196 protein-coding genes, 2 tRNA genes, 2 pseudogenes and 1 riboswitch (2 of these 201 cut by a window edge) are annotated in these 230,686 nt (G+C 59.9%); of the genes and pseudogenes, 95 read left to right on the top strand and 105 right to left on the bottom strand.

Translation table 11 applies throughout. From position 1 onward, the window contains the following. Together AB7M29_RS06695 and AB7M29_RS06690 are read left to right on the top strand one after the other, a co-directional pair. Nucleotides 1-813, top strand: partial view of a zinc-binding alcohol dehydrogenase family protein gene (locus AB7M29_RS06695; protein WP_454246572.1) — the 3' portion only. Its footprint begins 201 nt before the window's first position; the window shows 813 of its 1,014 coding nt (coding positions 202-1,014); its start codon lies off the left edge, out of view; it ends in the stop codon at nt 811-813. A 158-nt stretch (nt 814-971) separates the two neighbouring features. After that, nucleotides 972-1,142 (top strand): hypothetical protein, encoded by a 171-nt coding sequence (locus AB7M29_RS06690; RefSeq protein WP_217855769.1) that lies wholly within the window; start codon nt 972-974, stop codon nt 1,140-1,142. Between the two features lie 8 nt (nt 1,143-1,150). On the opposite strand, the gene AB7M29_RS06685 is transcribed toward AB7M29_RS06690, so the two are convergent. Continuing rightward, complete coding sequence (locus AB7M29_RS06685; protein WP_217855767.1) at nt 1,151-2,347, bottom strand: multidrug effflux MFS transporter; 1,197 nt, start codon at nt 2,345-2,347, stop codon at nt 1,151-1,153. 107 nt (nt 2,348-2,454) lie between these two features. Next, nucleotides 2,455-2,652, bottom strand: coding sequence for a cation transporter (locus AB7M29_RS06680; protein WP_217855765.1), 198 nt, complete (start codon nt 2,650-2,652; stop codon nt 2,455-2,457). Nucleotides 2,653-2,812: 160 nt separating this feature from the next. Between AB7M29_RS06680 and AB7M29_RS06675 the strand changes: the two genes are divergently transcribed. From AB7M29_RS06675 to cueR, 3 genes are all read left to right on the top strand, one after another. Continuing rightward, nucleotides 2,813-3,196: a hypothetical protein gene (locus AB7M29_RS06675; RefSeq protein WP_048396201.1), complete on the top strand. Its 384-nt coding sequence runs from the start codon at nt 2,813-2,815 to the stop codon at nt 3,194-3,196. Between the two features lie 237 nt (nt 3,197-3,433). Next, nucleotides 3,434-5,827, top strand: a complete 2,394-nt coding sequence (locus tag AB7M29_RS06670) for a heavy metal translocating P-type ATPase (RefSeq protein ID WP_454246571.1) — start codon at nt 3,434-3,436, stop codon at nt 5,825-5,827. Then, nucleotides 5,824-6,237 (top strand): Cu(I)-responsive transcriptional regulator, encoded by a 414-nt coding sequence (cueR, locus tag AB7M29_RS06665; protein ID WP_007907120.1) that lies wholly within the window; start codon nt 5,824-5,826, stop codon nt 6,235-6,237. The genes AB7M29_RS06670 and cueR overlap by 4 nt, the downstream gene beginning before the upstream one ends. On the opposite strand, the gene AB7M29_RS06660 is transcribed toward cueR, so the two are convergent. Then, nucleotides 6,191-7,405 (bottom strand): MFS transporter, encoded by a 1,215-nt coding sequence (locus tag AB7M29_RS06660; RefSeq protein ID WP_217855761.1) that lies wholly within the window; start codon nt 7,403-7,405, stop codon nt 6,191-6,193. The genes cueR and AB7M29_RS06660 overlap by 47 nt on opposite strands. Nucleotides 7,406-7,713: 308 nt before the next feature. After that, nucleotides 7,714-8,607 (bottom strand): PA4780 family RIO1-like protein kinase, encoded by an 894-nt coding sequence (locus AB7M29_RS06655; RefSeq protein WP_123358581.1) that lies wholly within the window; start codon nt 8,605-8,607, stop codon nt 7,714-7,716. 443 nt (nt 8,608-9,050) lie between these two features. Here AB7M29_RS06655 and AB7M29_RS06650 point away from each other — a divergent pair. Further along, nucleotides 9,051-10,139: pseudogene (locus AB7M29_RS06650) on the top strand (cache domain-containing protein); the annotation flags it as partial. 90 nt (nt 10,140-10,229) lie between these two features. Further along, nucleotides 10,230-10,997, top strand: coding sequence for a methyl-accepting chemotaxis protein (locus tag AB7M29_RS06645; RefSeq protein WP_370694472.1), 768 nt, complete (start codon nt 10,230-10,232; stop codon nt 10,995-10,997). 128 nt (nt 10,998-11,125) lie between these two features. On the opposite strand, the gene AB7M29_RS06640 is transcribed toward AB7M29_RS06645, so the two are convergent. Next, nucleotides 11,126-11,917: an AraC family transcriptional regulator gene (locus AB7M29_RS06640; RefSeq protein ID WP_454246570.1), complete on the bottom strand. Its 792-nt coding sequence runs from the start codon at nt 11,915-11,917 to the stop codon at nt 11,126-11,128. An 84-nt stretch (nt 11,918-12,001) separates the two neighbouring features. Between AB7M29_RS06640 and AB7M29_RS06635 the strand changes: the two genes are divergently transcribed. After that, nucleotides 12,002-13,030 carry a bile acid:sodium symporter family protein gene (locus AB7M29_RS06635; protein ID WP_454246569.1) on the top strand — a complete coding sequence of 343 codons (1,029 nt, stop codon included), beginning with the start codon at nt 12,002-12,004 and terminating at the stop codon, nt 13,028-13,030. A gap of 7 nt (nt 13,031-13,037) precedes the next feature. Here the strand turns inward: AB7M29_RS06635 and AB7M29_RS06630 are convergent, their stop codons facing one another. Then, the gene (locus AB7M29_RS06630) at nt 13,038-14,315 is read right to left on the bottom strand and encodes an acetyl-CoA C-acetyltransferase (RefSeq protein ID WP_217855752.1); all 1,278 of its coding nucleotides are present in this window, start codon (nt 14,313-14,315) and stop codon (nt 13,038-13,040) included. 171 nt (nt 14,316-14,486) lie between these two features. On the opposite strand from AB7M29_RS06630, the gene AB7M29_RS06625 reads away from it, so the two are divergent. Together AB7M29_RS06625 and AB7M29_RS06620 are read left to right on the top strand one after the other, a co-directional pair. Further along, nucleotides 14,487-15,839 carry a 3-oxoacyl-ACP reductase gene (locus AB7M29_RS06625; protein WP_217855750.1) on the top strand — a complete coding sequence of 451 codons (1,353 nt, stop codon included), beginning with the start codon at nt 14,487-14,489 and terminating at the stop codon, nt 15,837-15,839. Nucleotides 15,840-15,841: 2 nt separating this feature from the next. Then, nucleotides 15,842-16,696: a MaoC family dehydratase gene (locus tag AB7M29_RS06620; RefSeq protein ID WP_454246568.1), complete on the top strand. Its 855-nt coding sequence runs from the start codon at nt 15,842-15,844 to the stop codon at nt 16,694-16,696. Nucleotides 16,697-16,852: 156 nt separating this feature from the next. On the opposite strand, the gene AB7M29_RS06615 is transcribed toward AB7M29_RS06620, so the two are convergent. Further along, nucleotides 16,853-17,254, bottom strand: a complete 402-nt coding sequence (locus tag AB7M29_RS06615) for a response regulator (protein ID WP_454246567.1) — start codon at nt 17,252-17,254, stop codon at nt 16,853-16,855. 85 nt (nt 17,255-17,339) lie between these two features. Beyond that, entirely contained in the window at nt 17,340-17,537 is a 198-nt protein-coding gene (locus tag AB7M29_RS06610; RefSeq protein WP_454246566.1) for a Flp family type IVb pilin, read from the bottom strand. A 325-nt stretch (nt 17,538-17,862) separates the two neighbouring features. Here AB7M29_RS06610 and cpaB point away from each other — a divergent pair, with 325 nt between their 5' ends. From cpaB to AB7M29_RS06585, 5 genes are all read left to right on the top strand, one after another. Further along, nucleotides 17,863-18,792, top strand: a complete 930-nt coding sequence (gene cpaB / locus AB7M29_RS06605; RefSeq protein ID WP_454246565.1) for a Flp pilus assembly protein CpaB — start codon at nt 17,863-17,865, stop codon at nt 18,790-18,792. A gap of 89 nt (nt 18,793-18,881) precedes the next feature. Then, nucleotides 18,882-20,087, top strand: a complete 1,206-nt coding sequence (locus tag AB7M29_RS06600; protein ID WP_217855742.1) for an AAA family ATPase — start codon at nt 18,882-18,884, stop codon at nt 20,085-20,087. Then, nucleotides 20,084-21,364, top strand: coding sequence for a CpaF family protein (locus tag AB7M29_RS06595; protein ID WP_052966581.1), 1,281 nt, complete (start codon nt 20,084-20,086; stop codon nt 21,362-21,364). The genes AB7M29_RS06600 and AB7M29_RS06595 overlap by 4 nt, the downstream gene beginning before the upstream one ends. A gap of 11 nt (nt 21,365-21,375) precedes the next feature. Beyond that, nucleotides 21,376-22,260 (top strand): type II secretion system F family protein, encoded by an 885-nt coding sequence (locus tag AB7M29_RS06590; RefSeq protein ID WP_454246564.1) that lies wholly within the window; start codon nt 21,376-21,378, stop codon nt 22,258-22,260. Continuing rightward, nucleotides 22,257-23,147, top strand: a complete 891-nt coding sequence (locus tag AB7M29_RS06585; protein WP_454246563.1) for a type II secretion system F family protein — start codon at nt 22,257-22,259, stop codon at nt 23,145-23,147. The genes AB7M29_RS06590 and AB7M29_RS06585 overlap by 4 nt, the downstream gene beginning before the upstream one ends. A 130-nt stretch (nt 23,148-23,277) precedes the next feature. Here the strand turns inward: AB7M29_RS06585 and AB7M29_RS06580 are convergent, their stop codons facing one another. From AB7M29_RS06580 to AB7M29_RS06570, 3 genes are all read right to left on the bottom strand, one after another. Further along, nucleotides 23,278-23,652 (bottom strand): DUF6124 family protein, encoded by a 375-nt coding sequence (locus AB7M29_RS06580; protein WP_217855735.1) that lies wholly within the window; start codon nt 23,650-23,652, stop codon nt 23,278-23,280. Nucleotides 23,653-24,508: 856 nt separating this feature from the next. Continuing rightward, nucleotides 24,509-25,288, bottom strand: a complete 780-nt coding sequence (locus AB7M29_RS06575) for a response regulator (protein WP_454246562.1) — start codon at nt 25,286-25,288, stop codon at nt 24,509-24,511. Between the two features lie 113 nt (nt 25,289-25,401). After that, complete coding sequence (locus tag AB7M29_RS06570) at nt 25,402-25,872, bottom strand: prepilin peptidase (protein ID WP_427627025.1); 471 nt, start codon at nt 25,870-25,872, stop codon at nt 25,402-25,404. 75 nt (nt 25,873-25,947) lie between these two features. Between AB7M29_RS06570 and AB7M29_RS06565 the strand changes: the two genes are divergently transcribed. Beyond that, on the top strand, nt 25,948-26,388 hold the full coding sequence (locus tag AB7M29_RS06565) for a TadE/TadG family type IV pilus assembly protein (protein WP_007907464.1): 441 nt from the start codon (nt 25,948-25,950) through the stop codon (nt 26,386-26,388). Continuing rightward, nucleotides 26,385-29,153: an ATP-binding protein gene (locus AB7M29_RS06560; RefSeq protein ID WP_454246561.1), complete on the top strand. Its 2,769-nt coding sequence runs from the start codon at nt 26,385-26,387 to the stop codon at nt 29,151-29,153. Before AB7M29_RS06565 ends, AB7M29_RS06560 begins: the two co-directional genes overlap by 4 nt. On the opposite strand, the gene AB7M29_RS06555 is transcribed toward AB7M29_RS06560, so the two are convergent. From AB7M29_RS06555 to AB7M29_RS06535, 5 genes are all read right to left on the bottom strand, one after another. Then, nucleotides 29,123-31,105, bottom strand: coding sequence for a pilus assembly protein TadG-related protein (locus tag AB7M29_RS06555; RefSeq protein ID WP_217855727.1), 1,983 nt, complete (start codon nt 31,103-31,105; stop codon nt 29,123-29,125). The two genes, AB7M29_RS06560 and AB7M29_RS06555, sit on opposite strands and share 31 nt — an antisense overlap. Nucleotides 31,106-31,355: 250 nt before the next feature. Further along, nucleotides 31,356-31,913, bottom strand: coding sequence for a DUF4136 domain-containing protein (locus AB7M29_RS06550; protein ID WP_454246560.1), 558 nt, complete (start codon nt 31,911-31,913; stop codon nt 31,356-31,358). Between the two features lie 53 nt (nt 31,914-31,966). Then, the gene (locus AB7M29_RS06545; RefSeq protein ID WP_454246559.1) at nt 31,967-32,593 is read right to left on the bottom strand and encodes a DUF4136 domain-containing protein; all 627 of its coding nucleotides are present in this window, start codon (nt 32,591-32,593) and stop codon (nt 31,967-31,969) included. Between the two features lie 12 nt (nt 32,594-32,605). After that, entirely contained in the window at nt 32,606-33,355 is a 750-nt protein-coding gene (locus AB7M29_RS06540) for a methyltransferase (RefSeq protein WP_454246558.1), read from the bottom strand. Continuing rightward, a complete protein-coding gene (locus AB7M29_RS06535; protein ID WP_008011269.1) occupies nt 33,355-33,657 on the bottom strand; it encodes a MazG-like family protein in 303 nt (100 codons plus the stop codon). The genes AB7M29_RS06540 and AB7M29_RS06535 overlap by 1 nt, the downstream gene beginning before the upstream one ends. Before the next feature lie 190 nt (nt 33,658-33,847). Here AB7M29_RS06535 and AB7M29_RS06530 point away from each other — a divergent pair, with 190 nt between their 5' ends. Together AB7M29_RS06530 and AB7M29_RS06525 are read left to right on the top strand one after the other, a co-directional pair. After that, a complete protein-coding gene (locus AB7M29_RS06530; RefSeq protein ID WP_008011267.1) occupies nt 33,848-34,141 on the top strand; it encodes a hypothetical protein in 294 nt (97 codons plus the stop codon). Between the two features lie 190 nt (nt 34,142-34,331). Continuing rightward, nucleotides 34,332-35,672, top strand: a complete 1,341-nt coding sequence (locus tag AB7M29_RS06525) for an MATE family efflux transporter (protein WP_454246557.1) — start codon at nt 34,332-34,334, stop codon at nt 35,670-35,672. Nucleotides 35,673-35,684: 12 nt separating this feature from the next. On the opposite strand, the gene AB7M29_RS06520 is transcribed toward AB7M29_RS06525, so the two are convergent. The 6 genes from AB7M29_RS06520 to AB7M29_RS06495 all read right to left on the bottom strand — a co-directional run bounded on the left by AB7M29_RS06520 (nt 35,685) and on the right by AB7M29_RS06495 (nt 42,454). Next, nucleotides 35,685-36,482, bottom strand: a complete 798-nt coding sequence (locus AB7M29_RS06520) for a DUF4123 domain-containing protein (protein ID WP_454246556.1) — start codon at nt 36,480-36,482, stop codon at nt 35,685-35,687. Next, nucleotides 36,479-37,801 carry a type VI secretion system Vgr family protein gene (locus AB7M29_RS06515; protein ID WP_217855717.1) on the bottom strand — a complete coding sequence of 441 codons (1,323 nt, stop codon included), beginning with the start codon at nt 37,799-37,801 and terminating at the stop codon, nt 36,479-36,481. Before AB7M29_RS06515 ends, AB7M29_RS06520 begins: the two co-directional genes overlap by 4 nt. A 233-nt stretch (nt 37,802-38,034) precedes the next feature. Beyond that, nucleotides 38,035-39,948 carry an arginine decarboxylase gene (gene speA, locus AB7M29_RS06510; protein ID WP_052965842.1) on the bottom strand — a complete coding sequence of 638 codons (1,914 nt, stop codon included), beginning with the start codon at nt 39,946-39,948 and terminating at the stop codon, nt 38,035-38,037. Between the two features lie 219 nt (nt 39,949-40,167). After that, nucleotides 40,168-40,539, bottom strand: coding sequence for a translation initiation factor Sui1 (locus AB7M29_RS06505; RefSeq protein ID WP_007907444.1), 372 nt, complete (start codon nt 40,537-40,539; stop codon nt 40,168-40,170). A gap of 274 nt (nt 40,540-40,813) precedes the next feature. Next, nucleotides 40,814-41,383, bottom strand: a complete 570-nt coding sequence (locus tag AB7M29_RS06500; RefSeq protein ID WP_007907443.1) for an NUDIX hydrolase — start codon at nt 41,381-41,383, stop codon at nt 40,814-40,816. Between the two features lie 3 nt (nt 41,384-41,386). Then, the gene (locus AB7M29_RS06495; RefSeq protein ID WP_048396187.1) at nt 41,387-42,454 is read right to left on the bottom strand and encodes a DUF2333 family protein; all 1,068 of its coding nucleotides are present in this window, start codon (nt 42,452-42,454) and stop codon (nt 41,387-41,389) included. A 289-nt stretch (nt 42,455-42,743) separates the two neighbouring features. Here AB7M29_RS06495 and gcbA point away from each other — a divergent pair, with 289 nt between their 5' ends. The 17 genes and pseudogenes from gcbA to AB7M29_RS06410 all read left to right on the top strand — a co-directional run bounded on the left by gcbA (nt 42,744) and on the right by AB7M29_RS06410 (nt 63,974). Continuing rightward, the gene (gene gcbA, locus AB7M29_RS06490) at nt 42,744-44,414 is read left to right on the top strand and encodes a diguanylate cyclase GcbA (RefSeq protein WP_217855715.1); all 1,671 of its coding nucleotides are present in this window, start codon (nt 42,744-42,746) and stop codon (nt 44,412-44,414) included. Between the two features lie 1,491 nt (nt 44,415-45,905). Next, nucleotides 45,906-46,412: pseudogene (locus AB7M29_RS06485) on the top strand (methyl-accepting chemotaxis protein); the annotation flags it as partial. A 198-nt stretch (nt 46,413-46,610) separates the two neighbouring features. Then, nucleotides 46,611-46,949, top strand: a complete 339-nt coding sequence (locus AB7M29_RS06480; RefSeq protein WP_217855713.1) for a polymorphic toxin type 44 domain-containing protein — start codon at nt 46,611-46,613, stop codon at nt 46,947-46,949. Then, the gene (locus AB7M29_RS06475; RefSeq protein ID WP_217855711.1) at nt 46,927-47,391 is read left to right on the top strand and encodes a hypothetical protein; all 465 of its coding nucleotides are present in this window, start codon (nt 46,927-46,929) and stop codon (nt 47,389-47,391) included. Before AB7M29_RS06480 ends, AB7M29_RS06475 begins: the two co-directional genes overlap by 23 nt. A gap of 324 nt (nt 47,392-47,715) precedes the next feature. After that, nucleotides 47,716-48,738: an IS110 family transposase gene (locus AB7M29_RS06470; RefSeq protein WP_454246555.1), complete on the top strand. Its 1,023-nt coding sequence runs from the start codon at nt 47,716-47,718 to the stop codon at nt 48,736-48,738. 361 nt (nt 48,739-49,099) lie between these two features. Further along, the gene (locus AB7M29_RS06465) at nt 49,100-50,839 is read left to right on the top strand and encodes a protein-disulfide reductase DsbD (protein ID WP_217855709.1); all 1,740 of its coding nucleotides are present in this window, start codon (nt 49,100-49,102) and stop codon (nt 50,837-50,839) included. 132 nt (nt 50,840-50,971) lie between these two features. Continuing rightward, nucleotides 50,972-51,424 carry a type II 3-dehydroquinate dehydratase gene (gene aroQ, locus AB7M29_RS06460; RefSeq protein ID WP_007937215.1) on the top strand — a complete coding sequence of 151 codons (453 nt, stop codon included), beginning with the start codon at nt 50,972-50,974 and terminating at the stop codon, nt 51,422-51,424. A 48-nt stretch (nt 51,425-51,472) separates the two neighbouring features. Next, the gene (gene accB, locus AB7M29_RS06455; RefSeq protein ID WP_429432092.1) at nt 51,473-51,940 is read left to right on the top strand and encodes an acetyl-CoA carboxylase biotin carboxyl carrier protein; all 468 of its coding nucleotides are present in this window, start codon (nt 51,473-51,475) and stop codon (nt 51,938-51,940) included. A gap of 17 nt (nt 51,941-51,957) precedes the next feature. Next, nucleotides 51,958-53,316 (top strand): acetyl-CoA carboxylase biotin carboxylase subunit, encoded by a 1,359-nt coding sequence (gene accC / locus AB7M29_RS06450; RefSeq protein WP_052965846.1) that lies wholly within the window; start codon nt 51,958-51,960, stop codon nt 53,314-53,316. 340 nt (nt 53,317-53,656) lie between these two features. Continuing rightward, complete coding sequence (prmA, locus tag AB7M29_RS06445) at nt 53,657-54,535, top strand: 50S ribosomal protein L11 methyltransferase (RefSeq protein ID WP_052965847.1); 879 nt, start codon at nt 53,657-53,659, stop codon at nt 54,533-54,535. Nucleotides 54,536-54,565: 30 nt separating this feature from the next. Continuing rightward, the gene (locus AB7M29_RS06440) at nt 54,566-55,786 is read left to right on the top strand and encodes a DUF3426 domain-containing protein (RefSeq protein WP_217855707.1); all 1,221 of its coding nucleotides are present in this window, start codon (nt 54,566-54,568) and stop codon (nt 55,784-55,786) included. Nucleotides 55,787-55,971: 185 nt separating this feature from the next. Beyond that, nucleotides 55,972-56,982: a tRNA dihydrouridine synthase DusB gene (dusB, locus tag AB7M29_RS06435; RefSeq protein ID WP_007907421.1), complete on the top strand. Its 1,011-nt coding sequence runs from the start codon at nt 55,972-55,974 to the stop codon at nt 56,980-56,982. Further along, entirely contained in the window at nt 56,979-57,299 is a 321-nt protein-coding gene (gene fis / locus AB7M29_RS06430) for a DNA-binding transcriptional regulator Fis (protein WP_007907419.1), read from the top strand. The genes dusB and fis overlap by 4 nt, the downstream gene beginning before the upstream one ends. A gap of 81 nt (nt 57,300-57,380) precedes the next feature. Then, a complete protein-coding gene (gene purH, locus AB7M29_RS06425) occupies nt 57,381-58,988 on the top strand; it encodes a bifunctional phosphoribosylaminoimidazolecarboxamide formyltransferase/IMP cyclohydrolase (RefSeq protein WP_217855705.1) in 1,608 nt (535 codons plus the stop codon). Nucleotides 58,989-59,140: 152 nt separating this feature from the next. Continuing rightward, the gene (purD, locus tag AB7M29_RS06420) at nt 59,141-60,436 is read left to right on the top strand and encodes a phosphoribosylamine--glycine ligase (RefSeq protein ID WP_454246554.1); all 1,296 of its coding nucleotides are present in this window, start codon (nt 59,141-59,143) and stop codon (nt 60,434-60,436) included. A 99-nt stretch (nt 60,437-60,535) separates the two neighbouring features. Next, a complete protein-coding gene (locus AB7M29_RS06415; protein WP_217855702.1) occupies nt 60,536-63,313 on the top strand; it encodes a hybrid sensor histidine kinase/response regulator in 2,778 nt (925 codons plus the stop codon). Between the two features lie 64 nt (nt 63,314-63,377). Further along, nucleotides 63,378-63,974, top strand: a complete 597-nt coding sequence (locus tag AB7M29_RS06410) for a MarC family protein (RefSeq protein WP_017336334.1) — start codon at nt 63,378-63,380, stop codon at nt 63,972-63,974. A gap of 70 nt (nt 63,975-64,044) precedes the next feature. On the opposite strand, the gene AB7M29_RS06405 is transcribed toward AB7M29_RS06410, so the two are convergent. The 5 genes from AB7M29_RS06405 to cobG all read right to left on the bottom strand — a co-directional run bounded on the left by AB7M29_RS06405 (nt 64,045) and on the right by cobG (nt 76,084). Next, nucleotides 64,045-71,130, bottom strand: coding sequence for a TcdA/TcdB pore-forming domain-containing protein (locus AB7M29_RS06405; RefSeq protein ID WP_454246553.1), 7,086 nt, complete (start codon nt 71,128-71,130; stop codon nt 64,045-64,047). A gap of 578 nt (nt 71,131-71,708) precedes the next feature. Then, nucleotides 71,709-73,412: a precorrin-3B C(17)-methyltransferase gene (gene cobJ, locus AB7M29_RS06400; RefSeq protein ID WP_454246552.1), complete on the bottom strand. Its 1,704-nt coding sequence runs from the start codon at nt 73,410-73,412 to the stop codon at nt 71,709-71,711. Continuing rightward, a complete protein-coding gene (locus AB7M29_RS06395; RefSeq protein WP_454248701.1) occupies nt 73,412-74,143 on the bottom strand; it encodes a precorrin-2 C(20)-methyltransferase in 732 nt (243 codons plus the stop codon). The genes cobJ and AB7M29_RS06395 overlap by 1 nt, the downstream gene beginning before the upstream one ends. Continuing rightward, nucleotides 74,143-74,769, bottom strand: coding sequence for a precorrin-8X methylmutase (locus AB7M29_RS06390; protein WP_007937188.1), 627 nt, complete (start codon nt 74,767-74,769; stop codon nt 74,143-74,145). Before AB7M29_RS06390 ends, AB7M29_RS06395 begins: the two co-directional genes overlap by 1 nt. After that, nucleotides 74,762-76,084, bottom strand: coding sequence for a precorrin-3B synthase (gene cobG / locus AB7M29_RS06385; RefSeq protein ID WP_454246551.1), 1,323 nt, complete (start codon nt 76,082-76,084; stop codon nt 74,762-74,764). The genes AB7M29_RS06390 and cobG overlap by 8 nt, the downstream gene beginning before the upstream one ends. A gap of 144 nt (nt 76,085-76,228) precedes the next feature. On the opposite strand from cobG, the gene cbiE reads away from it, so the two are divergent. The 25 genes from cbiE (at nt 76,229) to ureC (ending at nt 100,157) form a co-directional block, all read left to right on the top strand. Continuing rightward, nucleotides 76,229-77,440 carry a precorrin-6y C5,15-methyltransferase (decarboxylating) subunit CbiE gene (cbiE, locus tag AB7M29_RS06380; RefSeq protein WP_454246550.1) on the top strand — a complete coding sequence of 404 codons (1,212 nt, stop codon included), beginning with the start codon at nt 76,229-76,231 and terminating at the stop codon, nt 77,438-77,440. Next, nucleotides 77,433-78,530, top strand: a complete 1,098-nt coding sequence (locus AB7M29_RS06375) for a cobalt-precorrin-5B (C(1))-methyltransferase (RefSeq protein WP_454246549.1) — start codon at nt 77,433-77,435, stop codon at nt 78,528-78,530. Before cbiE ends, AB7M29_RS06375 begins: the two co-directional genes overlap by 8 nt. Next, nucleotides 78,527-79,255 carry a cobalt-precorrin-6A reductase gene (locus tag AB7M29_RS06370; protein ID WP_454246548.1) on the top strand — a complete coding sequence of 243 codons (729 nt, stop codon included), beginning with the start codon at nt 78,527-78,529 and terminating at the stop codon, nt 79,253-79,255. The genes AB7M29_RS06375 and AB7M29_RS06370 overlap by 4 nt, the downstream gene beginning before the upstream one ends. A 194-nt stretch (nt 79,256-79,449) precedes the next feature. Beyond that, a complete protein-coding gene (locus tag AB7M29_RS06365; RefSeq protein ID WP_448722866.1) occupies nt 79,450-79,752 on the top strand; it encodes a type II toxin-antitoxin system RelE/ParE family toxin in 303 nt (100 codons plus the stop codon). 3 nt (nt 79,753-79,755) lie between these two features. Continuing rightward, a complete protein-coding gene (locus AB7M29_RS06360; protein WP_074873403.1) occupies nt 79,756-80,046 on the top strand; it encodes an addiction module antidote protein in 291 nt (96 codons plus the stop codon). Between the two features lie 99 nt (nt 80,047-80,145). Then, entirely contained in the window at nt 80,146-80,544 is a 399-nt protein-coding gene (locus AB7M29_RS06355) for a DUF2946 domain-containing protein (protein WP_217855687.1), read from the top strand. 48 nt (nt 80,545-80,592) lie between these two features. Further along, nucleotides 80,593-81,072 carry a copper chaperone PCu(A)C gene (locus tag AB7M29_RS06350; protein ID WP_217855685.1) on the top strand — a complete coding sequence of 160 codons (480 nt, stop codon included), beginning with the start codon at nt 80,593-80,595 and terminating at the stop codon, nt 81,070-81,072. A gap of 21 nt (nt 81,073-81,093) precedes the next feature. After that, entirely contained in the window at nt 81,094-81,531 is a 438-nt protein-coding gene (locus AB7M29_RS06345) for a DUF2946 domain-containing protein (RefSeq protein ID WP_454246547.1), read from the top strand. Nucleotides 81,532-81,615: 84 nt separating this feature from the next. After that, a complete protein-coding gene (locus AB7M29_RS06340) occupies nt 81,616-83,733 on the top strand; it encodes a TonB-dependent copper receptor (RefSeq protein ID WP_454246546.1) in 2,118 nt (705 codons plus the stop codon). Nucleotides 83,734-83,948: 215 nt separating this feature from the next. Further along, entirely contained in the window at nt 83,949-85,328 is a 1,380-nt protein-coding gene (locus AB7M29_RS06335; protein WP_454246545.1) for a PepSY-associated TM helix domain-containing protein, read from the top strand. 213 nt (nt 85,329-85,541) lie between these two features. Then, a complete protein-coding gene (locus AB7M29_RS06330) occupies nt 85,542-86,330 on the top strand; it encodes an ABC transporter ATP-binding protein (RefSeq protein WP_217855673.1) in 789 nt (262 codons plus the stop codon). After that, nucleotides 86,327-87,286 (top strand): ABC transporter substrate-binding protein, encoded by a 960-nt coding sequence (locus AB7M29_RS06325; protein ID WP_454246544.1) that lies wholly within the window; start codon nt 86,327-86,329, stop codon nt 87,284-87,286. The genes AB7M29_RS06330 and AB7M29_RS06325 overlap by 4 nt, the downstream gene beginning before the upstream one ends. Beyond that, complete coding sequence (locus AB7M29_RS06320) at nt 87,283-88,293, top strand: FecCD family ABC transporter permease (RefSeq protein ID WP_454246543.1); 1,011 nt, start codon at nt 87,283-87,285, stop codon at nt 88,291-88,293. Before AB7M29_RS06325 ends, AB7M29_RS06320 begins: the two co-directional genes overlap by 4 nt. Before the next feature lie 515 nt (nt 88,294-88,808). Continuing rightward, nucleotides 88,809-89,180: a DUF6124 family protein gene (locus AB7M29_RS06315; RefSeq protein ID WP_454246542.1), complete on the top strand. Its 372-nt coding sequence runs from the start codon at nt 88,809-88,811 to the stop codon at nt 89,178-89,180. 677 nt (nt 89,181-89,857) lie between these two features. Further along, a complete protein-coding gene (gene urtA / locus AB7M29_RS06310; RefSeq protein WP_454246541.1) occupies nt 89,858-91,123 on the top strand; it encodes an urea ABC transporter substrate-binding protein in 1,266 nt (421 codons plus the stop codon). Nucleotides 91,124-91,287: 164 nt separating this feature from the next. Further along, on the top strand, nt 91,288-92,790 hold the full coding sequence (gene urtB, locus AB7M29_RS06305; RefSeq protein ID WP_454246540.1) for an urea ABC transporter permease subunit UrtB: 1,503 nt from the start codon (nt 91,288-91,290) through the stop codon (nt 92,788-92,790). Continuing rightward, nucleotides 92,790-93,869 (top strand): urea ABC transporter permease subunit UrtC, encoded by a 1,080-nt coding sequence (gene urtC, locus AB7M29_RS06300; protein ID WP_454246539.1) that lies wholly within the window; start codon nt 92,790-92,792, stop codon nt 93,867-93,869. The genes urtB and urtC overlap by 1 nt, the downstream gene beginning before the upstream one ends. Nucleotides 93,870-93,879: 10 nt before the next feature. Continuing rightward, nucleotides 93,880-94,752, top strand: a complete 873-nt coding sequence (urtD, locus tag AB7M29_RS06295; RefSeq protein ID WP_123721452.1) for an urea ABC transporter ATP-binding protein UrtD — start codon at nt 93,880-93,882, stop codon at nt 94,750-94,752. A gap of 131 nt (nt 94,753-94,883) precedes the next feature. Continuing rightward, nucleotides 94,884-95,582, top strand: a complete 699-nt coding sequence (gene urtE / locus AB7M29_RS06290) for an urea ABC transporter ATP-binding subunit UrtE (protein ID WP_454246538.1) — start codon at nt 94,884-94,886, stop codon at nt 95,580-95,582. A gap of 30 nt (nt 95,583-95,612) precedes the next feature. Beyond that, nucleotides 95,613-96,452: an urease accessory protein UreD gene (locus AB7M29_RS06285; protein ID WP_217855656.1), complete on the top strand. Its 840-nt coding sequence runs from the start codon at nt 95,613-95,615 to the stop codon at nt 96,450-96,452. A 173-nt stretch (nt 96,453-96,625) separates the two neighbouring features. Then, nucleotides 96,626-96,928, top strand: coding sequence for an urease subunit gamma (gene ureA / locus AB7M29_RS06280; protein ID WP_007937143.1), 303 nt, complete (start codon nt 96,626-96,628; stop codon nt 96,926-96,928). Between the two features lie 9 nt (nt 96,929-96,937). Further along, nucleotides 96,938-97,471, top strand: coding sequence for an N-acetyltransferase family protein (locus AB7M29_RS06275; RefSeq protein ID WP_454246537.1), 534 nt, complete (start codon nt 96,938-96,940; stop codon nt 97,469-97,471). Nucleotides 97,472-97,476: 5 nt separating this feature from the next. Then, complete coding sequence (locus tag AB7M29_RS06270) at nt 97,477-98,010, top strand: GNAT family N-acetyltransferase (protein WP_454246536.1); 534 nt, start codon at nt 97,477-97,479, stop codon at nt 98,008-98,010. After that, entirely contained in the window at nt 98,010-98,315 is a 306-nt protein-coding gene (locus AB7M29_RS06265) for an urease subunit beta (RefSeq protein WP_030128285.1), read from the top strand. The genes AB7M29_RS06270 and AB7M29_RS06265 overlap by 1 nt, the downstream gene beginning before the upstream one ends. A 141-nt stretch (nt 98,316-98,456) precedes the next feature. After that, nucleotides 98,457-100,157 (top strand): urease subunit alpha, encoded by a 1,701-nt coding sequence (gene ureC / locus AB7M29_RS06260; protein ID WP_217855652.1) that lies wholly within the window; start codon nt 98,457-98,459, stop codon nt 100,155-100,157. A 67-nt stretch (nt 100,158-100,224) separates the two neighbouring features. Here the strand turns inward: ureC and AB7M29_RS06255 are convergent, their stop codons facing one another. Both AB7M29_RS06255 and AB7M29_RS06250 read right to left on the bottom strand, forming a co-directional pair. After that, nucleotides 100,225-103,935: an NEL-type E3 ubiquitin ligase domain-containing protein gene (locus AB7M29_RS06255; protein ID WP_454246535.1), complete on the bottom strand. Its 3,711-nt coding sequence runs from the start codon at nt 103,933-103,935 to the stop codon at nt 100,225-100,227. Continuing rightward, the gene (locus tag AB7M29_RS06250; RefSeq protein WP_454246534.1) at nt 103,839-105,506 is read right to left on the bottom strand and encodes a dermonecrotic toxin domain-containing protein; all 1,668 of its coding nucleotides are present in this window, start codon (nt 105,504-105,506) and stop codon (nt 103,839-103,841) included. Before AB7M29_RS06250 ends, AB7M29_RS06255 begins: the two co-directional genes overlap by 97 nt. A 242-nt stretch (nt 105,507-105,748) precedes the next feature. Here AB7M29_RS06250 and AB7M29_RS06245 point away from each other — a divergent pair, with 242 nt between their 5' ends. Continuing rightward, complete coding sequence (locus AB7M29_RS06245) at nt 105,749-106,876, top strand: sensor histidine kinase (RefSeq protein ID WP_454246533.1); 1,128 nt, start codon at nt 105,749-105,751, stop codon at nt 106,874-106,876. 134 nt (nt 106,877-107,010) lie between these two features. Here the strand turns inward: AB7M29_RS06245 and AB7M29_RS06240 are convergent, their stop codons facing one another. Both AB7M29_RS06240 and AB7M29_RS06235 read right to left on the bottom strand, forming a co-directional pair. Beyond that, nucleotides 107,011-107,316, bottom strand: a complete 306-nt coding sequence (locus AB7M29_RS06240; protein WP_095052922.1) for a chaperone modulator CbpM — start codon at nt 107,314-107,316, stop codon at nt 107,011-107,013. Nucleotides 107,317-107,340: 24 nt separating this feature from the next. Further along, nucleotides 107,341-108,288, bottom strand: coding sequence for a DnaJ C-terminal domain-containing protein (locus tag AB7M29_RS06235; protein WP_454246532.1), 948 nt, complete (start codon nt 108,286-108,288; stop codon nt 107,341-107,343). A gap of 297 nt (nt 108,289-108,585) precedes the next feature. Here AB7M29_RS06235 and AB7M29_RS06230 point away from each other — a divergent pair, with 297 nt between their 5' ends. Beyond that, on the top strand, nt 108,586-109,860 hold the full coding sequence (locus AB7M29_RS06230; RefSeq protein WP_454246531.1) for an Hsp70 family protein: 1,275 nt from the start codon (nt 108,586-108,588) through the stop codon (nt 109,858-109,860). A 135-nt stretch (nt 109,861-109,995) separates the two neighbouring features. Here AB7M29_RS06230 and AB7M29_RS06225 read toward each other — a convergent pair whose 3' ends face one another. The 3 genes from AB7M29_RS06225 to AB7M29_RS06215 all read right to left on the bottom strand — a co-directional run bounded on the left by AB7M29_RS06225 (nt 109,996) and on the right by AB7M29_RS06215 (nt 112,408). Further along, entirely contained in the window at nt 109,996-111,009 is a 1,014-nt protein-coding gene (locus tag AB7M29_RS06225; protein ID WP_447788138.1) for an AI-2E family transporter, read from the bottom strand. Nucleotides 111,010-111,241: 232 nt separating this feature from the next. Then, nucleotides 111,242-111,547 carry a PsiF family protein gene (locus tag AB7M29_RS06220; RefSeq protein WP_217855642.1) on the bottom strand — a complete coding sequence of 102 codons (306 nt, stop codon included), beginning with the start codon at nt 111,545-111,547 and terminating at the stop codon, nt 111,242-111,244. 72 nt (nt 111,548-111,619) lie between these two features. After that, nucleotides 111,620-112,408, bottom strand: a complete 789-nt coding sequence (locus AB7M29_RS06215; RefSeq protein ID WP_217855640.1) for an AraC family transcriptional regulator — start codon at nt 112,406-112,408, stop codon at nt 111,620-111,622. Nucleotides 112,409-112,505: 97 nt separating this feature from the next. Between AB7M29_RS06215 and AB7M29_RS06210 the strand changes: the two genes are divergently transcribed. Next, on the top strand, nt 112,506-113,393 hold the full coding sequence (locus AB7M29_RS06210; protein WP_217855638.1) for a DMT family transporter: 888 nt from the start codon (nt 112,506-112,508) through the stop codon (nt 113,391-113,393). 113 nt (nt 113,394-113,506) lie between these two features. On the opposite strand, the gene AB7M29_RS06205 is transcribed toward AB7M29_RS06210, so the two are convergent. The 3 genes from AB7M29_RS06205 to AB7M29_RS06195 form a co-directional block, all read right to left on the bottom strand. Further along, on the bottom strand, nt 113,507-114,397 hold the full coding sequence (locus AB7M29_RS06205) for an esterase/lipase family protein (protein WP_217855636.1): 891 nt from the start codon (nt 114,395-114,397) through the stop codon (nt 113,507-113,509). A gap of 106 nt (nt 114,398-114,503) precedes the next feature. After that, nucleotides 114,504-114,809 (bottom strand): DMT family transporter, encoded by a 306-nt coding sequence (locus AB7M29_RS06200; protein WP_007903452.1) that lies wholly within the window; start codon nt 114,807-114,809, stop codon nt 114,504-114,506. Continuing rightward, complete coding sequence (locus tag AB7M29_RS06195; protein WP_217855634.1) at nt 114,810-115,448, bottom strand: FMN-dependent NADH-azoreductase; 639 nt, start codon at nt 115,446-115,448, stop codon at nt 114,810-114,812. A gap of 123 nt (nt 115,449-115,571) precedes the next feature. Between AB7M29_RS06195 and AB7M29_RS06190 the strand changes: the two genes are divergently transcribed. Beyond that, nucleotides 115,572-116,504 (top strand): LysR substrate-binding domain-containing protein, encoded by a 933-nt coding sequence (locus AB7M29_RS06190; RefSeq protein ID WP_052965900.1) that lies wholly within the window; start codon nt 115,572-115,574, stop codon nt 116,502-116,504. Between the two features lie 140 nt (nt 116,505-116,644). On the opposite strand, the gene AB7M29_RS06185 is transcribed toward AB7M29_RS06190, so the two are convergent. Then, nucleotides 116,645-118,720, bottom strand: coding sequence for an AsmA family protein (locus AB7M29_RS06185; RefSeq protein ID WP_454246530.1), 2,076 nt, complete (start codon nt 118,718-118,720; stop codon nt 116,645-116,647). Between the two features lie 387 nt (nt 118,721-119,107). Here AB7M29_RS06185 and AB7M29_RS06180 point away from each other — a divergent pair, with 387 nt between their 5' ends. The 7 genes from AB7M29_RS06180 (at nt 119,108) to AB7M29_RS06150 (ending at nt 124,363) form a co-directional block, all read left to right on the top strand. Further along, on the top strand, nt 119,108-119,578 hold the full coding sequence (locus tag AB7M29_RS06180) for a hypothetical protein (protein ID WP_454246529.1): 471 nt from the start codon (nt 119,108-119,110) through the stop codon (nt 119,576-119,578). A 157-nt stretch (nt 119,579-119,735) separates the two neighbouring features. Beyond that, entirely contained in the window at nt 119,736-120,368 is a 633-nt protein-coding gene (locus tag AB7M29_RS06175; protein ID WP_454246528.1) for a TetR family transcriptional regulator, read from the top strand. A gap of 275 nt (nt 120,369-120,643) precedes the next feature. Next, the gene (ureE, locus tag AB7M29_RS06170) at nt 120,644-121,144 is read left to right on the top strand and encodes an urease accessory protein UreE (protein ID WP_454246527.1); all 501 of its coding nucleotides are present in this window, start codon (nt 120,644-120,646) and stop codon (nt 121,142-121,144) included. Further along, nucleotides 121,141-121,815, top strand: coding sequence for an urease accessory protein UreF (locus AB7M29_RS06165; protein ID WP_454246526.1), 675 nt, complete (start codon nt 121,141-121,143; stop codon nt 121,813-121,815). The genes ureE and AB7M29_RS06165 overlap by 4 nt, the downstream gene beginning before the upstream one ends. A gap of 23 nt (nt 121,816-121,838) precedes the next feature. Continuing rightward, nucleotides 121,839-122,453, top strand: a complete 615-nt coding sequence (gene ureG, locus AB7M29_RS06160; protein ID WP_038360437.1) for an urease accessory protein UreG — start codon at nt 121,839-121,841, stop codon at nt 122,451-122,453. 28 nt (nt 122,454-122,481) lie between these two features. After that, nucleotides 122,482-123,054 (top strand): HupE/UreJ family protein, encoded by a 573-nt coding sequence (locus AB7M29_RS06155; RefSeq protein WP_217855623.1) that lies wholly within the window; start codon nt 122,482-122,484, stop codon nt 123,052-123,054. A 181-nt stretch (nt 123,055-123,235) separates the two neighbouring features. Next, complete coding sequence (locus tag AB7M29_RS06150; protein ID WP_454246525.1) at nt 123,236-124,363, top strand: AGE family epimerase/isomerase; 1,128 nt, start codon at nt 123,236-123,238, stop codon at nt 124,361-124,363. A 119-nt stretch (nt 124,364-124,482) separates the two neighbouring features. On the opposite strand, the gene AB7M29_RS06145 is transcribed toward AB7M29_RS06150, so the two are convergent. From AB7M29_RS06145 to amaB, 8 genes are all read right to left on the bottom strand, one after another. Further along, entirely contained in the window at nt 124,483-125,250 is a 768-nt protein-coding gene (locus tag AB7M29_RS06145) for an SDR family oxidoreductase (protein ID WP_123721474.1), read from the bottom strand. Between the two features lie 840 nt (nt 125,251-126,090). Further along, nucleotides 126,091-126,807, bottom strand: coding sequence for an ABC transporter ATP-binding protein (locus tag AB7M29_RS06140; RefSeq protein WP_030128307.1), 717 nt, complete (start codon nt 126,805-126,807; stop codon nt 126,091-126,093). After that, nucleotides 126,804-127,679, bottom strand: coding sequence for an ABC transporter ATP-binding protein (locus tag AB7M29_RS06135; protein ID WP_454246524.1), 876 nt, complete (start codon nt 127,677-127,679; stop codon nt 126,804-126,806). Before AB7M29_RS06135 ends, AB7M29_RS06140 begins: the two co-directional genes overlap by 4 nt. Further along, complete coding sequence (gene livM, locus AB7M29_RS06130) at nt 127,676-128,959, bottom strand: high-affinity branched-chain amino acid ABC transporter permease LivM (RefSeq protein ID WP_123721476.1); 1,284 nt, start codon at nt 128,957-128,959, stop codon at nt 127,676-127,678. Before livM ends, AB7M29_RS06135 begins: the two co-directional genes overlap by 4 nt. A gap of 3 nt (nt 128,960-128,962) precedes the next feature. Further along, on the bottom strand, nt 128,963-129,877 hold the full coding sequence (locus AB7M29_RS06125) for an ABC transporter permease subunit (protein WP_008068915.1): 915 nt from the start codon (nt 129,875-129,877) through the stop codon (nt 128,963-128,965). Between the two features lie 170 nt (nt 129,878-130,047). Further along, nucleotides 130,048-131,181 (bottom strand): ABC transporter substrate-binding protein, encoded by a 1,134-nt coding sequence (locus AB7M29_RS06120; protein WP_052965919.1) that lies wholly within the window; start codon nt 131,179-131,181, stop codon nt 130,048-130,050. A 363-nt stretch (nt 131,182-131,544) separates the two neighbouring features. Next, on the bottom strand, nt 131,545-132,828 hold the full coding sequence (gene amaA / locus AB7M29_RS06115) for an L-pipecolate oxidase (RefSeq protein WP_454246523.1): 1,284 nt from the start codon (nt 132,826-132,828) through the stop codon (nt 131,545-131,547). Between the two features lie 166 nt (nt 132,829-132,994). Beyond that, complete coding sequence (gene amaB, locus AB7M29_RS06110) at nt 132,995-134,485, bottom strand: L-piperidine-6-carboxylate dehydrogenase (RefSeq protein ID WP_052965922.1); 1,491 nt, start codon at nt 134,483-134,485, stop codon at nt 132,995-132,997. 184 nt (nt 134,486-134,669) lie between these two features. Here amaB and AB7M29_RS06105 point away from each other — a divergent pair, with 184 nt between their 5' ends. From AB7M29_RS06105 to nadE, 3 genes are all read left to right on the top strand, one after another. After that, nucleotides 134,670-135,581, top strand: a complete 912-nt coding sequence (locus AB7M29_RS06105) for a LysR family transcriptional regulator (protein WP_030128314.1) — start codon at nt 134,670-134,672, stop codon at nt 135,579-135,581. Nucleotides 135,582-135,809: 228 nt separating this feature from the next. Continuing rightward, on the top strand, nt 135,810-137,036 hold the full coding sequence (pncB, locus tag AB7M29_RS06100; protein WP_448722837.1) for a nicotinate phosphoribosyltransferase: 1,227 nt from the start codon (nt 135,810-135,812) through the stop codon (nt 137,034-137,036). A gap of 4 nt (nt 137,037-137,040) precedes the next feature. Then, nucleotides 137,041-137,868 carry an ammonia-dependent NAD(+) synthetase gene (gene nadE / locus AB7M29_RS06095; RefSeq protein ID WP_217855612.1) on the top strand — a complete coding sequence of 276 codons (828 nt, stop codon included), beginning with the start codon at nt 137,041-137,043 and terminating at the stop codon, nt 137,866-137,868. 185 nt (nt 137,869-138,053) lie between these two features. On the opposite strand, the gene azu is transcribed toward nadE, so the two are convergent. Then, nucleotides 138,054-138,500, bottom strand: a complete 447-nt coding sequence (gene azu / locus AB7M29_RS06090; protein WP_217855609.1) for an azurin — start codon at nt 138,498-138,500, stop codon at nt 138,054-138,056. Between the two features lie 344 nt (nt 138,501-138,844). Here azu and AB7M29_RS06085 point away from each other — a divergent pair, with 344 nt between their 5' ends. Together AB7M29_RS06085 and AB7M29_RS06080 are read left to right on the top strand one after the other, a co-directional pair. Next, a complete protein-coding gene (locus AB7M29_RS06085; protein WP_305504236.1) occupies nt 138,845-139,432 on the top strand; it encodes an LOG family protein in 588 nt (195 codons plus the stop codon). Between the two features lie 68 nt (nt 139,433-139,500). Further along, nucleotides 139,501-139,689 carry a hypothetical protein gene (locus AB7M29_RS06080; protein ID WP_007902706.1) on the top strand — a complete coding sequence of 63 codons (189 nt, stop codon included), beginning with the start codon at nt 139,501-139,503 and terminating at the stop codon, nt 139,687-139,689. 218 nt (nt 139,690-139,907) lie between these two features. Here AB7M29_RS06080 and AB7M29_RS06075 read toward each other — a convergent pair whose 3' ends face one another. The 13 genes from AB7M29_RS06075 to rnr form a co-directional block, all read right to left on the bottom strand. After that, nucleotides 139,908-140,798 (bottom strand): transglutaminase family protein, encoded by an 891-nt coding sequence (locus AB7M29_RS06075; RefSeq protein WP_217855607.1) that lies wholly within the window; start codon nt 140,796-140,798, stop codon nt 139,908-139,910. Beyond that, a complete protein-coding gene (locus AB7M29_RS06070) occupies nt 140,798-143,284 on the bottom strand; it encodes a circularly permuted type 2 ATP-grasp protein (protein ID WP_454246522.1) in 2,487 nt (828 codons plus the stop codon). The genes AB7M29_RS06075 and AB7M29_RS06070 overlap by 1 nt, the downstream gene beginning before the upstream one ends. A gap of 88 nt (nt 143,285-143,372) precedes the next feature. Continuing rightward, the gene (locus AB7M29_RS06065) at nt 143,373-146,648 is read right to left on the bottom strand and encodes a transglutaminase family protein (RefSeq protein WP_454246521.1); all 3,276 of its coding nucleotides are present in this window, start codon (nt 146,646-146,648) and stop codon (nt 143,373-143,375) included. Between the two features lie 175 nt (nt 146,649-146,823). Beyond that, on the bottom strand, nt 146,824-147,279 hold the full coding sequence (locus AB7M29_RS06060; protein ID WP_217855601.1) for a hypothetical protein: 456 nt from the start codon (nt 147,277-147,279) through the stop codon (nt 146,824-146,826). Next, a complete protein-coding gene (locus tag AB7M29_RS06055; protein ID WP_217855599.1) occupies nt 147,279-148,196 on the bottom strand; it encodes an NAD synthetase in 918 nt (305 codons plus the stop codon). Before AB7M29_RS06055 ends, AB7M29_RS06060 begins: the two co-directional genes overlap by 1 nt. A gap of 214 nt (nt 148,197-148,410) precedes the next feature. Further along, nucleotides 148,411-150,714 carry a YgiQ family radical SAM protein gene (locus AB7M29_RS06050; protein WP_454246520.1) on the bottom strand — a complete coding sequence of 768 codons (2,304 nt, stop codon included), beginning with the start codon at nt 150,712-150,714 and terminating at the stop codon, nt 148,411-148,413. Nucleotides 150,715-150,919: 205 nt separating this feature from the next. Then, the gene (gene dnaB / locus AB7M29_RS06045) at nt 150,920-152,314 is read right to left on the bottom strand and encodes a replicative DNA helicase (RefSeq protein WP_007902695.1); all 1,395 of its coding nucleotides are present in this window, start codon (nt 152,312-152,314) and stop codon (nt 150,920-150,922) included. Between the two features lie 120 nt (nt 152,315-152,434). Beyond that, entirely contained in the window at nt 152,435-152,881 is a 447-nt protein-coding gene (gene rplI, locus AB7M29_RS06040) for a 50S ribosomal protein L9 (RefSeq protein ID WP_003197251.1), read from the bottom strand. A 19-nt stretch (nt 152,882-152,900) separates the two neighbouring features. Then, nucleotides 152,901-153,794, bottom strand: a complete 894-nt coding sequence (locus tag AB7M29_RS06035) for a YybS family protein (protein WP_052965942.1) — start codon at nt 153,792-153,794, stop codon at nt 152,901-152,903. A gap of 36 nt (nt 153,795-153,830) precedes the next feature. Further along, nucleotides 153,831-154,061 carry a 30S ribosomal protein S18 gene (rpsR, locus tag AB7M29_RS06030; RefSeq protein ID WP_002551829.1) on the bottom strand — a complete coding sequence of 77 codons (231 nt, stop codon included), beginning with the start codon at nt 154,059-154,061 and terminating at the stop codon, nt 153,831-153,833. A gap of 28 nt (nt 154,062-154,089) precedes the next feature. After that, nucleotides 154,090-154,512 carry a 30S ribosomal protein S6 gene (gene rpsF / locus AB7M29_RS06025; protein ID WP_095052890.1) on the bottom strand — a complete coding sequence of 141 codons (423 nt, stop codon included), beginning with the start codon at nt 154,510-154,512 and terminating at the stop codon, nt 154,090-154,092. A gap of 318 nt (nt 154,513-154,830) precedes the next feature. Continuing rightward, nucleotides 154,831-155,592: a 23S rRNA (guanosine(2251)-2'-O)-methyltransferase RlmB gene (gene rlmB, locus AB7M29_RS06020; RefSeq protein WP_217855596.1), complete on the bottom strand. Its 762-nt coding sequence runs from the start codon at nt 155,590-155,592 to the stop codon at nt 154,831-154,833. Then, nucleotides 155,589-158,225 (bottom strand): ribonuclease R, encoded by a 2,637-nt coding sequence (gene rnr, locus AB7M29_RS06015; RefSeq protein ID WP_052965944.1) that lies wholly within the window; start codon nt 158,223-158,225, stop codon nt 155,589-155,591. Before rnr ends, rlmB begins: the two co-directional genes overlap by 4 nt. A 226-nt stretch (nt 158,226-158,451) precedes the next feature. Here rnr and AB7M29_RS06010 point away from each other — a divergent pair. From AB7M29_RS06010 to AB7M29_RS05995, 4 genes are all read left to right on the top strand, one after another. Continuing rightward, nucleotides 158,452-158,538 (top strand) — tRNA-Leu (locus AB7M29_RS06010). Between the two features lie 165 nt (nt 158,539-158,703). Beyond that, nucleotides 158,704-158,790: transfer RNA gene (locus tag AB7M29_RS06005), tRNA-Leu, on the top strand. Nucleotides 158,791-159,123: 333 nt separating this feature from the next. Continuing rightward, nucleotides 159,124-160,134: an extracellular solute-binding protein gene (locus AB7M29_RS06000; RefSeq protein ID WP_454246519.1), complete on the top strand. Its 1,011-nt coding sequence runs from the start codon at nt 159,124-159,126 to the stop codon at nt 160,132-160,134. Further along, nucleotides 160,134-161,699, top strand: coding sequence for an ABC transporter permease (locus tag AB7M29_RS05995; protein WP_454246518.1), 1,566 nt, complete (start codon nt 160,134-160,136; stop codon nt 161,697-161,699). Before AB7M29_RS06000 ends, AB7M29_RS05995 begins: the two co-directional genes overlap by 1 nt. A 122-nt stretch (nt 161,700-161,821) precedes the next feature. Here the strand turns inward: AB7M29_RS05995 and AB7M29_RS05990 are convergent, their stop codons facing one another. The 12 genes from AB7M29_RS05990 to AB7M29_RS05935 form a co-directional block, all read right to left on the bottom strand. Beyond that, nucleotides 161,822-163,756: a methyl-accepting chemotaxis protein gene (locus AB7M29_RS05990; RefSeq protein WP_454246517.1), complete on the bottom strand. Its 1,935-nt coding sequence runs from the start codon at nt 163,754-163,756 to the stop codon at nt 161,822-161,824. Nucleotides 163,757-163,905: 149 nt separating this feature from the next. Further along, nucleotides 163,906-165,195, bottom strand: a complete 1,290-nt coding sequence (locus AB7M29_RS05985; protein ID WP_052965947.1) for an adenylosuccinate synthase — start codon at nt 165,193-165,195, stop codon at nt 163,906-163,908. A gap of 54 nt (nt 165,196-165,249) precedes the next feature. After that, complete coding sequence (locus tag AB7M29_RS05980) at nt 165,250-166,437, bottom strand: ATP phosphoribosyltransferase regulatory subunit (RefSeq protein WP_217855575.1); 1,188 nt, start codon at nt 166,435-166,437, stop codon at nt 165,250-165,252. A gap of 315 nt (nt 166,438-166,752) precedes the next feature. Then, nucleotides 166,753-167,622: a protease modulator HflC gene (gene hflC, locus AB7M29_RS05975; protein ID WP_038978712.1), complete on the bottom strand. Its 870-nt coding sequence runs from the start codon at nt 167,620-167,622 to the stop codon at nt 166,753-166,755. Beyond that, a complete protein-coding gene (hflK, locus tag AB7M29_RS05970; protein ID WP_038978711.1) occupies nt 167,622-168,794 on the bottom strand; it encodes an FtsH protease activity modulator HflK in 1,173 nt (390 codons plus the stop codon). Before hflK ends, hflC begins: the two co-directional genes overlap by 1 nt. Nucleotides 168,795-168,890: 96 nt before the next feature. Next, nucleotides 168,891-170,192, bottom strand: a complete 1,302-nt coding sequence (gene hflX, locus AB7M29_RS05965) for a ribosome rescue GTPase HflX (protein ID WP_008009827.1) — start codon at nt 170,190-170,192, stop codon at nt 168,891-168,893. A gap of 12 nt (nt 170,193-170,204) precedes the next feature. Continuing rightward, nucleotides 170,205-170,465: an RNA chaperone Hfq gene (gene hfq, locus AB7M29_RS05960; RefSeq protein ID WP_007902656.1), complete on the bottom strand. Its 261-nt coding sequence runs from the start codon at nt 170,463-170,465 to the stop codon at nt 170,205-170,207. Between the two features lie 94 nt (nt 170,466-170,559). Next, nucleotides 170,560-171,531, bottom strand: a complete 972-nt coding sequence (gene miaA / locus AB7M29_RS05955) for a tRNA (adenosine(37)-N6)-dimethylallyltransferase MiaA (protein WP_454246516.1) — start codon at nt 171,529-171,531, stop codon at nt 170,560-170,562. Further along, nucleotides 171,531-173,447, bottom strand: a complete 1,917-nt coding sequence (gene mutL, locus AB7M29_RS05950) for a DNA mismatch repair endonuclease MutL (RefSeq protein WP_454246515.1) — start codon at nt 173,445-173,447, stop codon at nt 171,531-171,533. Before mutL ends, miaA begins: the two co-directional genes overlap by 1 nt. Beyond that, nucleotides 173,444-174,871: an N-acetylmuramoyl-L-alanine amidase gene (locus AB7M29_RS05945; protein WP_302470493.1), complete on the bottom strand. Its 1,428-nt coding sequence runs from the start codon at nt 174,869-174,871 to the stop codon at nt 173,444-173,446. Before AB7M29_RS05945 ends, mutL begins: the two co-directional genes overlap by 4 nt. Next, nucleotides 174,872-175,342, bottom strand: coding sequence for a tRNA (adenosine(37)-N6)-threonylcarbamoyltransferase complex ATPase subunit type 1 TsaE (gene tsaE / locus AB7M29_RS05940; protein ID WP_217855565.1), 471 nt, complete (start codon nt 175,340-175,342; stop codon nt 174,872-174,874). It abuts the gene before it with no gap. Then, the gene (locus AB7M29_RS05935; protein WP_454246514.1) at nt 175,330-176,829 is read right to left on the bottom strand and encodes an NAD(P)H-hydrate dehydratase; all 1,500 of its coding nucleotides are present in this window, start codon (nt 176,827-176,829) and stop codon (nt 175,330-175,332) included. Before AB7M29_RS05935 ends, tsaE begins: the two co-directional genes overlap by 13 nt. A gap of 63 nt (nt 176,830-176,892) precedes the next feature. Here AB7M29_RS05935 and queG point away from each other — a divergent pair, with 63 nt between their 5' ends. Next, complete coding sequence (gene queG / locus AB7M29_RS05930; RefSeq protein ID WP_454246513.1) at nt 176,893-177,978, top strand: tRNA epoxyqueuosine(34) reductase QueG; 1,086 nt, start codon at nt 176,893-176,895, stop codon at nt 177,976-177,978. On the opposite strand, the gene AB7M29_RS05925 is transcribed toward queG, so the two are convergent. Then, nucleotides 177,960-178,571 carry a trimeric intracellular cation channel family protein gene (locus tag AB7M29_RS05925; protein ID WP_030128339.1) on the bottom strand — a complete coding sequence of 204 codons (612 nt, stop codon included), beginning with the start codon at nt 178,569-178,571 and terminating at the stop codon, nt 177,960-177,962. The two genes, queG and AB7M29_RS05925, sit on opposite strands and share 19 nt — an antisense overlap. A 250-nt stretch (nt 178,572-178,821) precedes the next feature. Next, the gene (gene orn, locus AB7M29_RS05920) at nt 178,822-179,364 is read right to left on the bottom strand and encodes an oligoribonuclease (protein ID WP_008068863.1); all 543 of its coding nucleotides are present in this window, start codon (nt 179,362-179,364) and stop codon (nt 178,822-178,824) included. A 107-nt stretch (nt 179,365-179,471) separates the two neighbouring features. Between orn and rsgA the strand changes: the two genes are divergently transcribed. Beyond that, nucleotides 179,472-180,503, top strand: coding sequence for a small ribosomal subunit biogenesis GTPase RsgA (rsgA, locus tag AB7M29_RS05915; protein WP_007902636.1), 1,032 nt, complete (start codon nt 179,472-179,474; stop codon nt 180,501-180,503). A gap of 139 nt (nt 180,504-180,642) precedes the next feature. On the opposite strand, the gene motB is transcribed toward rsgA, so the two are convergent. Continuing rightward, the gene (gene motB / locus AB7M29_RS05910; RefSeq protein WP_217855553.1) at nt 180,643-181,671 is read right to left on the bottom strand and encodes a flagellar motor protein MotB; all 1,029 of its coding nucleotides are present in this window, start codon (nt 181,669-181,671) and stop codon (nt 180,643-180,645) included. A gap of 3 nt (nt 181,672-181,674) precedes the next feature. Continuing rightward, complete coding sequence (motA, locus tag AB7M29_RS05905) at nt 181,675-182,526, bottom strand: flagellar motor stator protein MotA (RefSeq protein ID WP_052965961.1); 852 nt, start codon at nt 182,524-182,526, stop codon at nt 181,675-181,677. 166 nt (nt 182,527-182,692) lie between these two features. Between motA and AB7M29_RS05900 the strand changes: the two genes are divergently transcribed. The 4 genes from AB7M29_RS05900 to AB7M29_RS05885 all read left to right on the top strand — a co-directional run bounded on the left by AB7M29_RS05900 (nt 182,693) and on the right by AB7M29_RS05885 (nt 187,976). Beyond that, nucleotides 182,693-184,225, top strand: a complete 1,533-nt coding sequence (locus tag AB7M29_RS05900; RefSeq protein WP_454246512.1) for an HDOD domain-containing protein — start codon at nt 182,693-182,695, stop codon at nt 184,223-184,225. 107 nt (nt 184,226-184,332) lie between these two features. Then, the gene (locus AB7M29_RS05895) at nt 184,333-185,148 is read left to right on the top strand and encodes a rhodanese-like domain-containing protein (RefSeq protein ID WP_217855549.1); all 816 of its coding nucleotides are present in this window, start codon (nt 184,333-184,335) and stop codon (nt 185,146-185,148) included. Between the two features lie 19 nt (nt 185,149-185,167). Beyond that, nucleotides 185,168-186,028 carry an archaetidylserine decarboxylase gene (asd, locus tag AB7M29_RS05890; RefSeq protein WP_217855547.1) on the top strand — a complete coding sequence of 287 codons (861 nt, stop codon included), beginning with the start codon at nt 185,168-185,170 and terminating at the stop codon, nt 186,026-186,028. A gap of 157 nt (nt 186,029-186,185) precedes the next feature. Continuing rightward, a complete protein-coding gene (locus AB7M29_RS05885; RefSeq protein ID WP_454246511.1) occupies nt 186,186-187,976 on the top strand; it encodes a molecular chaperone in 1,791 nt (596 codons plus the stop codon). Nucleotides 187,977-188,105: 129 nt separating this feature from the next. Here the strand turns inward: AB7M29_RS05885 and serB are convergent, their stop codons facing one another. Then, entirely contained in the window at nt 188,106-189,320 is a 1,215-nt protein-coding gene (gene serB, locus AB7M29_RS05880) for a phosphoserine phosphatase SerB (protein WP_052965968.1), read from the bottom strand. A gap of 134 nt (nt 189,321-189,454) precedes the next feature. On the opposite strand from serB, the gene AB7M29_RS05875 reads away from it, so the two are divergent. After that, entirely contained in the window at nt 189,455-190,990 is a 1,536-nt protein-coding gene (locus AB7M29_RS05875; RefSeq protein ID WP_052965970.1) for an AhpA/YtjB family protein, read from the top strand. 253 nt (nt 190,991-191,243) lie between these two features. Here the strand turns inward: AB7M29_RS05875 and AB7M29_RS05870 are convergent, their stop codons facing one another. From AB7M29_RS05870 to AB7M29_RS05830, 9 genes are all read right to left on the bottom strand, one after another. After that, a complete protein-coding gene (locus AB7M29_RS05870) occupies nt 191,244-191,957 on the bottom strand; it encodes a PqiC family protein (protein ID WP_454246510.1) in 714 nt (237 codons plus the stop codon). A gap of 176 nt (nt 191,958-192,133) precedes the next feature. Then, nucleotides 192,134-194,401, bottom strand: coding sequence for a DNA topoisomerase IV subunit A (gene parC, locus AB7M29_RS05865; protein ID WP_008074670.1), 2,268 nt, complete (start codon nt 194,399-194,401; stop codon nt 192,134-192,136). A 10-nt stretch (nt 194,402-194,411) separates the two neighbouring features. Next, nucleotides 194,412-194,933, bottom strand: a complete 522-nt coding sequence (locus AB7M29_RS05860; protein WP_454246509.1) for a retropepsin-like aspartic protease family protein — start codon at nt 194,931-194,933, stop codon at nt 194,412-194,414. Beyond that, nucleotides 194,930-195,919 (bottom strand): esterase-like activity of phytase family protein, encoded by a 990-nt coding sequence (locus AB7M29_RS05855; protein WP_217855531.1) that lies wholly within the window; start codon nt 195,917-195,919, stop codon nt 194,930-194,932. The genes AB7M29_RS05860 and AB7M29_RS05855 overlap by 4 nt, the downstream gene beginning before the upstream one ends. Further along, a complete protein-coding gene (gene parE, locus AB7M29_RS05850) occupies nt 195,919-197,823 on the bottom strand; it encodes a DNA topoisomerase IV subunit B (RefSeq protein ID WP_454246508.1) in 1,905 nt (634 codons plus the stop codon). The genes AB7M29_RS05855 and parE overlap by 1 nt, the downstream gene beginning before the upstream one ends. 52 nt (nt 197,824-197,875) lie before the next feature. After that, entirely contained in the window at nt 197,876-198,484 is a 609-nt protein-coding gene (locus AB7M29_RS05845) for a YqiA/YcfP family alpha/beta fold hydrolase (protein WP_217855529.1), read from the bottom strand. A gap of 141 nt (nt 198,485-198,625) precedes the next feature. Next, nucleotides 198,626-199,441: a 3',5'-cyclic-AMP phosphodiesterase gene (gene cpdA / locus AB7M29_RS05840; RefSeq protein WP_454246507.1), complete on the bottom strand. Its 816-nt coding sequence runs from the start codon at nt 199,439-199,441 to the stop codon at nt 198,626-198,628. Between the two features lie 111 nt (nt 199,442-199,552). Beyond that, nucleotides 199,553-200,005 carry a DUF1249 domain-containing protein gene (locus AB7M29_RS05835; RefSeq protein WP_007902592.1) on the bottom strand — a complete coding sequence of 151 codons (453 nt, stop codon included), beginning with the start codon at nt 200,003-200,005 and terminating at the stop codon, nt 199,553-199,555. Continuing rightward, on the bottom strand, nt 199,996-200,613 hold the full coding sequence (locus tag AB7M29_RS05830; RefSeq protein ID WP_038978686.1) for an NUDIX domain-containing protein: 618 nt from the start codon (nt 200,611-200,613) through the stop codon (nt 199,996-199,998). The genes AB7M29_RS05835 and AB7M29_RS05830 overlap by 10 nt, the downstream gene beginning before the upstream one ends. A 241-nt stretch (nt 200,614-200,854) precedes the next feature. On the opposite strand from AB7M29_RS05830, the gene AB7M29_RS05825 reads away from it, so the two are divergent. Further along, nucleotides 200,855-201,601: an RsiV family protein gene (locus AB7M29_RS05825; protein ID WP_454246506.1), complete on the top strand. Its 747-nt coding sequence runs from the start codon at nt 200,855-200,857 to the stop codon at nt 201,599-201,601. On the opposite strand, the gene cytX is transcribed toward AB7M29_RS05825, so the two are convergent. Continuing rightward, nucleotides 201,570-202,862 (bottom strand): putative hydroxymethylpyrimidine transporter CytX, encoded by a 1,293-nt coding sequence (gene cytX, locus AB7M29_RS05820; RefSeq protein WP_217855523.1) that lies wholly within the window; start codon nt 202,860-202,862, stop codon nt 201,570-201,572. The genes AB7M29_RS05825 and cytX overlap by 32 nt on opposite strands. 187 nt (nt 202,863-203,049) lie before the next feature. After that, entirely contained in the window at nt 203,050-204,939 is a 1,890-nt protein-coding gene (gene thiC / locus AB7M29_RS05815; protein ID WP_030130464.1) for a phosphomethylpyrimidine synthase ThiC, read from the bottom strand. A gap of 165 nt (nt 204,940-205,104) precedes the next feature. Next, nucleotides 205,105-205,210, bottom strand: a riboswitch (TPP riboswitch). 193 nt (nt 205,211-205,403) lie between these two features. Between thiC and AB7M29_RS05810 the strand changes: the two genes are divergently transcribed. Further along, nucleotides 205,404-206,843: a TolC family outer membrane protein gene (locus AB7M29_RS05810; protein WP_454246505.1), complete on the top strand. Its 1,440-nt coding sequence runs from the start codon at nt 205,404-205,406 to the stop codon at nt 206,841-206,843. 101 nt (nt 206,844-206,944) lie between these two features. Here AB7M29_RS05810 and waaA read toward each other — a convergent pair whose 3' ends face one another. Together waaA and AB7M29_RS05800 are read right to left on the bottom strand one after the other, a co-directional pair. Further along, entirely contained in the window at nt 206,945-208,222 is a 1,278-nt protein-coding gene (gene waaA, locus AB7M29_RS05805) for a lipid IV(A) 3-deoxy-D-manno-octulosonic acid transferase (RefSeq protein ID WP_454246504.1), read from the bottom strand. Nucleotides 208,223-208,244: 22 nt separating this feature from the next. Further along, nucleotides 208,245-209,135, bottom strand: coding sequence for a LysR family transcriptional regulator (locus AB7M29_RS05800; protein WP_217855515.1), 891 nt, complete (start codon nt 209,133-209,135; stop codon nt 208,245-208,247). A gap of 103 nt (nt 209,136-209,238) precedes the next feature. Here AB7M29_RS05800 and AB7M29_RS05795 point away from each other — a divergent pair, with 103 nt between their 5' ends. The 4 genes from AB7M29_RS05795 to AB7M29_RS05780 all read left to right on the top strand — a co-directional run bounded on the left by AB7M29_RS05795 (nt 209,239) and on the right by AB7M29_RS05780 (nt 212,756). Next, a complete protein-coding gene (locus AB7M29_RS05795; RefSeq protein ID WP_052965993.1) occupies nt 209,239-209,571 on the top strand; it encodes a DMT family transporter in 333 nt (110 codons plus the stop codon). A gap of 199 nt (nt 209,572-209,770) precedes the next feature. Continuing rightward, complete coding sequence (locus tag AB7M29_RS05790) at nt 209,771-210,946, top strand: NAD(P)/FAD-dependent oxidoreductase (protein WP_454246503.1); 1,176 nt, start codon at nt 209,771-209,773, stop codon at nt 210,944-210,946. Then, a complete protein-coding gene (locus AB7M29_RS05785) occupies nt 210,943-211,755 on the top strand; it encodes an aldo/keto reductase (RefSeq protein ID WP_454246502.1) in 813 nt (270 codons plus the stop codon). Before AB7M29_RS05790 ends, AB7M29_RS05785 begins: the two co-directional genes overlap by 4 nt. A gap of 32 nt (nt 211,756-211,787) precedes the next feature. Next, a complete protein-coding gene (locus AB7M29_RS05780) occupies nt 211,788-212,756 on the top strand; it encodes a metal ABC transporter ATPase (protein ID WP_217855510.1) in 969 nt (322 codons plus the stop codon). A gap of 121 nt (nt 212,757-212,877) precedes the next feature. Here the strand turns inward: AB7M29_RS05780 and hldE are convergent, their stop codons facing one another. Beyond that, on the bottom strand, nt 212,878-214,299 hold the full coding sequence (gene hldE, locus AB7M29_RS05775; RefSeq protein WP_052965997.1) for a bifunctional D-glycero-beta-D-manno-heptose-7-phosphate kinase/D-glycero-beta-D-manno-heptose 1-phosphate adenylyltransferase HldE: 1,422 nt from the start codon (nt 214,297-214,299) through the stop codon (nt 212,878-212,880). Between the two features lie 261 nt (nt 214,300-214,560). After that, complete coding sequence (gene msbA, locus AB7M29_RS05770) at nt 214,561-216,360, bottom strand: lipid A export permease/ATP-binding protein MsbA (protein ID WP_217855508.1); 1,800 nt, start codon at nt 216,358-216,360, stop codon at nt 214,561-214,563. Nucleotides 216,361-216,476: 116 nt separating this feature from the next. Between msbA and AB7M29_RS05765 the strand changes: the two genes are divergently transcribed. Further along, nucleotides 216,477-217,118: a BUD32 family EKC/KEOPS complex subunit gene (locus AB7M29_RS05765; protein WP_052965134.1), complete on the top strand. Its 642-nt coding sequence runs from the start codon at nt 216,477-216,479 to the stop codon at nt 217,116-217,118. Between the two features lie 42 nt (nt 217,119-217,160). On the opposite strand, the gene AB7M29_RS05760 is transcribed toward AB7M29_RS05765, so the two are convergent. The 13 genes from AB7M29_RS05760 to AB7M29_RS05700 form a co-directional block, all read right to left on the bottom strand. Next, nucleotides 217,161-218,312: an O-antigen ligase domain-containing protein gene (locus AB7M29_RS05760; RefSeq protein ID WP_217855500.1), complete on the bottom strand. Its 1,152-nt coding sequence runs from the start codon at nt 218,310-218,312 to the stop codon at nt 217,161-217,163. A gap of 4 nt (nt 218,313-218,316) precedes the next feature. Beyond that, nucleotides 218,317-219,084, bottom strand: a complete 768-nt coding sequence (locus AB7M29_RS05755; RefSeq protein ID WP_454246501.1) for a glycosyltransferase family A protein — start codon at nt 219,082-219,084, stop codon at nt 218,317-218,319. A gap of 39 nt (nt 219,085-219,123) precedes the next feature. After that, complete coding sequence (locus AB7M29_RS05750; RefSeq protein WP_454246500.1) at nt 219,124-220,080, bottom strand: glycosyltransferase family protein; 957 nt, start codon at nt 220,078-220,080, stop codon at nt 219,124-219,126. Next, nucleotides 220,077-221,507 carry a PIG-L deacetylase family protein gene (locus AB7M29_RS05745; protein ID WP_454246499.1) on the bottom strand — a complete coding sequence of 477 codons (1,431 nt, stop codon included), beginning with the start codon at nt 221,505-221,507 and terminating at the stop codon, nt 220,077-220,079. Before AB7M29_RS05745 ends, AB7M29_RS05750 begins: the two co-directional genes overlap by 4 nt. 8 nt (nt 221,508-221,515) lie before the next feature. Continuing rightward, complete coding sequence (locus AB7M29_RS05740) at nt 221,516-222,412, bottom strand: antimicrobial resistance protein Mig-14 (protein WP_052965129.1); 897 nt, start codon at nt 222,410-222,412, stop codon at nt 221,516-221,518. Beyond that, nucleotides 222,412-223,542 (bottom strand): glycosyltransferase, encoded by a 1,131-nt coding sequence (locus AB7M29_RS05735; protein ID WP_454246498.1) that lies wholly within the window; start codon nt 223,540-223,542, stop codon nt 222,412-222,414. Before AB7M29_RS05735 ends, AB7M29_RS05740 begins: the two co-directional genes overlap by 1 nt. Then, a complete protein-coding gene (locus tag AB7M29_RS05730; protein ID WP_007902547.1) occupies nt 223,526-225,283 on the bottom strand; it encodes a carbamoyltransferase family protein in 1,758 nt (585 codons plus the stop codon). The genes AB7M29_RS05735 and AB7M29_RS05730 overlap by 17 nt, the downstream gene beginning before the upstream one ends. A gap of 174 nt (nt 225,284-225,457) precedes the next feature. After that, nucleotides 225,458-225,793 carry a YceK/YidQ family lipoprotein gene (locus tag AB7M29_RS05725; protein WP_217855812.1) on the bottom strand — a complete coding sequence of 112 codons (336 nt, stop codon included), beginning with the start codon at nt 225,791-225,793 and terminating at the stop codon, nt 225,458-225,460. A 237-nt stretch (nt 225,794-226,030) separates the two neighbouring features. After that, nucleotides 226,031-227,482, bottom strand: a complete 1,452-nt coding sequence (locus AB7M29_RS05720; RefSeq protein WP_454246497.1) for a lipopolysaccharide kinase InaA family protein — start codon at nt 227,480-227,482, stop codon at nt 226,031-226,033. Then, the gene (locus AB7M29_RS05715; protein ID WP_217855489.1) at nt 227,482-228,234 is read right to left on the bottom strand and encodes a lipopolysaccharide kinase InaA family protein; all 753 of its coding nucleotides are present in this window, start codon (nt 228,232-228,234) and stop codon (nt 227,482-227,484) included. Before AB7M29_RS05715 ends, AB7M29_RS05720 begins: the two co-directional genes overlap by 1 nt. Continuing rightward, nucleotides 228,231-228,965: a lipopolysaccharide kinase InaA family protein gene (locus AB7M29_RS05710; protein ID WP_217855487.1), complete on the bottom strand. Its 735-nt coding sequence runs from the start codon at nt 228,963-228,965 to the stop codon at nt 228,231-228,233. Before AB7M29_RS05710 ends, AB7M29_RS05715 begins: the two co-directional genes overlap by 4 nt. After that, a complete protein-coding gene (rfaP, locus tag AB7M29_RS05705) occupies nt 228,965-229,771 on the bottom strand; it encodes a lipopolysaccharide core heptose(I) kinase RfaP (RefSeq protein ID WP_052965123.1) in 807 nt (268 codons plus the stop codon). The genes AB7M29_RS05710 and rfaP overlap by 1 nt, the downstream gene beginning before the upstream one ends. Beyond that, nucleotides 229,771-230,686, bottom strand: the 3' portion of a protein-coding gene (locus AB7M29_RS05700) for a glycosyltransferase family 4 protein (RefSeq protein ID WP_217855485.1). It continues 206 nt past the right edge of the window; 916 of the gene's 1,122 nt are visible here — the last part of the coding sequence; its start codon lies beyond the right edge, outside the window — the gene reads right to left on this strand; the stop codon is at nt 229,771-229,773. Before AB7M29_RS05700 ends, rfaP begins: the two co-directional genes overlap by 1 nt.

Genomic DNA, 230,686 nt, shown 5'->3' with positions numbered 1-230,686 from the left:
GCCGGTGTGGTCAAGGCCGTCGGCAGCGAAGTGACCTTGTTCAAGACTGGCGACAAAGTGTTCTACGCCGGCTCCATTGCCCGTGCCGGCGGCAATAGCGAGTTGCATGTGGTGGACGAACGAATCGTCGGCCATATGCCGAAAACCCTCGGTTTCGCCGAAGCCGCCGCCCTGCCGCTGACCGCCATTACTGCGTGGGAACTGCTGTTCGAACGCCTGCAAGTGCGCGAAGGCAAAACCGATGAGGGCCAGAGCCTGCTGATCGTCGGTGCCGCTGGCGGTGTGGGTTCGATCCTCACGCAATTGGCCAGCCAGCTCACCGGGCTGAAGGTCATCGGCACCGCTTCCCGTGCACAAACCCAGAGCTGGGTGCGTGACTTGGGCGCCAATCAGGTGATCGATCATAGCCAGCCGCTGAGTGACGAACTCAAACGTGCGGGGTTCGAGTATGTGACCCACGTCGCCAGCCTGACTCAGACCGACCAACACCTGGATCAATTGGTGGAGGCATTGGCGCCGCAGGGCAAACTGGCGCTGATCGATGATCCGAAGTCGCTGGACGTGACCAAGCTCAAGCGCAAGAGCCTGTCGCTGCACTGGGAATTCATGTACACCCGCTCGCTGTTCGAAACCGCAGACATGATCGAGCAACACAAACTGCTCAACCGCGTCGCCGGGCTGATCGATGCAGGCACGCTGAAAACCACGGTCGGCGAGCACTTCGGGACCATCAACGCGGCCAACCTGCGGCGTGCCCATGAGCTGCTTGAGAGTGGTAAGTCCAAGGGCAAGATTGTGCTTGAAGGGTTCTGACCTGAAGATCAAAAGATCGCAGCCTTCGTTGGAGCCGGCGATCTTTTGCCGTCAGTCAGAGAATTGATCGTTGTCACAATTGCGATCGTATTCGGGTCTACAATCGAAAACTCTGCGAACAATCATTTACGTGATGTCTTTTACGAGAGGAGTCAGCAATGAAGATCCTGATAAAAGAAGTGGCAACATCCCGCTGGCAGGTCCGCCTGGATCAACACGCCGTGACGTTCCGCAGTGAGGCCGAAGCTCTGGCCTTCACTAAAACGCTTGAAGCGCGCTTGCACGCGCCCCATCAGTTTCCCGACCGTCAGCATCGCGCTGCTGGCTGAGTCCGTCCTCAGACCTGGGCTTGCGTCAGCGCCCGGGCATTTTGCAAACGTCGGGTGAGCGTTGCCGCGCTCACCACCAGAATCCCGCACAGGCTGATGACCTGGGCCATCGGCATGGCGCTGCCATCATGCAAAACCCCCACCAATGCTGCGGCCCCGGCGGCAACGCTGAACTGCAGGCAACCGAGCATCGCCGAGGCACTGCCCGCCCGCGCGCCCTGCCCGTTCATGGCGCAGGCCGAGGCGTTGGGCACAATACAACCCAGGCTGGCGATGCAGAGGAAAAGCGGAATCAGCAACGGCCACAACTGCGCGGTGTGCAACGCGCTGACCGCCAACAGAGCCAGACCGCCCGCCAGATAGAGCCAGACGGTACGCGCCAGTAAAAAGGCCGGACCGCGCTTGGCCAGCATCCGGGCATTGACCTGGGCCACCAGAATGAACCCCGCCGCGTTAATGCCGAACAGCCAGCCGAAATGCTCGGCGGGCACGCCATAGAGTTTGATGAAGACGAACGGTGAACCGGCGATGTAGGCAAACATCCCGGCGATGGCGACACCGCCAGTCAGGGCATGGCCGAGGAAGATCGGGTCCGCCAACAACCGACCGTACTGACGCAGCGCGCCCGACAACGGTTGGCGCGGCACATGGGCCGGCAGACTTTCCGGCAGCCCGAGGGCCACTGCCAACCCTGCCAGTGCACTAAAACCGGTCAGCACGAGAAAGATCGATTGCCAGCCAGTCGTGTTGACCAGCAACCCGCCCAGCATCGGCGCAAGAATCGGCGCCAGGCCCATCACCAGCATCAACTGCGAAAAGACCTTCGCCGAACCCACCGCATCGCATTTATCGCTGACCACCGCCCGCGAAATCACCATGCCCGCGCAACCACCCAGCGCCTGGACGAAACGTGCGCCAATCAGCCACTCCAGAGTCGGCGCATAGGCACAGGCCAATGAAGCGGCGGTGAATAAGCCGAGACCTGTCAGCAAGGGAATCCGCCGTCCAAAGCGATCCGCCACCGGGCCGTACGCCAGTTGGCCAATGGACAGACCGAGGAAATAGGCCGCCAGGGTCAGTTGAACGTGTTTTTCGTCGGTGCCGAAAGCGAGCGCCATCGCCGGGAATGCCGGCAGATAGAAATCGATCGCCAGCGGACCGAAAGCGCTCAAGGCGCCGAGAATCAGGATTGTACGGAGGTTCATCAGGCGTCCAGGTTAGGCATGCAGGTTGGCCATGGATCGGCAGGCCAACAGTCTAGCCGGGCGTGGACGCCTTGAACATTCCGTTAGGTCGCTAACTATTAAAAAACTCAGGCCAATTTGACGTCATAACCCTCTTCGCTGATTGCAGCGATCACCTGATCAGCCGTCAGCGCACTTTCAACGCCGACTTCTTTTGCCGCCAGATCAATGCGCACGCTGGCCGCGGGATCCTTGGTTTGCAGCGCCTGAGTGATGGCCTTGACGCAATGACCGCAGGACATGCCTTCAACGTTGAACACTTGCATGGGACGTCTCCTTAATGGGGCCCTTCAATACGGGTTGAGGGCAGTCTCGAGCTTGCCACCATGGCAAGGTCAAGTTCTGAAGCAAGCTGCCGGGCTGGCAATCGGCGCCGTGCTCGGCCAAGCTGCGTCCATCTATGACTCGACATCAGGAGATTCAGCCATGCGCTGGTCAGCTCTCAGCCTGTTTGGCTTCCTCAGCCTATTTGCCGCGACACCTTCGGTCCAAGCCGCCGGGGAGGACTACGGCGTGCTGATCATTTCCCGCGAGCGCCTGGAAGTGTCGACTTCCTGTGAAATCGGCGTGTACATCCAGGATCAGCTATCGGCGCGACTGTTCCAGGAACAGAGCACCTCGTTCAACCTGCCGCCGGGCAATGTGTCCCTGCGCCTCAAACTGCTGCCGGGCCAGGCGCCGGGGTGCAACCCGGGCATGCTCGCGCCGGGCTCGCAGAACATCACGCTCAAGGCCGGGGACGTGTTGAAGTTCCGGATTGCGATGACGCAGGAAGGGATGTACCTCAAGCCTGCCGCCCTCGAATACTGAAACCCAGCGTATGGGGGCTGACTCATCTTCGTGGGTGAATGTTATGGCCTCTTCGCGAGCAAGCCCGCTCCCACAGGATTTATGCAAGACCTGTGGGAGCGGGCTTGCTCGCGAAGGGCGCGACATGGTCTCCCTGTCCTTCCAGGATTTGGGTCGCAACGATTTACAGAGTGGCGCTTGACCTTGCCCGCATGGCAAGGTTGATCCTGTAGGTAATTTCTACAGGGAGCGTGACCGATGTCCGAATCCACCACCTTCGATCTGCCGATTGCCGGCATGACCTGCGCCAGTTGCGCCGGGCGTGTCGAGCGTGCCTTGAGCAAAGTTCTCGGCGCCACGGCCGTCAGCGTCAACCTGGCCACCGAACAGGCCCGGGTTCAAGCGCCCAGTGACAGCCTGCCGGCCTTGATGGAGGCCGTGCAGCAGGCCGGTTACAGCGTGCCGCAGCAGACCCTGGAATTGAGCATCGACGGCATGACCTGCGCGTCCTGCGTTGGCCGCGTCGAACGGGCACTGGCCAAGGTGCCGGGGGTGAAGAGCGTCAGCGTCAACCTGGCCAACGAGCGTGCCCACCTCGAATTGCTCGGCCAGGTCGACCCGCAAACCCTGATCGGCGCCGTGACCAAGGCCGGTTACTCCGCCAGCGTCTGGGAAATCGAACACCCGCAAATCGACAATCAACAACAACGACTACACCGTGAACGCTGGGCTTTGCTGGCGGCTATTGCCCTCGCTTTGCCGCTGGTGCTGCCGATGGTGCTGCAACCTTTCGGCGTGCACTGGATGCTCCCGGCGTGGGTGCAGTTTGCGTTGGCGACGCCGGTGCAGTTCATCTTCGGCGCACGCTTCTATATCGCTGCATGGAAAGCCGTGCGCGCCGGCGCCGGCAACATGGATTTGCTGGTGGCCCTGGGTACCAGCGCTGGCTACGGCTTGAGCGTTTACGAGTGGGCCACCGCCACCGGCCGCCTACCGCACCTGTATTTCGAAGCCTCGGCGGTGGTGATCGCTCTGGTACTGCTGGGCAAATACCTGGAAAGTCGCGCCAAGCGCCAGACCGCCAGTGCCATCCGCGCCCTTGAAGCCTTGCGTCCGGAGCGAGCCATTCAGGTGATCGATGGCCGCGAGCAGGACGTTGCGATCAGCGCTTTGCGCCTCAACGATCTGGTCATGGTCAAACCCGGCGAACGCTTCCCGGTGGATGGCGAAGTGGTGGAAGGCCAGAGCCACGCCGATGAAGCACTGATCAGCGGCGAGAGCCTGCCAGTACCGAAACAGCCGGGTGACCAGGTCACCGGCGGGGCCATCAATGGCGAAGGTCGGCTGCTGGTTCGGACCTTGGCGCTCGGTGCAGAAACCGTGCTGGCGCGGATCATCCGCCTGGTCGAAGACGCGCAGGCGGCGAAAGCACCGATCCAGAAACTGGTGGATAAAGTCAGCCAGGTGTTCGTGCCGGCGGTGCTGCTGATCGCGCTGGCGACCTTGATCGGTTGGTGGCTGTACGGCGCGCCACTGGAAACCGCATTGATCAACGCCGTCGCGGTGTTGGTGATCGCCTGCCCTTGTGCACTCGGGCTGGCCACGCCGACGGCAATCATGGCCGGCACCGGTGTGGCAGCGCGCTACGGGATTCTGATCAAGGACGCCGAAGCTTTGGAGCGCGCCCATGAAGTCAGCGCCGTGGTGTTCGACAAGACCGGCACGCTGACTTCGGGTACGCCGCGCATCGCTCATCTGAGTGCCATCGAAGGTGATGAAGCTGCTCTGCTGCAAATGGCTGGTGCGCTGCAACGCGGCAGTGAACACCCGTTAGCCAAGGCTGTGCTGGATGCCTGCACCGAGCGCGGCTTGACCGTGGCTGATGTCAGCAACAGTCAATCGCTGACCGGGCGCGGCATTGCCGGCAGTCTCGATGGTCGACGGTTGGCTTTGGGCAATCGGCGTCTGCTGGAAGAAAGCGGACTGAGCGCCGGGCCATTGGCCGACTCGGCAACCACTTGGGAAACCGAAGGCCGGACCTTGTCCTGGCTGATCGAACAAAGCCCTGAACCGCGAGTGCTCGGCCTGTTCGCCTTCGGTGACACGCTCAAACCCGGCGCCTTGCAAGCGGTGCAACGCTTAAGCGCACGGAACATCAGCAGCCACCTGCTAACCGGCGATAACCGCGGCAGCGCCAAGGTGGTCGCCGAGGCGCTGGGCATCAGCGATGTCCACGCCGAAGTATTACCGGCGGACAAAGCCGCCACCGTCGCCGCACTGAAAAAAACCGGTGTTGTGGCCATGGTCGGCGACGGCATCAACGACGCACCGGCCCTTGCCGCGGCAGACATCGGCATCGCCATGGGCGGCGGTACCGACGTCGCCATGCACGCCGCCGGGATCACCCTGATGCGCGGCGATCCACGACTGGTGCCGGCGGCGCTGGAAATCAGCCGCAAGACCTACGCGAAGATTCGCCAAAACCTGTTCTGGGCCTTCGTCTATAACCTGATCGGCCTGCCACTGGCGGCGTTCGGCTTCCTCAACCCGGTGCTGGCCGGCGCGGCCATGGCGCTGTCGAGCGTCAGCGTGGTGAGCAATGCGTTACTGTTGAAAACTTGGAAACCCAAAGACCTGGAGGACAACCGATGAACATTGGCCAAGCGGCCCGCCAGAGCGGTCTGAGCGCGAAGATGATTCGTTATTACGAGTCCATCGGCCTGCTCAAAGCAGCCCATCGCACCGACAGTGGCTACCGGGTCTATGGCGACGACGATCTGCACACTCTGGCGTTCATCAAGCGCTCTCGGGATTTGGGCTTCTCGCTGGAAGAGGTCGGCAAACTGCTGACCCTCTGGCAAGACCGTCAGCGAGCCAGTGCCGATGTGAAGGCGCTGGCCCGTCAGCACATTGATGAGTTGAACCAGAAGATTCGCGAACTCGGCCAACTGCGCGACACCCTGCAAGACCTGGTAGAACATTGCCACGGCGACCACCGCCCGGACTGCCCGATCCTCAAGGAGCTGGCGTCGGGCTGCTGCGCCGAACCCGCTCACTCCTGAGCGCCACCCCCTTCGCCACCAGCAACGTGGTGAGGGGAATACCGTGGAACAACAACACCACCGAGCCGGGCGTCCACCAGGAATAGAACGGCGCGGCGATCAACATGCCGATGCCGAACCCGGTCATTTGCAGCAGCGTCAGAAAGCTGAAAATCGGCAGGCGCAGGTTGTCCGGTTCACGTTGCAGGCGCGACATCAGGCCGACTTCCGAGAAGCCATCGCCCAAGCCTGCGGGCAATGAAAACAGCAGCAAGCCGTAAAGGGTTTGCTGTTGGAACATCAGGATGAAACCACAGGACATCAGCAACACACCGAAGAAAAATCGCCGTTCAAGGTGCGCGTTGTCCGTACCTTTCAGACGACTGGCGATTCGCGCGCCGATGAATTTCCCGATGGCCCAGACCGCCAGCATCAGGCCCAGAGTGGTGCTGGCCGACTCGGGTGTCAGCAGTTTTGAAATGATCGGTAAACCGACGTTGTGTGCGGCGCTGCCCAGCGTATCGGCCATGGCAACGGCCAGCATCGCCGCCAGCACTGGCGCCGTGCGCAAACCCTGACGCAGGGCCGGCCATTCGCCTTGTTGGTGAAGGGGCTCGTCACTGAGTGTCGGTCTGGGAAATCGCAGCGGCACAATCAACAACGCCGCCAGCAGGTAAGTGACCACGTTCAGGACAAACACCGTTTCAAAGCCAAACCCGGCCACCAACAAACCTGCCACCAGACTCCCGCCGACCATCGCCGCAGATGACGCCGAGGTTATCCAGGCGTTGGTCTTGAGTAGCTGCGCCTTATCGATCATGTGCGGTAATTGGCTGTTGAGGCCAATGGCGAACATCGAATTGCCGAACCCCAGGCCGAACGCGATCAACGGTAGCAGCAGCGCTTGTTGGGTGACTGGCAACACCAGCAGCAAGCCCAGCAACCCGGCGCGCAGCAGGTCGAAGGCAATCAGCGGCAGGCGCCCAGCCCAGCGGCGATAGAACCGGGTGCCGATCAGGCTGGCAAAGATCCCCCCGGCTACACGGCTGGCGAGGAAGATGCCGACGCTCATGGCGCTGTTGCTGAGTAGATAGACGTAGGTGGCCAGGGCAACCATGTTGAGGAAAGCGCCGAAGTCCGAAATCAGCCGGGCGGCGATGATCAATTGGGCATTGCGGGTGGAGTTCACATTCAGTCCTTGAGTGTGGGGTGTTTCGAGCGGTGCAGTATGTAGGAGGTTTTATGTTGAAGGCGATGGCCCTTTCGCGAGCAGGCTCGCTCCCACAATAAATCGGTGCCGGGCGCAGATTTAGTGTTGGCGCAAAACTATTGTGGGAGCGGGCTTGCTCGCGAATGCAGTGTGTCATTCAACATCAATGTCGACTGATCTACCGCTTTCGCGAGCAAGCCCGCTCCCACATTGGTTCTTCGGTGTTTGGGGGATTCGGGCAGGCAGCTACAAAAAACCCGGCCGAGGCCGGGTTTTGGGTCAACCGATTACTGCATCCACGGCGGAGGCGGTTCTTCGGCCTTGCTCGGTGGCGCATCATCCGCCGCCCGAACCGCTTGACGACGCTCTTCATCGAGACGGGCCGCCTCGATCTCGCGCATGATCCCGCCGACGTCCGCCAGCTCTTCCGGCTCGTCGAACTCGCCGGTCAACACACTGGCCGGGTGCAAAGTGCCGGCTTCGTACAACGCCCACATTTCCTTGGCGTACTTGGTGCGTTTCAACTCCGGTGCAAAGCGACCGAAGTACGACGCCATGTTGCCCACGTCCCGCTCCAGCATATTGAACGCGTGGTTGTTGCCCGCCGCATCCACCGCTTGCGGCAAGTCGATGATGACGGGGCCGGTCGGCGTCAGCAGCACGTTGAACTCGGACAGGTCACCGTGCACCAAACCGGTACACAGCATCAGCACGATCTGCGAAATCAGAAACGCGTGATATTCGCGCGCCTGGTCCGGCTCCAGCACCACATCGTTCAGACGCGGCGCGGCATCACCGTACTCGTCGGCCACCAGCTCCATCAGCAGCACGCCTTCGAGGAAGTCATACGGCTTGGGTACGCGCACGCCGGCACCGGCCAGGCGGAACAACGCCGCCACTTCGGCATTCTGCCAGGCGTCTTCGGTTTCTTTCTTGCCGAACTTGGAGCCCTTGGCCATCGCTCGAGCCTGCCGGCTGTTGCGCACCTTACGGCCTTCCTGATACTCGGCCGCCTGACGAAAACTGCGTTTATTCGCCTCCTTGTAGACCTTGGCACAACGCAGCTCGTTGCCGCAGCGCACCACATAAACAGCTGCTTCTTTACCACTCATGAGTGGGCGCAGCACCTCGTCGACCAGACCGTCCTCGATCAGGGGTTCAATGCGTTTTGGAGTCTTCATCAGCTTTTATTGTGGGTCCTTTATTACCAAACACGCGAAAGTCATTCGTTATACGGCAATCCTCTCATTCGCGGGAGGGGTTGCCGACCTATGAACGTTCCCATGAACATCAAGAAGCACACAATGTGCCGGATAAACGGGCACAACTCATTGACCGCTCAGGATCATAGCTGAGCCTGCGCCACTTGTTGACGAAGGGCTACAGGGGCATTTGCGACAGAATCTGACATGTAGCCCCTACCCTTCGCCGGATTTTTCTCAACAGGCCTAAATTTCCACGTTCGTCAGCCGAAGTCATTAGAGAGAAAAGGAATTGTCCGACAATCGCCCCGACAATGATAACGAGGGCGCACTCAAGGATCGGGGTATCGAACATTTTCGGCTGCCAATAATCCGCGAGTCATCTGCACTGCGTGGGCCTACAAGAAAAAACTGGAGCGCGGATGAACATCAAACAGAAGTTGACCTGGGCGTTTGCAATCATCGCCTGCTTGCCCGTGGTGCTGGTCGCCACCCTCGTGGTGCTGAACTTGCGCAGCGACGCCAAGGATAATTTTGTCGACGGCAGCGGCCGTGAGATTCGTCAGGTCAGCAATGCCATGCAGCTGTTCTTTGACGGCATCAGCCAGAACGTCGATTACCTGGCCACCCAACCGCTGATCAAGGACTCCGACGACAGCCTCAAGACCTACATGAGCGCCAACGCCGAGAGCATTCCCCAAGGCGAGTCGGACAAAAAGGTCTTCGCCCTCCTCCAGGACCTGGGCAACAGCCACCCGGCCTACGCCTATGCCATCCTCGGTACGGCGGCGGGCGGTTACGTGTCTTGGCCGGACGATGCGAAACTGAGCAATTACGATCCGCGCCAGCGCCCTTGGTACAAAGCCGCGCAGGCCAAACCCGGCAAACCATTTCGCACCGAGGCCTATTACTGGGCTCAGGATGACGCGACTTACGTCAGCACCGTGCGCACCATCGACAACAAACTGGGCAGCAATGGCGGCGTGGTCAGCATCGACGTGACGCTCAAGCAGCTCACCGAAATCGTCAAACAGATCAAACTCGGCGAAACCGGCTATTTGATGCTGGTGGAAAACACCGGCAAAGTGCTGGTCGATCCGAAGCAACCGGAACACAACTTCAAGGCCCTCAACAGTCTCGGCGACGGCTACGCGCAACTGGCCAAGGCCGGCAAAGGGCTGGTGGAAGTCGAGCTCAATGGCGAGCGCTACATGGCCAACGTCTGGCCGTCGGAACAACTGGGCTGGACCTTTATCGGCCTGATCAAGCAGACCGACGTGATGAGCTCGGCCACCCAATTGACTTGGCTGATCGCGATCATTGCAGCGGTACTGGCGGTATTCTTCGCCATCGTCGGAGCCAGTTTCGCCAGCCTGATCGTGCGGCCGATCCGCAGCGTGGCCAGCGGTCTGGAAGGCATCGCCCAAGGTGAAGGCGACCTGACCAAGAATCTCCAAATCCGTGGCAGCGACGAAACGGCTCAATTGGCCAACTGGTTCAATCAGTTTCTGGCGGCGATTCGCAACCTGATCCAAAGCATCGGCGGCGCCGCGACCAAGATCCTCGCCACCTCCAAGAGTTCGACCCAGGTGTCCAGCGACATGGCCGAAGCCGCCGGGCGCCAGCGTGAAGCGGTGGACATGGTGTCCACGGCGTTCCACGAAATGGTCGCCACCGCCAACGAAGTCGCACGCTCCTGCAGCCAGGCCGCCGAGTCGGCCGACAGCGGCCAGCGCCAGGCGCGCGAAGGTCAGCAGCAGATCGATGCCGCCGTGAGCAGTGTTGATCGTTTGAGCCAGGAAATCGAACAATCGGCGCAATCGATGCAACAGCTTGAGCGCGATAGCAACGACATTCAGTCGATCCTCGGGACCATTCGTTCCATCGCCGAACAGACCAACCTGCTGGCACTGAACGCCGCCATCGAAGCGGCCCGGGCGGGTGAACAGGGTCGTGGTTTTGCGGTGGTGGCGGATGAAGTTCGCGCCTTGGCCAAACGGACGGCCGACTCTACGGCGGAAATCGACGGGTTGCTGGGCAACCTGGCCAAACGCACCAGCCAGGTGACGCAGCAGATGCACGCGAGCCTGGAAGTGTCGCAGCAATCGGTGACCCGTATCGGTGAAGCACGCAGCAGTTTTGGGCAGATTCGTGAATCGGTGGATGTGATTCGCGACATGAACACTCAGATCGCCACGGCGGCAGAGGAACAGCATCAAGTGGCGGAAGACATCAATCGCCACATCAGCCAGATTCATGGCGATGCGCAGTTGGTGGCGGAACTGGCGAACTCGGCGCGCCTGGATTCTCAGAGCCTGGCGGGGTTGTCGAATGAGCTGGATGGGTTGGTTCGGCGGTTCAGAACCTAATATCCAAGAACACCGCAGATCCAGTGTGGGAGCGGGCTTGCTCGCGAAAGCGGACTGTCAGCCAACAGAGATGTTGAATGTGATGGCCTCTTCGCGAGCAAGCCCGCTCCCACATTGGTTCGGTGGTGTTACTGCCTAAACAGTTCCCCCGGGGTAAACCCGAACAACCCCTTGAACGCCGCAATAAACGCCGACGTCGAGTCATACCCGCAAGACAGCGCGGCATGGGTCACGCTGTTCCCCTCCTCCAGCAAACTCAACGACGACAGCAGCCGCATGCGCTGCCGCCAGCCACGGAAGCTCAACCCCGTTTCACGCTGAAACAAGCGCATCAGGGTTTTCTCCGACGTGCCCAAACGCTCGGCCCACTCCTGCAAGGTCGCATTGCGTTCAGGGCTGTCGATCAACTCGTTGCACAAGCCCAGCAACCGTTCATGCCGGGGCAGCGGTAGGGAAAACCCCACCTCCGGCAGACTCGCCAACTGATCCAGCAGCACGCCCACCAATCGCGCCTCCTGGCTGTCGCCCTGTGGATACTCCACCGGAAACAGGCAAAAACGCTTGATCAGCTCCCGCGCCAATGGCGTGACTTCCAGCACCCGGCAACGCCCGTCCGCCCAATGGCAGTCCTCGCGGCGCACGTACAGGCTGCGCATTTCGGCACGCATCGAGGTCACGACCTGATGCTCGAGATCCGCCGGAATCCAGATGCCCCACTGCGGCGGCGCAAAGAAACTGCCCTCGGCGGTATGCACACCGAGAACGCCGCTGATGGCGTAGGAAAACTGCACCCAATCGTGACGATGCGGCGGCGTCCACGAACCGGCGTTCAGACTTTCCGCCCGCGCATACAACGGACGCGGCAACGCCGTTAGCGCCGGGATCGTGCGCTCGAGAGAAAGTTGTCCGTTAGTCGGCATTGATTGGCCTTATGTCGCAAGACGGCTGATGGGGCCGACGTTAGGCTAAGTCATCAATTCTTACAAACGTATTCGGTGCCGGTCATGCATGCCTTCAAACACCTCAAACGCGTGGTCACCGACTGGTTCTTGTGCGGCATGCTGATTGCCACGCTGCTGGCGTATTTCTTCCCGATCTTCGGCGCCACTGGCGGCGGGATGCACGCGGAGTATGTGATTAACATCGGCGTGTTTCTGGTGTTCTTCCTGCACGGGATCAACCTCTCCAGCGAGCAGATCAACCACGGGCTGAAAAACTGGAAGCTGCACGTGATGGTTCAAGTCTTCACCTTTGCGGTGTTTCCATTGATCTGGCTGCTGAGCGACAAACTGCTGGGTTCGCATATCCCCTCACTGCTGATGCTCGGCTTCCTCTACCTCTGCGCCCTGCCTTCGACCATTTCCTCATCCGTGGCCCTGACCGGCAGCGCGGGCGGCAACGTACCGGCAGCGATTCTCAACGCGAGCCTGTCCAGCGTGCTGGGGATTTTTCTGACACCGTTGCTGGTGAGTTTCGTGGTCGGTAGCGGCGCTGGCGGTATCGACCTCGGTGCAACCCTGCTCGACTTGTGCACCATGCTGCTATTGCCGCTGGTGCTCGGGCAATTGCTGCGGCCGTTACTGGGCAAGTTTTTCGCTCGGCACAAGCGCTATACCAACATCGCCGACAAACTGGTGATTCTGCTGCTGGTGTACTCGGCGTTTTGCAATTCGATGGTGTCGGGGATGTGGCAGCAACAGGGCAACAGCGTGATTCTGACTGCGCTGCTGGGCAGTGCGATTCTGCTGGCAATCATCCTGTGGATGACCACCCGCACCGCTCGCGCGCTGAAGTTCAGCCCTGCCGATGAGATTGCCGCGGTGTTCTGCGCCAGTAAAAAATCCCTGGCGGCCGGTGCACCGATGGCGGCGTTGATCTTCGGCGCCAACCCCGGCCTTGGCTTGATCCTGCTGCCGATCATGATCTATCACCCGTTGCAGCTGATCGTCTGCTCGGTGATGGCCGAGGGTTACGCCAACCGCAACCGGGAACTGGCCGCGCAGCAAAGCGCGGCAGTGCTCAACCCCCAGTAATCAGCAATCAGCGCTCGATAATCGCCGTCACGCCCTGACCGCCCGCTGCGCAGATCGAAATCAACCCTCGGCCTTTGCCTGCCGCGTCCAGCAGCTTCGCCAGGTTGGCAACGATGCGCGCACCGGTGGCGGCAAACGGATGCCCGGCGGCCAGTGAACTGCCCTTGACGTTGAGGCGGCTGCGGTCGATGGAGCCCAACGGTGCGTCGAGGCCGAGGCGGGTTTTGCAGAACTCCGGATCTTCCCAGGCCTTGAGTGTGCAGAGCACCTGCGCGGCGAACGCCTCGTGGATTTCGTAGTAATCGAAATCCTGCAAGGTCAGGCCATTGCGCGCCAGTAAACGCGGCACGGCATAAGCCGGCGCCATCAGCAGCCCTTCGGCACCATTGACGAAATCCACCGCCGCCGCTTCACCGTCACGCCAATAGGCAAGAATCGGCAAGCCGCGCTCTTTCGCCCATTCTTCACTCCCCAGCAACACCACAGACGCGCCATCGGTGAGTGGCGTGGAATTGCCCGCGGTCAGGGTGCCCTTGGCGCTTTTCTCGAAGGCCGGTTTCAGTGAGGCGAGTTTTTCCAGGGTCAGATCCGGGCGCAGGTTGTTGTCCCGGGTCAGGCCGAGGAACGGCGTCATCAAATCGTTGTGCCAGCCTTCGGCGTAGGACGCGGCCAGTTTCTGATGGCTTTGCTGGGTCAGCTGATCCTGCTCGTCACGCGGGATGCTCCAGGTCTGGGCCATCATTTCACAGTGTTCGCCCATCGACCGGTTGGTGCGCGGCTCGCCGATGCTTGGAAAGTCGGGCATCAAGTGGCGGGGACGCAGTTGCAGGAAGGTTTTCAGTTTGTCGGCGGTGCTTCGGGCGCGGTTGGCTTGCAAGAGGATCTTGCGCAGGCTTTCGTTGACCCCGATCGGCACATCCGAGGCTGTATCGACGCCACCGGCAATGCCACATTCGATTTGACCCAGGGCGATTTTGTTCGCCACCAACAGCGTCGCTTCCAGCCCCGTGCCGCAGGCTTGCTGGATGTCGTAGGCCGGCGTCATCGGCGACAACCGCGAGCCCAGCACGCATTCGCGGGTCAGGCCGTAATCGCGCAAATACTTGAGCAGTGCACCTGCCGCCACTTCACCCATGCGCACACCGTGCAGGTTATAGCGCTCGATCAGGCCTTCCAGCGCTGCGGTGAACATCGCCTGGTTACTGGCAGTGGCGTACGGCCCGTTGGACCGGGCAAAGGGGATACGGTTACCACCGATAATCGCGACGCGACGCAGCTGAGTCATGAAAACGCTCCTTTTAATCAACGATGAACACCAAACCAGTTCCTGAAAGTCCTGCTAAACCCAATCTCAAACTAACCTGCAATGATCAAGCGTAGGCCGTATCTCGTGGATCGAACGACTAATTGCAATTCCTGGTCCACACTTTTAACCCCAGCTGCTGGAGCGTGATTCATGTCTGATCGCTATATCGACTTCGCCAATTCGTCCATCGGCCATCGTGTGGTCGGTGCCCTGGGTCTGCCGTCGCCGGTACGACTGGAACGCTGGCAAGCAGGCCGACTGCGGCCAATCGAGGGGGCGCTGTTGATTGGCGGTGGCCCGTTGGCGGAAAAAGTCAGCACTCTCGCCAACCGCCTGACCGACACGATTTACAGCTACGGCACCGATCCGACCCTGGCCACCGCTTGGATTCCCGGCCACGGCCAGAAACTCAAAGCCGTGGTGTACGACGCCAGTGATCTGGTGCAGGTCGATCAGTTGAAACAGCTGCGCGAGTTCTTCCAGCCGCTGATGAAAAACCTCGATCACCATGCGCACCTGGTGATTCTTGGCCGGGCGCCTGAGACCTTGAGCGACCCGTTCGCCGCCAGCGCCCAACGCGCCCTGGAAGGTTTCAGCCGTTCGCTGGCCAAGGAACTGCGCAGCGGCGGAACTTTGCAGCTGATCTATGTCGGCGAAGGTGCCGAAGATCAACTGGAAGGCCCATTGCGGTTTTTCCTCTCGCCCAAAAGTGCGTTCATTTCCGGACAAGTCATTCGCGTGAAGGCGTGTGAGGCGCAGGTAATGGACTGGAGTCGCCCCTTGTCAGGGCGCAAGGCATTGGTGACGGGCGCGGCGCGCGGCATCGGCGCCTCGATCGCCGAAACCCTGGCCCGCGACGGCGCCGAGGTAATCCTGCTCGACGTGCCACCGGCCAAAAACGATCTCGAGGCCCTGGCCGCACGCCTCGGCGGGCGCGGCATCACCCTGGATATCTGCGCCGAAGACGCCGCCGCACAATTGATCGAACACTTGCCCGACGGCGTCGATATCGTGGTTCACAACGCGGGCATCACCCGGGACAAAACCCTGGCCAATATGACCCCGGAATTCTGGGACGCGGTGCTGGCGGTCAACCTCAACGCGCCGCAAGTATTGACCAAGGCTTTGCTCGACAGCGGCACCTTGCGCGACAACGGCCGAGTGATCCTGCTGGCGTCCATCAGCGGCATCGCCGGCAATCGCGGGCAAACCAATTACGCGGCGAGCAAGGCCGGGTTGATCGGCCTGGCCCAGGCCTGGGCGCCGCAGCTGAGTGAGCGCGGCATCAGCATCAATGCCGTAGCGCCAGGGTTCATCGAAACCCAAATGACCGCGCACCTGCCCTTCGGCTTGCGCGAAGCCGGGCGACGCATGAGTTCATTGGGCCAGGGCGGCCTGCCGCAAGACGTCGCCGAAGCCGTGGCCTGGCTGGCACAACCGGGCACCGGAGCGTTTACCGGGCAAGCGTTGCGCGTGTGCGGGCAAAGCGTTTTGGGAGCCTGACCATGACCACCCACTGGCAAACACTCGACAGCGAACCAGGGCTGCAAACGCTGTATGTGAAGGCAGCAACGCGCCGCAAAATCACCGGCACCACGCTGCCTGACCTGGGTTATCACTGCTGGGTCAATGTCGATCCGAAACGCCTGGAGGCTTATCGCAAGGTCTGTGGTTTCGCCGACAACGGGCTGCTACCACCGACGTATCCACACATCCTGGCGTTTGCCTTGCAGATGCAATTGCTCACTGCCAAAGCTTTTCCGTTCCCGCTGCTGGGGCTGATTCACTTGAGCAATCGCATCCGCATCTTGCGCCCCATGGGTGGCGTGCACCGGGTGCGGGTCAGCGTGAACGTGCAGAACCTGCAACCCCATGCCAAGGGAGCGACGTTCGATTTGGTGACAACGCTCGACGATCAGCTGGGGCCGCTATGGGAGGCGGAAAGCCAGATGCTCTGTCGCGGCGTCAAACTGGAAGGCGAACCGGTCGAGGAAGCGTTCGCATCGACGCTGTCGCTGACCGAAGTGGCCCACTGGAAAGCGCCCGCGGACATTGGCCGCCGATATGCCAAGGTGTCCGGGGACTACAACCCGATCCACCTGAGTGCGATCAGCGCGAAACTCTTCGGTTTCCCTAGCGCCATCGCCCATGGCCTGTGGAACAAGGCACGTACGCTGGCAGCCCTGACCGATCATTTGCCGACGGCAAACGTCGACATTGCGGTGCAGTTCAGGAAACCGGTGCGCCTTCCCAGTGAAGTGACGCTGATGTCCAGCGCGGCGGGGTCCAGTGGGGATTTTCAGTTGATGGGTGCGGGGGAGATTGAGCATATGGTTGGGCAGTGGCGGCCTGTTGCCTGATGGTTCGGTCTGATCGTTCCCACGCTCTGCGTGGGAATGCAGCCAGGGACGCTCCGCGTCCCAAGAGCCGAACGCAGAGCGTCCGTAGAGGCGTTCCCACGCAGAGCGTGGGAACGATCAAAAAGCCGCCGTTACCGCAGCAACGAATATGTACACTCAGGAACTAACCACCCCTGGAAACAAATTATTCAACGTCTCCAACAACCGCACGTGATAAATCGGCTTGCGAAACAAATCCAGCACCTGCAACCGCAACATATCACTCACATCATCCATATCCGCATGCCCCGACGTCACAATCACCGGCAAATGCTGACGAGCCGTATGCTCACGCAATCGCTTGATCAACGACATGCCACTCTCCTCCGGCATCCGCAAATCGGTAATCACCAATGCAATATCAGGATGACAAGTCAAATGATGAAGGGCGAGTTTGACCGACGTTGCCGTAAAACAACTAAAGCCCTCGCCCTCCAGCAACTCCGCCAGTTCCAGTAACGCATCCTCCTCATCGTCGACCAGGAGAAGCTGTTGGCGAGGGAGCGCTGGAGCGTTCATGGGGTAACACCTGCAATGGACTAAGCCTTGACGTTAGAAGCCCTTTGCGGGATTGGCAAATGACTGCCTATTGCCAGCCTTCAAATCAAAGCGCGGCTGAAATGGTGGTGAACATTGCGGTGACACTCGCGGCGATGGGTCCCGCAAACGCCGCCAGCGCGACAGCCACCATACCCGCGATGATCGCGTACTCGATCCCCGAAGCACCCTCAGTATCTTTAGCCAAGTCTTTGTAAAAAACGATTTCGGATTTGATTTTCTGAACAACTTTAGTAAAGGACATGATGTGTCTCCTATGCCAGCGGATGTTGCACGGCTGCAACATGATTCCCCTATGCCAGCATCAGCATTGTCGGCAAACCCAAGGCCAACAACTGTAAGAACGCATTAATACTTAAGTAATAACTGGTCCATTGACGTAATAAAGCAGCCCTTTTGGCTGCTGCCCGTTACTTTTGTCAGATATTTACTGACCTGTAATGGCTTTTTGCTCTACCTGCGCTACCGTCAAATAGCGAAATAGTTCCATGTTCATAGCTGCCTGATTGCGAAGTCATCTCATTTATAAACTCTTGGGGGCGTTACGCAGCAGGAAAGGGAGAGCCGTCATGAACAGTCGCATCACCATGGGCCTGGCCGGGCTGTTTCTGGTAGGCGCCATCATTGCCGGTTACTGGGGGCTGGCGCTAAGTCGCCAACCGGCACCCGAATCCATCGCGCAACCCGGCACATCATCGGCCCCGATACTGGCGTCGGTGGACGACCCGACCCGCCAGCCGGTGGTTGTGCTGCTGCGTGACATAGCACCGTTCGAACAAATCACCGCCGCCGACGTGACCGTGGAAAAACTCCGTACCGCCCCGGCCGGCAGCCTGTCTCGTCTCGATCAAGCCATTGGCCGTACGCCTTGGCGCACGCTGACTGCCGGCAGTTGGCTCAATGATGAAAGTTTCGAAACCGGCGGGGCGCTGGCGCGAATGATCCGCCCCGATGAGCGCGCCCTTGCTGTGGCGGCGGATGACGTGATCAATGTCGGCGGTCAACTGAGCCCAGGCGACTATGTCGATGTCCTGCTGTTTCTGCGCATGGACACCAACAACCTCCAGCAATCGGCCCAGGTCGTGGTCCCGGCGTTGCGGGTGCTCGGTGTCGGCGACCAGTTGGGGTTGATGAACGATGGGCAGCCTGCCAACCCGGCGCGCAGCACCGAAGAAAGACTCAAGCAGGAACAGCAGCGCGCCAGCGCCCGCACCGTTTTGCTCGCCGTCCCCGAACCCCTATTGAGTCGCCTGATGCTCGCGGCTCAGGTCGGGGTTTTGCGCCTGGCCGTGCGCAGCGCCGAGGAAAAACGCCTGAACCAATACTGGGCCGGCAACCGCGATTCAAAGGCGAGCCTGGCCAGTGCCAATCGCGAACTGGTGCAGTTCAGTCAACTGGCCCTGGACGGCACACCCAAACCCGCCACCGGCGGCGCAGCACCGCGCAAGACGAGTGTGGAAGTCATCCGCGGCAATGAAGTCACCCAACAAACGCCCTGAATCGAGCGAGGACGCTTCTCCATGCGCAGACGTTTCACGCAGTACTTGCTCGACAACGACTGCTTCGATAAATGCGGTGGGTTATCGCAATGAGCCAGCCCCAGAACCTGAGTCAGACGTTCCTCGCGATCACGCGTAACAGCACCGACTTCGAGTGGCTGCAAGGTGCCCTTGCCCCATTGGGCCGAGTGATCAGCGCCGGTGGCGGCAACCTCGATGAGCTTTTGACGCTGGTGGACGTGACCTTCGCCAGCCTGGTGTTCGTGGGTCTGGACCGTGAGCATGTGGTGGCCCAGAGCGCGTTGATCGAGGGTGCCCTGGAAGCCAAACCGATGCTGGCGATCGTTGCCTTGGGCGACGGCATGGACAACCAACTCGTGCTCAATGCCATGCGTGCCGGTGCGCGGGATTTCGTCTCTTACGGCTCGCGTTCCAGTGAAGTTGCCGGCCTGGTGCGCCGCCTGAGTAAACGCCTGCCGACCGTGGCGCCGAACATGCAACAGAGTCAACAGGGTGGCCTGACCGTGCTTTACGGTGCGCAGAGCAATGCCGACGGAGCGTTGCTCGCTAACCACTTGGCGCACGTGGTGCAAAAGAGCGGTCAACAGACACTGTTGCTGGATCTGGGCCTGCCGCGTGGCGACAGCCTTGCGTTGCTGGGGCTGGAGAGCTCGTTTCATTTTGGCGACGCGTTGCGACATCTGAGGCGCCTGGACGCGACGCTGATCGACAGCGCCTTCACCACCTGTGACGCCGGGCTGCGGATTCTCGCCTACGCCAGCAACGACGAACCGCTGGAGCAGACCAGTGCCGCCGAGCTGTACATGCTGCTCAGCGCCTTGCGTCAACATTTCCAGCACATCGTGGTGAACCTCACCGGCCAGTCGGACAGCGAGGCGTTGCGCACCTTCGTCAGCCATTGCGACAAGTTGCTGTGGTACACCGATCAGAATGTGCTCGACTGCCGACGCAACCTTGAGGTGCTCGGCCGCTGGCGCGAAAAAGGCCTCAAGCTCGACCATGCCAGGTTGCTGGTGGACCGCTATCTGCGCAACGTCGCGCCAGACTCCGACACCTTGAGCAAAAGCTTCGGCATGGAAGTTATGGCGGTCCTTGTCTACAGCCCGGAAGTACGGCTCAACGCCAAGAATCAGGGGGTGAGCCTGTTCGAACTGGCCCCGCGCGAAAACCTGACCCAAAGCCTGCGCGCCCTCGGCGAACGACTGGCCAAACGCTCCGAAGACCAGGACAAACCCAAGGCTGGCTGGTTCGACCGATTGAGGGGCGCGCAATGAGCGGGGAAAAACTCTTCGGCGCGCCCTCCCACGGGCCGGCCGGCAATACCGACCACGATGGCCTGAAACTGGTGCTGCACCGCTACATCATCGACGCCATCGAAGAGTCCGGAAAAAACCTGCTGGAAGGTTCGCGGCCAATGCTGTCGCAGTTCGTCATCGACAAAGTCGCCGAGTACATCGCCCGTCTGCACCTGGCGATTTCCCGTTATGAGATGGAGCGGCTGGCTGAGGAAATCGTCGACGAGCTCACCGGTTTCGGCCCGCTGGAGGTGTTGCTGCGTGACTCGACGGTGACCGAAATTCTGGTCAACGGCCCGCACCGGGTGTTCGTCGAGCGCGAGGGTGTGTTGCACCTGAGTGACCTGCGATTCATCGACGACCACCACGTCGAACGGGTGATGCAACGGATTCTCGCGCCCCTGGGCCGACGGCTCGACGAGTCTTCGCCGATGGTCGATGCGCGCCTGCCCGATGGCAGCAGGGTCAACGCGATCATCCCGCCCATTGCCCTCGATGGCCCGTGCCTGTCGATTCGAAAATTCCGCAAGGACATGCTCAAAAGCTCCGACCTGATGGCGATGCAAACTATCGATCAGGCGATCTTTGAATTTATTCAGGAGGCCGTGGGCAAGCGCTGCAACATCCTTGTCAGCGGCGGTACCGGCACCGGCAAGACCACACTGCTGAACATTCTCAGCCAGTTGATCGCCCCTCACGAACGCCTGGTTACCATCGAAGACGTCGCCGAACTGCAACTCGGCCATCCTCACGTGGTGCGCCTGGAAACCCGACCGCCGAATGCCGAAGGCCACGGCGAAGTGAAGGCCAGCGATCTGATTCGCAACGCGCTGCGGATGCGCCCGGACCGGATCATCCTCGGCGAGATTCGCGGCGTCGAAGTGGTCGACGTGCTCACAGCGATGAACACCGGGCACGACGGCTCCATGAGCACCGTGCACGCCAACAATGCACAGGATGCGCTGTTGCGCCTGGAGACCCTGGTGGGCCTGACCGGGCGCTCCATCGCTGAACGCACCCTGCGGCAAATGATCTGCGCGGCGCTGGACGTGGTGATCCAACTGACGCGCCTGCCCGATGGCCGCCGCTGCGTCAGCGAAGTGGTGGAGGTCGTGGGTATTCGTGATGACATCTACGTGACCAATACGCTGTTCCGCTTCGACCGACGCACCGGTTTCGGTTTTCTGCGCGAGGCGGTCAACCCCGCCGGCGATAAATTGCGTCGTGAATCGGCGCTCTCTCCCTTATCGCACTGAAGGGTCATGGCATGCTCAAACCGACGCTGCTCATCCTGATTTGCCTGACGTTGCTGGGCCTGTCGATCCGTTTGTTCTACAACGGTCTGCGCCAGACCGGCATCGATCGAACCCTAGGTCGCTTGATGCAGGGGCAACCGCAACTGGCGGTGGCGAAATCGTCCTGGGCTGGCCTGGAACGGGCCTTTCTACGCGCCGGCCTTGGCCGTCCCACCGAGCGCCTGGGGTTGTGGCTGTTGCTCTGGGCCTTGGGCATCTTGCTGGGGTTTGCCCTCGCGAGCTGGATCGGTTTGCTGGCGTTGTTGCTGATGCCACCTCTGGCTCTGCGGCTGTACATCAGTTGGTGCTACCAGCGCCGGCTCAAGCGCATGATCGAACAGCTGCCGCCAATGCTCGATCACACGGTGCGCAGTCTGAAGTCCGGACGCACCCTGGCCGATGCGGTGCTGGTCGCCATCGACGCCGCCGAAGACCCACTGAAAAACGCCATGGGCCGGGTTCAGCGCAACGTGCATTTGGGCGTCAGCCTGCCTGACGCTGTCACGGACTTCGCCGAACTGTACGAGAAAGACGAGTTTCGCTTGTTTGCGCTGGGTCTGAAGGTCAATCACCGCTACGGCGGCAATGCCAGTGAGCTGTTTGAGAACCTGATCAAAATGATCCGTGAACGAGACCAGGCTGCGCGCCAACTGCGCGCCATGACGGGCGAAACCCGCATCACGGCGGTGGTGTTGGCCCTGATGCCTGTGGGGCTCGCCGCTTACTTCTTGCTGTCCAATCCGAAATACCTGCTCGCCATGTGGAACAGCAGCTCGGGGCAAATGATGCTCGCGACCGCGTTCGGCCTGCAGGTCGTGGGTTGCCTGGCGCTGTGGCGCATGTTGCGTAGCGTATGAAAATAGCCCTGCTGATCAGCGCACTGTTGTTTCTGGCGGCCACGCTGTTGCTGCTCAGTGGGCTGCTGGACCAACATCGACGTGCTCGCCAAGTGGCTCAACGACTGGACGGCAAACCACTGAGCGACCATCGCGTCAGTCACTGGTTGCAAGCACTGGGCGACAGCCGCATCGGTCAGCGCTCGGTCAAACTGGACAACGAAACCCAAATGCTGCTCAACCGCCTCGGCTGGCGCAGCGCCCGACAACGCTCGCTGTTCGCTGCCTGCCAGATCGGCATACCGGTGCTTGCGTTGGTCCTGAGTCTGTTGATCCAGAGCGTGTTCTTCCCGCAGGTGAACAACCACTGGATCACTCCGGCCTTCGCCACCGCCCTCGGTTATTTGCTGCCCAAACGCTTGCTGGCCGCCGCCGCGTACCGTCGGCAAAGACAACTGGCGATCGAGATTTCGACCTTCATTCCACTGCTGCGCATCCTGTTCGAATCCGGCATGGCGGTCGAGCAGTCGCTGCGAGTGCTGAGCATCGAAGGCAAACAATTACTGCCGGCCCTGACCCACGAACTGCGCCTGATACTGACCCGGGTCGACTCGGGTCTGGAACTGGGCGAAGAACTGAACAAGGCCACCCAGTTGCTGGCGGTGGACGAGTTCACCGACACCTGCGTGATTCTTCAGCAATTGATCCACCAGGGCGGCGGCGCCATGAAATCACTGCTGGGGCTCAAGCTACTGCTCGATGACCGACGCCTGACACGCTTACAGGAATACATCTCCAAGATGTCCGCGAAAATGTCCGTCGTGATGATGTTGTTTCTCTTCCCGGCGCTGCTGATCGTACTGGCCGGGCCCAGCTTCACCGCTTTGGCCCGGGCTTTTGGTCGTTGAAAAATCATCGTTATCACAAGGATAACGGCGATCCTGTGGGAGCGGGCTTGCTCGCGAAAGCGGTGTGTCAGTCGACATCAATGTCGAATGTGAAATCGTCTTCGCGAGCAAGCCCGCTCCCACAAGGGGATTAGCTGTGTGGCGCGGGTTTTGGTACGTCGACGTTATCCAGCATCCGATTCACCGCCAGCTCGGCCAGCATGATGACCTGCTGAATCGCCAGGATCGTATGCCGCTGCGGGGCTTCGACATACGCGGCAATGTCGCTGGTCATGACGCTCGCAGAAGCCAGCGACTCGCAGACATGGGCTAACAGGCTTTCGTTATCCATATCCGGCGCAACCATAAACATCTTGCTTGGCTTGCGGCCTTCGGTTTTGTTTGGGGTGGGATTGAGGTAGTGATCGAGCGCGCGGTTAGCGGCGTCGTGGAATTTTTTTGAATCAGAAGATTCGTAAGGGGAAACGTTGTCGGTTTCTGGGGGATTCGGGGTTGCTTTGAACATGATTACACCTCTGGGATGAAATGGAGCCACTTCCAAATTGCCGCGATGCAATTTGGGGTGGCAGCTGTACGCGGGTTCGCGGACCGATCCCCGAGGCAGCTCGGCATACCCGAAGGTATCCCGCGCACAGTCGCCATGACACGAAACGACAGACACCCAAAAGTGCTGTTGTTTGGTGGAGCGATTATGCCTCAAGAATCGAGCCGCGACGCCCGGACGCTGAATGGTCAGCGACGGACAAAGGCTAGAGACACAGCTTCCGACGGGCAACCTGAAAAACATGTGGGAAGGTTCTGATGTTTTTACTGATCGATAAACATCGTTGCCTGTAAGGCCGCCATCGCGGGCAAGCCCGCTCCCACAGTGGAGCGGCGTACGCCCGCCCCTCACCACTCAACAGGCCGAGCGTTAGCTCGCCTGCCGCTTTTGATCTGGCTTTTGATTTTGATCCACCCGCCCCTTCGGGAGGCTGAGTGGAGGTGTTCATCTGGGGATTGGCGCGCAGCGCCGTTCGACGCAGTCGAACCCATCGCATGTAGGTCGTAGCGAAGCAGACCGTAGGGCGATGCCCCCAGATGGATACCGGAACGAAGGAACGCCGAGCCTAGGCGAGGGGCCGGACGCTTGGGGCGAGACCTTTTGGTTCCTTTTGGGGCGTTTGCCAAAAGGGACTCGCCGTAAGGGCGAAACCATAAGCTGCCGTTACCGCAGAAATGGATATGTACTCAGTCAACCAAAATACAGGTCGGCTGTCAGGCCGCCTTCGCGAGCAAGCCCGCTCCCACAGTTGAACGGTGTCTATCAGAGAAAGATTGGTCGGCTATAAGGCCGCCAAGATCAAAAGCCTTCAAAAAACTCAGTGCGCAGTAAGCCGCCGCACACCAGCATTACCAGGCGACAACGCCAACGCCACTTGCGTGCGATTATGCATATGCGTCAACCGCAACACCTGCGACACATAAAGCTTCACCGTGTTCTCGGTAATCCCCAACTCACAGGCAATCTGATAGTTGGTCTGCCCCTTGCCCACCAACCGCGCCACCTCCAACTGCCGCGGCGACAGCTGATTGAAAACCGCCGGCATTTCCAAACGCTCCGCCTCACCGTCAGCCGAATCAGATAAAGGCACCGAAGACGGTCCCCGGCGAACCTTATCCAAATCCTGATACAACTCGTCGATCGACTCACAAAGGTACTGCAGCTTCTGACTCAAATGCCCCAACTGCAGGTTTTTCTGCCGCTCCTGCAAGACCACTTCCTGGCGCTGCAAACCTTCGAGCAACTCATCCAGATCAATCGGTTTCTGATAGTAGTCAGCAAACCCCGCGCGCAAGGCCTTGATCACATCCTGCTTGTCTGCGCGACCGGTGAGCATGATCGCCTCGAACGCCCGGTGCTTGCCGGACAACCGTCGCAGCGCCTGGACTAGCTGAATGCCATCCATGTCAGGCATCTGCAAATCACAGAGCACCAGGCCGATATCCTCATATTCATTGAAACGCTCGATCGCCTGCTTGCCGGACTGACAAGGAACACAGCGATAACCATTGCGCTCGATGAACTCGCAAAGTTCTTCGACAATCAATGGTTCGTCATCGACCACAAGGACTTTTATTGCCGAGATAAGCTTGTTCACGTGTCACTCCAGGCTTGACCGTTCCTGTACCCACTTCCAAAGGCTGTACAACAACTGTTTTGAAAGTAGACGCACTTTCCAACTATGTACATAGAACGAGTGGCGCCCGGCGACTAATGCATCCAGACCAGTGTGAGCAACATACCCACCAGCACAAACGGTGCAAAGGGCTGCTTTTTTGACGTTCCAGGTCCCAGGTAACGAAGACGATCTCTAAGCCCTTGCCCCATATACAGCCAGAGTCTTGGCGCCAGCAGCAGCCAGAATGCACTGGCCAATCCGGCGCCGATAAAACCGCCAAGCAGGTGCATACCGTCCGTCGCAAGGCCCAGCGTGGCCATCAGTTTCACGTCGCCCGCCCCCAGACGTTTCAATGCATAACCGGGCAAGGTGAAGGCCAATGCCAACAACAAAGCCCAGCCGCCCTGTACCGCCTCGGCCCCTAACCATGTGGTGCCCGTCCACAGCAGATACGTCAGCGCCAATACACCCACGCCAAGGGTCAGGCCATTGGCGATGTGCCGCTCTCGGACATCCTGTGCTGCGCAAAGCGTCAGCCAGATCAGTAGGACAAAGTTCTGCATCCGGTAAAAAACGTCCGTTTTGGCTGAATGATTCTATGCTGATACTACGTCGTGATGGTCAGGGTAGACGCACTCATGAAAACAGGCCTCCCCCGCAAACAAAAAGGTGCCGTGGCGATTGAGTTCGCTTTGGTGTTCATCATCTTTTTCGCCGTGTTTTATGGGCTGGTGAGTTACAGCCTGCCGCTGTTGCTGATGCAATCGTTCAATCAGTCGACGGCCGAAGCGGTGCGTCGCAGTGTGGCGTTGGACCCGAGCACCGCCAATTACGACACCGCCGTCAGAAACATAGCGACCACCGAATTGACCCGGCAGTTGGCCTGGATTCCTGCCGCGCTGAACTTCAATGTGGCCACTGACGCCAGTGCCACTTATATCGGTGGCGTGCTGACGGTCACCATCAATTACCCCACCAGTAAACTGAATCAGGTCCTGCCGTTTCTGGTGCTGCCGGGGATCGGCTCGGTACCCAATCTGCCGGCGACCCTTACCGCCCGATCGAGCCTGCAATTTTGAGTTCCGGGGACAGACTCTTCGGGCGCCTGCTCAACCGCCAACCGCCGCAGCCCTCGACCAGTGCGGACACTCAGAGCGTGCAACGTCTCGGTTTGCAGCTGCTTCTGAATGACGAGGGCCGGGTGATTCAGCTGACCGGCCCTCTGCGGCATCTGCTGGCGCAACAAATGCCCGGCGCGCAGGCACCGCATCTACTCGATTACCTCATGCCCCATAGCGGCCTGTCGGTCGAAGGCGCGCCTGCCGAGTGGCAGGGACAGAGTCTGGACCTGGATTTTTTCAGCCTCGGCGAACAACCGCTGCATCTGCGGGGATGGGTGCAGCCGTTGGGCGAAAACTGGCTGTTGCAGTTGATCGACATCGGCGATCTGCTGCTCGAACGTCGACAAGCGCGCAGCCGCGAACAATGTCAATTACTTGCGGCGCAGATCAGCGAACAGTTGCGCCTGTGCAGCCTGACGCGCTTGCCTGAGGTGCTGGCGGAGCAACTGCAAGGTCTGGCCCAGCGCTTTCAGATTCCATGCATCGCCATGGCCTTGCTCGACGAACAGGCAGAGGGTTGGCTGATCCACCAGCATTACGTGGCCTTCGATGCACCCGGCTTGTGGGAAATCGACCAACGCCTGGGCACCGGGCTCGACAGTTTGAATGGCTCCGCCCCCCAACAACTGCCCCCCAGCGAACACCCGCGCCTGCAAGGCATCTTCGGCAATGCCGAAGGGTTCGCGGTGCCGTACCACAATGCCCTGGGCGTGGTGGCCTGGTTGCTCTGTGGTTTCTACCCGGTGCAAGAACGTGCCCCCGACCTGAGCGAGCGCGACTGGTTGCAACTCACCGCCGCTTTGGCCGGCCCGTTGCTTGAGCGTTTGCGCGAGCATCAGCACCATCTGCAACTGGAGCGGCTGGAGTCTCTGCAAGCATTGCTCGGCACCGGCTGGTGGGAGGTTTTCAGCGACGATGCCGAGGTGCAATTGGCGCCGTCGCTGGCAAGCATGCTGAACCTTGCGAGCACTCGTTTGCCGCTGCACGACTGGCTCGAACAGATCCACCCCGCCGACCGTGAAGAGCTGACGATTCGCCTGAAAACCTTGCGGGACGAAGGCGCTCCGTTGCTGCTGTGCGTGCGCCTGCATCGCCCCGACGCGGCGCAAACGCCGATCTGGTATCGACTGCAAGGTCAGGCCTTGGGCATCGGCAGAAACCGGCGGCTGGTGGGCTTCATGCTCGACATCAGTGACATCAAAAATCAGGAGCAGAACGCTGCTGCCGCCCATGCCCGGCTGGACAACCTGATCGCCAGTTCACCGGCGGTGATCTACGTGCAGCGCTATGTCGAAGGTGCGCTGCAACCGACATTTTTCAGCGACAGCCTGTTGCCGCTGCTCGGTTGGTCGCTCGCCGATTGTGCCGCCGGCGCGCTGGTGGAACGGGTTCACCCCGAAGACCGCGACGGCTATTTCGAGCGCACCCGGCAACTGCTGCGCGAAGGTTCAGTGCGTGCCCGTTATCGGCTGCGCGACAGTCGCGGCGATTACCACTGGCTGCTCGACGAAGCCAAACTGCTGCGCGACGACCTCGGGCTGCCGGTGGAAGCCGTGGGGCTGTGGCTGGATATCACCGAGGCGACCCTGGCCGCCGAGAAAGTAAAACAGAGTGAAGAGCGCTATCGGATCCTGGTGGAAGATTCCCCGGCGATGATTTGTCGCTACCTTCCAGACCTGACGTTGACCTTCGGCAACCGCCCGCTGGCGACCTATCTGGAATGCCAGCCCGAGAAGCTGCCGGGAGTGAACCTGGGTAGTTGGATGTCGCCGGAACAGCGCGAATCGTTCCTCCAGCGGCTCAGTCACCTGAGCCCGGAGTTCCCGGTCAGCACCGCGGAAATCAACCTGCAACTGCCGGGTCGGGAACACGCCTGGTGGGTCTGGTCGGATCGCGGGGTGTTCGACGAGCAGGGTCGCTTGCTTGAGATTCAGGCTGTGGGCCGCGATAACACCGAAGTCCGGCGCGCCCAGCAACAGCTCACCCAAAGCGCAAAAATGGCCACCCTCGGCGAAATGGCCACCGGGCTGGCCCATGAAATCAATCAACCGCTGAACGTGATGCGCATGGCCATCGTCAATGTGCTCAAGCGCCTGAGCAATGGCGATGCGCAAATCGATTACCTGACAGACAAACTCAACCGCATCGACGCGCAAGTCCAGCGCGCGGCGCGGGTGGTGGATCACATGCGGGTGTTCGGTCGGCGTTCGGAGATCGAGCAGCACCCGTTCAATCCGGCTCAAGCCATCGAGGGCACGCTGTCACTGCTGTCCGAAGGCATGCGCGGCAAAGGCGTCGAACTGCGGGTCAGCGAGACCGGATTCGAAGTGCAGGTGCGCGGCTACGTCGATCAGCTGGAACAGGTGCTGATCAATCTGATGGTCAATGCGCGGGATGCATTGTTGAGCAAACGCGAAGCCGATCGGGAGTTCAAACCGTGGATTTCGGTGTACGCCGAACGTGATGAATACTCGGTGCGACTGTGGGTCGAGGACAACGGCGGTGGTATTGATCCACGGCTGCTGGAGCGGATTTTCGAACCCTTCTTCACCACCAAACCGGTCGGCGTCGGCACCGGCCTCGGGTTGTCTGTCAGTTACGGCATCGTCGCAAACATGGGCGGATGCTTAAGTGTAAGAAACTCGACCGAGGGCGCGCGGTTTTGTATCGAGTTGCCGATTGTCGCAGACGATCAGATCACCAGCGTCGCGCGCCCCGAGTGACAGCTGAGATTGGCGCCGACGTCGACCTTGTTCAAATCGATCCCGAGGCTTAACAGCAAGGTGTTGATCAAGCTGTCGAGCAACGGACTGAGCACGCTGTTGATCGCGCTGATCAGCAAGGTGGTGACGCTGCTCAGGATCGTCCCCAGACCACTGACGAGACTGCCTGACGGGCCATACATATCCACGTGAATGTTAAGCGGGGCGTTGAGCAGGTTGCTGACAATACTGCTGGTGGTAAACGAGTAGTAGAACGGTGGCTGGTTGATTTCCGGCAGGCTGCTGGCGGGTGGTGCGGAATAGATATGGGAAATGTTGGTGTTCGCCGCCACGCTGGTGTCGGCAACGATATCGATACCGCCACCGACGCCGGGCACACGCGGATCGCAGGTGATGGGCAGAAAGAGAATCCTGCGACAGGTTTTGATCCCGATATCGATCACCTTCAATGGCTGCACCGTGACCGCCGGCGGCGTGGTGTTGCTGCCGAACATGCTGGCCGCATCGATCCGGCCGATTTTCAGGTTCACCAGCGACGTACTGGTGTTGGTGGTCAGGGTTTTGTTGGTGTTACTCACGCAGCTGTAGGCCGTGACGTAACTGCTGGCACTGGCGACCTCCAGCGCCACGTCGAGCCGTATCGGCCCTGGCAACACCATGATGTCGGGTGTCTGGCAGGGTACGCCCAAGGCACAGGTCAGTGAATTGAGTACCGCCACCAGGTTGAGATTGAGCAAGGCATTGAGGGTGTTGGTCAGCGGTCCTGCCAGATCGGTCACCGCATTGACCAGCGCCACAATGGCGTCGAGTGCCGGCAGGTCAATCGACAGCAATGTGCGCACCTGCGCAGTTCTCACGTAGATCCGATTGGGTCCCAGTGGATCCAGCGCCGCGTTTTTCGGGTTGCCGATTGCCGAGAGTTGCGGCGGCTCCAGTACCTGCACCCGGGCCGTGATTTGCGCCAGCCCTGCCAGATTGATCGGCAGCGTTGCCACCAGACCGTTTTTCTTGTTGGCCAGTTGCACGATGCCTTCAATCAAGTTGAACACACTCACGTTCGTCGCCAACGCCGACATATTGCTGCCGTTCTCGACGTGCAGCATATTGCCCAGCACCACGGTCGTTGAGCCAGCGGCAACCTTGAGTGCTTGCAGACCGACGATGGTCGCCGTCGCGCCGAGTGTGCCGCCGGGGTCCAGCACATTGACGGCAGTCTGGATCAGCTGACTGACGGCCACCGAAGTACCCAACACTTGGCTATACCCGGCGGCGTTGAGGCCGAGGTCGACCTTCAATCGATCGAGGTAACCGAGCAGGCTGATGTTGGTGCTCATCAAACCGTTCCAGCCCGCCACGGAGAGGTTCAGATTGCCGCCCAACAAACCACCGAACAGCGCATTGAGGGTGGCCGACTTGCTGGTATCGACAGTCAGCACCGTAGTGCGGATGGTCAGCGATGCCAGCGGTGGCGGCAACGCTGCGACGGCGGTCGCGGTCAGGTTGAGGGTCGCACCGGCTGGAGGGCCGCCGAACACGGCACCAATACCCCCGGCGAAACTCTGCAGGATCGAATGGCTGACGGTCACCCTAATGGCTTCACTGCTGCTCGGATTAGCCGTAAAAACCCGAAGATTATTGGCGTCCAGAGTCAAGGCGCCACAGGCCACCGTCAGGCTGCGCGTGGGGTCAGGAAGGATGAAATTGTTGCGGTTTGCACTGGCGGTGGCATAGGCAATAGCGGTGGCACCCGTGGCGCAATCACCGTTGCGCGTGGCCGCCTCCAGCGCGGCCATATCCGCGACCCGTTGCAAGCTGCGTTTTTCCAGGTACAGGCGGCCACTGTCGACCACGAGCAGCAGGAACACCAAGGCCATGCCCAGAGCCAGCACCGCCATCAATCCGATCGCTCCCCGTTGCCGGGCCGGGCTACGAAACTGCAAGCAGGGAGACATGGCACACTCCTTTGCCGGCACACTGCCGAGGGCTACCTCCAACGATGTGAAGCAGTGTAGACAAGGGTCCGCCAGATTGCTGGCAACGCGCCATCCAAGACAACAAAAACTCAATGGGGGAATGGGTTTATGTGGGAGCGGGCTTGCTCGCGAAGGCGGCCTTTCAGTCGCCATTGATGTCGTCTGACATTCCGCCTTCGCGAGCAAGCCCGCTCCCACAATAGATCTGTGGTGTTAGATAGTTCAGCGCTTAGCGCGGTGGATAATTCGCCAATATCCGCCCGACTGTCTCGTGGATTTTATTGCTGCGATCCTGCGGGTTCGGCGTGCGGCTGAGCGTCTGCTCGTCGCTGCCGCGCCACACCAGTTTGCCGTCCTTGCCATCGAGCAGGTCGACCTGGATGGTCGCTACCTTATAGCTGACGTTGCGGGTTTCGGTGTACATCGGCCCGCCCCAGTAGCCATACCATGGGCCACCATAACCGCCGCCATAGTTAGTGCTCACCTGTTGCTGGCGATCTTCGACGATCAGGTAGGCCTGCACCTTCAGGTCCGAGCTGGCACCGGCGGCGGCTGGACGCAAACCGCGCTGATCCAGCTGATCGGCAACGGACTGACGGATGCGTTGTTCGGTCAGGTCACTCTTGATCCGTGGATCATCGGGACGGTACTGCACAGCGGGCTCTTTCCAGCTCCAGCTACGATAAGCTGCAAAGTCGCGGCTGGCATCGAAGTCATGATTGACCTGGTTGCCGGCGCAAGCAGTGAGCAGCGCGGCCATGGCCAGTAAAACGAGACGGCGGAACATGATTTTTCTCCGATAGAGGACATGCACCTGCGGGATGCTTCCTTTACGGGAAGCTAACTAGGAGGATACGCCGACATGGCCTTTTCGACAGCTTCGCGAATGGCATCGGCACGCTCGCTCTGTCTGCCCTGATTACTGGTTTCGGCACTGGCACTCCATACCGGCTGGCCGGTGCTCGCGTCGAACAGATCGACTCGCACCACCACGACTTGTACCTGATAAGTACGGATGACCGGCACCGTGTTGTACATGCCGTAACCGCTGCCGTAGCGGTTGTAACCGCCATAACCGCCGCCGTAATACCCCCCGCCGTAACCATAGTCGTCCTGGACCTGACGCAAGCGGGTTTCCAGATGCAAATCGGCGCTGACCAACAGGTCCGCCGGGCGGTTGTCGTGCAGTGGACGCAAGCCGCGTTGATCGAGGGCATTGCTGACCGCTTCGGCCACCTGCGCCGAGTCGGCCCAGGCCGTGCCCGGTGGCAGGCGCCCGTCGAGCCAGGCCCAGCTGCGATAGCGTCCGTAATCCCGTGGCGGCGCCGGGTAGGCGCTGCGGTCGAAGGTGGTGGCGGCCTGGGGCGGTGCCGGTGGCAGGGGATTGGAGGTCGCGACATAAGGGTTGCTGCCCTGACAGGCCATCAACCCGAGACAGATCACCAGCAACCCTGAACGACTTTTCATTTCGCGCTCCGGTCAGATCGGCCGACAGATCCAGTGCAAATAGCGCCCAAGCCCGGCGAAGCTTGGGTGACGGCGGTGAGCCAGTTCCATTTCCAGCAAGTCCGGCAGTTCGACGCGGGCCTGGAACTCCACCGGCATGTAGTCGTAAAAAACCCGCACCCCACTCTGGGTTTCGACCTGCCACATGCTCTCAAGTTGCGCCGCCAATTCCCGTGGATCCAGTGGCTGCTGCGGAGTCAGGCTCTGCTTCTCGCCGGCCATGTCGTTCTTGCGCATCTTGCGGAAATGGCCCTTGAGCAGGTTGCGGTAGATCAACGCATCGCGGTTGTAGAACGCCAGGGACAAGCAGCCGTCCGGCTTCGTCAACTGATGCAGCACCGGCAAAATCGCATGAGGTTCGGCCAGCCATTCCAGTACGGCGTGGCACAGCACCAGATCGTAAGGTTCGGTGAGCTGACCGAGCAGTTCCTGCCACGGCGCCTGAATGAATGTCGCCGTCTGCCCCGCTTCGGCGAAGCGCTGGCGGGCACCTTCAAGCATCGGTTCGGCGGGCTCGGCGAGGGTCACCTGATGACCGCGCTCGGCCAGCCACAACGACATGTGGCCCAGGCCGGCGCCGATGTCCAGTACGCGCAACGGGCGGTCCGGCAGGGTTTCGGCCAGGTCGGCTTGCAGCACCGCGAGACGGATCGCACCTTTGGCGCCACCGTAGATTTTTTCGGCGAAGCGAGTCGCCAGCTGATCGAAATGACGGTCGCTCATCAGCTGAACCGCCGTTCGCTGTCCGCGAGTTTGCTGCGCACCACTTCATTCATGTCCAACCCCAACTCGCTGCACAGCAGCAGTAGATACAGCACGATGTCGCCGATTTCCTGCCCGGCATGGGCAAGTTTGTCTGCCGGCAACTGACGCGACTGGTCTTCGGTCAGCCACTGGAAAATCTCCACCAGCTCGGACATTTCCACGCTTGCGGCCATGGCCAGGTTTTTCGGGCTGTGAAATTGCCGCCAGTCATTGCGGTCGCGAATGGCGTGCAGGCGTTCGGTCAGTTCAACAAGGTTCATCGGGCTCTCCTGAAGGCGTATAGCTTCAGGGGGATGGCCGGTGAAGGCAAGTGACAACGGTTGAGCGGAGGAAGCGATTTTTGTGGGAGGCAGGATGCAACCCTCTATGCTTGTGGGGAACTCGGCAGCACGATCCATAGCCCAACGCTCGGATCCGGCAACCACGCCACCACTCCACCAGGACGTACACATGCAGGTAGAAAGCTTTTTCGAATGGCTCGGCCAGATAATCGGTTCGGCCATCCGGTTCATCATCGATGCCCTTAGTGGTCTGTTCAACCTGTTGAGCAACGCCGGCAGCAATTTTGTCGAAGGGTTGGCCCAGGCGCTGGGCATGGACACTTCGATCGTCAGCATCATCACGCTGATCATCGGGTTGATGCTGCTGTGGGCGGCGATCCGCGCCTTCATGAACGCGTCGATCATCATGGGGATTATCTGGTTGTTGCTGGGGTTGTGGTTGCTGAGCTGGATTGTTCACTAAAGCTGCCCCCAATCAATGTGGGAGCGGGCTTGCTCGCGAAAGCGGTGTGTCAGTCGACTGACATGTTGAATGTAAGAAAGCCTTCGCGAGCAAGCCCGCTCCCACATTAGATCTCTGATGTTTTGTAGATTGCGTTCGCTTAACTGAACACAATCTGCCGCTACAATGCAGGCGCCCCCAAGGAGCCTGCATGTCCAACCTGATTGCCGACTGGCGCGACCGTCCGACCCATCGTCGAGTCTGGTCGCTCGCCGCCCCGATGATTCTCTCGAACATTTCTGTACCGCTGGTGGCGCTGGTCGACAGTACCGTCGTCGGCCACCTGCCCCATGCTCATCAGCTCGGCGCTGTCGCAGTGGGAGCCAGTTTGTATACCTTTCTTGCCTGGGCCATGGGCTTTCTGCGCATGGGCTCCACCGGGTTCGCCGCCCAGGCTGCCGGGCGTGGGGATGGCGCAGCGTTGCGGCAGATTTTGCTCCAGGGTCTGTTGTTGGCCATGGGCCTGGCCATTCTTTTAGGGACGCTGGGCGTGCCGTTGAGCGGGGTCGCGTTGCACTTCATGCAACCGTCGACGGAGCTGGATCAGCTCACCCGCGAGTTCTTCCACACACGGTTGTTCGGCTTGCCGGCGGCGCTGGCCAGTTACGCGCTGGTGGGCTGGTTCCTCGGCACCCAGAACGCTCGGGCCCCGCTGGCGATTCTGCTGAGCACCAACCTGGTCAATATCGCGCTGAACCTGTGGTTCGTGCTCGGCCTGGATTGGGGCGTGGTCGGCGCGGCCCGGGCCTCGGTGATCGCCGAGTGGACCGGCGCACTGATCGGCCTGTTCATGACCCGTAAAGCCTTGCGCGCCTACCCCGGCCATATCGCCTGGGCGGCTCTGGCGTTGTGGCAGAGTTGGCGCCCATTACTGGCGGTCAATCGCGATATCTTCATCCGCAGCCTGGCGTTGCAGTCGGTGTTTTTCCTGATCACCGTGCAGGGCGCGCGGCTGGGCGATGCCACGGTCGCCGCCAATGCGTTGCTGCTTAACGGTCTGCTGCTGACCGCCCACGCCCTGGACGGTCTGGCTCATGCCGTAGAAGCACTGTGCGGACACGCCATCGGTGCTCGCGACCGAGAGGCCCTGCGCCGCTCATTGGTGGTGGCGTGCGGTTGGTCATTGCTGGCGAGTGTGGGGTTTGCCTTGCTGTTTCTGTTCGCCGGGCACCTGTTCATCGAGATGCAGACGGATATCCAGAGCGTGCGCGACACCGCCTTCCTTTACCTGCCTTACCTCGCGGTGCTGCCGCTGATTGCTGTCTGGAGTTACCTGCTCGACGGCCTGTTCATCGGCGCCACTCGCGCCCGGGAAATGCGCAACGGCATGCTGCTGACGTTGATCCTGCTGCTGCCCTTCGCCTGGGCGCTGCAAGGCTTGGGCAACCATGGACTGTGGATAACCTTCCTGTTGTTCATGTTGCTGCGCAGTCTGACCCTTGGCGCATTCGCCTGGTACTTGCGCAAGCACGACAGCTGGCTCAACGGATGACGGGGGTCAGCTTCAGGATTGATCGTTCTGCCACAGGTTGCGCAGGTTATCGAGACGCTCCTGCTGGGTGGCTCCAGACAGCGGCTGCCCGGCCACTGCGTCGGGATGCTGCAAGCGCAACCATAACCAGCCATCGAGCACCGGACGTTCGCTGAAACCCAGCGCCAGCCCTTCCTGCAAGTAAGCCCACAAGCTGTTGTAGTCGGTGCCGGTGGATCGGCTCCAGTGCCAGGCGTGTTGTTCCAGCAGGCAGGTTTGCAAGGTGTCTCGCTGACGCGGGCTGAGGTTTTCTTCGATGGCCAGCGGCCGGACGGCAAGCCGCGGATTGAACAACTGCTGCCAGCCTTGACAGCCTATGGCCCGGTCGGCCCAGGTGCCGCCGAACCAGCGCAACTGATCGATCGGACCTAGCCAGCGACTCAACTCCTGCGCATCGCAGGCATCGAAAAAATAACTCGCCGTGTGTGGGTTGTAGTAACTCAACAAGGCCCGTTGATGCAGACCCAAAGTGACCGTTAGCATGCGTCGCAAATGCTCCAGCAGCCGCGATGGCGATGCTTCACTGACCAGCAGCAATCCGCCCCAGGTATGTGGCGCACTTTGGCACAGCTCGGCCAATACCGGGCATTCGCGAAGGTCCACCAACACCGGCCCGTGCTCACGCAACGGGTGAAATTCGGTGCCTTCGAACAGGCGGAACCATCGGGCATGAGCAAACTGTTGCCGCAAACTCACGCCGGCCTGAGGCACGCCCGGCACGTCGAGCAACAGCCATTGCGGGGTCGGGTCGACCGCTTGAGCGGTGATCATGCCGCACCGCTCTGGCCGAACTGCATCGCCGCCCGGCAGGTACAAAAGGACTGCGCGCAATGACTGAAACTGCCGCCGCCGGGCAGCAGACACAGGAGCACCAAGGGTTCGCTGGATTGCAGCATGCCCAGCAAGCCGTCGAGCACCGGGCTCGCATCGGTCGTCAAGGAGGGTTGCAGGTCGGGTGTGACTGGCTGTGCGCTCGACGTTGCGCCGGGAAGAAATCCGCTGATCAAGGGCTGATCCGGATCGCCTTCGATAAAGCTCACCAGCACCTGCGCCCCTTCACTCAACGGCAGGGTGTCTGCGCCTTCCAGTTCGGGAGCCAACGGCAACCAGCAGTGGCTGGGCGCTGCGCCCTCCCCCTGGTAAAGCCAGTCGAACTGCACCGCAACCGGTCGGGACAGATCCGGTTGAGACTCATCGACCTCGACCACCCACGCCCGCTGCAGGCTGTGCATCCTGGGTTTCACGCCCGAATGAGGTGCCACGAAAGGCATTTCCTGCACAACGGCCCGTAGTTGGTTGCTATAAGGAAGCCCGGGGTCCTGCCCACCCTGATGCTCGACATGGGTCAGTAGCCAGAGACGATTCCAGTCCACACACGGATGGCCAGACAGCGGCATCAGTTGGCCGCTGCGCAGGGTCGCCAGATTCGTCTGGCCTTGGGCGATCTGCCCACAACCGTGAAGCTTGAACTGATGCACACCTGGTCGTTCGTTCTCACCCTTGAAGACGCTCTCTTCGCCACGGCTAAACTGCCCCAAGCCATCACCGAAAACCAGACAGTGTCCGCGTGTGCGGTGTTCGAAGTAGTAATGAAGCCGTTCCTGGGCGCACAGACGCTGGAGAAATTGCAGGTCTGATTCCCGGTACTGCGTGCAGAAATCACGAGACGGGTAATAGCCGCTCAGGTCGAAGCGCCGATCCTTGCCGGCAATACCGTGCTCCTTGAGCACCTGAGCGAGAATCTCCGGCACCGAGCACTGGCTGAAGACTCGCTGATTGAAGCGCTGAGCCAGACACGCCAGCCTCGGCCCCAGACGGACACGACAGAGCCCGGGCTCACCGCCATGGCCGAGCTGAACGAGGCCCAGCAACTGCCCGTGAATACCCTGCCCCAAGGGTCCGAAGTGCAAAAAGGCCGAGCGATACAGCAGGCTTGCGAGGTCCAGCTTTGGGTCGTCGTTCAGCAGATCCACGTCGAACACAAAAGGCTCGCTGATGGCTTCACTACCGGTAAACGCCAAGACCTCAAAGGGGTCGGGAAGACCCGCTATATCCAGACGAAATGACGGCTCGTGGACTGGATCGAACATCGGCGATTCTCTACAGGAGGGGCGGCCGGGGATTCTCGCTGAGAGACATGGCCGAGTAGAGTGCAGAAGTACAACTTAGGAAATGACCTACGTGAAAAGAAGACCACATCGCTTGGATAGCCCGGTCTGTGGGTCATTTCGCTTGAAAAGAGAGAAGTGTCGCACCAGGTCATCTGAAATTTCCCCAACGTATGGAGAATTTTCAGACAACCCGATGAGAACGGTGCCTTACCTCAAGAAGACAGGTAAGACGAGCGGGTCAGGCCCAGACGCAAGGCATCGAGGAACTGGGTGCGCTCGGCGGCGCTGATGCGGGCACTGGCGCATTTGTCGCGGTAGTGGGTCATCAGCTCTTCCGGCGACAAGTGCACGTAACGCAGCATGTCTTCGATGGTGTCGTGGGTTTCGATACCGGCGTGGTACACGCTGCCGTCGGCGTTCTGGTAGATGTTCACCGAGTCGGTGTCACCGAACAGGTTGTGCATGTCGCCGAGAATTTCCTGGTAGGCACCCACCAGGAAGATACCCAGCAGATAGTCTTCGCCTTCGTTCAAACCGTGCACCGGCAAACTGGTCTCGATGCTCTGCTCGTCGACGTACTGCTTGATCTTGCCGTCGGAGTCGCAGGTCAGGTCTTGCAGCACTGCACGGCGCAGCGGCTCTTCATCGAGACGGTGCAGCGGCAGGATCGGCAGGACCTGGCCGATGGCCCAGGTATCCGGCAGGCTCTGGAATACCGAGAAGTTGCAGATGTACTTGTCCGCCAGCTTGTCGTTGAGTTCGTCGAGCACCTGTCGGTGGGAACGCTGACGGGCTTTCAACGAGTTGTGCAGACGGCGGCAAACGGCAAAGTAGCATTGCTCGGCCAGGGCTTTTTGCGCCAGGGTCAGCTTGCCATCGGCGTATTGAGTGGCCACATCGCTCATGTAGTGCGTGGCGCGCCAGTAGGTTTCGGTGACCATTTCGATATCGGTCGGGCCGAGCAGGTCAACCAGCCACTGCACGGTTTCTGGCAGCTCTTCCTTGTTATCGATTTTGGGCACGTCGTCGTTGTGTTTCTCGACGTCGGTTACCTGAACCACCAGCATGGCGTGGTGGGCGGTCAGGGAACGGCCGCTTTCAGAGAAGATGTTCGGGTGCGGCAGGCTCTGCGCGTCGCAGAACTCCTTGAGCATCCCGACCACGACACCGGCGTAATCGTCCATGTCGTAGTTGATCGAACTGGCGTTACGCGAGTGAGTACCATCGTAGTCCACGCCCAAACCGCCGCCGACGTCGATGTGATCCACCGGCAGGCCAAGGTTGCGCAGCTCGCCGTAATAACGGATCGCTTCCTTGAAGCCGTGCTGGTAGTCCGCCAGGTTGGCGATCTGCGAGCCCATGTGGAAGTGCAACAGGCGAATGCCCTGATCCAGGCCGGCAGCGCGGAAACGCTCGACCACCGACAGCAGTTGCGCCGCCGACAGGCCGAACTTGGATTTTTCACCACCGGTGTCTGCCCACTTGCTCGACGCCAGGGACGACAGACGCACGCGCAAGCCGACCTGCGGCTTGACCTTGAGCGCCGCCGCTTCTTCGATCACCAGACCGACTTCGGATTCTTTCTCGATCACGATGAATACGTTGTGGCCAAGCTTCTGGCCCATCAGCGCCAGACGGATGAACTCGCGATCCTTGTAACCGTTGCAGACGATGGTGCCGCCCTTCGGCGCCAGCGCCAGTACCGCCAGCAGTTCCGGCTTGGAGCCGGCTTCCAGACCGATGGAAACGTTCTGGGTGGCGATGATGTTTTCGATCACCGCTTCTTGCTGGTTGACCTTGATCGGGTACAGAGCAGTGTACTTGCTCTGGTATTCCAGGCGTTCGATGTTGGCGTCGAACGCACCCGTCAGCTGACGCACGCGGTCTTGCAGGATGTCAGGAAAACGCACCAGCAACGGTAAGGACAAACCGCTTTTGCGCAGTTGGTCGACTTGCTCGAAGAGGTCGATAGGCGAACTGGTCGGGCCGTTCGGACGAACTTCGACGCGACCGGCGTCATTGATCGCGAAATACCCGGCCCCCCAATGGCGAATCCCGTAAACACTGCGGCTGTCCGCAACTGTCCATTGGCTGCCATCGTCTTTGCGTGTGCGTCGTACGGACATCGAAGTCCCCTATAAAGAAGTCATAGAGCGTCGCCTGGGTTCAGGCCGGCGCAGTCTAAAGTATGAAAATGACGGTTCGTCAACGAGGGGGTAGACCTCGCTGACCGCAGTGAGTTTAGAAACCGGTCATGAACAGGCTCTGTGAAAACCATGGAGACGACGCCAGACCTGAATGAAATCGGGACTGGATCAAGCCGCGGGTGGTTTTCACAGAGGCTGCTAGCCGCCGGACTTCTTCGCCTTGAAACCGTGTTTGATCAGCTCGGCCAAGAGTAGCTCGACATGATCGCCCTGGATTTCGATGATTCCGTCTTTCAACGCCCCGCCGGTCCCGCAACGTTTTTTCAACGTGGTGGCCAGATCCTTGAGCGCGTCTTCGGCCAACGGCACACCGGTGATGGTGGTCACCGTCTTGCCGCCACGACCCTTGCTTTCGCGACGCACGCGAGCGATGCCGTCGCCGGCCGGGATAACGGTTTGTTTGCAGATGCAGGCATCCACCGGTTGACTGCAATCCGGGCAATGACGACCTGCGTCGGTGGAAAATACCAGGCCACCAAGGGCGGCGAAGGATGCGGCTTTTTTGGCCACCGGCAATCCTCTTGGGAGGACAAAGACTGGTCGTGGCAGATGCCATCGACCGCGAAGCCCCACTCAGGCAGGGGCAGCGCTACTGAAACGGAAAACCCGGTGTAGGAGCTGACGAGTGCAACGAGGCTGCGATCTTTTGATTTTGACTCAAAAGCTAAAGTCAAAAGATCGCAGCCTGCGGCAGCTCCTACAACAAGCATTACCGGTTCAGCTTGAAAAGGTCGCGCAGTGTAACGGCAAAAAGCCGACTTGCTAAGAGCCAATCGGCGCCAATTTATAGCTCTTTTGCGACGTTATTCCCTTGGGCGCGAAGATAGCGCTGCAAGGCCGCCAGAGAGTCCGGGCAATAAGGCTTCTGCGTGATTTCCAGCAGGACCTGATCGATCGGGATGAAACGCGCTTCAAGCACTTCTTCCGGTTGCAGGATCAACGGGCCGTCCCACACCGCCGAAAACGCCGAACACCAGAGTCGGTTGCCGGTGTCCTCGAAGAAAAAGTGATCATGGGCGGTCAGTTCCACACCGCTCACGCCCAGCTCTTCTTCCAGCTCACGGGCCGCCGATTCGGCGTAAGTCTCAGTGGCCAGCACCATGCCGCCGGCCGCCACGTCCCAGTAACCGGGGTATATCGCTTTGCTCAGGGTACGTCGGTGCACGCACAGTTCACCGGCAGAATTGAACAGCATGATGTAGGTGCCGCGCCCGATCAGCTCGCGTTCGCGCAGCTCGGAGCGGACCAGCGCGCCGAGCAGGTTGTCCTGCTCGTCGACCCAGGCGATCTGTTCGGCATCGGAGGCCGCGCGATGGGCGGCCTCACGCATGTCATCAACGGAGCTATCGACCATGATTCAGCCCTGATTGAGCAGTTGACGCAAATCGATCACCGCGGCGTTGGCCCGGGAAATGTAATTGGCCATGACCAGCGAGTGGTTGGCCAGCACACCGAAGCCGCTGCCGTTGAGGATCATCGGACTCCAGACCGGCTCTTGCGAAGCCTCTAGCTCACGAATGATCTGGCGCACGCTGACTGTGGCGTTTTTCTTCGCCAGTACATCGGCGAAGTCGACTTCGATGGCACGCAGCAGGTGGGACAACGCCCAAGCCTGACCGCGGGCCTCATAGAACACGTTATCGATCTGCAGCCATGGGGTTTCGACGACTTCTTCGTCAACTTGCGGCACCTGACCGAGCGCCGGCACTTCGGTTTTCAGCGCGGTGTTGAGCTTGACCCGACCAACACTGGCCGACAGCCGTTGCGACAGCGAACCCAGACGGGTTCCGACATCACCCAGCCAATTGTTCAGGTTGTCGGCGCGGGCATAGAACAGCGCACTTTTCTGGTCAGGCCCCGACAGACGTGCCTGATAGCGGCTCAGGGAGTTGATGCCTTCCAGGTACTCGGATTCACTGGATGGCAGCACCCAGCTTTTGTTGTCGAAGTTGAAACGCGGCTCGGCCTTGGCCAGGTCGGCGTCTTCGGCGGACTGCGACTGCGAGCGGGCGAAGTCTTTACGCAGCGCACGACTCAGGTCGCGGACCTGGACCAGCACGCCATATTCCCAGCTCGGCATGTTGTCCATCCACAGACCCGGCGGGAAACGGTCGTTGGAAATATAGCCACCCGGTTTGGTCAGCAAAGTGCCGGCGACGGTCTTGAGGGTTTCCACCGTGGTGTACCCGACAACCATCTGCTTGCCTTCTTTCTCGGCCGCCACCTGGGCATTCTGCTGAACCGGGAACAGCGCCGGCTCCTGGCTCCAGTACCAGCCCAGCGCGATCGCCACCAACAGGTAAAGAACAATCAGAGTGGCCAGCGCCCGGCTGAACAACAGGCCGCCAAAATAACTGCGGGTGGCCGATTTCGGTTCAGCGGCACGCTCAGGCGCGCTGCCTGTGCGGTTCTTCCAGTCCAGCATGGCGGTATCCTTTCAATCACTTGAGTTCATCGGTTCGACCACAACCCTACGCCATCGTGCGTCATTTGCCGCGCATTAAATCCTGCGGGACACAGCGAGCCACACAATGACGGCGATCGAGTCGCCACTATAAATGAAGCACAGCGCTGAGCCTATGCGACCAGTCGGTCAGAAACTGAATGAAGTCGCTTTGCAGATTATTGACGTACGACACTCATGCAATCGAAAAGAGGTGCTAGCATAGAGCCACCAGTCGATCTCAGCATGCACCCTAACTAGTAGTCAGGATATGACCGAGCCAGAAGACCCCAGCCGTGAGCGCCTCAAGCACCACTTTGCCCAGCGGGTAATTCATCAGGCACGTCAAATTCTTGAGATATGGCAACGCCTGCAACGCAATGAATGGTCCACCACCGACTTGTCGGAACTGAGTGAGGCCAATCTGCGCCTGCTGCGCTTTGCCGAACGTTTCGAGCAACCGGAACACACCCAGTTGGCGCGCCACATCGGCCAGTCGCTGGAAGCGGTGGACGCCAACCGCGGACGGCTGAGCAGCGGACTGATCACTGACCTCAATCGCTTGATGCAGCGCCTGTCCCGCACCGGCTTGCGCCATGGCGATCAGCTCGAACAAACCTTCCTGCCGCCGCTGCGCAAACCGATCTACGTGATGTTGCAGGATCACGACCGGGCCGAGCGGCTGGCCAAGCAACTGGAATTCTTCGGGCTCAGCGCTCAATCCCTCGACAGTGTCGCCGCGTTTCGCTCCTCGATGGTCGAGCGGTTGCCGGCGGCGATTGTCATGGACGTCGATTTCAGTGGCGCCGGCATCGGCCTGAAACTGGCGGCCGAAGCCCAGGAAGGCCTCGATCAGCCCTTGCCGCTGTTGTTTTTCAGCCTGCACGAAACCGATACCCCGACCCGCCTCGCCGCTGTGCGCGCCGGAGGCCAGGAGTTTCTCACCGGCACTCTCGAAGCTTCAAGCCTGCTGGAAAAGATCGAAGTCCTGACCTGCGTCGCCCAATATGAACCTTATAAAGTGCTGATCATCGACGACTCCCGCGCTCAGGCCTTGCACACCGAACGCCTGCTCAACAGCGCCGGGATCGTCACGCGAACTTTGATCGAACCGATCCAGGCCATGGCCGAACTGGCGGATTTCCAGCCGGACCTGATCATCCTCGACATGTACATGCCGGCCTGCACCGGCACTGAACTGGCCAAGGTGATCCGCCATAACGACCGCTATGTCAGCGTGCCGATCATTTATCTGTCGGCCGAAGACGACCTGGACAAGCAGCTCGACGCCATGAGCGAGGGCGGCGACGATTTCCTGACCAAGCCGATCAAGCCACGGCACCTGATCACCACCGTGCGCAACCGCGCGGCACGAGCGCGCAATCTGAAAGCACGGATGGTGCGCGACAGCCTGACCGGCTTGTACAACCACACCCACATTCTGCAATTGCTCGAAGACTGTTCATTCCGTGCCCGTCGCGAAAGTAAGCCGCTGAGCTTTGCGATGCTCGATATCGACCACTTCAAACGGGTCAACGACAGCCACGGCCATCCCATGGGCGACCGAGTGATCAAGAGCCTGGCGCTGTTCCTCAAGCAACGGTTGCGCAAGACCGATTTCATTGGTCGCTACGGTGGTGAAGAGTTCGCCATTGTCATGCCGGACACTGATATCGAATCGGCCTACAAGGTGCTCGATGAAATCCGTCAGCGCTTTGCCGAAATTCACTACCCGGCTCAGCCGCAGGACCTCTGGTGCACCTTCAGCGCCGGCGTCGTCGAACTGCGCGAAGACTCTGACAGCCTGTTGATGGCCAGCCAGGCGGACGAGGCGTTGTACCGTGCGAAGAACGCCGGACGTAACCGCGTACAAGCCGCGCGGGAGTCAAAGCAAAGTGCCACTTTTTCATCTGAATCGACCCATTCGGTCATAACTCTGTAACAGAAACGCAATAACTTCAGGCACTTACCATTCTGCCGTTGGTAGACCATGATGCGCCTGAAGCTGTTGACCAATCTCAATACCCTCCTTTTGGTCGCCGTGTGCGTGGCCCTTGGCGCCACGCTCTGGTGGTCGCAAAAAGCGCTGGAACGCCCCTATCTATTGATGGAGCGTTATCTGGGACTGTCTCAGCAGTTTCAAAATGAAGTGGCACGCAACGTCGAGGATTACCTGGCCAGCGGCGATGCCCTGCGCCTGAGGAGCGCCAGCCAAGCCATCGACGCCTTGCAAAAGGAACTCGGTGAGTTGCCACCGGCATTGGCCGACACCTTGCGTCCGAGCCTGTCGAACCTGGCTGAATTCAGCAAAACCGACCTGTTGGCTGCCGGCAAACTCGCTGGCGACCCGCAGGCGTTGCTGCTGCAAGCCGAACGCGAACTCGGCGCCAGCCTCGATCAGCTCAGCCAATACGCCAGCGGCAACGCGGCGTACCTGACGCCCTTGCTCGTGGCCTCCCAGCACTTGGGCAAACTCTCCTTGGCTCGGAACAAACTGGTCAGTAGTGGTCGCAGCGAACTGGCCGCCGATGTCGAACGCGAAGTCGCTAACATCCGCACTCAAGCCGAGCAACTGGACGCTTTACCGCTGCTGGGTGTGACTGCCAGCACCGAATCGAACACCGATGATTTCGCCGCGATGATGGGTTTGGATAACACCGAGAAAACCGTCGCCGAAGATGCCGGCGTCGGCCTCAAACGCGAACTCAACAGCCTGCTCACCCGCTACCCGGCTGAATTGGCGCGCACTCGCGAACAGATCCAGAAACGCGCCGACCTCAGCACCGCGACGCACTTGAAAATCGCCGCTGTGCAGCAGTCCATCGCCGGGCTGGAACCGGTGGTGCGCGCCCAGCACGGGCAGATCCAGAGCGAAGTGCGGTTGATGCAAGGGGTGATGATCGGGCTGATTCTGCTGATCGCATTGCTCATCGACACCTTGCAGCGACGCCTGGCCCGAACGCTGACCAACCTCGCCCCGGCGCTGTCGACCTGGGCCGAAGGTGACTTCAGCCGCGACATTCAACTGGGCGCGACCAATCGCGAATTGCATGATATTCAAGCCTCGCTCAATCGCTTGCGCGCCTATCTGGTCGACCTGGTCGGCACCATTCGCCTCAACGCCGAGCAAGTCGCCGGCAGCAGCCGAACCTTGGCCGAATTAAGCAATGACCTGCACAGCGGTGCCGAGCATCAGGCCGGCGACACCGCGTTGATCCGCGACTCTCTCGGTGAACTCGAGGCGACGATTCAACAAGTTGCCGGCGACGCCAGCCAGGCTGCCGACGCCAGCCGCCATGCAGGGCTTGCGGTAGAACACGGTCAGAAAGTGATCGGGCTGAGCCTCACCGGTCTGCATGCGTTGGTGGGGGAAGTGCAAGGCAACGCGCAGATGATCGAACATCTGGCCGAGGAGTCGGCGACCATCGGCGGCGTGCTAACGGTGATTCGCTCGATTGCCGACCAGACCAACCTGCTGGCCCTGAACGCCGCCATCGAAGCGGCCCGCGCCGGAGAAATGGGCCGAGGGTTTGCGGTAGTCGCCGAAGAGGTTCGCTCACTGGCGCAACGCACCGCCGGGGCCACGGCCGAGATCCAGACGCTGATCGCCGGCCTGCAAACCGCCGCGCGGCAATCGGTCGAAGGCATGCGCGCTCAAGTTGAACACGCCGAAGCCACGGCCAATCAGGCCCAGGCGGCTGACGGTGCGCTGGATAAAATCGTCGGGGCGATCCAGACCATTTCCGACACCGCCGTGCGCATCGCCGATGTTACCGCCCAGCAGAGCGGCGCGGTCAGCGAAATCCGCGATCACAGTGAGCGGATTCACCAATTGGGTGGGGATAACTTGCTGCGCATCGGCGAGGGGCGTGAACAAGGGGAGAATTTGTTGGTGTTGGGCGGGCGGTTGCATACAGCCGTTCAGGCCTTTCGAGTCTAAGGGCTGCGGGCCCGAACGCAACTAACGAGCTGGACTATCGCCACCTAAGCTCTTGTATGAAAACTCCTATTTAGCCATGCGATGGTTTTTAGTCGTCGTTTTGATGCTAGGGTTTAGCGCTTCAATTAATCGAGCGCGCAACAGGAGTGCCCCGTGATAGTTCCGCCTTCGCCCCCTGGCGTATCTGTGGAGGAAAACATGGCAGTTGCCTTCCATAAGAAAAAAGTTTTGAAAGAGGGATCCGCATTCATTTACTCCTGGTTCTATACCCAGGTCAGAAATCGCGGCCCTTGGGATTACAAAAAACTGTCTCCTGACTATGAGGCTTTCGGTAATTTCAATTACGGCGCGGCCGGGATTGCTGCGGGATTTTCCGAAAGTGTCCTGTTACGTGCCGCCGGTGTTGCCCAGACACAGGCAAAAACGACAAAAGTAGAATTTGGAAGCTGGTGGAGCGAGGCTCCTTTTGGCGATGATCCTGCGGATCAGGAATGGATCAAAAAAGGAGTCCGGTATGCCCGGTTCAGGAACTACTAAAAAAACCGCATACACAATCGTCACCTCTTGCCTGCTAGCGGTATGCCTGATTTACATCGGCTGGACATGGCTTATGTCTTCCAGCGCCCCGGTGTTGACCGATGTAGTACTCAAACTACCCCTTGGTGAAAATGGCTTCATCTACGGTGTCAAGGATGATCAAGGCGGAGCAACAGTGCCGTTCAGCTATCGATACTATGTCTATCGCGAACTGACATCCGATGAACAAATAGCATCTGAGCTAAAGACTGCCGGTCCGTTTCTCGTCACCCGAGATCCAGCCGTAAAGGTCGATGTCCAAGGCTCGGTCATCAATGTATCGACCAACCAGGAAGTCTACGAGTATCACAGCAGCACGCTGTTTCGGCATACCAACAGCACCCACTACACCCCTGTAACAATCAACTTGTGCAACCACGCCAGCGATCAATCAACAAAGTAAGCTCAATGCTGCCCATCGGAGCGACCAGAAAAACCGTCATGATCCGGTAGCACGGGGCGGTCCCCTGGTGTCTGGGTGGGGATAACTTGCTGCGCATCGGTGAGGGGCGTGAGCAAGGGGAGAATTTGTTGGTGCAGGGTGGACGACTGCATACAGCCATTCAGGCCTTCCGCGCCTGATAGACCGCCTTCGCGAACAAGCCCGCTCCCACAGTTGATCGAGTTCTTCCTGAAGAAATGCGATCGAATAATGAAATGGCTACCCCCGCCGCCCCCTGCGATCGCCCACTAAGCTTTCGCAGGGGGCTCACCGGAGACCGTTGCCATGAAAGTAGCTATTGCCGCCATCGATTTGGGAAAACACGCCTTTCACCTGCATGCGCAAGATGATCGAGGCCATGAGCTTTACCGCAAAAAGTTTACTCGCGTGGCGCTCATTCAACACTTGGCGAACCTTGAACCCTGCACCGTCGTGATGGAGGCCTGTGGCGGAGCCCACTTCATGGCGCAGGAGGTCGCCAAGCTGGGGCATACGCCCAAGCTCATTGCTCCTCACCTTGTGCGTCCTTACGTGAAAAGCAACAAGAACGACTTCGCTGATGCCGAGGCGATCTGCGAGGCGGCGACGCGTCCAACGATGCGCTTTGTGCACCCCAAAACCCAGGCTCAGCAAGAGCTGGCCATGCTCAATTCGACACGCGATTCGTTCATCAAGGACCGCACCGCGACCGTCAATCGGATTCACGCCGTTCTTCTGGAGGTGGGCGTCAGCCTGGCCCCAGGCTTCAAATCCATCAAAGAGCTGCCGGCGCTGCTGGAGGCGGGTTCATTTTCTGAGCGCACCAAAAAAATTCTGACGCTGCTGCATGCACACTTCAACTATCTGGATGAGCAGGTCAAGGCAATGGACAAGGACGTGGAATGCCAGGCCGCTGAAGATGATCTGGCGGCCCGTTTGATGACCATGCCGTGTGTCGGCCCGATCACCTCCAGCGTCCTGGCTGCCGAGTTGGGCGATGGCAAACAGTTCAAATGCGGCCGGGGCTATTCGGCCTCGATCGGGCTGGTGCCCAAACAACATTCCACGGGCGGCAAGACCGTACTGCTGGGCATCAGCAAGCGCGGCGATCGCAACCAGAGGCGCCTGCTTGTCCAGTGTGCCCGTGTTTACTTGATGCAGCTGGACCGCCAGAAAGGCTGGCTGGCGGACTGGGTCCGGCAGCTATTGGTCCACCATCACTCCAACCATGTGGTCTGCGCGCTGGCCAACAAGCTGGCGAGGATCGCCTGGGCGATTGCGGCCCACCACACTGAATTCGATGCAGGGCCAGCCGCGATGAACGCCTGACCCTGCTGTCACCCGAGCACCACCCACCTGGTTTTGCGATGCTGGATAACTGATGACGTGAACGGCTAACCGGCCTGACGACAACCCTGAGCTCCCACACGGCTGAAAGGCCGTTCGAATAATTAGGATCGTCGGGCATCGATTCTCATCGAGGCGCGGGGCCACAACCCCACTCAGACGCCGGATAGATGAAAGCAAGCCAAACACGCATCAAAAACAGTATTGCAGAAAAGGGGGTAACCATAGATGTGGGAGCGGGCTTGCTCGCGAAGACGTCGGAACATTCACCACAGAACTCCCCACCCTGCACACCCCGCCGCCGTCCGCTATCATGCCCACACTTTCGATACGCGAGATTGTCATGCGCCGTTTGCTCTGCCTGCTGTTTTTAGTGCTCGCCCTGCCGGCCTCTGCCGCCGGGTTGCTGGACAGTCGGCCCAGTTCCACCCTGGGTTCGATCAACAACAGCGCTGATTTCCTGCCGGTGCGCGAAGCCTTTAAGTTGAGCTTGGTAGAAAGCACGCCGCAATCGATCAAGCTGCGCTTCGTTGCCACCGAGGGTTACTACCTCTATCGCCATCGCTTCCAGTTTCGCGCCGAACCGACCGACGTTGGGCTCGGCCCGGCGCAACTGCCCAAGGGCGAACAAAAGCACGATGAGTTCTTCGGCGATGTCGAGGTTTACCACGGCATTCTCGATATAGATCTGCCGCGCACCGATTCCCGCGCCTTTACGCTGGTCGTGACCTATCAGGGCTGTGCCGACAAAGGCCTGTGTTACCCACCCGAGACCGAACGCCTGAGTATTGATGGCAGCGGCGCCGCGACCACATCCTGGAGCTGGCGCGAACTGGCGCTGTTTTTCCTCGCAGGTGTTGGCCTGACCTTCACCCCCTGCGTGCTGCCGATGCTGCCGATCCTCTCCGGGGTGGTCCTGCGTGGGCAGGTCGGTGGTTTACGCGGTTTCAACCTTTCGCTGGCTTATGTGCTGCCGATGGCCGTTTGTTTCGCCCTGCTCGGTGCGTTGATGGGCATGTTCGGCGCACAGCTCAATCTTCAGGCGCGCTTGCAGTCGGCCTGGGTGCTGGTGCCGTTCGCGATGTTTTTCGCAGTGTTTGCCCTGGCCATGTTTGGCGTCTTCGAACTGAAACTTCCCCACGCCATCAGCAGCCGCCTGGACCGGATTGCCGGGCGTACCGAAGGCGGCTCACTGTGGGGCGCGGCGGTGCTGGGCGTGGTGTCTAGCCTGCTGGTTTCGCCTTGTGTATCGGCACCACTGGCCGGCGCGCTGCTGTATATCAGCGCCAGCGGCGATGCTCTGGGTGGCGGATTGAAATTGTTCATGCTCGGCCTGGGCATGGGTGCGCCGCTGTTGCTGGTAGCGACCGGCGGCGCGGCCTGGCTGCCGAAAAGCGGTCCGTGGCTGATCTACGTGAAAAACGCGATTGGGGTGCTGCTGCTGGGGCTGGCGATTGCCTTGCTCAGTCGGGTACTGCCGGGCCAGATCACCTTGCTGTTGATCGGCTTGCTCGCCGGTGGCGTCGGGTTGTTTATGGGCGCACTGGAATTCGTCTATAAACCGCCAAGAAAACGCCTGGGGCAATTGCTCGGGATGTTCCTGTTGTTTTATGCCCTGGCCTGTTGGTACGGCGCCTTCAGCGGCCAGACCGATCCGTTCAACCCTATTGGCCAGCCGCGCAATGTCGCCGACAAAGGTCAACCGCAAATCGTCGGCAACTGGCAAACCATCACCACGCCAGCCGAACTGGACCGCGTCCTCGCCGAAGCCAAATCCTCCGGCACGCCGCTACTGCTCGACTGGTACGCCGACTGGTGCATCAGCTGCAAAGTCATCGAACACGAAGTCCTCAACGATGCCAATGTCGTCGAACGCCTCAAAGGTTATCGATTGATCCGTTTCGACATCACCGCCAGCAACGCCGAACAACGCGCCCTGCTTGACCGCTACAAGCTGTTCGGTCCTCCGGCACTGATGTTTTTTGGCAAAGATGGCGTCGAACATGCCGATGTGCGGGTGATCGGCGAGATCAGCGCGAAAAACTTCGCCGAACGTGTTGCGAAAGCAAATGACCGGATTTAATGACCCGGTCACATATTTCGCGTAAACATCGGCCATCGTGCTGGCTATTGCATAGAACTGGACAGTCACAAAGGCTTTGCGGCATAGTCGCCGGGTTCTGACAATTGCATACAGATGACAAAGGAGCAGCAGATGGCGACCCTATTGGTTTTACACGGCCCCAACCTGAACCTGCTCGGCACCCGGGAACCGGGCGTCTACGGTGCAACGACGCTGGCGCAGATCAATCAGGATCTGGAACAGCGGGCGCGCAATGCCGGCCACCATTTGCTCTACCTGCAAAGCAACGCCGAGTACGAGTTGATCGATCGCATCCACGCTGCTCGCGGCGAAGGTGTGGATTTCATTCTGATCAATCCAGCAGCTTTTACGCATACAAGTGTCGCATTACGTGACGCGCTGCTGGCAGTGAGCATCCCATTCATCGAAGTGCATTTGTCTAACGTGCACAAACGCGAACCTTTCCGCCATCACTCTTACTTCTCCGATGTAGCGGTAGGAGTGATCTGCGGCCTTGGCGCCAGCGGTTATCGACTGGCCCTGGAGGCCGCACTAGAGCAGCTTGAAAGACAGGCAACGGCTTGAACAACAAGCGTTAAACGCCCCTGACCGACCCTTGGGAGTTGATGATTCATGGATATCCGTAAAGTTAAGAAACTGATCGAATTGCTGGAAGAGTCCGGTATCGACGAGCTCGAGATCAAGGAAGGCGAAGAGTCCGTACGCATCAGCCGTCACAGCAAGACGCCGGCTCAGCAGTACTACGCTCCCGCTCCTATGCATGCTCCGGCGCCGGCGCCGGCGCCTGTCGCTGCTGCTCCGGTTGCCGCCGCTGCTCCTGCAGCTCCGGCCGCGCCTGTGCTGAACGGCAACGTTGCCCGTTCGCCGATGGTCGGTACTTTCTATCGTAAATCTTCGCCGTCCTCGCCGTCCTTCGTTGAAGTCGGCCAGACCGTGAAGAAAGGCGACACTCTGTGCATCGTCGAAGCCATGAAGATGATGAACCACATCGAAGCTGAAGCCAGCGGTGTGATCGAATCCATCCTCGTCGAAGACGGCCAGCCGGTTGAGTACGACCAACCGCTGTTCACCATCGTTTGAACCGCGGAGAAACTTTGATGACTGCGAAGTTGGAAAAAGTTCTGATCGCCAACCGCGGTGAGATCGCCCTGCGGATTCTGCGTGCCTGTAAAGAGATGGGCATCAAGACTGTCGCCGTTTACTCCAAGGCCGACAAAGAGCTGATGCACCTGGGCCTGGCAGACGAATCCGTCTGCATCGGTCCGGCATCGGCCGCGCACTCTTACCTGCACATTCCGGCCATCATCGCCGCGGCTGAAGTGACCGGCGCTACCGCCATTCACCCAGGCTACGGCTTCCTTGCGGAAAACGCCGACTTTGCCGAACAGGTCGAGAACTCCGGCTTCGCGTTCATTGGCCCGAAAGCCGAGACCATTCGCCTGATGGGCGACAAGGTATCGGCCAAGCACGCCATGATCGCTGCCGGCGTTCCAACCGTTCCGGGTTCTGACGGCCCACTGCCTGAAGACGAAGAAACCGCTCTGCGCATCGGTCGCGAAGTCGGTTATCCGGTGATCATCAAAGCCGCTGGCGGCGGCGGTGGTCGAGGCATGCGCGTAGTTCATAAGGAAGAAGACCTGATCTCCTCGGCGAAACTGACCCGCTCCGAAGCGGGCGCAGCGTTCGGCAACCCGATGGTCTATCTGGAAAAATTCCTGACCAACCCACGCCACGTGGAAGTTCAGGTGCTTTCCGATGGCCAAGGCCATGCTATCCATTTGGGCGACCGCGATTGCTCGCTGCAACGTCGTCACCAGAAGGTTCTCGAAGAAGCGCCGGCACCGGGCATCGACGAGAACGCGCGCGAGGAAGTCCTCGCACGCTGTGTCAGGGCCTGTATCGACATTGGCTATCGTGGCGCTGGCACCTTCGAGTTCCTGTACGAAAACGGCCACTTCTACTTCATCGAGATGAATACTCGTGTCCAGGTAGAGCACCCGGTTTCGGAAATGGTCACCGGCATCGACATCGTCAAGGAGATGCTCAGCATCGCCGCTGGCAACAAGCTGTCGTACACCCAGGATGACGTCGTTATCCGCGGTCACGCGCTGGAATGCCGGATCAACGCCGAAGACCCGAAAACCTTCATGCCTAGCCCAGGCACGGTCAAGCATTTCCACGCTCCAGGCGGCAATGGCGTTCGCGTCGATTCGCACCTGTACAGTGGCTATGCCGTTCCGCCGAACTACGATTCGTTGATCGGCAAGCTGATCACCTACGGCGCAAACCGTGACGAAGCCATGGCGCGCATGCGCAATGCGCTGGACGAAATTGTTGTCGACGGGATCAAGACCAACATCCCGCTGCACCGCGATCTGGTCCGTGATGCTGGCTTCTGCGAAGGCGGAGTCAACATCCACTACCTGGAACACAAGCTGGCTGGCGAAAAGCACTAAGCTGTGATCCATACCAACAAAGCCGCTTTCGAGCGGCTTTGTTGTTTCTGGAGATTGTTGATTTCTTTTGATGCATACAAAACCCTGTGGCGAGGAGGTTTGCCCCCGTTCGGATGCGTAGCAGCCGCAAAGCCGGCAGATGCGTATCGTAAGGAGAAACTTCGGCGCTTCGATGGGGGACGGCTTCGCAGTCCAACGGGGGCAAGCCCCCTCGCCACAGGTACCCGTTCATCCCGTCATTCCTTGGCTACCCGGTCGTCTTCTGCCTCGCGCTCGCGTAAACTTGCGCGCTTCTCGCAGCCCGCTAGGCTGCAATCTATATTTTTCAAAGGTGCCCGCCATGCCTTGGCTGCAAGTCCGTCTCGCCATCAGCCCAGAACAAGCCGAAACCTACGAAGACGCGTTCCTTGAAGTGGGCGCCGTGTCGGTGACTTTCATGGACGCCGAAGATCAGCCGATCTTCGAACCGGAACTCAACACCACCCCGCTGTGGTCGCACACTCACCTGCTGGCCTTGTTCGAAGGCGGCACCGAAGCCGCCAGCGTACTGGCCCACCTCGAGTTGCTGACCGGCAGCCCGCTGCCCGAGCATCACAGCGAAGTGATTGAAGACCAGGACTGGGAACGCAGCTGGATGGACGGTTTCCAGCCGATGCGCTTCGGTCAGCGCCTGTGGATCGTCCCGAGCTGGCACGCCGCGCCTGAGCCGGACGCGGTGAACCTGCTGCTGGACCCAGGCCTGGCGTTCGGCACCGGCACTCATCCGACCACTGCACTGTGCCTGGAATGGCTCGACGGTCAGGACCTGAAAGATTGCAACGTGCTCGACTTCGGTTGCGGCTCAGGGATTCTGGCGATTGCCGCGCTGTTGCTGGGCGCCAAGCAAGCCGTCGGCACGGACATCGACGTGCAGGCGCTGGAAGCCTCCCGCGACAATGCCGGGCGCAACAACATTGCCGACGAACTCTTCCCGCTGTATCTGCCGCAAGACCTGCCACAGGTTCAGGCCGACGTGCTGGTGGCCAACATTCTTGCCGGCCCGCTGGTTTCGCTGGCGCCGCAACTGTCCAGCCTGGTCAAGCCGGGCGGTCGCTTGGCGCTGTCGGGCATCCTCGCCGAACAAGGTGAAGAAGTCGCCGCCGCCTACGCTCAGGACTTCGATCTGGACCCGATTGCCAATCGCGACGGCTGGGTACGCATTACTGGCCGTCGGCGCTAGAATGAGCGCCTGCATAAACCGGATTTCCGCATGACCGACAGCTTCGTCACCCAGTGCCCGCATTGCCAAACCAGCTTCCGCGTCAACCATGCTCAGTTGAGCGCGGCCCGTGGAGTGGTTCGCTGCGGCTCTTGCTTGCAGGTGTTCAACGCCGCCAAGCAGTTACTCGAGCAGCGGGCCGGCAAGGAGACGGTCAAACCGGTCGCACCGGCGCCCGTCGAACCGCCTGTGCAGCGAGCCATCAGCCAAAAGCAATGGACCGCTGCAGAAATGGATCTGGACAGCCTGGATCTGGACGAAGAGCTCGCCCGGCTTGAACAGCGGGAAATCCAGCCAACAACGGAATTCACTCGGCCCCGCGAAGACAGCCTCAGCGCTCGCCGCGATACCACCGAGCACGATCAGGAGCCCTGGTCCGACAGTCTCTTCAGCGAATCGGCCGCCGATCGCGCACAAACCGTCGACGCCCCCACACCAGAACCGACGATCGAGCCGAGCAAACACTCGCGCACCGAGCCTTCGCTGTCGCTGGAGCCCGCGGATCTGGACGACGAACCCGAGATCCAACAGCTGCGCCTGCACGACCCGCTCGACGCCCCGATCCCCTTTGGCAGCCTGTCGGCGACTCCCGATGAAGTCGACGACGACCTGCCCTCGGTCGAGCCCCTGCGCAAGCGACGCGAACGCAGCGGACCGGCCCTGCGCGCGGAAGTGTTGGAGGACTTGACCGACGACCCGCTGCAACTGGATTGGAAAAAACGTCGCTCCCCCTGGGGTCGGCGCTTTTTCTGGCTGCTGCTGATCCTGCTCGCCGCCGCCGGCCTCGCTGGCCAATACGTCGCCTACCACTTCGACGAACTGGCGCGCCAGGACCAGTACCGTCCGTGGTTCCAGCAACTGTGCCCGCAAATCGGCTGCACCGTGCCGTCCAAGGTCGACATCGCAAAAGTCAAAAGCAGCAACCTGGTGGTCCGCAGCCACCCGGACTTCAACGGTGCACTGGTGGTCGATGCCATCATTTACAATCGCGCGCCCTTCTCCCAGCCCTTCCCGTTGCTGGAACTGCGCTTTGCCGACTTGAACGGCCACCTGATCGCCAGCCGTCGCTTCAAGCCCGGCGAGTACCTCAGCGGCGACCTCGAAGGCCTCGCGGAAATGCCACCACAAACGCCGATCCATATCGCGCTGGACATTCTCGATCCAGGCCCCAAAGCGGTGAACTACAGCCTGAGCTTTCATTCCCCCGAGTGAAACGCTCGAGTGTTACAGGCTTGACGGCAGTTTTCTGACTTTGACCGTTCCAACCAAACCGCTGGCGATAACGAATTAACTGTTCAGATTTTATCCAATTCAGCCTTTATCCAGTCATCGAGAGCGGGTATCATGCCAACCCTTTTTCGAACTCTCATGATCCGGCCCCACAACAGGGAAGTCCTATGTCGGCGGTACGCATCGGTCCATATACATTGCACAACGGCTTGATTCTCGCCCCCATGGCGGGTGTCACCGATCAGCCCTTTCGTCAGCTGTGCAAGCGACTGGGCGCGGGCCTTGTAGTCTCGGAAATGGTCACCAGCGACATGAGCTTGTGGAACACCCGCAAATCGCGGATGCGCATGATCCACGAAGGTGATCCCGAGCCCCGCTCGGTACAGATCGCTGGCGGAGATGCGCAGATGCTGGCGGATGCAGCCCGGGCCAACGTCGAACTGGGGGCACAGATTATTGATATCAACATGGGCTGTCCGGCGAAGAAGGTCTGCAACAAGGCCGCTGGCTCCGCCCTGTTGAAAGATGAAGCATTGGTGACCGAGATCCTGCAGGCCGTGGTGGCTGCGGTTGATGTGCCGGTCACTCTGAAGATCCGTACCGGCTGGGACCGGGCGAACAAGAACGGCCTGACCGTGGCGAAGATCGCCGAACAGGCAGGCATTACGGCGTTGGCGGTACATGGCCGAACCCGTGCCGATCTGTATACCGGTGAAGCCGAGTACGACACCATTGCCGCGATCAAGCAGGCGGTGTCGATTCCGGTCTTCGCCAATGGCGATATCGATTCGCCAGAGAAAGCCCGGTACGTGCTCGACGCGACCGGTGCCGATGGCCTGTTGGTGGGTCGGGCTGCCCAGGGGCAGCCATGGATTTTTCGTGAAATCGACCATTATCTGCGTACCGGCGAAAAGCTCCCGGCACCGGAACTGATCGAGGTGGAACGTATTCTGCTTGAGCATCTGGCTGCGCTGCATGCCTTCTATGGCGACGTCATGGGCGTGCGCATAGCTCGCAAGCATGTGGGCTGGTATCTCGCAACCTTACCGGGCGCCAGGGAGTTTCGCGCCCACTTCAATCGTTTGGAAGATACGGAAGCACAATGCGCCTACGTTCGGGCCTTCTTCGCCGAACGCTACAAGAGCCTGACAGGGGACGGAGAAGGGGTGGCTGCATGACGATGATGACCGAGACTTTAGTGAGTGGAACAACACCCGTGAGCGACAACGTGAATTTGAAACAGCACCTCAACACGCCGAGCGAAGAAGGTCAGACCCTTCGCGGGAGTGTCGAGAAGGCGCTGCACAATTATTTCGCCCACCTTGAGGGCGCTGCCGTCACGGATGTGTACAACCTGGTGCTCTCCGAAGTCGAGGCTCCCCTGCTCGAATGCGTGATGAACTACGTCAAGGGCAACCAGACCAAGGCCAGTGAGCTGCTCGGGTTGAACCGGGGCACCCTGCGCAAGAAACTCAAGCAGTACGATTTGCTGTAAGCATTCAATCAAACCAGAAAGGCGCCCGCGTAAAATCGGTCGCCTTTTTTGCTGACTCCTTTGCTTTTGATGGAAATTGAAATGACCGACCAGACTACCCGCCTGCCGATCCGCCGCGCCTTGATCAGCGTTTCCGACAAGACCGGGATCCTTGAATTCGCCAAGGAGCTCGAAGCCCTGGGCGTCGAGATCCTCTCCACCGGCGGGACGTTCAAGCTGCTGCGCGACAACGGCGTTGCCGCAGTGGAAGTCGCGGATTACACCGGTTTCGCAGAAATGATGGACGGTCGGGTAAAAACCCTGCACCCGAAAATCCACGGCGGGATCCTTGGTCGTCGCGGTATCGACGATGCCATCATGAACGAGCACGGCATCAAGCCGATCGATCTGGTTGCGGTCAACCTGTACCCGTTCGAAGCCACCATCAACAAGCCAGGCTGCGACCTGCCGACCGCCATCGAAAACATCGACATCGGCGGCCCGACCATGGTCCGTTCGGCAGCCAAGAACCACAAAGATGTGGCCATCGTGGTGAATGCCAGTGATTACGCCAACGTCCTGGAAAGCCTCAAGGCCGGCGGCCTGACCTACGCTCAGCGTTTCGACCTGATGCTCAAGGCCTTCGAACACACTGCCGCCTATGACGGCATGATTGCCAATTACATGGGCACCGTGAACCAGGCGGCTGAAACCCTCTCGACCTCCGGCCGCAGCGAATTCCCGCGCACCTTCAACAGCCAGTTCATCAAGGCTCAGGAAATGCGCTACGGCGAGAACCCGCACCAGAGCGCGGCGTTCTACGTTGAAGCCAAGCCTGCCGAAGTCGGCATCGCCACCGCGACCCAACTGCAAGGCAAAGAGCTGTCGTTCAACAACGTGGCCGACACCGACGCCGCGCTGGAATGTGTGAAGAGCTTCGTCAAGCCGGCCTGCGTGATCGTCAAGCACGCCAACCCGTGCGGCGTGGCCGTGAGCCCGGACGCTGAAGGCGGCATCCGTCAGGCCTACGAACTGGCCTACGCCACCGACACCGAATCGGCGTTCGGCGGCATCATCGCGTTCAACCGCGAGCTGGATGCTGAAACCGCCAAGGCCATCGTCGAGCGTCAGTTCGTCGAAGTGATCATCGCCCCGTCCGTCAGCGCAGAAGCCCGCGCCATCGTGGCTGCAAAAGCCAACGTACGCCTGCTGGCCTGCGGCGAGTGGTCGGCTGATCGCGCTCCGGCCTGGGACTACAAGCGCGTCAATGGCGGTTTGCTGGTACAGAGCCGCGACATTGGCATGATCGGCAGCGAAGACCTGAAAGTGGTAACCAAACGCGCGCCGACCGAACAGGAAATCAACGACCTGATCTTCGCCTGGAAAGTCGCCAAGTACGTGAAGTCCAACGCCATCGTCTACGCCAAGAACCGTCAGACCATTGGTGTCGGCGCCGGCCAGATGAGCCGCGTGAACTCCGCTCGTATCGCCGCGATCAAGGCTGAACACGCCGGTTTGCAGGTAGCAGGCTCGGTGATGGCCTCCGACGCCTTTTTCCCGTTCCGCGATGGTCTGGACAATGCGGCCAAGGTCGGTATCACTGCGGTGATCCAGCCAGGTGGCTCGATGCGTGATAACGAAGTGATTGCTGCAGCTGATGAAGCCGGCATCGCCATGGTCTTCACCGGCATGCGCCACTTCCGTCACTGATACGACGATCGAATGTGGGAGCGGGCTTGCTCGCGAAGACGGCGGCACATCCACCATAGATGTGACTGACAGACCGCTTTCGCGAGCAAGCCCGCTCCCACACAAAGCACCAACGGTGCTATCCAGAATTAGCGTCATCCGAGGTTTTTGAAATGAATGTTTTGATCATTGGCAGCGGTGGCCGTGAACACGCCCTGGCCTGGAAAGTGGCTCAGGATCCGCGCGTGCAGAAAGTTTTCGTTGCCCCGGGCAACGCCGGCACCGCCATTGAAGCCAAGTGCGAGAACGTCGCTATCGACGTGCTGGCTCTTGAGCAGTTGGCTGACTTTGCCGAGAAAAATGTTTCCCTGACCATCGTCGGCCCGGAAGTACCGCTGGTCGCCGGTGTCGTCGATCTGTTCCGCTCCCGTGGCCTGGATTGCTTCGGGCCGACCGCTGGCGCTGCTCAGCTGGAAGGCTCGAAAGCCTTCACCAAAGACTTCCTGGCTCGCCACAAGATCCCGACTGCCGACTACCAGAACTTCACCGAGATCGAGCCAGCCCTGGCTTATCTGCGTGAAAAAGGCGCACCGATCGTGATCAAGGCCGATGGCCTGGCCGCCGGTAAAGGCGTGATCGTGGCCATGACCCTGAGCGAAGCCGAAGACGCGGTGCGCGACATGCTCGCAGGCAACGCGTTTGGCGACGCCGGTTCCCGCGTGGTGATCGAAGAGTTCCTGGATGGCGAAGAAGCCAGCTTCATCGTCATGGTCGATGGCAAGAACGTATTGCCGATGGCCACCAGTCAGGACCACAAACGCGTCGGCGACGGCGATACCGGCCCGAACACCGGCGGCATGGGCGCTTACTCGCCGGCTCCGGTCGTTACGACCGAAGTCCATCAGCGGGTCATGGACCTGGTGATCTGGCCGACCGTGCGTGGCATGGCCGAGGAAGGTAACGTCTACACCGGCTTCCTCTATGCCGGCCTGATGATCGACAAGGCGGGGAATCCAAAAGTTATCGAGTTCAACTGCCGTTTCGGCGATCCTGAGACCCAACCGGTGATGCTGCGTTTGCAGTCGAGCCTGGTGTTGCTGGTCGAAGCAGCCCTGGCGCAAGCGCTGGACAAGGTCGAAGCACAATGGGATCCACGTCCGAGCGTTGGCATCGTATTGGCCGCTGGCGGTTACCCGGGTGACTACGCCAAAGGCGTTGCGATCAACGGCCTGGATGCAGCCGCGACACTGGAAGGCAAAGTCTTCCATGCCGGTACTGCGCTCAAGGACGGTCAGGTAGTGACCGCCGGTGGTCGGGTGCTGTGCGCAACCGCCATGGGCACCAGTGTCGATGCAGCCCAGCAGCAAGCTTACAAACTGGCAGCTAAAATCGACTGGGAAGGCTGCTTCTACCGCAAGGACATTGGCTACCGCGCCATTGCCCGCGAGCGTAGCGAAAATCAGGAATAAGCCATCCATTCGGCCAGGCAAGGGCTTGCGGCCCTTGCCTGACTATTCCGGCGCCGCGCATAGTTATACTTTGGCATTAACCTACGAAGGGATTTCGCCGTGCGCTGGCTCAGGATTGCCATAGGCTTCACCGTCACTCTGCTGACCTTGCTCTGCATGCTCCCGGCCCAAGCCGCGCAAGGCAGTGGCTGGGCGGTATTGCTCGACGAACAAGGCGACCTGCAGCTGAGCGACATCCGCTCCAGCCGCTACACCAATCAATTCAGCCCCATCGAACTCGAGCGCCTCACCGCGGCCGCGCCCGAGGGTGCGCTATGGCTGCGTTTCAGGCTCGCGCCCGGCAAGCATGAACAGTTGCTGCGAGTGTTTGCACCGGACCTGTCGCACCTCAATCTGTATGTGCTCGACGGCGACCAGTTGATCGATCAATTGAATACCGGTGGCGGGCAACTCCAGACTACGCGCCCCCTCCCCAGCAGCGACTTCATGTTGCCGCTGCCACAAAGCGACAAAACCCTCGACGTCTACTTGCGGTTGGTCTCCGAACACCAGTTGCGGCCTTATATCACCCTGCAATCGGCGGTCATGACCGCGGCCACTCAGAACCTGACGCTGATCTACGGCCTGCTCTTTGGCTGCCTCGGGATGCTGATCCTGCATAACCTGACCCGTTACATCTACACCCGCTCACGCAGCAGCCTCTGGCTGGCGGCGTGCGAAGGATTGTTGCTGCTCAGTCTGGTGTTGCTGCTGAACCTGGCCCGGCCATGGTTGCCGAACTGGTCCGCCGTGCAAACACCCGGTGCCTACCTCGCCTTGCTGATGACCGCGCCTTGCGGCCTGATGTTCGCCTACCGTTTCTTCGCCCCGCTCGGCCCACACCCGCTAAACAAGCTGCTGCTGGGGGATATCCTGTTCATCGTGGCCTGCGGCCTGCTGTTGTTGTTCGTCAACACGCTGCCGCTGAACCTCATCACCTACGCCCTGGTTGCCCTGGCCGGCCTGAGTATGTTGTTCGTCGGTGCCCATCACTGGCAAAAAGGTTATCGCCCGGCGCGCCTGTTCGTGGCGGCCATGGTGGTATTCAACCTCGGCACATTGATTATCCTGCCGGCACTGCAGGGGCTGACCCTTGTCGCTCCGCAAGGCCTGATCATTATTCTGCTGGTGTTTATCTGTATCAGTGGCCTGTTGATGAGTATTGCCTTGGGCGAGCGACAGCGCAGCATCACCGAAGACCGTTTCAGCGTCAGTCGCGATCTGGCCGCCAGCAACGCCGAGATCAACGCCAAAGCCGAATTTCTGGCGAAGATCAGCCATGAAATCCGCACCCCGATGAATGGCGTGCTGGGCATGACCGAACTTCTGCTGGGCACACCGCTGTCGGTCAAGCAGCGCGACTATGTGCAGACCATCCACAGCGCCGGCAACGAGTTGCTGACACTGATCAACGAAATTCTCGACATCTCCAAACTCGAGTCCGGACAGATCGAACTGGACGACGTGCAGTTCGACCTCAACGCCCTGATCGAAGACTGCCTGAGCATCTTCCGCGCCAAGGCTGAACAGCAGAACGTCGAGCTGATCAGCTTTATCCAGCCGCAAGTACCACGCGTCATCAGTGGTGATCCGACACGCCTGCGCCAGACCCTGCTGAGCCTGCTGGAAAACGCCCTGAAGAAAACCGACGAAGGCGAGATTCTGATCGTCGTCGCCCTGGATGAACGCAGCGCCAAACCGCGGCTGCGCATCGCCGTGCAGGACAGCGGCCAGCCCATGGAGGCGGAAGAACGCGACGCGTTGATGCATGCCGAACTGCACAGCAAGCATTTTCTCTCGGCTACCAGCCTGGGGGGCAATCTTGGGCTGGTCATCGCCCGTCAGCTGATCCGTTTGATGCAGGGTGAGTTCGGCATCAAGAGCGGAGCCAACCAGGGCAGCACATTGTGGCTGACCCTGCCACTGGACCCGGACCGTCTCGAACATCCGACGTCGGACCTGGACAGCCCGCTGCAAGGCGCACGCGTACTGGTCGTGGACGACAACGACACCTGTCGCAAGGTGCTGGTGCAGCAGTGCAGCGCCTGGGGCTTGAATGTCAGCGCCGTGCCATCCGGCAAGGAGGCCCTGGCGCTGCTGCGCACCAAGGCCCATCTGCGCGATTATTTCGACGTGGTCCTGCTGGACCAGAACATGCCCGGCATGACCGGCATGCAACTGGCCGCCAAGATCAAGGAAGACCCGAGCCTGAACCATGACATTCTGCTGATCATGCTCACCGGCATCAGCAATGCCCCGAGCAAGATCATCGCGCGCAATGCCGGGATCAAACGCATTCTCGCCAAACCGGTGGCCGGCTATACTCTCAAGACCACGCTGGCGGACGAGCTGAACCAGCGCAACAAAGGCCTTTCCGTTTCACAGCAGCTGCCCACCGGCCCGACCCTTCCGGTCAAGGTGCCCAGCGATTTCCGCATCCTGGTGGCCGAAGACAACAGCATCTCGACCAAGGTCATACGCGGCATGCTGGGCAAGCTCAACCTGCAACCGGACACCGCCAGCAATGGTGAAGAAGCCTTGCAGGCAATGAAAGCCCAGCGCTACGACCTGGTACTGATGGACTGTGAAATGCCCATTCTCGACGGTTTCTCCGCCACCCAGCAGCTACGTGCCTGGGAAGTCGGCAACCAGCGGATTCGCACCCCCGTGGTAGCGTTGACCGCACACATCCTCGCCGAGCACAAAGAGCGCGCGCGCCAGGCGGGCATGGACGGGCACATGGCCAAACCGGTCGAGCTGTCGCAGTTGCGCGACCTGATCGAGCATTGGGTTGCCCAGCGTGATCAGCAGAACCGTGCAGCGGTTCAGACCTCCTGAGCCGACAGCCCCCGCAGCGCCTGATAGACTCCCCCTCGACTTCCCTCGCCAGTGAGCTTGCACCATGCTCCACGTGTTGTTCAGCGTTTACCTGAAGATGCTGGTGCTCTACAGCCCGTTCTTCGTGTTGTCCTGTTTCATCAGCCTGACCCGCGGCTATTCGCGCAAGGAGCAACGACGCCTGGCCTGGAAAGTGGCAACTGCCACGCTGGTTTCGAGCGTCTTGCTGTACCTCTTCGGTCGGGTAATTTTCAATGTCTTCGGCATCACCGTGGACGCCTTCCGCATTGGCGCCGGTAGCGTGTTGTTCATCTCGGCGCTGGGCATGGCTCAAGGCAAATCGGCGGTGCAGACCGACAATGTGCAGCAGGACGTGACCATCGTCCCGCTGACCATTCCATTGACCGTCGGCCCCGGCACCATCGGTGCTCTGTTAGTGATGGGCGTCAGCCAGCCCCATTGGGATGACAAGCTGACGGCCATTCTCAGTATTGCCCTGGCCAGTTTCACGGTCGGCGTGGTGCTTTACTTGTCCAACCGGATAGAACGGATTCTCGGCGATCAGGGCTTGCAGATTGTCAGTCGGTTGATGGGGTTGTTCGTGTGCGCGCTGGCGGCGCAGATTATTTTTACCGGGGTGAAGGGCTATCTGGTGCCCTGAAGTCACTGACGAAAGTAAAAGGCCGCGAACAGAATCTTTCGCGGCCTTCTTTATCGGTGCGAGCTCAAGACTATCCCACCAGACTGCTTTCCCACTCAGTAGTCGATACCGTTAGAAGTTCACCCAGCGTTGTACTGTCATGCATGCTCTGCCGAGCAACCAGCCTCTGCACCAGTGTCGAAACGGCATAAGGTCGATGCCCTTCGAACCCGAGCAAAGCTTCGCCACGCAAGGTGACATCCGTCGCATACACTTCACGAAAAATCACACTGTGCCCGCTGTCCGGGTCAATGATCACCAGATGTTCCTGAACGATGCTTAGCAACAGCTTTTCAGGATTATCCAGATCCCAGATCAACTTGCCGGGAATCGTTTGCGCATTGCCCAGCGAATGCCGGCAGTCGAGGATGACCAACTCAAGCCGCAGCCAGGCAGCCTTCGACAAGCGGTAACTCACCGCACCTTGCCCCATCCGCAGAATCAAGGTCGTGACATCGTCCGGCATCAGCGGCAGAACATCGCCGACCTTCATCTGCCCTTCAATGACCAGTACCTCGGCATTACGCCAGACATAACTGAGTGGCCCGGCATGCCCCATGCCCGGATAAGTCAGCAGCAGTCCATTCTTGTCTTCATGAAGCAATACGTTGGTTTGCTGTTGCGTTCCCAATAGCTCGAAGGATTCTGGAATCGCAGCCTTTGGCACACGAATCACACGTTCGGTATCGACTACGAACCATGTAAGACTGCCGACGTCTTCTACCAACAGCAGTGCCGCATGAGGTTGGCTGTCCGCCAATTCTTTGAGGTTTTCGTGCGCTCGCCCCTCCTGAGACATGACCCACTCATGGGTGACGCCGGTGATCAATGCCGGTTCTTGATAACGCAGCTCAAGTATCACGCCTTCAAGTGTGGTACCGCGCAGTCCGCCCCCCTCAACCGTCACCTCGGCAAACTGCCAGGGAGCCCATTCACGCTCGGCGGCGGGTAGCGCATCAGCACGCAGCAAACGCGAGCCTTCGCCAAATGCAGGTTCCAGCCGCTGCGGATCGATGAACGCCTGACGATAGACTTCGCCGCTCGAAACATCGAATAACCAGGCGGCTTCGCTATCAGGGGTAACGCTGAGCAGGCGCACTTCTTTGCCATGGCCCAAATCAGCCAGCAACAATCGATTGCCGACGTACCAGGCGCACAACTTCGCGTTCTCGTTGAAGTTGCTCAGGCCGACCAGGGCAAAGCTCTCAGCCGCGTACTGCCGGGCAAGCGGTTCCAATGCGGACCACCAGTGCATCCGATTCTTTAACCACGACTCGCCAAGACCTCCCAGCGTCAGGTACCCCTGGGGAGTCAGATTGAAGAACAGGCCCTCCGACGTCAGCGCCAGGTACCCGCCTTGGACTGCCTCGACATTCTCCAGCTTCGCAGGCTGTTGCCATGTTTCGGACCACTGTCCTTTGCCCGCCACCAGGGTGCGTTGCTTACGGCACAGCTGCTGCCTGAGCCTGTCGTAGATGACAAACACATCGCTGCCGTCCGCTGGTGTGAGCAACGTCAAATCAGTCATGTTCTTGATCGAATCGGCCCAGCCGCGCCCGCGGTGGCGCCGTGGAGAGGGACGGATGATCAGATGGTCACTGTCGCGAACCCAGGCCATGTCCCGCGCGTTCGCTTCGAACTTCCAGCAGACCGAAACAAAGGGCGCCGGCTGCCAGTCGACGTTGGAAACGTCATCATCGTCAATAACAGGCCTAAGAACGTAATAGCTGCCAAGAACCTGCGACCAGTCAGCCAGTGTGTCGCTGGCACTGAAGACTGATTCCAGCCCCGGATCCATGTCGCGGGTGACCGAACTCAGCAGCAGTTGCCCGTCATGGATCACGTACACCAACACATCGCTGGTCTGATCTTCGCGAGCAATTTCCTGTACGACATGAATCACCCCCTGCGCGTCCGCCTCAATGCTCTTGATGGTGGCTCCCGTGTCTTTAGGCAGTATCCGATAACGATAACTGAGCAATCCGGTGACCGCGTCGACTTGCCAAATCACGAAACCCTGCGGTTCGTAGAAATAGCCGTAGCCGCCAGCCACCGCTCCTAGCAGCGCTTCATCAGCGGCGAGTACATCCTTGCTGCGGATGTACAGGAAGCGTTCCTCCTTCGCGTCGTACCAGGCGGTGGTGTGACGGGGCTCACTCGGTTTCTCGTACGGAATCAGATAGTGATGAACCGGCGTATACGGCATCACCAAACGATGCTCCTGAGCCAGTCCCTTGAGATGTTCCTGCAACGTCTGCCGATCCATGCCCGAAGGCACATCCTGCTCGACGAGGTTCATCTGCCGTTTTCCGCGATCAAGCTGGAACAGCTGATTGTTGGCGATCCGGATCAGGACGTCATGAAGTCCTCGGCCCTTGAACTCCACCTTGACGGTACCGATCTGCAGGCCCGCCGCTCCCTCCAGAACAACATCGCTCTCGTTGGCCCACGACGCCTCCAGCACCCATCGGGAAGTAGTAATGCTGGGTGACTCAAGTGTCAGACTCACCCCGGGATTGAGCACCAAGGCACATTGCTTGCCGGCGCCCTGAATCCGATAGGCGACTTTCCCGTGCCATGCCGGCGGTAGAACGGGTATCACCAGCGAGCGCTCGACGGCATCGAGCAGCACATCGATCACTGTCGGCGTATAGACCGGGAACAGGCGATAAAGAATGTACTCACTCGGAAACGAATAGAAGGAAAACAGGAACAGCCATCCGCCGTCCGTTTTCTTTTTCTCCAGGCGCCGGGCCGTGTCGAACCCGGGGTCATGGCGCAGCGTGGCGAAGGGCAGTGCCTTGTACTCGTAGCTGTAACAGGTTTGTGGTGTGCAGGGCAGCACGATGATCTGCCCGGTGGGCGGAGTGAATTTTATCTGGCTAGGCAGATCCAGTTCCCGACGAATGTTGATCGCCCGCTCGTAATCGCCGTCAAAGGTCGGTACCCCGAAATGGTCGCGCAGCGGGTACAGTTTTGGGCTGTCGAGCAGCAGTTTGCCGGCGGCCAGATCCAGCGCCTGGACGATCAACGATGAGTGCGGTACCCACGCCGCTAAAGCGCCGTCGAATCGATAGCCTTGACGATGAGCCTTCTCGATTTCATCGAAAAACAGCCCGACCTGTTTGGCTTCTTCGGCAATGGTGGCGAAGCCCTTGACCACTGCCGCCAATCCCACTGCCAGCCCCCCCAGAATCACGGCTGCCCCGCCCAGAAACGCCCCGGCGATTGTGGCGCCGGCAGCGTAAGCGCCCACCGACAACACCAGACTCGCCGAGTCGAAAGCCAATTGCGTCCCGAACTGGGCTCGCTCGACATCATTTTCCGCAGTCGCCAATTGATAAATGTCGAACCCGACATTCGCCAGTTGCAACAGTCCGCCGGTCGCTTCGCCCACGCTCGGCCCCACAGCGGCTTTGACCACTGGGGCGACGGTACGGGCAATCAGTTTCTCTTCAGCCAGCGCCTGCCGGACCAGACCCACCAGGCCCGCTACATCGGCCACGTTGCCATGCACCAATTGCGCGTAATTGACATAGGCGTGCAACCGGACAGCCATTGTCAGGGATTTGTCCGGCCCTTCCTGTCCCCTCAGCGCATTCATCAGCGCTTGAATGGCGAAGCCGGCGTTCAGGGTGTGAACGCTACCCACATCAGTGGGATCGACCAGATCCCCCGGGACAGATGATTTGTTGGCCAAGGCTGAAAAACGTTCCGAGAGGTAGTTTTTAATACGCAAGAGCCGATGGTCGTCGGTGGTGATTCGTACCAGGTGTTCAGGGTTTTCAGGGTTGATCAGGCTCATCCGGTAGGCCCCGTCCGGCATGACCTCCAGGGTTTCGAACAACGGCACAAGCTGTGGTGCCAGCTGATTTTGCTGCCGGAGGCGGGATGTCACTTGCTCGATTTGTTGCCCCCACCAATGACCGTCCAGTTCCAGCAGACAACTGCCCAGACGAGAGTTACTCATCAATGATTGACCGCGGGCACTGGCCAGACGCTGCCTCACCGGGCGTCGCGACTCTCCCGGCAATGTGCCGGGTTGCAGTAGTTGCGAGACCCGAATTGCGCCAGGCAATGCCACCTCCGACACCCGCGCGCCTTCCAGCTCGATCAGATCGAAGGTCGGATGCGCCGTATCGCCATAGGCTGCGTAGGGTCCGGCCATCTTCTGTTCAAGGAAGAACTGCTCCAGTGCCAGTCTGAACGCGGCCGGTTGATCGAACTCTAAAACACCGAAATTCGGGTCGTAAAAGTGATAGGTGCTGTGTTCGCCCTCAATGGTTTTGGCCACGAGCATGGAGTGATTATCGGAGTTGAGCATCAACGTACTGGTGATTGTTCTGGTGCTCAGAATGTCGACGACCTGATTCAGATCCGAGCGCGCCAGCGCGCTGCCCACCTCGCTGATTTGCACGCCACGCAACGCTTCCAGACTGTGTAGAAAAATGGCTGAATCGCTTGTCTCAGGTTCGATAACCCCCAGATAGAATCGCTCGCGCAGCGTGTTGGCCGCAGCCTTCCCCTCCGACAATGCCGCTGCCATCACCAAGGCCAATGGATAACAACGTCCACCCAACGCGTCCCCCACGCCCTGAAGCAGTAAATCTTGCGGTACAAGCTTGATGGTGCCCGCCTCAAAGCCGTCCAGAACAACACCGACGCGCTCGGCAACCTGATCACGGAATTCAAGTTTCGCCACCTGCTGGATTCTGGCGACGTGCTTGCCCCATTGACGCAAAGTCAATGGTTGCTCCAGCGCATTTTTTTTCAACCCCAAGGCGGTTTCGGAATGGGCTGGCGGATGATCGGCAGGACTGGCAAGCCCGGCCAGAAACGCCGGAGCCTGGCGTTGGTACAGCGCGTGTTCAATCTTCGCGTAGCGACCCGCCGTCCCCAGTTCGCTGAGGCTATTGGCGAGATTCTCCAGCTGTGGGCGAGCCGCGCCGAAGCTCTGGTTATCCAATGCCTGCGCGCCAGTCAGGGCTGCAAGCAGCAGGCGCTGCAAGGGGCTCAACTGAGTCGCGTGAACAGTCCCCTTGGCGATTCCGCTCAGGAGTTCATCAATCGACAACTTTTGCATCTCCGGATCGCCCAACGATGCAGGGGGTAGCGCATCGGCGCTTTGGGCGAGAATCGATTGGCGATCATCGAAGCTCAGCGGTACAGCCTTGTCGAAGGTCACCGCACCGTTATGGCTACGATTCATCATGCGCATGAACGGTTCACCCAACTCATCGGCCAGATGCTGCAACAGGTCGGTGGACAGTACATGACGCCCCTCGATCACCGGCCAGCCTGCATCGAAATCAATGCTCTGGCGCTTGAGCAGTTCTGCCATATTTCCTTTGTAACGGGCTTTCAATTCGCCGTCGGTCCAGCGCTTTTGTTCCGTTTCGAGCCAGGCCTCCATGTTCCCAGCGTTTTCTTTCCACGAGTGGTCCCTATCCTCCTCTGTAGCGCTGTTGAACCCGGTGCGCAACCGTACGGCATCCCGAAATGCATCAGCCCCCCACGGCGTCAAGTGCTTGCTTTCGAAGTCCAATAGACCGGCCCGCACAGCTCCCGGCCCCGTCAAGAATATCGAGCCCTGGGCTTGGGGACGGATGCCATCACTGAAGTAATCGCTTATCCCCCTGCACAAGTCAGTGGCCTGAAAATCTTCGTCGCCAGCTTTTTGGTCGAAGATATCGAAATCCGTATTTAATACTTTCTCTGTCAATTCATAGATGCGATTGCTTTCGTAGTATTTGATTTTGTGCTTGTCGGCCTCGAGTTCAACCGCCAGCAGCACACGCTGGTGGATTTCGAAGCGCTCGATAATGGCTTCCAGCGCAGCTGACCCGGGATGACTAACAATCAGCGCATTGGATTCGCCGTTATCGATCATCGCCAACCGCAAACTATTGGGCCGAACAGAGCGATCCTTGAATGGAACAAACACCTGCTCCAACGTAGGCGAACTTTTGGCAAACCGTTCCAAGGCCTCGCGGTGCGTCGCGGGGATTCGCTCGATATAGTCGGCATAGCGACTGCGCACGTTCTGACGGCCCGGCATCCAGTCAGCATTGTGGTCCATTAACAGCTGCAAAATACCGAGTCGTGCGTCGAACTCTAATTTGTTAACTTCAATACCCGCCATGTTCGAAGCAAGCGGCGGCAAAAAGTCTACGTCGTTGTAGATCCCTCCTTCGCCGTATTCCACCAGTACCCGCACAATATCCGAGGCCGCCGCGAGATTGCCGCGCAAAGACATTTCACGGTTATAGAAATCGCCCAATCGAGCGAATGCCTGGAGTTCATGAACATCGCGCAAGCGGATGTGCTCATCATTGAGACGGGCCATGACTTGAGCGTTTTTATCCCGCAGGGTTTGCAGAATTGTCTCGTCCTGACCATAGCCGCGAACCAGTAAGTCCATGCGCGCCTGATCAGCACTCAGACCGAGTTCGGTCGCCTGATTGATGTGCATATACATCTGGCGCTTCAACGCCGTGGCTCGCTCTTCGTAGAGATCGGCCAAATCATGACCGGAGGTAACCTTTTGCCCTTCTCTGGACAACACATCGGCCTTTGCCGCCTCGACAATGATTCGGTTGGTTTCGTGAACCAGCAACCCATCACTGTCATACCAGACGTTCAGCCCGTAGCCCTCCTTGGCCATCACCTGCTTCCAAATGTTGATGTAATCGCGCTGAATCTCCCCGACACCACCCCCAAGCCAGACAAAATGCAGATTTTTCGGCACGTCGGTGGCGGGTAACTTCAGTTGTTCGAGGCCGTTGTACAGACGTGTCTCGAACCCCTCCACTCTGTTGTAGATTTCCGCCAAATCAGGATTCCCCGCGACACCAGGACTCATGGGTGCTTCCGACTCTGCCGCACGACGGCGCCGGGTACCTCCTTCCAAGGCCCCCAACGCTTGCTTGAGCAGCCCTAACGGCTCCAACAACCGGGAAGAATCCGGCACATTGAAACAACCAAAGTAATATCGGAACACTGCATCATATTGATCGGTGCCCTTGTGCGATATTAAGGCCTGCTCAAGATCCTCCCGATTAAACAGCCCCACAAAATCGACATAGCCATCCGCAATCGAGAACTTGGATTCACTCATAAACAACACTTCCATTTATCGTATATAAATAGCCGGGATCGACTCTAGACAATGATGATTCCACACGCGCACTCAGACACTCGTGCATTCCACCGATTTGCAACAATACAAAAAGGCGCCTCCACTCTTGGATAAACGCCGACATCACTTAATATCGAGAAAACACCATACAAACTCTCTAAAACCAAACAACACCAAAAACCCAAAACCAAACTAACCCACCACCCAAACATTGCTCAACCAACAACGAATTCAATTAATTACAGAGCAAACAGCACATCCACTGTTACAGACTTAACGCTCACAGCCTCGCTTACTAATGACACACACATTGAAGCCCTGAAAAAGCTGACCATAAGCCGGACCTTGTAACAGTCGTCTTAAGTTATGAGTTGTAACACCTGAAGAACACCGACATAAAAGTGAAACTTCCTACAACGCAGGATCAAAGTTCTTCCTGGACAGACAACCCCAATCCCACTCAAATGACCGAACAGGCTTACGCGCACAAATGCCGTAACAATCGGGGAAATAACGGGATTCAGGTGATGAAGGCGGCCCGAACGGGCCGCCAGGGTTCAGCAGAGGGGTTTGCTGCCATACCAGCGCGGTGTGTAGACCCAGTCGCCACCGTCGGCGCGGGGGAACACGCAGGTAGTGGACGAACCGATCAGCACCATGGTGCGCATGTCCACTTGCTCCGGCGTGAGCGCACCAAGTGTGGTGACCCGCAGCGTCTGGCCGGGCCGGCCGATATCACGGCCCAAAACCACTGGAGTTTCAGGCGTGCGATGCTGTGCGACGATTTCCAGAGCACGGCCCAACTGCCACGGCCGCGAGCGGGAAATCGGGTTGTAGAAAGCCAGCGCCAGATCGGCTTCGGCGGCCAGGTCCAGACGCTTCTCGATGATCGACCACGGCTTGAGGTTGTCCGACAGTGACATCACGCAGAAGTCATGCCCCAACGGCGCACCGGCCTGAGCGGCGGTCGCCAGAGAAGCGGAAACCCCCGGCAGAATCTCCAGGTCGACGCTGTGCCAGGCGGGCTCACTCGACTCGTGCAAGGCTTCCAGCACGGCAGCTGCCATGGCGAACACGCCGGGGTCACCGGATGAGACCACAATCACCGAGCGCCCTTGGGCCGCCAGTTCGAAGGCGTGACGGGCACGCTGCATCTCCTCGCGGTTGTCGGTGCAATGCAACACTTGATCCGGTCGAAACGGGCCGGCCATGCGTACATAGGTTTCATAGCCAAGCACATCCGTGGCTTTGGCCAGTTCGGCCTTCACCGCAGGCACCCTCAATTCGGCAGCACCCGGGCCCAGGCCGATCACCGCCAGCCGACCGCGAGGGCGGCCGATCTGCGTAACGTCCAGGGGCTGTTCGGCGATTGCCAGCGCCAGGTTCGCGTCAATCGGGAGAATTGTCGCGTCGGGAACAGCCGTTCGAGCCAACTCGCCGGCATCGTTGGCGGGGGAGGCAAAACGCAGCGGCACCCCCAGTTCAAGCGCCGCTTCGCGCAACGCCGGGCTGGCCATCTCCGAGACCGGCGCCAGTAGGCACGCCAGCGATTGAACGGCAACTCGCGCCTGACGCAGCGCCGCGCGAATCGCCTGGGGCAAATCCGCCATCGTGGCGCTGACTGCCAACAACACACTGCGCGGGTAGATCAACAATTCATTGGCGGCCGGCGGCCGTTCGGCGCTGCCGACATGGATCGACAAATGCGCCTGAGGATCTTGCGGCAATTGTGCTTGCGCCAACCAGGGCGCAGCGCCTTCGATGCGCACGTGTTCACCGGCCAGCAAGTCCGAGACGAAGCGCTTGCCCAATTCCAGATCGCCCAAGGCATAGCCGCTGGGTGGATTGAGCAGGCACGTGCCGAAACGCAATTCACCGCTGGTGGTGATCGCCGCCGCGACGTCGAGGCCAGCGGCAATCTCGCGCGCCATGACATTCACCCCGCCGAGACCGCCGAGCAGCGGCACCACTGCGCTACCGTCTTCGGCCACGGCCAGCACCGGCGGCTCGGCACCTTTTTCCAGCAGCAACGGCGCCAGGGTGCGGATCACAATGCCGGCGGCGCACAGCGCGATGATCGGCGTGTCCTGTTGATAAAACTCGCGCAGGGTCGCGCCGAACTCGTGATAAACACGGTCCGCGCCTTCGACCCGTTCGGCCAATCCATGGATCAGTGCGCCCGGATACACCTGCTGAATCTTGCGCGCGGTCGCGAGGCTGCCATTGCCGAGAATGACAATCGCCGGAGCGGAATGGGCCATCAGCCTTGCCACCTTTCACCGGGAACGATGATCAGCGAGAAGTACGGCGAGGACATCGGTTCGACCTGATCCAGCGGCACGATTTTCTGGTTGGTCATAGTCGCGCGCTCGACATACAGCGCACGCTCCGCCAGACCGAGTTCTTCGAGCACCTGACGGACCTTGGGAAAATTGCGCCCCAGTTTCATGATCACCGCCGCATCGGCATCGGCCAGTCGCCGCTTGAGGTCTTCGTGGGGCAGCACACCTGACAACACCGACAGGCTCTGATTGCGATACACCAGCGGTGCGCCGAGTACCGACGCACCGCCGAGCATCGAGCAGACGCCCGGCACGACTTCGGCTTCATAGCGTTCGGCCAGACGATCGTGCAGGTACATGTAAGAGCCGTAGAAGAACGGATCGCCTTCGCAGATCACCGCCACGTCACGGCCAGCGTCCAGATGCGCGGCGAGTGCTTCGCCGGCCGCATCGTAGAAATCGCTGATCACTTGTTCGTACGACAATGGCGCCGGCAGCGCTTCGGTGGTCACCGGGTAAACCAGCGGCAGCAGGGTTTGTGCGTCCTGCAGGTGTGCTTCGATGATGCCGAAGGCGTTGCCCTTCTTGCCTTTGGCGACGAAGTACGCCACCACCGGCGACTCGCGCAGCAGGCGCAAGGCTTTGACAGTAATCAGTTCCGGATCACCGGGGCCGACGCCCAAGCCAATCAAACGTCCAGGTTGCTGCATCATTCGATCTCCGTGGCGAGGGCGTTGACGGCGGCGGCGGCCATGGCACTACCGCCCAGCCGGCCTTGCATGATGACGAAAGGCACGCCACGGCTGTCCGCCGCGAGCATCGCCTTGGATTCGGCGGCGCCGACGAAACCCACCGGGAAGCCGAGGATCAGCGCCGGTTTCGGCGCGCCGGCGTCGAGCATTTCCAGCAGATAAAACAGCGCGGTCGGCGCATTGCCGATCACCACCACGCTGCCTTCCAGGTGCGGACGCCACAGCTCCAGCGCGGCAGCGGAACGGGTGTTGCCCAACTCGCGGGCAAGCTCCGGGACGCTGTCATCGCGCAGTGTGCAGATCACTGGGTTATTGGCCGGCAAACGCGCGCGGGTCACGCCTTCGCTGACCATCCGCGCGTCGCACAGAATCGGCGCACCAGCCGCCAACGCATCGCGCCCGGCCTTGCCGGCGCCTTCGGAAAATTGCAGCCCGTCGATGGCCTCGACCATGCCGCAGGCGTGGATCACCCGCACCGCGAGTTTCTCCAGATCGGCCGGAATACGCGCAAGGTTGGCCTCGGCGCGAATGATCGCGAAGGAGTTGCGATAGATCTCCTGACCGTCGCGGATGTAATCAAGCATCAAGGGGGCTCCGTGAGCGGGCGTCGAGCAAGGCCGCGACCGCTTCAATAGTAAGGTTGCGTGCGTGCAGCGCGCCGAAACCCGGCTGAGCTGCGTCGCGAAAATAGAGGTCGTAGTGACCGGGTGAGACGGCCAGCAACGTCGCTGGCGTAATGTGTGCCGCCGCGCAGGAACGCGCGCAGCCAGACAGATGCACATCAAAGACTTGGCCGTGACGTTGCAACAACGTCGCCAGTTGCAGCGCATCGCCTTTGGTGTCGGACTGACCTTTGCCGCAACCCGCCGAACCGGTACAGGCAATCAGATGCGCCAAGGCATCGTCTGCCGAACAGCGCAGGCCCAAGTTTTCCAGGCTGTGGATAACTTCAGCGGCATCGCGTTCGTGGATATCGGGCAACAGCAGGCTTTGCCAAGGTGTGAAACGCAGGCTGCCGTCACCTCGTTCGCGGGCCAGTTGTGCGGCGCCCCGCAGCATGGCGGGATCGAGCCGGCCCAGAGGCGGCGTCGCGCCGACATAGACACGGCCGGTTTCACGCTGAGGATGAGCGCCTACATGCAGAACACTCGAGTGCAGAACGTTCGAGTTCGTAACGCGCGCCCCGCTCACGGTGGACAATAACGGCACACGTTCGGCCACTTGAGCGACAAACCCGGCCACCGGGTGTTCGGCCAGCAGATGACGCATGCGCGTCTGATCGGGACGCGCCAGATCGAGGAATAGCTCCAGCACCGTGATCACCAGCGCATGGCCGTCCTCCAGTCGCACCGCGCCCGACGGAGTCTGCGTCGGGCAACCCGCCAGACCGAAGGCCAGCACGCACTCACCCTCGTGCTCAACGGCGCTCAACCACAGGTCGTGAGGATGTTCGAGCATCGCCAGGCCTTCGCCGCCATCGAGTTGCACGGCAAATTTGGCGCTCAACTGGTGAAAACGCTCATGGCTTTGCAGGCTGGTGAGGATCTGTTCGGCCAGCGGGCGCGTATCGAGCAACATCTGCCGGTCGATCCCGGCGCTCGGGCTGAGCATCAGATTGCGCACATCGTCGCCTGCCGCGGTACGCGGGCCCAATCCTGCGGCGAGCAGGCTGTCGATCAAGGCCGTCTGCTCGCTGCCAATCCCGCGAATCTGCAGATTGGCGCGGTTGGTCGCCTCGATCACGCCCCCGGCAAACCGCTCGGCTGCGCTGGCCGCCGCTTCAGCCTGGGCGGCGCTGATCCAGCCGCCGTTCAATTTGATCCGGCAGATGCCGCCGTCCAGCGCCGGGACAATACGCAGTAACCCCGGGCAGGCCGAGGGGCGTAAGGCGGTGGACATCGGGCGTTCGTTCAATGGGGCGACCGGCTGTGTGGGAAAGGCGCTTCGCGGGCGAAGGCGCGGTATTATGCCTGCTTTGTCCGACGGCATGAAAAGCCTGCCCGTCGGAACAGTCCGTTTGTGGACTTTTTTTGAGGACGGCAGATGTCACCCTGGCTGACAGTAGTAGGTATCGGTGAAGACGGCTTCAAGGGCCTGGGCAAGAATGCCCGTCGCGCCCTGCTGGGCGCCTCGCGGATCTTCGGCGGCCAGCGGCAACTGGATTTGTTGCCGGTGTGCATTCGTGGCGAGCGGCAATTGTGGCCAAGTCCGTTTTCCCTTGAACCATTACTGGCACTGCGTGGCGAGCCGGTGTGTGTGTTGGCCAGCGGCGACCCGATGTTCTATGGCGTCGGTGCCAGCCTTTCGCGGCAACTGCCCGGTGCGGAAATGCTGATCCTGCCCGCCCCGTCTTCCGTGTCATTGGCGGCCGCTCGCCTGGGCTGGCCATTGCAGGACGTGGTGACGCTTTCAGTAGTCGCCCGCCCCATCGCCGCGCTCAACGCCCATGTGTTCAGTGGTGTGCGCTTGCTGGTGTTGAGCAACGATCGCCAGAGTCCGGCGGCCATCGCGGCGTTGCTGCGCGAGCGCGGTTTCGGGCCGAGTCGCCTCACCGTGCTGGAACATTTGGGCGGCGAAGCCGAACGACGCATTGAGGGTATCGCCAATGACTGGAACGAGCCGGTGATCGCCGATCTGAACCTGATCGCCATCGAATGCATCGCCGAACCGAACACGCCGCGCCTGTCCAGACTGGCCGGCCTGCCGGACTCAGCCTTCCAGCACGACGGCCAACTGACCAAGCGCGACGTGCGCGCCATCACCCTCGCCCGTCTCGCACCGACACCCGGCGAACTGCTGTGGGACGTCGGCGCCGGCAGCGGTTCGATCGGCATTGAATGGATGCGCGCTCATCCGAGTTGCCGGGCGCTGGCCATCGAAGCAGATGAAGGGCGGCAATTGCTGATCGGACACAACCGCGATGCCTTGGGCGTCCCCGGTCTGCAACTGATTCGCGGCAGCGCGCCGCAAGCCCTGGACGGGCTAGAACGCCCGGACGCGATTTTCATCGGTGGCGGTGTCACCCGCGAAGGCGTGCTCGACACATGCTGGTCGCAACTCAAACCCGGTGGCCGGTTGATCGCCAACGCCGTCACCCTGCAAAGCGAAGTGACCCTGATGGCCTGGCGCGAACGGCATGGCGGTGAACTGACCCGCATTCATGTCGCTCAGGCGCAACCGTTGGGCGAGTTCGACACCTGGCGTCAGGCGCTGCCGATTACCTTGCTGGATGTGACGAAACCCCTCGATGCGTGACGAAACCGCCGAACAACCCGCCCCGCTGCGCAGCGGCCTGACCACCGGCAGCTGCGCCACCGCCACCAGCCTCGCCGCGGCACGCCTGCTGCTCAGTGGCGCGGAAGCGGACGCCGTCGAGATCATTCTGCCCAAAGGCAAACGGGTGCAGATGCGCCTGGAATTCTGTCGACTGATGGACAACGGCGCCGAAGCCGGAACCATCAAGGACGCCGGCGACGACCCGGACGTGACCCACGGTGCCCTGCTCTTTTCCCAGGTGCGCCTGCACAGCGAGCCGGGCATTCGCTTCAGCGCCGGCCGGGGCGTGGGCACCGTCACTCGGCCCGGGTTGGTGCTGAACGTCGGCGAACCGGCGATCAATCCGGTGCCGCGCAAAATGATCAGCGAGCACCTGACGCTGCTGGCCGAGGAGCTTGATTACCCGGGCGGCTTCGAGGTCACGGTAAACGTCGAGGACGGTGAAGCCCTGGCGCTGAAAACCATGAACCCGCGACTGGGGATTCTCGGCGGCTTGTCGATCCTTGGCACCAGCGGCATCGTCCGGCCATTCTCCTGCGCGGCGTACATCGCCTCGATCCACCAGGGCATCGATGTCGCCAAAACCAACGGATACCTACACATCGCCGCGTGCACCGGCAACGCCAGCGAAGACACCATGCGCCGAGTCTACGACTTGCCGGAAATCGCCCTGATCGAAATGGGCGACTTCGTCGGCGCGGTGCTCAAACATTTGCGCAAAGTGCCTGTGGATAAACTCAGCCTGTGCGGCGGCTTCGGCAAGATCAGCAAACTGGCGGCCGGGCATATGGATTTGCACAGTCGGCATTCAAGCATCGACCTGCCGCAACTGGCCGAATGGGCCGCGGCGGTCGGTGCCGATGCGGCGCTGCAACAGGCGATCCGCGAAGCCAATACCAGTCAGCAGGCGTTGGCCATGGCCAGCGCTGCCGGGATCGCGCTCGGCGACGCGGTGTGTCAACACGCTCTGGACTTTGCCCGCAGCGTGGTGCCGGCGCAGGTTCAGGTCGAAGTATTCGCCATCGATCGCCAGGGCGGGATTGTCGGCCATGCAGGAGTATTTCAATGAAGCGCGTGTTGTTGCTCGGCGGCGTCACGGAGGCCCTGGCCATCGCCCGGACTCTGGGGCCGGAACACATCTATAGCCTGGCCGGTGTCGGTCGTGTGCCGACGGATCTGAACTGCCAGGTTCGGGTTGGCGGCTATGGCGGCGCTGAAGGTCTGGCGCAGTTCATCCGGGATGAAGGCATCGACCTGCTGCTGGATGCGACCCACCCCTACGCCGCGCAAATCAGCCAGAACGCGGCAACCGCAGCGCGCTTAAGCGGCGTTCCCTGCTGGGCTTTACGACGTCCGGCCTGGCAACCACAAGCCGGCGATGACTGGCGCGAAGTCAGCGACTGGGCCGAACTGATCGAAGCGCTCAAACCCTTCCGGCGACCGCTGTTCACCCTCGGTCGCGAACCGCTGCAGCACCTGCACGAAATCCCGCCGGAGCAATTCTGGACGTTGCGTGCACTGGACGTTTATCCGGGCAACGAACGCTGCGAAGTGATCGGCGCGCGTGGGCCGTTTCTGATCAAGGATGAACGCGAGCTGTTCGAGCGTCGGCAGATCGATGTGCTGATCAGCAAGAACAGCGGCAGCACCGCCACCGAACCGAAACTGGAAGTGGCGCGGGAGCGTGGAGTGCCGGTGCTGGTGTTGAAGCGGCCGGTGTTGCCGGGGGTTGAGCGGGAGTTTGGGGCGGTGGATGACGTCTTGGCGGCTTTGTCAGTGTCAGACATTTCCTGAGCCTGCACGACCTTGCGACTTTGCCGACAACTTTCCAGGAGAGGGCCGACTGTTCCCGGCAAGCGCTTCAACTCTATATTCGATTCCCCTGATCCTAGCTAGCAACACCACCCATACCACTCATGGGTAAGGCCTCCCATTGGGCCGAGAAAAGTGTGGCTTGCCAACTTGTATCCCAAGGAATACGATCCAATATGATCGACTTCGAACGATCTCGTGCGTTTGCCGATTGGCTCAACTCATTGAGAGACATCATCGGTAAAGCTCGCATTATCGCCAGGCTCCGAGCTGCCGAACACGGTAATTTTGGTGATTGCGAATCCGTAGGCGAGGCTGTTTATGAAATGCGTGTTCATTACGGCCCCGGCTACAGGATGTATTTCACTCGTCGAGGGGCAGTGGTCTATCTGCTGCTGGTGGGCGGTGACAAGTCGACTCAAAAACGAGATATCAAACGCGCTCTCCAAATGGCGCAAAACATCGGTAATGAGGAGTAAGTCATGGCCGAACAATTCACCCGATTCGACGCCGCCGAGTTTCTCAAAACACCAGAAGAAATGGCCGCTTATCTGGATGCCTGCTTTGAAGAAGATGCAGGTGACGGCGTTCTCATACGTGCCGCACTTAACGACATAGCGCGTGCAAAAGGCATGACACAGATTGCCCGTGATGCCGGGCTCGGCCGCGAAAGTCTCTACAAAGCATTGGGCAGCACTGGCAACCCGGAATTCGCGACTATCATGAAAGTGATGAAAGCATTGGGCCTGCGGCTGCATGCCAGCGCTCTATGATTGCACTGCGACACCACACCGCACCCGGCCTTTTTACTTATCGCCCCTGATCAGGCTAAATAGCCGCGCCTGATTGCTCACTCAACCGGATCTGCCCTCATGTCCCGACAACGGCTTGCATTTGCCTGGATCGCCTGCTTTGCAGTGCTGTTCAACATGCTCGCCATGCCGATGTCCGGAGCGATGGCGCAAACGGCGAAATCGCCTGCAGAGCAGTTGTTGTGGGGCAGTTTCTGCTCTTCCAACGGCACCAAGCTGGTGGCGATTTCCCTGGGCGATATCGAGCAGAAAGCTCCACAGAGCGACGATCATTCCAATATGCAACATTGCTGGTGTTGCTCGGGCTCCGCGCCATTGGTGGCGTTGCCGGGGCATGCGCCGCAGTTGTATTTTGCACGTTTCGAGGCCAATCGAAGCCTGCCGCCTGCCACGCTCGACTTCCCTACACCGCGCCAGCAATGGCCGAGTCTCAACCCCCGAGCGTCCCCTCTGGCGTGATTCCTTCTCGCAATTGACCTGCGTTTTGAATCGTTCTGGAGAACTGCCATGTTGAACAAACTCATCGTTCTGGCTGTATTACTGCTACCTGCCTGTTTTGCCAATGCTCACGAATACAAGGCTGGCGAGCTTGAGATCGCCCATCCGTGGTCGCAAGAGTTACCGCCCAACGCGCCCACCGTCGCAGCGTATTTCGTGATTCACAACAACGGCAAAACCGCCGACCGACTGCTGAGCGTCGACTCGCCGATCGCAGGTGTTGCCCAGCTGCACGAGCACGTGAAGCAAAACGATCTGATGAAAATGCAGCAAGTGCCGAGCGTCGAGATTCCGGCGGGCGGCGAAGTCACTTTCGCCCCAATGGCGTATCACGTGATGCTGCTGGAACTGAAAGACCGCAGCCTGTTGAGCGACGACAAGCGCTTCCCGCTGACGATGCACTTCGAGAAGTCCGGCGATGTGACGGTCGAGGTCGCGGTGCAGAAAAAGGCGCCTGACAGCATGCAAGAACACATGCACGCTCAGTAATCGCCGACGTTGAAAACGCCCATGCGCCCGCTTGGCACCAGGTCATCCGTGCACCGCCGTCAGCCAATGAGCCTGACGCGCGGCAGCTGGATCAGCCTGTTCGCCATGCTGATGATCTTTATCGGCCCGCTGATTTCTCAATCGATGCCGATGGATCAACGCGCCTCGATGTCCTTGAGCATGTCGATGGACATGCCCATGGACATGCCGGCCATGGAGCATGGCGCGCAACCCGCCGCCGAGCACTGCCCGCCCAAAACTGACCATCACGCACTCTGGGAAAAATGCGGCTATTGCAGCCTGCTGTTCAATTGCCCTGCGCTCACTGGCGGTCAGTCCTTCGTCGCTTTCGACAGTCCACAGACAACCACTTTCAGCACTCCCGCTACCCGCCTGGGCCACGCCCGGCAAACCGTCTTCCCCGGTGCCCGCACCCGTGCGCCGCCCATCGTCGCGTAAACACCCACCTCCGATCTCACACGGTTTAGAAGACAGCCGCAGGCTGCCGGCCGTGTCGTTTACGACTGTTCGATGGAAATTGTCATGTCCAGGTTTTCTGCTGACACACGTTTGGGCGCTGCCCAGGCTTCTTTTGCCCTGAACGAATCTCGCGTTCGTTTCAGGCACGCCACTGCCGTTCTTTGCGGCTTGCTGCTGACACCGATGGTGCTGGCCGATGAACACGCCGACCACACCGAAGAACTGAGCCCGACGGTGATCACCGCCATCGCGCCGAGTTCGCCACTGACCATTGTCACCAACCCCAAGGACCCGCGCCAACCGGTGCCGGCCAGCGACGGCGGCGATTATCTGAAGACCATCCCCGGCTTCGCGCTGGTGCGCAACGGTGGCACCAACGGCGATCCGGTGCTGCGCGGCATGTTCGGCTCGCGACTGAATATTCTCACCAACGGCAGCATGATGCTCGGCGCCTGCCCCGGCCGCATGGACGCCCCGACCTCGTACATTTCACCGGAAACCTACGACAAACTCACCGTCATCAAAGGCCCGCAAACCGTGCTCTGGGGCCCCGGCGCATCGGCCGGCACCGTCCTGTTCGACCGTGAGCCGGAAAGCTTCGGCGAACTCGGCACCCGGGTGAACGCCAGCGTGCTGGCCGGTTCCAACGGCCGTTTCGACAAAGTGGTGGACGCCGCTGCCGGTGGGCCGCTGGGTTACGTGCGCGTGATCGGCAACACCGCGCATTCTGACGATTACAAGGACGGCAACAACGACACCGTGCCCTCGCGCTATGACAAGTGGAACGGCGACGTTGCTGTCGGCTGGACCCCAAGCGCCGACACGCTGCTGGAACTGACCGCCGGCAAGGGCGATGGCGAAGCCCGTTACGCCGGGCGTGGCATGGACGGTTCGCAGTTCTTGCGCGAAAGCCTGGGCCTGCGTTTCGAGCAGTCGAACATCGGTGAGGTGCTAGATAAGGTCGAGGCGCAGGTCTACTACAACTACGCCGACCACGTGATGGACAACTACACCCTGCGCACGCCGTCCGGCACCGGGATGATGGCCGGCCCCATGGCCTCCAACGTCGACCGCCGAACCCTCGGCGCGCGGATCAAAGCCACTTGGCGCTGGGCCGATGTGCAACTGATCGGTGGCCTGGATGCGCAAACCAACGAGCATCGCCAACGCAGCGCCATGGGCGTCGACGCCTACAAGGATGTACCGCGCAACAAGGACGCCGACTTCCACAATTACGGCGTGTTCAGCGAACTGACCTGGTACGCCGCCGACCGTGATCGGCTGATTACCGGTGCGCGACTGGATCGCGCGTCGGCCAAGGATTATCGGCAGACCATTGGTTCCGGGATGATGGCCCGTCCAAACCCGACGGCTGACGACACCCGCGCCGATACACTGCCGAGCGGTTTCGTCCGTTACGAACATGACCTGGCTGACAGCCCGACCACGCTGTATGCGGGCCTCGGTCACTCCCAGCGTTTCCCGGATTACTGGGAGCTGTTCTCGCCCAAGTCCGGCCCCGCCGGTTCGGTGAATGCCTTCGACTCGATCAAACCGGAGAAAACCACCCAGCTCGACTTCGGCCTGCAATACAAGACCGAAGACCTCGAGGCCTGGGCCTCGGGTTACGTCGGGCAGGTGCGTGACTACATCCTGTTCAACTACACGCCGGGGATGATGGGTATGACCTCGCAAGCCGAAAACATCGACGCGCGAATCATGGGCGGCGAACTCGGTGCGGCCTACAAGCTGACGGCCAACTGGAAAGCCGACGCGACCCTGGCCTACGCCTGGGGCAAGAACAGCAGCGACGGCAGCGCCCTGCCGCAGATGCCACCGCTGGATGCACGTTTCGGCCTGACCTACAGCGAAGACAATTGGAGCGCCGGCGCCTTGTGGCGGGTGGTTGCGGCGCAGAACCGCATCGACCAGAACAAGGGCAACGTGGTCGGCAAAGACTTCGACACGAGCTCGGGTTTTGGCGTGTTCTCGCTCAACGGCGCGTACCGGATCAACAAGAACTGGAAGGTCAGCAGTGGCGTCGACAATTTGTTCGGCAAGGCCTACGCCGAACACTTGAACTTGGCGGGCAACGCCGGTTTCGGCTTCCCGGCCAATGATCCGCAAGCCATCAACGAACCAGGGCGTACGCTCTGGACCAAGGTTGATATGAGCTTCTAAAAGCATCGCGGGCAAGCCTCAATGCCTCTCAGTCAAGACGCGCAACCTGTGGGAGCGGGCTTGCTCGCGAAAGCGGTGTGTCAGACGACATCAATGTTGGCTGTGCCGCCGTCTTCGCGAGCAAGCCCGCTCCCACAGGGGGGCGGTGTTCACTCCTTACCCGCGATCGATTGCCATACAACTAAAACAGATCCAAGCCTAGCGGAGCACTCTAAATGCAACACCCCAAACCGAATTTCTACAACCTGGCCTGGCGCTGGCATTTCTATGCCGGCCTGTTCGTCGCGCCATTCATGGTGATGCTGGCCTTGACCGGCATCATCTACCTGTTCAAACCGCAACTCGATCAGTTGATGTACGGCAGCCTGCTGAACGTCCCGGCCGCTCACCACACAGTCGCCGCCGATGACCTGCTCAAGCGGGTGAAAGAAGCGTACCCACAAGGCCGGATCAAACAGTACGTGCCGCCGGTCAACGCCGAGCGCAGTGCGCAATTTGTGGTGATCAACGAAGGTCATGAACTGAACGTGTTCATCGATCCGTACCATGGCGACATCCTTGGCGAGCAAGACGCGAAGCAGAATCTGCAAGCAGTCGCGCGCTCGATTCACGGCGAATTGATGATCGGCACGGTCGGTGATCGGCTGGTGGAACTGGCCGCCGGTTGGGGCGTCGTGCTGGTGGTTTCCGGAGTATTTTTGTGGTGGCCGCGCGGCCAGTCCGCCGGGATTCTCTGGCCCCGCTTGAACAGTCGTGGCCGAGTGCTCTGGCGTGACCTGCACGCGGTGACCGGGTTCTGGGGCGCGGCATTGTTGCTGGTGATGCTGCTCAGCGGCATGACCTGGACCGGGTTCTGGGGCAAGCAATACGCCGACCTCTGGAACCGCTTCCCGGTAGCCATGTGGAATGACGTGCCTAAATCCGACGTCGAGGCCCGCAGCCTCAACAGCGCTACGCGCCAAACCGTGCCGTGGGCCATGGAAAACACGCCGATGCCGATGTCCGGCGACCACGCCGAACACATGGCTCACGCCAGCACGCAAGCCGGCCCGGCAGCACCGACCATCAGCCTGCAAGACGTGCAAAACATCGCCGTGCAACGCAAGGTCGAGCCCGGCTACAGCATCACCTTCCCGACTACAGCCACCGGCGTGTTCACCATCGCGGTGTTCGCCGACGACCCGCGCAATGACGCCACCTTGCATGTCGACCAGTACACCGGCGACGTCCTCGCCGACGTGCGCTGGCATCATTACAGCAACGTCGCCCGGGCCACCGAAGTCGGCGTGATGCTGCACGAAGGCAAGATGTTCGGCCCGTTCAATCAGATCATCGTGCTGCTGATTTGCCTGATGATTTTGCTCAGCGCCGTCAGCGGCGTGGTGATCTGGTGGAAGCGCCGGCCACAGGGCAAGTTCGGTGTACCGCCGTTGCGTCACGACCTGCCGAAATGGAAAACCGCGATGGTCATCATGTTCGGGCTGGCGGTGATATTTCCGTTGGTGGGGGCTTCGCTGGTGGTCGTGTGGGTACTGGATCGGTTGCTGCTGTCGCGCTTGAGCCGGCAAACTGAATCCACCTCAGCTTCATCATGAAGCAGGTGAGATGCGTGTTTTAGAGAGGCCTGTAGACTTCCCGCGCTTATCTCATGGTCATTTTTAGTGTTACTGTATAACTCAAACATGCCATTCTGATTAAAATGCCCCATCGCGGGCAAGCCCGCTCCCACAGGATTTGCGCGATCCCTGTGGGAGCGGGCTTGCCCGCGATGGCGTCATCAGCATCACCCAATATCTCAGAGCAAATGCATGACCTCGCTGAACCTCACGAACCTCGCCTGGACACCTCTGGGCCACGGCCATTGCCATCACCAGTTCCAGCTGCGTGATGCATCACTGCACGTGGCCGCCGGTGAGTTCGTCGGGTTGATCGGCCCCAACGGCAGCGGCAAAACCAGCCTGTTGCGTTGCGCCTATCGTTTCAGCAAACCGGAAAGCGGTGAGGTCAAACTCGATCACCACAACGTCTGGAAGCAATCCTCACGCTGGTGCGCGCAACGCATCGCCGTGGTGTTGCAGGAATTCCCCGACGCCTTCGGCCTGACCGTCGAGGAAGTGGTCGCCATGGGCCGAACACCGCACAAAGGCCTGTTTGATGGCGACACCCTTGAAGACCGAAAACTCGCGACCCACGCCCTCGAATCGGTCGGCCTCAAGGGCTTCGAAGAGCACGCCTTTGCCACCCTTTCCGGCGGTGAAAAACAGCGCGTGATCCTCGCCCGCGCCTTGGCTCAACAACCGCAATTGCTGATCCTCGATGAACCGACCAATCACCTCGACCCGCGCTATCAGCTGGAGCTGTTGCAACTGGTCAAGCGTCTGCAGATCGGCACGCTGGCGAGTATTCACGACCTCAATCTGGCAGCGGCCTTCTGCGATCGGCTGTACGTGATCAATCACGGTCGCATCGTGGCCAGCGGCCCGCCCAAAGAAGTCCTGACCGCACAACTGCTGCACAACGTGTTCGGCGTCGACGCCCTGATCGATGACCACCCCTTGCACGGCTACCCACGAATTACCTGGATAACCCAACCATGACTTTGCGTTCCCTGCTGCGCTCCAGCCTCACCATTGCTCTATTGCTGGGCAGCGCCCAAGTGGTTGCCGAAGCCACGCATTACCCGCTGACGATTCAGAGCTGCAACCGCGAAGTCACCTTCAAGGCAGCGCCGAGACACGCGGTCAGCCATGACATCAACATGACCCAGATGATGCTCGCCCTCGGCCTCAAACCAAGGATGGCCGGGTACAGCGGCGTGACGGGCTGGAAATCGGTGACGCCCGAGATGCAGACCATCCTCGATGGCTTACCGGAGCTGGCGGCCAAGTACCCGTCGGTGGAAACCCTGCTCAACGCCAACGTCGACTTCTTCTTCGCCGGTTGGGATTACGGCATGCGCGTCGGCGGTGATCTCACGCCGCAAACCCTGCAACCGCTGGGCATCAACGTCTACGAACTCACCGAGTCCTGCGCCTTCGTCATGAAGCGCCCGCCCGCCAGTCTGGAAGACACTTACAACGACCTGCGCAACCTCGGGAAAATCTTCGACGTGCAGGACCGCGCCAACACCATGATCGCCGAGATGCAGGCGCAAGTGGCCGAGGTGCGCAAGGATCTGCCGACGGAAAAACCTCGGGTGTTTCTCTATGACAGCGGCGAGGATCGGGCCATGACTTCCGGTCGTCTCGGCATGCCTCAAGCGCTGATCGACGCTGCCGGCGGGCACAACATTCTCGACGACGTCGAGGCGAGCTGGACTCGGGTTAATTGGGAGAACGTGGTCGAGCGCAATCCGCAGGTGATCGTGATCGTCGATTACGGCGAAGTCACCGCCGAGCAGAAGGAACAATTCCTGCTGAACAATCAGGCTCTGCAATCGGTGGACGCGATCAAGAACCAGCGCTTCATCGTCATCCCGTACGTGCAAGCCACGCCCGGGATCGACAACGTGCTGGCGGTCGAAACCCTGGCCAAGGGTTTCCACGGCGAATGATCGATCGTCGCTATGCCTTGTTGCTGATGGCCCTCGGCGCGCTGTTGCTGGTGTCGTGCGTGGTGTCGCTGGGCTTCGGCCCGGCACGGGTGCCGGTGGAGGTGGTGTGGAGAATATTGCTGCACAAGATTTTTGGTTTCGGTGCTCCGGACTGGACGGCCGGCCAGGAACACATCGTCTGGCTGATCCGCGTGCCGCGCATGTTGCTCGGTGCACTGGTGGGCGCCGGCCTGGCGTTGATTGGCGCGGTGCTGCAAGCGGTGACGCGCAATCCGCTGGCGGATCCGCACCTGCTCGGTGTGACCTCCGGCGCGACCCTCGGCGCGGTGATTGTGGTGCTGCATGTCGGTGAGATTGTCGGGTTGCTGACGTTGCCCATCGCGGCATTTATTGGCGCGCTGCTGAGCATGTTGATCGTGCTGATGATTGCCAATCGTCATGGGCGGCTGGACAGTGATCGGCTGCTGTTGTGCGGCGTGGCGGTGTCGTTCGTGATGATGGCGATCGCCAATTTGCTGTTGTTTCTCGGGGATCATCGCGCCAGTTCTGCGGTGATGTTCTGGATGCTTGGCGGGCTCGGTCTGGCGCGCTGGGAATTGCTCGCGGTGCCGGCGGCGAGTGTGTTGCTCGGGTTGGTGTTGTTGCTGGGGATGGCTCGGCCGTTGAATGCGTTGATGGCGGGTGAACAGACCGCCGTGACTCTCGGCTTGAATGCTCGCACCGTGCGGTTGCGGGTGTTTTTGATTGCTTCGTTGATGACTGGGGTGTTGGTGTCGATCAGCGGGTCCATCGGGTTTGTCGGGCTGATGGTGCCGCACATTGCGCGGCGGTTGGTGGGCGCTGAACACCGGCGATTGCTGCCGGTGTGCGTCTTGCTGGGCAGCCTGTTCCTCGTCTGGGTGGATGTGGCCGCACGCACCCTGATCGCCCCGGAAGACTTGCCCATCGGCGTCGCCACCGCCGCCATTGGCGGGTTGTTCTTCATCGGCCTGATGCGCCGCCGCTGACACACCCCGTTCAAAACTGTGGGAGCGGGCTTGCTCGCGAAAGCGGTCTGTCAGACACATTGATGCCTGTGCCGCCCTCTTCGCGAGCAAGCCCGCTCCCACAGGAGTTGCGATCCTGTGCCTGTTTTGATCGTTCCCACGCTCCCGTGTGGGAACGCCGCCAGGGACGCTCCGCGTTCCGCTTCTGAATGTTTAATGGATGTGTCAAAACAGGGAACTTTCCCACGCCTTTTTCAGGTTGTTCGTCGGACGCGAGCCCTCTAGTCTTGGGCTGTCGCTGAAAACTCAGCGATCGGGTGTGAGAGCCCGGAAGAGGTTTTAATCCATCGCCAGTACCACCATAATCGCCGACAGCTTATCCGCTGCCTGCAATGCTCTATGGCGGCTGTGTGCGGGCGGACTTCGGTCCGGCCGGGTTTGATCCTCTACCGGTTTCTCACTCCGCACATAGCTGCCACCACTCCGTCGCGTGAGAAACGACGAGTGATGGCTTCAACTGATTAGAGGACATTTCAATGAATAAGAAACTCGTACCAGACCCACCCTTCAATACCACCACCCCCAACGCCGAAGCCTCGCGCACTGAAGAATTACTCAAAGACCGCGAAGCCATAAAACGCGCCCTCGACTACTACCTCGATCCCCCGGCGCAATACACCGAAAAACCCCGTCGCCCCAGCACCATGTTCATCGTCGCCCCGAATATGGATACCGAAAGCCTCCTGGCCCACGCCTACGAATCGTTGGCCTCAGCGAGTGTCCTGGCCAGCGATTTCGCCAACAATCTAATCGGCCCGCAGCGCCACACGGCATTGGCGATCCAACAGGTCATCATGCTGGCAGAGCTGGCGGTGAACCGGGCGCTGGATAACGTCGATCCGGCGTAGACACACCGCAAACAATGTGGGAGCGGGCTTGCTCGCGAAGACGGCGACACATCCAACATCACCGAGACTGACACACCGCTTTCGCGAGCAAGCCCGCTCCCACAGGATTTGTGTCGTACACAGATTTTGTATATGCCCGCTCCCACAGGGATTATCGTTGCTCACAGATTCCGCGCACGACACACATCTACTGTGGGAGCTGGCTTGCTCGCGAAGACGGCGGCACATCCAACATCACCGAGACTGACACACCGCTTTCGCGAGCAAGCCCGCTCCCACAGGATTTGTGTCGTACACAGATTTTGTATATGCCCGCTCCCACAGGGATTATCGTTGCTCACAGATTCCGCGCACGACACACATCTACTGTGGGAGCTGGCTTGCTCGCGAAGACGGCGACACATTCAACATCACTGTGACTGACCCACCGCTTTCGCGAGCAAGCCCGCTCCCACATTTGATCTGCGGTGTCTGCACTGCCTGCGCCCCAATGTGGCGCATCTCTTCGCACCAACGTGCCAGTCGCGGTCCTTCATGGTGCGTCGCCCACACCGCGCAACCGCTCTAATACGACATTTCCTTGCCCTTGTCCGACCGGGCACAGCCCTTGCTAAAGACCCTTCAGTCGTCCGCATCTGCCAACCATAAAAAACTTTAACGTTCATGGAGATCGCACAATGAAGCGTCGCAGTTTGATCAAGGCTTTCACACTATCGGCAAGCATTGCCGCGATGGGCATGGCCTGGACGGTCCAGGCCGCCGAGACCATCAAGGTCGGTATTCTGCATTCGTTGTCCGGCACCATGGCGATCTCCGAAACCTCGCTCAAAGACATGGCGTTGATGACCATCGACGAAATCAATGCCAAGGGCGGCGTGAACGGCAAGATGCTCGAACCGGTGGTGGTTGACCCGGCATCGAACTGGCCGCTGTTCGCCGAAAAGGGCCGGCAGTTGCTGACTCAGGACAAGGTGGCGGTGGTGTTCGGTTGCTGGACCTCGGTGTCGCGTAAATCGGTGCTGCCGGTGTTCGAAGAACTCAATGGCCTGCTGTTCTACCCGGTGCAGTACGAAGGCGAAGAGATGTCGCCGAACGTGTTCTACACCGGCGCGGCGCCTAACCAGCAGGCGATTCCGGCGGTGGAATACTTGAGGAGCGAAGAAGGCGGCAGCGCCAAGCGCTACTTCCTGCTGGGCACCGACTACGTTTACCCGCGCACCACCAACAAGATTCTGCGCTCGTTCCTGCACTCCAAAGGTGTGGCCGACAAGGACATCGAAGAGGTCTACACCCCGTTCGGCCACAGCGATTACCAGACCATCGTGGCCAACATTAAAAAATTCTCCGCCGGTGGCAAGACGGCGGTCATCTCCACGGTCAACGGCGACTCCAACGTGCCGTTCTATAAAGAGCTGGCCAACCAGGGCCTGAAAGCCACCGACGTTCCGGTCGTGGCGTTCTCCGTGGGCGAAGAAGAACTGCGTGGCATCGACACCAAACCGCTGGTGGGCAACCTCGCGGCGTGGAACTACTTCGAGTCGGTCGAGAACCCGCAGAACAAAAAATTCGTCGCCGACTGGAAAGCCTACGCCAAGAAACACAACCTGCCGGGCGCCGACAAAGCGGTGACCAACGACCCGATGGAAGCCACCTACGTCGGCATCCACATGTGGGCGCAAGCGGCGGAGAAAGCCAAGTCCACCGACGTCGACAAAGTCCGTGAAGCCCTGGCCGGCCAGACCTTCGCTGCGCCGTCCGGCTACACCCTGACCATGGACAAGACCAACCACCACCTGCACAAGCCGGTGATGATCGGCGAGATCCAGGCCGACGGTCAGTTCAACGTGGTGTGGCAGACCGAGGGGCCGATCCGCGCCCAACCGTGGAGCCCTTTTATCTCGGGTAATGACAAGAAGCCGGATTATGCGGTGAAGAGCAACTAAGCCACTGAATGTCGGGCCCGGGCATGGAGCTCAGGGCTGACATAACCCCCTGTGGGAGCGGGCTTGCTCGCGAAAGCGGTGTGACAAGCAACATCGATGGCGACTGACACACCGCCTTCGCGAGCAAGTCCGCTCCCACATTAAGTTCGCGCAAGGCCAATGACATGCCCACTGCCCTTTACCGACTCATTTTCGCCATCGCACTTTTGCTGCCGATGGCCGCCCACGCCGGCGACGCCGAAGACTTCGTCGCAGCCAATCCCGTGCAACAAGCAAAACTTCTGGAAGCCTGGGCCGCGCAGCCTGATCCGGTCCGTATCGAACTGATCAACGCCCTGCAACAAGGCGAATTGACTGTCGATGGCCAACCGAAAACCCTGCGCCTGAATAACCGCCTGCGCGGTCTGATCGACACCGCTTTGGCCAGCCACCAATTGCTCGCCGCCGATTCCAAAATCCGCTTGGCCGCCGCGCAGCAGTTGCAGAAAAGCGCAAAACCCGCACAGCTGAAATTCCTCGACCAGCAACTGGCTGGCGAAAAAGATGAAACCGTTCACGCAGCTCTGAGCCTGGCACTGGCCAACCTGCAACTGGTCGACACCGACCCCGCCGTACGCCTCGCCGCCGTGCGATTGCTTGGCGAAACCGGCGACCCATTGGCCCGCACCCGCCTCGAAGGTCTGCTTGAACCCCGCGTCGAAGCCGATGCCAATGTACGCACCGCCGCCGAAACCAGCCTGGCCCAGGTCAAACGCAAACTGTTGATCGGCGAGATGCTTGGGCAGGCCTTTAGCGGCATGTCCCTCGGTTCGATTCTGCTGCTGGCGGCCCTCGGGTTGGCAATCACCTTCGGCCTGCTCGGCGTGATCAACATGGCCCACGGCGAGATGCTGATGCTCGGCGCTTATTCGACGTACGTGGTGCAGTTGATGTTCCAGCGCTTCGCCCCGCAAGCCATCGAGTTCTACCCGCTGATTGCTTTGCCGGTGGCGTTTTTTGTCACCGCCGGGATCGGCATGGCGCTGGAGCGCACGGTGATTCGTCACCTCTACGGCCGCCCATTGGAAACCCTGCTGGCGACGTGGGGCATCAGCCTGATGCTGATTCAGTTGGTGCGCCTGGTGTTCGGCGCGCAGAACGTCGAAGTGGCCAACCCTGCGTGGTTGTCGGGCGGGATTCAGGTGCTGCCGAACCTGGTGCTGCCGTACAACCGCATCGTGATCATCGCGTTCGCCTTGTTTGTGGTGGTGCTGACCTGGCTGTTGCTGAACAAGACTCGCCTCGGTTTGAACGTGCGCGCCGTCACCCAGAACCGCAACATGGCCGCCTGCTGCGGCGTACCGACCGGGCGCGTCGACATGCTCGCCTTCGGCCTCGGCTCCGGCATTGCCGGCCTCGGCGGTGTGGCGCTCAGCCAGATCGGCAACGTCGGCCCAGACCTCGGCCAGAGCTACATCATCGACTCGTTCCTGGTGGTGGTACTCGGCGGTGTCGGTCAATTGGCCGGTAGCGTGCTGGCCGCCTTCGGTCTGGGCATCGCCAACAAAATTCTCGAACCGCAGATCGGTGCGGTGCTGGGCAAAATCCTGATCCTCGCGCTGATCATTCTGTTCATCCAGAAACGTCCGCAAGGCCTCTTCGCACTGAAAGGACGGGTGATCGACTGATGAACCAGCCCCTACTCGTTACCGCAACACAAAAAGCCGGCCCCAAAGTCACGATTGCCGTTGGCGCAGTGATCCTCGCTCTGCTGCTGGCGTTGCCATTGCTGTCGTTATTGCCGGCGGACAGCGCGCTGCATGTCTCCGCATATACGTTGACCTTGGTGGGCAAGATTCTTTGCTACGCCATCGTCGCTCTGGCCCTCGATCTGGTCTGGGGTTACGCCGGCCTGTTGTCACTGGGTCACGGTCTGTTCTTCGCTCTCGGCGGTTATGCGATGGGCATGTACCTGATGCGCCAGGCCTCGGGTGATGGCTTGCCGGCGTTCATGACGTTCCTGTCGTGGACCGAATTGCCGTGGTACTGGACAGGCACCAGCAGCTTCCTCTGGGCTATGTGCCTGGTGGTGTTGGCGCCGGGCCTGCTCGCGCTGGTGTTCGGTTTCTTCGCCTTCCGTTCGCGGATCAAGGGCGTGTATTTCTCGATCATGACCCAGGCCCTGACCTTCGCCGGGATGCTACTGTTTTTCCGCAACGAAACCGGGTTTGGTGGCAACAACGGCTTTACCAACTTCCGCACCATTCTCGGGTTTGGCATCACCGAACCGGGGACGCGTGCGGTGTTGTTTTTCGCCACGGTGCTGTTGCTGGTGGCGAGCTTGTTCATCGGTTGGCGGCTGGCGCAGAGCAAGTTCGGCCGGGTGCTGACCGCGTTGCGCGATGCGGAAAACCGCTTGATGTTCTGCGGCTACGACCCGCGCGGCTTCAAGTTGTTTGTCTGGGTCTTGAGCGCGGTGCTGTGCGGCTTGGCCGGCGCGCTGTATGTGCCGCAAGTCGGGATCATCAACCCGAGTGAAATGTCGCCGACCAACTCCATCGAAGCCGCCGTGTGGGTGGCGCTGGGTGGTCGCGGAACGTTGATCGGTCCGCTGCTCGGCGCGGGTGTGGTCAATGGGATGAAGAGCTGGTTCACCGTGGCGTTTCCGGAATACTGGCTGTTCTTCCTCGGCGCGCTGTTCATCGTCGTGACGTTGTACCTGCCCAAGGGTGTGATCGGGTTGCTGAAGAAAAGGGGTGAACAATGAGGCTTGTAAAATGAGAACCACTGCAACGGCTGAATTCATGCTTGAGCCGGCCTTTTTTCCGCCGCTGGAGCCCAACAGGGACGCCGGCAGCAGCCGCGATGCCATCGGCCTCGGCCAGAGCGCCGGCAAAGGTCTGAATACCCGACACGGCACCATCCTGACCCTCGAAGACATCAGCGTCAGCTTCGATGGTTTCAAGGCGCTGAACGATCTGAACCTGTACATCGGCGTCGGCGAATTGCGCTGCATTATCGGCCCCAACGGCGCAGGCAAGACCACGCTGATGGACGTAATTACCGGCAAGACCCGGCCCAGCCACGGCAAAGCCTGGTTCGGTGAAACCCTCGATCTGACGCAGATGAGTGAAGTGCAGATTGCCCAGGCCGGCATCGGCCGCAAATTCCAGAAGCCGACGGTGTTCGAAGCCCTGAGCGTGTTCGAAAACCTGGAGTTGGCGCAGAAAACCGACAAGTCGGTATGGGCCAGCCTGCGGGCTCGTCTCAGTGGCGAGCAGAAAGATCGCATCAGCGAAGTGCTGGAAACCATTCGCCTGACCGCCTCGGTCAATCGCCCGGCGGGGTTGTTGTCCCACGGTCAGAAGCAGTTTCTGGAAATCGGCATGCTGCTGATGCAAGACCCGCAACTGCTGCTGCTCGATGAGCCGGTGGCGGGCATGACCGACGCCGAAACCGAATTCACTGCCGAGTTGTTCAAGAGCCTGGCGGGCAAGCATTCGCTGATGGTGGTGGAACACGACATGGGCTTCGTCGGCTCGATCGCCGACCACGTCACCGTGTTGCACCAGGGCAGCGTGCTGGCCGAAGGGTCGCTGGAACAGGTGCAGGACAATGAACGGGTGATCGAGGTGTACCTCGGTCGTTAGATTGCAAACACATTCCAATGTGGGAGCGGGCTTGCTCGCGAAGGCGGTGTGTCAGGCGACCCAAATGTTGAATTTGAATCCGTCTTCGCGAGCAAGCCCGCTCCCACAGGGGATTGAGGGGAATTTAGAACATGCTGCAAGTCGACAAGCTGCACCAGTACTACGGCGGTAGCCACATCCTGCGGGGCTTGACGTTTGAGGTGAAGGTCGGCGAAGTCACCTGCCTGCTCGGACGCAATGGCGTGGGCAAGACCACCCTGCTCAAATGCCTGATGGGTTTGCTGCCGGCCAAGGAAGGCGCGGTGAACTGGGAAGGCAAACCGATCACCACGTTCAAGCCGCACCAACGGGTGCATGCCGGCATCGCTTATGTGCCTCAGGGCCGGGAAATCTTTGGCCGACTGACCGTGGAAGAAAACCTGCTGATGGGCCTGTCGCGGTTTCCCGGCTCTGAAGCGAAGGAAGTCCCGGCGTTCATCTACGAGCTGTTCCCGGTGCTGCTGCAAATGAAGCAACGGCGCGGCGGTGATTTGTCTGGTGGTCAGCAACAGCAACTGGCTATTGGTAGAGCACTGGCCAGCCGACCACGGCTGCTGATTCTCGACGAGCCCACCGAAGGCATTCAGCCGTCGGTGATCAAGGAAATCGGCGCGGTGATCAAGCAGCTTGCAGCACGCGGCGATATGGCGATCTTGCTGGTGGAGCAGTTCTACGATTTCGCCGCCGAACTGGCCGATCAGTACCTGGTGATGTCCCGGGGCGAGATCCTGCAGCAGGGTCGCGGTGAAAATATGGAAGCCGAAGGTGTCCGTGGACTGGTTACGATCTAACCTGCAGTTTCCTGACGATAATCAGAAATCATGAATTTACCTGCCCCCATCACGCTGTTCACTCCCAGCTGGCATGCCGAGCTGGAACTCGGCTACGCCCGTTTCGGCGACAGCACACGCCCGGTGCAGCGTCGCCACAAAGGCCCGCTGCGGGTGCAGAAGCATTTGTACGCCGAAGGCCCCGAGGTGTGTCAGCACATTATCGTCCACCCGCCGGGCGGGATTGCCGGGGGTGATCGGCTGGACATCTCGGCCAGCGTCGGCACGGACGCCTGGGCGCAAATCACCAGCCCCGGCGCCGCCAAGTGGTATCGCGCGGCGGGGCCGGCTTATCAGAAACTCGACCTGCACGTGGCTGCCGGTGCTACGTTGGAGTGGCTGCCGCAAGAGACGATTATCTTCAGCGATGCTCAGGCGGAACTCAGCACCAGCATCGACCTTGAGGGCGATGCGCGGTTGTTCTACTGGGACGTGGTGGCGCTGGGTCGCCCGGCCAGTGGCGAGCGCTTCGACCTCGGGCACTTTCAGGCGCACCTGGATATCCGCCGCGACGGCCAGTTGCTCTGGCACGAACGCCAGCGCATTGTCGGGAATGATGGCTTGCTGGATTCGCCGATAGGCCTGGATGGCCAACCGGTGTTTGCGTCGTTGCTGGTGACGGGTGAAATCGATAGCGAATTGCTGGACAAGTGCCGCTCGCTGCCCAATGACGTGCGCGGAGATCTGACGCAGCTGCCGGGGCTTTTGGTCGCCCGCTGCCTGGCCAGTGAAGCGCTGTTGGCACGTGGTTGGCTGATTGATTTGTGGCGGTTATTGCGCCCGGCGCTACTGGGCCGCGAAGCCATACCACCGCGAATCTGGAGTACCTGAAATGCGATTCAATGTGGGAGCGGGCTTGCTCGCGAAGGCGGCGGGTCAGTCAGCATCGTTGTCGAATGACACACCGCTTTCGCGAGCAAGTCGGAATGCCGCACCACCGCTCCCACAGGTTTTTTATTCACAAATCCGAATACCTTTTTATCTGCCCAGATGGATTCCAAACGATGGACCTGACCCCACGCGAAAAAGACAAGCTGCTGATCTTCACCGCCGGCCTCGTGGCCGAGCGGCGTTTGGCTCGCGGCGTGAAGCTCAATTACCCGGAGGCCATGGCCTATATTTCCGCGGCGCTGCTCGAAGGCGCGCGGGACGGCCAGACCGTGGCCGAGCTGATGCATTACGGCACCACCCTGCTGAGCCGCGAACAAGTGATGGAAGGCATCCCGGAAATGATCCCGGAGATCCAGGTCGAAGCGACGTTCCCCGACGGCACCAAACTGGTCACCGTTCACCAACCGATCGCCTGAGGCTGCGCCATGACTTACCACATCCGCGATGCGTTGCTCGCCGACCTGCCCGCGATCCGCGACATCTACAACGACGCCGTGCGGAGCACCACGGCGATCTGGAACGAACAGGCCGTGGACCTGGGCAACCGCCAGGCCTGGTTCTGCGCCCGACAAGACCAGGGTTATCCGATCCTGGTGATCGTCGACGGCGATAACACCGTACTCGGCTACGCTTCATTCGGTGACTGGCGCCCGTTCGATGGGTTCCGCCACACGGTCGAACACTCGGTGTACGTGCGCAACGACCAGCGGGGCAATGGCCTCGGGCCGCAACTGATGGAAGCGCTGATCGAACGCGCCAAAGGCTGCAACAAACACGTGATGGTCGCCGCCATCGAAAGCGGTAACGGCGCCTCGATTCGGCTGCACGAGAGGGCCGGCTTCGTCGTCACCGGCCAAATGCCGCAGGTGGGCACCAAGTTCGGCCGCTGGCTGGATCTGACCTTCATGCAACTGATCCTCGACCCGGGCGCAATGCCACCCGGTCCCCACAAGGAGTGATACCCATGAACGCCGCCCAACTGCGCCGCGTCAATGTTGAAAGCTTTGCGCACTATCGTCAGGGTTTGATTGATTTGCTGCTCGACGCCGTCGGCTATGGCGCCAGTGTCGGGTTCATGGCGGATCTGGACGCGACCCAGGCCCGAACCTATTTCGATGAAGTCCAGGAGAACCTGAACAAAGGCAACGTGCTGCTGTGGGTGGTGGTCAAGGACGAACAGGTGCAGGCCAGCGTGCAACTGACGTTGTGCCAGAAAGCCAATGGGCTCAATCGCGCCGAAGTGCAGAAATTGCTGGTGCGTGAACACGCCCGTCGTCGCGGTCTGGGCCAACAGATGATGCATGCCCTTGAGCTTGCAGCCCGCCAACACAAACGCGGCATGCTCTACCTCGACACCGAGGCCGGCTCCCCCGCCGAAGACTTCTACAAGGCGATGGGCTACACCCGCGCCGGCGAAATCCCCGACTACGCCTGCGACCCGAACGGCCGCTACAAACCGACGGCCCTTTACTACAAGATTCTCCAAGGAGCCCATTGATGATTCCCGGTGAATACCAGATCCAGCCCGGCGACATCGAACTCAACGTTGGCCGCCGCACCCTCAGTTTGAAGGTGGCCAACAGCGGCGACCGGCCGATCCAGGTCGGCTCGCATTATCACTTCTTCGAAACCAACGACGCCCTGACCTTCGACCGCGCCGCCAGCCGCGGCATGCGCCTGAACATCCCCGCCGGCACCGCCGTGCGCTTCGAACCGGGGCAGAGCCGCGAGGTCGAGTTGGTGGATCTGGCCGGGCATCGCCGGGTGTTCGGGTTTGCCGGGCGGATTATGGGGGATCTCTAAGTGATGCAGCGTCTGTCCCGGCCCCTTCGCGAGCAAGCCCGCTCCCACATAGGAATGCGATCGAATGTGGGAGCGGGCTTGCTCGCGAATCTGTGAGCGAAGCGAACAGTCTCAAACTCAATTGAATCTCAAGGCGAACGAATGAAAATCTCCCGTCAGGCCTACGCCGACATGTTCGGCCCCACCGTCGGTGACAAGGTCCGTCTGGCCGACACCGAGCTGTGGATCGAAGTGGAGCAGGACTTCACCACCTACGGTGAAGAAGTGAAATTCGGCGGCGGCAAAGTCATTCGCGATGGCCAGGGCCAGAGCCAATTATTGGCCGCAGAAGTGGTCGACACCCTGATCACCAACGCGCTGATCATCGACCACTGGGGCATCGTCAAGGCGGACGTCGGCCTCAAGGACGGGCGCATCGCGGCCATCGGCAAGGCCGGCAACCCGGACATCCAGCCCAACGTCACCATCGCGGTTGGCGCCAGCACCGAAGTGATCGCCGGTGAAGGCATGATCCTCACCGCCGGCGGCATCGACACCCATATCCACTTCATCTGCCCGCAGCAGATCGAAGAAGCGCTGATGAGCGGCGTCACCACCATGATCGGCGGCGGCACTGGCCCGGCCACCGGCACCAATGCCACCACTTGCACCTCCGGGCCATGGCACCTGGCGCGCATGCTTCAGGCCGCCGATGCGTTTCCGATGAACATCGGCTTCACCGGCAAGGGCAACGCCAGCCTGCCAGAGCCGTTGATCGAACAGGTCAAGGCCGGCGCTATCGGCCTCAAGCTGCACGAAGACTGGGGCACCACCCCGGCGAGTATCGACAACTGCCTGAACGTGGCCGATCAGTACGACGTGCAGGTGGCGATCCATACCGACACCTTGAACGAGTCCGGCTTCGTCGAAACCACCCTCGCCGCTTTCAAGGGCCGCACCATCCACACCTACCACACCGAAGGCGCCGGTGGCGGTCATGCCCCGGACATCATCAAGGCCTGCGGTTTTGCCAACGTGCTGCCGAGCTCCACCAACCCGACCCGGCCGTTCACCCGCAACACCATCGACGAACACCTCGACATGCTGATGGTCTGCCACCACCTGGACCCGAGCATTGCCGAAGACGTGGCCTTCGCCGAAAGCCGCATCCGCCGCGAAACCATCGCCGCCGAAGACATCCTTCACGACCTCGGCGCGTTCTCGATGATCAGCTCCGACAGTCAGGCCATGGGCCGCGTCGGTGAAGTCATCACGCGCACCTGGCAGACCGCTGACAAAATGAAAAAGCAGCGTGGCCCGCTGCCCGGTGACGGCGAAGGTAACGACAACTTCCGCGCCAAACGCTACATCGCCAAATACACCATCAACCCGGCGATCACCCACGGCATCAGCCATGAAGTGGGCTCGGTGGAAGTGGGTAAATGGGCCGATCTGGTGCTCTGGCGCCCGGCGTTTTTCGGGGTCAAACCGACGCTGATCCTCAAGGGTGGCGCCATTGCGGCCAGCCTGATGGGCGACGCCAACGCTTCGATCCCGACACCGCAGCCGGTGCACTACCGCCCGATGTTCGCCAGTTACGGCGGCTCGTTGCACGCCACCAGCCTGACCTTTATCAGTCAGGCGGCGCAGCAGGCTGGCTTGCCCGAAGCGTTGGGGCTGAAGAAGAAAATCGCCGTGGTCAAAGGCTGTCGCGACGTGCAGAAAACCGACCTGATCCACAACGATTACCTGCCAGACATCGACGTCGATCCGCAAACCTATCAGGTCAAGGCCGACGGTGTGTTGCTGTGGTGTGAACCGGCGGATGTATTGCCGATGGCGCAGCGCTACTTCCTGTTCTGAGCCTTCACCCGCAATGAAAAAAGCCTCGGCCAAGGCATATCCCTTGAGCCGAGGCTTCAGCTACGACCTATAGCGAATACTCGGGGTCAATCGTGAAGGGAATATCAACCCTTTGTAGACCCGCTCGATCTATAGCCTGTTGAGTGAGCCGATTCATCAGCGCCTTCATCTGCTCGTCTATTTCACTCAACGCTTGTGTGTATTCCTCCTCCGTCATGGCACGCCCGTGAGCGAACTCGTCTTCCGGTTTGCCTGACTCTACGGCCAGCGCTTTGATTTGCATCTCAAGGTCGGCCATTTGCGCTACAGAAAGATCTGTCCCGTTGGCCCGTCTCTGCAAGGCGTCCTGTAAGTCAGTGGTTACGTCGATTCGGCGCTTGAAGCCGTTGAAAGCTTCCCGGTTCGAATCCTCCAGCCAGGCTTTCCAGAGCGGTTGCTTGAGAATCTGGTCGCGCAGCAGGTCACCTTCCTCCAAGGCTTTGACCCGCTCAAACGCCGCCTCGATCATCTCTTTCGTCACACCCGCCATCTTGCGAAATCGCATGCCCCGGGCTTGCCACGGAAGATCCAGACGCTCGGCCAGATCAGTCATGTAGGCCAGATGGACTTCGACTTCATCAATGGTTCCGGTGACTTCCCCTTCAGGGTCGATTCGCCTGAACTGTTCCCCCTCGGCCAACCGTGCAGCGACTCGCTGACGAGCGATGGCCCCAAGCTCATCCAGCCGGGATTTTCCTCGAGCCAGTTCAAGCAACTGAGGTTCAATCAGGTCCGGGCGGATCAACCTGTAGGCTTCGTGAATGAGCACTTCCACCCCCATGGCATTGAACAGCTGCGTGCCGCCGTCCACGCACTCCGTGGGCGTAACAGCCTCGCTGAAGAGCTTTGCCCGCAACTCGCTGTTATCGGCCATGGCCTCCAGCATTCGCCAGACTTTCGCCGTCAACTCTTCGCAATAGGTGCCGCCTTCATTGAAATCGGCGGACTGGGTGAGTTGCCTGATCTCATTGAAAAAGGCCTCCGAGTGGAACTCATCTTCAACCGCGTTCCAGATCTCCTCTCTGGCCTGCCACTGGAGCTCGGACATTCCATGCGCCCAATCGGCGCTGTCCAGTGTGCCTCGGGGCGGGAATGTGCGCTCGGGATCCAGGCCGACCGATTCGATGTAAAGCTTGAGGGTGTTCAGATTCTTCGCCGATAGCCATTGCGGTTCGCGACTGAGAAATGTGCGGGCCAGCAATTCGGCGCGGAACGAACCCGGTGCTACCTCCGGTACTCGACTGAGCGGATTGTTGCGCAGATCGAGGAAAATATTGCGCGGGCGCGGCTGGGAAAACAGTCCGACAGGCCAACTGTCCAGCCCCGTTTCGCTCAACAGCAGCACCTGTAGCCGTGGCATTTGGCTGATATCGGGAGCCAGTTGCAACGGGTTCCCGCGCAACCCTAGCGACCTGAGACGAGTCAGCTTCTTCAGCCGCGCCACCCCCACCGCGTTCAGTTCGATCCGGTTGTCGTTGAGCACCAGATCGGTCAGATGGCTCATGTCATCGATTACCTGCGGTATACCCGTCAACCCATTTCGATCCAGGTTCAGGAATCGCACCCGGCGAAACGGTCGCAGAAAATGTTCCTGCTCAGGCAAGAGGTTGGTGTTAGCCAGGCTCAGGGTAGTGACATGATCGAAGTTGGCCTCCAGCGTCGGCATGTCCGCAAGATGCCGGTTCATGGGCAAACCATCCAGAATCAACGCTTGGGGCTCAAGTATGCCAGGCACCTCGACGCCTCGTGGACCGCTTCTCTGCCAGCATTGCCGGATCGCTTTATAGACCCGGTTTCTTGAGTGCCACTGCGCTACACCCTCCGGGCTGAAACGAAAGGCGGCCGTGGGTGAGTTCATCCAGCGTTGCAGTGCCAGATTCAACTGATTGAACTCTCGCTCCAATACCGCGAGCCGCCCTTGCACCGACCCACCGTTGTGACTGAACGCCGTCAGCAGGCCTTCGATCTGCTCCGGTGTGAAACCCGGGTAGAGCGCACGGGCTCTTCGACGCAGGCCCATCCCGTGCGGTACCTGCTGCGCATAGCCTTGCATGCCGCCACGAAGGCGCATGTTGGCCGGGTCGTAGGTGGGCTTGCGAATGGGGTTTTCCAATAGAATCGGCTCAAGCTGTCGGTGGGCCAATGGGTGCTCTTGAACGGCTTTTTCGAGTTGCGCTGCTTCGTGGATCTGAAAACCCAATGCCTCTCGCTGCCTGTCGGGCAACGCATGCAAGACCGCCGCGTACAGGTTGTCCTCGCCATGCAGGTGTTGATCCAGGTCGTCGCGTGCCTGGTACGTGCCCTTTTCACTGACGATCAACACCTTGCGAGTCGGCGCATCCGCCGAGCCAATACTGTCGAGCAACACCCCCTCGAATGAATATTGTCGAACCTCCAGCCGTAAATCCGTCGGCCATCCAGGAAGGTTTGCCAGGGAGTGCAACTCCAGCCGGGCGGTGTCGGCGTTGTAGACATCTGGCAGGTATAACCCTTCGTAGGCCCGAGTCAGCCGTAGCAGCTGCTCGGCCTCCTCGGCTCGCCGAGACACGGTCAGGGGCAGGCGTTTTTTCTCATTCAGATGCTGTAAGTCACTCGGTTCGGTATCGCGCAACAGCTCTTCGGCCATGCTGGTCGACAGACCCGGGTGATTACTTTTGAGTAAGTTCACCGAGGGGGTTTCCGAGCGCTCGCGAGCGGAATACAGTCGATCGAAGAGGCGTTCCTTGTTTTTTCGCGCCTGCCCGCCAAGCAGATCCCGCACCGCGTCGATACGCTCCTGCCGGTTACCCGACCGCCATTGACCCAGAACATCGTGCAATTGTTGTTCATCAAGGAACTCGACAACACGCTCAGGCAGTTTCCCGTCGAGCACTTCCTTGCGACTCATTTTCAAAGTGTCCGCCGGCAACGCGTTCGCGTAGCCGTCCTTGATCGACAAGCCTGAAAGGCTCGGCGCCTCAAAGACCTCAATGGCCTTGCCTTCGGGCCAGCCCGGCAACTCAGTCATGAACCGTGAGATAAAACCGGCCCATTCTTCACTGATCTGATTGGCGAGAATTCGTTCTGCGCAGGCTTCGGCGTCCGCATACACCTTGAAACGCTTGAGCGTGTCGAGCAGCACGGCAGGCGGGGTTTCATGCTCAACATGCATCCGTCGCAGGGCATCTTCGTGCACACCGCTCACGGTCAGAATCTGCTCCAGCGTCTCATCGGAAAACCCGTCGACCGAAGGCCCCAACCGTCTCAATAATCGGCGCTTGTTCCAGCCCAGCGGTTGATCGAGTTCGGTCTTCCAGCTACCGGCACCGTTGTGCTCCAGCAACGGTTGATACGCGTCGGGACGGCTCGGGTGTTGAAGCCGGTGCAGACCGCTGCCGGAATCTTGTTTGACGCCGTAGTATTTATCGTCGAGACGCAGGAGATCCTGTTCCTGATGCCGGTAAACGCCTTGTTCGCTTGCGGACGCATCCACCGGCAAGGCGACTTTCTGTTCATAGGGCTGCAGATCGGGATTCCACAAGCGCTCCCTGCCCCCATGCTCCACAGGTTTGAGACGCTCGATGAAAGGCGAGACCTTTGGGGTCACGCTGCCCCCGGGCAAAACATGACCCGCGCCCATCAGGGTCAATTGGGCAAAATTGATCAGTACGCCATTGAAGTAGGACGAGGCCTGTTCCTTATCACCCTTGCTCCAGTCTTCGACACCTTCGGCCAGCTCCGCCAACATTTGCGCAACCATGATCCCAGCATCGCCTCCCCTAAGCCGGGGACCAGCATCGCGGCGAAATTGAACAGGTTCCAGCCGATGTCCAGAAAACTGGTCAAGCGTTTGAAACGGCTTGCGGCATCTTCATCATCGGTCGGCACCGCCATTTGCCGGGCGTCGGCAATGGCTTTGTCGCGCCGCTCGCGAAACAGCCTCTCCCAGAGATCGCCGCTGAGCGGGTTGGTGATGGGTTCAGCATCAGGATTCTCGATCGCGGTTTCGCGCCACCACGGGCCCATATCCAGCGGTTGGCGTGGCTGCCAGGTGAACGTCTTGAGGCGTTCGTTGACTCGCGAAAAAAACCGTCCCTTGTCCTTGTGCGCCACGAACCGACTGAAAAAAGCCTGATAGTCCGTCTCTCGCAACTGACCGATCAGCGTATTCAGAAATTCGCTTAACGATGCGTACTCTTTCAATGGGTGATTCGGATCATCGGGAACGTAAGCGATCAACGGGCCGGTCAGACGACTCTGCCGATAAATATCGTCACTGCGAAACATTTCATCGGTGACGCCTTGCGGGCCATTGGCAAAGAACGCTTGCAACAATTTGTACTGTTCATCCTCTTTCCCCGGCAACACCGGGATACGGCGCGACCACTCATTCCAGAACTTCAATGTGGCGGGCGTCAATGCATCAATGGCCCGCTTTATCTCCGAGGGGTCGCTGACCGCACTGAACAGTACGATGCCGGTCAGCCTGAAACCCATCAGCGATAACCGGTGGCTCAGCAGCGGACGCTCATACGAAGTGATATCCGACTGTTGGTTGCGCACCTGCCTCAGCGTGCCGTAGACGTAATCGCTGATTTCCCCCTTCATGCGCGCCACCAGCAATGCGACATCGAAGGCTGCTTTTTCACTGGCGACCGATTGCGCCTGCAAAGTCTGCCGTGCCTGCGCTGCAGTCGGCAGCAGGATGGCTTTGAGGTGCCGTTGGTATTGCCCACCGATGTCCAGCTGCCGGCATTGCGCCGCGAACGCCGGTAGCGTAATCGCCGGGTCCTGCACGAGGCTGCCACGCGAGTCCTTGCGGTAAATGCCGGAACTGTTGCGCCAGGCGTCGCTGCGGGTTTCCGAGTCCTCGAAATTGTGTAAAGCGGCTTCAAGCAAACTGGATTGCCGAACCCGGCTGGCGCCAGTGTCAATTCCGAAGATCATGGTGCTCGGCACTACGAGTTGCACACTCAACTCGTCGATGTTGCCCACGCCATTGAAGCTGGAGCGCATCATCGTGCTCAACAGTGGCTTGGCGAAAGCATTGATATCCTGTTGCAAATGACCCAGCGTCTCGTCCAGCAGCCCTTGCAGGCGCCAGCGCTCGTCAATCAGGGTTTTCAGATACTGGCGGTCGATTTCACGTGCGCCCATGTACCACTCGGGCCACTCGGCGTTCATCCCGAGGAGAGGTTTGAGCCGCGATGCCGATGCAGATTTAATGGCGTTCGGCAGGACGCCGATCACCCGGGCGTAATGAATGCCCTGATTTTCGCCAGTGGAACTGGCATTGGTTTCGATTGAATTGCTTCCCTGCAAATCAGACATGACTCAACAACCTTGGTGTTAAGGGGTAGAGCAACCAGCCTATTCACTCCTGCCGCAAAAAAAAGACCAAATAACTGTTAGGCCAAGGCAGATACCGTTCGAAAATCATGGAGCCGAAAATATATAAATACCGCCTCCGTTGGCTCCGATAGTGCCAGCGCATCAACGGTCGTTTTTTTCAGCCTCCCAAAGGCGCTACTATGCGATTCGCTGCTCCCCTTCCCCTGCCCAGGTAACCATTTATGCGCCTTTCCGAGTTCATCGTGTTCCACGTTGACCGTATCGTCGATGAATGGGAGCAATTTGCCAGAACAATCACCCCCGCGGCCGACAACATGGACGGCGTGTCCCTGCGCGATCATTCAAAAGCGATCCTGCTGGCCGCCGCACGGGACATGAGCAAACCCCAATCCGCCAGTGAACAGCTGGCAAAAGCCAGGGGCGAAGGTCCGGAGAAAACCCCGAGCCTGGACGAAGCCGGCGCCAGCCATGGCGAGTTGCGGCATACCGTGGGCTTCGACCTGGTGCAGATGACCAGCGAGTTTCGCCATTTGCGCGCGTGTGTGATCCGTCTGTGGGTCAATAGTCTGGATTCGCCGGACCTGGCCTACTTCCAGGACATGATCCGGTTCAACGAAGCCATCGACGAAGCCCTGGCCGAATCTACCGCGGCCTATGCCGAGCAGGTCAATCATTCCCGGGACATCTTTTTGGCGATCCTCGGCCATGACCTGCGCGCACCGCTGCAAGCGGTGAGCATGTCTACCGAAATACTCATGCGTAAAACCAACCTTGAGGGCGACGCATTGACCTGTGCGCTCCACATCAAGCGTGGCACCCGCCACATGGCGGTGATGATTGGCGATTTGCTGGAGCTGGTCCGCAGTCGCCTGGGCAAGAGCCTGCCGATCGAACCGGCGCCCATGGACCTGGCCGATACGGCGCGTGAGGCGATTGCTCAGGCCTGCGCTGCTCATCCGCAATGCGATCCGACGTTGAGCGTCGAAGGCGATACCCAAGGTGTGTGGGATGGCCGAAAGCTTAATCAGATGCTGCAGAACCTGATCGGCAATGCATTGCAACACGGTTCGAACAACAGCGCGGTCAAACTGACCCTCAGGGGCGAAGCGGACAGCGTTCGGCTCACTGTGCACAACGACGGTGCGCCGATTCCACCCGAGGCGATCTCCACGATCTTCGATCCGCTGGTGCGCAGCGCCGACGAAGAGCTCGGCGGGCCGACCACCAGCCTTGGTCTGGGACTGTTTATCGTCAAGGAAGTGGTCAAGGCCCATCAAGGGACGATCGAAGTCAGCTCCAATGAGACTGATGGCACGTTGTTTACCGTGGTGTTGCCAAGAAAGGTCTGACGGCGGGAGACCGCGTTATCGTTCTTCGCGAGCAAGCCCGCTCCCACATTTGATTTGTGTGCGCCGCAAATCCCCTGTGGGAGCGGGCTTGCTCGCGAAAGCGTCCTCAAGGCAACACAAAAACATCAGAACAACTACTCGACCACCAGCCGCCCCAACCGCTGCTTGAGCATGCGGTTTTCGGCCCGCAGTTGCTGGACCTCTTCCAGCAGGTCCAGCGCCAGGGCGACGCCTTCCCATTCCAGCTCAAGGTCGCGCCGCAGCTTGGCAGCACGCTTGGCCAGCACCAGCTCATAATCGGTGAAGCGCCAATCCTTGGGCAGGGCTCCCTGAGGTTCGAGGATGCCGTGTTCGACGATCTCGATCACGTGCACGTCCGACAGTTCGGTCGCCTCGCAGAATTCTGCCAGGTCCAGTAGAACGATCACGGGGTCGCTCATGATTGGCTACTCCTTATCTCAAAATCAAAAGTTCTCTCGCGGATCGAAAGCGGCTTTTTTTGCCAGCTCCTCCCACAATTCTTTGACGTCATGGTCGAGTTTTTTCGGCATCACTGCCTTGAGCTGCACGAACAGATAGCCACGGTGACCCGTCTTGTGCAGCAGGCCGTGGCCCTTGGCGCGCATGCGCTGGCCATTCTGGCTGCCGGCCGGAACCTTGAGGTTGATCTTGCCGGTCAGGGTCGGCACCGCGACTTCGGTCCCCAGCGCCAGCTCCCACGGTGCCAGTGGCAAGGTGATGATCAGGTTTTCGCCTTCGACGTCGAATTTGGGGTGCGGCGCAAAACGAATGGTCAGGTACAGGTCGCCATTGGCCCCGCCACCGATGCCCGGAGCGCCCTGGCCCTTGAGGCGGATGCGCTCGCCGTCGGTCACGCCGGCGGGGATCTTCACGTTCAGGCTTTTACTGGTGTTGCTGACATGTTGGCCGGCAGCGTTGTAATGCGGCACCTGAAAGCTGACCTTCTTCGATTCGGTCGAGAGGGTTTCTTCCAGAAAAACCGGTAATTCCATTTCCACGTCTTGCCCTCGACGCCCGGCACTATGGCCCGACCGTCCACCACCACTGAAACCCGGACCACGGTTGCCGAAGATCGAACTGAAAAAGTCCGAGAAATCCCCCGTGTCCTGACCACCACCACCGAAACCACCGCGGCTCTGCCAACCCGGCGGGCCCTGAAAAGGCTGACCGTGGTGGCCGTATTTGCGCAAGTCATCGTATTCGGCGCGCTTGTCGGCGCTTTTCAGCGCTTCATAGGCTTCCGACGCATCCTTGAACTTGGACTCGGCGTCCTTTTCCTTGCTGACGTCGGGGTGGTATTTGCGCGCCAGCTTTCGATAGGCGGCCTTAATCGCCTTATCGTCCGCGGTCGGCTCCACACCGAGAATTTTGTAATAGTCTTTGAAGTCCATCGAGGGAATCACCATCCATTATCGAAATCGCGCAGCCAGGCACAGCATGCTCTTGTTTGCAGCGTTTGGATTGACCGATCTCAACTTTGTGACCGGGCAGCGCATCAGAAGTTTATCGGCAGCAGGGCGCGGTTCTTGCAGTCGCCCCAGGGGTTGCCAAGTCTATGCAGGGAAGTTTGGGGGTGATCGGGCATCTTTCAAGCGCTGAGCGCTGCGATTTAACGGATAGTCGGCCTTCGAATCTTCGCCGCTCTGACATACACTGCGCGGCCGTTTTTTAACCGGAACTTGAAAGACATGAAAAACGCATCTCCAGCCCGTGCCTGTGGTATCGACTTCGGCACGTCCAACTCCACCGTCGGCTGGCTGCGCCCCGGCATGGAAACGCTGATCGCGCTGGAGGACGACAAGATCACCCTGCCCTCGGTGGTCTTCTTCAATATGGAAGAACGCCGCCCGGTGTACGGCCGACTGGCGCTGCACGAGTACCTGGAAGGCTACGAAGGCCGGCTGATGCGCTCGCTCAAGAGCCTGCTGGGCTCCAAGCTGATCAAGCACGACACCAGCGTCCTGGGCACGGCGATGCCGTTCAAGGACCTGCTCGGGCTGTTCATCGGCCAGTTGAAAAAGCGTGCCGAAGCCGCTGCCGGTCGGGAATTCGAGGAAGTGGTGCTGGGCCGTCCGGTGTTTTTCGTCGATGACGATGAACTGGCCGACCAGGAAGCAGAAAACACCCTGGTGGATGTAGCCCGCGCCATCGGCTTCAAGGACGTCTCGTTCCAGTACGAGCCGATTGCAGCGGCGTTCGACTACGAGTCGACCATCGAAAAGGAAGAGCTGGTACTGATCGTCGACATCGGCGGTGGTACGTCGGACTTCTCGCTGGTGCGCCTGTCGCCTGAGCGCCGCAACCACGACAACCGTCACGACGACATTCTCGCCACCGGTGGCGTGCACATCGGCGGGACCGACTTCGACAAGCAGTTGAGCCTGCAAGGCCTGATGCCGCTGTTCGGCTACGGCAGCCGGATGAAGAGCGGCGCCTACATGCCGACCAGCCACCACATGAACCTGGCGACCTGGCACACCATCAACTCGGTGTACTCACAGAAGTCGACCCTGGCCCTGGGCAGCATGCGTTACGACATCGAGGACACCGGCGGCATCGATCGCCTGTTCAAGCTGATCGACCAGCGCGCCGGCCACTGGCTGGCCATGGAAGTGGAAGAAACCAAGATCCAGCTGACCCACGCCGACAGCCGCCATGTGCCACTGGATCGTATCGAACCGGGTTTGAGCGTGGAGTTGAGCCGGGCACTGTTCGAATCGGCCATCGACAACTTGCTGGAGCGGGTGCGCAACAGCGTGACCCGGTTGTTGAACGACGCCAATGTGCGGGTCGATCAGGTGGACACCGTGTTCTTCACCGGCGGTTCGAGCGGAATTCCGGCGCTGCGCAACAGCGTCTCGGCGATGTTGCCGAATGCTCGGCATGTGGAAGGGAACATCTTCGGCAGCATCGGTAGTGGGTTGGCGATCGAGGCGGCCAAGCGTTACGGCCCGATGGATTGACCTGAAAGACCGCGGCGCCTGCTTCGCGAGCAAGCCCGCTCCCACATTCGACCGCATTCCATCTGGAGGAACTCGGTCGAGTGTGGGAGCGGGCTTGCTCGCGAAGGCGTCAGGACATGCAACACATCTCTGGGATCAAACCATCCCCACCTGCTTCAACTCACTCTTCAGATACGCGTAATAAATCGGCCCCGCCACCACGCCCGGCAGGCCGAACGCGGCTTCGAACACCAGCATTGCCAGCAGCAACTCCCACGACTTGGCACTGATCTGCCCGCCGACGATGCGCGCGTTGAGGAAGTATTCGAGCTTGTGGATCACAATCAGATAACCCAACGCCGCCACCGCCACCCAGATCGACAGCGACAAGCCAACGATAGTGATCAAGGTGTTCGAGATCAGATTGCCGATCACCGGCAGCAAGCCGAGCAGGAAGGTCAGCACGATCAGGGTTTTGGTCAGCGGCAGTTTAATCCCGAACATCGGCAGGACCACCGCGAGGAAAATCCCGGTGAAGAAAGTGTTGAGCAGGGAAATCTTGATCTGGGCGAAAACGATGTTGCGAAACGCCTGGACCAACAGGTGCAAGCGGTCGAACAGCGCCGCGGCCAAAGGCTTGCGTTTGGTCACGTCCGGCGCTCGCTGCAAGGCGATGATCGCCCCCAGCACCATGCCGATCAGCAGCGTCACGAACATGTGCGCGGCGTCTTTGCCCACCAGTTGCAAATCGCTGAGATGCTTGCTCATCCACTCGCCGATGGCCACCCGGAACTCGGCGGCACTGGCCGGCAGATAAGCGTCGATGAACGGCGGCAACTGCCCACGCGCGCGATCGACCACAACCATGAATTTATCGAGAGAAGCGCCGGGGTTTTCCGCCTCGTGCAACAGAAAACTGATCGCACCGGCAAAGATCAGCGCCAGCACGCTGACCACCAATGTTCCCAGCAACGCCACCGCCAGCCAGCGCGCACGGCGGCCTTCGATCAGCCGCTGCAATTGCGGCGTGAGCATGTTGACCAGTTCGAACACCAACAACCCGGCCAGCAGGCTGGGCAGCAATCGCAGAGGAAGCACCAGCAGCAAACCACCAAAAATGATGACCCAGCTGATGAACAACAAGACCTGACGCTGAGAAAACGCTGACATACAGCCTCAAAACGAACGACGTAAAAGGATTGGCAGTCTGCCAGCGTTCCGGGGCGAGCACTAGGGATTGTGTCGGTCGGCCTTACTGGCCCCTTCGCGGGCAAGCCCGCTCCCACACTGGATCTACTGTGAACGCACTATCTGTGCCCACCAGAGAATAAATGTGGGAGCGGGCTTGCTCGCGAAGGGGCCAGCACAACCGCCACGAAGCCTCCCGAGCTAACCGCGCTGCTTATTTCTTCTTCAGGCATTCGCTCATGAAGGTTTTGCGCGCATCGCCCGTGAGGGCCTGGGTGGTGGCGGTGGTGTTGCAGGTTTTCATCTTTTCTTGTTGAGGGGTCATTGGCTTGGCGGCATCGGCGGCCGGCGCGGCTTTGAGGCAGGTGCTCATGAAGGCTTTGCGCTCGTCGCCCTTGAGGCTTTTGGCGGTAGCATCGGCATTGCAGGTGGTCATTTTGTTCTGTTGGGCAGTGGCGGCGAAACCTTGGGAGCAGAGCAGCAAACCGACCATCAACAACGGGGCACGCAACATCTTCATGGAGTGTTCTCCTTGTTGCCGCACCGATGGATGCGGCCTCGTTTCGGAGTGTAGACAAAGCCTGTTACACGTTCACCTGCTATCGAGGTGGCTGCGTCGATATTGCTCAGGCGTGCACCCGGCCTGACGCTGAAACATCGCGATGAATGCCGAGCCGGTGCTGTAACCCATGTCGAAGGCGATTTCCTGAATGCTGCGCTGGCTGTCCAGCGCTTCGATCGCCGCCAGAAACCGCAGCCGTTGCCGCCACTCCCCGAAACTCATGCCCAATTCGCGAACAAACTGCCGGGCCAACGTGCGTTCGCTGACGTGAATTTGCCCGGCCCAGTGCGCCAATGGCCGGTTGTCCCCAGGCTCGGTCTGCAAGGCTTCAAGGATTGCGAGCAGCCCGGTGCTGCTGGCGTAGGGCAAGTAACACTCATGCATCGGTGCCTGTTGCAGTTGGTCCACCAGCACTTGAGCCAGACGCTTGTCTGCATCGTGCTCGGGAATTTTCACATCGCGGGTGGCGAAGTCTTTCAGGATCGCCTTGAGAATGTCGCTGATCGCCAGGGTGCAGGCCTGCTGCGGCAGATCGCGGCACAGCGTCGGCGCGAGACAGACGGCGCGATAGTTGATCGGCTGATTGCTATAGAAACTGTGCTCGGTCCCGGGCGGCACCCACACCGCGTATTGCGGCGGCGACATGAAGCGGCGGCTGCCGATTTCCATGTGCAAGACCCCATTGGCCGAATACTCGAGGGTGCCCCAAGGATGATGGTGGGCCGAGGCGTATTCGTGGGTGTTGAAGTCGGCATAGCGGAAATAGACCGGGGCCGGCAGTTCGCTGAAATCCAGCAGGTCGATGTGTTTGCTGTTCATGCTGTCCGGAATCAGGGGCAGGTTGTCTGGATCGAAGTATAGGCATTGATTCAGACAAGCGGATAATCACCCTTCATTAACGTTCTGGTTTTTCCCGATGCAATACGCTTACCCCCTGCTGGCCATTCTCATTTGGGCCGGCAACACCGTGATCAACAAACTGGCGGTCGGCGCGATCTTTCCCGCCGAAATCGGTTTCTACCGCTGGCTGCTGGCCGCACTGCTGTTCACGCCTTTCATGCTTAAACCGGTAATCACCCACTGGCCGTTGATCCGCCCGAACCTGGGCAGGATTTTCATCCTCGGCGTGCTTGGCATGGCGGTTTATCAGAGCCTGGCTTACTTCGCTGCGACGCTGACTTCAGCCACCAACATGGGGATCATTTTGTCGCTGATGCCGTTGATGTCGCTGGCCATGGCGATTGTCAGCCTCGGCCAACGCCTGACCGCCGGCGCACTGGCCGGTGCGGTGTTGTCGTTTGCGGGGGTTTTGGTGGTGGTGTCGTCCGGCAGCCTTGGCGCGTTGCTGGAACACGGGGTGAACCTAGGCGACGCGATGATGCTGATCGCCACGCTGGCGTATGCGATTTACAGCACCTTACTGAAAAAATGGCAGCTGCGTTTGCCGCCGCTGGTGTTGTTGTATTTGCAGGTGTTGGTCGCGGTGGTGGTGCTGTTTCCGCTGTTCCTCGCCTCACCGAAAATCGGCCCGACCCTGCAGAACATCCCGCTGGTGCTCTACGCCTGCCTGCTGGCCTCGATGCTTGCGCCGCTGGCGTGGATGCAGGCCGTGGTGCGACTGGGGCCGAGCCGGACCACGCTGTTTTTCAATTTGCTGCCGTTGATCACGGCGCTGATTGCGGCGGTGGTGCTGCATGAACAGTTGGCGCTGTATCACTTGGTGGGTGGGGTGTTGACGTTGGGTGGGGTGATTCTTTCCGAGCGCTGGACGACGGTGTTGGGCCGTAAGGTGAGTGTTGCCTGATCTGACGCTTTCGCGAGCAAGCCCGCTCCCACATTTGATCGGCGTTGCCTGTCTAAACGCGGTCAACTGTGGGAGCGGGCTTGCTCGCGATGAACGATGACGCGGTCTGACGGCTAAACTCCGGCCGCTTTCAACCGAGCCGCATGCTCGACAAACAACCGCACCGGCTCGGCCCCCTTGCCCACCAGCCCCAGCGACTGGTTGACGATATCGAAGTGATCCATCGGGTATTCATCGCCAATCACCGTCCCCAAATGCGAGCTGTAACGCCCGACCATCCCGTCGCAATGCCCCGCCTCGTGCACGAACGTCCTGGCAAACAACCGGCAACTGCGGTTAGTCCCGTCGAACAGGTTGCACCCGCGATCGGTCTTGCCCGGCTGCAAGGTTCCGGACCAGGAGTAATAACGCACGCCATTGACCACTTCCGGACCATGCCCGCCCCAAGTGTCAGGCAGACCTTGTGGATAACGCTGATTGAACAGCGCCACGCCCGCCGTCGTCAGGGATTGGTGCGAAGCCGGGATATCCACCGGCAGTCTCGGCCCGCGGTAGCCGGTTTCCAGCAGACACATCAACGCGCTGATCAGCCACAGTAAAAAGCTCAGTAGCCGGCCCTTGGCGCTGTCAGCCGGATAATGGGTGTGCAGATGGTCCGCCAGCTCCGAGCCGTGATTCGGCCCGGCTACCGAGGTCACCGAAGCCACCTGGTCCGGGCGTTTTGCCGCGGCGTAACGGGCGGTCAATGAGCCCTGGCTGTGACCGATCAGGTTGACCTTCTCGGCCCCGGTTTCGCGCAGAATCTCCTCGATCCGCGCCAGCAATTGCTCGCCGCGTACCTCGGTGGAGTTGAGCGGTGAGACCTGCACCGCAATCACGGTCGCCCCATCCCGGCGCAGCGCCGAAATGATTCCGTACCAATAGGGATAGAGCAGCAGACGGATAAACCCGAGCATCCCCGGGACCAACACCAAGGGGTAACGCGTGGCGGAACCTTGCGACATGGATGAACATCCTTGTGATCGGTGAGATGAAGCAAGGCTGGATGCAAGGCATCAGCCAAGCATCGCCACCCAAGATGACAACTCAACGACCAGTCTATGACATCGCTTACTTCAACCCCACCACGCCCGCCACAATTAGCCCGACCGACACCAGCTTGAGCGCGGTCAGGCTTTCGCCGAGCAGCGCAAAGCCGAGAAACACCGTGCCCAGCGAACCGATAGCGGTCCAGATCGGGTAGGCGATGCTCACCGGCAATTCGCGCATGGCCAAGGTCAGGAAGTAAATCCCGCCCACCGCGGCCACCACCGTAATGACTGACGGCCAGAGCCGTGTGAAGCCTTCGGCGTACTTCATGCCCATGGCGAAGGTGACTTCGAACCCGGCGGCGATCAACAAGAACAACCAGGCCATCTAGAACTCCCTGGCCAGCGCCAGCAAACGCTGCTCGGCCTCGGCCACGGACACCTGGAACGTGCGCTCGGCGGACTCCTCACCCTCGGCGGCGACCACGGTGACGTCGGTGATGCCGATAAACCCTAATGCCGTGCGCAGCAATGGATCGGCATGGTTCATCGCTTCAAGTTCACCGCCGGGGCCGAAGCCAAATCCGCCGCGACTGGTGACGATCAATGCCTTCTTGCCCCGCACCAGCGGTTCGTACTGAGCGACGCCGTTGTCCAGGGTGTGATTGAACGTCAGCCCGAGCCGCACTATCTGGTCGATCCAGGCCTTGAGGCCGCTGGGCACACTGAAGTTGTACATCGGTGTGGAAATCACCAACAGATCATGGCCGAGCAACTCCCCCACCAATTCATCGCTGAGTGCCAGGTCGGCCTGCATCGACAGTGGTCGCGCTTCGGGTTCCGGATGAAAAGCGGCCGCCACAAACGCTTCGTTGACAGCTGGAATCAACGCCCGACCGACTTCACGGCGGGTCAGTTGCGACTGCGGGTTGCGGACCTGCCAGGCGCAAAGAAACACCTCGGCCAAACGCCGCGAATGTGAACGGTCGCCACGGGGGCTGGCATGAATGGCAAGAATTCTGCTCATCTGAATCTCCTTGAAGGGCTAAACTTAAACGGCTTTGGCGTGCAGTTTGAAGCGCGCAGCCGCCTATCTTCAAATGAACAGAAATCAGTCTGGATGAATCCATTTCATCCATGGAGTTTTAAAATGTTTGCCTCTTTGCCGCTGACTGCCCTGCGCGCCTTCGAATCCGCCTCGCGCCTGTTGAGCTTCAAGGCCGCCGCCGAAGAGCTCTCTGTGACGCCGACGGCGGTCTCGCATCAAATCCGCTCCCTGGAAAACTGGCTCGGCGTGCCGTTGTTCGAACGACTGCCACGGCAGGTGCGCCTTACCGAATGCGGCGAACGGCTGTTCCGCAGCCTGCACGGCGCCCTGCTGGAAGTGGCGCAGAGCGTCGATACCTTGCGCCCGCAACGCAGCGGCACGAGCCTGACGATTTCCACCACGGCCGCCTTCGCCGCCCTCTGGCTGGTGCCGCGGCTGGGACGGTTTTACGCCCGTCATCCGAACATCAGCCTGCGCCTGGACACTCACTGCGAAGTGATCGATTTGCATCAGGACGCCAGCCTCGATCTGGTGGTGCGTTACAGCCTCGACGATTATCCGAACCTGTATGGTTTGTGCCTGTTCGACGAGTCCTTCGGGGTCTATGGCTCGCCTGAACAAGTGGCCTTGGCACCCAGTCGGGTACCTACCTTGATCAGCGTGCGCTGGCACAACTCCAAGCTGTATGCCCATGGCTGGGAGGCCTGGTGCGCGCAGTCCGGCGAAAGCTGGCTGGCCGCGCAACCGGCGGTGCGTGAATACGACGAAGAGCATTACGCCCTGCAAGCCGCCATCGCCGGGCAAGGCCTGGTGCTGGCGAGCAATATTCTGGTGTCGGAGAGTGTGGCCAGCGGTGTGCTGCTGCCTTATCGGGGGGACATTCAGGTCGACGGGGCCGGATACAGTGCGCTGTGTGTACCAGGCCGTGAACGGCATCCGCCGGTGCGGGCATTTTTTGCGTGGTTGCAGGAGGAGGCTCGGTTGTCTGGTTTATTGCCAAGATCGCAGCCTTCGGGAGAACTCATTCCCCTGTAGGCTTCGATTGCATTCTGAAAGATCTGTAGCGTCGGGCATATCGCCATCGCGAGCAGGCTCGCTCCCACATTTTTCCTGTAAACACAGGTCCATTGTGGGAGCGAGCCTGCTCGCGATGGCGTCTTCACAGACGCCGAAAGTTACTTGGTAGGTTTAACCGTCACCGGCGCCTTGCCCGCCTTCATCTGCTCCAGCAACGGCGCACACTGATTGGGCTCACCAGCGCTGGGGGCTATCAACGCCAGCAAGCCCGCCGCCGGCGCGGCAATCACACCCAGTGCAACCATCCCGGCCCCACGCAGCATCAACGGCACCGGTTTCACGCCCGCATCCGGCTTGATGAACTTGCCCCGAACATACAGCGGCGAACGCAGCGAAATCAAGCGCCAGCCCTTGGATTCCGGGGAGATGGTCAGGTCCAGTTGCTCGGTCGCCATGTTTGCCGTGCCGTCGACGTAGACGATCGCGGTCTCGGTATCGAAAACGAACAGCCGCGTGGTCGCCAGACCTGCCTTGATCTCGAAGTCGGCCGCCGCGCAATTGATCTTCACTTCCTTGTCACCAAAGATCTTGCCCACTACATAATTGCCGACGTTGAGCCCCGCCAACTCCATCAACTCGCGACTGATCGCGCCGTCATTGATCAGCATCTTCAAATTGCCGTCGGCAGTGCCCAGCAGCTTGGCCACCGAGTTGCCACGACCGACAAGATCGGCGTCGCCATTAAGCTCACCGAAACTGGTTTTCATCCGCTCCAGGGTGGGGAATAGCTGCTTGAGCTTGAACTTGCGCGCCGTCAGTTTGGCCCGGCCTTCCAATGGCTCGGTGCGCCCGTCCAGACGAATCTGTGCATCCAGATTGCCGCCGGCCACGCCGAAACGCAGGGGCTCGAGGCTAAGCACGCCATCGGTCAGCACCACATGGGTGTAGAGATCGGTGAACGGCAGTTTTGCACTGTGGACGATACGTTTGCCGGTGAATTCAACGTCGGCGTCCATATCGCGCCAGCGCTCAGTCCTGAACTCCTCGACTGGTAGCAGCTTATCCGCCGGCTGCTTGCTTTCACCGCCGCGGTCCTTTTGCTTGGCGTTGGAATCGGCACCGATCAATGGGGCCAGGTCGGTAAACAGCAATTGATTGGACTCCAGCGCCCCGCTCAGTTTGGGTCTCGGCTGGCTCGCAACGTAGGTCAGGTTGCCATGGATATCGCTCTCGCCGATGGTGCCATTGAACGCCTCATAGCGGTACACCGCCCCGCCCGGCTCGTTCAACTTGGCAACCAAGTGCCCGTCGGTGGCGTAAGGCGGAGTATCCGGCAGCGTCACGCCAATCAGTGGATAGAGATTACCCAGGCTGGCCCCGGCCAGTTTCAGGCGCAAATCCAGGGCGCCGAGGTTCAATGGATCGGTGAGCGTACCGGCCAGTTCGACGCTGGTGTCGGCGATCTTCATTTGCGCTTGAAGCGGGAACGGCTTGGTGGCGTCCTGTAAAGCCAACAAGCCGCCAGTCTTGCCCTGGCCCACAAGATTCTGACCGTGGTATTGGCCTTTGACCTTCAGTGCGAAGGCGTAATCCTGTGGCGAACCACCCTTTTCAACCGCTTTTTTTGCCGCTTTGTCTCCGACAATGTCGCTGAACGGAATCGGTTTGCCCAACGGGTCGATAAGCAGATCAAGCTGAGTCTTCAGCTTTTGGTCGTCGAGTGTGACGTGGCCCTTGTCGAAGCCGATGGCACCGATGTCCAGCACCCATTTCGAAGGCTCGGCGTCGGGATCTTTGGGATCGAACTTGAACGTCCAGTTGGCGCGACCGTCGGCCAGACGCTGCAGCTCGGCATTGGGTTCGCTCAGGTCGATGCGCGGGATCGCCACCCGCTGCGCCAGCAAAGCCAATGGCGAAATACGCAGCTCGACACGTTTGAGGGTGGCCATCTGCGGTTGCTTCGACCAGTCCGGGTTGCCCAGGCTCAGATCCTCGGCCACCACATGCGGCCACGGCACCCAGGCTCGCCAGCCGCCCTCGTCAGGCTGGCGCTGCCAGACCACCGCAAGGTTGCCATTGATGGCGAATGGACGATGCAGTTCTTCGGACACCTTGGCGTTCAGGGGCGGTTTGATCCGGTTCCAATCGAAGAACGCGATGATCAGCACCAGGACGGCCAGCAGGACAACGAGGCTGGCGAAGGTCCAGGCAAGAATTTTACGAGTGCGCGTCATTGCACAGGGCTCCTGAATACGACTGAGCGTCCCGACAGCGACGCACTGATGAAACGTTAGGCCAGAACCGGCCTGCCATGAAATCTACGACTGAAAAATGCGCCGCAGGTTTAACCGAATAGGCACTTAACACTCAAATAATCGGCCGGGAACACCCTGCTCCCTCATCCGGCGTTACCGCACCCGCACTTTTGCGAGGCGAGAGTGGGTCGAAAATACCCACCTCGGTGCAAAAAAGCTCGCCGGAAACGCCCGTTCTAGAGCGCCGCGGCCGAACAATCAATTCTGTTGATTATTACCATTGCGTTTATGAACTTTTATATCGACTTCTCGAGAGTAGCATTGTCCTCGTACCCACTTTATCGCCCTCCCAAGGAGCAACCCATCATGAAACGCGAATTACTGCTTAGCCTGACCCTCTCGATGTTAGCCAGCACCGCTCTTGCTTTGCCGGCCGCAGATCAGGCCACTCCACAAGTCAAAGACAGCCACTCGGTGTTCAGCCAGACCGTTGCCGCTGATGGTTCCGACCGCACTCCACAAGGTCAGACCTTGGCCGAAGGTGGCAATGATCGCCTGAAAGAAAAAGGCCTGATCACCGAAGACGGTTATGACAAGACTCCACAAGGTCAAACCTTGGCGGAAGACGGTTCTGATCGTACTCCACAAGGCCAGACCCTGGCTGCTGACGGTTCCGACCGCACCCCACAAGGCCAGACCCTGGCTGCCGACGGTTCCGATCGCACTCCACAAGGCCAGACCCTGGCTGCCGACGGTTCCGATCGCACTCCACAAGGTCAAACCCTTGCTGAAGGTGGTGGTGACCGTGTAATCGAACGCAACAGCGCTGTGAGCTAAGCCCATGGCGGCCCGAAAAAAAAGCCCAATCCCCGGATTGGGCTTTTGACTTTATAGAAGCTGCATTTCCCCGCGTGATATCCCGATAGTCGTTCGACGCCAGCGAAGCCGATTTGCTAGAGTGCGCCGCTGTCCCTGTCCAGAAAACACCCTTGCGATGCTGCCCCGCGCCGAACAGAAACAACAGACCCGCAACGCCCTGATGGACGCTGCCCGCCACTTGATGGAAAGCGGCCGAGGATTCGGCAGCCTGAGCCTGCGCGAAGTGACCAGAACCGCCGGGATCGTACCCACCGGTTTCTACCGGCATTTCGCCGACATGGATGAACTGGGCCTGGTGCTGGTGAGCGAAGTCGGTCAGACCTTCCGTGAAACCATCCGCCTGGTGCGCCATAACGAGTTCGTCATGGGCGGCATCATCGACGCCTCGGTGCGGATTTTTCTCGACGTGGTCACGGCCAATCGATCGCAGTTCCTGTTTCTTGCCCGCGAACAGTACGGCGGCTCGTTGCCGGTGCGCCAGGCCATTGGCCGCTTGCGCGAAGATATCAGCTCGGACCTGGCGGCGGACTTGTCGCTGATGCCGAAACTGCAGCATCTGGACATTGCAGGTTTGAGTGTCATGGCTGATCTGATCGTCAAAAGCGTGTTCGCCACCCTGCCGGACATTATCGATCCGCCGGTGCAGGCGTTGCCGGATCATCTGACGCCTCAGGCGAAAATCACGCAGCAGTTGCGCTTCATCTTCATAGGCCTCAAACACTGGCAAGGCCTCGGCAGCACCGAGTAACGCACCTCACCCTGTGGGAGCGGGCTTGCTCGCGAAGGGGCCATCACATTCAACATCTGAGTAGCCTGTTACTCCGCCTTCGCGAGCAAGCCCGCTCCCACACAGGCATTTCGCCGCAATTTGGTGCGCAAATAATCCTCTCGCACCAACTTCAATCAAAACCCTGCAGCATCGTGAGTCCCCCCCTTCGCTCCGACAGGCATTTCCTACCTCTCACCCGATTGGCAAGCCCCTTGCTCTATCCCTGAGCATTGTCCATTGCTGGAAGCCTTCCGATGCTGGTGATTCATCGCAGAATCGACCCTCAACCCGTCTGGGCCGCCGAGTTGCACCTGACTTTCGAAGCCCGGAGCAAAAGCCGTTTGCGCTGTTTCAGTGCCGAGGGTGAAGACGTCGGGTTGTTTTTGGAGCGCGGTCAGCCGCCGCTGTATGACGGCGAATGCCTGCAAGCCGAAGACGGGCGCGTTGTTCGCGTCTGCGCTCGCCCCGAACAACTGCTGCACGTCACCTGCGCCAATGCCTTCGAACTGACCCGCGCCGCCTATCACCTGGGCAACCGCCATGTGGCCCTGCAAGTCGGCGATGGCTGGTTACGCCTGCTCGACGATTACGTGCTCAAGGCGATGCTCGAACAGCTTGGTGCCAATGCCGAGACCATCGAAGCGCCGTTCCAGCCGGAACACGGTGCCTACGGCGGGGGCCATCACCATTCGCGCCAGGGTGACGAGGATTTCAACTATCCGCCGAAACTGCATCAGTTCGGCGTGCGTTTATGAACCCAGCCTGGGCGCTGCTGCGTCTGGCCAGTCCACAGCTGCCGATTGGCGGCTACAGCTACTCCCAAGGTTTGGAGATGGCTGTGGATAACGGCCGCGTAAACGATCCTGACAGCGCGCGGCGCTGGATCAGCGATCAGTTGCTGCTCAATCTCGCGCGTTTCGAAGCGCCGCTACTGCTCGCCCATTGCACCGCTGCGGCCGAAGAAAACTGGGCCGAACTGCTGCAACGTTGCGAAGAACATCGCGCCAGCCGGGAAACCCGCGAGTTGCATCAGGAAAGTCGACAGATGGGTTATTCGTTGAAGCAACTGCTCAACGGTTTACCGGAACTGGATGCACCCGCCCGGGCCTTTCTCGACCAATGCCCTGAACCGCATCTGGCCCTTGGCTGGGCGCTGGCGGCCCGCGCCTGGCAGATCAGCCCGCAAGATGCGCTGGCCGCCTGGCTCTGGAGCTGGCTGGAAAACCAATTGGCGGTGCTGATGAAAACCCTGCCCCTGGGCCAGCAAGCCACGCAGCGCCTGACCAGCGAACTGCTGCCGCTGCTGCAACAGGCGCAGCAAGACGCCACCCGAATCAACCCCGAACACTCTGGCAGCGCCGCTTTCGGCCTGTCCCTGGCGTGTATGGCCCATGAGCGCCAGTACAGCCGTCTGTTCCGTTCCTAGGGCCTTTTATTTTGGAGAATCACATGAACACACAACCCCTGCGCGTCGGCATCGGCGGCCCGGTCGGTTCCGGCAAAACCGCCCTGACCCTGGCCCTGTGTCTGGCCCTGCGCGACCGTTACAACCTCGCCGTCGTGACCAACGACATCTACACCCGCGAAGACGCCGACTTTCTGGTACGCAACGAAGCCCTGGCGCCCGAGCGGATCATCGGCGTGGAAACCGGCGGCTGCCCGCACACGGCGATTCGCGAAGACGCCTCGATCAACCTCGAAGCCGTGGATCAACTGAACCGGCGCTTCCCAGGGCTGGACCTGATCCTGGTGGAGTCCGGTGGCGACAACCTCTCGGCGACCTTCAGCCCGGAACTGTCGGACCTGACCATCTATGTGATCGACGTTTCGGCCGGCGACAAGCTCCCGCGCAAAGGCGGGCCGGGGATCTGCAAATCCGATTTGCTGGTGATCAACAAGATCGATCTGGCGCCGCTGGTAGGCGCCTCGCTAGAGATGATGGACAGCGACACCCAACGCATGCGCAACGGCAAACCGTTTGTTTTCAGCAACCAGAAAACCGGTCAGGGCCTGGAAGCAATCATCGCCTTCATCGAACGCCAGGGCTTACTGACTGCGGCCTGATCACACTTATCAACAAGGAAGCTTATCCATGACACTGAAACGCATTCTGGGCGCCATGGCCCTGCTGCTGACCCCGGCCATCGCGTTCGCTCACCCGGGCCACGGCGACAATGGCTTGATGGCTGGCATCAGCCACCCGATCGGCGGCCTCGATCACTTGCTGGCCATGGTTGCCGTAGGGTTGTGGGCCGCGCAGCAGAAAGGCGCCGCGCGTTGGGCGCTGCCCTGCACGTTCGTGGGCACTATGCTGATCGGCGGCCTGCTGGGTTTTGAAGGGCTGAACCTGCCGGCGCTGGAAAGCGGAATTGCTGCCTCGGTATTGGCGTTGGGCCTGGCGGTGGCTTTGGCGGTGCGTCCGCCGTTGAGCCTGGCGGTGGGTGCGACCGCATTGTTCGCGCTGTTTCATGGCGTGGCGCATGGTCTGGAATTGCCGGAGATGTCGAGCCCGTGGGCGTATGCGGCGGGGTTTGTGGTGGCGACGGCAGCTTTGCATGCAGCGGGTTATGCGGTGGTTCGCGTCTTGCCTCAGGCTGCCGCACCACTGGTTCGGTTAGCGGGCGCGGCCTCAGCGGCGACTGGGGTTTGGTTGTTGGCAGGCTGATTTTTTATCGGTTGTTCCGGCCCCTTCGCGAGCAAGCCCGCTCCCACATTTGATCTGTGTACGCAGGACAAATGTGGGAGCGGGCTTGCTCGCGAAGGCGGCCTGACAGACGCCGCCTCTCTCAAGCCTGCCTCTCTGCTACCATGTCGCGCAATCGCCCCTGCCGTGACGACGCCAGCCAATGCCCTCTGTTTCCCGCTCTGCTTCCCAGCCAGAATTGACCGCCCTGTTCGCCTCGGTGCAACAGCACTTCCAGGACGTGATCGTGCCGCTCTGGCAAGGCCCCGGCTGGAACGCCGACATGGCATTGCCTTATGAAGCGCTGGACGCCAAGCATCAGCCGCTGCCACCGCAGCGCTATCGGGCCATGGCTTGCGCGCGGCAGCTGTACCTGTTTTCCAGCCTGATCGGTCAAGTGCCTCAGGCCGAAGAACGTGCGGCGGCACTGTTCCGATCCTTGCAACAACATTTCCACGATGCCGAGCATGGCGGCTGGTTCTATAGCATCGACCCGCAAGGTGCGCCGCTGGATCAGCGCAAAGACCTCTACACACACGCTTTCATCCTGTTCGCCTGCGCCCATTACTGGGACAAGGTTCGCGAACCGCTGGTGGAGTCGGTGCTCAACGCCACGCTGGAAGTGTTGGCGCAGCGCTTCGCCACAGGCGACGGCCTGTACGAAGCCAGCCTGGACCGTGATTGGTCCTCGCTCAACTCCGGGCCGCTGCAGAATCCATTGATGCATTTGGCCGAAGCCTTCCTCGCCATCCTTTCGGTGCGCGAGGACGTTGCTGTGCAGAGCGCGCTTCTCGAGTTATGCACAGCCATGCAGAAGCGCTTCATCGATCCGCAACACGCGGTATTGATGGAAAAGCCGCTGGGCGCTGTGGATAACTGGTTCGAGCCTGGCCATCAGTTCGAATGGTATTTCCTGCTGGAGTCCTCACCCTTGCTGCGCGGCTCCAAATTGCATGCGTCGCTGGACCGCGCCTTTACGTTTACCGAGCAACAGGGCGTGGATCAGCAGACCGGGGCTGTGCGCGCGATGCTGGAGCTGGACGACCACCCTCGTGATGCGACCCAACGCATCTGGGCCCAGGCTGAATACTTGCGTGCCCTGACTTTACGCCCCGATAGCGAAGCCTCTGTGCAGCGCCAATTGCAGGCGCTGCAACAGCGTTTTTTGCATGCGGGCGGCTGGTATGAGTGTCGCGATGAACAGGGCGAAGTGAGCCGCAAGGACATGCCTTCGACTACGCCTTATCATTTGGCGACCTGTTATCGCGGGTTGGTCAAATATCTTAGCTGACTGATAGATAGCTATCGCGGTGTAAGCCCGCTCCCACAGGGTTTGTGTCGTTCGCGAAATAGCGAGTCAACACAAACCCTGTGGGAGCGTGGCTTGCCCGCGATGGCCGTTACGCGGTCTTAAGCCTTCGTATTACGCTCAATGGCAAACCCGCTCCAGGTCTGGCTCACCGGCATCAGCTCGAGGCTGTTGATGTTGATGTGGGCCGGTGCGTTGAGCACCCAGAAAATAGTCTCGGCGATGTCTTGCGGCTGGATCGGCTCGGCGCCGGCGTACGTGGCGTTATAACGCTCCTGGTCACCGGCGAAACGCACCAGCGAGAACTCGCTCTCGCACAGGCCCGGCTCGATGTTGCTGACCCGCACGCCCGTACCTTGCAGGTCACAGCGCAGGTTCAGGGAGAACTGTTTGACGAACGCCTTGCTCGCGCCATACACGTGGCTGCCCGGGTACGGGTAGTTGCCGGCGATGGAACCGAGGTTGACGATGCCGGCACCACGACCGTGAGCGATCAAACGCGGCAACAACAGGCGAGTGCTGTACATCAGGCCTTTGATGTTGGTGTCGACCATGGTGTCCCAATCATCAAGATCACACTTGGGAGCCGGGTCCACGCCCAAGGCCAGGCCGGCGTTGTTGATCAGCCCGCGCAACTTGGCGAAGGACGGCGGCAGGTTGGCAATCGCCTCCTCCATGGCCTTGCGATCCCGTACGTCGAGCACCAGGCCATGGACCTCGGTCTGCTTCGACAGCTCGGCGCACAGGGCGTTGAGGCGCTCTTCACGACGACCTGTCAGCACCAGTTTCCAGCCGGCTTCGGCAAAACGACGGGCACAGGCTTCACCAAAACCGGAGGTCGCGCCGGTAATAAACAGGGTGTTGGACATCGTGTTCTCCTTACTTCGGCTGATCGACAGCCCTTGGAATAGAAAATCAATTGCCAGCATGCCCGGCCTTGTCCACAGCGGCAACCATCGCAAAAACCGTACAAAAAACAATCAACACCGGCAACGCCATATGCACCGTGGCTTGCAGCCATGTACACGCACCTTATCCACAGGCCGGTCCACAGTTTCCGGGGGCAAGTGCAAAAGCTGCAAGCCGCTGTCCACAAGGCTTTGCGGGCAGATTAGAAAGTTTTTTGCTTGACCCACAGGTGCCTGCTGTGTAGCCCCGGGCAATTTGCACGACCGAGCGGTCAAACCGACGATGGCGCCAAGCCAGTAACTACGGCCCTCAGCGGACTCTTTCCAGAGTTTAACCACAGACTTATCCACAGGCTTGTCCACTCGATTCATGCCGTGTTTGCCCCTAACAAAAAAGGTTGACAAAGCCGGCTTGAGGTCCAGCAAAAAAGCATGATCAAAAAACAATCACATCGCTGTAAGCCACGGATTTAAAGGCTTGCAGCCAGCTACTCCCACGTTATTCACAGCCAGCTCCACAGCAAACGGGGACAAGTCGAAACCCTGACAAAACAGTAATTTGCAGCGGCTTTATGTCGCGCTTTGAGAGGTCGTGAATATTGTTTTCCACAATTTCCAAAAAGCACATGCCGCCGGTGTGGGAGCGAGCCTGCTCGCGATAACGGTGGGTCAATGAAAAGCATGTCGACTGACACTTCGCTATCGCGAGCAGGTTCGCTCCCACAAGGGATTGTGGTGTTTTAGAGATGTAAAAAAGCCCCGGCAATTGCTCGTCGGGGCTTGTTTGTTGCAACAGCGAACTCAGTGGCCGCCGAGGTAGGCGTTGCGCACCTCATCGTTCACCAGCAGCTCCTTACCGGTGCCGCTGAGGCGGATCTCGCCGTTGACCATCACGTACGCCCGGTCCGACAGCTTGAGGGCGTGGTTGGCGTTCTGCTCCACCAGGAAGATGGTCATACCGGTGCTGGCCAGTTCCCGCAGGGTCGCGAAGATCTGTTTCACCACAATCGGCGCCAGCCCCAGGCTCGGCTCATCGAGCAGCAACAGCTTCGGCCGGCTCATGAGCGCCCGGGCGATGGCGAGCATTTGTTGCTCGCCGCCGGACATGGTCATGGCGCGTTGGGTGCGTCGCTCTTCGAGCCGTGGAAACAACTCGAACATGCGCTGCATGTCTTCCTTGGCGTACTTGTCACCGATTGGAATCGTACCCATCAACAGGTTTTCCTCGACGGTCATGTCAGGGAACACCCGCCGACCTTCCGGCGATTGAGCGATACCGTTGGACGCGATGTAGTGGGACGACTTGTGCGTGATATCCACCCCCTGATAGATGATTTGCCCGTCAGCGGCCCGCGGCTGGCCGAAGATCGACATCAGCAGGGTCGATTTGCCGGCACCGTTGGAGCCGATCAGGCTGACGGTTTCACCTTCATTGATGTGCAACGAGACTTTCTTCAGGGCCTGAATCGGCCCGTAGAACACGTCCAGATCCTTGAGTTCGAGGATGGGTGCACTCATACCACTTCCTCTTCTTCGGCGCCCAGGTAGGCGGCAATCACTTTCGGGTCGTGTCGAATCGCTTCAGGCCCGCCCTCGGCGATGACAACGCCGTGGTCCAGCACCACGATGTGGTCGGAAATACTCATTACCATGCCCATGTCGTGTTCGATCAGCACCACGGTCAGATCGTGCTCGTCGCGCAGCAGCCGGATCATCGCGCTCAGCGCTTCGGTTTCCTGAGGGTTGAGGCCGGCGGCCGGCTCGTCGAGGCAGATGATCTGTGGCCGGGTGCACATGGCCCGGGCGATTTCCAGACGGCGTTGTTGACCGTAGGACAGCTCACCGGCCAGGCGGTTGGCGCAGTCCACCAGATTCACTACCTCTAGCCAATAGAACGCGTGGTCCAGCGCATCGCTTTCGGCCTTGCGGTAACCCTTGGTGTTGAGGATGCCCGAAAGGAGGTTGCGGTTGACCCACATGTGTTGGGCCACCAGCAGGTTTTCCAGCACCGACATTTCCTTGAACAGGCGAATGTTCTGAAAAGTCCGCGCCAGACCGGCACGGTTGATCAGGTGCGTGCCACCGAACATCTTGTAGTGGAGCCGGCTGATGAAGCTTTTCGGCGAAACGAAATCGATTGCCTTGAACGGTTCCCCGAGCATTTTGATGACGTCGGTTTTCACACCATGGGCATTGAGTTCGATATGCCCGCCGGACGCTTTATAGAACCCGGTCAAGCAGTTGAACACCGTGGTCTTGCCCGCGCCGTTGGGGCCGATCAACGCAAAAATCGAGTTGCGTTTGACTTTCATGCTGACGTTACTAAGGGCTTTGATGCCGCCAAAGTGCATCATCAGATTTTCGACCGAGAGAACGATTTCTTCGCTCATGGCGCCACTCCTTTACGTGGGGTCACACCGGTACGGCTGATCCGAATCAGGCCGCGCGGTCGCCAGATCATCATCAACACCATCAGGATGCCGAACAGCAGCACGCGATATTCAGCGAAGCCGCGCAGCAGTTCCGGGGCGACAGTCAGCACGAACGCCGCAATCACCACGCCGATGGTCGAGCCCATGCCGCCAAGTACCACGATGGCGAGGATCAGTGCCGATTCGAAGAAGGTGAACGAGGTCGGGTTGACGAAACCCTGATAGGTAGCGAAGAACACACCCGCCAGACCGGCAGTCGATGCACCGATGGTGAACGCCGACAGCTTGACCAATACGTGATTCAGGCCCATGGAACGGCAGGCGATTTCGTCTTCACGCAAGGCTTCCCACGCGCGACCGACCGGCATGCGGGTCAGACGGTGCTTGACGTACAGCACGCCCAGTACCACCAGGAACAACACCGCGTATATGAAGTAGTACTTCACGTCCGGGTTATAGGCGATGCCAAAGAACTCATGGAACGGGACGCCCCCCTCCTTCGCTCTTTTGCCGAACTCGAGGCCGAAGAACGTCGGCAACGGAGCCGCCATACCGTTCGGGCCGCCAGTCAGGGACAGCCAGTTATTGAGGATCAACCGGATGATTTCACCGAACCCCAGGGTCACGATCGCCAGGTAGTCACCGTGCAGGCGCAGCACCGGGAAACCCAGGATGCAACCGGCCAACCCGGCAGTGATTGCCGCCAGCGGCAGCACCGTCCAGAAACCCAGCCCCAGGTATTGATAACCGAGCGCCAGCCCATAGGCACCAATGGCGTAGAACGCCACGTAACCCAGGTCGAGCAGGCCGGCCAGGCCGACCACGATGTTCAGCCCCAGGCCCAGCAGCACGTAGATCAGCCCGAGGATGACCACGCCCAGCAGGTAGGAGTTGGAGAAAAACGGGAACACCACGGCGATAACGATCATCACCGGGATAATCCAGCGCAAGCGGGATTTGTAATCAGGCGGCAGTACATGAACCCCGGAGCCTGTACTTTCAAAGCCTTCAAGAATTCTCAGGCCCTTGGGGGTTTGCAGGAACAGGCTCAAGGCAAAGCGGCCGGCCATGACGATGGCGACAATCCATGCCACCCGGGTCGCTTCCAGGTTGAAGCCGTAGCCGTCGAGGACTACGCCGACAATCGGGCCGAACACAATCAGGGCCACCAGGCCGGCAAGAATCGCGTCAACCAGGCTTCTTTTGAGATCAATGGTTTTTTTAGTGGTTGAAGACATCGCTTACACCTTCGACACAAGAGGACGGCCGAGCAGGCCTTGGGGCCGAAAGACCAGAACGAGAACGAGCAGCGAGAAGCTGAAAACGTCTTTGTAGTCCGAGTTGACCAATCCGGAGAACAGCGACTCGGAGATCCCGAGAATGATCCCGCCGAGCATCGCCCCGGGCAGCGAGCCAATCCCACCAAGCACCGCGGCGGTGAACGCCTTGATGCCAATGATGAAGCCCGCGTAGAAGTCGAATGTGCCGTAGTTCATGGTGATCAGCACGCCGGCCAACGCCGCCATCGCGGCACCAATGATGAACACGTAGGAAATGACGCGATCGGTGTTGATCCCCAGGATCGAGGCCATCTTGCGGTCTTGCTGGGTCGCGCGGCACATACGGCCGAGCTTGGTGTACTTGATGACGTAGGTCAGCAGGGCCATCCCGACAAACGCTGCGACCAGAATGAAGATCTTGGTGTAAGTAAGCTGGACGAAGCCGGTCCCGACTTCAACGCGCCATGCACCGGTCAGCAGTGTCGGTACGCCTTGTTGACGGGCCCCTTGGGAAATCTGTGCATAGTTTTGCAGGATCAGCGAAATACCGATGGCGCTGATCAGCGGTGCCAGTCGGGTGGAGTTGCGCAGCGGTTTGTAGGCGACGCGCTCGATGACCCAGCCATACACCGCCGTGACGATGATGGTGAAGACCAGTGTGCCAAGCATCAGCAAGGGGAAGGATTCAATACCGAAGTATGCCAGCAGAGCCAGACTGATTGCCGCGAGGTAAGCGGAAATCATGTAAACCTCGCCGTGGGCGAAGTTGATCATGCCAATGATGCCATAGACCATTGTGTAGCCGATGGCGATCAGGCCATAGACCGACCCGAGGGTCAGGCCGTTGACCAGTTGCTGCAGGAAAATACCATCCATAACGCAATCTCACGCATTTGAGAGACTGCACAAAAACCGAGTGCGCCAGACCGGGGTTCAGCCGCCGACGCAACACGGTTGTATGCAGCTCTACGAGAAAAGACAGGTACAGCACGGACATGTTCTTTGATTACCCGGCGCACAAGACGCCGGGCAATCAGCCAGTCATATCACTTCTGTTTTTCCAGCTGGTGGTATTTGCCATCCTTGTCCCACTGGTAAACCACGTAGTCGGAGACTTTCAGGTCGCCCTTGGCGTCCCAGGTCTTCTCGCCCATCACGGTTTTGACCGGATTTTTCTTCAGCCACTCGGCGGCTTTCTCGCCATTGTTGGATTTGGAGCCATTGAAGGCTGCGGCCAGAGCCTGGACCGAAGCATAGGCGTACAGGGTGTAGCCTTCAGGCTCGGTGCCTTTCTTGCGGAACTCGTCCACTACAGTCTTGCTGTCTGGCAGCAGGCGTGGGTCGGCACCAAAGGTCATCAGCACGCCGTCAACGAATTGCGGACCGCCAGCGGTGGTCACCAGTTCGTCGGTTACGATACCGTCATCGGACATGAACTTGACGTCTTTGAGACCTTGCTCACGCAGTTGACGAACCAGAGGACCGGCTTCCGGGTGCAGGCCACCGAAGTAAACGACGTCGGCGCCAGCGCCGCGGATTTTGGTGACGATGGTGCTGAAATCTTTTTCGCCACGGGTCAGGCCTTCGTACAGGACCGGCGTCACGCCACGCTTGGCCAACTGAGCCTTGGTAGCATCCGCCAGACCTTGACCGTAGGTGTCCTTGTCGTGCAGAACCACGACTTTCTTGCCCTTGAGCACGTCGACGATGTAATCGCCGGCCACAATGCCTTGCTGGTCGTCACGCCCGCACATACGGAACATGGCACTCAGGCCTCGCTCGGTAACAGCCGGGTTGGTGGAACCTGGAGTGATCGCGATGATGCCTGCTTCGTCGTAGATCTCGGAGGCCGGGATGGTCGATGAGGAGCAGAAGTGACCGACTACGCCAGCGACTTTCTGGTTGGTCAGGTCCTTGGCGACCGTCACAGCCTGTTTCGGTTCGCAGGCATCATCGCCTTTGACCAGTACGATTTTTTCCCCGTTGACACCGCCAGAGGCGTTGACTGCATCAGCCGCTGCCTGCGCACCCTTCATGTACTGCTCGCCAAATGCCGCGTTGGCGCCCGTCATTGGACCCGCTACGCCGATCTTGATGTCAGCCTGAGCAAACGCAGAAACACCCAACGCAGTTGCCACTGCGAGGGCCAGAAAGCCTTTCTTGTAAAACGTCTGGGACATGAGGTGGTGCTCCAAGGTTTTTTTTAGTTGGCACTGCGACTTCACTGAATGCTCAGAGCAAGGGCCGTGCCATCGGTTTTTTATTCTGGGAAAAGTCGCTGCCTTATTGTTTTTTCGACTGTTTCGGGCCCATTTTCATTGGGCGTGCAACCGTCTAAACCGCGGGAGGTGAAACCATTTATTTTTAAAGGCGCAACCCACGCGCGCCATCATTGCAACCGCAGCGCCAAACGATGTGCAACCAGCCTGTAACAGCTCGCGTCACCGAACTGCACACTGCTGGTGCGCAACTGCTACAACCCGCACCATTACAGGCTAGCCGCTTCGCTGAAAAGCGCCGCTTCCAGCAACATATTTCAACAATCAGATGACGATCCGCAGGCACTGGCCCGCGTGATACAACGAAAATCCGGCCTCATACAGGCAGCTTCTCAGCCCCACACCTGCCAATGGCTGCATGGGCGCGAATGGAATCGGCAGGGCTTGAGGATCTCCATTACACAAATAATCGGCAAAGGCTTTGCCGACCACTGTACCGGTCGTCACGCCTCGACCGTTGTAGCCGGTGACGGCCACCAGACCCGGTGCCGGCTCGAACAGGCGCATCAAATGATCCGGGGTGAAGGCGATGCAACCGGTCCAGGTGCATTCCCACTCCACCGGTTTCAGGTACGGGAAGTAATGCTGCTGAACCCGGTCGGCCCAGGCTTTCAGGAACCAGGTCGGTTTCTGGTTGCCGTTGCCGAGACTGCCGAGCAACAGACGACCGTCCTTGTCCCGCCGAATACTGCTGAGCACCTGCCGGGTGTCCCAGGAACCCTGGCCGCCGGGCAGAATCGGCTGTGCAGCCTCTTCGGTCAGCGGCACCGAGGCCACTTGATAGTAATAACCGGGGAAGAAATTGCGCCGCAGCTCCGTCCAGTCACCTTCGGTATAAGCGTTGGAGGCGATGACCACCTGCTCGGCCAGCACCGAACCCTGGGCGGTTTGCACCGACCAGCGCTGGCCCTGACGTTCAAGTCGGGTCACCGGTGAATGATCGAACAGCTGACCGCCAAGGCTGATGGCCGCATTGGCCAGCCCCGTGGTGTAGGCCATCGGGTTGATCGTGCCGGCGCGCCGATCGAGCAAGGCGGCGGCGATCTTTTTTGTGCCGGTGGCTTGTTCGCAGGCTTGACCGGTTAACAGTTCGACCGGCGCACCACGACGTTTCCATTGTTCTTCGCGACTGCGCAGATCCGCTTCGCCACGCGCGTTGTGCGCCATGTGCAGCGTGCCTTCGCGGCGTAACTGGCAATCGATGTTGTATTTGTCGACCAGGCTAAACACCAGTGACGGCGCCGCACCCAGCATGCGGTTGAGCTGACTGCCGACCGCCTCGCCGAACCCGGCTTCGATTTCATCCGGTGGAATCCACATCCCGGCGTTGACCAGCCCGACGTTACGCCCCGAACCGCCATGCCCGGCGCGATGCGCTTCCAGCACACAGACACTTTTACCCTGTTCCAGCAGATGCACCGCCGCCGACAAACCGGTGAAACCGGCACCGATGACGCAGACATCCACCGTCACCTCGCCTTTGAGCGCCGCGTTGTCGGGCCTTTGCGGCGTCAGTTTTTCCCACAGACACTCTTCGCGTAACGGCATTGCCAGACTCCAACAGAAACCTAACAAACACATCCATTCCAGTGTGGGAGCGGGCTTGCTCGCGAAGGCGTCCGTGTATTCAGTATCTATGTGACTGAAAGACCGCTTTCGCGAGCAAGCCCGCTCCCACATTGGATTTTCATTGGATCAAAGATCTGAGTTCATCTCAGTCGAAGGTGATCCCTTGAGCCAACGGCAACTCCAGCGAATAGTTCACGGTATTGGTCTGACGGCGCATGTACCCGCGCCATGCATCCGAACCGGATTCACGACCACCGCCCGTTTCCTTCTCGCCGCCAAACGCGCCGCCGATCTCTGCGCCGCTCGGGCCGATGTTGACGTTGGCGATGCCGCAATCGCTGCCCACAGCGGACATGAACTGCTCGGCTTCACGCACATCAGTGGTGAAGATGCACGACGACAGGCCTTGTGGCACGGCGTTGTTCAGGCGCAGCGCCTCTTCGAAATCGTTGTAACCGATCACGTACAGAATCGGTGCGAAGGTTTCACTGCACACCACATCGCTCTGCTCCGGCATTTCGACGATGGCGGGCGAAACGTAGTAAGCGTTGGGGAATTTGTCTTCCAACTGACGCTTGCCGCCGAACACCCGGCCGCCCTCGCTCAAGGCCTGTTCCAGCGCGTCCTGCATGTTTTCGAAGCTGTGTTTGTCGATCAGCGGCCCCACCAGATTGCCTTCCAGCGGATGGCCGATGCGCACCTTGGAGTAAGCGGCTTTGAGGCGGGTGATGATTTCTTCCTTCACCGACTCATGGGCGATCAGGCGACGCAACGTGGTGCAACGCTGACCGGCGGTGCCGACGGCGCTGAACAGAATCGCCCGTACGGCCATGTCCAGATCGGCGCTTGGGCCGAGGATCATCGCGTTATTGCCGCCCAGCTCGAGAATGCTGCGGGCGAAACGTGCAGCGATTTTCGGCGCCACTTCGCGGCCCATGCGGGTGCTGCCGGTGGCACTGACCAGCGCGACACGCGGGTCATCGACCAGCGCTTCGCCAGCATCGCGACCACCGATGATCACCTGGCTCAGGTGTGGCGGGGCATCGCTGAAATTCTTCAAGACGCGGTCGAACAACGCTTGGCAGGCCAACGCGGTCAGCGGGGTTTTCTCCGACGGCTTCCAGATCACCGGGTTACCGCAGACCAGCGCCAGCGTTGCGTTCCAGGCCCAAACGGCGACCGGGAAGTTGAACGCACTGATCACGCCGACGACGCCCAGCGGGTGCCAGGTTTCGCGCATGTGGTGGCCAGGACGCTCGGAGGCGATGGTCAAACCGTACAACTGACGGGACAGACCGACCGCGAAGTCGCAGATGTCGATCATTTCCTGAACTTCACCCAAACCTTCCTGAGTGATCTTGCCGGCCTCCCAGGAAACCAGCTCACCGAGATCAGCCTTGTACTCGCGCAAGATGTCGCCCAATTGGCGCACCAATTCGCCACGACGCGGCGCCGGAACTTTGCGCCAGAGTTCGAACGCATGATCTGCGCGACTGATGTGCTGCTCGACTTCAGCGGCGCCTTCCCAGTTCACGGCAGCGATACGGCTGCCATCGATCGGCGAATGCACCGGCACTTTGCCGTTCTGATACAGGGCCGGGTTCACACCAAGACGATCAAGCAATGCGGCAACCATGGGTCACTCCTCAAGCAAAAAACAGAAGACGTTCAGCCGGATTTATTCGGCTGATCAGACCTGTAGTTTTAGCTCTCCAGAGGTTACCCAACAAACGACCTTTAAGAGAGATATCATTCCGTTTATTCATGCTGCGAATCTGCCGGTAAAAAAGAGCATAGAGAAACAAGAAAAAGGACCACCCATGCTGAATAAACGCTACTTGCCGTCGATCACCGCGTTGCAGTGCTTCGAGGCCGTGACCCGGCATTTGAGCTTCACCCGTGCCGCCGAAGAGCTGAACCTGACGCAGAGCGCCGTGAGCAAACAGGTCGCGCAACTCGAAGAATTGCTGCAGCACCTGTTGTTCCGCCGGGTGCGCCGACGTCTGCAAATGACCCCCGCCGGCGATTTGTACCTGGTGGAGGTGCGAAAAATCCTCACCCAAGTCGAAATGTCGACCCATTACCTGCGCTCCTACGGCGGTGATACCGAAGTCTTGCGAGTCTCGACGCCTCCGACCTTCGGTGCGCGCTGGCTAGTGCCTCGCTTGAAAGGCTGGCGCCTGCGACATCCGTCGATCCATCTGGACCTGTGCAGCGAACAGGAAGCTGATGATCTGCTGCAAGGTCGCAGCGACCTGGCGTTCTACTTTGGCCAGGGCTCTCGGCCCGGCACCGAATGCCTGAAGCTGTTTGGCGAGGAACTGGTGCCGGTCTGCGCGCCGGGCAGCCTGCCGGACACGCCGTTCACCGACCCTACGCAACTCACCGACCTGGTCCTGCTGCAAAATGCTTCCCGGCCCCAGGCCTGGCACGACTGGTTCGACAGCCAGGGCTACCACACCGAACACAGCTACCACGGCCCGCGTTTCGAAACCTTCTACATGTGCATCCGCGCCGCCCAGGTCGGCTGTGGCGTGGCGCTGCTGCCGAAGTTTCTGGTGGAGGAGGAATTGGCCGACGGCAAACTGGTCATTCCCTGGAAGCATGCGATGCCCAGCACCGACGCCTATTACCTGGCGTATCCGGAGCATTCGGCGGAAGTACCCAAGGTGCGGGATTTTGTGAAGTGGATGCTGGAGCAGATCGACAGTCCAGACATACCGCAAATTTAGGGTTGCACCCAATACCTGTGGGAGCGGGTTTGCTCGCGAAGGGGCCGGCACATTCAACATCAATGTTGACTGGCATTACGCTTTCGCGAGCAAGCCCGCTCCCACAGGGATCTGCTGCGATCTAAAAAATTGCTGGCAATACCTGCCGCTGATATGCGCCACTAGCCCCATTCATTGAAACAGCTGCAACGTCGCTGCCACGGGCCGCGGCCAGCCTGGAGACCCCTTATGAGCGAGAGTGTGTTTGCCGATCGCATCGTGCAGAACCTGCTCGACACCGACTTCTACAAACTGACGATGATGCAGGCGGTGCTGCACAACTACCCTAACGTGGAAGTCGAATGGGAGTTTCGTTGCCGTAACAGTGAGGATCTGCGCCCGTACCTGGCGGAGATCCGTTTCCAGATCGAGCGCCTGGCCGAGTTGAGCCTGAGTGCCGATCAGTTGAGTTTCCTGGAACGCATCAGCTTTCTGAAACCGGATTTCCTGCGTTTTCTCGGGCTATTCCGCTTCAACCTGCGCTATATCCACACCGGCATCGAAAACGGCGAGTTATTCATCCGTCTGCGCGGGCCGTGGCTGCACGTGATTCTGTTCGAAGTGCCGCTGCTGGCCATGGTCAGCGAAGTACGCAACCGCTATCGCTACCGGGAAATCATTCTGGAACAGGCCCGCGAACAGCTCTATCGCAAGTTCGACTGGCTGACCGCCAACGCCAGCGCGGACGAATTGTCCGAGTTGCAAGTAGCCGATTTCGGCACCCGCCGTCGCTTCTCGTACCGTGTACAGGAAGAAGTGGTGAACGTGCTCAAGCATGACTTCCCCGGTCGCTTCGTCGGTACCAGCAACGTGCACCTGTCCCGGGAGCTGGACATGAAGCCGCTGGGCACTATGGCCCACGAATGGATCATGGCGCACCAGCAACTCGGTCCGCGGCTGATCGACAGCCAGATTGCCGCCCTCGACTGCTGGGTCCGCGAATATCGGGGTTTGCTGGGGATCGCCCTGACCGACTGCATCACCTTCGATGCCTTCCTCAACGATTTCGACCTGTTCTTTGCCAAGCTCTTCGACGGCTTGCGCCACGATTCCGGTGACCCGGTGCAGTGGGCGGAAAAAGCCATCGCCCACTATCACAAGCTTGGCATTGACCCGATGAGCAAGACCCTGGTGTTTTCCGACAGTCTGACGCTGCCCAAGTCTCTGGAGATTTTTCGGGCATTGCGCGGTCGGATCAATGTCAGCTTCGGCATCGGCACCAACCTGACGTGCGATATTCCGGGTGTCGAACCGATGAGCATCGTGCTTAAAATGACGGCCTGCAACGGCCAGCCAGTGGCCAAGATTTCTGATGAGCCTGGCAAGACTCACTGCAAAGACCCGAATTTCGTCGCCTATTTGCGACATGTTTTCCAAGTACCTGCCGCCATTTCCAGCCCATCTAGCAAGGAGTGAATTCATGCAAGCCGTACAGCGTGAGATTGCTGAACAGCTCAAGGTCCAACCGCCCTTCGCGGACCAACTCGCCCTCGAGGCTGAAGTTGCCCGGCGGATTACCTTCATTCAGGACTGCCTGGTCAATGCCGGGCTCAAGACGCTGGTGCTGGGCATCAGCGGCGGCGTCGACTCCCTGACCGCCGGCCTGCTGGCCCAGCGCGCCATGCGTGAACTGCGCGAGCGTACTGGTGATGCCAGCTACAAGTTCATCGCCGTGCGCCTGCCTTATGGCGTCCAGTTCGACGAGCATGATGCCCAGGCCTCAGTGGACTTCATTGCCCCCGATGAGCGCCACACCGTAAACATCGGCCCGGCGGTCAAATCCCTGGCCAGCGAAGTGGCGGCCTTCGAGGGTAAGGAGGCGGTGCAGAAGGATTTTGTGCTGGGCAACACCAAGGCGCGGATGCGCATGGTCGCGCAATACACCATCGCCGGCGCAGCTCACGGCCTGGTGATCGGCACCGATCACGCGGCAGAAGCGGTGATGGGTTTCTTCACCAAGTTCGGTGACGGCGCCTGCGACCTCGCACCGCTGAGCGGCCTGGTGAAAAATCAGGTCCGGGCGATTGCCCGCAGCTTCGGCGCGCCAGAGTCGCTGGTGGAAAAAATCCCGACTGCCGACCTCGAAGACCTGTCGCCGGGCAAACCGGACGAAGCGTCCCACGGCGTGACCTACGCCGAGATCGACGCCTTCCTGCATGGCGAGCCGGTGCGTGAGGAAGCATTCAAGATCATCTGCGACACATACAAAAAGACCCATCACAAGCGCGTGATGCCGTTTGCGCCTTGAGCCGTGAATGAACGAAAAAGCCCGCTGAGGAGTTGATCCTCAGCGGGCTTTTCTTTGGCTTGAGCATTTGTCGATGCTGAAGGCCCATTCGCGAGCAAGCCCGCTCCCACACTGGATCTGCGGTGTATACAGATCAAATGTGGGAGCGGACTTGCTCGCGAAGAACGATAACGCGGTAGCCCGTCTTACTTCAGGGTAACAGTGCCTTTCATCATCGAGATGTGGCCCGGGAACGAGCAGAAGAAACCGTACTTTTCAGCAGCATTGAGCTTCGACACGTCGAAAGTCACCGAGTCGGTTTCCTTCGCGCCGATGACTTTGGTGTGAGCAATGATGCGGGCATCACCTTCTTTCAGGTAGTTCTTGTCGATACCTGCCGCCACGCCGTCGGTGGCGATCGGCTGCATGTCGGCTTCTTTGCTCAGCACCCAGTTATGACCCATGACGTTTTTCGGCAGGCTGCCAGAATGTTTCAGTTCCACGGTGAACGTCTTGCAGCTCTTGTCGATGGTGATGTCCTTGGTATCGAAGGACATCTGGTCAGTGGAGTCGACAGTGACCTTGCATTCCGCAGCCATCAATTGGCTGCTGGCCAGTGTCAGCAGGGATACCGCAACAAGTTTGGCAAACATGGTGAATCTCCAAGGCATGGTTAACAAAAGTGCTAATAGACAGAAGACTGCCTGAAATCTTCGCAAGTTCCTATGACCTGAATCAAAAATTGTATACAACTTTCGGGCTATGACACTCATCGAAACAATCTACCAGCCAGACGTCTGGCACGGCCCTATCATCAGGACCGTCATCTCTCATCCGGAGCGTCTGTCATGTCTTTCAACCGTTTATTGAGCAGTTTGCTCGCCGCTTATGCCTGTGGCGCCAGCGGTACCTACGAAACACCTGAACACGAGGTTTAACCCTTGGAACGAGGCAAGCCTGCCTTTACTCTGTGGCCCTGATGACCATGGAGTAAGGCATGTCTTTAGCGTCCGTTTGTGTATTTTGCGGTGCCAGCACTGGCACTAACCCGGCCTATCGTGAAGCGGCTGTCGCCCTGGGGCGAGCATTGGCCGAGCGTAAGCTGACTCTGGTCTATGGCGGCGGCGCCGTCGGGCTTATGGGGATCGTTGCCGACGCCGCGCTGGCGGCCGGCGGTGAAGTGATCGGGATCATCCCGCAGAGCCTCAAGGACAAGGAAATCGGCCACAGCGGCCTGACTCGCCTGGAAGTGGTCGATGGCATGCATGCGCGCAAGGCGCGAATGGCCGAGCTCAGCGATGCCTTCATTGCTCTGCCCGGCGGCCTTGGCACACTGGAAGAGCTGTTCGAAGTCTGGACCTGGGGCCAGCTCGGCTATCACGGAAAACCGCTGGGTTTGCTGGAAGTAAACGGTTTCTACAACAAGTTGACGTCTTTTCTTGATCATATCGTCGGCGAAGGCTTCGTTCGCGAAGCGCACCGTGACATGCTGCAAATGAGCGAATCGCCGCAAACCCTGCTCGACGCACTGGACGCCTGGCAACCCTCGGTACCGCCAAAATGGACCGAGCAAAAACCCAGCTAACGGCTCGGCATCGATACAGGGCAGAATATGCGCCGCTCAACCTCACCTTCGACCCCAGAGGATCGCCCATGGCTAAACCTAATTATTCCTTCGCCAAACGTCAGAGAGACTTGGCCAAGGAGCAGAAGAAAGAGGAAAAGCTTCAGCGCAAGAAAGCTACAGCTGAAGAAGAAGCAGCAGCACTGAACCCGGATACCGAAGGCGAAGTGGCTACAGACGAAACTGAAGCACCGAAAGATCAGGCGCCCGACGCCTGAGACCCTCAGGGCCCGATGATCTGATCAGGCCCACCGGATCTGTGTCCAGGGTCAGCAACGATGTTGCTGACCCTCACAGTCCAATCTGAAATCCCTCTCTAAAAAATTGCACATTCCCTGTGGGAGCGGGCTTGCTCGCGAAAGCGGCGGCACATCCAACATCTATGTGGCTGACTGGCCGCTTTCGCGAGCAAGCCCGCTCCCACACTGGATCTCAGTTACTCCAACGGCATTACGGTAACCCGAACCTCCGGGTCGTGGCTGCCACCGCCCAGGATCACCCCACGCAACGGTGATACATCAGAAAAATCCCGCCCCCAGGCCAGGGTGATGTGCTCCAGCGCCGGTTGCACATTATTGGTCGGGTCGAAATCCACCCAACCCAACACCGGGCAAAATACCGACACCCAGGCATGAGACGCATCGGCGCCGATCAGCCGCGGCTGACCCGGTGGAGGCTGGGTTAGCAGATAGCCGCTGATATACCGCGCCGCTAATCCACGGGAGCGGACACAAGCAAGCATCAAGTGTGCAAAGTCCTGGCAAACGCCGCGCCGCCTCTCCAGCACTTCCACCAGCGGCGTCGCCACTTGGGTCGCTTCGGCATCGAAGGTGAATTCGCTGAAGATTTTCTCCATCAACGCCTGAACCCCCAGCAGCAATGGCCGGCCAGGAGAAAAGCAACTTTCCGAGAACTCGACGAAGTTGCGCTTCAAATGCACGTAAGGCGATTCGAACCGATAACGGCACGCTTCAAGTATCTCGGGTGACAGCGGTTGACTGCTGTAGGTCAGTGCGTTGCAGGTCTCTTCCCAGGCCGGCGATTGATTGAAGTCCAACGATGGTCGGGCCAACACTTCGACCGTCAGGCTGGCATTGACCAGCAACTCATCGTGCGGCCGCTCGAATGCCAATCGGGTCAGCGGATTACCAAACACGTCCAGCTCATCCCGGCGCGAGGTCGGATCGGGACTGATCTGCAACTGCTGATCGGTGCAGCGCTGCCAAACGCAAGCCCGCGGCCACAGATGCGCCAATTGCTGGGCCAGGGATACCGGGCTGTCATAGTGATAATGGGTGTCGTGGAAAATCTGGTAATGGGCATTCATCAGACGGACACCGTGCGTTGGCTGACATCATCGACATGGGCGAAATGGCGCAAAGCCAGGCGATCCGATACTTGTCCGCTGGCATCGGCGATCTCCTGCAACAGATCGGCCAGCCCCTCTATGGCGGCGCGAACACTGGCCTCGCCAAACAGTGAGTTTTCCAGGCAACCCAGATCGAAGCGCGCCAGCCGCTCCACCAACTGCGGCAAACCTGTTTCACGCGGCGCCCCAAAGTCATCGTTCAAGCGTTTCAACGTGCGGGTCACCAGCTTCAACTGGAACAGCACCGCGTGAGGGTTCTGCTCGTCGAGCAACAACAGGTCCAGCACCGGGATCAATTGCGCCACCGCCAAGTACCGCGAGCGGTAGGTGATGCTGCTGTTGCCCAGCTCCAGCAGCCATTCCAGCCCGGCCTGATCGAAAGTCCCGGCGCCACGCAGAAACGCCGCCAGGCTGCCGCTGAGAAACTGCAGCCGCTCGATCCGTCGCCCGATCATCAGGAAACGCCAGCCTTCGTCCCGGGTCATGTCGTCGAGGGCAAAACCGGACAGCGCCGCCAGCGACATCACCAATCGGTTGAGGAAATCCAGCAGCTCGCCGAAATCCGGCTCTTCGGTTTCCAGTTCCATGGCCTCGCGCTGCAACTCCACCAGCGCTTGCCAGTTCTCTCGCGAGAGCTTGCCGCGTACTTGCGACGCCGCCCACTGCAAGCGTTGCAGGTTGGAGCGCAGGCTGAACGGCCAATCATCGCCGAGCAGCGCCGCCAGCAATCGCTCTGGCAACTCGCCCTCCTCCGGCAACAGATTCAGGCGTTCACCGAGATCGACTGCAGCCTCCAGCGCTTGCGGGTCATCGCCATCGACATAGCGCGCGAGCATGATGCGCAGCAGCCGCGCGCTGTCATCGCAGCGCTCGCAGTAACGGCCGAACCAGAACAGGTTCTCGACCACCCGCGATGGCAGATACGGATCGCGTCGCACCAGATCGTGAACGCCAATGTTGCGCTGGGCTTTCCATTGTTCGCCGCTGGGCGGGCGATCGCCCAACACCCAAGTGTCCTTGCTGGCGCCACCGCGCTGCATCGACACCACTTCGGCGTCGGCTTCGGCGGCAACCCGCGTCAGCCCGCCGGGCAGTACTCGATAGCCGTCCCGACTGGCCACCGCATACACGCGCATGCCAATGGCCCGCGGTTGCAACTGTCCACCTTCGGGCTGCCAGATCGGCGCCTGGGACAGTTGCGCCAATTCTTGCGCAACATAGGCATAAGGTCGTGCCTGCATGCGCTCAGCCAAGGCTTGACGCTGTTTTTCACTCAAGTCACGACCAAACACCGGGGCGAAGCTCTGCGACGGAAACGCCGGTTTGATCAACAGCTCCGGAATTTTTTCCAAAGCCTGGGCCAGCACCGGCGCTTCACCGCACCACCAGGTCGCGATGGACGGCAGGATCAGCTCTTCGCCAAACAGAAACTGATTGATCTTCGGCAGAAAGCCCAACAACCCCGGCGACTCCAGCACGCCGCTGCCGAGGGCATTGGCCACCAGCACCCGGCCCTGGCGCACGGCTTCGAGCAGTCCCGGCACGCCAAGGGCCGAGTCGGTGCGCAGCTCCAGGGGGTCGCAGAAATCATCGTCGAGCCGACGCATGATCGCGTGAACCCGACGCAGACCACTCAAGGTTTTCAGGTAGACCGTGGCATCCCGGACGGTCAGGTCGCCGCCCTCCACCAACGGATAACCGAGCTGGCGAGCCAGATACAGGTGTTCAAAATAGCTTTCGTTGAAACGCCCCGGCGTCAGCAGCACCACCAGTGGCGCTTCGTCATCGCTCGGCGCCTGACGGGCGAGCGTTTCCTGAAGGGTGCGGAAGAACCCGGCCAGGTGCTGCACCTTCAAATCGCGGTACAGCTCGGGAAAGGCCCGGGACACGATGGTGCGGTTTTCCAGCGCGTAACCGGCACCGGATGGCGCTTGAGTGCGGTCCGCCGTCACCCACCAGCGACCGTCAGGCGTGCGTGCCAGATCCACGGCGTACAGATGCAAAAAGGCCCCGTCGGGCGGCGAAATACCCTGACAGGGCCAGAGAAAATTGTTGTGACCGAACACCAGCTCAGCCGGCAGCAGGCCTTCGGCGATCAAGCGCTGAGGGCCGTACAAATCCGCCAGCACAGCATTGAGCAAGCGCGCCCGTTGAGCGATCCCGGCCGATAACTGTTCCCACTCATCGGCGGCAATCACATGAGGCAGCAGGTCCAGCTCCCACGGCCGGTCAGCGCCCTTGGGGTCGGCGTAGACGTTATAGGTCACGCCGTTTTCCTGGATCTGCCGGGTCAGCAGCGCCTGACGCTGCACCAGTTGCGCTGGCGTGCTGCGTTGCAATTGATCGAACAGCCGCCGCCAGTGCGGGCGCACGGCGCCGCTGTCGTCGAGCAGTTCGTGATAAGTGCCCGCGGTCAGCGGGTAGCGGTCAAGCAGGTCAGGCATGGAAAGCTCGGCAGACAGCAAAGAACGGTCAGACTAACGCAGGCTCATGACGCCCGGATATACGAAAAATCCGAGCGTCGCGTACGGTTTAGAAACGTCGCAAATCGAGAGTCATCGGTAGCTCGTCGTTAATTTCCAGATTCGGTATAGGAAGTTTCCCTGGCGTGTGTCCGAGACGGAAAAAACGCGCCATTCGCCGGCTCTCGGCCTCATTGGCGTTCACCGGCAGGCTGTCGTAGTTGCGCCCGCCCGGATGAGCGACGTGGTACTGACAACCGCCCAGCGAACGCCCCATCCAGGTGTCGAGCAAGTCGAACACCAGCGGCGCGTGGACCGGGATGGTCGGTTGCAGGCAGTTAGCCGGTTGCCAGGCGCGAAAGCGAACGCCGGCGACGAACTCACCGACCCGCCCCGTGGGTTGCAACGGCACCGGTATGCCGTTGCACGTCAGCAGATAACGCTGAGGCGGCAGGCCGCTGAGCTTGACCTGCAAACGCTCCAGCGACGAATCCACGTAACGCACCGTGCCACCTGCCGCGCCTTCCTCGCCGAGTACATGCCAAGGCTCCAGCGCCTGACGCAATTCCAGTTCAATGCCGCTGACGGCGTAGTCGCCGACCTTGGGAAAACGGAATTCCAGATGCGCCGCGAACCACTCGGCCCGCACGGGGTAACCGGCGGCATTGAGGTCGACGATGACATCGGCGAAATCCTGCTCGATAAAGTGCGGCAACAGGAACCGGTCATGTAGCTCTGTGCCCCAGCGCGCCAGTTTCGGCGGCGCATAAGGCTCACGCCAGAACCGCGCCACCAGCGCTCGCAGCAACAATTGCTGAGCCAGGCTCATGCGCGCATGGGGCGGCATTTCAAAGGCTCGCAGTTCCAGTAACCCGAGGCGCCCGGTGGCGCCGTCCGGCGAATAGAGTTTGTCGATGCAAAATTCGGCGCGGTGGGTGTTGCCGGTCACATCGATCAGCAAATTGCGCAGCAACCGATCCACCAGCCATGGTGGGCACTCCTCGCCCGGCTTCGGCATCTGTGCGAAGGCGATTTCCAGTTCATACAGCGAATCGTTGCGCGCTTCATCCACCCGTGGCGCCTGGGACGTCGGACCGATGAACAATCCGGAAAACAGGTAGGACAAGGACGGATGGTTATGCCAGTAGCTGATCAGGCTGCGCAGCAGATCGGGACGGCGCAGAAACGGTGAGTCCGCCGGGGTCGCGCCACCCAATACGAAATGGTTGCCGCCGCCGGTGCCGGTGTGCCGGCCGTCGATCATGAACTTCTCGGTGGTCAGTCGAGTCTGGCGCGCCTCTTCGTAAAGAAACTCGGTGCGCTCCACCAACTCATCCCAGGTGGCGGACGGCTGGACGTTGACCTCGATCACCCCCGGATCGGGAGTAATGCGGAAGTTGCTCAGGCGCGGATCACTCGGCGGTTCATAGCCTTCCAGCAACACCGGGCAATGCAATTCCTCGGCGGTGGCTTCGATGGCGGCGACCAGTTCCAGATAGTCCTCGACCCGCTCCAATGGCGGCATGAACAGGTACAACCGGCCTTCTCGCGCTTCGGCGCAGAATGCCGTGCGGGTCAGCCAGTCGGCGGACTCATCGATCTTTGGCGCACGCTCGTCGGCGGTTTGCGGTTGAGCGTGATTCTGTAGCTGGTCGGTGCCCGGCAGCTCAGGGAAATCCTGATTCGGGTCGACAGGATGAATGAACGGGTACTCCGCTGCCTTCACCCAGGGCTGCGAACCGAGTGGCAAACGATACCCCAGCGGCGAATCCCCCGGTACCAATCGGCAATGCTCTTCCCGCAGATACCAGCGACCGCTCTGCCATTGATCGCCCTTGGCGGTGCGCGCCAGCGGCAGGACCTGACCGATCACCTTGTCCAGGCCCTGACTGAAGACTTTGCGCAGACGCGCCCGCTCCAAAGGCTCTTCCAGCCGTGAGTCTTCGGCGCTGACGTTCTGCGGCAAAGCGCCTTCGCGCCAGAGGTAATAGAAATTGTCTTCGTAGGCCGGGAACACAAAGCGTGTCGGAATTTTCAGACGTTCGGCGACACTCGCCAGAAAACGCCCAGCCAGTTCGCCATCGGCGCCGTAGTCTTCCTGCTCATCAGCGATCAGCGCGCTGTTGTGCCAGATCGGTACGCCGTCGCGGCGCCAGTAGCAGTTCAGCGACCAGCGCGGCAGTTGTTCGCCGGGATACCACTTACCCTGACCGAAATGCACCAGCCCCTTGGGCGCGTAATGCTTGCGCATGCGCTGGAACAGTTCGGCCGACAGCCGACGCTTGTCCGGCCCGAGCGCCGCAGTGTTCCACTCGGCGCCGTCCGGGTCATCGATGGAAACGAAAGTCGGCTCACCGCCCATGGTCAGGCGCACGTCACCTTCGAGCAGGTCGGCATCGATCTGCCGGCCCAATGCCTGAATCGCCAGCCATTGGTCTTCGGTGTAGGGCTTCGTGACCCGCGGCGCTTCCCAAATCCGCTCGACCGACATCTCGTGGGTGAATTCGCACTCGCACGGTTCCACCAAGCCACTGATCGGTGCCGCAGAGGACGGATCAGGACTACAGGCCAACGGAATGTGTCCTTCACCGGCAAACAGCCCTGAAGTCGCGTCCAGGCCGATCCAGCCAGCACCGGGCAAATAGACCTCGCACCAGGCGTGCAGGTCAGTGAAGTCCACTTCGGTACCCGAGGGACCGTCGAGGCTTTTGACATCGGCAGTCAACTGAATCAGGTAACCGGATACGAAACGCGCCGCCAGGCCGAGGTTGCGCAGCAATTGCACTAGCAACCACGCCGAGTCGCGGCAGGAACCAGAGGCATGCTCGAGGGTGTGTTCCGGGGTCTGTACGCCCGGTTCCATGCGAATCAGGTAGCCGATGTCTTCGCTGAGGCGCAGGTTGAGCGCGACCAGGAAATCCACGCTCGGTAACGGCGTGCGATCGATGCCCTCCAGATAGGCCTTGAATTTCGGCGTCAGGGACAAAGTTTCCAGGTACGGCGCCAACTCTTTGCGCTCATCCGCGGCATAGGCGAAAGGGATCTTTTCGGCGTAGGGCTCGAGGAAGAAGTCGAACGGATTGAACACCGCCATCTCCGCCAGCAAGTCGACCTCGATCCGCAGCTCATCGGTTTTCTCCGGGAACACCAATCGCGCCAGGTAATTGCCTTGGGGGTCCTGCTGCCAGTTGATGAAATGCTGCTCGGGCGAGACTTTCAGCGCATAGGACAGTATCCGCGTGCGGCTGTGGGCAGCCGGGCGCAGGCGAACGATCTGCGGACCGAGCTCGACAGCGCGGTCGTAGCGGTAATGCGTGACGTGATGCAATGCGACATGAATCGACACGGCGTGCCTCCTGCGAGCCTGGACGTTATCGAAAGCGGCGCAAGACTTATGCCATGCAGGCAGGTCGGACCCTTTCTTCCGTTACTCAAGGCAGTAGAGCACTAAAAGCGCGCATTGCTCGCTTTCGTGTGCGAAGGAGCGCACATAAATGTGGCGGATCGATGAGCGAGTCGGATCAACGTTGCGTGCGCGATGCCTTGGAAGCTTGCCTGATCAACTCGCGCTGGCGGCGGATTTCAACCAGTTGGGTGCGCATTTCGCGGTGGCGTTTGCTATTAAGCAGTAGCAGACCCAGCATCGGAAATAACAACCCAGTCCCATAGGCGACGGGATGCGGCTTATAACCATAAGTGGGGAGGACTGTGAGGAAACACACCAAATAGAATACGACGATGGCCCGCACACCCCAGGACCGCCCCCTGATCATGACAAAGTGGCTCAACGCCAAGAGCAAAGACAGCACCAACGCCACAATAAACGAATACTTGCCCCGTTCAGGATCGCCTCGAAAGTAAGTACTTGAGACTAATGAAATCGAAGCAGAAAGAGCAAAACAAGCTAGAAAAAAGGCGCAGATAAAGGTCGGAAAATAGTGAGCAAGGAAAGCGTTCAATGAATACTTGCGATCCATTACTCAACCTCCTCATACAGACCAACAGCAATTGTTCGGAGGTTCCCAGCTAAGCTACTTCCTGTTAAGCCTATGGCCGCCCCCAGAGAGTCGCGAATCTGAGTGACCGTCGCGTGATTGATTTGAGTAGCTGTATAACGCTTTGCAAGCGCCCCCGAACGCTGGCGAAGCTTCAATAGTTTATTTGTCAGGCTCGGGTCTTTTAATGTTAACAATTCTTTGGTCAACGCCTTTCTTTGCTGACGGGTCAGACCTTTAGAAAGCTCGTACCAACTCCTGCCGGTCGAGACCTTCCTGGCCTGCAAGAGCCTCAGGGTGGTTAGAGTAGACGCACCGGCTCCCAGCAATGATGCAGCATCCAGTACCGGCATTGCATAGCGATACCAGTCCTCGCTGTCCATATCATCATTGGCTGATGGGTCGTTGAGTTCGTTGTACGTCCTCGTGCCTCCCACCACACACTGCGCAGTACTCGCGGCAGCAGCTGTTGCTCCAATTGCTGTTACAACCAAGCTGGCACCTGCTGTAAACGGAACTGCAATTGTGCCACTGAAAACCACGATCCAGCCCAGAATGGCACCGGCACAAGATAATGTCGTATTGACTGCCTCCCCCACTAAACGAGATTCACGTGAGTTGTTCTTTACCTGATCAGCAAACTGCGCAGGCGCAATGTACTTCTGCGCCTCGCGCAAAATGATTCGCTTGGGCCTGATACTGCAAATCGGCTTGAACTCGCGCAGGGTCACTACGTTGAATTCGGCGTCGATGTACACCACGCCCGCGCCGACGATTCCGGGATCGGCGTCGATGGCGGCGAACAGGCGTGGCAGGTTGATCTGGCTTTCGATGCGTTGGCGGGCCATGAACTGGGAGGGGCTGTAGTCCATGCCGATACCCGGTAAGGGGGTGCTCATGTGAATCGTCCTTGAAGATCGGGGGTTAGATCTTTATTGCCTGTGCCGCCGTCATCGCGGGCAAGCCCGGCTCCCGCAGGGTTTGGCGTCGTATAGGGAAATCGGTTTCCAGGGCCGCCATTGAAGTGCGCGCCACCTTAGCAAACAGGCCACACACTCGCTAGAAAACAAAACGCCAGCACTGAGGCTGGCGTTTTGCGATATGGCGCGGAAGTTAACGCGGCACGACTGGCTTGCGGGCCGGTTTTGGCCCCTTGCCTTTGGCCGCATCCTTGCGCTCCTTGGCCGCCTGCTGATTGCGGGCAAACGCCGCAGCCTTGGCCTGTTCACGCTTGTCCCACGGGTTACCGCCATCGCTGGCACGCGGTGGCAGGCCAGTGTGCTGGGTCAGGATCTTGGTGGTCTTTTCCCCTGTCACTTTGTGGCTGCCGGCCGGTGTCGAGTTCTTGCGACGGGCGCTCTGGTAGCTGTCGGTCGCCGGCTGATGCAGCGGGATCAACTGGTTCTTGCCCGGCCCGATCAGATCGGCGCGGCCCATGCGGGTCAGCGCTTCACGCAGCATCGGCCAGCCTTTCGGGTCGTGATAACGCAAGAACGCCTTGTGCAGGCGACGCTGTTCTTCGCTCTTGACGATGGTCACGGCGTCACTCTTGTAAGTGACCTTGCGCAACGGGTTCTTGCCCGAGTGGTACATCGCGGTAGCGGTAGCCATCGGCGACGGGTAGAACGCCTGCACCTGGTCGGCACGGAAACCGTTGCCCTTTAGCCACAGGGCCAGGTTCATCATGTCTTCGTCGGTGGTGCCCGGGTGAGCGGCGATGAAGTACGGAATCAGGTACTGCTCTTTCCCGGCTTCCTTGGTGTACTTCTCGAACATGCGCTTGAACTTGTCATAGCTGCCGATGCCCGGTTTCATCATCTGGTTGAGCGGACCTTCCTCGGTGTGTTCCGGGGCGATCTTCAGGTAACCACCAACGTGGTGAGTGACCAGCTCCTTGACGTATTCCGGCGACTCGACCGCGAGGTCGTAACGCAGGCCGGACGCGATCAGGATCTTCTTCACACCCGGCAAGGCACGGGCGCTGCGATAGAGCTGGATCAGCGACGAGTGATCGGTGTTGAGGTTTTCACAGATGCCCGGGAACACGCAGGACGGCTTGCGGCACGCGGATTCGATGACCGGGCTCTTGCAGGCAATGCGGTACATGTTCGCGGTCGGGCCGCCAAGGTCGGAGATCACCCCGGTGAAGCCTGGCACCTTGTCGCGGATCTCTTCGATTTCGCGAATGATCGACTCTTCGGAACGGTTCTGGATGATCCGGCCTTCGTGCTCGGTGATCGAGCAGAACGTACAGCCACCGAAGCAGCCGCGCATGATATTCACCGAGAAACGGATCATGTCGTAGGCAGGAATCTTTTCCTTGCCATACGCCGGGTGCGGAACCCGTGCGTAAGGCATGCCGAACACGTAGTCCATTTCTTCGGTGGTCATCGGAATCGGAGGCGGGTTGAACCAGACATCCACTTCGCCATGCTTCTGCACCAGCGCACGGGCATTGCCCGGGTTGGTTTCCAGGTGAAGCACGCGGTTGGCGTGGGCGTAGAGCACCGAGTCGCCCCGGACTTTTTCCATCGACGGCAAACGGATGACCGTTTTCTCGCGGGTGAGGCGCGGGTTCGGCAGCAATTGCACGATCTTCGCTTCGTTCGGGTCTTCCGACGGACCTTTTTCCTGCTCGATGGCGCAGGCTTGCGTGTCCTGGGTGTTCACGTACGGGTTGATGATCTTGTCGACCTTGCCCGGACGATCAATGCGCGTGGAGTCGATCTCGAACCAGTCTTTTGGCGTGTCACGACGAATGAACGCGGTGCCGCGCACATCGGTGATGTCTTCGATCTTGTGACCGAACGACAGACGCTGGGCGACTTCGACGATCGCACGCTCGGCGTTGCCGTAGAGCAGGATGTCGGCGCAAGCGTCGATCAGGATCGAGTTACGCACCCGGTCCTGCCAATAATCGTAGTGGGCGATGCGGCGCAGGGAGGCTTCGATGCCACCGAGCACGATCGGTACATTCTTGTAGGCTTCCTTGCAGCGCTGGCTATAAACCAGGCTCGCGCGGTCCGGACGTTTGCCCGCCAGGCCACCAGGGGTGTAGGCGTCATCGGAACGGATTTTCTTGTCGGCGGTGTAGCGGTTGATCATCGAGTCCATGTTGCCGGCCGCGACGCCGAAAAACAGGTTCGGCTCGCCGAGCTTCATGAAGTCGTCTTTGGACTGCCAGTTCGGCTGCGCAATGATCCCGACGCGGAAGCCCTGGGCCTCCAGCAGTCGGCCGATGATCGCCATGCCGAACGACGGGTGGTCGACGTAGGCATCACCGGTGACGATGATGATGTCGCAGGAATCCCAGCCAAGCTGATCCATCTCCTCCCTGCTCATCGGCAGGAATGGCGCTGGCCCGAAACATTCGGCCCAGTACTTGGGATAGTCAAATAACGGCTTGGCTGCTTGCATGTCGATAACCGGTGTTGGCTTTCATTGAATTTCGCGGGCGCGGAATATAGCACAAAATTTGATCAATTCCGACGGCTATGGTCGGAAATTGCGGCGACCCCATCGCGGGCAAGTCGAATCGTCCCACCGCCGCTCCCACAGGTTCGGTGTGATTCCTGTGGGAGCGGGCTTGCCCGCGATGGGGCCCTCTCAGGCGCGACACAACTTACTCGTCGTCGAAGTTGTAGCTGCCCGGCGCCAGATTTTCGAAGCGGGTGTACTTACCGATGAACGCCAGTCGTGACGTGCCGATCGGGCCGTTCCGCTGCTTACCGATGATGATCTCGGCGATGCCTTTATGCTCGGTTTCCGGGTGGTACACCTCATCCCGGTACACGAACATGATCACGTCAGCATCCTGCTCGATCGCTCCGGATTCCCGCAAGTCGGAGTTGATCGGGCGTTTGTTCGGTCGTTGCTCCAGGGAGCGGTTGAGCTGGGACAGCGCCACCACCGGGCAGTTGAATTCCTTGGCCAGGGCCTTCAAGGAACGGGAGATCTCGGAAATCTCGTTGGTCCGGTTGTCGCCGCCGGAACCTGGGATCTGCATCAACTGCAGGTAGTCGATCATGATCAGGGCAATGTCGCCGTGTTCACGCACCAGACGCCGGGTCCGCGCACGCATCTCCGACGGGCTGATACCGGCCGTGTCGTCGATGAACAGCTTGCGATCGTTCAGCAGATTGACCGCCGAGGTCAGGCGCGGCCAATCGTCGTCGTCCAGGCGACCGGCCCGGACTTTGGTCTGGTCGATACGCCCAAGGGACGAAAGCATACGCATGATCAGCGATTCGCCTGGCATCTCCAGCGAGTAAACCAGTACGCACTTGTCGCTGCGCAACACGGCGTTTTCCACCAGGTTCATTGCAAAGGTGGTTTTACCCATGGACGGACGGCCGGCGACGATGATCAGGTCGGAAGGCTGCAAGCCGCTGGTCTTCTCGTCGAGGTCGGTGTAACCGGTGGACAGGCCAGTGATGGCGTTGTCGGTGTTGAACAAGGTATCGATACGGTCGATAGCCTTGGTTAGCAGGTCATTCACGCTCACCGGGCCGCCGGTTTTTGGCCGGGCCTCGGCGATCTGGAAGATCTGCCGCTCAGCTTCGTCGAGAATCTCTTCAGCCGTGCGGCCTTCCGGATTGAAAGCGCTGTCAGCAATTTCGGTGGCAATGCCGATCAACTGCCGCAACGTCGCCCGTGCACGAACGATTTGCGCATAGGCCTTGATGTTGGCGACGGACGGCGTGTTTTTCGCCAGCTCACCAAGGTAACCGAGGCCACCGACCTGGGACGTCTGACCTTCCTTGTCCAATTGCTCGGCAAGGGTCACGACGTCGATCGGGGAGTTCTGATCGGCCAGTTTGGCGATCGCACGGAAGATCAAACGGTGGTCATGACGATAGAAATCGCCGTCCGAGACCTGATCGAGCACACGTTCCCAGGCGTTGTTGTCCAGCATCAAACCACCGAGCACGGCCTGTTCGGCCTCGATGGAATGCGGCGGCACCTTCAGGGCAGCGGTTTGCAGATCGTATTGCTCGGGAGCGGAGATATCGTTCATGGCCACTTGGTTTATTTAATAAAAGCAGGGGTTTCAGAAAGACAAAGGGCACGACCTGTAAACAGGATCGTGCCCGATGTTACCGGCAAGCACCCGAGGGTGCCAGCCGACAAGTGCTGCTTAAGCTGCTACCACGACAACGCGTACGGTGGCTTCAACTTCGGCGTGCAGGTGCACGGCTACGTCGAATTCGCCTACGTTGCGGATGGTGCCGTTCGGCAGACGAACTTCGCTTTTTGCAACTTCAACGCCAGAGGCGGTCAGTGCATCAGCGATATCGTGGGTGCCGATCGAACCGAACAGCTTGCCTTCGTCACCAGCGGTGGCAGTGATAGTCACTTCCAGCTCAGCCAGTTGGGCGGCACGGCTTTCAGCCGAAGTTTTACGGTCTGCTGCGGCTTTTTCCAGCTCAGCGCGACGCTCTTCGAACGCAGCCAGGTTGGCAGCGGTCGCAGCGGTAGCTTTGCCGTAAGGCAGCAGGTAGTTACGACCGTAACCAGCCTTAACGTTCACTTTGTCACCCAGGTTGCCCAGGTTGGTGACTTTTTCCAGAAGGATCAGTTGCATGTGAAAATCCTCTTAACTTTTAACCTTCACCGTTCGCGTTATCGGCATCTTTCGGTGCCGAACGACCGCGAAAATCAATCAGGCTGTCGACGATGGCCAAGACCACCAGCAACGGATAGATCAGCTGCATGAACAGCAACAGCGTGACGTACAACCCCACCAGCCAGAATTTGGCCAGTCGCTTTTGCGCCACCAGCCCGTGAATCAGGGCCAGCCCGGCGAACACCAGCGGTACGCTGCACAACGGTGTCAACATGGCCATCTGCGAGCCTAAGTTAGGCCCCAGAAGCATCAACACCAGCAGCAACATCGCCGGTAAAAGCGGGATTCGGATGGCGCGAAACTCGCGACCAAAACCACCCGGGTTGTACAACAACGCCTGCCAGTAGCGCCCGACAATCAGGCTCAGCACACTGACGATTTGCAACAAAGCCGCAATCAGGCCGGTCAGGACCGGTGCAATCAGGGACGCGAAACGCGCTTGCTCGTCTACCGACAATTGCTGGTAGACATCACCGAGTAGCGACGGCATGACTTTTATCAAAGCCTGCGCCAGCATCTCGATCTGGGGCGCAAAAGCCGCCCCCAGCACCACTGAAAACACCAATCCCATCGCTATGCTGACCAGCAGCACGCGGTTCCAGGACTCGCTTGCGCGCAAAACCAACGCAAGGCTCGAAGACCCCAGCAGCACCAGAAGTGCCCGTGGGTCGTCGGAGTAAAGCCACCAGACCAACGCCGGCAGCAGTCCCAGAGCAAGAACGCCCAAGGCGTCCTTCAATCCGCGCCGCAGGAGCACAAGGCATCCGGCGGCAGCACCCAACCAATACAACAACGGCAGCGTTGCGCATCCAGCCACTACCAGAGTGGCCTGCATACGGCCGCGCATGATGAACTCAGCTAAGGCGCGCATGCATTCAATCCTTTGCTACGTGTCGACTGCCCGGTCTCAGCGGCCGTGGCTGTCGGTGTAGGCCAGCAGGGCCAGGAAGCGGGCGCGCTTGATAGCGGTGGCCAGCTGACGCTGATAACGAGCTTTGGTACCGGTGATGCGGCTTGGAACGATTTTGCCGGTCTCGGATACGTAAGCTTTCAGAGTGTTGAGATCTTTGTAATCGATCTCTTTCACGTCTTCAGCGGTGAAGCGGCAGAATTTACGACGACGGAAGAAACGTGCCATGTAATAGGCTCCTCAAAAGGTCCGTGGATTACTCGTCAGCGTTATCGCTGGCGTCGCTGTCATCACCATCAACGCTATCAGCGTCGGAGTGCTCAGGACGGTCGCGACGCTCACGGCGCTCACTGCGGTTTTCTTCAGCCTTGAGCATCTCGGATTGGCCGGTAACGGCTTCTTCGCGACGGATGACCAGGTTACGGATCACTGCATCGTTGTAGCGGAAGTTGTCTTCCAGCTCGGCCAGGGCCTTGCCAGTGCACTCAACGTTCAGCATCACGTAGTGAGCCTTGTGAACATTGTTGATTGCGTAGGCCAGTTGACGACGGCCCCAATCTTCCAGACGGTGGATTTTGCCGCCGTCTTCTTCGATCAGCTTGGTGTAACGCTCAACCATGCCGCCGACTTGCTCGCTTTGATCCGGGTGGACCAAAAAGATGATTTCGTAATGACGCATGAATGCTCCTTACGGGTTGTAGCCTGCCGCTCAAAAGCGGTCAGACAAGGAGTGAATGACACTTATGGACTTGCTTGCGATAGACACATGCGTGCCTGCCGTCACAGCAAGGGGCGCAATTGTAGAGAAGGGACAGAAGAGGCGCAAGGCAATTGGTGATTATTTGAACAGTCCGCTCAACTCACCAATCCTTGCCATGACGCAGAACCAATGTGGGAGCGGGCTTGCTCGCGAAAGCAGTATGTCATTCAGCAAAAGTGTTGAATGTCAGACCGTATTCGCGAGCAAGCCCGCTCCCACACTTGGATCGTGTCCGGATCAGGACTTTTTGGTGGCAGCTTTGACGCCGCGCTGGCGCAAGGCCTCGAACAGACAAACGCCAGTCGCTACCGAAACGTTGAGACTGCTGACACTGCCCGCCATTGGCAGACGCACCAGGTAGTCGCAAAGATCGCGAGTCAGGCGGCGCATTCCGCTGCCTTCCGCGCCCATGATCAGGATGGTCGGGCCGGTCAGGTCTTGCTGATACAACTCCTGCTCAGCCTCACCCGCCGTGCCGACAACCCACAAGCCACGCTGCTTGAGTTTTTCCAGGGTGCGCGCCAGGTTGGTCACCGCCACCAACGGAATCACTTCCGCCGCGCCGCAGGCGACTTTACGCACTGTCGGGGTCAGGGTGGCTGACTTGTCCTTTGGCACGATCACCGCCAGCGCACCGGCCGCATCGGCCGAACGCAGGCAAGCGCCGAGGTTGTGCGGATCGGTCACGCCGTCGAGCACCAGCAGCAGCGGTGCGCCTTCGGTACGATCGAGCAATTCGTCGAGCATCGCTTCGCCCCAGACCTGACTCGGACTAACGTCCGCGACCACGCCCTGGTGCACGCCTTCTACCCACGCATCCAGCTCACGACGCTCAGCCTGACCGACCGCTACGCGATTTTCGGCAGCGAGTGCGATCAGCGTCTGCACCCGCGGATCACTGCGGCCTTCAGCCAGCCAGATCTGCTTGACGCGTTTTGGATGGTGACGCAGCAACGCTTCTACAGCGTGCACGCCATAGATCTTTTCCAACTGACTCATGACTTGGCCTTAGGTTTACGCGCCCCGCCGCTTCTGGCGGCTGGAGCGGAACCCGCTTTTGGCGGGCCTTTACGGTGTTTGCTCGGTTTTGCTGGCTTGCCGCCGGAGGCCTTCTCAGGCGCCGACCGCCCGGTCTTTCCCCCAGACGCCGCTTTACCGCCGCTTTTCGCTTCAGACAACAACGCCTGCTTCAGTTCACGGCTTTTGCGCAACTCGGCATTTTTTGCCGCGGCATCGCTAGGGCGATAGGCTTCGACAGCCTTTTCCTTGGCAGGACGACGGCCGGTTTTCGCCGGTGCCGGCTCTGCAGCAGATTTGGTAGCGCCAGCAGGAGCAGCAGTTTCAGCCCCACGCTTCTTGCGGCCGATCGGCGCGCTGATGGTTTTTTCAGCCATCTCGAAGTCGATCTTGCGCTCGTCGAGGTCGACGCGCATGACGCGCACTTCAACCGTGTCGCCAAGGCGGAAGCTGCGACCGGTACGTTCACCGGCGAGGCGGTGGTGTACTGGATCGAAGTGGTAGTAATCGCCCGGCAGCGCGGTGACGTGCACCAGGCCTTCGACGTAAATATCGGTCAGTTCGACGAACAAACCGAAACCGGTCACGGCGGTGATCACACCCGGGAACGATTCGCCCACGCGGTCTTTCATGAACTCGCACTTGAGCCAGTTCACTACGTCGCGGGTCGCTTCGTCGGCACGGCGCTCGCTCATCGAGCACTGCTCGCCGAGCTGCTCCAGGATCGCTTCGTCGTACGGATAGATGCGCGCTTTCGGAATGATCATCGCGCCGGCACGGCGAACGTGCGGGGTGTCCATTTTCGAATGGATGACGCTGCGAATCGCCCGGTGCGTGAGCAAGTCCGGGTAGCGGCGAATCGGCGAAGTGAAGTGGGTATAGGCTTCGTAATTCAGGCCGAAGTGGCCCTGGTTATCAGCGCTGTACACCGCTTGGCTCAACGAACGCAGCATGACGGTCTGGATCAGGTGGAAATCCGGACGGTCCTTGATGCTGGCCAGCAAAGCCTGGTAATCCTTCGGCGACGGACCATCCTTGCCTTTGTGCAGGGACAGACCGAGCTCGCCAAGGAAGGCGCGCAGTTTTTCCAGACGCTCCGGTGGCGGGCCGTCATGGACACGATACAACGCTGGGATTTCGTGCTTTTTCAGGAATTCGGCAGTGGCCACGTTGGCCGCCAGCATGCATTCCTCGATCAGCTTGTGGGCGTCGTTGCGAACGGTTGGACGGATTTCGGCAATCTTGCGCTCGGAACCGAAGATGATCCGGGTTTCCTGCGTTTCGAAATCGATCGCGCCGCGCACGTGACGGGCCGCCAGCAGAACCTTGTACAGCGCGTACAGCTGCTTGAGGTGCGGCAGAACGTCGGTGTATTCACCACGAAGCTGACGCCCTTCGGTAGCTTTCGGCGTCTCCAGCATGGCGCTGACCTTGTTGTAGGTCAGGCGAGCGTGAGAGTGAATCACCGCTTCGTAGAAGCAGTAGTCGGTCATCTCGCCGGATTTGGAGATAGTCATCTCGCAGACCATGGCCAGGCGATCGACGTGCGGGTTCAACGAGCACAGACCGTTGGACAGCTGTTCAGGCAGCATCGGCACGACGCGCTCGGGGAAGTACACCGAGTTGCCACGAACCTGGGATTCGTTATCCAGTGCCGAACCGATTTTCACGTAGCTGGAAACGTCGGCAATCGCCACGTACAACTTCCAGCCACCGGAGAACAGGCGCAGCTTGCCCGGTTTGGCTTCGCAGTAGACCGCGTCATCGAAGTCGCGCGCATCTTCACCGTCGATGGTCACGAACGGCAGATGGCGCAGGTCGATGCGCTTCTCTTTGTCTTTCTCTTCGACTTCCGGCTTGAGCTTGGCGGCTTCTTTGAGCACCGCTTCAGGCCAGACATGAGGAATATCGTAGGTGCGCAGGGCGACATCGATTTCCATGCCCGGCGCCATGTAGTTACCCACGACTTCGACCACGTCGCCTTGCGGCTGGAAGCGTGGCGTCGGCCAGTGGGTGATCTTCACTTCGACGAACTGACCGATCTGGGCGTTGGCGTTGCGGCCCGGCGTCACCAGCACTTCTTGCTGGATCTTCGGATTGTCCGCGACGACAAAACCGATACCGCCCTCTTCGAAGTAACGACCGACGATAGTCTCGTGGGCACGGGACACCACTTCAACGATCATGCCTTCGCGGCGACCGCGACGGTCGAGGCCGGAAACACGGGCCAGGGCACGGTCGCCATCGAACACCAGGCGCATTTGCCCCGGGCTCATGAACAGGTCGTCACTGCCGTCGTCCGGGACCAGGAAGCCGAAGCCGTCACGGTGACCGCTGATGCGGCCCAGGATCAGGTCGAGCTTGTCCACCGGCGCATAAGTGCCGCGACGGGTATAGATGAGTTGAGCGTCGCGCTCCATGGCGCGCAGGCGGCGACGCAGGGCTTCGATCTGGTCTTCTGTGGTCAGACCAAACTCTTCGACCAGCTGCTCGCGGTTAGCAGGCGAACCTCGATCAGCAAGGTGCTGAAGGATCAGTTCGCGGCTAGGAATAGGGTTTTCATATTTTTCCGCTTCACGAGCGGCCTCGGGATCGAGGGACTGCCAATCGGCCATTAGAGAGTTTTCACCTTGTCTATATGCGGGTTAGTTTGGCATAGGCGTAATGAAACGGGAAATTTCAGGCTATGACAGCCCATCTAAAGCCCTTTATCGACATCGCAAAGCTGATTTGAATACCACTGGAGAAATTTTCCAGGTTTTTTCTATTCCGGGGGTTTACAGTTAAAAAGACGCTCCGTATAGTGCGCGCCATCGACGACGCACACGCGCTGCCGATACTGCCCAGATGGTGAAATTGGTAGACACGCCAGCTTCAGGTGCTGGTGACCGCAAGGTCGTGGAAGTTCGAGTCTTCTTCTGGGCACCAATTTCGAGCTTGAGATTAGAACAATTTCAAGGCTCACACAAAAACCCGCGAAAGCGGGTTTTTGCATTTTAAGCTTCCGATTTATTAAAACTAAATCAGGGGTTTACAGATCAAAATGCTCTCCGTATAGTGCGCCACATCAACAGCGGCAACGCTGAAGATTATGCCCAGATGGTGAAATTGGTAGACACGCCAGCTTCAGGTGCTGGTGACCGCAAGGTCGTGGAAGTTCGAGTCTTCTTCTGGGCACCAATTCAAATTCAAGGTCACGATCTTGAATTTCACAGAAACCCGCGAAAGCGGGTTTTTGCGTTTCTGGCTTTCGAAAACCCCAAGCCATTACTTCCCCGTGGCGAGGGGGCTTGCCCCCGCTGGGTCGCGAAGCGGCCCTCATCACTCGTTAGTCATACCGCAATTTCAGGATTACGACTGCTTCGCAGCCGAACGGGAGCAAGCTCCCTCGCCACAAAAACTCGCCCCTGCCCCTCTAGCAAATACTCCTCAAACCCGCAAGACGCACATGAGAAACAATATCGTTTATCATTGTTACAAGATTTTGCAATGCAACAGTGAGGAACCCTGCGAATGATGTTTCGAAATACCCTGCGCCGCAGCCTGACCATCACCCTGCTCGGCCTGACACTCGCCACTCCCCTCACCCAAGCCGCCGATCCGGTTTCCCTGACACTCTACAACGGCCAACACAAGGAAGTCGGCGACGCCGTCGCCAAAGCCTTCGAAGCCAAGACCGGGATTCACGTCAATGTGCGCAAGGGCAGCAGCAACCAGCTCGCCAGCCAGGTCGTCGAAGAAGGCGATCGCTCCCCCGCCGACGTGATCTACACCGAAGAATCCCCACCGTTGAACAAGCTCGGCGAACAAGGCCTGCTGGCCCAGACCGACGCCGCTACCCTCGCCGTTCTGCCAAAGGACTACATTGCTGGCAACGGCACCTGGATCGGTATCACTGCGCGAGTCCGCGTGGTTGCGTTCAATCCCAAGTTGATCGATGAAAAAGACCTGCCCAAGTCGGTAATGGAATTCTCCGATCCGAAATGGCAAGGCAAAGTTGGCTTCGTTCCAACCAGTGGCGCGTTTCAGGAACAAGCCGTAGCAATCATCAAGGTGCACGGCATGGATGCGGCCGAAGAATGGCTGACCGGCCTGCGCGCTTTCGGCAAGACTTACAGCAACAACATGGTCGCGCTGAAGGCTGTGGAAAACGGTGAAGTCGCCACCGTGCTGGTGAACAATTACTACTGGTTCGCCCTGCAACGCGAAAAAGGCCAGCTCGATTCGAAACTGCATTATTTCACCGGCGGTGATGTCGGCGGACTGATCACCGTTTCCAGCGCTGCGGTGCTGAAATCCAGCAAGCATCCGAAGGAAGCCCAACAATTCCTCGCCTACATGGCCAGCGAAGAAGGTCAGCGCGTGATCACCCAGACCACCGCCGAATACCCGCTGCACAAAGGCATGGAATCGGATCGTGGCCTCAAGCCGTTCAGCGAACTGCAAGCGCCGAAAGTCACGCCAGCCGACCTCGGCAACGCCGAAGAAGCCCTGGACCTGGAACGTGACGTTGGCTTGAACTGATGAGCGCATCGTTATCTGCCCCCGCCTTGCGCGGGGGCTACGTGCCACGGCGCAAGCGGCCGTCGATCTGGTTGTTACTGCCGGTTTTGCTGCTGGTGGTGCTCAGCCTGTTGCCACTGGCTTATGTCGGCCTCAAGACCTGGCAGGCCGGCTGGGCCGAGGCGCTGCATCTGTTGTGGCGGCCCTACGTGTTTGGCCTGCTGCGCAATACGCTGGCGCTGATGATCGGCGTCACGCTGGCCTGCAGTGTGATTGGCTTGTCGCTCGCCTGGCTGCTGGAGCGCAGCAATCTTCCGGGGCGACGGCTATGGGGCGTGATCCTGTGCCTGCCGTTCGCGGTGCCGGCGTTTGTCAGCAGCTTCACCTGGGTCTCCCTGAGCGCTCACTTCGAAGGGCTGGGCGGGGCGATCCTGGTGATGACCCTGTCCAAATACCCGCTGATTTTTTTGCCAGTGGCGGCAACCCTGCGCAATCTCGATCCGTCCCTGGAGGAGTCCGCACGAACCCTGGGACAGAATCGCTGGGGCGTGTTCTTTAAAATCACCCTGCCTTTGCTCTGGCCGTCACTGCTGGCCGGTTCGCTGCTGATTGCGCTGCACATGCTGGTGGAGTTCGGCGCACTATCGATCATCGGCCTGCAGACCTTCACAACAGCGATCTACCAACAATTCGAACTGGAATTCAGCAACGCTAACGCAGCGATGCTTTCGGCGGTGCTGCTGGCGCTGTGTCTGGTGCTGCTATGGCTGGAGTTGCGAGTGCGTGGCAAGGGCCGACATGTGCGCACCGGCCAGGGCGCGGCGCGACACGCGCAGCAGGTTCGCCTGGGGCCTTGGGCGACTGCCGGACAACTCTACTGCCTGCTGCTAGCGATCATCGGCAGCGGCATTCCGCTGGGGATGCTGGCGTACTGGCTGATGGTGGGTTCGTCAGCGGCGTTCCCGGTCGCAGCGATCAGCGAGGCATTGCTGTCATCTCTGGCGCTGTCCCTCGGTGGCGCAGCACTGTGCCTGGTGCTGGCGGTGCCGGTGGGATTGTTGGTGGTGCGTCATAAAGGCCGACTGGCAATCTGGGCCGAGCGCCTGCCGTATCTGCTGCATGCACTGCCGGGCTTGGTGATTGCGCTGACCCTGGTGTATTTCGCCCTGCATTATGTGCCGGTGCTGTACCAGACCTCAGCGCTGCTGCTGATTGCTTATGCGCTGTTGTTTCTGCCGCTGGCTCAAGCGCCGATTCGCACCGCGCTGAACAAGGCAGCGCCACAACTGGAAGAGGCCGCACGCACACTGGGAGCGTCGTCCTTCAGCGCGTTTTGTCGGGTGACGCTGCCGATAATCTTCCCAGCCTTGGGGGCAGCGTTTGCGCTGGTGTTTCTGGATGCGATGAAGGAGCTGACAGCGACGCTGCTGCTGAGTCCAACCGGGCTCAATACACTGGCGACGGAAGTCTGGGCGCATACCGCGAATGTGGAGTTCGCGGCGGCGGCGCCTTATGCGGCGTTGTTGATATTGGTGTCGGGGTTGCCGGTTTATTTACTGACGACGCGGATGTATTTGAGCCGTTGAGATAGTCTTCGCGAGCAAGCCCGCTCCCACATTGGATCTGCCTTGATCACGCCATTGGTGAACACCAGAGATCAAAATGTGGGAGCGGGCTTGCTCGCGAAGGGGCCAGCCCAGACACCCCATCAAGCCCTGAACTGCCCCAGGCTCGCCTTCAATTGCGCCGCCAAGCCATCCAGCACTTTGCCGCTGGCCGTAGTCTCCACCACCGCCTGAGCAGCCTTCTCAGCCTGCGCATGAATGGTCTCAACCCGTCCACGCACTGCCTGCGCACCTTGCGCCTGATGCGCCGCGGCCTGGGTCGCCAGACCGATCGCCGCATGCACCTGCTCGACCGACGCCTGCACCGACTGCTGCAACCGCGCACTGTCGCGCAACACCAGCAAACCTTCGCTGGCCTGACGTCCGGCCTGGCCAATCGCTGCAACAGCCTCGCGCGCGCCCTGCTGCAACGCAACGATATGAGCCTGAATGTCGCCGGTTGAGCTCTGAGTCTTGCTCGCCAGTGCCCGCACCTCATCCGCCACCACGGCAAACCCGCGACCGGTCTCGCCGGCACGCGCCGCCTCAATGGCCGCGTTCAATGCCAGCAAGTTGGTTTGTTCGGCGATCCCGTGAATCACAGTCAATACCACTTCAATCTGCTCACTCTGCTGCGCCAGGCGCTCAATGACTTTCGCGCCGGTGTCGACCTGTCCGGCCAACGCTTCGATCAGGCTGCCGACTTTCGCCGAGGTCCGAGTGTTTTCATCCGTGGCCTGACGAATGCCCACCACCTGCTGCAAAGCAGCCTGCATGGCATGGCTTTCAGACTGAGCTTCGTCAGCCATTTGCGACAACGCGCGCAAGCTTTCGGCCACTTCATCACGCTGCATGCCCGCTGCTGCATCCGCACCGGCATTGCGCAGGGTCATGGCACCAATTTCCACGCCGGTACGCTGGGCCACATCGCCCGCCTCCCGCACGATCGGCTGCAACTTATCCACAAAGCGATTGACCGCTGAAGCCATGTCGCCGATCTCATCCTGGCTGTTGATCTGCACACGCTTGGTCAAATCACCCTCACCCGCCGCCAGATCATCCATGGCAGCGATCAGCAGCTTCAAGCGGTTGACCACTCGACGCCCCAGCACCACCGCCAGCAACAGCAGCACACCAAAACCCACCACCGCCAGGCCCATGCCGATGCGCCAGCGCAAAGTCCCCGCCGCTTCCTGCACGGCAGTGGTGGTATTGGCTTTCATTTCAGTGGCGGTGGACTGCGCCGATTGCAGGCGCCCGCGCATCGCCGTTGCGCTGTCAGCGGCCGCGCCTTTGAGGCTGTCACCCACCAGTTGATCGCTGCTGGCGATCAGCGCCGAGAAGCGCTTGTCCAGCGCCGCCAGATCGGTTTCCACGGAAGCGGTCGAAACCCCCATTAGGACCTTGCCGATTTCTACCCCATTGGGGTTGATCGAGGCTTCAAGGTAGTAGACCGACGGATCGTTCTTCGCCGCATCCAGGACCTTGTCCAACGCCCGCTCGCCCTGGCCTTTTTCCAGAAGCGCCTTGTTGATCGGGTTCTCCCGGTTGAGGTAGCGCGTCAGGTGCTGGCCCGTGGCGTCGTCGTAGACCACGAACAACACATTGGGATTACGCTGGGCACGGCGAGCGAATTCGGACAGGGTGGGAATGTCGCTGTCCCACATGGCGCGGGGTGCGACCGAGGCCAGAAGCTGCGCCATGTCGTTGGCCGAATCCTTCAGGTCCTTCTCCAACGTCGTACGCAGTTGCGCCTGCTCGTCCTTCAGACGCGAAGACAGCCCGGCCGTCAGGCGCTGACGGGTACTGGTGGACAGGTTATCCAGGCTCGACGTGACTTCACGCCCTGCCTGCTCAAGTTCACCAGAGAGCTTTTGGCTGTCGGCGTCCAGGCGCATACCCAAATCAGCTTCCAGCGCAGTCACTGTGCTCCGGGTCAGAGCGACAGCCACCAGCACCTGCACCAAAAGGGCGATACCAAGGGTAACGAACACGGGCCGCAAGAGACGGCTTTGTAACAGTGAGAGAACGGCCGACACTAAAAATCCCTCTGCTTTGACGCCATCAAATTGATAGCACGTCAGAAACGATGCTTTTTCAATGTTCCCAGCAAAGGTCATGCCGTTCGACAGGCATAAACGACAAAGGCCCCAATTAAGGGGCCTTCGTGTTTTACATCAACGACTTATTAAGCGAACGGGTGACGCAGAACGATGGTTTCGTTGCGGTCCGGGCCCGTCGAAATAATGTCGATCGGCGCACCGATCAGCTCTTCAACGCGCTTGATGTAAGCACGGGCGTTAGCTGGCAGCTCTTCCAGAGTTTTGGCACCCACGGTCGACTCTGTCCAGCCCAGCACTTCTTCGTACACCGGCTGCAGGCCCATGTAGCTGTCAGCGTCAGTCGGGGCAACGTCCTTACCTTCTGCATCTTTGTAGCCGACGCAGATGTTAATGGTTTCCAGACCGTCGAGTACATCCAGCTTGGTCAGGCAGATGCCCGAGATGCTGTTCACATCGATAGCGCGGCGCAGGATAACGGCGTCAAACCAGCCACAACGACGAGCACGGCCGGTAGTCGCGCCGAACTCGTGACCTTGTTTAGCCAGGTGCGCACCGACTTCGTCGAACAGCTCAGTCGGGAATGGACCCGAACCTACACGTGTGGTGTAAGCCTTGGTGATACCCAGGATGTAGTCCAGGAACATAGGACCAACGCCCGAACCGGTAGCAACGCCGCCAGCGGTGGTGTTAGAGCTGGTCACGTACGGGTAGGTGCCGTGGTCGATGTCCAGCAACGAACCTTGGGCGCCTTCGAACATGATGTCTTTGCCAGCACGACGCAGGTTGTGCAGCTCGGCAGTCACGTCCAGCATCAGCGGCTTGAGCAGTTCAGCGTATTCTTTGCACTCGGCCAGGGTCTTGTCGAAGTCAATGGCTGGTTCTTTATAGAAACCGACCAACATGAAGTTGTGGTATTCCACCAGTTCACGCAGCTTGGCTTCAAAGCGCGGCATGTTGAGCAGATCACCTACGCGCAGACCGCGACGGGCAACCTTGTCTTCGTAAGCCGGGCCGATGCCGCGACCGGTAGTACCGATCTTCAGCTCGCCACGGGCCTTTTCACGGGCCTGGTCCAGCGCTACGTGGTAGGACAGGATCAGCGGGCAGGACGGGCTGATACGCAGGCGCTCGCGCACCGGTACGCCTTTCTCTTCCAGCTTGATGATTTCCCGCAGCAGAGCGTCGGGTGCAACCACCACACCGTTACCGATCAGGCACTGCACGCCTTCGCGCAGCACGCCCGACGGGATCAGGTGCAAGACGGTTTTTTCGCCGTCGATCACCAGGGTGTGGCCAGCGTTGTGACCACCTTGGTAGCGCACTACGGCGGCAGCATGTTCGGTCAGCAGATCAACGATCTTGCCTTTGCCCTCATCACCCCATTGGGTGCCCAGGACTACGACATTCTTACCCATAACACTTGTCCTCATTCGCGCAAACTTGGTGCCGGCGGCGGCCGGCAGGAAAACTCAAGAAGCCAGCGGCAATACTTGCCAAAGCCCGTTCTGCTGAATCAATTGCCGGTCGCAGTCCGCTTCACGGGCGGCGGCCAAAAGTTGCCCAGGCAATGCCTGAACGACACGCTGACCCTCACTGCGCAACTGGCAAACCTGCTGCCAGAGAGCTGCATCCGTACTGTCAGGCATCCAGATACCGCCAGACGGTAGCTCGATTTCAGCACGCCCCAGGGTCACCAGGGTTTTCAAATCGGTAGAGAAACCAGTTGCCGGACGGGCACGACCGAAGTCGGCACCGATGTCGTCGTAACGACCGCCCTGAGCAATGGACTGGCCAACACCCGGTACGAACACGGCGAACACTACACCGGTGTGGTAGTGGTAGCCGCGCAACTCGCCCAGGTCGAAATACAGCGGTAATTCCGGGAAACGCGTGGACAGACGCTCGGCAATTGCCAGCAAATCGTCCAGGGCCGCCAGCACGGGTCCCGGCGCATTGGCCAGACGCTCACGCGCTGCGCTCAACACTTCACGACCGCCACACAGGTCGACCAACGCTCGCAGCATGCCCGACAGATCGGCAGGCAGGCCTTCGGTCAAGGTAATGACCTCGTCGATGGCTTTACGTTGCAACGCATCGAACAACTGTTGCTCGACTTCGCCGGACAAACCGGCGGCGCGGGCCAGGCCGCGGTAGATACCGACATGGCCGAGGTCCATGTGCACATCCGGCACATCGGCCAGTTGCAGCATGGCCAGCATCAGGCTGATGACTTCCACGTCGCTGCTCGGGCTGGCATCGCCGTACAACTCGGCACCCAGTTGAATCGGGCTGCGTGAGGACGACAAGGCGCGCGGCTGAGCATGCAGCACGCTACCGGCATAACACAGACGGCTCGGACCTTCGCGACGCAGGGTGTGCGCATCGATGCGCGCCACTTGCGGCGTGATGTCGGCACGGAAACCCATCTGCCGGCCCGACTGCGGGTCGATGACCTTGAAGGTACGCAGATCAAGATCCGAACCCGCGCCGGTCAGCAGGGATTCCAGGTACTCGATATGGGGAGTCACGACAAACTCGTAACCCCAGCTCTGGAACAGATCCAACACCTGGCGACGCGCTACTTCAATGCGCGCAGCTTCTGGTGGCAGTACTTCTTCGATGCCATCTGGCAGCAGCCAGCGGTCTACCGTTGCCATTACGCCATTCCCCTATGATCCGGGCGACAAGCCTTTGGGCGAGCCTTGAGTGAAGCAGAAAATGATCGGCTCATGTGCAAACCACGCGCATGAACAACGGGGCGAAAAGCCTGAAATCGGCTTCGCCAACCATTTTCCTCGAAAAACCTGTCGAGTCATTCAACTCGGGCGCCTGCATAAAAACAGCAATCAAACGTGCAGACGCAAAAAAGCCGGGAATTTCCCGGCTGCCGCATCATACACACGTTTTCCCAAAGGATCACCCCGCCCGAGGCTTTAGCCGCCAGGCGGGGGATGATTCAGGTCAACGCCGCATCAAGGCTTGGCTTTTTCCAGGTAACGGAAGAAGTCGCTGCCCGGGTCCAGGACCATGACGTCGGATTTGTTCGCGAAGCTTTCACGGTAGGCACGCAGGCTACGGTAGAACGCGTAGAACTCCTGATCCTGGCCGTATGCCTTGGAGTAGATCGCAGCAGCCTGGGCGTCACCGTCACCGCGAACCTCTTCGGACTCACGATAGGCTTCAGCCAGCAGCACGCGGCGTTGACGGTCGGCGTCGGCACGGATGCCTTCAGCCAGCTCGTTACCCTTGGCGCGGTGCTCGCGAGCTTCACGCTCACGTTCGGTGCTCATACGTTCGAACACGCTGCGGTTCACTTCCTTCGGCAGGTCGATGGTTTTGACCCGGACATCGACAACTTCGATGCCCAGCTCTTTTTCCGCCATCTTGTTCAGCGAATTGGTGATGTCAGCCATCAGCGCATCACGCTCACCGGACACTACTTCGTGCAGGGTGCGCTTACCGAACTGGTCACGCAGGCCCGATTCCAGACGACGGGAAAGACGCTCGTCGGCAATCTGCTTGAGGCCGGAAGTCGCGGTGTAGAAGCGCTCGGCATCTTTCACACGCCACTTGGCGTAGGCATCGACCATTACGGCTTTCTTTTCCAGCGTCAGGAAGCGCTGTGTCGGTGCATCCAGTGTCATCAGACGCGCGTCGAATTTGCGCACCTTGTTCACGTAAGGCACTTTCACATGCAGGCCCGGCTGAACATCGGCCTGGACCACGCGACCGAACTGCAGCATCACCGCGCGCTCGGTCTGAGCCACGATGTAGAAGCAGTTCCAGGCAACGATCGCCACGACGACGCCGATAATAAGGGCGATCAGCGATTTATTGCTCATCAGCGACTCTCCCTGGTACGTGCTTGCTGTTGCTGCAGATCAGCTGCTGCACGCGCATTCACTTCATTACTGCTGGCTGCTGCGCCGGTCACCGGAGCACCGGGGCTGCGGCCACTGTCGATCATCTTGTCCAGCGGCAAGTACAGCAGATTGTTCTGGCCATCCTTGTTGCCGGTCACGAGAACCTTGCTGGTGTTGCTGAAGATTTCCTGCATGGTGTCCAGGTACAGACGCTGGCGGGTGACTTCAGGGGCCTTGCGATACTCGGCTACCAGCTTGGTGAAGCGATCGGCCTCACCCTTGGCGCGGGAGACGGTCTCGTCGCGGTAACCGTTGGCATCCTCGAGGATGCGCTGGGCCTGACCACGGGCTTCCGGCACGACACCGTTGGCGTAGGTTTCAGCCTGGTTGCGCGAACGCTGCTCGTCTTCACGGGCGCGGATCACGTCATCGAAGGCTTCCTGAACTTCACGCGGTGCAGCTGCGCTCTGTACGTTGACCTGGGTGACGGTGATACCGGTGCGATAGGTATCGAGGAAGCGTTGCAGACGCTCCTTGATTTCGCTGGCCATCAATTCACGACCTTCGGTCAGCACCTGATCCATGGCGGTAGAACCCACCACGTGACGCAAGGCACTGTCGGTCGCATGTTGCAGGCTGATTTCCGGCTGATCGACGTTCAGCACGAAGTCTTGCAGGTTGCTGATCTTGTACTGCACGGTCAGCGGCACTTCGACGATGTTTTCGTCTTCAGTCAGCATTTGACCCTGCTTGGTATAGGCACGCTCACGCGTGACGTTTTCCATGTACTTGCGATCGATCGGCGGGAAATAGATGTTCAGGCCCGGGCCGACGGTTTCATAGTATTTGCCGAAGCGCAGCACTACAGCTTGCTCCTGCTCGTCGACCACGTAGACAGCGCTGTACAGCCACACAGCCGCCAGCACGACCAGGCCGATGCCGAGCAGGCCGCCGAAGCCGCCACTCTTGCCCGAACCACCGCCCTCGTCACCGCGTTTTTTACCACCACCGAACAACCCGTTCAGGCTTTCCTGCAGCTTTCGGAAGGCCTCGTCGAGATCCGGTGGTCCCTTGCGGTCGCCGTTATTGCGGCGCTTGCCACCCCAAGGATCCTGATTATTCGAGTTGCCACCCGGCTCATTCCAAGCCATAGCGCTCTCCATCTGATAAAGCAAAGACGCACCCACGGCGCGCCGACCAATGCTACAGAATGCCTGTCACCACGGCACAACCGCTTTCTCAGGCTTTTATTGCAAAGTGTGTTGCTCGATGAATTCCATCGGCTGCAGACCTTCACGGCTCACGAGTCGATTCAATTCGATTCGTGGCAAGCGTACAGCCAGCAAGCTGATGCCTTCTTCGTCGTGTTCTTCTTTTTGCACCGCACCGAGTTCGAAAAACTGCGCACGCAGTCGAGCAAAACGTTGCGGCAAGCGCAAGGTGCCAACAAACAAATCACTGCCTAACAGTTCGGCCACAGCCTGCTTGAGCAGGTCCAGACCGGTACCGTCCTTGGCCGACAACCAGACCCGCTGCGGTTTGCCATCGGCATCGCGCTGGATCTGCGGCTCAACACCCTCGAGCAAATCGAGTTTGTTGTATACCTCAAGGATCGGCAAGTCTTGTGCCCCGATCTCCCCGAGCACCACCATGACCTGTTCAATCTGGGCCATCCGCTCAGGCTCATGCGCATCGATCACGTGCAGCAGCAGGTCGGAGTTGCTCGACTCTTCGAGCGTAGCCCGAAATGCCTCGACCAGTTTGTGCGGCAAGTGGCGAATGAAGCCCACTGTGTCGGCCAGCACGATCGGCCCGAGGTCATCGAGTTCGAGTCGGCGCAGGGTCGGGTCGAGGGTAGCGAATAGCTGGTCGGCGGCGAAGACGTCGGAATCGGTGACCGAGTTGAACAGCGTCGATTTGCCGGCGTTGGTATAACCCACCAGTGAAACCGTCGGAATGTCAGCACGTTTGCGCCCGCGACGAGATTGCTCGCGCTGGCTGCGGACCTTTTCCAGACGCCCCTTGATCTGCCGCAGGCGAACCCGCAACAGGCGTCGGTCGGTTTCCAGCTGGGTTTCACCCGGGCCGCGCAGACCGATACCGCCCTTCTGCCGCTCAAGGTGAGTCCAGCCACGAACCAGCCGCGTACTCATGTGTTCAAGCTGGGCCAGTTCAACCTGGAGCTTGCCTTCATGGGTGCGGGCGCGTTGGGCGAAGATATCGAGAATCAAACCCGTGCGGTCAATCACGCGGCACTCGAAAATACGTTCGAGGTTACGTTCCTGACTGGGCGTGAGGATGTGATTGAAAATCACCAGATCGACCTGTTCGGCGCTGACCAGGTCGCGTAATTCTTCGACCTTGCCACTGCTAATCAGGGTTTTGGCGGTTGGCCGATGACGCGGCACGTTAAAAAACGCGACGGTCTCGGCGCCTGCCGAAATTGCCAACTCCTGAAACTCCTGCGGATCTTCGCGCGCCTCAGGGTCCTGACCATCCAAGTGAACGAGAATTGCCCGTTCACCACCACCGTGGCGCTCAAAGAACAAAGGAGACTCCTATCAGGCGTTACCTGGCTCAGCGTCACCTGCTTCGGATTCGGTTGCGCTAGGCAGACGAATTGGACGAACCGGCACCACTGTAGAGATAGCGTGTTTGTAAACCATTTGGCTAACGGTGTTTTTCAGCAGGATAACGAACTGGTCGAAAGACTCGATCGTGCCTTGCAGTTTGATCCCGTTGACCAGGTAGATGGAAACCCCCACTTTCTCTTTACGTAAAGTATTCAAGTAAGGGTCTTGTAGCGAATGCCCTTTTGACATGTGCCGCACTCCTTTAAGGATTCAATATAAAAAATAGGTAAACAAATGGCTTGGGGCCGTCACACCCCCAAGGATAGACGGCAATTGCAAGGACTCAGCTCAATATGGAGATGGTCCCAAGGTATTTCAAGGCGCGCGGCAGATTGTCGCAATCGAGGCTGTCCAACCAGTGTAAATCAGCCCAACTGCGTAGCCAGGTGAACTGGCGCTTTGCCAATTGGCGCGTGGCAATGATTCCACGCTCCTGCATCTCGGCTTGCGTCAGCTTGCCATCCAGGTAATCCCAGACTTGTCGATAACCCACAGCACGTATAGACGGCAACCCTGAATGCAGGTCACCTCTATCTCGCAGGGCTACGACCTCTTCGATGAATCCCTGTTCCAACATATTTGTGAATCTTTGTTTAATACGCTCGTGCAGTACCTGGCGATTTGCCGGAGCGATGGCCAAGTTCGCGACAGTATAGGGCAATTGTTGCAGTCCCGAAGCGGCTGCTTCAGTACTTTGCGCAGATTGTCGCAAGCGTAGCTCAGTCATGCTCTGACCACTGACGCGATAAACTTCCAGCGCTCGACTGAGGCGCTGTGGATCGTTCGGATGAATTCGCGCTGCGGATTGCGGATCGATGATCGCCAATTGATCGTGCAGGGCTTGCCAGCCAAGGCGTGCAGCCTCTTCTTCAATTTGCGCGCGCACGTCCGGATCGGCCGCCGGCATGTCGGCCAGACCTTCGAGCAAAGCCTTGTAGTAGAGCATTGTGCCGCCTACCAGCAGCGGAATTTTGCCCCGCGCGGTGATCTCGGCCATGGCCTGGAGCGCATCACGACGAAAATCAGCAGCCGAATAACTTTCGACCGGGTCGAGAATATCGATCAATCGATGCGGGAATTCGGCCAGAATTTCTTTGGAAGGCTTGGCGGTGCCAATGTCCATGCCACGGTAAACCAGCGCCGAATCGACGCTGATCAGCTCGCAAGGCAGGACCTTGGTGAGTTCGATGGCCAGGTCGGTCTTGCCGGCAGCCGTCGGCCCCATCAGGAAAATCGCAGGAGGGAGCTGGCTCATCAACGACCGCGCAAAAACAGTTTGTCCAGATCGTCCAGGCCCAATTGGGTCCAGGTCGGTCGGCCATGGTTGCATTGACCGCTGCGTTCGGTGTTTTCCATGTCCCGCAGCAGACCGTTCATTTCCGGCAAGGCCAGTCGCCGATTCGCGCGAATCGCGCCGTGGCAGGCCATGGTGCCGAGCAGTTCGTTCAGGTGTGCCTGAATCCGGTCGCTGGTGCCGTATTCCATCAAATCCGCCAGAACATCGCTGACCAATCGATTGGCTTCCGCCTGTTTCAGCAGTGCGGGGATTTGCCGGATCGCCAGCGACTCCGGGCCAAGACGCTGCAACTCAAAGCCCAGCCGCTGGAACCACGCGACGTGTTCTTCGGCACAATCGGCTTCGCGCTGACTGACCGCCAACGACTCTGGCACCAACAGCGGCTGACCACTCAGGCCTTCGCTGGCCATCGCGATTTTCAGGCGTTCGTACATGATTCGCTCGTGGGCGGCGTGCATGTCCACCAGCACCAGGCCCTGGGCGTTTTCCGAAAGAATATAGATGCCCTTGAGCTGCGCCAACGCGTAACCCAGCGGCGGAATATCGTCCTGGCCGGCCGGGAGCGCTACCGCATTGGCTTCGGGCAACGGCGCGAAGAACTCACGGTAGGCCGCCTGAGCTTCGGCGACGGGTACGCCGGACTGAGGCCGTGGCGTGTACTGATACTGATACTGATAACCGGCACCAGCGCCGGAGCCCGCCGTCGTATTAAAGGAAGGTTGGGCCTGAGGCTGTTCCAGCAGCGCATTGGCCGCCAGACGCATTTCGCCCTGCGGACCGAACTCACCGGCGTCGAGCCCGGTGGGCCGGACAATGGCCGTCGCGACAGGCGCGGCCAGATGATCTTCCGGCCGCACATCGCCGAGGGCGCGGTGCAAAGTGCCATAGAGGAAATCGTGAACCATGCGCCCGTCACGGAAGCGTACTTCGTGCTTGGTCGGGTGCACGTTGACGTCGACGCCCGCCGGATCGACTTCGAAAAACAGCACGAACGTCGGATGCCGACCGTTGAACAGCACGTCGCGATAAGCCTGGCGCACCGCGTGGGCCACCAGTTTGTCGCGCACCGCGCGGCCATTCACAAAGAAGTACTGCAAGTCCGCCTGGCTGCGGTTAAAGGTCGGCAACCCGACCCACCCCCACAGATGCAGGCCATTGCGCTCGATTTCGATCGGCAGCGCCTGCTCCAGAAAACCCGCCCCGCAGATCGCCGCCACACGCCGGGCGCGGGCCGCGTCATCGTGGGCTTCGTGCAGGCTGAGGATGGTTTTGCCATTGTGGCGCAAATGGAACGCCACATCGAACCGCGCCAGCGCCAGACGCTTGATCACTTCTTGCAGGTGATCGAATTCGGTTTTTTCAGTCTTGAGAAACTTGCGGCGCGCCGGGGTGTTGAAGAACAAATCGCGCACTTCCACCGAAGTCCCCACCGGATGGGCCGCCGGTTGCACGCGAGGCGCCATGTCCCGGCCTTCGGTTTCCACCTGCCAGGCCTGATCGGCATCGCGAGTGCGGGACGTCAGGGTCAGACGCGCCACGGAGCTGATGGACGCCAGCGCCTCACCACGAAAGCCCAGGCTCATCACCTGTTCGAGGTCTTCCAGATTGCGAATCTTGCTGGTGGCGTGACGGGCCAGGGCCAGGGGCAGGTCATCTGCAGAAATGCCGCTGCCATCGTCGCGCACCCGCAGCAGCTTGACGCCGCCCTGCTCCACATCGACATCGATGCGTTTGGCGCCGGAGTCGAGGCTGTTTTCCAGCAACTCCTTGATCACCGAGGCCGGGCGTTCAACCACTTCACCGGCGGCGATCTGGTTCGCCAGCCGCGGGCTGAGCAGCTCGATCCGCGCAGTGTTGGTCAGCACCTGGTTCATTCTTTGGCCGCCAGTTCAGTGCCGGGAATGGTCAATGTCTGACCAATCTTCAGCTCATCGCTCTTGAGGTTGTTGGCGTTGCGCAAGGTGGCCGGAGACACCTGATAGCGCACGGCGATCATCGCCAGGGTTTCACCGGGGTTCACGCGATGGTCACGCGGGCCCTGGGCGATTTTGCCAGAATCGCGCAGCCAGGCAATGTAGGTGCCCGGCGGTGGATTCTGCTGGAAGAACTGCCGCACACCGCTGCTGATAGAACGCGCCAGCGCCTGCTGGTGGTTCGCTGCGGCAAGCTTGGAAGCTTCGTTGGCGTTGGAGATAAAACCGGTTTCCACCAGGATCGACGGGATGTCCGGCGACTTCAGCACCATGAACCCGGCTTGCTCCACGCGCTGTTTATGCAGCGGCGTGACGCGACCGATGTTGCTCAAGACTTTCTGGCCAACGTTCAGGCTGGATGTCAGGGAAGCGGTCATCGACAGATCGAGCAGCACGCCGGCCAGCATGCGGTCCTTGTCATCGAGGCTGACGTTGCCGGCACCGCCGATCAAGTCGGAACGGTTTTCGCTGTCGGCCAACCAACGGGCAGTCTCCGACGTGGCACCACGGTCAGACAAAGCGAACACCGAGGCACCGAACGCGGCGGCCGAAGGCGCGGCGTCGGCGTGGATCGAAACAAACAGGTCAGCACCCTTCTTGCGGGCGATTTCGGTACGACCGCGCAACGGAATGAAGTAGTCGCCGGTACGCGTCAGTTCGGCGCGGAAGCCTTTCATGCCATTGACCTGACGCTGCAGTTCACGGGCGATCGCCAGTACCACGTCTTTTTCACGCTGACCGCGAGAGCCCGAGGCACCCGGGTCTTCGCCACCGTGGCCGGCGTCGATCACCACAATGATGTCGCGCTTGCCGGCCGGTGCGGGCGGCAGCTTGACCGGCGGATCTACCGGAGTGACCGGCACCGGAGCCACGGTCACGACGTTAGTTGGTACAGGAATTGGCGCGGCATCGGCGGCGTTATCGAACAGGTCGACCACCAAGCGGTTACCGTATTGGGCATTGGGCGCCAAGGTAAAACTTTTCGGCGTGACGGCCTTTTTCAGGTCGATGACCACTCGCAGATCGGTCGGCGTTCGTTGAGCCGAGCGCATTGCGGTGATCGGAGTATTCGAGGTATTGACGTTCAGCGGCGACCCCAGAGAGGCGCCATTGATGTCGATCACCAACCGGTCCGGGGAGGTCAGGGTAAAAACGCTGTGCTGGACAGGCCCTGTCAGGTCAAACACCAGTCGCGTGTTGTCCGGCGCCCGCCACAAGCGAACACTGTTGACCTTCGTCTCGGCCACAGCGTCGACGGTCACCGCCAAAAACAACAATCCTACGGCAGCAACCAACGCGCGAAAGCGCATACCTAACCCCATCATTTAATTGGATTCCAATGCCAAAGCGGCACACCACAACTCGCCACGCGAGCCCTGGGGCAAAATTTTCAGCGAACGCCCGCTGTCTTGCGGGCTAATGGTAATGGTCAGGTCGGGCTTTGGCAAAAAGCCTGCACCATTGCGGGGCCATTCGATCAGGCACAGTGCATCGTCTTCGAAATAGTCGCGGATGCCGAGGTACTCCAGCTCCTCCGGATCGACCAGTCGATACAGGTCGAAATGGAAGGCGCGGATGTCGCCGATCTCGTAGGGTTCAACCAATGTGAACGTCGGACTTTTTACCGCGCCTGTATGTCCCAGGCCACGAATAATGCCCCGGGACAGCGTGGTTTTCCCCGCCCCCAAGTCCCCCTCGAGGAAAATCAGACCGTGCCCTTCAGTGGTTTGTGCGATGCGCGCACCAAACGCAGTCATCGCCTCTTCATCAGCCAGGTACAGGGTTACTTCAGACACGGTGCTTGCTCCTCCAACAACTGACGAATGGCTGGAATCAGATCACTGGCCGCCAGCCCGCGGCCGAATTTACCTTGTTGCTCGCCGGCATTGGCGTGCAGCCAGACCGCAAGGCACGCCGCGTCGTACGCGTCCATGCCCTGAGCGAGCAAGGCGCCGACCAGACCGGCCAGCACATCGCCCAAACCGGCAGATGCCATGGCCGGATGACCCTGATGACACAGCGCCAGACGCCCGTGGGGGCTGGCGATCAAACTACCGGCGCCCTTGAGGATCACCACCGCTGTATATTTTTTGCTCAATGCATGGGCAGCGGCAGGACGATCGACCTGAACATCGGCTGTCGATACCCCCAGTAATCGCGCCGCCTCGCCAGGGTGCGGCGTGATAACACAACCTGCGGGCAAACTCACGCCACCTTCGGCCAACAGGTTCAACGCATCGGCGTCCCAGACTTGCGGCAGCGGCGCATTGGCCGCGGCCGACAATAGACTGCGCCCCCAAGCGGCCTGCCCCAGCCCCGGGCCGACGACCAGCACCGTGACCTTCTCAAGCAGCCCCATCAATTGATTGGCCGACGAAGTGCCGAGCACCATAGCTTCTGGCAAACGCGCCAAGGCGGCTGGAACATGCTCATTGCGGGTGGCCACAGACACCATGCCGGCGCCGCTGCGCAAAGCACTTTGTGCACCGAGCAGGATGGCGCCGCCAAAACCGCGATCACCGCCGATCAACAATACGTGGCCAAATTTGCCTTTGTGGGACGTTGGAGCGCGACCGGTGAGACGCGGCACATTACCGGCCGCCAGGCGACGAGCGCTGACCGTGGCCCCGATAAACGTCTCGGGGGCGGCTTGCAGATCATTGAATACCAAATCGCCGACCACATCCGCAGCGTCACCGGTGAACAGACCCAGCTTCAAACCGATGAACGTCACCGTCAGGTCGGCTCGAACCGCAATGCCGAGTATGCGGCCCGTATCGGCGCACAGCCCCGAGGGGATATCCACCGCCGCAACCGGTAGCCCACTGGCGTTGATCGCGGCAATGGCGCTGGCATACGGCTCGCGTACTTCACCGGTCAGGCCGGTGCCAAGCAAGGCATCCAGCACAATGCCGCGTAATTCGCAGTGCGCGCTCCAGCCTTGAATGGCGACGCCTTCGGCTACTGCCTCGGCATGGGCCGACGCGGCATCGCCCTGCAAACGCCCGGGATCACCGGCGGCCAGCACCCGCACGTGCCAGCCGGCCCGTCGGGCCAGCACGGCCACCAGGTAACCGTCGCCCGCATTATTGCCGTGACCGGCCACCACGCTCAATTCGTGCGCCGTCGGCCAATGACGGACCAGCGCGCGCCAAGTCGCCCGCGCCGCACGCTGCATCAATTCGAAGCCCGGTGTACCGGCCGCAATCAGGCTCGCATCGAGCCCTCGGACTTGCGCGGCGCTATACAGCGCGTCGGGTAATTCATCTTTAGTGTGCGGCATGCGTCTTCAGGCTCCGATGTCTGGCAGAATTATACGCACCTCAGCTCCGGTTTCTCTCGTCTCATGCCCGCTATTAACACAGACCTGCCAGCCCTCGCCCAATCCATCAAGGACTGGGGCCGCGAGCTGGGCTTTCAGCAAGTCGGCATCAGCGGCCTCGACCTGGCCGAGCATGAGCAGCACCTGGAGCGCTGGCTCGCGGCCGGCTACCACGGCGAAATGGAGTATATGGGCGCCCACGGCAGCAAACGTTCGCACCCGGAAGAGCTGGTGCCCGGCACGCTTCGCGTCGTTTCCCTGCGCATGGACTACCTGCCGGGCGACACCGAAATGGCCAAACGCCTGGCCGAACCGGAAAAAGCCTACGTCTCACGTTATGCCTTGGGCCGTGATTACCACAAATTGATCCGTAAACGCGTGCAACAACTGGCGGAAAAAATTCAGGCGGTGATCGGCCCGTTCGGCTACCGCGCCTTTGTCGACAGCGCCCCGGTGCTGGAAAAAGCCATCGCGGAACAGGCTGGCCTTGGCTGGATCGGCAAAAACACCCTGGTCTTGAATCGCAAGGCCGGCAGCTACTTCTTCCTCAGCGAACTGTTCGTCGACCTGCCGCTGCCGGTCGACCCGCCCCACGCCACCGAACATTGCGGTCGCTGCACCGCCTGTCTGGACATCTGCCCGACCAACGCCTTCGTGGGTCCGTATGTGCTGGACGCCCGGCGCTGCATTTCGTACCTGACCATCGAACTGAAAAGTGCTATCCCCGAAGATTTGCGGCCATTGATCGGCAATCGGGTATTCGGTTGCGATGACTGTCAGATCGTCTGCCCGTGGAACCGCTTCGCTCGACCTTCTGACGAAAGCGATTTCAAACCAAGGCACAATCTGGACAACGCCGAACTGGCCGAACTGTTCATGTGGGACGAAGAGAAGTTCCTCAGCAGCACCGAGGGCTCACCGCTCAGACGCGCGGGTTACGAGCGCTGGTTGCGCAATCTGGCGGTCGGCCTGGGTAATGCGCCGTCGAGTATTCCGGTGTTGGAGGCGCTGAAGGCACGGCGGGACTATCCGTCGGAGCTGGTGCGCGAGCATGTTGAATGGGCTTTGAAACAACACGCGAGTCGTGGGGATCATGCCTCGTCGTTATAAACAAACTTGGGCATTTCCCAGTGGAAACGGATCGCCAGCAAACGCAGCAGGAAGCCGCCGAACAGGGTGATCAGGATCGCCTGTTCACCGGGTAATTGCAGGTAGATGCAGAGCAGATAGCACCACGCCGCGGCAAACGAGACGCTGGCGTAGAGCTCGCGGCGGAATATCAGTGGGATGTCGTTGCAGAAGATGTCTCGCAGGATGCCACCAAATACCCCGGTGATCACGCCACTGACCGAGGCCACCAGCATGCCATGACCCATTTCCAGGGCCGTCATGCAGCCGATCAGGGTGAACGCCACCAGGCCCACGGCATCAAGCACCAAAAACAGCGAACGCAGATGGCGCATCCAACGAGCGATGAAGATCGTCAGCATCGCCGCGACGGAGGTCAGCACCAGGTATTCCGGGTGTTTGACCCAGGTCAGCGGGTAGTGGCCGAGCAGCACGTCGCGCACCGAACCGCCGCCCAAAGCCGTGACGCACGCAATCAGCACCACGCCAAACCAGTCCATGCCGCGACGGCCTGCAGACAGGGCGCCAGTCATGGCTTCGGCAGTAATGGCGATCAGGTAGAGCATCAGCAACATGGTGGCGGTCCTTACAAGAAGGCGCGCAGTCTACTCACTTCACCGAAGCACCAAAAGAGGGCGCCGAAGCATTCACGCAGATCTGTGGCGAGGGGGCTTGCCCCCGTTGGGTCGCGTAGCGGCCCCAAAACCAGACACCATGTTTTGTCAGGCATACCGCGACCGACCGGTTTGCGACTGCTGCGCAGCCGAACGGGGCGGTGCGGCGTTCCGACAAGCCCCCTCGCCACAATGGCCCGCGACCACCCAATCAGAACTTGATGAAATTCTTGCGGTAGTGCTGCAGCTCGGCGATCGATTCGCGGATGTCGTCCAGGGCCAGGTGGGTGCTGCCCTTTTTGAAGCTGTCGCGTACGTCCGGTGCCCAGCGCGCGGCCAGCTCTTTAAGGGTCGACACGTCAAGATTGCGGTAGTGGAAGTAGCTTTCCAGGGATTTCATGTGGGTATAAAGGAAGCGACGGTCCTGGCAGATGCTATTGCCACAGATCGGCGACTTGCCCTTCGGCACCCATTTTTCCAGGAAGGCGATGGTTTCGGCTTCTGCTTCGGCCATGCTGATACGGCTGTCGCGAACCCGTTGGGTCAGCCCGGAGCCGCCGTGCTGACGGGTATTCCACTCGTCCATGCCGGCGAGGATCTCGTCGCTGTGATGGATGGCGATCACCGGACCTTCGGCCAAGGTGTTCAAATTACTGTCGGTGACGATAGTGGCCATCTCGATGATGACGTCGGTATCAGGGTTCAGACCGGTCATTTCCAGGTCGATCCAGATCAGGTTCAGCGGGTTTTGCATGAGTCGGCTCCTCGGCGTAGGTGCGCAGTTTAGCCTAGGGAGGCCGCCGGGCGTGCTAAACTCGCGGCCGTTTTACCTAATCGCTGCATTCTCGATACGGAACACCCATGGCCAAACGCCAACTCAATCGTCGTCAAAACTGGCGCATCGAAAAGATTCAGGGCGAGCGCGCTGCCCGCGCCGCCAAACGCGAGTCCTCGGCTGTCGAGGCACTCGAAGGCGGCGACCTGGGCCCGGAACAGACGGGCCTGGTGATCGCGCACTTCGGTGTGCAGGTCGAAGTCGAGGCCCTCGATGGTGAATTGGCCGGCCAGGTGTTCCGCTGCCATTTGCGCGCCAACCTGCCAGCGCTGGTGACCGGCGATCAGGTTGTGTGGCGTGCCGGCAACCAGGGCATCGGCGTAATCGTGGCGCAACTGCCGCGCAAGACCGAGCTCTGCCGTCCCGACAGCCGTGGCCAGCTCAAGCCGGTGGCGGCTAACGTCGACTTGATCGTTATCGTCTTCGCCCCGCTGCCCGAGCCTCACGCCAACCTGATCGACCGTTACCTGGTCGCCGCTGAACACGCCGGCATCCGCCCGCTGCTGTTGCTCAACAAATTCGACTTGATCGACGAGCAGAACGCCCCGGCGCTGAATGCCTTGCTGGCGGTTTACCGCACGCTGGGTTACCCGGTGCTGGAAGTGTCGGCCCACCACGGCAATGGCATGGAGCAGTTGCAGAAGCAGCTGGACGGGCACATCAGCGTATTCGTCGGCCAATCCGGTGTCGGCAAGTCGTCGCTGGTCAACAGCCTGCTGCCGGAAGTCGACACCCGCGTCGGCCCGCTGTCCGAGCTGTCGGGCCAAGGCACCCACACCACCACCACCGCGCGGTTGTTCCACTTCCCCGGTGGCGGTGAGTTGATCGACTCCCCGGGTATCCGGGAATTCGGCTTGGGCCACGTCAGCCGTGCCGACGTCGAAGCCGGCTTCATCGAATTCAACGACCTGATCGGCACCTGCCGTTTCCGCGATTGCAAGCACGACCGCGAGCCGGGTTGCGCCCTGCTCAAGGCTCTTGAAGAAGGCCGCGTGCAGCAGCAACGGATGAACAGCTATCGGTCGATCATCGCCAGTTTGCCGGAAAGCAGCTATTAAGTAGCCTGGATCATTTTCGTGACGCTACGAAAATGATCAGCAGCACCCCGCGTGTCTAGTCCTGAAACAGGCGTAAACCTTATTCCGGACGAGATAACAGAGACAAAAAAGCCGACATCACTGTCGGCTTTTTTGTGGATCACTGCTTGGGCGGCTCACCCGGTTTCGGCGCAGGAGCATCAAACAGATTCAACCGCTCCCGAAGCTCATGAGCCGGCAGCGGTTCCTTATCCGCCGGCAAGGCATTCGGATCAACCGGTGGTGCGGGCACTTCGCCCGGACCACCCTGCCCTTGCGTCGGCACTGGCGCAGGTTCCGCACCTTGCGAGCCTTCGATGGCACGCTGGGCTTTCTTGGTCAGCACGACGATGTCGATACGGCGGTTGACCGGGTTGAACGGGCTCTCCCGGTCGAACAGCGCCGACGAGGCGTAGCCCACGACCCGCGCTACTTGAGAGTCCGGATAACTGCCGGCGATCAATGCACGGCGAGCCGCGTTGGCGCGGTTGGCCGAGAGCTCCCAGTTGCCGAAGTCGCCGGTGCCCGAGTATGGCTTGGCATCGGTGTGGCCGCTGATGCTGATCTTGTTCGGCACCGCCTTGATGGTGTCGGCCATGGCCAGCAGGATGTCTTCGAAATACGGCTTCAGACGCGCACTACCGGAGTCGAACATCGGGCGGTTTTCGGCGTCCACGATCTGGATGCGCAGACCGTCCTGAGTGATCTCGAAGAGAATCTGGTCCTTGAACTTCTGCAGCTGCGGATTTTCTTCGACCTTGTTCTGCAGCTCTTGCAGCAGCAATTCCAAGCGTTCCTTCTCGACCTGCTCGGCCATGCCTTCGACCTGTTCGGAGTCGATCGTTACCTTGTCCGGCTGAGGCTGGGATTGCACCTCGGGGTTGAGGGTGTTCTCCGGCGCCAGGGTCGGCGAGCCGCCCAGATCGATGATGTATGGCGTGCCGCTTTCGGAAAAACCGACCGGGTCCTTGAAGTAACCGGCAATGGCGATCTTCTGTTCCGGTGTTGCCGTGGACAACAGCCACAACACCAGGAAGAACGCCATCATCGCCGTTGCAAAGTCCGCGAAGGCGATTTTCCAGGAGCCCCCGTGATGCCCGCCCGCGTACTTTTTGACGCGCTTGATGATTATCGGCTGGTTATTTTCCATGACTTAGCGACCGCGAACCGCTTGTTCCAGCTCAGCGAAGCTAGGACGGTGCGCCGGGTACAGAACCTTGCGACCGAATTCCACCGCCAGCGATGGCGGCATGCCGGAAGCCGAAGCCACCAGCGAGGCCTTGATGGCTTCGTAGACGTTCAGTTCTTCCTTGGCATCGTGGGCCAGCGCATGGGCCAGCGGACCAAAGAAACCGTAGGCGGCGAGAATACCGAAGAAGGTACCTACCAGTGCGGCACCTACGTGCAAGCCAATCATTTTCTGGTCGCTTTCACCCAGGGAAGCCATGGTCACCACGATACCCAATACCGCCGCAACGATACCGAAACCCGGCATGGCATCGGCGATGCCGTTGACTGCGTGGGAAGGGTGGTCCAGGTCTTCCTTGAGGCTGGTCAGTTCCATGTCGAACAAGCCTTCGAGTTCATGGGGAGCCATGTTGCCGGAGGACATGATGCGCAGGTAATCGCAGATGTACGCAGTCATGCGGTCATCTTTCAGGACTGCCGGATACTTGGCGAAGATCGGGCTCGCAGCGGCATCTTCGATGTCGCCTTCGATCGCCATCATGCCTTCTCGGCGGCTCTTGTTAAGAATCTCGTAAATCAGCCCCAGCACTTCCAGGTAGAAGGTGTGGTTGAAACGCGAACTGAACATGCCCAAGGACTTCTTGAGCACGTGCATCGTCATATGACCGGGGTTGGCCTGCAGGAATGCACCAAGGGCCGCGCCACCGATAATCATCACCTCGAAAGGCTGGATGAGGGCGGCAATCTTGCCGTGGGAAAGCACGTATCCGCCGAGCACGCTCGCGAATACGACAATGATGCCGATAATTTTAGCCATAGGTAGGAGAGCACTTACTGAGTCGGGTTCAAGGTCATATTCGGAAGTTAAAAAATCTCTTCTTCTCCTTATCGGCAAAACTGCGCCAGACTATAGCCAGTTCAATCGAAAAGCTAAATTAGCCCGCTCCGGGCACAGGTAGTGCAGACAATGATCGCGTCCAGCCATGGCTAACGAAACGAACGTCCCAATGCCAAAACCGACCACGCTCGAAGGCTGGGTCAAGCTTCTCGATGGTGTGCGCCTGCCGGTTCCGCAAGCCAGTCACGACCAAGTCTGCAAAGCCATCCGCGATAGCCGCAGCTCGCTGCGCGACATTGCCGAAATGATGCAGGACAGCCCGGCCCTGGCCTTGAGTGTGATTCGCGAAGCCAATCGCCACACTCATGGCAGCATGAGCGAACCCGCTGAAAATCTTGAAGTGGCAATTAATCGCCTCGGCTTGAAACGCACCGAAGAATTGCTCGAGCGCTTGCCCGCCGAACCCCAATCGGAGATCCCCGTCGCCCTGCGCCAGCTTCAGCTGATCAGCCAGCACGCCACTCAACAGGCCAACGGTTTTTTTGCCGGTCGCCTGGCGCGGTTGTGGCAGGACATCCACTGGGGCAGCCTGCTGTTTCTTTCGCCACTGTGGCCCATGGCGTTGACCCATCCGCAGTTGCTTGAAGAATGGGAACTGCGGGTCATCCATAAAGGTGAGTCGGCGCGCAAAGTAGAAAAGCAATTATTCGGCGTGCGCTTGCTGGAAATCTGTCTGGCGCTGGTGGATGTCTGGCATTTGCCAATCTGGGTGCAGCAGGGTTATCGACTGCTGCGCAGCGAACAACGCGAGCTGGTGAAAGTCCTGCGCATCGCGCGTGACAGCGATCACCCGCTACGCCAACAGAACCGTCTCGATGACGACCCGACGCTACGGCGTTGGCTCAATCAGCCCGCCAATACCGTGCTGCTGGCCAATGGTCTGGCGTTGTCGGCACAACAGGCCTGGGACAGTCCCCACTGTGAACGCTGGCAATACCTGACCAGCCTTTACCTGCAAATGCCGATGGATGAGGTGCAACAACAATTGCACCAACAGGCCGCCAACAGTGCCCGCCAACACGCCATGCCGGACCTCTGGCACCCGGCCGAAGCGCTGATCTGGCCGTCGGGCATGAACCGCGTTCACGCCGGTTTGCTGCCGGCCCCGGCGCCCACCGCCGAAGACCTGGCGAAGTGGCGTAAACAATGCGCCGAACTGCTGGTGGAGCCGAGCCGTTTTACCAATGCCATGCACTTGACCACATCGGCCCGAGACGCCCTGGTGGCGTGTGGCATGCGGAGGGTGATGATCCTGATGGCCGACCGCACGCACGCTAATCTGCGCGTGCACCAGATTGCCGGGCTGCCCAAAGAAGTGGCCGGCCTGAACCTGGTGGTCAGCCAGAGTACCGTGCTGCAACGCCTGCTCGCGCAACAGGCCCAGGTGCGCCTGACGCCGGCCAACAATGCCCAATTCTCAGCCCTGTTGCCGGCCAGCCTGCGTTCGCAGTTCGGTGGCGAACACCTGCTGCTGCGCTCCTTGGTCAACAACGGTCGAGTGATCATGATCGTGGTGGCGGATCAGGGCGGCGGGCCGTTCTCGGAAATCACCGTGCAAGCATTCGGCAAAACCGCGCAGTGCATCGAAAAGGCCCTGCACAGCTTTAGCCAGCGCTAGGACCACCACCGGGCCTGTTTTCAGTTATTTCCTGTGCCGAAATAACTGATAACAGGCCCTCATGACGCTGCGCTACAATCCTCCCCTTTGTGCTCTGGAGACCTCACATGTCTGACTTCTCTGGCTTGGCGCTGGTGATCGAGCCGAGCGACCTGCTCCCGCGTCTCGACTCCCGCGAACTGATTCTGGTGGACCTGACCAGCAGCGCCCGCTATGCCGCAGGGCATATCCCCGGGGCACGCTTTGTCGATCCAAAGCGTACTCAATTGGGTCAGGCGCCTGCGCCAGGCCTGCTGCCGACCCATGCCGCGCTTGAAGCATTGTTCGGCGAACTGGGCCACAACCCCAATGCGGTCTACGTCGTCTATGACGACGAAGGCGGCGGTTGGGCCGGACGCTTTATCTGGCTGCTGGATGTCATCGGTCACAGCAAGTATCACTATATCGACGGCGGCCTGAAGGCTTGGCTGGCAGAAGGCTTGCCCATGTCGATCCAGATCCCGCCAGCGGTCGGCGGCCCGGTCGCCCTGACCCTGCACGATGACCCCATCGCCACCCGCGAATACCTGCAAAGCCGCCTCGGTGCCGCCGACCTGGCGATCTGGGACGCACGCGGGCCGCTGGAATACTCCGGCGAGAAAGTGCTGGCAGCCAAGGGCGGGCACATTCCCGGCGCGGTCAACTTCGAATGGACCGCCGGCATGGATCAGGCGCGCAACCTGCGCATCCGCACCGACATGCCGAAAATCCTGGAACAACTCGGTATTACCAAAGACAAAGAAGTCATTACCCACTGCCAGACTCACCATCGTTCTGGCTTCACGTATCTAGTCGCCAAGTCGCTCGGTTATCCGCGAGTCAAAGGCTACGCCGGCTCCTGGGGCGAATGGGGCAACCATCCCGACACGCCCGTAGAGATTTAAGGTTTTTTAAGGACAGTTAATGAATAAGCGTTTGTTTATCCTCAGCCAATACCTGCTGCCCCACCACTTGCTCTCGCGACTGGCCGGCTGCATTGCCGAATGCCGCGTGCGCTGGTTCAAGAACGCCTTAACCGCCTGGTTCGCCAAGCGTTATCAAGTGGACATGTCCCAGGCGCTGGTCGAAGACCTGACGGCTTACGAGCACTTCAATGCGTTCTTCACTCGCGCCTTGAAAGACGGCGCTCGCCCGCTGGACCAAACCCCAGGCGCGATCCTCAGCCCGGCCGACGGTGCCGTCAGCCAGCTCGGCCCGATCGAACACGGTCGCGTTTTCCAGGCCAAGGGCCACAGCTTCAGCGTGCTGGAACTGCTCGGTGGTGACGCGGCCAACGCAGCGCCATTCATGGGCGGTGATTTCGCCACCATTTACCTGTCGCCCAAGGATTACCACCGCGTGCACATGCCGCTGGCCGGCACGCTGCGCGAGATGGTCTACATCCCCGGCCGCATCTTCTCGGTCAACCAGACCACCGCTGAAAACGTACCGGAACTGTTCGCGCGCAACGAGCGTGTGGCGTGCATTTTCGATACCGAGCGCGGGCCGATGGCCGTGGTGCTGGTGGGCGCGATGATTGTGGCGTCGATCGAAACTGTCTGGGCCGGGTTGATCACACCGCCAAAACGCGAGCTGAAAACCTTCCGTTACGACGAAGCCGCCCGTGCGCCGATCCATCTGGAAAAAGGCGCGGAACTGGGTCGTTTCAAACTCGGCTCCACGGCTGTCGTGCTGTTCGGGCCGGATCAAGTGAAATGGGCTGAAGGACTGGGCGCCCTTTCGCCAGTGCAGATGGGCCAGGGCATCGGCTTGCCAACCGCCTGAGCCCGGACCCGCCGCCCGAATTTCTTTTGGGCGGCGCATCCCCCTGGAGCTGCCGAAGGCAAGCATGACGTAAATATCGCGACATCCCCTCCAGCGTTCATAGCTGCTACAGTCAAGTCATTCACTGCCCATTTCCCGGTCGGAGTTTGTCTACGGCATGAATGAGACCAATCCTGTCCTGCAGCTACGCGCACCGATCCCGACGCAGTCGCGTCTGTCTTTCTGCGAAGCCACGCCTCGCGATCTCAAGCGCTGGATCGCCAACCTGCCCAAAGCCAACATCGGCGAAACCGCTCGCCAGTTGTATCAAGGCTTGAGCGAACTCAACCAACTGCTCACACCCAGCGACAATCGCCTGCAATTGCTCGAACTCCTGCGGCCCGAGGTGTATTACGTCTGCAAGCACCTGGAGCGGCATTTCCTGCATCAGGCGATTGTGCTCGACGAGCGCTCGCGAAAAATCGCCAACCTCTGCCAGGCGCTGCAGAGCCACTTGGCGATCGGCTATAAGCAAATCGTCATCCGCATCACGCCGCGCTTCAGTAAGGACCGCGCGCCGCTGCTGACCCAGGCTTTGCAGCGGGCAATCCATTGCCTGAACGGCGCGTTGATTCGCGCCACTGAACTCTATTGCCCGGTGCCCGAAAATCTGTGGCTCGAGTTACATCAGCTGTACCGGATTGGCTGTCAGTTCCAGCTGCAAAATTTGAGCATGCGTGATGAACTGGCCAGTCAGACGCAAAGCCTGAGCATCGAGCAAACCTACGTCGTCGCCCTCCTGCTGGGTGCTTCACGCTGCAATCAACTGCGCCAGAACCAGATCGCCCGGCTCGCCGAGGTGCTCGAACCCTGGAGCCAGTGGATCAAGCTGCAACCGGCCAAACCGGACAACGGGCTGTTTGCCATCGCCCCGGATCTCGACACCGGGCCGCGTTACCGCTCCAAATTCCTCGCCGAACAACAGGAGAGTTTGCTGGGGATCAACCCGCAACCCCTGGTCGCGGCCATCGAAACCCATCTGCAACAGTCGGCCGACAAGGCATCGTCGTTGCACGTTCCGGCGGGGCTGAATCTGGATACGCTGCAACACCTGCATGCCGCCTGGGGTCAGGCCGCCGAGCGCAGTTTCCAGCGCACCGTCGGCCACGGCACATTGACTCTATGCGTAGGCATGAGCGCGCTGCACTTTTATCTCGGCGGGCAACGCTCGTTCAACGACATCCTGAAAAAACCCGGCGCCCGCCCCGCGCAGTTCTCGGCGACCGACCCGACAGGTCGCGCCAAAGACCAATGGCGCCACGCCTTCGACGCCGCCCCTCATGGCACGGCAGACACGCTGCTGCCCTACGAAGAGATCGAGTACCCACACCTTCAGAACGATGACAGCCACGAGGCGGCCGACCGCCAGCAGCATTTCCCGACCTATGTGCTGCCGGTGATCAATCACAGCCCTGGCGGCTATTGCCTGGCCTGGCCCGGCGCGGTGCCCGCCGAGCTACAGGCCGGCGAAATGGTCGGTATCGAGGATGCTGCCGGTCAAGGCTGGAGCATTGCAGTGGTGCGCTGGATCCGCCAGGTTCGGGGCGGCGGCACGCAGATGGGTATCGAGCAAGTCGCGCCTTGTGCCGAACCCTGCGGCCTGCAGCTGATGCGCTCCGGCGACGAGCACAGTCAGTACTTGCGCGGGCTGTTGCTGCCTGCCATTAGCGCCATTGACCTGCCGGCTACCCTGCTCACGCCGCGCCTGCCGTTCCAGGAAGGCAATAAGGTGCTAATCAATACCAACGGCGAGGAACGCCGGGCGGGGCTGGAGCGCCGGGTGGCGAGCACCAACAGCTTCAATCAGTTTGCCTACCGTTCACTTGAGACAGCCAGAAACGAAAACGCCGCGGGGAGCGGCGTGGTCGGGGTAGCGGAAGAATTTGATTCGTTGTGGAAGTCGCTTTGAGCGTAAGTCTGTAAAACCGCGGCGCGCCCTTCGCGAGCAAGCCCGCTCCCACATTGGATCTATGTCGATCACACGATCAATGTGGGAGCGGGCTTGCTCGCGAAGAGGCCCGCCCAGACAACCTGAAACTCAGAGCTGCCCGTCGCGATCCCGGAAGCCCAGCAGATACAGCACGCCATCCAGCCCAAGGGTGGAAATCGCCTGCTTCGCCGATTGCTTGACCAACGGCTTGGCACGGAACGCCACACCCAGCCCGGCAATCGCCAGCATCGGCAGGTCGTTGGCACCGTCACCGACGGCAATCGTCTGCTCCAGACGCAAGCCTTCCTTATGCGCCAGCTCACGCAGCAGGTCCGCCTTGCGTTGCGCATCGACAATCGGCTCGACCGCCACGCCAGTAACTTTGCCATCGACCACAGCCAGTTCGTTGGCGAACACGTAGTCGATGCCCAGCTTGGCCTGCAGTTGCTTGGCGAAGTAGGTGAAGCCGCCCGACAGAATCGCCGTCTTGTAGCCCAGACGCTTGAGTTCGGCGAACAGGGTTTCGGCGCCTTCGGTCAAGCGCAGCGAGGCGCCGATGGAATCCAGTACGCTGACGTCCAGACCTTGCAGCAAGGCCAAACGTTCCTTGAAGCTGGCGCGGAAGTCCAGCTCGCCGGCCATCGCCCGCTCGGTAATCGCAGAAACCTGGTCGCCTACACCAGCAGCCTTGGCCAGTTCGTCGATGACTTCGGCCTCGATCAGTGTCGAGTCCATGTCGAACACCGCCAAACGGCGGTTACGGCGGAACAGCGAATCTTCCTGGAAGGCGATGTCGACGTTCAATTCTTGAGCGACGCTGAGGAATTCGGCCCGCAGCGCTTGCGGATCCGCCGCCTCGCCGCGCACAGAAAACTCGATGCAGCCCTTGCCCTTATCGGCAGGGGTGTCCAGCGGCATGCGCCCGGACAGGCGATCGATATGATCAATGTTCAGGCCATATTTGGCGGTGATCGAGCTCACGCGCTGCAATTGCTCGGCGGTCACTTTGCGGGTCAGCAGGGTGACGATGTGGCGTTTCTTGCCCTGATTGCCGACCCACAGCTGGTAATCCTCTTCGGACACCGGCGTGAAACGCACCTGTTGCTCAAGCTCATAGCCTTTGAACAGGATGTCCTTGAGCACCGAGTTACCTTGTTCGGTATCGGGAATTTCAACCAGGATGCCAAACGACAGGGTGTCGTGGATCACCGCCTGACCGATGTCGAGAATGTTCACACCACCCTGGGCCAGAACGCCGGTAATGGCCGCAGTCAGACCCGGACGGTCGACTCCCGTGATGTTTATCAGGACGATTTCGCGCAAGGCGCACCCCCGCAGGTGGAAAAAAACCGCATTCTACCCATTTTCAGTGACCATCGGGCACCGCGAGCGCTTTGACGGCCTAGGGCCTGTCGCTATACTGCGCGTCAACTTCACGGACAAAGAGCCGAGCTCAAGTGAACCGGCCCACGCCAGTAAAAACCGATAACTTCTTTCTGCTGATCTTCCGGGCACTGCGTCATCGCCGTGTACCGATCGCATTGCGCATTGCCAGCCATAACGTGATCCTGGTCGCTCTGGCCCTGGTGATCTATGCCTGCGTGATGGGTTTGCAGTTCAAGCAGGCCATGCACGAGCAGGCGGATGCCCTGGGCGAAAGCCTGACCACCCAGACCGCGACCTCGGCCACGGAACTGTTGGTGTCCAATGACATCCTCAGCCTGAACGTGCTGCTCAACAACCTGACCAAGAACAAACTGGTGGCCCACGCCGCCATTTATAGCGTGGATAACCGCATCCTCGCCGAAGCCGGTCAGCGCCCCAAGCATAGCCTCTTGGGCGAAGCCGAGGGCATGTACCAGAGCAAGATCACCTTTCAGGACGTGACCGCCGGGCAACTGCGCATTAGCCTGGACATGGATCAGTTCCAGCAGCCGATGACCATCAGCCTGCAAAGCATGGGCATTCTGAGTGCGATTCTGCTGGCGCTGTCCCTGGCCTTGAGCCTGCGCCTGGGACGCAATATCTCCACACCGCTGATGCAATTGCGGGTGTGGCTGCGCAATATCGACGAATACACCCCGGCCACCGAGCGCCAGGATGAGGTCGGCGACCTCGCCCGTCAGCTGCACGCCAATTTCGCACCGGAGCCGGCCGAGCCGGAACCCGCGCCGGAGCCTGAATACGACGACAGCGATTACGAAGAGGCCGACGATAACGAGCCGAGCTTCGAAGTGCGTAACCTGCGCGATCCGAGTTTCGACGAAACCAAGCCTGTCGCCGGCCTCAAGCCTGCGCCGCGGCGCACTGTCAGCACCGTCGAAGACGATGAGGACGACGAAGATCCGTTTGCCGATCTGCGTGATGATTCGGCAGACAGCGCGCCGAAACCAGTCGTAAAGCCGAAGGTATCGAACCTGCCGCAGCACAGCGCGGTACTGGCCGTGCAACTGGGTGCGCAAGATCAATTGCGCCGCCTGCCCCGCGCACGTCTGGAAGAGCTGCTAAAACGCTACCGCGATTGCCTCGATCAGGCCGCGTCGCTTTACCAGAGCGAGCTGCACACCCTGAACGATGGCAGCACGCTGATGCTGTTCCACAACGAAGACAGTGGCGACGACTACCTGACCAACGCCATCTGCTGCGGTGAGTTACTGCGCGCCTTGGGTCATCAGTTGCAGATCGAAGTCGCCGACAGCGGCATCACCCTGCAACTGCAACTGGGTCTGACGCTGGGTGACGAACTGTTCGGCTTGAGCCAGATTGATCTGCTGCTGACTGAAACCGCTCAGGATGCACTGGCCCTGTCGCAACACAGCCGCAACCTGCTGCTGGTGGAGCGCAAGATCAGCGACGACGCGCTGATTCGCCAGCGTGCGCGGATCCGCCCGATCGCAAGCCCTGAAGGTGCATGCTGCGTAGAGCGCTTGATGGAGCCCTATCCGTCGATGCTGGAACGACAACTGGCGCGGATGCACGAACGCCGCGCGTAAACGCTAGCCCCCGCGGTAAAGAAGCCCGCAGACGAGTGATCGTCTGCGGGCTTTTTGTTGCCTGTCCCGACCTCTTCGCGAGCAAGCCCGCTCCCACATTCATCTCGGCTGTCCACAAACGGTGTGCTCACTGAAGATCCACTGTGGGAGCGGGCTTGCTCGCGAAGAGGCCATCAGAAGCACTGAAGACTTCATTCCGCAGAAACAACAAAGCCCGCATCAATGGCGGGCTTTGCTTTGGATCAATCCAGGCTTAGAACCTGAAAACTTCCATATCCGTGCGAATTGGCGAAGCCATCGGGATTTTCGGTTGCTTCTCTGGCTCTGCTGCCGGTGCCACAGGCTTGGCAGCCTGCTTGCGTGGCGCTTCGGCGATCGGCGGCTGGTTGGCCAGCGGCTTGAGCGCCGTGGACAGCTGCTCGGCCAGACGCTGCAGCAACACACCCTGAGCCTGAACCTGAGCGGCAGTCCCGCCAGAGTGCTGCTCCTGCAGATGAATGATGCGGTTATCGCGCACCTGACCACGACGGTCGATCAGGCGCCATTGCGCATCAAGGATTGCCGGTTGCGACGCACCCGAGTCCAGACGCGTGATCGTCAGCAGAACCTGAACATCCGGCGTGAAGCCTAATGTCGCCGGTGCCAGGACAACGCGCTGGCTGTCCAGATGACCGGCAACCTGACGCAGCAACAACTGATCGATGTCGGACGACAGGCTACCCGCCCAACGACCATCAACCGAAGCTTGCAGGCTGCCATCGGGCTGACGCTGCAACAAGGTTTCGCGTTGCAGGTAGTCGGCAACCGTTACCGGGCCCAGCAATACCGCCATGCCAGCGCTTTGCGCAGGCTGAGCCGGACTTCCGCTGTCCAGCTGATACAACGACACCGGTTGGTGAACGCTGCAACCCGCCAGGCCAAGTACGCCAGCGAGCATCAAAATAAAAGGAAGGCGCAGAGCAGTCATCGTCCCATCCAGGTGGCTGCCACAAGGCTAACCACAGTGAAAATACTCAAAAAATATGAAGAACGCTCGGCCACGCCGGCGCTTGAAAGGCCATATCATCCGTGAATATGCGTTCCGACTCCAGCGGCAAAGCGTCGATCTACGCGTTAAATCGTAGATCGAGCGCTCTAGGACGCTTAATTGAGGTTTTCGACGAACAGCGCATCAACCCTCTGAAAGCCACGTGGCAGTTTGTTACCGCGACGCCCACGCTCACCTTTGTAGTGTTCGAGGTCATCCGCCTTCAGCGACAAGGTACGTTTTCCAGCCTGTAGCACCAACGTGGCACCCTCCGGCAAAACGGCAATGTCCGTGACATATTCTTCGCGACTGGCAACACGTTCACCGGAAATCCCGATGATCTTATTCCCTTTACCTTTACCTAATTGTGGCAGATCGCTGATTTTGAAAATCAGCAGCCGACCTTCGGTGGTCACCGAGGCCAGCCAGTTGTGCTCACGATCAGCTACCGGGCGCGGCAGAATCACTTTAGCGTTGTTCGGCAAACTCAACAGGGCCTTGCCCGCCTTGTTCTTGGCTTGCAGGTCTTCCCCCTTGACCACGAAACCGTAACCGGCGTCGGAGGCGATCACGTACAGCGAATCGTCTTCAGGCATCAGCACGCATTCAAAACTCGCCCCTGGCGGCGGCGTCAGACGGCCGGTCAGCGGTTCGCCCTGGCCACGGGCCGAGGGCAAGGTGTGGGCCGCGACTGAATAACTGCGGCCGGTGGAGTCGATAAACACTGCAAACTGGTTGGAGCGACCGGGCGCTAAGGCCTTGAAACCATCCCCGGCCTTGTAGGAAAGCCCGGTGGCGTCGATTTCGTGCCCCTTGGCAGAGCGAACCCAGCCTTTTTCCGACAGAACTACGGTCACTTTCTCGTTCGGCAGCAGATCGTGCTCGGTCAAGGCCTTGGCTTCTGCACGCTCGACGATTGGCGAGCGACGGTCGTCGCCATACGTTTCGGCGTCCTTGATCAGCTCGGTGCGCACCAGCTTTTTCAGCTTGGCTTCGCTGCCCAGCAGGGCTTGCAGCTTGGCTTGTTCCTTGAGCAGTTCATCCTGCTCGGCACGCAGCTTCATTTCTTCCAGTCGCGCCAACTGACGCAAACGGGTGTCGAGGATGTAATCGGCCTGGATTTCGCTCAGGGCGAAACGCTCGATCAGTGCGGCTTTCGGGTGTTCCTCGGTGCGGATGATATGAATCACTTCATCCAGATTGAGGTAAGCGATCAACAAACCGTCCAACAGGTGCAGACGACGCTCAACCTTGTCCAGGCGGAATTGCAGACGACGACGCACGGTCTGCACCCGGAACTCCAGCCACTCGACCAGCAAGGCCCGCAGGTTTTTCAACTGCGGCTTGCCATCCAGACCGATGATGTTGATGTTGACCCGGTAGCTCGACTCCAGCTCGGTGCTGGCGAACAGGTGCTGCATCAGTGCATCGTGATCGAAGTTTTTGCGCGCACCGGGAATGATCACGATGCGGCATGGGTTTTCGTGGTCAGACTCGTCGCGCAGGTCAGCGATCTGCGGGGCTTTCGACGGTTTGGCCTGCATCATGGCCGCTATCTGTTCCAGCACCTTGGCGCCCGAAACCTGATGCGGCAGCGCGGTGACGATGATGTCGCCATCTTCGATGTGGTACACGGCGCGCATGCGCACCGAGCCCTTGCCGGTTTCGTAGATTTTCAGCAGGTCGGCGCGCGGCGTGATGATTTCCGCTTCGGTCGGGTAATCCGGGCCCTGGATGTGTTCGCAGAGCTGTTCGACCGTGGCTTTCGGCTCGTCCAGCAAGCGCACGCAAGCGGTCGCGACTTCGCGCAGGTTATGCGGCGGTACGTCGGTGGCCATGCCCACGGCGATACCGGTGGTGCCGTTGAGCAGAATGTTCGGCAAACGGGCCGGCAACACCAAAGGCTCTTCCAGCGTGCCGTCGAAGTTCGGGCCCCAGTCCGCGGTGCCCTGGCCCAGTTCGCTGAGCAGCACTTCGGAATAACGCGACAGCCGCGCTTCGGTGTAACGCATGGCGGCGAAGGACTTCGGATCGTCCGGCGCACCCCAGTTACCCTGACCGTCGACCAGCGTGTAGCGGTAGCTGAACGGCTGGGCCATCAGGACCATGGCTTCGTAGCACGCCGAGTCGCCGTGCGGGTGGAACTTACCGAGCACGTCACCGACGGTACGCGCCGATTTCTTGTGCTTGGAATCGGCGTCCAGCCCCAACTCGCTCATCGCATAGATGATGCGCCGCTGTACCGGTTTCAGGCCGTCGCCGATATGCGGCAAGGCACGGTCCATGATCACGTACATGGAGTAGTTGAGGTAGGCATTTTCGGTGAAGTCAGCCAATGACCGGCGTTCTACACCGTCCAGGCTGAGATCAAGGGAGTCGCTCATGCGGGCCTCATCAGTTCGTTGTCTGGCGCAGCAGCATGGTGCCACCGCGCTGGGTAAATTCAAGTTTGTTCAATGCGCTCATACCGAGCAGCACCTGATTGCCGTGCAAACCGGGCGCCACCAGCGCGCGAACGTCACGCAGCACGATGTCGCCCAATTGCAGCCGGTCGAGGCGGGTTCGATAGCCCTGGCTCAAGCCATTGGCCGTGCTCAGGGTCACCCCAAAGCCTTTTTCCAGTTTCAGCCGCTCGGCCACTTCGGCCGGGATCGCCACATCTGTCGCACCGGTATCGAGCATGAACTCCACCGGCTGGCCGTTGATCTGGCCAGTGGCGATAAAATGCCCCTGGCTGTTGCTGATCAGCTTCACTTCGATAAAACCTTCGCCCTGCTCGGAGCTGACGGCAGTATTGGGATTTTGCTGACGCGCCTCCCACTGGCCGAAAAACCGCGTTGCCAGAAACAGCGCGGCGCACCAAGCCAACACCATCAACACCCGACCGGCGCGTTTGCCCGGCGGTTGTTGACTCATGGCTTGGCACTCCAGCCACCTTCAGGCGCGGCAAAGCGCCAGACAATCGGGCGTTTCTCGCCGTCGACGCGCGCACCATTATTGTTGTCGATACCGATCCAGGCACCGTCGGCGTCCACGATCAACGCTTCCGTCAGCCCAAAGGGCTGTGAATAACGACGGTTTTCCTGCAAGGCCTCGGCGGCAAACGACCAGCAGCGCTCGACCTTGGCCGTCACCGCATCGCGACGGCAAATCTGAAAGACATTGCGCTCAAGGGTAAACAGCTTGCCGTCGAAGAATGACAGATCGGCAAAATCCCGGGAGCGTGCACGGGCCTTGGGAAATTGCGCTGGTTGCATCTCCACCCCTGCTTCACTCAGCAGCACACAACCACCCTTGCAGTCCCAGACCGTTTGCTGGCGCTTGATCAGCAACAAACCGCGGCGCTCCCGTTCGGCGGCCAGCCACAGCGTGTCACCGGCAGGATTGATCGCCAGCCCTTCAAACAATGCATTGAAGTGCAGCAACATACCGCTGGCCCGTGCTTCGCGTACCAGCATCGGCGAGATTTTCAGCCAGGACGCAGGCCCGATTGGCGGAACTTGCAGCACCGCGGCGTGTGCTTCGCTGACGATGTAACGATTGCCGGCGCTGTCACAGGTGATGCCTTCGAAATCCAGGTTCCCACCCCGCACGAACGACGCCGCCCAGGTCCGCGAACGCAAGCCCCAGGGCAAGCCGCTGTCGGGCACCAGGGGTACGTCGATGCGCACGGTTTCGGCTTGCCAGGTAGTGTTGCGTGTGTCGAGGCGATAGATTTGATCATCGTCACGATCCGAAACGGTCCACAGCTCCTTGCCGCACTGGGCCAGCCCCGACAGATTGCCGCCGCGCATGCCATCGACGGCATGCTCGGATAACAGGCGCAGCTCGGGTGCAGGCTCCGCCGAAACCGTTACCGAGGTCAGCAGCAACGCACACGCCAGGGCCCAGCCAAATCGCATCAGCCCAGAACCTCGGCCAGGTTGCCCTTGGACTCCAGCCAGGACTTGCGATCGCCGGCGCGTTTTTTCGCCAGCAGCATGTCCATCATTTCCGAGGTCGCGTCGAAATCTTCCAGCGTCAACTGCACCAGACGCCGTGTGTTCGGGTCCATGGTGGTTTCGCGCAACTGCGGCGGGTTCATTTCACCCAGACCTTTGAATCGGGTGACCTGTGGTTTGCCGCGTTTCTTCTCGGCTACCAGACGATCGAGAATGCCATCGCGCTCGGCCTCGTCCAGGGCATAGTAAATTTCTTTGCCCAGGTCGATACGGTACAGCGGCGGCATGGCGACGTAGACGTGACCGGCATCCACCAGCGGGCGGAAATGCTGGACGAACAAGGCGCACAGCAATGTGGCGATGTGCAGACCGTCGGAGTCGGCGTCGGCGAGGATGCAGATCTTGCCGTAACGCAGTTGGGCGATGTCCGCCGAGCCCGGATCGACACCGATGGCCACGGCGATGTTGTGCACTTCCTGACTGGCCAGCACTTCGCTGCCGTCGACTTCCCAGGTGTTCAGAATTTTGCCGCGCAACGGCAGGATCGCCTGAAACTCTTTGTCCCGCGCCTGCTTGGCCGAACCGCCAGCGGAATCACCTTCCACCAGGAACAGCTCGGAACGCATCGGGTCCTGCCCGGCGCAGTCGGCGAGTTTGCCCGGCAACGCCGGACCTTGGGTAATGCGCTTACGCTCAACCTTCTTGCTGGCCTTCAGGCGTCGGCCGGCGTTGTTGATCGCCAGTTCCGCCAGCAGCATGCCGGTTTCCGGGTGGGCGTTGAGCCACAGGCTGAAAGCGTCCTTGACCACACCGGAAACGAAAGCGGCCGCTTCACGGGATGACAGGCGTTCCTTGGTCTGACCGGAGAATTGCGGTTCCTGCATCTTCATCGACAGGACGAACGCAATGCGTTCCCAGACGTCTTCCGGCGCCAGCTTCACGCCACGCGGCAACAAGCTGCGGAACTCGCAGAACTCGCGCATCGCATCGAGCAAGCCCTGACGCAGACCGTTGACGTGTGTACCGCCCTGGGCCGTCGGGATCAGGTTGACGTAGCTTTCCTGAACGCTGTCGCCGCCCTCGGGCAACCACAGCAACGCCCAATCGACCGCTTCTTTATTACCGGCCAGGCTGCCGCAGAACGGTTCGTCCGGCAGGCGTTCGAATTCGCTGACCGCGTCCACCAGGTAGGAGCGCAGGCCGTCTTCGTAATGCCATTCGACTTTCTCGCCGGTGGCCTTGTCTTCAAAACTGACCAGCAGCCCCGGGCACAGAACGGCCTTGGCCTTGAGCACGTGCTTGAGGCGGCTGATGGAGAATTTCGGTGAATCGAAGTACTTCGGGTCCGGCGCGAAGAACACGCTGGTGCCGGTGTTGCGCTTGCCGACGGTGCCGACCACTTCCAGCTCGGTCTTTTTGTAACCGTCAGCGAAAGTCATCTGGTATTCGTTGCCGTCACGTTTTACACGCACCCGGACTTCGGTCGACAAGGCGTTGACCACGGAAATACCCACCCCGTGCAAACCGCCGGAGAACTGGTAGTTCTTGTTGGAAAACTTGCCGCCCGCATGAAGCTTGGTGAGGATCAGCTCGACACCCGACACACCCTCTTCCGGGTGAATGTCCACTGGCATGCCTCGGCCGTCATCGCTGACTTCCAGAGAGTGATCGGCGTGCAGGATGACCTGCACCGATGTCGCATGCCCGGCCAAGGCTTCGTCGACGCTGTTGTCGATGACTTCCTGGGCAAGGTGGTTCGGCCGACTGGTGTCGGTGTACATGCCGGGGCGTTTGCGCACCGGGTCGAGGCCCGAGAGGACTTCGATGGCGTCTGCGTTATAAGAGCTAGCGCTGGGAGTGGCCATGGGGTCTCGTCGTCCGCCTGTAAAAAGTGTTCTGTGAAAAAGAGGCGACAAATCACAGTGCAGTGAAATCAATCGCCTGATACAAATCTGCGCCGATGCCGGCGAAACTCAGCATTGCCGGCAATCGCTCGGCAAAACCCTGGAAACTATGGTCGCCGCCCGCCTGGATGCGCAAGGCACAGGCGCGGTAATACTGCTGGGCGAGGCGATAATCCAGCGTTTCATCGCCAGTCTGCAACCATACTTGAAACCGCTGCGGATCCTTGGGCGCCGGCACTTCCAGCTCGGCCAGGGCCGTCACATGGTCGTGGGTCAATTCCCAAGTCTCATCGGTATACAGATTTTTCTGCGTCCCCAGGAACCCGTCGAACATCCGGTGCGGGCTGACGGCAGGGTTGATCAGCAGGGCTTTCAAGCCATGGCGCTCGGCCAAGTGAGTCGCATAGTAGCCGCCGAGGGAGCTGCCGACCAGCAGTGGCCGCCCCAGCTCGGCAATCGCCTGTTCCAGCTGACCGATGGCCTCGCGAGGATGGTGATGCAAGGCCGGCACACGCAATTGATCGATCAAGCCCAGCCGTTCCATCACATTGATCAACTGGCAGGCCTTTTTCGACGCCGGCGCGCTGTTGAAACCGTGGATATAAAGGATCGAACCAGACATTTGAGCTCCCTGTGCGTCGGGTAAAGAGGCGCAGTTTACAGGGTGTCGGGGGAATCGGGGATATGCGTGGGAATCAGGTTGTCTTGGCGGACGCCATCGCGAGCCTGCTCGCGATGGCCGCGCCGCGGTCTTTCTGAGTGTTCAGTAGCCATTGGAGCCGTAATCAATCTGGAAATCGAACCCGGTGACGCGTTCCACGCCTGTTTCGAGCCGACCATCCGGCAACAGCCGCAACCACCGATACCCCGGCGCCTGCTCGCTCACCTTGAAATCATCACTGCCCGGCTCGAACTGAATACAGGTCGAGGGCGATGCAATCAGGCGAACACCGTTGCGCTCCTGGTCAATTTCCTGATGCACATGCCCCCACAACACTGCACGCACCTGTGGAAAGCGATCCAGCACCGCGAACAACGCTTCTGGATTGCGCAACCCAATGGGCTCCATCCACGCACACCCGATCGACACCGGATGATGGTGGAAACACACCAGATGATGCCGCTGCGGCGCCTCACTCAACGAGCGGGCCAGCAACTGCAATTGCTCATCCTGCAAATACCCCGGCACCGACCCCGGCACCGCCGAATCGAGCAACGTAACCCGCCAGTTGCCGATGTCCACCACCGGTTCCAGCAGCGCGCTTTGCACTGCGGCCTCGGCCATGATCTGCGGTTCGTCGTGATTACCGGGAATCCAGCGTGCCGGCGCATCGATCTGTCGGGTCAGGTCACGAAACAGCTGATACGACTCCAGCGTCCCGTCCTGGGAAAGATCGCCACTGGCAATGATCAGGTCGATCTGCGGCTGCTGAAGCTTTACCAGCTCAATGACTTTTTGCAGGCTGTCGCGGGTATTCATCCCCAGCAACGTTCCGTCCGCCTCGGCAAACAGATGGCTGTCGGAGAGTTGCACCAGCAACGCCGGATCGGCGGTGGTCAATGTGGATACGCTCGGCAAGGCGTTCTCCCAGGGCGTGATCACGGGATGGGTAAGTGCCGCAATTATGCTGGGGGACGATCAAAAGAGGAAACCTGTGAACCGGACGCAGTTCACAACTACACAGGGCTCTTAGCGCACAACGGCGTACTCGTGCCCGCAAGCCAGGCAATGACTCAGCCATTCCCCCAGAAACAGATTGAGCTGAGCCTTTTCGTCCGGCTGATGCATCGCGGCGTTCGGGTAAGGATAGATGCCCCGGAAGCGTCTTGCATGTTCGGCGCTGACCACTTCGGCCATGCAGGCGTCGTGATAGACCTGAACTTCCAGTTGCGGCACCGGCAGCCACGGCAGGCTGTGTTCCTGGCGTACTTGCAGCGTCGTGGTGTACGGACAGACTTGCAATACTTCCAGGGCCAGCACGCCAAGCATCTGGTCGCCGTGAGTCACGGCAATGCGCCGCGCCTGCGGCTCGCTACGCATATCCGGCAACAGTCGCATCAGGCGCGCGTAGTTAGCCTCGCAGGAGGCTTGTAGCCCCACGAGGTCGATCCGATAGCGATCGCGCAGCTTGTTTACGACCATAACCCCCTCACTTCAACGCGATTCAAAGCCAGCCATTGCAAGGCGATGATGCTTGCCGCGTTGGCAATACGTCCGTCGCGTACGGCTTGCAGGGCATCTTCGAAGGCCCAGACCGTGACGCGAATATCTTCTGCCTCTTCCTCCAGCCCATGCAGGCCGCCGACCCCGGTTGTTTCGCAACGCCCCAGGTACAAGTGCACGAATTCATTACTGCCGCCCGGCGATGGAAAATATTTGGTCATCGGCCAGAGCGCCCCGAATACAAGCCCAGCTTCCTCCTGCGCTTCGCGGTGAGCAACTTCTTCCGGTACTTCATCCTTGTCGATCAGACCGGCGACCAGTTCGATCAACCACGGGTTGTCGGTCTTGCCCATGGCGCCGACGCGAAACTGCTCGATCAGCACCACTTCATCGCGCTGCGGATCATAAGGCAGCACGCACACCGCATCATGGCGCACGAACAGTTCACGATTGATCTCGCGACTCATGCCACCGGCGAACAATTCGTGGCGCAAGTGCACGCGGTCGAGCTTATAGAAACCCTCGTAGCACTTTTCGCGCCGAACGATATCAACGGCGGTCGGAATGGCGTTGGCAAAATCAGTCATGACAATCCTCTTTACTGCAAATCCGTTATGAGGTTCCTTTTTTTACTTGCAACTCGTTACTTGCAACCTCGACTTCGCGCCATCCTAACGCGCCCGCGATGTTTGATGCAGCCCCTTTCCAGTCAGCGGGATAGACGGTGAGGATGAAACCAACTCTAATTAGCTTAGTGGCGAACTGACTGCTTCGTTAAGAGTCGAAGCGGGTAACTTTTCGCCTTTCCCTGTTTTATGAAGGACGCCCATGTCGCTTTTTAAAATCGCCTCCGTGGCCGCAATCGCCCTGACCCTGGGCGCCTGCCAGAGTTTGTTCCAGCCCAACTATCGGGCGTCGCTGGAAACTACCCGCGACGCATCGGAACAGTTGAAACCAGGCTGCACGACCCCTGACTGCCCGCTGGTGAACATCGATACGCTGCGTTTCCCGGATGAGCCTGCGCTTGACGCCATCATCGAAAAACGCCTGCTGCAAATGACCCGCACCTCACCCGAAGCCCCCGTAGCGCCGACGCTGGCGGCCTATCGCGAGCAGTTTTTGAGCAGTGCCGGCCCGCGCTACAGCAGCTACCTGCAAGCCAAGGTACGTGAGCAGCATGACGGCTTGGTGATTGTTGAATTATCCAGCTACCTGGACACCGGTGGCGCCCATGGCACGCCGGGCCGTGGTTTCATCAACTATTCACGTCAACAGCATAAAGTGCTGACCCTCTCGGACATGTTGATCCCGGGGCAGGAAGAGGCGTTCTGGAAAGCGGCCCAAGTGGCGCACAACAGCTGGCTGATCAGCACCAAACTCGATCAGGAACCAGAGTTCGTGAAGAACTGGCCCTTCGTGAAAACCCAGAACGTGGCGCTGACCTACGGCGGGGTGATTCTCAAGTACGAAGTGAGCACCATCGCGCCTTACGCATTGGGCCATGTCGAACTGAAGATCCCCTACCCGCGCCTGAACGGTATTCTCAAGCCCGAGCTGTTTCCCGGCCGTAGCTGAAGGCTCGACCGAGCAGCAATTGCAGCAGCCCTGCCAGTACCAGCGACGGCAGGGTTGCGCCGATGTCCGGATAGAGATTGGCCAGCAAATGATAGGTGCTCACCCCGCCCAACCAGGCGAGCAACGCCGGCCAGCGCAATGCGGCTGACGCTACGTGAGCGCTGCGCTTGCGCAGGATGAAGTGATCCACCAGCACCACGCCGAACAGCGGCGCAAACACCGATCCGATCAACAGCAGGAAGTTCTGGTACTGGGCCAATGGCGCCAGGCAAGCTATCAGCGTGCAGATCACGCCGATCGCCAAGGCCAAATGCTCAACTTTCAAGCGCAACAGAATCCCGCTGGATACCGCTGCCGAGTGAATGTCGGCAAAGGCATTTTCCGACTCGTCCAGCAGAATCAGCAGCAACGGAATCCCCAAACCTGCACCGGCCAACGCCAGCAGCAAGGCATTCACTTCACCGCTCGGCGCGAACGCCAGGGTGTAGGCCACGCCCAGGCTCATCAGCCAGAAGTTACCGATAAAAAAGCCCAGCGCCGTGCCGCCGAAGACATTCTTCGCACGCTTGCCGAACCGCGAGTAGTCGGCAATCAGTGGCAACCACGACAGCGGCATGGCGATCGCAATGTCGAAGCCCACGGCAAACGGCATCGAACCATCACCGGCCTGCGCCCACAACGCTACCAGATCGGCTTTGCCGAACAGGTTCCAGGTCAGCCAGATGCACGCGGCCAGCAGCAGCCAGATGCCCCACTTGCGCAGGATTTTGCGCACAAAGGTCAATGGGCCGCTGACAGCGAGCAGGGTTGCCAATGCACCGAAGAACAGCGTCCACAGCAGAGGACTCGACCACAGGCTGCCTTCGCTGAAGGCACGGGCGCCGAGCAGGCTGGCAGCGTCGCGCATCACGATGATTTCGAACGAGCCCCAACCGATCAGTTGCAGCAGGTTCAACACCGCCGGAAGGCTCGCGCCATGACGGCCCAAGCTGAGTTTGAGCGCGGCCATCGACGACAGGCCGGTGTCGCTGCCGATTACGCCGACGGCGGCCAGTAACAGAACGCCGACCAGCGTGCCAAGAAAAATCGCCAGCAACGAGCCGGACAGGCCCAGACCTGGTGCGAGCAGCGCGCCGGTCTGCAGAACCATCAGGCCGATGCCGAGGGAGAACCACAGGGAACACAGATCACGGCCGCCGAAGACACGCTTGTCGATCGGCACGGCGATGTCCGGGGAGTAAGTACTGGGTTGGATGCTCAAGGGTGTTATCTCAGAGGAATAAGTGTATCCGTTGGATTTTTTGTGTCTGATCCGGCGCTTTCGCGAGCAAGCCCGCTCCCACATTAGGCCTCGGTCGTACACAAAGTTTGTGTTTTCAGGAGATCCAATGTGGGAGCGGGCTTGCTCGCGAAGACGGCAGCACAGGCGCCGTCAATCACAGGTCAAATCAAACCTTCTTGTACAATTGACTACCTTCCTGCTTGAACCGCTCCGCCTGTTCTGCCAGACCTTGCGCAACTTCCGCATCGACAGTTTCGATCCGCTGGTTGGCCGCGTATTCGCGGACTTCCTGGGTGATCTTCATCGAGCAGAATTTCGGTCCGCACATGGAGCAGAAGTGCGCGACCTTGGCCGAATCCTTAGGCAAGGTTTCGTCGTGGTACGAACGCGCGGTGTCCGGGTCCAGGCCCAGGTTGAACTGGTCTTCCCAACGGAATTCGAAACGCGCCTTGCTCAAGGCATTGTCACGAATTTGCGCACCCGGATGGCCCTTCGCAAGGTCGGCAGCGTGAGCGGCGATCTTGTAAGTGATGATCCCGGTCTTCACGTCATCCTTGTTCGGCAAGCCCAAGTGTTCCTTTGGCGTCACGTAGCAAAGCATCGCGCAACCGAACCAACCGATCATGGCCGCACCGATACCGGAAGTGATGTGGTCGTAGCCTGGGGCGATGTCGGTAGTCAGTGGGCCGAGGGTGTAGAACGGCGCCTCGTCGCAGCACTCGAGCTGCTTGTCCATGTTCTCTTTGATCAACTGCATCGGCACGTGGCCCGGGCCTTCGATCATGCACTGCACGTCGTGCTTCCAGGCGATTTTGGTCAGCTCGCCGAGGGTTTCCAGTTCACCGAATTGTGCGGCGTCGTTGGCGTCGGCAATCGAGCCCGGACGCAGGCCATCGCCCAGCGAGAAGCTGACGTCGTAGGCCTTCATGATTTCGCAGATGTCTTCGAAATGCGTGTAGAGGAAGTTTTCCTTGTGATGCGCCAGGCACCACTTGGCCATGATCGAACCACCACGGGAAACAATGCCGGTCACGCGTTTGGCGGTCAGTGGCACGTAGCGCAACAACACACCGGCGTGGATGGTGAAGTAGTCGACGCCCTGCTCGGCCTGCTCGATCAGCGTGTCGCGGAACAACTCCCAGGTCAGGTCTTCAGCGGCGCCGCCGACTTTTTCCAGGGCCTGATAGATCGGCACGGTACCGATCGGCACCGGCGAGTTACGGATGATCCATTCGCGGGTTTCGTGAATGTGCTTGCCGGTGGACAAGTCCATGACCGTGTCCGAACCCCAGCGAATGCCCCAGGTCAGTTTCGCCACTTCTTCTTCGATGGACGAACCCAAGGCGCTGTTGCCGATGTTGCCGTTGATCTTCACCAGGAAGTTACGGCCGATGATCATCGGTTCCAGTTCGGTATGGTTGATGTTGGCCGGAATGATCGCGCGACCGCGGGCGATCTCTTCACGGACAAATTCCGGCGTGATGATTTTCGGCACGCTGGCGCCGAAGCTGTAGCCGGCGTGTTGCTGATCCAGCAAGCCCGCGGCACGGGCCACTTCGAGCTTCATGTTTTCGCGGATGGCGACGTATTCCATCTCGGCGGTGATGATGCCTTTACGGGCGTAGTGCATCTGGCTGACGTTTGCACCCGGCTTGGCGCGGCGTGGGTTATTCACGTGGGCGAAACGCAGCTTGGTGAGCTCGGCATCGGCCAGGCGTTCCTGACCGAAGTTGGAGCTCAGGCCGGGCAGGCGCTCAGTGTCGCCACGGGATTCGATCCACGGCGAACGCACATCGGCGAGGCCTTTGCGCACGTCGATGATGACATTGGGGTCGGTGTACGGGCCCGAGGTGTCATACACCACCACCGGCGCGTTGATTTCACCGCCGAAGTCGGTCGGGGTCACGTCCAGGCTGATTTCGCGCATCGGCACGAGGATGTCCGGGCGAGTGCCCTGGACATAGATTTTTTGCGAGCGGGTAAACGGCTGAACCGATTGCTGATCGACCTTGGCCGAGTCACTCAGATTGGTTTCGATTTTTGATTTTGTAGTCATCACGGGCTCTCCAGACACACATCCAGGCAGTGGATTTTTGTCGGAGCGAACCTGTAAACGAATGGACGCACGGGCGCTGGAAAACCAGCTGGTGCTGTGCTCGGTGCTCGAGGGGTGTTCGATTGTCGAACAACATCCCGGACGAAGCACAAGAGGACTCGCCGGGTGACGAGAAATCTTGTTCCCTACGCAGGCGCTAACCTGATCAGGTTCAACGGGATCCGAAATTATTCGATCTCAGCCTCATAGCAAGGCACCCCGACAAGAACCCGGCCAGTCTAGACACAACCGGCAAAGAACGCCAACTCCGCAGCAAACACCATGATGAATGGCGCAATTGCAGGATTGTTGCCGTGCCTGCGTGCAACTACACTCGCTACGCCGTGCCGCGCCTTGACGCTGCAGGGCGCCGCGCCGTAGCCTTGGCGCTCAAATTATCAGCGTAATTTTTTAGGGATGGCCTCATGCTGCGCAAACTCTCACTGGCCCTTGCCGTGTCTTGTGCGTCCAACGGAATGGCTTGGGCAGCTGAAGCGCCCTTATCGACCAAAACTGATCTGGTCAGCGTCTATCAGGAAGCGGTGGACAACAATGCCGACATTGCCGCCGCCCGCGCCCAATACGGCGCCCAGAAGGAAGTTGTACCCCAGGCCCGCGCCGGGCTGTTGCCCAACCTGTCCGCCGGTGCCGACCTGAACAACACCCGCACCTCACTCGATCAGCCATCGGTGACCTCGACCCGCAGTGGCACGGTGTATCAGGCGACTCTCGCGCAACCGATTTTCCGCGCCGACCGCTGGTTCCAGTTGCAGGCCGCCAAGGACGTCAACGAACAGGCCGCCTTGCAACTCTCGGCCACCGAACAGAACCTGATTCTGCAAAGTGCCGAAAGCTACTTCAATGTACTGCGCAGCCAGGACACCCTGGCTTCGACCAAGGCCGAAGAAGCAGCATTCAAGCGTCAACTCGACCAGTCCAACGAGCGCTTCGACGTCGGTCTGTCGGACAAGACCGACGTGCTGCAATCCCAAGCCAGTTACGACACGGCGCGGGCCAACCGGATTCTCGCTCAGCGTCAGGTGGATGACGCGTTCGAAGCGCTGATCACTCTGACCAACCGCCAGTACAACTCGATCCAGGGCATCGTCCACACCTTACCGATCCTGCCGCCGGCACCGAACGATGCCAAAGCCTGGGTCGACACCGCCGCCAAGCAGAACCTGAATTTGCTGGCCAGCAACTACGCGGTGAGCGCCGCCGAGGAGACTCTCAAGCAGCGCAAGGCCGGACATGCGCCCACCCTGGATGCGGTCGCGCAATACCAGAAAGGTGACAACGACGCCCTCGGCTTTACCAACCCGAGCCCGAACGGCGTGCGTTACGGCGGCGATGTCGAGCAGCGCACGGTTGGCCTGCAACTGAGCATCCCGCTCTACAGCGGTGGCCTGACCAGCTCGCAGGTGCGTGAGTCCTATTCGCGACTGACTCAGTCCGAGCAGCAACGCGAAGCCCTGCGTCGCCAGGTCGTGGAGAACACCCGCAACCTGCACCGCGCCGTGAACACCGACGTTGAGCAGGTGCAGGCACGCCGGCAGTCGATCATCTCCAACCAGAGCGCGGTGGAAGCGACCGAAATCGGTTATCAAGTGGGGACGCGCAACATCGTCGACGTGCTCGATGCCCAGCGTCAGCTGTACACTTCGGTGCGCAACTACAACAACACCCGCTACGACTACATCCTCGACAACCTGCGCTTGAAGCAGGCTGCCGGCACGTTGAGCCCGGGGGATTTGCAGGACCTGACGCGCTACCTCAAAGCCGACTACAACCCGGACAAGGACTTCCTGCCACCGGATCTGGCCAAGGCTGCGGCGGAGCAATTACGGGCTAATCCGGCTCAATAAAAGCAAAAGATCGCAGCCTTCGGCAGCTCCTATATTGGGATTGATGTACATCCTGTAGGAGCTGCCGAAGGCTGCGATCTTTTTGTTTCAGGCAACTCGGTCTAACGCTCGATCAACCGCCCCAACCCATCCAGCAACCGCTGCAACGCGCCCTGATTGGTGCGCATCACCTTCAGCCCCGCCTCTGCCATCCGCTGCGCATCACTCGGCAATTCGAACAGCCGCTGCACCGCCAGCGCCAGACCTTCGGCATCATCGACCTCAGCCAACGCCCCGGCACTGCGCAACTGCGCGGCGATCTCGAGGAAGTTGAACAGATGTGGCCCACTGAGCACCGGTTTGGCCAAGGCCGCCGGCTCCAGCAGGTTATGACCGCCGTTCGGCACCAGGCTGCCACCGACGAACGCGCTGTCGGCTAACGCGTAGAGAAACAGCAACTCGCCCATGGTGTCGCCCAGCAGCACCGAAGTGTCTGCGGTAACCGGTTCGCCCGTCGAACGCCGCACCGTGGCGAAACCCTGTTGTCGGCACAATTCGAACACCGGGTTGAAACGCTCCGGATGACGCGGCACCAGAATCAGCAAGGCATCGGGATGATTGACCAGCAGCCGACGATGGGCAGCCAGCACCACATCGTCTTCGCCCTCATGCGTACTCGCGGCGATCCACACCGGACGATCCTGTGCCTGCCACTGCGCACGCAATTCGCCGGCACGCTGCAGCAGTTGCGGGTCGATGGTCAGGTCGAACTTGATCGAACCGGTCACTTCGACGGTTTCCGGGCGCGCGCCCAAATCCCGGAAGCGCTGCGCCTCGGCTTCGGTCTGCACCGCGAACAGGCTCATCTCGGCGAGCATCGGCTGGGTCAATTTATGGAAGCGGCCATAGCCTTTGGCCGAGCGTTCAGACAGTCGCGCATTGGCCAGTGCCACGGGAATCCCGCGCTTGGCGCATTGATGAATATGGTTGGGCCAGAGCTCGGTTTCCATGATCACCGCCAGTTTCGGCCGGGCTCGATCAAGGAATCGCTTTGCTGCGCAGGGCAAGTCATAAGGCAAATAGCAATGCTGGATGCGCGGCTCGTTGGCGAACAACGCCTGGATGCGCTCGGAACCGGTCGGTGTCATGCAGGTGACGGTGATCGGCAGCGTCGGATACCGTTGCAGCAAGGCACGGATCATCGGCGCCGCGGCGATGCTTTCGCCCACGGATACCGCGTGCACCCAGAGGCCGTCCGGCTTCATCGCCGGTAGCGAGAGAGAGAAACGCTCGCCAATGCGCTTGGCATACGCCGGCGCCTTGCGCGCCCGCAGCCAAAGCCGAATCGCTACCAATGGCAGCCCCAGGTAAAACAGCGCGGTGTAGAGAGTTCTATTCATGGCGGCGGAGTTTATCGGTTTTTTAGCCGATCGCCTGCAAGTGCACGGCAAAACGTTCCGCCAGCCAACGAGCCGCCGGGCCCAGTGGCTCGTCGCGGCGCCAGACCAGTTCGACAATCAATGCCGGCGGAGTCCATTCGCTGGCCAGTTCGACCATCTGATCCTGATACGCCGGGTACTGCACCACATGTCGCGGCAACCAGGCCCAGCCAAGGCCGCGCATCACCCATTCAGCCATCACATAGAAACTGTCGGCGCGCCAGACCTGCGGGCTGGCCGGCTCGCTGCCGGGATAGACGCTGGACTGCGTCGACATCAGCAACTGTCGATGCTGCGCCAATTGCTGACAGTCGACCTGCGTCTGCTTCGCCAAGGGATGCCCCGCGCCGCACACCGTGACCATCTCGACGCTGCCCAGCACTCGCCGTTCAAGGGCTTCGGGAATCTGGTCGTGATAAAACAGCAAGCCCAGATCAGCCCGCCGCTCTACCAATTTGCGCGCGACATCACCCTGGGCGGCGCTGGTCAGCTGCACTTCAAGACTGGGAAACTTTTCTGCCAGAGCCTCAAAGCTTTCAACCACTGCTTGATAGGGCATCGCTTCATCCTGAGCCACACGCAGACTCGCTTCCTGCCCGCGCATCATCGCCAGCGCCCGGCCATTGAGGCGCTCGCATTGGCGCAGCACTTCCCGCGCCTCCTCAAGCAGGGCGGTGCCGGCTTCAGTGAGTTTTGGCTGACGACCACTGCTGCGATCGAACAGACTGACGCCCAAATCCTCTTCCAGCAGCGCAATCGAACTGCTGACCGCCGACTGCGCCTTGCGCTGATCCCGCGCCACTGCGGAAAACGAACGCTGTTCCGCGACGCTGACAAACAAGCGCAGCTGTTCCAGATTCCATTGCATGTTCATGGCTCAACCCATCTTCAGAACAGATAGGTAATGACTTTACCGCATCTGGCGAATCTCTAGAATGCCGACCTCAGAAAGCAACGCTTCACACGAGGATTAACCCATGACCGCTTACTACTACCTGGCCATCGCCATCTGCGCCGAAGTGATCGCTACCGTTTCGATGAAAGCGGTCAAGGGTTTCAGCACGCCACTGCCGCTGCTGCTGGTCATCGTCGGGTACGGCATTGCTTTCGGGATGTTGACCCTGGTGGTGCGCAGTGTTCCGGTGGGCGTGGCCTACGCGGTATGGGCCGGCATGGGGATCGTGATGGTCAGCGTCGCGGCGCTGTTTATCTACGGGCAGAAGCTGGATGTGCCAGCAATGCTGGGGATGGCGCTGATTGTGCTGGGCGTTGTGGTTATTCAGCTGTTTTCCAAGACTGCCGGACACTAAAACCCGAAGCACGATCTATTGTGGGAGCGGGCTTGCTCGCGAAAGCGGTGCGCCAGGCAACATTGATATCGACTGACACGCCCTCTTCGCGAGCAAGCCCGCTCCCACAGGTTTTGCATCCTCCCTATTGATCACCAACAAATCCCCTCCGCATCGAGTCTGTATACTGCGCCCTCGTCTTGAACACTGAGGTCGCTGCATGCCATCTGTTATTTCCACCGACGTTCTGATTGTCGGCGCTGGTGTCGCCGGCCTCTGGCTGAATGCGCGCCTGCGCCGTCAGGGTTTTTCGACCGTGCTGGTGGAAAGCGCCAGCCTCGGTGGCGGGCAGAGCCTGAAGTCCCAGGGCATCATCCACGGCGGCGCCAAGTACGCACTGCACGGTGCCCTGACCGGCGCCTCGGAAGCCATTGCCGACATGCCGCGTCGCTGGCGTGAAGCGCTGGCCGGTGACGGCGAACTGGACCTGTCCGGCGTGCGCCTGCTGTCCGAAGCCCATTACCTCTGGTCCCCCGGTACCCTTGCCGGCAACCTCACCAGTTTTTTCGCCAGCAAAGCCGTGCGCGGGCGGGTCGATCAGGTTAAAGGCGATCAATTACCGCCGGCGCTGCAAGACAAGCGTTTCAAGGGCAAGGTCTATCGCCTGGCGGAACTGGTGGTCGACGTGCCAAGCCTGATCCAGCGCCTGGCCGATCTGGCTGGCGACGGCTTGCTGGCCGGTCAGCACATCGAGCCGCTGCTGGAAAACGGCGAACTGGTCGGCTTGAAAGTCGACGAACGCGAGATCCGCGCCCAGCGCATCGTCCTCAGCGCCGGTGCCGGCACCGCCGACCTGCTCGCGGCGCTAGGCCTGAGTCAGCCGGCCATGCAGCGCCGCCCGCTGCACATGATCATCGTCAAAGGCCCTGGCCTCAAACCGCTGTACGCCCATTGCCTGGGCGGCGGGCCGAAGCCACGCATTACCGTGACCACTCACCCGGCCGCCGATGGCCAGTGGGTCTGGTATCTGGGGGGCGACATCGCCGAAGCCGAAGGCGTGGCCCGCGATCCTGCAGCGCAAATCGCCACCGCGCAAAAAGAACTAGGCAATCTGTTGCCATGGATCGACCTGAGCACCGCGCAGTGGGCGACCTTGCGGGTCGAGCGCGCCGAGCCGCTGCAATCGGGCCTGACCCGTCCAGACAATGCCTTCCTCGCCGTGCAAGATCGCCTGCTGGTAGGTTGGCCGACCAAACTGGCCCTGGCGCCAGACTTCGCTGACCGCGTCCTCGCCGCACTGCAACGCGACGGCATTCAGCCGAGCCATCCAGAGCCGCTGCCAGAACTGCCGAAACCGCCGATGGGCGTCCCTGCCTGGGAGCAACTGCTGCCATGAGCCAACCCACCCTGCACGATCTGCATCGCCCTTTGGGCAGCACCGGCCTGCTGGTTTCGCCCCTGGGCCTGGGCACGGTGAAACTCGGCCGCGATCAAGGGGTGAAATACCCCAATGGCTTCCAGATCCCCGGCGATGACGAAGCGCGCATGCTGCTCAGACTCGCGCGCGACCTGGGCATCAACCTGATTGACACCGCGCCGGCTTATGGCCGCAGCGAAGAGCGTCTCGGCCCATTGCTACGTGGTCAACGTCAGGACTGGGTGATCGTCAGCAAGGTTGGCGAAGAGTTTGCCGACGGCCAGTCGAGTCACGACTTCAGCGCCGCCCATACTCGCCTGTCGGTGGAACGCAGCCTGCAACGGCTGGAAACGGATGTTATCGATCTGGTGCTGGTGCATTCCGACGGCAACGATCTGGCGATCCTCAATGACAGCGAGGTCTACGCGACCCTCGCCGAGCTCAAGCGCGAAGGCAAGATTCGCGGTTTCGGTTTCTCCGGCAAAACCGTCGAAGGCGGCTTGAAGGCTCTGGAACAAGGTGATTGCGCGATGGTCACCTACAATCTGAACGAACAGAACGAGAAGCCGGTCATTGACTATGCTGCTGCTCACGGCAAAGCGATCCTGGTCAAAAAAGCCTTGGCCAGCGGTCACGTCTGCTTGAGCCCTGGCGTGGACCCGGTACGCGCCAGCTTCGAGTTGTTGTTTGAACACCCGGGTGTGGCCAGTGCTATTGTCGGGACCATCAATCCGCTGCACCTCGCCCACAACGTAGCGACCGTTGCCCAGGTCCTACGTAGCCATTGATGCCGCCCACGCGGCCTTAAGCAGGAGCCGACATGCCGCGTACGCTGATAAGAAAGAACCCGAGCAACTTCAAGACCCTGCCGTTATTCGTCGAAGCGACGCCCGAAGGCCTGAGTTACCAGAGCGTCGGGATGCCGCTGAATTTCTCCCAGACCCTGCAACGTCGCCGCCCGGTGACGGTGCCCGACAGCGAGCGGTTTGCCCTGGAACTGGCGAACCTTGGGGTTTCTGTACGCCTGACCCTGCATTGGCAGAATCGTGATTACTGGGTGTTGGTACGTCAGCGTCGGCAGGACCGCGGCGATGTAGTGCTCAAGCTGATCTCGGGTTACGTGCCGGCCCATGAACTGAACCTGCCGCTGCACACGGCGACCCAGGAAATTGCCGAAGAGTGCCTGTTGGAAACCCCGGAAGGCTGGCTCAGCGGGCGTTTCAATGACACCTGGCTGCCGGCGCCCTACTCGTCCGCCCTGCATTACCGCGAAGCCCTGCCGTTTCGCCTGACGCCGCTGTCCGGCTCGGCGCGGCCAGTGCGCTGCGCCAACATGCCGCTGATCGAGCGTCCGCGAGCCTACGTGCACTTGCCGACCGCGTCGCTGCAATTGATCTACGACTTGCGCCTGGATGTGCCCAAGGAAGCCAAATCCCTGAGCCTGTTCCATGTTGACGAACGGCTGGAGGGCGATCAATTGGTGGCCCGGCTCGATCGCAAACGTCCCGATTTGTATCTGATGCCACTGCAGGACGGCCAGCCGATGGCTGAGCTGTATACCTTGAAAAAGGATCAGCTGTACCCGGCGAGTACCCGCGGGTTGTATCTGGCAGAAAGTTTTGCCCGGCAGGAAGGGTGGCTGGTGAAGGATGAGCGGATTCGCTGGAAGGACTGGGTGCGGCAACAGGGTTTGAGCCCCCCGGGGAAGGATTCCGGTTTAGCCCGCCTGCACGGAAAAGCAAAGCAACTGCTGAAAAGAATCGTGCCGCGCAAGGCCGCACGCCCCTGAGCATTCCCACGCTCTGCGTGGAAATGCAGCCCGAGTCGCTCCGCGTCTCAAAGCGGACGCAGAGCGTCCATAGAGGCATTCCCACGCAGAGCGTGGGAATGATCAAGCACTCTCACCGCTATCAGTGATTGCGGATCTTCTCGACAATCGCCGTGGTCGAGCTGTTTTCCACCAGCCCCAGCACTTTCACAGTCCCACCGTAAGCAGTGACGATGTCCGCACCGACCACTTGGTCGATCCCGTAATCGCCACCCTTGACCAACACATCCGGCTTGACCTCGCGCAGCAGGTTTTCCGGGGTGCCTTCAGCGAAGCTGATTACCCAGTCCACGGCGCCCAGACCGGCCAGTACCGCCATGCGACGGTCGACGCTGTTGATCGGACGACCTGGCCCCTTCAAGCGGCTCACCGACGCATCGTCGTTGACCGCCACGATCAGACGATCGCCCTGGGCCCGCGCCTGTTCGAGGTAGGTCACGTGGCCGGCATGCAAGATGTCGAAGCAGCCGTTGGTGAAGACGATCTTCTCTTTGTGCGCACGCGCGTCATCGACCGCCAGCAGCAGTTGCTCCAGCCCCAACACACCACGCTCGGAACCTTCTTCACGCTGGATGGCACGACGCAGTTCCGGCGCGCTGATAGCCGCCGTACCGAGCTTGCCAACCACGATGCCTGCCGCCAGGTTGGCCAGGGCCACCGCGTGGGGCAGTTCTTCGCCAGCGGCGATCGCTGCCGCCAGGGTAGAAATCACCGTGTCACCGGCACCGGTCACGTCGAAGACCTCACGGGCACGGGCTGGCAGGTGCAGCGCCGGATGATCCGGACGCAGCAAAGTCATGCCATGCTCGCCACGGGTCACCAGCAAGGCGCCGAGGTCGAGGTCGTGCATCAGCTGCGCGCCCTTGCTCACCAGCTCGTGCTCATCGGCGCAACCACCGACGATGGTTTCGAATTCGCTGAGGTTCGGGGTGATCAGGCTCGCGCCGCGGTAGATCGAGAAATCTTTGCCCTTGGGATCGGCCAGAACCGGAATCCCACGTGCACGGGCAGCCTGGATCAGCACCTGATGGTTTTTCAGCGCACCTTTGCCGTAGTCGGACAGCACCAGCACCTTGATGCCTTCGAGCAATTCATCGACTTGCTCGCCCAGCGCCAGAGCGTCGGTAGAGAAAGGTTCTTCAAAGTCGATACGCAGCAATTGCTGGTGACGGCTCATCACCCGCAGCTTGACGATGGTCGGCTGGTGCGCGATGCGCTGGAACAACGCCCGTACGCCGGCGCCCTTTAAGCTATTGACCAGGCTGTCGGCAGCCTCGTCGTCACCAGTCACGCCGACCAGCGAGGCCGGCGCACCGAGCGCGGCAATGTTCAGGGCAACGTTGGCGGCACCGCCTGGGCGGTCCTCGATTTGCTCGACCTTGACTACCGGTACCGGTGCCTCAGGGGAAATCCGTGAGGTACCACCATGCCAGTAACGGTCGAGCATGACATCGCCGACCACCAAGACAGGGGCTTGATCGAATCGCGGCATGGACAACTTCATGGAGCAACCCACATACAAAATGAACAGGGGCGCGATATTAACACAGGGTTGGCGCTGGCTTGTGTGACGGCTGCAACCGGATGAATCGGCAGGAGTTTTTGCTCATTAATTGAGCAGAAATACCGATAACCGACAACAGGCGTCCGCCATTTGCAGCACCCGGGTGTTGATTTCGTTCTTCGATATCAGTAGATACGAACCACCGGACGCATTGCACGCCGGTGAATGCGAGGGTGAGTCAGGCTCACCCTCGCATCGGGGTCAGGCGATGTCTTCAGCCGGGGCGTCGAGGCCCATCGCATGCAGGCGCGAGTAGTAGCCATTCTGAGCCAGCAGTTGCGCGTGGGTGCCACGCTCGACGATTTCGCCGTGATCCATGACCAGAATCAGGTCAGCCTTCTCGATCGTCGACAGACGGTGAGCGATGACCAGTGTCGTGCGACCTTTCATGACTTTATCCAGAGCGGCCTGAATGTGCCGCTCGGACTCCGTATCCAGTGCCGACGTCGCTTCATCGAGAATCAGCAGCGGCGCGTTTTTCAGCAAGGCACGGGCGATTGCCAGTCGCTGACGCTGACCGCCAGAGAGCAGCACACCGTTCTCGCCGACATCGGTGTCCAGCCCCTGCGGCAGCTGGGCGATGAAATCCATGGCATAAGCGTCTTCGGCAGCTTTCTCGATATCGGCACGCGGTGCGCCGGCCAGATCACCGTAGGCGATGTTGTTGGCCACCGTGTCATTGAACAGCGTGACGTGTTGCGTCACCTGGGCAACATGACGACGCAGGTTGCGCAGACGATAGTCTTCGATTTCCACGCCATCGAGCAGAATCTCGCCGGTTTCGTGGTGATAGAAGCGAGGAATCAGGCTGGCGAGAGTCGACTTGCCGCTGCCGGAACGGCCCACCAGTGCAATCATTTGCCCCGGAGCCGCGGTGAAACTGATGTTTTTCAGCACTTCACGCTCGGTCCCCGGATACGTGAAGCTCAGGTTGCGTACCTCCAGGTGACCGTTGACACGATCTTTTGTGACCGTCCCGTTATCCACCTCAGGTTCGACATCGAGTTGCTCGAAAATGCTTTCGGCTCCGGCGACGCCTTTCTGGATCGTCGAACTGACTTCCGACAGCTGCCGAATCGGCTTGGGCAACAGACCCGCCGCGGTAATGTATGCCACCAGGTCACCGGCAGTTGCATCGCCGCGCAGGAACAGCACCAGGAACATCAGCACGGCCATTGCGCTGTAGATCACCAATTGCAGCATGGGTGTGTAGACAGCACCGGTCTTGGTCATGCGCAACTGCTTGTCGGTGTTGCCCTGACTGGCTTCGGCAAAGCGGCGCTCTTCATAGCTCTCGCCACCGAAACTGCGCACAACGCGATAACCCTGGATGGTCTCGGACGCGACGTGGGTCACGTCGCCCATGGCCACCTGGATCTTCTTGCTCTGCTTGCGGAATTTTTTGCTGGTGCTGCTTACCATGATCGCGATGAGCGGCAGGATCGCCAGCATCACCAGGGTCAGTTTCCAGTTCATCCACAACAGGTAGGCAAACAGGAACACCACGGTCAGGCCTTCGCGGATTACTACCTTGATGGCGTCGGTGGCGGCGCCGGTGACCATGGTCACGTTGAAGGTGATGCGTGAAATCAGGTGCCCGGAGTTATGGGTGTCGAAATAACGGTTGGGCAGTACCAGCAACTTGTTGAACAGCTCAACGCGCAGGTCGTGCACCAGCCCCAGCGAAACCTTCGCCAGATAATAGTTGCCAAGAAACGACCCCAGACCTTGCCACGCGGCGATCAGAATGATCAGCATTGGCACAGCCATTAATAGCTGCAAATCCTTCAGATAAGGCACATTAGGAAAGAGCACCGCTTCCGGGTTGCTCAGGCCATCGACGAAATATTTGAGAATCCCGGCCAACATAGGCTGCGTCGAAGCAAAAATCACGAAGCCGACGATACTGACGACGAACATGCCCAAGTACGGGCGCACATACGACAGCAGGCGCAGGTAAATCTTCAAGCTCGACGGCGCAGGCGAATCAGGGCTAGTCATGAGAACCCGTTGTATGAGAAAAGAGCCGGCGAGTGTAACACAGGCCATTTTAGTCACTGAGCTGCGGTAACATGGCCGGCTATCCATGCCTCACAGCGTCGACCACTGGAGTATTGATGCAAGCGCTTGACCATACCCGATATCTCGCCCTGCGCGAGGGTGCACAAGTCCTTGAAGCGGATGGTTCGGGGGATAAGGTTCTGCGATTGACGGACGGCTCGATCCTCAAGCTGTTTCGCCGCAAGCGCCTGCTTACATCGGCTGCCTGGTATCCATACGCCAAACGCTTTGCCGACAACTGCGATGCGTTGCGTGAACGGCAGATTCCCTGCCCGTCGATTCGCCAGATCTACCGCATCCCGAGTATCGAGCGCGATGCCGTGCATTACGACCCGTTACCGGGCCAGACTCTGCGCCAACTGCTGGATACCCAAGACGATGCCGATCCATTGCGCGGTCAGCTTGGGGCCTTCATGGCCACTTTGCATGAGCGCGGGATCTACTTTCGCTCCGCGCATCTGGGCAATATCGTGCTCACGCCTGAGCATCAGCTGGGGCTGATCGACATTGCCGACATGCGGGTTTATCGCCGTCCGCTACGCAAGACCCTGCGGCTGCGCAACTTCAAGCATATGGTGCGCTACCCGCAAGACCGCCAATGGTTGCTCGACGGTCGCGGCGAAGTCTTCATAGACAATTATGGTCAGACCCAGAGCATCTGTTCCCCGGAGGAACTGAGCATCGCCCTGCAGAAATGATCCAGACACCTTCGTCCCCGGAGCGGGGACGAAGGTCATGTATTACGCCAGCGCCTGGCGCTGCGCTTGCAACACTCGACCGAGGATCATCGCCGCAGGCAACAGGACCAGCGGCCATAACTCGTCCGGGTTGCCGATCAACAGGCTGCCATCGAAATTCAGCATCACCAGGGCACACGCCAGGTAGACGCCCCACACATCGCGCAGACGCCAAGCCTGCCAAATAGTGCTCGCCATCAACACGACAAACAACGCCAGCGCCACCCCGCCACTGTACAGCCCAAGCGCCACGTAAATGTTGTGCGGATGCTGAATCGGCATCCAGCCATCAAGCAGCTGGGCGGTGTGGAAATTGATGCCACAGCCCAACATCCAACCGCAATTCCGCCACTCGCCAACCATGATGTTAAAGATTTCGATACGGTAAGAATCGCCTCGAGCCCAAAGCGACTGATACCACGCTTCGTTGTGCACCATCAGAAACAACAGGCCCAGGACCACAACCCCCAGCGCCACGACACTCCCCACCAACCGCGGCTTGTGGTAAAGGCCGTAAAGCAACCAGACGCCCAACAGGAACACAACCCCCACCAACGCTGTGCGCGCCTGGAGTATGAAGACCACCGCAAATATCGAGAAGACGACGGCCACCGCCCCTTCGATCAACTTTCGCTCCCGAAGCCAGATTGGCAACGCCAACGCCAACGCACAAAGCAGCCAGATGCCGGCGTAGATAACATTCTGCAAACGTGCCGGAAGCAGTGCCACCCGGCTACCGACAGCGTACTCACCCGATACCCAGCTGTAGAGTGCGCAGCCGAAAATGTACAACGCCAGAATCCAGAATTGCCCGCGAACAAACACAGGGCTGCGGAAGAACTGTGGATCGGTGAACGCGCCGATCACCATGACGAACATCCACACATAGAAGACGTGTTTAAAGAACTGAAACTGCCCGGCAATCGTCGCAGGCACCAGAAACCACAGAATGAACGCCGTCCAGGCCCACACCAACGGCTGCTTGAACAGGCCAGAGCCTCGTTGCTTGATCAGGAACACCAAGCCCGGCAATACCATCAGGCTGTAAAACAGATTGTTAGTCCACTTGGACGACCAACCGACCACAAAACTCAGAAGAAACAGGCAGAGTGCGGCTCCAAAATACGACGCAATGGTGATCTTTCCGGGTTTCATACCGCTAGATTCCATGGAGAACCCAACCCGTTGCCAAGCCGATAATAAGGACCGCTATCAGCTTGAACCGATCGAGACGTTTACGCTTCAACTTGTTCACACGCTCCTGTGGAACAACCACATGCTCACCGAAACCGGTATGCAACACCGCGTCGTTTTCCAGAATCAACGCGTAGCGGTTTTCCCCGGCATATAGACGCGACAGGTCTTTCTCTCCGGAAAACCCGGAATACGGTGCATGCAACAGGTAATCCGCGCGGCGGCGTAGCCCCGGGTTAAAGGAAAAACCCTGCCAGTCGGCTTTGTGCGAGCCCAGCACGTAGAAAGGAATGCCATGGCTGACTTTTCGTTCGCCCAGGAACACATAAGGACTGTGAACCATCAGGTCATGATTGAAGCTGCGCAACCACACCTGGAGCGCCTGCGGATCTTCCTCCAACAGGCGTTGGGATTCTTCGATAAACCCTTCGCGATAGAAATCCCAGTCGTCTTCGCAATGGAAAATCCACGACGTCTGCACCTGAGCGTAGGCGGCATCGATGGATCGCAACTGACCCAGACGCGGATTGTTGATGAAGAACTGGGTGTGCGCCCTCCAGTGTTCCGGAATACAGGCCTCTACGGCACTGTCGCCGGAGTCCTCGGTAATGAACACTTTACGGATGGGGGCCGTGTTGAACCGGTCAAGTGTCTCCAGAGTCCGCTTCAACAAATCGAAGCGACCGCAACTGGTGATGACGATCGAAATGTCGCTAGTCTCACTGAACAGCATTTATATGCACCGCACCATTGATTGTTTAATCGCCCGGCTTTACAGCCCCAGCGACAAGCGTAGTTTTTCTTTCCAGCCCAGCGGGACATGCTTGCGCAGCGGTGCCCGCATGGCATCGACAATTGCATGCCCCACCGCCCGGAAGGTATAGCGCTGCTCTACCAGAGCCTGCCCGGCCAACGAAATGGCCTCGGTCAGCTGCGGAGACGCGCGCAACACGGCGAGTTTCTCTTTGAGTTCGTCGCGCGTTCGATAGAGCACAATATTTTGCATATCGACAAAACCCAGCGCGCGATTCTCTGCTTCCCCTTGATCGTAAGCAAACAGCACGCAACCACAGGCCATGGCCTCGAAATTCTTGATCATGTATTCGCCCATGCCGACATCGGCACTCACGAAATAACGGATCCGGCTCAACGTCTCGCAGTATTCCTCACCCGACTTGGTGCGCGTGATCAACAGGTTTTCGACCTCGGCCACCGACTCGAGCATGGCCTTGCGACCGGCATACGCCACACTGTTGAGGCTGCCGACGAAGCCCAGCTCGATATCCCGTGCGCGCTGGCGGTTCTGCAACAGCGCCTGGTCGTAGCCCTTAGGCACGAAATGCGCGTCAAAACCTTCATCACGCAAGCGCTCGCTGACCATGAAACCCGAACTGATCACACGTGCCCAGGGCAGCTTGCGGTAATGGGCGCTGAACTTGCCGGTGTATTTGCACGGGATGTAGTTCTGATACGCGTCGTGTTCGAGAATAACCAGATTGGGCAGGGTCTGTATGAACCTCACCTGCCTGATCTCTTTTTTGAAGCGCAGGAACAATACGATCCGGTCATAGAGGGTCACATCGACGTGCTTGCGAAAATACCCACGCAAGTCGTCCTGCTCCGCACTGGTCAATTCACGCTTGTCGCAATCGCATTGCTCGGCGATGCCGTCATACAGGCGATCGAGGATCGCTCGTTGCTCTTTCTGCACCAGAAACAGAACTTTCAATTGGTCTCTCTCTTTCCAGACAGCTCTTGGACCCAGAACAACTCGTGACGTCGCACCGTTTTACGGAAAAATTCGTTCTCACCGAAGGCCGGCCAGCGCCGAGCCACCAGGCAACGCTGCAGCGCCCGGCGAAGCAGACGCTTGAAGGGAAGCCGGGGCTGAAGGTCGTGCATCATGCCCAACGACATTGCCTTGTGCCACTGATTTTCGGTTGACAGACAAAGCGTCCACGGACGCAATGGTTCATGCATATCCATCTGTGGCGGCAGTGCCACGCCAGTGCCAGCATCACCCATTGGCCAGCGATCGTTGTCGTGCAAATGATTGGCGTAATGCAATAAAGTGTCGGGCTGCCAGGTTGTGCCGCTCAGCGCCTGCATCACTGCCTGCTGCGAGCATAGATGGTCTGGGTGCGGGTCGAAGCGCGGATGCGGCAAGACAATGACCTGGGGCTCGATACGCTCGATCAACTCGCGCAGATCTGCCAGCAGATTGTTCCAGGACGGCAGGCCATCGACGTCACTGCCCAGGGCAAACGGATTGAACCGTCGGAAATATCGGGTATCGCCTAGCTGTGCCTCACGGGACGCTACGGCATCGGCCGGTGCGCTCTGCATGGCCGGCAATTGCAGGCAGAAGTAACCCAGTTGCATACAGCGTTCCTGAGGCACGCCTCCCCACAACGGCACGCTGATACTGTCCCAGGCACGCAATGAGCCTTTCAACCGAGATGCTTCGACGCCATCGAGTCCCATCTGTCGATAGTGCCCGGCCTCGATTTCACCGGCGGTCAGGGTCACGATCCAGCTTTCACTCGCGCCGCTGTACAACCCGAATGCGGCCAGCTCGGCATCGTCGGCGTGGGGCGCGATCACCATCACCCGCTGACGACGGTAGTCCGGATGCTCGAGCGCCCAGAGCACGGGCTCGCCGAGCAATCGGCAGAAACGCCCGCGCAATCGCAGCGCACCTCGCGACAGCACCTGCGCCTGGCCCGTGAGGTTCAGGTAACGCAGGCCATTTACACCGCGTTCAAAGGTTTGTCGGTCGGGATTATCGCCACCCGCCAACTCGACCACGGGATCGATAAAGCGCCCCAGCCACGTGCTTTTCACCCGCAGCGCCAGCACCAGTGTAGCGTCATCGACCAGCATGACGCCCTCATCCAGAAGCAGCCGCTCACCGTCCAGATAAATCTTGGGCTGCGGGGTGTATGGCGGGAAGTTGTATTGGTAATCGTCGTTGGGTGAATAAAACAGATGGTCGGCGAACCACGCCTCATGGGCAACCCAGCCCAGCACCGCAAGCACCAGCGGCAGCCACCAGGCAACCAGCACGCCAATAGCGATCAACAGCATCAGCGCAATCAGCAGGCCTATGCGTTTGTTGCGCCGATGGCGCTTGAGCAGTTGCTGTTTGCGGCTCATGGGTTGGCTCATACCGTGAAGACCGGCACAGAATTGCACCAGCGGTCCTTGTACTCACGGTCGGTCCGACCAAAGGAAAACCGCAGAGGTTTATTCAGCGCGCGTGCATGTTCCCAGGCGCTTTGGGTGTTGAGAAAACTCAGTACGCTGCCGGGGCTGAATTCGCGAGTCTCGGGATCGACACCGCCGTTGACGTACTCGACGCTGATCCACTCCGGCGCCTCGACGCGGTACACCAGTTGAATCGCAATCGGTGCGTCGTTGAGGAAAATCACCGAGCCGATCAGCAACTCGCGCAACAGCTCGATCACCTCGCCCATACGCTCGGCACCGGTGGCCGGGAAACCCCAACGACGCTGGAACAGGTCACAATAGATAGCCGCCAGTTCGCTGCTGGAAAACTCGGTAACCGGCCGCGCTACACCACCAGCCTCTTCCAGCAGACGCAATTCGCGGCGCTGGTTGTAGCGAAACTTCTTCGACAGCTCTTCAGGCGTCCGCGCCATGGCCAGTTGTTCGGCCTGCAGTTTCATTCCGGTGAAACGGCCTTCATTCAGGGCCGACAAGTAACGGCCACGATGGCGCAACGGTGCCTGGGCATCCGCGGCGGCCGGCAGGATCAATTCGGCATTGCCGAGGTCGAACAGGCCTTTTTTACCACTGCGTTTGAGCACGTCCTTGGACAGCGCCAAGTCGCGACCCCAGGTCGGGATGGCGGCTTTCACTTCGCCGTTATGTTCCCAGGCCAGATAGCGCACCGGAATGTCAGCCAACTGCGCCAGACGTTCGATCACCAGAGGATGAGTCGCGACACTGCCGCCAAAACGTTGCCAGGCCTGTGCATAAGTCGAGGCGTCGACCTGCGCCCAGCCACGTTCGCGCCAGCCTTGAAATCGGTTGAGCATCAGCCCCTCGGTGCCAGTTCGGTGACATGCGGCAAATGCCAGAAAGCATCGCGTACCGCGTGATCGGAGAAGCGCTCACGCAAGCGGTCGAACATCAGCTCGGCACACTGGCGACGTTGCTGCTCATCCATCGCGGCCAGATGTTGCAGCCCTTGAGCCAAACGCTCGGCATCGCCCAACGGAAACAGAATGCCCACGCCTTCGACCACTTCCCTGGCCCCGCCGCACGCGGTCGCGAGCAACGGCACACCGGCGGCCATGGCCTCCAGCAACACCATGCCGAATGGCTCGTGATCGGAACTCAGGGCAAACACATCGAAAGCACAGAAGTAACGACGAGCATCGGGCACCTGGCCGAGGAACAGCACACGATCGCCGATACCCAGTTCGCGCGCCAAAGCCTTGAGATCCTGCTCCAGCCGACCGCTACCAAGGATCACCAACTGACTGCTGGCCGGTAACCCCGGCAATGCCGCGGCAAAACCATGCAGCAGTGTGGCCTGATCCTTGTCTGGATGCAGGCGCCCGACGTTGCCGACAATCCAGGCATCCATCGACAGACCGAGGGTTTCCCGGGCCTCGCGAACCGATACCTGACTGGTCTGCAACGCCTGCACATCGATACGGTTATAAAGCGTCTGAATCCGCTCGACCGGCCATTTCGGCAAACAACGGCGCATGTCGTCACGCACCGCATCGGAGACCCCGAGCAGACTCAGGCGCTTGCGGAAAATATTCGCGAACAGTTTGCGGGTGCCGCGCTGGTAATCGCCAAACGCGTGATGCACACCAATGACCGGCAACGAGGTGCCGAGCAAGGCGATGTAGATCGGTTTGAAACGGTGAGCAATGCAGAAACTGAAATTGCGCGAGGCGGCGATCTTGCGCAGATCGCCGATGGCGCCCAGCTTCAGGCCACGAATGGCCTTGGAACTGTATTCCATGAACAGCACTTCATCGGAGGCGCAGCTCGCGGCGACTTCGGCATCGGCAGCCCCGGTCAGAAACACCGTGGTCACTCGAAAACCGGTCCCCGCGAACAGGCTGGCGTACTGCCGGGCGCAGTCCAGAAACGGCCCGTCATAGCCGTGACAGAACTGCAACACATGGCGTTCAGCCGAGCGTGTCATAAGCGTCCGCACCTTCTTTGACCACCAGAATGTCTTCCATGATCAGGTACTGCAGGTCGGAACCGAAGAACATATTCAAGGCGTCGGTCGGTGAGCAGATCATCGGCTCGCCACGACGGTTGAGCGAGGTGTTCAGCGACACGCCGTTACCGGTCAGCACTTCCAGCGCCTTCATCATGTCGTAGTAGCGCGGGTTGTATTCGCGCTTCAACACCTGGGCCCGGGACGTGCCATCTTCGTGGACGACTTCCGGCACGCGGGTCTTCCACTCTTCAGCCACTTCGAAGGTAAAGGTCATGAACGGCGCCGGGTGATCGATCTTGATCATCTGTGGCGCAACGGTGTCGAGCATCGACGGGCAGAAAGGCCTCCAGCGCTCGCGGAACTTGATCTGGTGGTTGATCCGGTCAGCCACGCCGGTCGCACTTGGGCAACCGATGATCGAACGACCGCCCAAGGCGCGCGGACCGAACTCCATGCGGCCCTGGAACCAGGCCACCGGGTTGCCGTCGACCATGATCTTGGCGATGCTTTCCGGCATGTTCTCAAGCTTGCGCCACGCGGGCTTGCTCGGGTGACGGGCACAGGCCGCGAGCACGTCTTCGTTGCTGTAGGACGGGCCGAGGTAGACGTGTTCCATCTTCTCGACCGGTACACCACGGGCGTGGGACACGTAAGCCGCAGCGCCAACCGCGGTACCGGCGTCGCCGGACGCAGGCTGAACGAACAGCTCTTTGATGTCGTCGCGGGCAATGATTTTCTGGTTCAACTTGACGTTCAACGCACAGCCACCGGCGAAGGCCAGTTTGCCGGTTTCCTTGAGCACATCGCCCAGGTAGTGGTCGATCATCTGCAACGCCAGTTTCTCGAACAGCGCTTGCATGCTTGCGGCGTAGTGGATGTATGGCTCGTCGGCGATGTCGCCTTCGCGCTTCGGTCCCAGCCACTCGATCAGCTTCGGCGAGAAGTAGAAACCTTTGCCCTTCTCTTTATAACGACGCAGGCCGATGACGTTGGCGTAGTCGGTGTTGATCACCAGCTCGCCGTTCTCGAACGAGGCCAAACGCGAGAAATCGTATTTGCTGGCATCGCCGTACGGCGCCATGCCCATGACCTTGAACTCACCGTCGAGCATCTCGAAACCGAGGAACTCGGTGATCGCGCCGTAGAGGCCGCCGAGGGAGTCAGGATCGAAGAATTCCTTGATCTTGTGGATCTTGCCGTTTTCGCCGTAGCCGAAAAAGGTCGTGGCGTACTCGCCCTTGCCGTCGATCCCGAGGATCGCGGTTTTCTCTTTGAAACCGGAGCAGTGGTAGGCACTGGAGGCGTGGGCCAAGTGGTGCTCGACCGGCTCGATCTTGATTTTCTTCGGATCGAAGCCCAGTTGCTCGAGGCACCAGACAATCTTGTTGCGATAGCGCTTGTAGCGACGGTTGCCCATCAGGATCGCATCGAGGGCGCGGTCCGGGGCGTACCAGTAACGCTTGGCGTAGTGCCAGCGAGCCTTGCCGAACAGGCTGATCGGCGCGAACGGAATCGCCACCACGTCAACGTCGGACGGCTTGATGCCCGCCTGCTCGAGGCAGAACTTCGCCGATTCGTAAGGCATGCGGTTCTTTGCATGTTTATCGCGCACGAAGCGCTCTTCTTCAGCCGCCGCGACCAGCTTGCCGTCGATATACAGGGCTGCGGAAGGATCATGGCTAAGGGCGCCGGACAGGCCAAGAATCGTCAATGCCACAGGGGTCTAGCCTCTTTAGTCTGCATGCAGGCGCAACGCGCCTCAAAAATTAATGTGCCCTCGCAAGGGGCGAGAGACAGCTAAAGGGCGGGATTATAGCGTAAACGTGGCGGGAATGAGCCTGCCCTTCTCAGCGCCGTGCAGATGACGTCGAGCCCAGGCGTTCGCCGTCGCTCATCCGCGACCCGGACGCCAGTAAATCCTGATATTGCCATCCGTAGCCTGCCGGTAAACCGTATAGGGCAGGGATATCGTGTCGAAGACACCCGAAAGAGTTAGATCCAGTAACACGAACGGCACCAGAATACCGGTGGGATCGGGCGGCGCATGCAGGAGACAAAAGTCGTGGGCCAGACCGCTGTAGATGCGAGGGATGGACTGGCAGTAGGTTTTTTGCTTTCTGAGGCCACGGGCGGCTTCCTCGTCATCCTGCAACACCGTGACCGCAGTCCCGCAACCGGATAGCGCCAGTGAGAAAGTGCTCAGCAACACAGCCATTTTTATCGTCAAAATCTGCCCTCCGAGAACGTCAGGCAAACTAGCATCGTGGCTATTCAGGGCACAGTTCACGGGGTCTGTAGATCATGTAGGACGGTTCATAAGAACTTGTCCTCTAGATCTCAGGGGACTGATCTGGCGCCATCGCGGGCAAGCCCGCTCCCACAGTGATCGCACCGCACACAAAACTTATGCACACCACTGAACCTGTGGGAGCGGGCTTGCTCGCGAAAGGGTCGAAGACCCGATTCAGGCAGCGCTAGAGATATCTTTGGGCAAACGCTGGTCAATCACCTGATGCAGCGCACTGCTCTCAGGCCAGTTACGCATGAATCGCGCCCGATCCCGCGCGTACGCCGGGGCAAAGCTACTGATCGAGCCATGCTGACACATCGAATCCAGGTCGATCAGCGCCCAGCGATCCTGCTGCCAGAACAGGTTATGGCCCTTGAAATCACCATGGCTGATCCGCTCGCGAATCAGCTCGGCGAACAGGTGATCCAAAGCCTGCAACTCGGCTTGCGGCGCTTCGCCGCTTTCCACGTACGGCGCGAAGCGCTCGATGATGTCCGGCCCCGGCAAATACTCGGTCACCAGGTACGCCCGGCTGCGCAGCCAGAGAAAACGCTTCTCCAGTAATGCCAGTGGCTTGGGCGTGGCAATACCCAGGAACGCCAGACGATTGCCTTCTCGCCATGAGTGCCAGGCGCGGCTCGGGCGCCAGAAACGTTTGAGCCAGTGGGAAAAACCTTTGATGTTGTAGCGTTTAACCACCAATGTGCGCCCAGCCACTTCGACCTTGCCGACGCTCGCCGCGCCGCCGGTCTTGTACAGATGGCCTTGATCGAGCAAGGCATCGGCCTGCTCCAGCACCGGCAACATCGCCGCCTCTTCCTCACGGCGAATCGCCCGCAAGCCGAACGCTCCGCGCTGGACGCTGAATAGCGTGCATTCGCGGCCGACCTTGATCAGGAAATCCTTCAAACGCCAGCGACGGACCTTGTCGATCTGCTTCTGCAACGCTTCCATGGGCAAGGCATGCTCGCCGTTTCCCAGCAGGTAATACACCAGCAGTTCTTCGGTGAAGGGTTCCAGCGATTTGGGCAACTGGGCGAAAAACACCCCGAGGTTTTCCAGGACTTTCTGCTGCGACAGTGGCTTGCCAGCCGTCTCGGCACAGATTCCGGCGCCATCGATCAAATACAACTGACCGCCATGGCGCAACAGGTTGTCCAGGTGCAGGTCTTCCTGCCACAAGCCCTTGCTGTGCAGATGACCGATCGCGCCCAAGGCCTCGGCCAGCACCGCTGATTGTTCATCCGCCAGCACCGGTAAGTGTTCGACCTGTTTCCAGGCGTCTCCCAGGCTCTCGGCACCTTCAAGGAAATCGAACAACAACCAGCCGCCTTCGCCGTCCTTCAGGCCATCAGCCAATAACAATGGCGTAGTCAGCCCCTGAGTGGCGAGCAAACGCACGCCGTCCAGTTCACGCTGAAAGTGCCGCGCTGCTTTACCGCCGACCAGCAACTTGGCCAACACCGGCCGGCCGCGCCAGACTCCGGCACCAACGTAACGCTGGCCTGGCAGCACTCGCAGCAGACTTAGCAGTTGTAACTCCGCAGGCCCCGCAGCATCGGCCAGTGGAATGTTCAGCGGCAGGCTTGGGCTGCGGCCGGCGTGTTTCAGTTCGGACAAACGCATCAACGCGCCTCCTTGTGACTGCGCCGCGCACTCAGGCGCGATACCCAACTGTCCACCAGCGAACTGCTCAATGGCTGATCCAGATAAACCGCCAACAACTCGCGCAGCTGACTTTCGCTCCATTCCGGCGCCCGACGCAGCAACGGTTCCAGGTCTTTGACCCGATCACGTTGGCCGAACAACAGCGGACGGGTTTTTTCCAGATCGATCAACTGAGCCTGATAGCCGTCACCGGTGGCCCGCAGAAAAATATGCTTGGGATAAAAGCAACCGTGGAGTTGACGCACCTCGTGCAGGCGTCGCGCCAGTTGCCCACAGGCTTTCAGAATCGCCGAGTGCTGCGCCGCGCTCAGGTCCGACCAGCGCTGCAACAGCGAATCCAGGTCATCCCAACCGTCCAGCGCGCGGGTCAGCAGAATCGCCCGGACTTCGCCATCGACTTTGCGCTCACCGAAAAATGCCGCCTGCAGCGCCGGAACACCCAATTTCTGATAACGACTGATGTTGCGAAATTCACGGGCAAAACTTGGCTCGCCAAAGGGTGAATGCCATGTGCGCGTCAAGTAGTTGCTCTGGCGCTTGAGGTAGTAGCCATGACCTTCCAGTTCCAGCCGAAACACACTGCTCCAGCCCTCACCGGCGGTATTGGGTTCATCCACCGCCTCGAGCTGTTTGGCCCAGAGCGCGTCGAAGGTGCCGAGGCCATGACGCTCAAGCAGCGCACGGTCTTCAGCAGCCAGAAAATCAGTCATTCGCGTCCCTCAAAAAATCTCACCACGTGCCGAATCCGTTTCTTGTCGGCGGCATTGAGCCGGGTGCATTGGCGGTATTGCATGTAAAAGCGCAGACGCTGGGTGGCCGACAGGTGATATTTGGCCACTTTGTCCAGACAAGCCAGGTCTTTGGTGATCCGGTATTTGAGCCAGAAGCCACGCCAGAAATCACCGTTGGGGCAGTCGATCAGAAACAACCGGGGCTCATCGTCGATCAGCAGGTTGCGCCACTTCAAATCGTTATGGGTAAAACGATGGTCGTGCATGGTCCGGGTATAGCCCGCCAGCTGTCGACTGATGTTGTCGACCCAGGCGCGATCCGCCAGCTTCGGATCATGTCGACCAGCCAAAGCCGACAAGTCTTCGGTATTGGGCAGCTCGCGCGTGATCATAGCCCCACGATCGTATGCCGCGCCGCGCCGCTCCAACCCCCAGGCCACTACTTCGGCGGTAGGAATGCCCCACTTGGCAAAACGCTTGAGGTTCTGCCATTCGGCTTTCACCCGCGGCTTGCCCAAGTAACGGCGCAGGCCTTTGCCAGCGCCGACGTAACGCTTGACGTAATAGTTGACGCCACTGCGCTGGACGCGAATGACCTCGGACAATGGATCGCGGGTCAGTCGCTCACCCTCGAGCGCGAACACCGCGTCAAGACTGCCGAAGTCTTCTGCCAGATTGCTGTAAGCAGGTTCCAGTGTCCAACCCGACATCAGAGCGCATCCCCGTATCGCTGTTTACGCTCGTAGAGCTTGTTGGCCTTGCCTTCGAGCCATGCCAAAAGCCCCGCTTCTTCAGCCAGAATCTGGCGCAGGGGCTGTTGGAAGTACCCCTTGAGGAAACGCAGTTTGTCGCGACGGGTCAGGCCAATGTCGAGCGCCGAAAAATACAGCGCTGCCAGGTCCTTGTTGCGCCAGCGTTGGGTAATCGTCGGACGGGTCTGAGCACGGTGCAGATCGATCACCGACAGCTTGAAGTCGTCGGCTGTCACCGGTTTGTCGGTGTGCAGCAGGAAGTGGCAGATGTAGCAGTCGCGGTGGTTGACCCCGGCGCGGTGCATCATGCCGGTCATGCGCGCGACTTCGGCGATCAAGGCGCGCTTGAGCTTTGGCTCGGGCGGCTGCTTGACCCAGTCGATGCTGAAATCTTCGAGGCTGACGGTGGGCGCCAGCTCTTCAGTGACGATGAACGAATGCTGGTCCGCCGGGTTGCTGCCCTTTTCGCCGTAAGCGACGGCGGTCATGGTCGGCACCCCGACTTCTTGCAGGCGCTGAATGGCCTCCCACTCCTGGCCCGCGCCAAGCACCGGCAGCTTGGCGGTCAGCAGATTCTTGAAGATCTCGCCCCAGCCGATGCCACGGTGGATTTTCACGAAGAACCCATGGCCGTCCACTTCGGTACGCAGTGTCCGGCGCGCTTCAAGCTCGCGGTACACCTCGCCCTTGAGACCCTCGACTTCGGCGAACGGGTCGCGTCCGGCCCAGAGGCTCTTGAACGGTTCAGCCAGCATCAACTTCATTAAGCGTGCTCCGCCAGAATCACATCGGCCGCGTGTTGCGGCATGCTGTAGAGGTCGGCCGTCTCGGCGAAAGCCAGACCGTTGCGGCTCCAGGCCGCCCGTGAATTTGCGTCGTTCAACATGCCGGTCAGGTACTGCGTCAGTTGCGCCTGATCGAAGGGTTCGTCCAGCACCAGACCGGCGTCGGCCTCGGCGATGTAATGGGCATAGCCGCACACCGCGCTCACCAGCACTGGCAAGCCGGCCACCACGGCTTCAAGCAGCACCGTCCCGGTATTTTCGTTATACGCCGGGTGGATCAACAGATCGGCACCGAGCAGGAAACGCGGGATATCGCTGCGCCCCTTGAGGAACTGCACGTTGTCGCCGAGCCCCAATGTGGCGCTCTGCAACTGGAATACTTTGGGGTCGTCCTGGCCAATTACAAATAGCCGGGTGCGCTTTTTCAGCTCGGCGGGCAAGGCGGCCAGTGCCTTGAGGCTGCGGTCCACGCCTTTGGTCTTGAACCCGGAGCCGATCTGCACCAGCAGCAGTTCATCATCTTTCAGGTTGAATTCGCGACGAAACTCGGCACGGATCTGGGCGGCATTGGCCGGCGCGCGACGGTCCTGAGAGATACCCGGCGGCAGTAAATGGAAGCGTGCAAGCGGCGTGTCGTAATGCTTGATGAACAGCGGCTGCTGTACTTCGGAAATCATCAGCACTTCGGTCTTGGCATCCTTGGCGAACACCGCGCGCTCGTACTCGGCGAAGTGCCGGTAGCGGCCCCAGCGACGGTACAGCGAGTTGCGCAGGTTCTGCGCCTTGTCTTCGAAGCAGCCGTCGGCGGCGTAGTAAACGTCCAGACCCGGCATCTTGTTGAAACCGATCAGGCGGTCCACCGGACGCTTGGCCAGATCGGCCTCCATCCACTCG

The organism is Pseudomonas sp. F-14 TE3623, from assembly GCF_053629015.1.
The sequence above is the reverse complement of the archived record's forward strand: the minus strand, read 5'-3'. Positions and strand labels throughout refer to the sequence as shown.

Bases quoted from the DNA above. Each gene is read 5' to 3' on its own strand.
- AB7M29_RS06690 (WP_217855769.1), top strand. From the start codon at position 972: ATGAAGATCCTGATAAAAGAAGTGGCAACATCCCGCTGGCAGGTCCGC.
- AB7M29_RS06685 (WP_217855767.1), bottom strand. From the start codon at position 2,347: ATGAACCTCCGTACAATCCTGATTCTCGGCGCCTTGAGCGCTTTCGGT.
- AB7M29_RS06680 (WP_217855765.1), bottom strand. From the start codon at position 2,652: ATGCAAGTGTTCAACGTTGAAGGCATGTCCTGCGGTCATTGCGTCAAG.
- AB7M29_RS06675 (WP_048396201.1), top strand. From the start codon at position 2,813: ATGCGCTGGTCAGCTCTCAGCCTGTTTGGCTTCCTCAGCCTATTTGCC.
- AB7M29_RS06670 (WP_454246571.1), top strand. From the start codon at position 3,434: ATGTCCGAATCCACCACCTTCGATCTGCCGATTGCCGGCATGACCTGC.
- cueR (WP_007907120.1), top strand. From the start codon at position 5,824: ATGAACATTGGCCAAGCGGCCCGCCAGAGCGGTCTGAGCGCGAAGATG.
- AB7M29_RS06655 (WP_123358581.1), bottom strand. From the start codon at position 8,607: ATGAAGACTCCAAAACGCATTGAACCCCTGATCGAGGACGGTCTGGTC.
- AB7M29_RS06645 (WP_370694472.1), top strand. From the start codon at position 10,230: ATGGCCGAAGCCGCCGGGCGCCAGCGTGAAGCGGTGGACATGGTGTCC.
- AB7M29_RS06640 (WP_454246570.1), bottom strand. From the start codon at position 11,917: ATGCCGACTAACGGACAACTTTCTCTCGAGCGCACGATCCCGGCGCTA.
- AB7M29_RS06635 (WP_454246569.1), top strand. From the start codon at position 12,002: ATGCATGCCTTCAAACACCTCAAACGCGTGGTCACCGACTGGTTCTTG.
- AB7M29_RS06630 (WP_217855752.1), bottom strand. From the start codon at position 14,315: ATGACTCAGCTGCGTCGCGTCGCGATTATCGGTGGTAACCGTATCCCC.
- AB7M29_RS06625 (WP_217855750.1), top strand. From the start codon at position 14,487: ATGTCTGATCGCTATATCGACTTCGCCAATTCGTCCATCGGCCATCGT.
- AB7M29_RS06620 (WP_454246568.1), top strand. From the start codon at position 15,842: ATGACCACCCACTGGCAAACACTCGACAGCGAACCAGGGCTGCAAACG.
- AB7M29_RS06615 (WP_454246567.1), bottom strand. From the start codon at position 17,254: ATGAACGCTCCAGCGCTCCCTCGCCAACAGCTTCTCCTGGTCGACGAT.
- AB7M29_RS06610 (WP_454246566.1), bottom strand. From the start codon at position 17,537: ATGTCCTTTACTAAAGTTGTTCAGAAAATCAAATCCGAAATCGTTTTT.
- cpaB (WP_454246565.1), top strand. From the start codon at position 17,863: ATGAACAGTCGCATCACCATGGGCCTGGCCGGGCTGTTTCTGGTAGGC.
- AB7M29_RS06600 (WP_217855742.1), top strand. From the start codon at position 18,882: ATGAGCCAGCCCCAGAACCTGAGTCAGACGTTCCTCGCGATCACGCGT.
- AB7M29_RS06595 (WP_052966581.1), top strand. From the start codon at position 20,084: ATGAGCGGGGAAAAACTCTTCGGCGCGCCCTCCCACGGGCCGGCCGGC.
- AB7M29_RS06590 (WP_454246564.1), top strand. From the start codon at position 21,376: ATGCTCAAACCGACGCTGCTCATCCTGATTTGCCTGACGTTGCTGGGC.
- AB7M29_RS06585 (WP_454246563.1), top strand. From the start codon at position 22,257: ATGAAAATAGCCCTGCTGATCAGCGCACTGTTGTTTCTGGCGGCCACG.
- AB7M29_RS06580 (WP_217855735.1), bottom strand. From the start codon at position 23,652: ATGTTCAAAGCAACCCCGAATCCCCCAGAAACCGACAACGTTTCCCCT.
- AB7M29_RS06570 (WP_427627025.1), bottom strand. From the start codon at position 25,872: ATGCAGAACTTTGTCCTACTGATCTGGCTGACGCTTTGCGCAGCACAG.
- AB7M29_RS06565 (WP_007907464.1), top strand. From the start codon at position 25,948: ATGAAAACAGGCCTCCCCCGCAAACAAAAAGGTGCCGTGGCGATTGAG.
- AB7M29_RS06555 (WP_217855727.1), bottom strand. From the start codon at position 31,105: ATGTCTCCCTGCTTGCAGTTTCGTAGCCCGGCCCGGCAACGGGGAGCG.
- AB7M29_RS06550 (WP_454246560.1), bottom strand. From the start codon at position 31,913: ATGTTCCGCCGTCTCGTTTTACTGGCCATGGCCGCGCTGCTCACTGCT.
- AB7M29_RS06545 (WP_454246559.1), bottom strand. From the start codon at position 32,593: ATGAAAAGTCGTTCAGGGTTGCTGGTGATCTGTCTCGGGTTGATGGCC.
- AB7M29_RS06540 (WP_454246558.1), bottom strand. From the start codon at position 33,355: ATGAGCGACCGTCATTTCGATCAGCTGGCGACTCGCTTCGCCGAAAAA.
- AB7M29_RS06535 (WP_008011269.1), bottom strand. From the start codon at position 33,657: ATGAACCTTGTTGAACTGACCGAACGCCTGCACGCCATTCGCGACCGC.
- AB7M29_RS06530 (WP_008011267.1), top strand. From the start codon at position 33,848: ATGCAGGTAGAAAGCTTTTTCGAATGGCTCGGCCAGATAATCGGTTCG.
- AB7M29_RS06525 (WP_454246557.1), top strand. From the start codon at position 34,332: ATGTCCAACCTGATTGCCGACTGGCGCGACCGTCCGACCCATCGTCGA.
- AB7M29_RS06520 (WP_454246556.1), bottom strand. From the start codon at position 36,482: ATGATCACCGCTCAAGCGGTCGACCCGACCCCGCAATGGCTGTTGCTC.
- AB7M29_RS06515 (WP_217855717.1), bottom strand. From the start codon at position 37,801: ATGTTCGATCCAGTCCACGAGCCGTCATTTCGTCTGGATATAGCGGGT.
- speA (WP_052965842.1), bottom strand. From the start codon at position 39,948: ATGTCCGTACGACGCACACGCAAAGACGATGGCAGCCAATGGACAGTT.
- AB7M29_RS06500 (WP_007907443.1), bottom strand. From the start codon at position 41,383: ATGGTCGATAGCTCCGTTGATGACATGCGTGAGGCCGCCCATCGCGCG.
- AB7M29_RS06495 (WP_048396187.1), bottom strand. From the start codon at position 42,454: ATGCTGGACTGGAAGAACCGCACAGGCAGCGCGCCTGAGCGTGCCGCT.
- gcbA (WP_217855715.1), top strand. From the start codon at position 42,744: ATGACCGAGCCAGAAGACCCCAGCCGTGAGCGCCTCAAGCACCACTTT.
- AB7M29_RS06480 (WP_217855713.1), top strand. From the start codon at position 46,611: ATGGCAGTTGCCTTCCATAAGAAAAAAGTTTTGAAAGAGGGATCCGCA.
- AB7M29_RS06475 (WP_217855711.1), top strand. From the start codon at position 46,927: ATGCCCGGTTCAGGAACTACTAAAAAAACCGCATACACAATCGTCACC.
- AB7M29_RS06470 (WP_454246555.1), top strand. From the start codon at position 47,716: ATGAAAGTAGCTATTGCCGCCATCGATTTGGGAAAACACGCCTTTCAC.
- AB7M29_RS06465 (WP_217855709.1), top strand. From the start codon at position 49,100: ATGCGCCGTTTGCTCTGCCTGCTGTTTTTAGTGCTCGCCCTGCCGGCC.
- aroQ (WP_007937215.1), top strand. From the start codon at position 50,972: ATGGCGACCCTATTGGTTTTACACGGCCCCAACCTGAACCTGCTCGGC.
- accB (WP_429432092.1), top strand. From the start codon at position 51,473: ATGGATATCCGTAAAGTTAAGAAACTGATCGAATTGCTGGAAGAGTCC.
- accC (WP_052965846.1), top strand. From the start codon at position 51,958: ATGACTGCGAAGTTGGAAAAAGTTCTGATCGCCAACCGCGGTGAGATC.
- prmA (WP_052965847.1), top strand. From the start codon at position 53,657: ATGCCTTGGCTGCAAGTCCGTCTCGCCATCAGCCCAGAACAAGCCGAA.
- AB7M29_RS06440 (WP_217855707.1), top strand. From the start codon at position 54,566: ATGACCGACAGCTTCGTCACCCAGTGCCCGCATTGCCAAACCAGCTTC.
- dusB (WP_007907421.1), top strand. From the start codon at position 55,972: ATGTCGGCGGTACGCATCGGTCCATATACATTGCACAACGGCTTGATT.
- fis (WP_007907419.1), top strand. From the start codon at position 56,979: ATGACGATGATGACCGAGACTTTAGTGAGTGGAACAACACCCGTGAGC.
- purH (WP_217855705.1), top strand. From the start codon at position 57,381: ATGACCGACCAGACTACCCGCCTGCCGATCCGCCGCGCCTTGATCAGC.
- purD (WP_454246554.1), top strand. From the start codon at position 59,141: ATGAATGTTTTGATCATTGGCAGCGGTGGCCGTGAACACGCCCTGGCC.
- AB7M29_RS06410 (WP_017336334.1), top strand. From the start codon at position 63,378: ATGCTCCACGTGTTGTTCAGCGTTTACCTGAAGATGCTGGTGCTCTAC.
- AB7M29_RS06405 (WP_454246553.1), bottom strand. From the start codon at position 71,130: ATGAGTGAATCCAAGTTCTCGATTGCGGATGGCTATGTCGATTTTGTG.
- cobJ (WP_454246552.1), bottom strand. From the start codon at position 73,412: ATGGCCCATTCCGCTCCGGCGATTGTCATTCTCGGCAATGGCAGCCTC.
- AB7M29_RS06395 (WP_454248701.1), bottom strand. From the start codon at position 74,143: ATGCAGCAACCTGGACGTTTGATTGGCTTGGGCGTCGGCCCCGGTGAT.
- AB7M29_RS06390 (WP_007937188.1), bottom strand. From the start codon at position 74,769: ATGCTTGATTACATCCGCGACGGTCAGGAGATCTATCGCAACTCCTTC.
- cobG (WP_454246551.1), bottom strand. From the start codon at position 76,084: ATGTCCACCGCCTTACGCCCCTCGGCCTGCCCGGGGTTACTGCGTATT.
- cbiE (WP_454246550.1), top strand. From the start codon at position 76,229: ATGTCACCCTGGCTGACAGTAGTAGGTATCGGTGAAGACGGCTTCAAG.
- AB7M29_RS06375 (WP_454246549.1), top strand. From the start codon at position 77,433: ATGCGTGACGAAACCGCCGAACAACCCGCCCCGCTGCGCAGCGGCCTG.
- AB7M29_RS06370 (WP_454246548.1), top strand. From the start codon at position 78,527: ATGAAGCGCGTGTTGTTGCTCGGCGGCGTCACGGAGGCCCTGGCCATC.
- AB7M29_RS06365 (WP_448722866.1), top strand. From the start codon at position 79,450: ATGATCGACTTCGAACGATCTCGTGCGTTTGCCGATTGGCTCAACTCA.
- AB7M29_RS06360 (WP_074873403.1), top strand. From the start codon at position 79,756: ATGGCCGAACAATTCACCCGATTCGACGCCGCCGAGTTTCTCAAAACA.
- AB7M29_RS06355 (WP_217855687.1), top strand. From the start codon at position 80,146: ATGTCCCGACAACGGCTTGCATTTGCCTGGATCGCCTGCTTTGCAGTG.
- AB7M29_RS06350 (WP_217855685.1), top strand. From the start codon at position 80,593: ATGTTGAACAAACTCATCGTTCTGGCTGTATTACTGCTACCTGCCTGT.
- AB7M29_RS06345 (WP_454246547.1), top strand. From the start codon at position 81,094: ATGCGCCCGCTTGGCACCAGGTCATCCGTGCACCGCCGTCAGCCAATG.
- AB7M29_RS06340 (WP_454246546.1), top strand. From the start codon at position 81,616: ATGTCCAGGTTTTCTGCTGACACACGTTTGGGCGCTGCCCAGGCTTCT.
- AB7M29_RS06335 (WP_454246545.1), top strand. From the start codon at position 83,949: ATGCAACACCCCAAACCGAATTTCTACAACCTGGCCTGGCGCTGGCAT.
- AB7M29_RS06330 (WP_217855673.1), top strand. From the start codon at position 85,542: ATGACCTCGCTGAACCTCACGAACCTCGCCTGGACACCTCTGGGCCAC.
- AB7M29_RS06325 (WP_454246544.1), top strand. From the start codon at position 86,327: ATGACTTTGCGTTCCCTGCTGCGCTCCAGCCTCACCATTGCTCTATTG.
- AB7M29_RS06320 (WP_454246543.1), top strand. From the start codon at position 87,283: ATGATCGATCGTCGCTATGCCTTGTTGCTGATGGCCCTCGGCGCGCTG.
- AB7M29_RS06315 (WP_454246542.1), top strand. From the start codon at position 88,809: ATGAATAAGAAACTCGTACCAGACCCACCCTTCAATACCACCACCCCC.
- urtA (WP_454246541.1), top strand. From the start codon at position 89,858: ATGAAGCGTCGCAGTTTGATCAAGGCTTTCACACTATCGGCAAGCATT.
- urtB (WP_454246540.1), top strand. From the start codon at position 91,288: ATGCCCACTGCCCTTTACCGACTCATTTTCGCCATCGCACTTTTGCTG.
- urtC (WP_454246539.1), top strand. From the start codon at position 92,790: ATGAACCAGCCCCTACTCGTTACCGCAACACAAAAAGCCGGCCCCAAA.
- urtD (WP_123721452.1), top strand. From the start codon at position 93,880: ATGAGAACCACTGCAACGGCTGAATTCATGCTTGAGCCGGCCTTTTTT.
- urtE (WP_454246538.1), top strand. From the start codon at position 94,884: ATGCTGCAAGTCGACAAGCTGCACCAGTACTACGGCGGTAGCCACATC.
- AB7M29_RS06285 (WP_217855656.1), top strand. From the start codon at position 95,613: ATGAATTTACCTGCCCCCATCACGCTGTTCACTCCCAGCTGGCATGCC.
- ureA (WP_007937143.1), top strand. From the start codon at position 96,626: ATGGACCTGACCCCACGCGAAAAAGACAAGCTGCTGATCTTCACCGCC.
- AB7M29_RS06275 (WP_454246537.1), top strand. From the start codon at position 96,938: ATGACTTACCACATCCGCGATGCGTTGCTCGCCGACCTGCCCGCGATC.
- AB7M29_RS06270 (WP_454246536.1), top strand. From the start codon at position 97,477: ATGAACGCCGCCCAACTGCGCCGCGTCAATGTTGAAAGCTTTGCGCAC.
- AB7M29_RS06265 (WP_030128285.1), top strand. From the start codon at position 98,010: ATGATTCCCGGTGAATACCAGATCCAGCCCGGCGACATCGAACTCAAC.
- ureC (WP_217855652.1), top strand. From the start codon at position 98,457: ATGAAAATCTCCCGTCAGGCCTACGCCGACATGTTCGGCCCCACCGTC.
- AB7M29_RS06255 (WP_454246535.1), bottom strand. From the start codon at position 103,935: ATGGTTGCGCAAATGTTGGCGGAGCTGGCCGAAGGTGTCGAAGACTGG.
- AB7M29_RS06250 (WP_454246534.1), bottom strand. From the start codon at position 105,506: ATGTCTGATTTGCAGGGAAGCAATTCAATCGAAACCAATGCCAGTTCC.
- AB7M29_RS06245 (WP_454246533.1), top strand. From the start codon at position 105,749: ATGCGCCTTTCCGAGTTCATCGTGTTCCACGTTGACCGTATCGTCGAT.
- AB7M29_RS06240 (WP_095052922.1), bottom strand. From the start codon at position 107,316: ATGAGCGACCCCGTGATCGTTCTACTGGACCTGGCAGAATTCTGCGAG.
- AB7M29_RS06235 (WP_454246532.1), bottom strand. From the start codon at position 108,288: ATGGACTTCAAAGACTATTACAAAATTCTCGGTGTGGAGCCGACCGCG.
- AB7M29_RS06230 (WP_454246531.1), top strand. From the start codon at position 108,586: ATGAAAAACGCATCTCCAGCCCGTGCCTGTGGTATCGACTTCGGCACG.
- AB7M29_RS06225 (WP_447788138.1), bottom strand. From the start codon at position 111,009: ATGTCAGCGTTTTCTCAGCGTCAGGTCTTGTTGTTCATCAGCTGGGTC.
- AB7M29_RS06220 (WP_217855642.1), bottom strand. From the start codon at position 111,547: ATGAAGATGTTGCGTGCCCCGTTGTTGATGGTCGGTTTGCTGCTCTGC.
- AB7M29_RS06215 (WP_217855640.1), bottom strand. From the start codon at position 112,408: ATGAACAGCAAACACATCGACCTGCTGGATTTCAGCGAACTGCCGGCC.
- AB7M29_RS06210 (WP_217855638.1), top strand. From the start codon at position 112,506: ATGCAATACGCTTACCCCCTGCTGGCCATTCTCATTTGGGCCGGCAAC.
- AB7M29_RS06205 (WP_217855636.1), bottom strand. From the start codon at position 114,397: ATGTCGCAAGGTTCCGCCACGCGTTACCCCTTGGTGTTGGTCCCGGGG.
- AB7M29_RS06200 (WP_007903452.1), bottom strand. From the start codon at position 114,809: ATGGCCTGGTTGTTCTTGTTGATCGCCGCCGGGTTCGAAGTCACCTTC.
- AB7M29_RS06195 (WP_217855634.1), bottom strand. From the start codon at position 115,448: ATGAGCAGAATTCTTGCCATTCATGCCAGCCCCCGTGGCGACCGTTCA.
- AB7M29_RS06190 (WP_052965900.1), top strand. From the start codon at position 115,572: ATGTTTGCCTCTTTGCCGCTGACTGCCCTGCGCGCCTTCGAATCCGCC.
- AB7M29_RS06185 (WP_454246530.1), bottom strand. From the start codon at position 118,720: ATGACGCGCACTCGTAAAATTCTTGCCTGGACCTTCGCCAGCCTCGTT.
- AB7M29_RS06180 (WP_454246529.1), top strand. From the start codon at position 119,108: ATGAAACGCGAATTACTGCTTAGCCTGACCCTCTCGATGTTAGCCAGC.
- AB7M29_RS06175 (WP_454246528.1), top strand. From the start codon at position 119,736: ATGCTGCCCCGCGCCGAACAGAAACAACAGACCCGCAACGCCCTGATG.
- ureE (WP_454246527.1), top strand. From the start codon at position 120,644: ATGCTGGTGATTCATCGCAGAATCGACCCTCAACCCGTCTGGGCCGCC.
- AB7M29_RS06165 (WP_454246526.1), top strand. From the start codon at position 121,141: ATGAACCCAGCCTGGGCGCTGCTGCGTCTGGCCAGTCCACAGCTGCCG.
- ureG (WP_038360437.1), top strand. From the start codon at position 121,839: ATGAACACACAACCCCTGCGCGTCGGCATCGGCGGCCCGGTCGGTTCC.
- AB7M29_RS06155 (WP_217855623.1), top strand. From the start codon at position 122,482: ATGACACTGAAACGCATTCTGGGCGCCATGGCCCTGCTGCTGACCCCG.
- AB7M29_RS06150 (WP_454246525.1), top strand. From the start codon at position 123,236: ATGCCCTCTGTTTCCCGCTCTGCTTCCCAGCCAGAATTGACCGCCCTG.
- AB7M29_RS06145 (WP_123721474.1), bottom strand. From the start codon at position 125,250: ATGTCCAACACCCTGTTTATTACCGGCGCGACCTCCGGTTTTGGTGAA.
- AB7M29_RS06140 (WP_030128307.1), bottom strand. From the start codon at position 126,807: ATGAGTGCACCCATCCTCGAACTCAAGGATCTGGACGTGTTCTACGGG.
- AB7M29_RS06135 (WP_454246524.1), bottom strand. From the start codon at position 127,679: ATGAGCGAAGAAATCGTTCTCTCGGTCGAAAATCTGATGATGCACTTT.
- livM (WP_123721476.1), bottom strand. From the start codon at position 128,959: ATGTCTTCAACCACTAAAAAAACCATTGATCTCAAAAGAAGCCTGGTT.
- AB7M29_RS06125 (WP_008068915.1), bottom strand. From the start codon at position 129,877: ATGGATGGTATTTTCCTGCAGCAACTGGTCAACGGCCTGACCCTCGGG.
- AB7M29_RS06120 (WP_052965919.1), bottom strand. From the start codon at position 131,181: ATGTCCCAGACGTTTTACAAGAAAGGCTTTCTGGCCCTCGCAGTGGCA.
- amaA (WP_454246523.1), bottom strand. From the start codon at position 132,828: ATGCCGTTACGCGAAGAGTGTCTGTGGGAAAAACTGACGCCGCAAAGG.
- amaB (WP_052965922.1), bottom strand. From the start codon at position 134,485: ATGGTTGCCGCATTGCTTGATCGTCTTGGTGTGAACCCGGCCCTGTAT.
- AB7M29_RS06105 (WP_030128314.1), top strand. From the start codon at position 134,670: ATGCTGAATAAACGCTACTTGCCGTCGATCACCGCGTTGCAGTGCTTC.
- pncB (WP_448722837.1), top strand. From the start codon at position 135,810: ATGAGCGAGAGTGTGTTTGCCGATCGCATCGTGCAGAACCTGCTCGAC.
- nadE (WP_217855612.1), top strand. From the start codon at position 137,041: ATGCAAGCCGTACAGCGTGAGATTGCTGAACAGCTCAAGGTCCAACCG.
- azu (WP_217855609.1), bottom strand. From the start codon at position 138,500: ATGTTTGCCAAACTTGTTGCGGTATCCCTGCTGACACTGGCCAGCAGC.
- AB7M29_RS06085 (WP_305504236.1), top strand. From the start codon at position 138,845: ATGTCTTTAGCGTCCGTTTGTGTATTTTGCGGTGCCAGCACTGGCACT.
- AB7M29_RS06080 (WP_007902706.1), top strand. From the start codon at position 139,501: ATGGCTAAACCTAATTATTCCTTCGCCAAACGTCAGAGAGACTTGGCC.
- AB7M29_RS06075 (WP_217855607.1), bottom strand. From the start codon at position 140,798: ATGAATGCCCATTACCAGATTTTCCACGACACCCATTATCACTATGAC.
- AB7M29_RS06070 (WP_454246522.1), bottom strand. From the start codon at position 143,284: ATGCCTGACCTGCTTGACCGCTACCCGCTGACCGCGGGCACTTATCAC.
- AB7M29_RS06060 (WP_217855601.1), bottom strand. From the start codon at position 147,279: ATGGATCGCAAGTATTCATTGAACGCTTTCCTTGCTCACTATTTTCCG.
- AB7M29_RS06055 (WP_217855599.1), bottom strand. From the start codon at position 148,196: ATGAGCACCCCCTTACCGGGTATCGGCATGGACTACAGCCCCTCCCAG.
- AB7M29_RS06050 (WP_454246520.1), bottom strand. From the start codon at position 150,714: ATGCAAGCAGCCAAGCCGTTATTTGACTATCCCAAGTACTGGGCCGAA.
- dnaB (WP_007902695.1), bottom strand. From the start codon at position 152,314: ATGAACGATATCTCCGCTCCCGAGCAATACGATCTGCAAACCGCTGCC.
- rplI (WP_003197251.1), bottom strand. From the start codon at position 152,881: ATGCAACTGATCCTTCTGGAAAAAGTCACCAACCTGGGCAACCTGGGT.
- AB7M29_RS06035 (WP_052965942.1), bottom strand. From the start codon at position 153,794: ATGCGCGCCTTAGCTGAGTTCATCATGCGCGGCCGTATGCAGGCCACT.
- rpsR (WP_002551829.1), bottom strand. From the start codon at position 154,061: ATGGCACGTTTCTTCCGTCGTCGTAAATTCTGCCGCTTCACCGCTGAA.
- rpsF (WP_095052890.1), bottom strand. From the start codon at position 154,512: ATGCGTCATTACGAAATCATCTTTTTGGTCCACCCGGATCAAAGCGAG.
- rlmB (WP_217855596.1), bottom strand. From the start codon at position 155,592: ATGAGTCAGTTGGAAAAGATCTATGGCGTGCACGCTGTAGAAGCGTTG.
- rnr (WP_052965944.1), bottom strand. From the start codon at position 158,225: ATGGCCGATTGGCAGTCCCTCGATCCCGAGGCCGCTCGTGAAGCGGAA.
- AB7M29_RS06000 (WP_454246519.1), top strand. From the start codon at position 159,124: ATGATGTTTCGAAATACCCTGCGCCGCAGCCTGACCATCACCCTGCTC.
- AB7M29_RS05995 (WP_454246518.1), top strand. From the start codon at position 160,134: ATGAGCGCATCGTTATCTGCCCCCGCCTTGCGCGGGGGCTACGTGCCA.
- AB7M29_RS05985 (WP_052965947.1), bottom strand. From the start codon at position 165,195: ATGGGTAAGAATGTCGTAGTCCTGGGCACCCAATGGGGTGATGAGGGC.
- AB7M29_RS05980 (WP_217855575.1), bottom strand. From the start codon at position 166,437: ATGGCAACGGTAGACCGCTGGCTGCTGCCAGATGGCATCGAAGAAGTA.
- hflC (WP_038978712.1), bottom strand. From the start codon at position 167,622: ATGAGCAATAAATCGCTGATCGCCCTTATTATCGGCGTCGTCGTGGCG.
- hflK (WP_038978711.1), bottom strand. From the start codon at position 168,794: ATGGCTTGGAATGAGCCGGGTGGCAACTCGAATAATCAGGATCCTTGG.
- hfq (WP_007902656.1), bottom strand. From the start codon at position 170,465: ATGTCAAAAGGGCATTCGCTACAAGACCCTTACTTGAATACTTTACGT.
- miaA (WP_454246516.1), bottom strand. From the start codon at position 171,531: ATGAGCCAGCTCCCTCCTGCGATTTTCCTGATGGGGCCGACGGCTGCC.
- mutL (WP_454246515.1), bottom strand. From the start codon at position 173,447: ATGAACCAGGTGCTGACCAACACTGCGCGGATCGAGCTGCTCAGCCCG.
- AB7M29_RS05945 (WP_302470493.1), bottom strand. From the start codon at position 174,871: ATGATGGGGTTAGGTATGCGCTTTCGCGCGTTGGTTGCTGCCGTAGGA.
- AB7M29_RS05935 (WP_454246514.1), bottom strand. From the start codon at position 176,829: ATGCCGCACACTAAAGATGAATTACCCGACGCGCTGTATAGCGCCGCG.
- queG (WP_454246513.1), top strand. From the start codon at position 176,893: ATGCCCGCTATTAACACAGACCTGCCAGCCCTCGCCCAATCCATCAAG.
- AB7M29_RS05925 (WP_030128339.1), bottom strand. From the start codon at position 178,571: ATGTTGCTGATGCTCTACCTGATCGCCATTACTGCCGAAGCCATGACT.
- orn (WP_008068863.1), bottom strand. From the start codon at position 179,364: ATGCAAAACCCGCTGAACCTGATCTGGATCGACCTGGAAATGACCGGT.
- rsgA (WP_007902636.1), top strand. From the start codon at position 179,472: ATGGCCAAACGCCAACTCAATCGTCGTCAAAACTGGCGCATCGAAAAG.
- motB (WP_217855553.1), bottom strand. From the start codon at position 181,671: ATGGAAAATAACCAGCCGATAATCATCAAGCGCGTCAAAAAGTACGCG.
- motA (WP_052965961.1), bottom strand. From the start codon at position 182,526: ATGGCTAAAATTATCGGCATCATTGTCGTATTCGCGAGCGTGCTCGGC.
- AB7M29_RS05900 (WP_454246512.1), top strand. From the start codon at position 182,693: ATGGCTAACGAAACGAACGTCCCAATGCCAAAACCGACCACGCTCGAA.
- AB7M29_RS05895 (WP_217855549.1), top strand. From the start codon at position 184,333: ATGTCTGACTTCTCTGGCTTGGCGCTGGTGATCGAGCCGAGCGACCTG.
- asd (WP_217855547.1), top strand. From the start codon at position 185,168: ATGAATAAGCGTTTGTTTATCCTCAGCCAATACCTGCTGCCCCACCAC.
- AB7M29_RS05885 (WP_454246511.1), top strand. From the start codon at position 186,186: ATGAATGAGACCAATCCTGTCCTGCAGCTACGCGCACCGATCCCGACG.
- AB7M29_RS05870 (WP_454246510.1), bottom strand. From the start codon at position 191,957: ATGACTGCTCTGCGCCTTCCTTTTATTTTGATGCTCGCTGGCGTACTT.
- parC (WP_008074670.1), bottom strand. From the start codon at position 194,401: ATGAGCGACTCCCTTGATCTCAGCCTGGACGGTGTAGAACGCCGGTCA.
- AB7M29_RS05860 (WP_454246509.1), bottom strand. From the start codon at position 194,933: ATGAGTCAACAACCGCCGGGCAAACGCGCCGGTCGGGTGTTGATGGTG.
- AB7M29_RS05855 (WP_217855531.1), bottom strand. From the start codon at position 195,919: ATGCGATTTGGCTGGGCCCTGGCGTGTGCGTTGCTGCTGACCTCGGTA.
- parE (WP_454246508.1), bottom strand. From the start codon at position 197,823: ATGGCCACTCCCAGCGCTAGCTCTTATAACGCAGACGCCATCGAAGTC.
- AB7M29_RS05845 (WP_217855529.1), bottom strand. From the start codon at position 198,484: ATGTCTGGTTCGATCCTTTATATCCACGGTTTCAACAGCGCGCCGGCG.
- AB7M29_RS05835 (WP_007902592.1), bottom strand. From the start codon at position 200,005: ATGGTCGTAAACAAGCTGCGCGATCGCTATCGGATCGACCTCGTGGGG.
- AB7M29_RS05830 (WP_038978686.1), bottom strand. From the start codon at position 200,613: ATGACTGATTTTGCCAACGCCATTCCGACCGCCGTTGATATCGTTCGG.
- AB7M29_RS05825 (WP_454246506.1), top strand. From the start codon at position 200,855: ATGTCGCTTTTTAAAATCGCCTCCGTGGCCGCAATCGCCCTGACCCTG.
- thiC (WP_030130464.1), bottom strand. From the start codon at position 204,939: ATGACTACAAAATCAAAAATCGAAACCAATCTGAGTGACTCGGCCAAG.
- AB7M29_RS05810 (WP_454246505.1), top strand. From the start codon at position 205,404: ATGCTGCGCAAACTCTCACTGGCCCTTGCCGTGTCTTGTGCGTCCAAC.
- waaA (WP_454246504.1), bottom strand. From the start codon at position 208,222: ATGAATAGAACTCTCTACACCGCGCTGTTTTACCTGGGGCTGCCATTG.
- AB7M29_RS05800 (WP_217855515.1), bottom strand. From the start codon at position 209,135: ATGAACATGCAATGGAATCTGGAACAGCTGCGCTTGTTTGTCAGCGTC.
- AB7M29_RS05795 (WP_052965993.1), top strand. From the start codon at position 209,239: ATGACCGCTTACTACTACCTGGCCATCGCCATCTGCGCCGAAGTGATC.
- AB7M29_RS05790 (WP_454246503.1), top strand. From the start codon at position 209,771: ATGCCATCTGTTATTTCCACCGACGTTCTGATTGTCGGCGCTGGTGTC.
- AB7M29_RS05785 (WP_454246502.1), top strand. From the start codon at position 210,943: ATGAGCCAACCCACCCTGCACGATCTGCATCGCCCTTTGGGCAGCACC.
- AB7M29_RS05780 (WP_217855510.1), top strand. From the start codon at position 211,788: ATGCCGCGTACGCTGATAAGAAAGAACCCGAGCAACTTCAAGACCCTG.
- hldE (WP_052965997.1), bottom strand. From the start codon at position 214,299: ATGAAGTTGTCCATGCCGCGATTCGATCAAGCCCCTGTCTTGGTGGTC.
- msbA (WP_217855508.1), bottom strand. From the start codon at position 216,360: ATGACTAGCCCTGATTCGCCTGCGCCGTCGAGCTTGAAGATTTACCTG.
- AB7M29_RS05765 (WP_052965134.1), top strand. From the start codon at position 216,477: ATGCAAGCGCTTGACCATACCCGATATCTCGCCCTGCGCGAGGGTGCA.
- AB7M29_RS05760 (WP_217855500.1), bottom strand. From the start codon at position 218,312: ATGAAACCCGGAAAGATCACCATTGCGTCGTATTTTGGAGCCGCACTC.
- AB7M29_RS05755 (WP_454246501.1), bottom strand. From the start codon at position 219,084: ATGCTGTTCAGTGAGACTAGCGACATTTCGATCGTCATCACCAGTTGC.
- AB7M29_RS05745 (WP_454246499.1), bottom strand. From the start codon at position 221,507: ATGAGCCGCAAACAGCAACTGCTCAAGCGCCATCGGCGCAACAAACGC.
- AB7M29_RS05740 (WP_052965129.1), bottom strand. From the start codon at position 222,412: ATGCTCAACCGATTTCAAGGCTGGCGCGAACGTGGCTGGGCGCAGGTC.
- AB7M29_RS05735 (WP_454246498.1), bottom strand. From the start codon at position 223,542: ATGACACGCTCGGCTGAACGCCATGTGTTGCAGTTCTGTCACGGCTAT.
- AB7M29_RS05720 (WP_454246497.1), bottom strand. From the start codon at position 227,482: ATGCGTTTGTCCGAACTGAAACACGCCGGCCGCAGCCCAAGCCTGCCG.
- AB7M29_RS05715 (WP_217855489.1), bottom strand. From the start codon at position 228,234: ATGACTGATTTTCTGGCTGCTGAAGACCGTGCGCTGCTTGAGCGTCAT.
- AB7M29_RS05710 (WP_217855487.1), bottom strand. From the start codon at position 228,965: ATGTCGGGTTGGACACTGGAACCTGCTTACAGCAATCTGGCAGAAGAC.
- rfaP (WP_052965123.1), bottom strand. From the start codon at position 229,771: ATGAAGTTGATGCTGGCTGAACCGTTCAAGAGCCTCTGGGCCGGACGC.